Origin of the sequence: Leisingera aquaemixtae, from assembly GCF_001458395.1 — a bacterium.
Taxonomy (GTDB): domain Bacteria; phylum Pseudomonadota; class Alphaproteobacteria; order Rhodobacterales; family Rhodobacteraceae; genus Leisingera; species Leisingera aquaemixtae.
In genome coordinates, this window is sequence record NZ_CYSR01000031.1 from 111,131 (window position 1) to 332,416 (window position 221,286).

Here is a 221,286-nt window from a genome sequence, read left to right on the forward strand (position 1 = left end):
GGATATCGCCGAAACGGAAATGCCGGGCCTGATGGCCCTGCGCGAGGAATACGGCGCAAGCAAACCGCTGAAGGGCGCGCGCATCGTCGGCTCGCTGCACATGACCATTCAGACCGCAGTTCTGATTGAAACGCTGGTGGCGCTGGGCGCAGATGTGCGCTGGGCCTCCTGCAACATCTTCTCGACCCAGGATCACGCCGCCGCGGCAATTGCTGAGGCCGGCATCCCGGTCTTTGCCATCAAGGGCCAGACCCTGGAAGAGCATTGGGATTACCTGGACAAGTCGTTCATGTTCCCTGAAGGTGCCAACCTGATCCTGGACGATGGCGGCGATGCCACCCTCTATGTGCTGCTGGGCGCGCGTGCCGAAGCCGGCGAGGACATCATCCCGGTGCCGCAGTCCGAAGAGGAAGCGGTCATCAAGGCGCAGATCAAGAAGCGCATGGAAGCCTCCCCGGGCTGGTTCACCAAGACCCGCGATGCGATCCTGGGCGTGTCCGAGGAAACCACCACCGGCGTCCACCGCCTGTATGATCTGCAGAAGAACGGCCAGCTGCCGTTCCCGGCGATCAACGTGAACGACTCCGTTACAAAATCGAAGTTCGACAACAAATACGGCTGCAAGGAATCGCTGGTCGACGGCATCCGCCGTGCCACCGACACCATGATGGCCGGCAAGGTTGCCGTGGTCTGCGGCTATGGCGACGTGGGCAAGGGCTCCGCGGCCTCCCTGCGCGGCGCCGGCGCCCGTGTGAAAGTCACCGAAGCCGACCCGATCTGCGCCCTGCAGGCCGCAATGGACGGTTTTGAAGTGGTGCTGCTGGAAGATGTCGTGTCCTCCGCCGATATCTTCATCACCACCACCGGCAACAAGGATGTGATCCGCATCGAGCACATGCGCGAGATGAAGGATATGGCGATTGTCGGCAACATCGGCCACTTCGACAATGAGATCCAGGTGGCCAGCCTGCGCAACCACAAGTGGACCAACATCAAGGAGCAGGTGGATATGATCGAGATGCCCTCGGGCAACCGCATCATTCTGCTGTCCGAAGGCCGCCTGCTGAACCTGGGCAACGCGACCGGCCACCCGTCGTTCGTGATGTCGGCCTCCTTCACCAACCAGGTGCTGGCCCAGATCGAACTGTGGACCCGCGGCGATAACTACGAGAACCAGGTTTATATCCTGCCCAAGCACCTGGACGAGAAAGTCGCCCGCCTGCACCTGGGCCGCATTGGCGTCAAGCTGACCCAGCTTAGCGCCGAACAGGCCGCCTACATCGGCGTCAAGCCGGAAGGCCCGTTCAAGCCGGAGCATTACCGCTACTGAGCATTCAGTTTCCGATGCAATGAAAAGCCCCGCCATTTGGCGGGGCTTTTTCGTTATACCGAGTGGTCCGGTCTGTTTTGGTAACGGCAAAACAGAAGGCGGCAAAAGGTTCCATGCGGGTGGCTGATTGAGGGTATCTTTTTCGTGATGGAACAGCTTGAGGCGGTGCTGCGTTGTCTCAGCATCAACAACTTCAGGCTGAGGAGAATCTGTCATGAAAATCGAAATGAAATCAAACGCCCGTATGCTGGTAACCGCTGCCGCCGCCGCGCTGGTGGCTGGTGCCGGGATTGCAGCTGAAAACGGTTCCTTCGCGACTGCCGAAGCCGAACTCATTCTCGCGTCCAGTGACGACGGCGTTGGCGCATCGGCCGGTGTCGAAACGTCTCCGTCGCGCGGCAACGAAGGCGAGGGCACCGTTCTGGACGAAGCCGGCGCTGCTGACTCCGTTACCGAAACCACTGACAGCGATCCTGCCGGCGCCTCCGCTGGCGTCGACCGCTCCCCCTCGCGCGATGGTACCGAGGGCACTGAGCCGGTTGCGGGCGCGGACATCAGCGAAACCGCAGAATCGACCAATTCCCCCGCGCTTCCCAACACTGAAGGCGCAATGGACATCCGCGCCATGACAGTTGGAGAACTGGTCGGCAAGAACGTGCTGAGCGCCTCTGATGCCGATGTCGGCGAAATCGATTATGTGATCATGCACGACGATAAACTGTCCGGTGTCGTTGGGGTCGGCGGCTTCCTGGGTATGGGCGAACACTCGGTCGCAATCCCCCTGACCGACTTCGAGGTGACCAAGAACGGGCAGCTGCGGCTGACCGCACAGTCCGAAGCAGAGCTGAAGGCGATGCCGGAAATTGACGAAAACGCAATTGAACCGGTGAAAAGCGAGGTCATTCTCGGCGACTATATGTAAATTTCCCGGCGGGGCGTCTCAGCTAGAGACGCCCCATTTCTCAGTTGCAGGCCGGTCTGCAGCACTCAGCGCAGCTTCCCGCCAGTTGCATACTTCCGGTTGAACCTCTGGGCACTCATTCGCGGGTGCTTTTGTTTTAGCTCACATTGTCCGGGTTATTGCTTTGCGGAATCGTACTGCCGGCCGCTATACAGGAGTCACCGGCCAGGACGGCCAGGAACCAGATTTTCATACGCGTGTGGTGGATTGGAGCACGCGGGGTGGAAGGGAAGGTCCTGCTTGTCCGCAGGTCCTTCCCTTTTTGGTTTCAGAACAAGGTCAGAACCAGACCGGCCGCCGCGCAGGCCAGCGTGGCATACCCGCCATCAATCAGCGTCAGCTTCACCGGCCGCATTCCATACATATTGTTCAGGGCAATCCATGGGCTGATGAAAAACAGGCCGATGCCTGCTCCGCCGATCAGACCGGCACCCAGTGTTTCGATGCCGGACAGGCTGAAAACATGCCGCATCATGCCCGCCACAATCAGTTGCAGGACAAAAGCCATGGCAAAGATCATCGGGCTTTGGCCGCCTTTTGGCTTACCGGTCTCGTCGCATTCCACGCCAGAGGCTTCGACCCAGGGCTTGGCCAAAGCGCCGTAGTAAACTGCCCCCAGCACAAAGGCCGCAGCCGCCGCCGCGATCACACTCAGAAATTCCATGATGCTCCCTTCAATGGTTCCCGCCGCTTGAGAGCAGAGTGGCAGATCAGCCGGGATCTGTCTCCCCCAGCGCGCAGACAGCGGCCCACTCCGCCTCGCTCACTGGCTGCACCGACAGGCGGGAGTTTTTGACCAGCACCATCTCTTCCAGCCGCGGGTCAGCTTTGATCTGATCCAGGCTTACCGGCTTGGCAAAGGGGCGCACCGCCTTGATATCGACGCATTCCCAGCGGTCGTCCACGGTGGTGCTGTCCGGGTGCGCCTCTGCGCAGACCTCGACGATGCCGACCACGGATTTCTCTTTTTGCGAGTGATAGAAGAACCCGCGGTCGCCGATGCTCATTTCGCGCATGAAGTTGCGCGCCTGGTAGTTGCGCACGCCGTCCCATTCCTCACCCGCTTCGCCTTTGGAGATCTGGTCGTCCCAGCTCCAGGTGGAGGGTTCGGATTTGAACAGCCAGTAGCGCATCAGCCGATAACTTTCTTCCAGGTGATCAATTCGACAGCTTCAAAGAGGCCGGCCTTGTTGTAAGGGTCATTTGCCGCCCAAGCCTCACCTGCCGCCATGTCTTCAACGTCCAGAATAACCAAGGAGCCGGCCATATTACCATCCTGATCCAGCAGCGGGCCTGCCTGCGCCACTGCGCCAGTGTCATTGATATAGGCCAGATGGGCGTCACGGTTATCCAGCCGGGTCTGCAGATGGCCGGGTTTGTCGCGGGCGATCAATGCAATAAGCATTTTATTCCTCTTTTAACGGTCTTTTAAGTAAAAGAGCCGCCGCCTCGGAAATGGTCAAGCGCTGATCGAGCAAATTGGTTACCGTCTGCGTGATCGGCATCTCCAGCTGCATCTTCCGGGCGTGTTCCGCCACCGCATGCGCAGTTGCGGCGCCTTCGACCGTGATAGAGGAATCAAAGGCCTCGCCGCGCCCGATCGACAGGCCCAGCCGGTAGTTGCGGGACAGGTCTGATGTACAGGTCAGCGTCAGATCGCCAAACCCGGACAGCCCTGCCATCGTTTCGGCCTTGGCGCCGCAGGCCAGTGCCATGCGCTGCATCTCGGCATAACCCCGGGTCATCAGCGCGGCGCGGGCGCTGTCGCCCAGCCCGGCACCAATCACCGCACCGCAGGCAATCGCCATAACATTTTTCAACGCCCCGCCCAGCTCTGCGCCGATGGTATCGGTGGTGCGGTAGAGGCGCAGGTTGGCAGTGGACAGCTGCTGCTGCAGCGCTTTGCCCAGGTCCGCGCCGCCGCAGGCCAGCGTTAGCGCGGTTGGCAGGCCGCGCGCGATATCCGCCGCAAAGCTCGGCCCGGTCAGCAGCGCCGCCGGGGATTCTGGCAGAACTTCCTGAATAACCGAGACCGGACCAAGCCCGGTGTGCAGCTCAATACCCTTGCAGCAGGCGACCAGGGTTTTCCCTGACAGATGCGCCTTGTGCTGTCGCAGGACGCTGCGCAGCTTTTGCATGGGCATCGCCAGCAGAAGAACCTCAGAGCTGCAGGCCTGCGCAATATCAGCAGTGGCGGTGAGGGTTTCCGGCAGGTCAGCACCGGGCAGCCGGACCTCATTCCGGCGGCTGTCCTGCATGGCTTTGGCGTGGTCTGTATCGCGCGCCCACAGCGTCACCGGCCCGTTGCCGGCCAGTGAAATCGCGAGCGCAGTGCCAAAGGCGCCGGACCCCAGAACAGAAACGCTCATGCCTTGGCTCCTTTGCGGCCCGACCCGATCAGCGCCGGGCTGCTCTGGTCCAGCGGCCAGCGGGGGCGGGCGGTCAGGTCCAGACCATCGCGCGCACCGGATTTGAAACGCTCCAGCCCGGCATAGGCGATCATAGCAGCATTGTCGGTGCACAGGCGCAGCGGCGGCGCGGTGAAGGCGGCGCCAGCCTCGTCGCAAACAGTCTCTAACGCGGCGCGAATGGCGGTATTTGCTGCAACACCGCCTGCAACGGCGACGGTCGGCGTCCCGGGCTGTTCTTCCAGATACAGGCGGAGGGCGCGGCGGGTTTTCTCTGCCAGCGTATCCACAACGGCAGCCTGAAATCCGGCACACAGATCGGCCCTGTCCTGGCGGGTCAGACCGCCTTTTTCCGCCACGATCTGATCGCGCATCCGCATCAGGGCGGTTTTCAGACCGGAGAACGACAGGTTGCAATCCGGCCGGTCCAGCAAAGGCCGCGGGAAGCGGAACCGCTTGGGATCACCGGTTTCGGCTTCGGCCTGCACCGACGGCCCGCCTGGCTGCGGCAGGCCCAGCAGGCGGGCGGTCTTGTCAAAGGCCTCGCCGGGGGCGTCGTCGATGGTGCCGCCCAGGCGGGTGAAATCCTCCGGCCCGCGCACCAGCAGGTACTGGCAATGCCCGCCGGAGACCAGCAGCATCAGATAAGGATAGGCAATCCCGTCGGTCAGCCGCGGAGTCAGCGCGTGGCCCGCCAGATGGTTGACCCCAATCAGCGGCAGGCCCGTCGCGGCGGCGATCCCCTTGGCGCACATCACGCCCGACATCACCCCGCCGATCAGCCCCGGGCCGGCGGTTACGGCGACAGCATCAATGTCCTTCAAACTTAATCCGGCCTCCGCCAGTGCATCGCGCACGCAGATGTCCAGCTTCTCGGCATGGGCGCGCGCGGCGATCTCCGGCACCACGCCGCCAAAGGCGCAGTGCAGCTCTGTCTGGCCGAATACGACTGAAGACAGAACCTCGGGCTGCGCGCCCCCGGCCTGCCGCACCACTGCGGCGGCAGTGTCGTCACAGCTGCTTTCCAGCCCCAGAATGGTCAGGGTCTTTGTCATGGTCTTACCGTTGCATCGAATTGCCGCCGGGGCTACCACCTATGAGGCCTGCAAACAATCCCGGGAGCCCCGCGATGGTGCCTTTGCTGATGACACGCCCGCTGGCAGCGGCAGAGCGGTTTGTGGCCGGCCTGCCCGAAGCGGCGCGTGCCGGACTGAAAGTCGTCTATGCGCCGCTGATGGAGATCCAGGCAGCGCAGGCGCCGGTCCGGCTGGAGGGTGTGAAGGGCGTGATCTTCACCTCCGCCAACGGGGTGGAGGCCGCTTCACGTGAAACTGCCGCGCGCTTGCCCGCCTACTGCGTGGGCGAACGCACCGCCCAGGCCGCAGCGGAGTCGGGCTGGACGGCATCCTGCCTGGGCCATTGCGCCGGGGAACTGGTTGCGGCGCTGCTCAGCCGGCGCCCTGAGGCACCGCTGCTGCATCTGCGCGGCGCCCATGCCCGGGGCGGTATCTCTGGGAGGCTCACAGACGGGGGGATCCCCTGCCGCGAGCAAATCCTGTATGATCAGGTGCTTCTGCCGCTGACCAGCGAGGCCAGGGCGTTGCTTGCTGCGCAAACGGATGTAATCGTGCCGCTGTTCTCTCCTAGAACGGCGCATCATTTTGCTGACCTGTGCGGGGAAGCGGCGCATTTGCATCTGATTGCTCTGAGCCCTGCGGTCGCAGAACCGCTGAAAGGCTTGAATTGCAAGACGTTGCGGGTCAGTAAGTCGCCGGATGCTGCGGCTGTGGCAGCTGCTGTCCTTGATGCCGCAGCGCAACTGTCGCAGCTTGAGGGGGAGCGGCGCGCAGAGTAGTGTCCAGCGTGTTCGCAGGAATGAATTTTTAGGAATCGAGGGGGAGGCCGGCGTGGCTGACAAGAAAACTCCGGAAGACGTGACTGAGCCTGGCCCCGGCGAAATCAAGCCGGCCGGCGAAACCACGGAAACGCCCGAACAGGATATGACCGAGGATCAGGCGGAAGGGGCGGTTGACACGCCCGAGGATAAAGTTTCCCCGCTTTCCGAGACCGAGACCGAGACCGAGACCGAGACCGAGACCGAGACCGCATTTGTGTCTCCCTTCGAAAGGGAAACCCCGCAAGAAGACACGCCGGCTGAAACGCCGGAGGCTGCCGCGGCACAAGCGTCGCCGCGCGAAATCGAACGGGTTGTGGAGAAACGCGGCGGCTTCGGCGCAGCCCTTCTGGGCGGCGTGGTGGCTGCGGGTATCGGCTTTGTGGCTGGCCAGAGCGGCTGGCTCGACAGCGTCCTGCCGCCGTCGCTGCAGGGAAACAGTGCGGATCTGGCCGCGTTGCGGGCCAGCCAGTCGGAGATGCAGGCAGCGCTTGCTTCGCTGCAGCAGCAGCTAGAGGGCAGCCGCGCCCCGGACCTTGCACCGCTGTCCGAACGCGCCGACGCCCTGGCCGCAGAGATTGCGGCGCTGAGAGAGGCGCAGACCGCGCAGGCCCCGGATGAGGCGCTGCGCGGGGATCTGGAGGCCTTGGCCGGCCGTGTGTCCGCATTGGAAACCCGGCCGCTGGAAGGCGCAACGCCCGAAGCAGTAGCTGCGTTTGAGGCAGAGCTGGGCAAGCTGCAGGACAGCCTTGCAGCGCAGCGCGCCGAAATTGATCAGAAGCTGGCCGAAGCGGAAGACATGGAAACCGCCAGTGCCGAAGCCGCCCGCATCGCCAGCGCCCAGACCCAGCTGGCGCAGCTGCGGTCTGCCTTGGACAGCGGCAACAGCTATGACTCCAACGTGCAGCAGCTTGAGCTTCTGGGCGTTGAGGTTCCGTCCGCGCTCTCCGGGCCGGCGGAAACCGGCGTCGCCACGCTGACGGCCCTGCGCGACGGCTTTGCTCCGGCCGCCCGCGAGGCGCTGGCAGCTGCCCGGGAAGAAGCAAAAGGCGGCGGCAGCCTGATGGATTATGTGAACCGCCATCTTGGCGCCCGTTCCGTTGCGCCGCGCGACGGCGATGATCCGGATGCCATCCTGTCCCGGGCCGAGGCCGCCGTGGCTGCAGGCCGGATAGAGGAGGCGCTGACCGAAGTGTCGGCGCTGCCGGAAACAGCCCGCGCTGCCCTGTCCGGCTGGGAAGCGGCGGCAAACGCGCGGGTGGCAGCGGTGAACGCTGCTGCTGATCTGGCCCAAAGCCTGCAAGCCAAATAAGGAAGCCGCCATGCTCTGGTCGTTGTTGAAGATCCTCGTATTTGTCGCGATTGTCGCGCTTCTGGCATTTGGCGCGGGCCTTTTGATGGAAACCGCCGGCGGGGTGCAGATCACCGTTGCCGGCACCGAATACACCCTCAGCGCTCTGCAATCGGTCATCGCGCTGGGCGTGCTTGTTGTTGCGCTTTGGCTGTTTCTCAAGCTGCTGTCGCTGCTGGTGGCCACGCTGCGGTTCCTGAACGGGGATGAGACCGCCCTGTCGCGCTATTGGGACAAGGGGCGCGAGCGCAAGGGCTACCGGGCGCTGTCGGAAGGTCTGATGGCGCTGGCTTCCGGTGAGGGGCGGCTGGCCCTGGCCAAGGCGGCGCGGGCGGAGAAATACCTTCAGAACCCTGAGCTGACGGATCTGCTGGTGGCGCAGGCCGCGGAGATGAGCGGCGACACCCACAAGGCGGCGGATGCGTACAAACGCCTGCTGTCGAACCAGCAGACCCGGTTTGTCGGCGTGCGCGGGATCATGAAGCAGAAGCTGTCCCAAGGCGACACCGACACTGCCCGCCAGCTGGCCGAGAAGGCGCTGGCGCTGCGACCCAAGCATGAGGAAGTGCAGGACACTCTCCTGCGTCTCCAGGCGCAGGCCGAGGATTGGGCCGGTGCCCGCAAGACGCTGTCGACCAAGCTCAAGACCGGCACTCTGCCGCGTGATGTCTACAAGCGGCGCGATGCGGTTCTGGCGCTGTCGGCCTCCAAGGGTGTCATTGACGAAAACGCCACGATCGAGCAGCGCGAGCAAGCGATCGAAGCCAACCGGCTGTCGCCCGATCTGGTGCCTGCCGCGGCGATGGCGGCCCGTGCCTATCTCGCCAAGGGTAAGAAGCGCCCGGCGGTGCGGCTGCTGAAAAAGACTTGGCAAAGCCAGCCGCATCCCGACTTGGCCCATGCCTTTGCCGAGGTCGAGCCGGACGAAAGCGCCGCCGAGCGCGTCGCGCGCTTTGACCAGCTGGCCCGGCTCAACCCGCAGGATGATGAAACACGCCTGGTGATGGCGGAGCTGAATATCGTGGCCGAGGACTTCCCCGAGGCCCGCCGCTGGCTGAGCGACCTGACGGAACGCGCACCGGACGCCCGGGCGCTGACGCTGATGGCGGCGATTGAGCGCGGCGAAGGCGCGGATGATAAGGTCGTGCAGGGCTGGCTGGCCAGGGCGCTGACCGCTCCGCGGGGGCCGCAATGGGTTTGCAGCAACTGCAACCACATCCATGCCGAATGGGAGCCGGTTTGCGAGCATTGCACCAGCTTTGATACCCTGTCCTGGAAGCGTCCGGAAACGCCAGAAGTGGCAAGCCACGCAGCGGCCTACATGCTTCCGCTGATCACTGGCGTGCTGGGCAGCAAGCAGGCTGACACGGCGGATGATGCGGAAGAAGCAGACTTCGCGGAACCCGTCCCGGACGCTGATGGGGACGTGGAACCGGAGCAGCAGGACGCGGTAAAAGAACCGAACTGATACTTCAGGAAAGAACTGCGAACGGCGGGGGGGCTTCCCTGCCGTTCTGCCGTTTTCTGGCGCAGGCCATAGAGCGTCGCGCACAGCATTACCGGGCCGGAAAGGCCGCAGTGCCGTTCTGTAGACTGTTTAGATAGTGCAGGGGAATGGTGCCCAGGAGAGGACTCGAACCTCCACGTCCATACGGACACTAGCACCTGAAGCTAGCGCGTCTACCAATTCCGCCACCTGGGCAGGTGTCGTGAAACCGGCGTATAAGCTGGTTCGCAAGGGGCGTCAAATGGAAAACGGCGGGGTGGCCGGTTATCCGCGCGGGGCCTGATTGAAGCCGCCTAGCGCTGCACCGAGAAATTCATTTTCCCGGCTACAAATGTCAGAAACCTGGTCCAGGCCAGCTCTGCTTCGGTACTCCAGTCCGGACCAAGCGTTTCCGACAGGGCGCCGGTGAAACTGGTGATGAAGCCCCTGAAATGCGCATCCCGCACCTCCCGCTTGCGGTGCTTCTCCCCCTGCTGCCTGAGGATCTCATCCAGCCGTGCGGAATCGTCCAGCGCCTCGGCCACATGGGTCAGGATGGCCAGCAGCTTTTCCTCCTGCCGGGTCATGTCGCGGGAAAACAGGGGGCGGACTTCGGGGCAGGCGGCAAAGAACTTGGCGTAAAAGGCGGCGGCGAAAGCGTCAAGATCCATCCGCTCGCTCTCGAAGCTTTTGCGGACCAGGGACTTATCCTGTGCGCTGACCATTGGAACCTACCTCCTCAGCAACCGCCGAAACGCGTGTTTCGGGTACATCAATTTCCCTTAACAGGGCGAGGCTGAAGGCCGGGTTAACCAAACTGGCCAATTTCACGGAAGTTGTTAACGCTGCTTGCGGATTCAGCGCCCATTGTGGCGGCAATCCCAAGTTTTGCGCCTTGTTTGACGCCCGTTGCGGCGCTAAGGCATAAGGGCAGCTAAGTTCAGGAGCCAAAAGATGTCCAAACTGGTCACGATCTATGGCGGATCCGGTTTCGTGGGCCGCTATATTGCGCGGCGCATGGCCAAGGAAGGCTGGCGTGTACGTGTGGCAGTGCGCCGTCCCAATGAAGCCATGCATGTGAAGCCCTACGGTGTTCCGGGCCAGGTGGAGCCGGTGTTCTGCAATGTCCGCGACGACATGTCCGTGGCCGCGGTCATGCGGGGTGCGGATGCAGTGGTGAATTGCGTGGGCGTGCTGAACGAGCTGGGCAAGAACACATTTGGCGCCGTTCATGCCGAAGGCGCGGGCCGCATTGCCCGCATCGCGGCGCAGGAGGGCGTTGCCAGCCTGGTGCAAATCTCGGCAATCGGTGCTGATGCGGACGCGAACAGCGCATATTCCCGCACCAAGGCTGCAGGCGAAGCGGCAGTGCTGGAGCATTTCCCGGGTGCTGTTATCTTGCGTCCTTCGGTGATCTTCGGGGCCGAGGACGAGTTCTTTAACCGCTTTGCCGGCATGACCCGCCTGTCGCCGGTTCTGCCGATTGCCAGCGGGGACACCCGGTTTCAGCCGGTCTACGTCGATGATGTGGCCAAGGCTGCTGTCATGGGGGCCACGGGCGCGTCAGAGGGCGGTATTTATGAGCTGGGCGGCCCCGAGGTGAAAAGCTTCCGCGAGTTGATGGAGCAGATGCTGGCGGTGATCCACCGCCGCCGCCTGATCCTGTCGCTGCCGCGGTTTGCTGCCTGGCTGGTGGCCTTTGGTTTCGACATGCTGCAGGCCGCAAGCTTCCAGCTGATCTCAAACAAGGTGCTGACCCGCGATCAGCTGCGGAGCTTGAAATCGGACAACGTTGTGTCCGAGGGCGCCAAGGGATTCAGCGATCTGGGCATCAGCCCGGTCAGCCTTGAAGCGGTTCTGCCGGACTACCTGTGGAAATTCCGCCCCTCCGGCCAATATGACGAGATGACCAACTCGGCCCGCAACCTGCGCAACGGCGCCTGATCGGCCAATCGCCACAAGAACTTGAAAGCGCGGGGATTTTCCCGCGCTTTTTTGTTTCCGGCTCAGCTGCTGTAGGCGATGGCGAGCAGGATGCTCCCCAGGATCACCCGATAGATGACATAAGGCGTGAAACTGACAGAACGCAGCAGCCGCATCATCAGGCTGAGCGCGGCCAGCGCCGACAGCATGGCAAGGGCTGCTGCAATCGCTGCGTCGCGCATCAGGGCGGTATCGGCCTCCAGCGCCACCTCGGTTCCCAGGAGCACCCCGGAGGCGATGATCGTGGGGATCGACATCAGCATGGCGATGCGGGCGCCGTCTTCGCGGGTATAGCCCAGCTGGCGCGCGCCGGTGATGGTGATGCCGGAGCGCGAGGTGCCGGGGATCAGCGCCAGCATCTGCCATAGCCCCATGATCAGGGCATCACGCAGGCCCCAGTCGCCGGCCTGTTTCACCTCGGCGCCCTTCTGGTCGGCCCAGTACAAGACCAGCCCGAAGCCCAGCATGGTCCAGCCGATCACCGTGATCGACCGCAGCGCATCGCTGAGGCCGGTGAAATGCAGCACCGCACCGAACAGAACCGTCGGGATGGTGGCGATGATCAGCCCCATGGCGAGGCGTGATCCCGGCGTGTCCGTGCGGCCGGTCAGGGCGCGGGGCAAGCCCGCAAGGCCCTCGCGCACGTCGCTCCAGAAATAGATCATCACGGCGGCCAGGGTGCCGATATGAACCGCGACGTCGATCACCTGGCCCTGGTCGTCCAGCCCGGTCAGCCCGGGCAGCAGAATCAGGTGGCCAGAGGAGGAAATGGGCAGGAATTCGGTAATGCCCTGGATCAGTGCAACCAGGATCAATTGGAAAAGCGGCATCCTGAAATCATCCTTTGCTGGCCGCGAATGGGCCGAAATCAGTCGTGACTCTGTATAAATCCCGCCTCCGGATTGGGAAGCGCATATTAAGGTCCGTTGCGGACCTAAAATTTCTGTACATTTCCGTTGAACACGGTATCAGAAGTAAAGCGCTGGCAAAATAGGTCAGCACAGTTGACATAAAGCGTGCCAGTACCTGAAAAGGTGCTTCCGCAGCCAGACAAACGATGGAGTCCAGCCCGTGGCCAAGCAACCGATGCTGAAATTTGTGCAAATCGAACGCGACATGCCTCAAAAGCGTGACGCGAGTGTACGCAAGGAAGACTTCAATGAGATTTACGCGGAGTACGCTGCTGCCAAGGCCGAAGAACAGGCCAGCCGTTGCAGCCAGTGCGGCGTGCCGTATTGCCAAAGCCACTGCCCGCTGCACAACAACATTCCCGACTGGCTGCGCCTGACCGCAACCGGCCGTCTGGAAGAGGCCTATGAGGTCAGCCAGTCCACCAACACCTTCCCGGAGATCTGCGGCCGCATCTGCCCGCAGGACCGCCTGTGCGAAGGCAACTGCGTGATCGAGCAGTCGGGCCACGGCACCGTGACCATCGGCTCGGTCGAGAAATACATCACCGACACCGCCTGGGAAAACGGCTGGGTCAAACCCGCCGCGCCGCTGGCCGAGCGCAGCGAGAGCGTTGGCATCATCGGCGCCGGCCCCGGCGGCCTGGCGGCGGCGGATATGCTGCGCCAGGCTGGTATCCAGGTTACCGTCTATGATCGCTATGACCGGGCCGGCGGGCTGCTGATGTACGGCATCCCCAGCTTCAAGCTGGAAAAGGACGTGGTCGAGCGCCGCAACAAGCTACTGGCCGACGGCGGCGTGACCTTCAAGCTGAACTGCAACGTGGGCGAGGACATCTCGTTTGACGAAATCCGCAGCCAGCATGACGCAGTAATCATTGCCACTGGCGTCTATAAATCGCGCGATCTGGCGATGCCGGGCAGCGGCTCGGAAGGGATCGTCAAGGCGATCGACTTCCTGTGTGCGTCGAACAAGAAAAGCTTTGGCGACGATGTTGAGGAGTTCGACAACGGCAGCCTGAACGCACAAGGCAAAAAGGTTGTCGTGATTGGCGGCGGCGATACCGCGATGGACTGCGTGCGGACCTCGATCCGCCAGGGTGCGACCAGCGTCAAATGTCTCTACCGCCGCGACCGCGCCAATATGCCGGGCTCGCAGCGCGAGACCCAGAACGCCGAGGAGGAAGGCGTGGTCTTTGAATGGCTGTCGGCGCCCAAGGGCTTCACCGATGACGGCGGCAAGGTTGCCGGCGTGATGGTGCAGAAGATGCGCCTGGGTCAGCCGGATGCTTCGGGCCGTCAGGCGCCGGAAGTGATCGAAGGCGCGGACTACGTGGAAGAGGCCGATCTGGTGATCAAGGCTCTGGGCTTTGAGCCGGAAGAGCTGCCTGCCCTGTGGAACCAGCCGGAACTGCCGGTGACCCGCTGGGGCACCATCAAGGCGGCGTTCCAGACCGGCGCCACCGAGTTGGACGGCGTCTATGCGGTGGGTGACATCGTGCGCGGCGCGTCGCTGGTGGTCTGGGCGATCAAGGACGGCCGCGACTGTGCCGAAGCGATCATCGGGAAGTTCAACAGCAAGGCCGCGGTGGCCGCGGAATAACCCGGCACCCACCGTACACCGCCTGTGCACCCCCTGTGCACCGGCGGGCAGCTAAACAGCAGCGCCAAGGTCAGCCTTGCTGACCCAGCCAGCAAAGGACAATGGACATGAGCGAATTGCAGGGACAGTGCATGTGCGGCGCAGTGAGCGTGACCGCAACGCCGGTTCAGGCGTCCGTGACCGCCTGCCATTGCAGCATGTGCCAGCGCTGGGCCAGCGGCCCGTTCCTCAGCTTCCAGGCCGACACCGGCTATGCGGCGCTGGGCCCGGTGCGGACCTATCAGTCCTCGCAGTGGGCGGAGCGCGCGTTTTGCGGCGAGTGCGGATCGGTGCTGTGGTACCGGATGACCGCGCCGGGCAAGATGCACGGTCAGACGCAGATGTCGGCGGGCCTGTTTGAGAACGCGGGCGGCACCGAGCTGAAGCTGGAATTCTTCATTGACGACAAGCCCGCAGGCTATGCCTTTGCCGGCGCCCACCGGCGGATGACCGGCGAGGAATGCCGCGCCATGTTTGCCGAAACCGCTGAAGGAGAGGCCTGAGGCCCGCCCGGCCCCCTGCTGACTGCCATGCCGCTGATGATCCGCAAATCCCTCCGTCAGGCGATGTTCCGCCTGAGATCCCGCCGCCTCCACGCGGATGCGGCGGTGGAGATCCGTGCGCTGGAAGGGCGCGGCGAGGGCGGCATGATCGTGTTCACCAGCTATCACGCCAATGCCGCCAAACGCGGGTTGCTGGAGTTTGCCGCCAGCGCCTCGGACGGCCGTGCGCGGCACTGCATCTTTGTCACCGACCGCCGCCAGGGCTGGTTCCAGGGCGAGGGGGTTGCGGCGGCGATCCTGCGGGTTGTGTCTGGCTATGTCCGGCGCCACGGTCTGCGCCGCCTGATGACGGTTGGGGTGTCGATGGGCGGATACGGGGCGCTGTCTTTTGCCGCGGAGCTGGGCGCAGGCCGCGCCCTGGCGCTGGCGCCGCAATACTGCCCGCGGCCCGCAACCTTTCCTTCGGACCGCCGCTGGATCGAGGCGCGCAGCCGGATCACGGAGTTCAGCCGCCCGGCGCTGGATCAGGCGATGGGCGGCCAGGTGCAGTACACCCTGCTGCATGGCCGCCATAATGCTGAGGACGCGCAGCATTGGCAGGCCTTCCCGCAGGGGCCAGGCATCCATCATTACCTGGCGGACCGCGACAGCCACGATGTTATCGACCCGCTGCGTGACGCGGGCATCCTTTACCCGGTGATCGGCGCCGTCTGGCAGGACGATCAGGACCGGGTGAAGACCCTAATGCAACGGATCCGCGCGGTGCCCCGCGCCTGGGGCGAACGCGCCCTGGATCCGCAGACTCAACCGGCCGCAGCGGCTTGCTGCGCCATCAGTTAATCGGAGAACGTCATGACCAAATTTGATGCCGCGTGGGTCAAGGCCGAGGAAGCCAAGCGCAAGTGGATGGCCGAGAACGGTCTCTATTCCGAGGAAGAAGAACATTCGTCCTGCGGTGTGGGGCTGGTGGTTTCGGTCCACGGCAAGAAAAGCCGCAAGGTGGTTGAGGCCGGCATCAACGCGCTGAAAGCGATCTGGCATCGCGGCGCAGTGGACGCCGACGGAAAGACCGGCGACGGTGCGGGCATCCATGTGCAGATCCCGGTGCCGTTCTTCTATGACCAGATCCGCCGCACCGGCCACGAGCCCCGCCAGAATGAGCTGATGGCGGTCGGCCAGGTGTTCTTGCCGCGCACGGATTTCGGCGCTCAGGAGCGCTGCCGGACCATCGTGGAAACCGAAGTTCTGCGCATGGGCTATTCCATCTATGGCTGGCGCCACGTGCCGGTGGATATCACTTGCCTGGGCGAAAAGGCCAATGCCACCCGTCCGGAGATCGAGCAGATCCTGATCTCCAACGCCAAGGGCGTGGACGAGGAAACCTTTGAGCGCGAGCTTTATGTGATCCGCCGCCGGATCGAGAAGGTGTCCTCGGCGGCCGGCATCTCGGGCCTTTATATCGCGTCGCTGTCCTGCCGCTCGATCATCTACAAGGGCATGATGCTGGCGGAGCAGGTGGCGGTGTTCTATCCGGACCTGATGGACGAGCGGTTCGAGAGCGCCTTCGCGATCTATCACCAGCGCTACTCCACCAACACCTTCCCGCAGTGGTGGCTGGCGCAGCCGTTCCGCATGCTGGCCCATAACGGCGAGATCAACACGCTGAAGGGCAACCTGAACTGGATGAAGAGCCATGAGATCCGCATGGCGTCTTCGACCTTTGGCGACTATGCCGAGGACATCAAGCCGATCGTGCCGGGCGGCGCGTCCGACTCCGCCGCGCTGGACGGCGTGTTCGAGGTTCTGGTGCGCGCGGGCCGATCGGCGCCGATGGCCAAGACCATGCTGGTGCCGGAAAGCTGGTCCAAGCAGGCGGTCGAACTGCCGCAGGCCTGGCGCGACATGTATTCCTACTGCAACTCCGTGATGGAGCCCTGGGACGGCCCCGCGGCGCTGGCGATGACCGACGGCCGCTGGGTCTGCGCGGGCCTGGACCGCAACGGGTTGCGCCCGATGCGCTATGTGGTGACCGGCGACGGTCTGGTGATCGCGGGGTCCGAGGCGGGCATGGTGCCAATCGAAGAGGCCAGTGTGGTTGAAAAGGGCGCGCTGGGCCCGGGCCAGATGCTGGCCGTCGACATGGAAAAGGGCAAGCTGTTCCGCGACACCGAGATCAAGGACAAGCTGTCCCGCGCACTGCCGTTCGGCGACTGGGTCAAGCGGATCAACGATCTGGATACAACCCTGGCCAGCGTCACCGAGCAGCCGCTGTTCAGCGGCGAGGAGCTGCGCCGCCGCCAGGTTGCGGCCGGTTATTCGATCGAGGAGCTGGAGCAGATCCTGGCACCGATGGCCGAGGACGGCAAGGAAACGCTGGCCTCGATGGGCGATGACACGCCCTCTGCCGTGCTGTCCAAGATGTACCGCCCGCTGAGCCACTTCTTCCGCCAGAACTTCAGCCAGGTGACCAACCCGCCGATCGACAGCTTGCGCGAGTACCGGGTGATGTCGCTGAAGACCCGGTTCGGCAACCTGAAGAACGTGCTGGACGAGGACAGCTCCCAGACCGAGATCATCGTGCTGGAAAGCCCCTTTGTCGGCAATGCCCAGTGGGATGAGCTGGTAAAGCAGTTCAACGCGCCGCTGGCCGAGATCGACTGCACCTTTGCCCCCGGCAAGGGCGCGTTGAACGCGGCTCTGGCGCGGATCCGGGCCGAGGCCGAGGAGGCCGTGCGCTCCGGCGCTGGCCATATCGTGCTGACCGACCAGCATTCCGGGCCTGAAAAGGTCGCGATGCCGATGATCCTGGCGACCTCGGCCGTGCATTCGCATCTAACCCGCAAGGGCCTGCGCACCTTCTGCTCGCTGAACGTGCGGTCCGCCGAATGTATCGACCCGCATTATTTCGCGGTGCTGATCGGCTGCGGCGCCACCGTGGTGAACGCCTATCTGGCCGAGGATTCGCTGGCGGACCGCATTGAGCGCGGGCTGCTGGACGGCAGCCTGACCGAAAACGTCGCGCGCTACCGTGAGGCCATCGACCAAGGCCTGTTGAAGATTATGGCGAAGATGGGGATTTCGGTGGTGTCCTCCTACCGCGGCGGCCTGAACTTTGAGGCGGTGGGCCTCAGCCGCGCCATGTGTGCCGAGTACTTCCCGGGCATGACCAGCCGGATTTCCGGCATCGGTGTGACCGGTATCCAGACCAAGGCAGAAGAAATCCACGCCAAGGCCTGGAAGGCTACGGAAGGCATTCTGCCCATCGGCGGTTTTTATAAAGCGCGCAAGTCGGGTGAGACGCACGCCCGGGAAGCGACCTCGATGCATATGATGCAGATGGCCTGCAACCGCGCCTCTTACGAGCTGTGGAAACAGTATTCGGCGAAGATGCAGTCGAACCCGCCGATCCATCTGCGCGACCTGTTGCAGATCAAGCCGCTGGGCAAGCCGGTCCCGCTGGAGGAAGTGGAGAGCATCACCGCGATCCGCAAGCGCTTTGTGACGCCGGGCATGAGCCTGGGCGCGCTGTCGCCCGAGGCGCACAAGACCCTGAACGTCGCGATGAACCGGATCGGCGCCAAGTCCGACTCCGGCGAGGGCGGCGAGGATCCGGCGCACTTCGTGCCTGAGCCGAACGGTGATAACCCGTCTGCGAAGATCAAGCAGGTGGCGTCGGGCCGCTTTGGCGTGACCGCCGAGTATCTGAACCAGTGCGAAGAGCTGGAGATCAAGGTGGCCCAGGGCGCCAAGCCCGGCGAAGGCGGCCAGCTGCCGGGGATGAAGGTCACCGACCTGATTGCCCGCCTGCGCCACTCCACCAAGGGCGTGACCCTGATTTCGCCGCCGCCGCACCATGATATCTACTCGATCGAGGACCTGGCGCAGCTGATCTATGACCTGAAGCAGATCAACCCGCGCTGCAAGGTGACGGTGAAGCTGGTGGCGTCCTCCGGCGTTGGTACCATCGCCGCGGGCGTTGCCAAGGCAAAGGCCGACATCATCCTGATCTCGGGCCACAACGGCGGCACCGGGGCGTCGCCTGCGACTTCGATCAAATATGCGGGCCTGCCGTGGGAGATGGGCCTGACCGAAGCGCATCAGGTGCTGGCGATGAACAACCTGCGCGAGCGGGTGACGCTGCGCACCGACGGCGGTCTGCGCACCGGCCGGGACATCGTGATGGCGGCGATGCTGGGCGCCGAGGAATACGGCATCGGCACCGCGGCGCTGATCGCGATGGGCTGCATCATGGTGCGCCAGTGCCAGTCCAACACCTGCCCGGTCGGCGTCTGCACCCAGGACGAATCCCTGCGCGCCAAGTTCACCGGGAACGCGGATAAGGTGGTGAACTTGATCACCTTCTACGCCCAGGAAGTGCGCGAGATCCTCGCTTCCATCGGCGCCCGCAGCCTGGACGACGTGATCGGCCGGGCCGACCTGCTGGCGCAGGTCTCGCGCGGCTCTGCCCATCTGGACGACCTGGACCTGAACCCGCTGCTGATCACCGTCGATGGCTCCGCCAACATCGTCTACAACCGCGACAAGGGCCGCAACGAAGTGCCGGATACACTGGATGCGGAGATCGTGCGCGACGCCGCCCGCTTCCTGCAGGATGGCGAGAAGATGCAGCTGTCCTATGCGATCCAGAACACCCACCGCTCCGTGGGCACCCGCACCTCCAGCCATATCGTGCGCAACTTCGGCATGCGGAATTCGTTCCAGCCGGACCACCTGACGGTGAAACTGCAGGGTTCTGCCGGTCAGGCGCTGGGCGCCTTTGCGGCGCCGGGGCTGAAGCTGGAAGTGTCGGGCGATGCCAATGACTATGTCGGCAAGGGCCTGTCGGGCGGCACCATCGTGGTGCGCCCGCCGCAGGTAAGCCCGCTGGTGGCCTCGGAAAACACCATCATCGGCAACACCGTGCTGTATGGCGCCACCGATGGCTACCTGTTTGCGGCGGGCCGTGCGGGCGAACGCTTTGCGGTGCGCAATTCCGGCGCCAAGGTGGTGATTGAGGGCTGCGGCTCCAACGGCTGCGAATACATGACCGGCGGCGTTGCGGTGATCCTTGGCACCATCGGCGCCAACTTCGGTGCGGGGATGACCGGCGGCATGGCCTATCTCTATGACCCGGAGGGCAAGGCCGCGACCCTGATGAATAAGGAATCGCTGGTCACCTGTCCGGTCACCGTGGCGCATTGGGAGGCGGAGCTGAAAAGCCTGATCGAACGCCATCAGCAGGAAACCGGCAGCCGCAAGGCCGCGGAGATCCTGCAGCATTGGGACATCGAGAAGGGCAACTTCCTGCAAGTCTGCCCGAAGGAGATGCTCGACAAGCTGGCGCATCCAGTGATGCAGGAGCAGGCTGCCGTTCCCGCGGAGTAAGCCTGGCTAGAGACAAAAACCGAACCCCGCAGGCGCAGGCTTGCGGGGTTTTCTGTGCCTGCGGGCCGCGTCCTGCCGGAAACCACTCTTCTTCTGGCCGGAAATATCCCGGGGTGAATTGAGCCGCAGGCTCAAGAGGGGCAGCGCCCCTCCCCGCGCCCCCGAAAACTCCGGACCGGCAGATTGCGGCAGCAAGGCAACTGACCCTTTGTGAATGCCCCCCAGCCGTCCTATAGAGAGTCATGGCCAAGGCAGTTGCAAAAAAGAAGACAACCAAGAGCAGCAAGAAGACGACGAAGCGGCAGATTCAGCCGTTGCGTGCGTTTCGGCGCTGGATCTTGCGCGCGGTGCTGGCGGTGGCGGCGGTTTTTCTTGTCCTCATCCTGCTGTTTTCAGTGGTGAACCCGCCGGTCACCCATACCATCTGGGCCGAGCAGCGCCGCTTGGGCGAGGTGGACCGGATGTGGGTGCCGCTGGAGGAGATGGCTCCGGTGCTGGCGCGCTCTGTCGTGGCGGCGGAGGATGCGCAGTTCTGCCGCCACTGGGGATTTGACGCCCGCGCCATCCAGGCGGCGATCGAGGCTGGCGGCAGCCGCGGCGGCTCGACCATCTCGCAGCAGGTGGTGAAGAACGTGTTCCTGTGGCAGGGCCGCAGCTGGCCGCGCAAGGTGCTGGAGACGTTGCTGACCCCGGTGGTGGAGATCGTCTGGAGCAAGCGGCGTATTCTGGAAGTTTATCTGAACGTGGCCGAGATGGACGAGGGCGTGTTTGGCGCCGAAGCCGCGGCGCGGAAGTATTTCGGAGTCGGCCCGGACCAGCTGAGCGCGCGGCAGGCAGCGCTGATTGCCGCCGTGCTGCCCAATCCCAAGGAGCGTTCGGCCCGCAAGCCTTCAAACTTTGTGCAGCGCCGGGCGCGGCAGATTCAGGATGGGGCGGCTACCATTCGCGCAGACGGGCGGGCGGATTGTTTCGAGGATTGAATCTTTCTCCCGGCCAAGGCATTGCTGGGTATCCGTAGTAACGTTTCTGGAGATCCCCTGTAGCCATGGCGCGCCTGTACCACGTTCCCCTGTCCCCCTTTTGCCGCAAGGTGCGGCTGTCGCTGGCGGAGAAGAAGATCGAGGTCGAGCTGGTCGAGGAGCGCTATTGGGAGCAGGATCCCGATTTCCTGCGCCGCAACCCGGCGGCCAAGGTGCCTGTGGTCCGGCTGGACGGTCAGATGATGGCCGAAAGCGCGGCGATCTGCGAGTATCTGGAGGACACCAGGCCGGAGCCTGCGCTGATCCCCAAGGATGCCGCGGGCCGGTATGAGGTGCGCCGGCTGGTGAGCTGGTTTGACGACAAGTTCCACCAAGAGGTGACTTCCAAGCTGCTGTATGAGCGGGTGAACAAGAAGATCACCGGCGAGGGCTATCCCGACAGCCGCAACGTGAAGGCGGGGGCCAAGGCGATCAAATACCACCTGGACTACATGGCCTGGCTGCTGGACCACCGGCGCTGGCTGGCGGGCGACATGATGACGCTGGCGGATTTTGCCGCTGCCGCGCATCTGTCGTCCTTGGATTATATCTCGGATGTGGACTGGAACCGGTCGGCGGTGGTCAAGGACTGGTATGCCAAGATCAAGTCGCGGCCCGCGTTCCGGTCGATCCTGGCGGATCAGGTGCCGGGCTTCCGGCCGCCGCCGCATTACACTGACCTGGATTTCTGATACCAACGGGGGCAGGGGCGCTGCCCCCGCGGCCCTGCGGGCCGCTCCCCCGGAGTTTTGGCGAAAGATGAAAGACCGATCCGGCATCAAGGAAAAGCTGGTTGCCCAGGCGCTGGCGGAGGGGTTTGTCTCCTGCCGGGTCTGCCGCCCGTGGGATGTGCCGGAGGTGCCTGGACGGCTGCAGGCCTTTCTGGATGCGGGCTATCACGGGCAGATGGGCTGGATGGCGGAGCGGACCCATTGGCGGGGTGACCCGAGCCTGTTGTGGCCGGAGGCGCGGTCGGTGATCATGCTGGCGGAGAGTTATACGCCCGACGAGGATCCGATGGCGGTGGTCGGGCAGGCGGATCGCGGCGCGGTTTCGGTCTATGCCCGCAACAAAGATTACCACGACCTGGTCAAGAAGCGGCTGAAACGGCTGGCGCGCTGGCTGATTGCGGAAGCCGGGGAGGATTGCGAGGTGAAGGTCTTTGTCGACACCGCACCGGTGCCGGAAAAGGCGCTGGGCCAGGCGGCAGGGCTGGGCTGGCAGGGCAAGCACAGCAATCTGGTAAGCCGGGATTGGGGCAACTGGGCCTTTTTAGGCTCTGTTTTCACCACGCTGGAGCTGCCTGCAGATGCTCCGGAGCGGGACCGCTGCGGGTCGTGCCGGGCCTGTCTGGACAGCTGCCCGACCGATGCTTTTCCAGCACCCTACCAGGTCGATGCGCGGCGCTGCATCTCCTACCTCACCATCGAGCATAAAGGTCCGGTGGCGGAGGAACTGCGGGAGAAGATGGGCAACCGGATCTATGGCTGCGACGACTGTCTGGCGGCTTGCCCTTGGAACAAGTTTGCGGTGGCCGCCAGCGACATGCGCTATGCCGCGCGCGAGGAGCTGAAGGCGCCGAAGCTGGCGGAGCTTGCCGCCTTGGAGGATGCGGCGTTCCGGGAGATGTTCTCCGGCTCGCCCATCAAGCGGATCGGGCGCGATAGGTTTGTGCGCAATGTGCTCTATGCTATCGGCAATTCCGGCCTGCCGGAGCTGCGCGCGGTGGTGCAGGGGCTGGCGGAGGATCCGGATCCGGCGGTGGCGGATGCGGCGCGGTGGGCGGTTCAACGGCTTTCGTGACGCAAACAGGATGGACGGGCCGCAAATAGGCGCTACACCCAGTCCGGCGAACAGAGTTTGAGAGGGCTGGGCATGGCGTTGCTGCTGGGAGTGGACACGGGCGGAACCTATACCGATGCGGTGCTGATCCGCGACGAGAAGGAGGTGATCGCCTCTGCCAAGTCGCTGACCACGCGCCAGGATTTGGCGATTGGCGTCGGCGGCGCGATCCGTGCGGTGCTGGAGCAGTCCGGAGTGCAGCCGCAGGAGGTGTCGCTGGCGGCGCTGTCCACCACGCTGGCCACCAATGCGCTGGTGGAGGGTCAGGGCGGACGGGTGGCGCTGGTCTATGTCGGGTTTGCCGAGGCTGACCTGGACCGGCCCGGGCTGCGGGACGCGTTGAAGGGCGATCCGGCGCTGGTGATCGGCGGCGGCCACACCCACGCGGGCAGTGAGGCGGCGCCCCTGGATGTTGAGGCGTTGGAGATGTTCCTGCGCACCGAGGGCCAGGGGGTGACGGGCTTCGCCGTGGCCGGGGTCTTTGCCACCCGCAATCCGGCGCATGAGATTGAGGCTGCGCGGATCATCCATGAGATGACCAGCGCGCCAGTCACCTGTTCGCACCAGCTGTCGGCCAAGCTGAACGGGCCGAAACGGGCGGTGACGGCGGTGCTGAACGCGCGGCTGATCGGCATGATCGACCGGCTGATCGGGCGGGCGCAGGACACGCTGCGCGATCTGGGCATCGGGGCGCCGATGATGGTGGTGCGCGGCGACGGCGCGCTGATGAGCGGCGAACAGGCGCGGGAGCGGCCGATCGAGACCATCCTGTCCGGGCCGGCGGCCTCGATTGTCGGGGCGCGCTGGATGACCGGGGCGGATCATGCGCTGGTGAGCGACATCGGCGGCACCACAACCGATGTGGCGCTGATCAGGGACGGCAAGCCGGCTATTGATCCGGCAGGAGCGCGGGTGGGTGAGTTCCGCACCATGGTGGAGGCGGTTGCGATGCGCACCACCGGCCTGGGCGGCGACAGCCAGGTGCATCTGAACACCAGCGGGCTGTCAGGCGGGCTGACATTGGGGCCGCGCCGGGTGGTGCCGGTGTCGCTGATTGCGACCGATGCGCCCGATGTCGTGCATGCGGCCCTGGATGAGCAGCTGCGTAATTCCACCGCGGGCGAGTTTGACGGGCGCTTCGTGCGCGCGGTGCCGGGGGTGCCGGTAGCGGGCCTGAGCGAGCGGGAGGCCGGGCTGCTGGCGCGGATCGGTATGCAGGTGCATCCGCTGGGCCAGATCTTGCGCACCCGGATGGAGCATGGCTCACTGGGCCGGCTGGTGGACCGCGGGCTGGTGCAGGTCTCCGGGGTGACGCCCTCGGACGCCAGTCACGTGCTGGACCGGGTGGAGGCCTGGGACAGGGAGGCTGCGGTGAAGGCGCTGACCCTGTTTGCCCGCCGCCGGGTAGGCAGTGGCGACATGGTGGCAAAAAATGCGGAAACGCTGGCGCAGATGATCATCGATCAGTTGACGGAGCAATCTGCTTTGACCTTGTTAGAGTCTGCTTTTGCCGAAGAAGCCGAGAGTTTTGGCCTGCCGGAGAAGGATTTGGCCCGGCATGTGCTGCTGCAAAAGGGCCTCGCCCGGCACCGTGGCCTGCTGGCGCTGGATGCCGCGTTGAATGTGGATGTGGTGGGGCTGGGCGCTTCTGCCCCCAGCTATTATCCGGCGGTGGGGGAGCGGCTGCATTGCAACATGATCCTGCCGCAGCATGCCGGGGTGGCCAATGCCATTGGCGCGGTGGTGGGCCGGGTCACCATGCGGCGCAGCGGCACCGTGACATCGCCCGCGGAGGGCAAGTACCGGGTGCATCTGGAGAGCGGCCCGGTGGATTTCCCGGCCTCAGACGAAGCACTGGCAGCGCTGGAAGCGGCCTTGGCAGAGGAGGCGCGCGGCGCGGCAGAGCAGGCCGGTGCCGAGGATATCCACGTGCATGTGGAGCGGGATATCCGCTTGGCGCAGGTGGAATCGCGGCAAGTGTTCGTCGAAGGCACGCTGACGGTGGAGGCCAGCGGCCGGCCGCGGGTGGCGCACGCCTAGGCGTCTTGAGCCGTGAAGCGGGTTTTCCGAAAACCCGCTGCCTCCGGCGGGGATATTTTGGGCCAGAAGAAGCAGGGGTGCTTGCTGCAGATCTGGCATGTGAAAAGCCCCGCCGGAGTGCGGCGGGGCTGAAAGCGGCCTGTTAGAGCCTATTCCGCAGCAGCGCCGCGTTTGGGCAGCACCCAGTCGGGGCGCGGGAAATGGCAGGTGTAGCCAGTGGGCAGCCGCTGCAGGTAATCCTGATGCTCCGGCTCCGCTTCCCAGAAATCACCTGCGGGTTCGACCTCAGTCACCACTTTGCCGGGCCAGATGCCGGAGGCGTCGACGTCGGCGATGGTGTCCTCGGCGACCGATTTCTGGGTGTCGTCCAGGTAGTAGATCGCGGAGCGGTAGCTCATGCCGATGTCATTGCCCTGGCGGTTCGGGGTGGTCGGGTCGTGGATCTGGAAGAAGAACTCCAGCAGCTCCCGGTAGGAGGTGACGGCGGGGTCGAAGACGATCTCGATCCCTTCGGCATGGGTGCCGTGGTTCCTGTAGGTGGCGTTCGGCACGTCGCCGCCGGTGTAGCCGACGCGGGTGCTGATGACGCCGGGGCGCTTGCGGATCAGTTCCTGCATGCCCCAGAAACAGCCGCCTGCCAGGACGGCGCGTTCGGTGGTGCTCATTTCACGACCTCCACTTGGTTGATGTAGGCGCCATAGCCCTCTGCCTCCATGTCGTCCAGATGGACAAACCGCAGGGAGGCGGAGTTGATGCAGTAGCGCAGGCCGCCGCGGTCCATCGGGCCGTCCGGGAAGACATGGCCCAGGTGGCTGTCGCCATGGGTGGAGCGGACCTCGGTACGGATCATGCCGAGGCTGCGGTCTTCCAGTTCCTGGATGTGGGCGGATTCGATGGGTTTGGTGAAGCTGGGCCAGCCGCAGCCCGATTCATACTTGTCGGAGGAGGCAAACAGCGGTTCGCCGGAGACGATGTCGACGTAGATGCCCGGCTCCTTGTTATGGAGCAGCTTGCCGGTGCCGGGGCGTTCGGTGCCCGCGTTCTGGGTCACGTAGAACTCTTCCTCGGAGAGGGCGGCAATGGCGTCCGGGTTCTTGAAGTATTTGGTCATGGTGTCCTCCCGCCTGTTCGCGTTTGGTGCAGAACATGGGGTCTGGATGCGCAAATGCAAAGCCCTGTTACAGGCGGCTCGCAAAGCCGTGTGCTGCGGAGGCCGGGCCCGGGGACAGATGCTCGGTCAGGCAGCGAAGGCACTGGCGAGGTCTCCGGGCAGGTCGAACTCCCGCAGCACCCGGGCGCGGGCGTCTGCCGACATCTTGCGCGCGGTCTTTTCCACGATGCGCTGCACCTTGTCGGCGGGGTGCTTGGCGGCGAATGGGGCAAAATACCACTTGAGGAAGACAAAGCAGATGATGTCCTCCAGCGCCTGCACCTGGGCGTCGCGCTTGATCCCCTCCTTGCGCAGCATCTTGGCTGCGGCCTCCGTGTCTTCGGCGCCATAGCCTGCGTTCTGCATCAGGGAGGTGACCACATCGGCGTGATGAACAGCCTCGGCCTTGCGCCAGGCGAGGTAGCCGGCCCGGCCTTCGGGGAAGGCCTCGCGGGCCAGCTTCCAGCGTTCCACATGCTGGCCGCGCGCCGCGATCTGCAGCACCTCGGTGGCGTCCGGGAACAGGCGCTGCTGCTCCTGGCTCATCCGCTGGCCGTAAAGCAGCGCGGCGGGCTGGCCGTCTTCCAGGGTGGGGTCCTGGGCGTTGGCGGCGTCGATCGCCTCCAGCACCTGTGTCAGTTGCGCGCTCATGCCGCGTCCTCCGGTTGGGATCTTGAGATCAGATTAAGCGGTAAGCGCGGAGAGGCGCAACGGGCCGCGCCGCGTTGGCGGCGCCGGGCCCAAGGGGCAGGGGCGGGTGTCAGCCCGGCTTTGCTGCGCGGGAGAGCTCCGCCTTGGGCCGGTCCGCCTGCCTGGCGAGCTGGACGGCCAGAATGCCACCGGTGACGATGGCAACGCCCAGTACGTCCAGCGGTCCCAGTTTTTCGCCCAGCAGGACGCTGGCAACGGCAACGCCGAACACCGGATTCAGGAAGTGGAAGGTGGCGGCGCGCACCGCGCCGATGCGGTTCAGCAGCAGCACCCAGATGAAGGTGGCGGTCAGGCCTGGCACAATTGTGGTGTAGGTGAAGGCAGCGGCCAGGCGCCAGGTGGGGGTGACAAAAATCTCCTCTGTCAGCGGCGCGGCCACGAACAGGACGGCCGAGCCGATCAGCATCTGCAGACCGACCACCATCATGAAATTTCCGCCGGAGGTGGCACCGCGCAGGGCGAGGGTTGCGGCGGTCAGTGCCAGCACGCCGATGACGCACAGACCAACACCCAGCAGGTCGACACCGGCGCTGAGCCGCGTGCTCATGATCAGGGCAACACCCAGGATGCCTGCGGCGAGGCCGGCATAACCCAGCGGCCGCAGCCGTTCGCCGAACAGCGCCCAGCCTGCCAGCGCCACCAGAAGCGGCATGGTGGAGGCGATGATGGCGGCCAGAGAGGCCTCGATCCATTGCATGGCGATAAAGTTCAGGCCGAGGTACAGCGCGTTCTGGCAGATGCCGAAGATCACTGTTGCCCGCCACTGGCCCGGCGTCAGCCGCCAGGTCTGCCCCAGGGCACGGGCGATGGCGACGCCGATCAGCCCGGAGATCAGGAACCGCACCGCCAGGGAAAACAATGGCGAGGCGTCCTGGACGATGATCCTGGCCGAGGTGAAGGCGGAGGACCACATCAGGGCAAAGGCCAGCCCCATGGCAATAGCGCGCGCATCCATCGTGAATTCCTTTCTCCCGCGGCGGACCTTCCGGAATATGCGGGCAGAGATCAAGCCGGGCGGGACCGGTGTCAGCTGAGCCGGGCCGCCAGAATCTGCCAGCTGGCGGCGCCGAAGGCAGCGGCAAAGGCGGCCTCAAATGCCCGGCGCAGTCGGACGTAGGCGCGGCTGGCCGCCTGGCTGGAGAACAGCAGCGCGTAGCCGTGGAAGATCAAGTTGCTTTGCACCGCGATGGCGGCCATCACCAGCAGCAGCGCCGATACAGGGGTACCGGGAGGCAGGCCGATGGCGTACAGCGCGCCGAAGAACAGCACCGCCTTGGGGTTGGTCAGATGCAGCGCCAGACCTTTGCCATAGGCGCTCCGCAGGGTTGGCGCGGCGGCGGCGCGCAGCACTGGCGCACCGGGGCGCAGGGCCGACCGGGCGGAGCGGATGGCAAGGTACATCAGGTATCCGGCGCCGGCATAGCGGACCGCCTCGAACATCCAGGCGTTGGCCAGCATCACCGCGCCCAGCCCGAACGCGGCGGAGACCGACCAGATCAGCGAACCGGTGCAGACCCCCGCGGCCAGCGCCAGACCGGGTTTGCGGCCATGCTGCATCGAGGTGCCGGCAATGGTCAGCGTCGCCGGGCCAGGGCTGGCGGCGCCCAGGAAGGCGGCTGCCAGGATCATCACCAGATTGACGTTTTCCATGATGCCCTCCCTTGGCCGCCACCCAAAGGATGCGTTTGCCGGGCGGTTCTGGCAAGCGGCAACGCTGCGGCGGCGGACGAACCGTCGGCCGGCACGGCCCGCCAGGCAAAAGAAAAGGGCCGCCCGCGGGGGCAGCCCTGAAACCGTCCGGATGATGTCCGGGATCAGCCGTTGACGCTGTCTTTCAGCGCTTTGGCGATGGTCATCTTGACCACCTTGTCGGCTTCCTTGGTGAATTTCTCACCAGTTGCCGGGTTGCGCACTTCGCGCTCGGGGCGCTCGCGGCAGTAGATTTTGCCGACGCCCGGCAGAGTCACGGCACCGCCGCCCGACACTTCGCGGGTGATCAGCGAGCAGACCGCTTCCAGCGCAGAACCTGCAGTTTTCTTGTCACTGCCCATTTCCTCGGCCAGTGCGGCAACAAGCTGGGTTTTGGTCATCGGTTTGGACATTCTTCGTCTCCTTAAAGCTGCCCGAACTGTGGGGCCTCATCGCGAGACATTATCGTTATGTTGTATGGTAACACAACTTCTTGTGTGCTCCGTATAAGGGAAAACAGGCATTTTTTGCCGGAAAACAGCGAAAATCAGCCTTAAAGGAAGGCGGTTTCGTCGAACGAACGCAATTTCCGGCTGTGCAGCCGCTCCAAAGGCATGCCGCGTAAACGCTCCATTGCTCTTATGCCGATTTGCAGATGGCGTGCAACCTGGGTCCGGTAAAAGTCCGACGCCATGCCCGGCAGCTTCAGCTCGCCGTGCAGCGGTTTGTCAGAAACGCAGAGCAGCGTGCCGTAGGGCACCCGGAAGCGGTAGCCGTTGGCGGCGATGGTGGCGCTTTCCATGTCCAGCGCGATGGCGCGGGACTGGCTTAGCCGCTGCACCGGGCCGGACTGGTCGCGCAGCTCCCAGTTGCGGTTGTCGATGGTGGCGACGGTGCCGGTGCGCATGATCCGCTTGAGGTCGAAGCCTTCGTATTCGGTGATCTCCGCCACCGCTTCCTCGAGCGCGACCTGGATTTCCGCCAGCGCCGGGATCGGCGTCCAGATCGGCAGGTCGTCGTCCAGTACATGGTCCTCGCGCAGGTAGCCATGCGCCAGCACGAAATCCCCCAGGGCTTGGGTGTTCCTGAGGCCGGCGCAGTGGCCGACCATCAGCCAGGCGTGCGGGCGCAGCACCGCGATATGGTCGGTGGCAGTCTTGGCGTTGGAGGGACCGACGCCGATGTTGACCAGGGTGATGCCGTTCCCGTCGTCCCGCTTGAGGTGGTAGGTGGGCATCTGCGGCAGCTTGGCGATGTCCGGGATCTTTGCCGATGGATCGGTGATCTGGTGATCGCCGGTGCTGACAAAGCTGGTGTAGCCGGAATTGGGGTCCGCCAGCTGGGCGCGGGCATAGGCTTCGAATTCGGCCACGTAGAACTGGTAGTTGGTGAACAGCACGTGGTTCTGGAAATGCTCGGTGCTGGTGGCGGTGTAATGGGTCAGCCGGGCCAGCGAGTAGTCGACGCGCTGGGCGGTGAACAGCGACAGCGGGCCGGTGCCGTTGGCCGGCTGGTGGGTGCCGTTGACGATGTCGTCGTTGGTGGTCGACAGGTCCGGCACATCAAAGACGTCGCGCAGGGTGAAACCGGCGGCGCCGTCCTGGGGCACCGTCAGATCCGGGCGCGAGGCGACCGCAAAATGCACCGGGATCGGGGTGGCCGACACGCCGATGGTCACCGGCTGGCCGTGGTTGCGGATCAGGAGGCCGATCTGCTGGATCAGGTAATTGCGGAACAGGTCCGGCCGCGTCACCGTGGTGGCATAGGTGCCGGGTGCAGAGACATGGCCGAAGCTGAGGCGGCTGTCCACCTGGGCGAAGGTCAGGGTGGAAAAGCGGATCTCAGGATAAAAGGCGCGGATGCGCTGGTTGTCCGGCGCGCCGTCGGCCATCGCCCGGGAGAATTCCTCGCAGATGAAGCCGGTGGCCTGCCGGTACAGCAGCTCCAGCCGGTCCACGGCCTCGGTGGCGTCGTTAAAGCTTTCGTCCGGCGGATGGCCGGGGTGTTTTGTTGTTATCATTGCACAGGCTCGATCACCGGAATTTTCTGGAAAGTGCGGACGTCGACAAGGCCCAGGTCGGAGATCCGGAGTTCCGGGATCACCACCAGCGCCAGCAGCGAATGCTGCATATAGGCGTTGTTCAGGCTGCAGCCGCAGGCCTGCATTGCCTCGACCATTTTCTGCGCCTTGGCGGCGACATCGGTTGCGGGGCTGTCGGACATCAGGCCTGCGATCGGAAGCTCAATCAGAGCAAGCTCCTCACCTTCTTTATAAAGGGTAATGCCGCCGCCCGCTTCGGCAAGCCGGTTGGCCGCCAGCGCCATCTGGGCGCGGTCGGTGCCGACCACGATCATGTGATGGCTGTCATGCGCCACGGTGGAAGCCATCGCCATCTTGCCGCTGTAGCCGAAGCCGGAGACAAAGGCGTTGGTGACGCCGCCGGTGGCGCGGTGGCGCTCGACCAGAGCGATCTGGCAGACTTCATCGGTGCCCTCGACCAACCCGTCCACCACTGGCAGCTCGGCCTGCAGTGCCTTGGTCGGGGCTTGGTTTTCGACCACGCCGATCACATTGGCGGTGACCGAATTGGCGCCCGCAGGCGCGGTGAGTTCGAAGTCCTTTGCGGTCAGCTCATGGCCCAGATGCACAGTGCCGCGGGCGCTGGCGGGCCAGTCGTAATGCGGGCAATCCACCTTGATAGAGCCTGATTCCGCCACGATTTGCCCGCGGGCGATCACCACTTCGATGGGCAGTTCGGTGAGGCTTGAGGTCAGGATCACATCGGCGCGCCGCCCGGGGGTGATGGAGCCGATCTCCCGCTCCAGCCCGAAATGGGTGGCTGTGTTGATGGTGGCCATTTGCAGGGCGACAACCGGGTCGCAGCCGCAGGCTATCGCGTGGCGCACCACCCGGTTCATGTGGCCGTCATTGACCAGCGTGCCCGAATGGCAGTCGTCGGTGCAGAGGATGAAGTTGCGCGGATCGAGGCCCTTCTCGGTGACGGCGGTGATCTGGCTTTCGACGTCGTACCAGGCAGACCCCAGCCGCATCATCGACCGCATCCCCTGGCGCACCCGGGCGATGGCGTCGGCCTCGCAGGTGCCTTCATGGTCATCCGCCGGGCCGCCCGCCACATAGGCCGCAAAATCCGGGCCGAGGTCGGGGGAGGCATAGTGGCCGCCAACCGTCTTGCCCGCGCGCTGAGTGGCGGCGATTTCGGCCAGCATCTTGGGGTCGGCATTGGCGACGCCGGGGAAGTTCATCATCTCGCCCAGACCGATGAGTCCGGGCCAGTTCATCGCCTCTTCCACATCCTCGGCGGAGATTTCGTAACCTGTGGTCTCCAGCCCCGGTGCGGAGGGCGCGCAGCTGGGCATCTGGGTGAAGATGTTGACCGGCTGCATCAGCGCCTCGTCATGCATATAGCGCACGCCGTCCAGACCCAGCACATTGGCAATCTCATGCGGGTCGGTGAACATCGAGGTGGTGCCATGCGGGATCACCGCGCGGGCAAATTCCGCAGGGGTCAGCATGCCGCTTTCAATATGCATGTGGGCATCGCACAGGCCGGGGATCATGTAGCGGCCGTTGGCCTCGATGATCTGCGTCTTTGGCCCGGTGCAATAGGAGGCATCCGGCCCGACATAGGCGATACGGCCCGCCTTGATCGCAATATCATGGTCCGGCAGCTGCTCGCGGGTGTGGACGTTGACCCAGATGCCCTTGCGGATCACTGTGTCGGCCGGCGCGCGGCCTGCGGCGACTTCGATCAATTGCGGGGCGGTGTCGGGCCAGCTTGGGAAAATGTTATCTGACATAATCCAATTGTTCCGATTGCAGGCGGGAAGGCAAGCGGATTGCTTGCATTGCCATCAAAGCTTCATGCGGGCGGTGGAAAGGCACCGAAGACTGACGCATTTGGCATTGCCGCGGCAGAACGATCGCTTGCAGGATGGTACTGCTGTTCTTGGAGAGGGCCTGGCATGGACTACCAAACGGTGGATGGAGACAGCTTCGGACGGTCCCTGCGCGGGATCGGGATCAATCTGCTGGTGCGGGATGTTCCGGCAGAAGTTGCCTTTTTAGAGACTGTTTTGGGCATGAAGGGCCATCAGGTGACGCAGGATTTTGCCATCGTTACCTATGGCGGACAGGTCTTTCAGCTGCACAGAGACGGGACCTATGCGGAAAATCCTCTGCTGGGGCTGCTGCCGGAAAACCCGCCGCGCGGCGCCGGGATCGAGATCCGCCTGTATGATACCGACCCGGATGAGGCCGTGGTTCGGGCGGAGGCAGCGGGGGTCACCATCCTGCAGGCGCCCGCGGACAAGCCGCACGGCCTGCGCGAGGCCTATATCCTTTGTAATAACGGCTATGCCTGGGTGCCGAGCCGGCCCAAGGGGTAAGCGGCGGGAATTCCTCCCCTTTCGCTGCGGCGATGGCCGGTCCATGCTGGCCGGAACCGTTTGGATGCCGCGAGGGACCGCTGATGCACGCCATTGCCGATACAACCGTCCTGGTCGAGGAGGGGGTGCTGACCCCGGATCAGGCCCGCACCATCGAGGCGCGCTCGCGCGAGGTGATGGTGGCGCTGGCGGTGAATGCGATCCTGTGTTTCGGGATCATCGCGGCCACTGCCGGGTTCATCTTCTGGCTGGCGGACCCGCTGGCGGTGGCGGTGACCGGCATCCTGATGCTGGGTGGCGGGCTGGCGGTGCTGGCGCGCGGCGGCGAGATGCTGCGGATGTTCGGCAATTCCGCCACCCTGATCGGCGCGGGGATGCTGATGGGCGGTGCCGGGATCGAGCTGGTGGACAAATACGAGGACATCGCCGGCTGGGTAATGCTGCCCGCCGGCGCGCTGGTGGCGCTGATCTGCACCTGGCGCTGGCGGCACGGGGCCTGGTCCACGGGGTTTGTGCTGGGCGCGATCCTGCTGATGGGGCTGGCCATGCATCTGGCGGCGATCGAGCTGCTGCTGCAGCAATACGGCATCGGCTCGCCGCTGCGGAACCTGGCGCTGCTGTATTATGCGGCGGCGCTGGCCCTGGCAGGCTGGCAGGTGGATGTGCGCTTTGTCACCGCACTGGCGATTGCGCCCTTTGCCCAGATGCTGGAGACCGGCACCGGCTATTTCCATGCGGCCTATGTGTTCTATTCGCCGGAATCGACGCTGACGATCCTGCAGATGGTGCTGATGATCGTGCTCTGTGTCTGGGGCGCGTCCCGGTTGGCTGAGCGCGACGCCCGGCATCTGCGCATCCTGGCGATCCTGGGGTTTGTGGTTGCAAACCTCTGCGCACTGGTCGGTTCGCTGTGGGGGGATGTCGTGGGCGAAACCGTCTGGGGCCCGGGCCGCTTCAGCGATGGCTACGAGGACTGGGACGCCTTTTCTACCGCCCGCGATGCCTTCCGCGACAGCGCGCTGTTCATTTCCGAGAACGTCTATTCGGTGCTGTGGGCGGTGGTGCTGGCGGCGGTTATCTTCTGGGCGGCGCAGCGGCATCAGCGCGGGCTGTTCAACGCGGCGCTGACCTTTGCCGCGATCCATGCCTATACGCAGATCTTCGAATCCTTCGCGGATGAGCCGCTGGCCTATGTGATCGGCGGTCTGGCCGCGATCCCGCTGGCCTGGGGGCTGTGGCGGCTGAATTTGTGGATGGCCGCCAAACAGGGCTAACGGTGGGCGGAATCGCCCACCCTACGTAGGGTGGGCAATTTGCCCACCACCGCGCAAGGTCCGCGGAGTGACACCAAACTCCGCCTTGAACGCCCGCGTGAGGGCGCTCGGGTCGTCATAGCCGCAGCGCAGGGCAATCTCCGATACGCTCAAAACAGTCTCTAACACGAGCTTTCTGGCCTGTATCAACCGCAGCCGACGGTAGACGGCCTGCGGCGTTGCCCCCAGTTCGGCCTTCATCCGGGCCTCCAGATCCTTCTGGCTGCGGCCTGCTTTCCTGGCCACGGCAGCAATCGGCAAGGGCGCTTCCAAGTTAGCCTGCATCACCGCAACCGCGCGGGCCACGGACTTGCCGCGCACCAGGATCGGGTCCTGGGTCTCGGTTGCCTCAGGCGCCATGAATAGCGCGGCCACCTCGAGCCGCAGCGCGGCCCCGTGCTGCTCGCCAATCAGCTCCATCATGGTGTCAAAGGCGGCAAGCGCGCCGGTGCAGGTGATGCGGTTGCCATCCCAAACCTGGCGGGTGCGCTCGGCCTGAACCTCAGGGAAAGCCTCGGTGAAGCGGCCCAGCTCCTCCCAATGGATTGTGGCCCGCCGCCCGTCCAGCAGCCCGGCGCCTGCCAGCAGCCAGGCGCCGGTGTCAAACCCCGCCAGTCGCTTGTAGCGGCGCGCGGCGGACTTAAGCGCCCGGGCGGTGGCCACGGTGGCATGGCGCAGGAAGTCATAAGACGGCATCGCGATCAGCAAATCGCCGCTGCAGTCGCCTAGCTGCCCATGCGCCCGCACCTCCATGCCGGACGAGGACACCGCCGGTGCGCCGCCCAGAGTCAGGAACCGCCAAGCATAGGCCTGCCGCCCGGCAAAGGTGTTGGCCGCCCGCAGCGGCTCCACCGTGTTGGCCAGGCAATGGGCGGAGAAGGCGTCAAACAGCAGCACATCAATTTGCTGCAACGCAGCAGTATCTTTAGTCCAATTCCGCATGATTATTTCTATCTCTGCACGATAGGCGCGCGCAAGCGGCGTACTCTGATCCGCAACAGATTTGCCAAGGAAGAGCACCATGCAGTTCGGGATGACCGAAGAACAATCGATGATCGTCGAAACCACCCGCGCCTTTGTGGAAAAGGAGCTCTATCCGCATGAGGCGGAGATCGAGCGCACTGGCCATTTGGACATGGATGTGATCCGCGATGTGCAGAAGAAGGCGATGGAAGCCGGGCTCTATGCGGCCAACATGCCCGAGGAGGTGGGCGGTGCCGGCCTCGATACCCTGACCTGGCTGATGTACGAAAAGGAACTGGGCCGCGCCAATTACGCGCTGCACTGGACCGGCGTTGCGCGCCCGTCGAATATCCTGCTGGCGGGCACCGGGGAACAGAAGGAGAAATACCTGTTCCCCTGCATGAAGGGAGAGAAATGGGATTGCCTCGCGATGACAGAGCCGGATGCAGGTTCCGACCTGCGCGGCATGAAGGCGACTGCGCGCAAGGATGGCGATGACTGGATCCTGAACGGCACCAAGCATTTCATCAGCCACGCGGACATTGCCGATTTCGCCATCTGCTTCATGGCCACCGGGGTGGAGGACACGCCGCGCGGGCCGAAGAAGAAGATCACCGCCTTCTTCGTCGACAAGGGCACGCCGGGATTTGAGGTGCGCGACGGCTACGGCAACGTCAGCCACCGCGGCTATACAAACTCGGTGCTGGAGTTTGACGATTGCCGCCTGCCGTCCTCTGCCATTCTGGGTGAGGCGGACAAAGGGTTCGAGGTTGCCAACACCTGGCTGGGCGCCACCCGCCTGCAAGTGGCCGCCACCTGCCTGGGTCGCGCGGAACGGGCTCTGCAGCACTCGGTGGAATACGCCGCCGAGCGCAAGCAGTTCGGCCAGCAGATCGGCAAGTTCCAGGGCATTTCCTTCAAGCTGGCCGACATGGCACTGGAGCTGAAGGCGGCGAACCTCTTGACGTGGGAAGCTGGCTGGAAGTTCGATCAGGGCACTGTGACTGAGGCCGACATGTCGATGGCCAAGCTGAAGGCAACCGAGATGCTGGCCTTTGTCGCCGATGAGGCGATCCAGATCCACGGCGGCATGGGCTTGATGGATGAGTTGCCGCTGGAACGCATCTGGCGCGACGCGCGGGTGGAGCGTATCTGGGAAGGCACCAGTGAAATCCAGCGGCACATCATCAGCCGCGAGATGCTGCGCGCCGTCGGAGGCTGATCCATGACCGGGTCCGGGAAACCCCCAGAGAAACCTGCCGTTACCATTACCTACTGCACCGGCTGCAACTGGCTGCTGCGGGCCGGCTGGATGGCGCAGGAGCTGCTGCAGACCTTCCAGGGCACCTTGGGCGGGGTGACACTGGTCCCCGGAGACACGGGCGGAATCTTTGAGATCCATGTTGACAAGGAACTGGTCTGGGACCGCAAGCGGGACGGCGGCTTTCCGGATGCGAAAGAGTTGAAGACCCGCGTGCGCGACCGGATTGACCCGGACCGGGATCTGGGCCATCTCGACCGGCCTGCACCTTGAAACCCGGCAGTTTTTCGCCTTCGGCGAGGATATTTGAAGGCCAGAAGAAGAATGAAACCAGATCCAGCCCCCGGAGGGCAGCGCCGCAACCGGGGGCCTTCTCCTGGCGCGGTCATCGGCGTCCCCGCCTGTACCGCGCAACCAGCGTTGCCGATTCTGGTTAATAAAACCCTGTGCTTCTTCTGGCTGAAAATATCCCCGCCGGAGGCTTCCGAACTCTCAACCAGCGGATCCGTTCCAGAATGACACGCGACCTTTCCCGCCTTTTCCGTCCCAAATCCATAGCTGTGATCGGCGGCGGCGCATGGTGCCGCCTGGTGATTGAGCAGTGCCGGAAGATGGGGTTCGGCGGCGCCATCTGGCCGGTCCATCCCAAGGCCGAAGACGTCGCGGGCCTGCCTGCGTTCAAGGACGCGGACAGCCTGCCGGAGGCGCCGGACGCGGCCTTCATCGGGGTGAACCGCTTTGCCGCAATCGAAGTGGTGCGGGCGCTGTCCGCCCGCGGCGCCGGCGGGGCGGTGTGCTTTGCTTCCGGCTTTCTGGAGGCCGCGGCCGAGGACGCTGAAGGCGCGAACCTGCAGGCGCTGCTTCTGGAAGCGGCGGGGGAGATGCCGTTTCTCGGTCCCAATTGCTATGGCTTCATCAACTATCTGGACGGTGCGTTGTTATGGCCGGACCAGCATGGCGGGCAGCGGGCGGAGAAAGGTGTGGCGCTGGTCACCCAAAGCTCCAACATCGCCATCAACCTTACCATGCAGAAGCGCGGGCTGCCGCTGGCCTATGTGGTCACCGCTGGCAACCAGGCGCAGTCGGGCATTGCCGCCATTGGCGAGGCGCTGCTGGAAGACGACCGCGTCACCGCGCTGGGCCTGCATATCGAGGGCTTTGGCGACCTGCGCGCGTTTGAGGCACTGGCTGCCCGCGCCCGCGAGCTGGGTAAGCCGATTGTCGCACTGAAGGTTGGCAAATCGGCTGAAGCCCAGGCTGCAACGGTGTCCCATACCGCCTCGCTTGCGGGCGGTGACGCGGGGGCCGGGGCTTTGCTCTCGCGCCTCGGCATCCCGCGTCTGGAGAATCTGCCATCTTTCCTGGAGACTTTGAAGCTGCTGCATGTGACGGGGCGGCTGCCGTCGAACCGCATCGCGACAATCAGCTGCTCTGGCGGGGAGGCCAGCCTGGCGGCAGACACCGGCCACACGCGCAACGTCGTGTTTCCGCCGCTGAACGAGCGGCAGAAAACCGACCTGCGCGACGCGCTTGGCCCGATGGTGGCGCTGGCGAACCCGCTCGACTACCACACCTATATCTGGCGCGACAGCGAGGCGATGACCAAAGCGTTTTCTGCGATGATGGATCCGCAGCTGGCGATGACCATGCTGATCGTCGACTTCCCGCGCGAGGACCGCTGCGATGCATCGGACTGGGAGTGCACCATTCAGGCCGCCATCGGTTCGCGCGAGCGGACCGGGGCCAATGTCGGCCTCGTCGCCACTCTGCCGGAACTGCTGCCGGAGGCCGTGGCGGCCCGGCTGATGGAAGCAGGCGTAGTGCCTTTCTGCGGCCTGAGCGAAGCGATTGCCGCCTGTGAGGCCGCCAGCCTGCCGCTGCCGGAAACACCTGTGCCGCTGCTGCTGCCGACGCCGGCTGTAGAGCCGGATCTGGTGCCCGAAGCCGATGCCAAGTGGCAACTGGCAAGCTACGGGTTGCGTGTTCCGCGGTCCAAACGGGCGGCCTCTGCCACCAATGCCCGCGCAGTGGCGGTGGATGTCGGCTTCCCCGTGGTGCTGAAGGGCGAAGGCGTCGCGCACAAGACCGAAGCGGGGGCTGTGGTGCTGAACCTGAACTCCGGCCAGGAAGTGAGCGATGCTGCCTTCAGCATGCCCGCGTCGCGCTTTCTGGTCGAGGAAATGGTCACCGGCGCGGTGGCCGAGCTGCTGATCGGCGTGGTCAAGGACCCGGCGCATGGCTTTGTCATGACGCTGGCGGCGGGCGGCACTTTGACCGAGCTGATGGAGGACAGCGCGTCCTTCCTTCTGCCCGCTTCCGATGCGGACATCGAAGCGGCGCTCCAGTCGCTGCGCATCGCAAAACTGCTGGATGGCTACCGCGGCGCCCCGGCAGCAGACCGCGAGGCAATCCTGCGTGCCGTCCGCGCCGTCGAAGCCTATGTCATGGAAAACGCGCTGGGGCTGGAGGAGATCGAGATCAACCCGCTTTTGTGCACGCCGGCGGATGCGGTGGCTGCAGACGCGCTGATGCGGCGGAAATACTAGGGCTTTGGCCCTAAAACAGAACGGCATGGCCCATGCCGGGAGGAGATGAGAGGAGCGACAGCCCCGTGAAAACCCGCCGTGACGGCGCCATTCTGGAAGTGACCCTGGACCGGCCCAAGGCCAATGCCATTGATCTGGCCACCAGCCGGGTGATGGGCGAGGTGTTCCGCGATTTCCGCGATGATCCGGAACTGCGCGTGGCGATCCTGACCGGCGGCGGCGAAAAGTTCTTTTGCCCGGGCTGGGACCTGAAGGCAGCGGCTGACGGTGATGCGGTGGATGGCGATTACGGCGTCGGCGGTTTTGGCGGGCTGCAGGAGCTGCGCGATATGAACAAGCCGGTGATTGCCGCTGTGAACGGGATCGCCTGCGGCGGCGGGCTGGAGCTGGCGCTGTCGGCCGACATGATCATCGCTGCCGATCACGCCACCTTTGCGCTGCCGGAAATCCGCTCCGGCACCGTTGCGGATGCGGCCAGCGTGAAACTCCCCAAACGCATCCCCTATCACATCGCCATGGAGCTACTGCTGACCGGGCGCTGGTTCGATGCCGAAGAGGCCAACCGCTGGGGCCTGGTGAATGAGATCGTGGCGGCGGATCAGCTGATGGACCGCGCCTGGGAGCTGGCGCGGCTGCTCGCCTCCGGCCCGCCGCTGGTGTATGCGGCGATCAAGGAGATCGTGCGCGATGCCGAGGACAGCAAGTTCCAGGACGCGATGAACCGGATCACCCGGAGGCAGCTGAAAACCGTGGACGTGCTCTATGGCTCCGAGGACAACCTGGAAGGCGCCCGCGCCTTCGCTGAAAAGCGCGATCCGGTCTGGAAGGGGCGCTGACGCGGTACTCCCGCCTGCTGCGGGACATCTGAAGATGCCCCTGCACAGTTGGGCCGGGCGCCGCGCTTCGCGCGGCGCAATCCATTCGCTGAGAAGCTCTTGAGGAGCAGGTCTGCTCCTCAAGCAGCCAGTCCGATTTTGTGATCCGTCAGCACAGCCTCAAGGGCAAGCCGCGCGTGCCGCGCGGAGGCTGCGCCTCCCTTGACCCTGTGCAAACGGCAGGGGCTACCCCTTCTGAAACAAGGTGATAAGCGCGGTGTCGTTCTTGTGCGCGCCGGTGGCGCGCGGGCCGTAGATCTGCACTTCAGGCAGGGTCAGGTTCCTGATCCATTGACCGCTGAGCAGCCGGTCGAAGGCGTCAGCAAATCCCGCCTTTTCGTAGAACTTTGCGTTCACCGACAGCGCAAACCAGGCATCGGCCGCCGCCACCCGCAGCAGGGCGGGCAGCACCTCAGGGCCGAGGTGGCCGTGGGTGAAGGTGCCGGAGGACACCACACCGCGGTAGGAGCCGCGCGGAACCGGGATGCCCTCCATCAGGTCGGCCTCGATCACGTCGCGGTAGGCGTCCTTGCGCAGGGCTTCGGCCAGCATAGCAGCGCTGATGTCAGTGGCGTCGACGGGTTCGACCCCAAGTGCCCGCAGCGCCTGGCCGCAAAGGCCGGTGCCTGCGCCGGCGTCCAGCACCGGGCCCTCGCCGCCGGCGGCGGCAAAGGCCTTGGCAGTTTGTGCGGGCAGCAGGTAATCCTGACCGGCGGCGAAGTCCTGGTCGTATGTGCCGGCCCAGTCCGCATAGAGCCGCCGTGATCCCTCAGGCGTGCTCAGCGTATAGGCATCGGTCAATCCCGGTGCTTGCTTTTTCATCGGGCCATCAAAGTCGCTTGGGAGATTCGAATCAACCCTTGCACCCCGGCCACCGCCAACGCATCTAGGTGCCATGGGAAAAACACTGCTTTGTCTTGGATTTGGCTATACCGCCCGGGCGCTTGCACCGCGCCTGCAGGCGGACGGCTGGAGAGTTATTGGAACCTCGCGGGACACAGTGGAGGCCGATGGCGTGGAGATGATCACCTGGCCCGGGCAAGAGGTGCCGCTGGACGGGGTGACGCATATCCTGAATTCGATCGGGCCGAATGCGGAGGGCGATCCGGTGCTGGCGGCGATCGGCAGCAGGATTGCCGCTGCTCCCGGTCTGGAATGGGTGGGCTACCTGTCCACCACCGCTGTCTACGGCCACCACGACGGCGCCTGGGTGGACGAGGACACGCCCGTTACGCCCTCCAGCCAGCGCGGCGACTGGCGGGCCTTGGCGGAGGCGCAATGGCAGGCCATTCCCGGCCTGCCGCTGCATGTCTTCCGCCTGGCCGGTATCTATGGCCCCGGCCGTGGCCCCTTTGCCAAGCTGATGGCGGGTAAGGCGCGGCGGATCATCAAGCCGGGGCAGGTGTTTTCGCGCATCCATGTGGACGATATCGCCCAGGTGCTCGCGGCCTCCATCGCGCAGCCGCGGCCGGGGGCGATCTACAACGTCTGCGACGATGATCCGGCCCCGCCGCAGGATGTGCTGGGCCATGCCGCGGAACTGCTGGGTTTGCCCATGCCTGCCGAGGTGCCGTTTGACGAAGCGGGCATGACCCCGATGGCGCGCAGCTTCTATGGCGAGAACAAGCGGGTGCGCAACCGGCGCATCAAGGATGAGCTGGGGGTGGACCTGCTGTATCCGACCTACCGCGAGGGGCTGCGGGCGGTGCTGGAGGCCGAGGACATGGATAGCTTTGTGCCGCCGGCGGAACCGCCGGGGGTTTAAGGACAAAGGCCGCCTGCACTTGCAGCCCCCGGTCTAAGCCTGCCTACACTGGCTTCCGCCTAGGGATGAAGCAAGTTAGGCCCGCTTTTCGCCAATCGTTGCCACACCCAGAACCTCCAGCACCTTGGCCTCGATCTGCGGGGCGTTCATCGCGGCAACTTCGTACATGTCCGCCGGGCTGGCCTGGTCGATGAAGGTGTCGGGCAGCACCATCGAGCGGTACTTGAGCCCGCCGTCGAACACGCCTTCCTCTGCCAGCAGCTGCGCGACATGCGAGCCGAAACCGCCGACAGCGCCTTCCTCGATGGTGATCAGCGCCTCGTGGTCCGCGGCCAGCTGCAGGATCAGATCGCGGTCCAGTGGCTTGGCAAAGCGGGCGTCGGCGATGGTGGGCGTGATGCCCTTGGCCGCCAGCGCTTCGGCGGCCTTTTTGACCTCGCCCAGCCGGGTGCCGAAGGACAATAGCGCCACGCGCTTGCCCTGCTGGACCATCCTCCCCTTGCCGATTTCCAGCACTTCCGGGGTTTCGGGCATGTCGACACCTTCGCCCTCGCCGCGCGGGTAGCGGAAGGCGATGGGGCCATCGTCATAGGCTGCGGCGGTGGCGACCATATGGACCAGCTCTGCCTCATCCGCGGCGGCCATCACCACCATGCCGGGCAGGTTCGCCATGAAGGCAATGTCGAAGCTGCCGGCATGGGTGGCGCCATCAGCACCAACGAGCCCTGCCCGGTCGATGGCAAAGCGCACCGGCAGGCGCTGGATCGCCACGTCGTGCACGACCTGATCGTAGCCGCGCTGCAGAAAGGTGGAATACATTGCGCAGAAAGGCTTCATCCCGCCCGCGGCCAGCGCCGCGGCAAAGGTGACGCCGTGCTGTTCTGCGATGCCCACGTCAAAGCAGCGCGAGGGGTAGCGTTCGGCCATCAGGCTGAGGCCGGTGCCATCCGGCATCGCCGCGGTGACGGCACAGATCTTGTCGTCCTTGGCGGCCAGCTTGACCAGCTCATTGCCGAAGACCGAAGTGTAGGAGGGCGCGTTGGAGGGCGCCTTTTTCTGCTCGCCAGTCACCATATCGAACTTGGCGGTTGCGTGGCCCTTGTCGCGGGCGCGCTCAGCAGGTCCGTAGCCCTTGCCCTTCTTGGTGAGCACATGGATCAGGATCGGGCCGGTCGCCCGCGCCTTGACGGTGCGCAGGACCGGCAGCAGCTGGTCCATGTCGTGGCCGTCGATGGGGCCGAGGTATGAGAAGCCGAGCGCTTCGAACATCGTGCCGCCGACCGCCATGCCCTTGAGCATATCCTTGGCGCGTTTGGCGCCTTCGCGGAACGGTTCCGGCAACAGCGAGACCGCGCCTTTGGCAGCCGCCTTCAGTTCCTGGAACGGCTCGCCCGCGTAGAGGCGGGACAGATAGGACGACAGCGCGCCCACCGGCGGGGCAATCGACATCTCGTTGTCGTTGAGGATCACGAACAGCCGCTTGCCCAGATGGCCTGCGTTGTTCATCGCCTCAAACGCCATGCCGGCCGACATCGAGCCATCGCCGATCACTGCGATGGCGTCCCCGTTGCCCTCGGGGATCACACCGCCCAGGTCGCGCGCGACGGCAAAGCCAAGCGCGGCACTGATCGAGGTGGAGCTGTGGGCCGCGCCGAACGGGTCATAGGGCGACTCGGAGCGTTTGGTGAAACCGCTGAGGCCGTCCTTCATTCGCAGGGTGCGGATGCGGTCGCGGCGCCCGGTCAGGATCTTGTGCGGATAGCATTGGTGGGAAACGTCCCAGATCACCTTGTCCCGCGGTGTGTCGAATACCGCGTGCAGCGCGGTGGTCAGCTCAACCACTCCAAGGCCCGCGCCCAGATGGCCGCCGGTGACGGAAACCGCGGAAATGGTTTCCTGCCGCAGCTCGTGCGCGACCTGCACCAGCTGCGCATCCGTCAGCCCCTTCAGATCCGCGGGGCGCGTGATCTGATCCAGAAGCGGGGTCTTGGGCCGGTCGGGCATGGTGTCTCCTTGGGCTGCGCCGGGCGGGGTGCCGGGGCGTGGCGCGCGGGGTTAGCTGTCGCGCGCAATAACGAAACGCGCGGCTTCCTTCAAGGTTTCGGCATCCTCACCATAAAGTGAGAGCGCGGCGCAGGCCTCGTCACACAGGGTCTGCGCGCGGGCTTTCGCCTCTGCCAGCCCCAGGAGCGAGACAAAGGTGGCCTTGCCGGCATCTGCGTCCTTGCGCACGGCTTTGCCCACCTTTGCGGCATCCCCTTCCACATCCAAGATGTCGTCGGCGATTTGGAAGGCAAGTCCCAGGGCGCTTGCGTATTGCCGCAACGGTGCCGGGTCTGCCCCGGCCAGAACTGCGCCGGCGGTGGCGGACCATTCGATCAGGCAGCCGGTCTTGCGGCCCTGCAGCCGGGTGATTTGCTCTAGCGTCAGCGGACCATTTGCGGTTTCGGCCGCAATATCAAGCATCTGGCCCGACACCATACCATCCTTGCCGGACGATTGCGCCAGACCGCGGATCAGGGTCAGCGCATGGGCCCCCACACTGGGATCTGCCAGCAGCTCGAAGGCGAAACTCTGCAGGCTGTCGCCCGCCAGCACCGCCATTGCCTCATCCCATTTCCGGTGCACGGTGGGCTGGCCGCGGCGCAGGTCGTCGTCGTCCATGCAGGGCAGGTCGTCATGCACCAATGAGTAGGCGTGGATGCATTCGATGGCGAGCGCGGCCTCGATGGCGGCCTCCGCCGGAACACCGTGCAAGCGGGCGCTTTCCAGCACGAGGAATCCGCGCAGCATTTTGCCGCCGGTGATGGAGTAGCGCATCGCGGCGTGCAGGTCGTCGCTGCCTGCCAGCCGTGCCTCCATATGCGCGGTGATGCGGGCTTGCGCGTCTTTCAGCGCCTCCGCAAAGGGGCGCGTCCGGGTGTCTGCGGCGGCGCTCATGGCTCAGCCGGCGTCCAGCGGCTGGGTGCCCTTGGGGGTGCCGTTGGCGTCGAGCGTGATTGCAGCGACCTTTTCCTCGGCGCGTTTCAGCTCGTCCTCGCAGCGTTTCTTCAGCGCCGCGCCGCGCTCGTAAAGCGCAATCGACGCATCCAGCGCCACATCGCCGCGCTCCAGCTGGTCCACCACGCCTTCCAGCTCGCGCATCGCCTGTTCAAAGCTCATCTGGTCTACGGGGGTCTCAGTCATGCCGGTGCCTTTATCAGTTCTTCCACATGCGCGCGGGTTGCCGCGGCCAGCGCGTTCAGATCATATCCGCCTTCCAAAGTCGAGACGATACGGCCCTGGCACAGCTCACTGGCAAGCTTACACAGTTCCGCGGTGAGCCAGGCGAAATCCGCGGTGGTCCAGTTGAGGCTGGCAAGGGGATCGTCCTGATGGGCGTCAAAGCCTGCGGAGATGATGATCAGCTCCGGTTTGAAGGCGCGCAGGCGCGGGAAGGCCTGGCCCTCATAGGCTGCCTGCATTTCTGCCCGGCCCGATCCCGGCGCCAGCGGCAGGTTGAGGATCTGGCCATGGGCGCCGTCCTCGTCCGGGCGGCCGGAGCCGGGCCAGAGCGGCATTTGCTGGCTGGTTATCAGAAGCGCGCGCGGCTCATCCCACAGCAGGTCCTGGGTGCCGTTGCCGTGATGGACGTCAAAGTCCACCACGGCTACCCGCTTGAGGCCGTGATGGTCCAGCGCGTGCTTGGCGGCCAGCGCCGCATTGCCGAACAGGCAGAAGCCCATTGCAGTGTCTGTTTCCGCGTGATGCCCCGGCGGGCGCACCGCGGCAAAGGCGTTCTGCACCTCGCCGCCCAGCACCATGCCGACGCCGCGCACCGCCGCCCCCGCCGCGCGGAACGCTGCATCCAGTGATCCCGGGGACAGGAAGGTGTCGCCGTCAAGCTGTGCCCAGCCTTCCGCCGGGGAGGCCCTGCGCAGGTCCGAGAGGTACGGCGCGGGGTGGATGCGGAGAATGTCATCCTCCGCGGCCATCGGGGCTGTCACGCGCCTCAGGTCCAGTGGCTCCAGCGCGTGCAGGATGTGCTCCAGCCTGGCAACCCGTTCGGGATGGCCTTCCGGGGTCACGTGGTTCAGGCAGTCCGCGTGGGTGATCAGAGCGGTTGTCATTCAGCGTTCCTCCTGCGGCCGGGCTTGGCGCGACCCTAGGGGGCGGCGGCCTTTGGCTGCAAGGGGAAACCCGGGGCGCTGCCCCGGACCCCGGGATATTTTGGGCCAGAAGAAGGAACCGGGATTGCGTTAATCCGGTGCCAGCATGTAACCCGCCCCGCGCACCGTCTGCAGATACTGCGGCTGCTTGGGATTCGGCTCGATCTTGCGGCGCAGCCGGGTGATCTGCACGTCCACCGCGCGTTCCTGCGCCTGGCCGCGGTCGCGGCCCAGGTCCTCGACCAGCTTGGTGCGGGAGACCGGCTCGCCGGGCTGGGCCGAGAAGATTTTCATCAGCTGGCTTTCGGTGCCGGTGAGGCGGATCAGCTCATCGCCCTGCCACATCTCGCCGCGCTCGATGTCATAGCGGATGGCGCCGAGGTGCAGCACCTTGGGCGCGGCCTCCTGCGCCACGGTGTCGGGCATCCGCCGCAATATGGCGTTCACCCGCAGCAGAAGCTCCTTCGGTTCAAAGGGTTTCGGCAGATAATCGTCCGCGCCGGCCTCCAGCCCGGCGATCCGGTCTTCGGTCTCGCCCCTGGCGGTCAGCAGCAGGATCGGGGTGGACATGGTTTCGCGCAGGGATTGGGTCAGCGAGATGCCGTCCTCGCCCGGCATCATCACATCCATGATGATCAGGTCGAAATCCAGCCCCGCCAGCACCCGCCGGGCATGGGCCGCATCGCGTGCCGCGGTCACCAAAAAGCCCGAGCGCATCAGGAACTTCTTCAAGAGGCCGCGGATGCGCTCATCATCGTCCACGATCAGCAGATGGGCGTCATGCATGGTCATGCACCCGTTTCGCGCAGCTTGGCATAGGCGCGGCGCATGTCGGCGTCCATCATCGCTTCCAGCACCTTCTTGAAACCCTGCACCGCCTCGGGGCCTGCGTCCTTGTAGGCGGCGCGCATCCGGGCGCGCTGGGCGTCCGACAGGGTGGCCTCCAGCGCGGCGCCCTGATCGGTCAGGTAGAGGTGGCGTTCGCGCTTATCCAGCTCGCCCACCTTGCTTTCGACCAGGCCGTCGCCGATCAGGGTTCGCAGCACCCTGTTCAACGATTGCTTGGTGACGCCCAGAATACTTAGCAGATTGTTCACCGTGGTGCCGGGCGAGCGGTTGATAAAATGGATCGCGCGGTGGTGCGCCCGGCCGTATGACAGTTCCGCAAGGATCCGGTCCGGATCGGCGGTAAAGCCGCGATAGGCAAAGAACATCGCCTCGATCCCCTGGCGCAGCTGCTCATCTGTCAGAAACAGCAGGCTTTCGCCGCTGTAACCCTGCCCTGTCCGGCCTTCAGGCATTCGGTGCCCCCTCGTTTGTCTTGCCGGTCAGTTTATGTCAGTGTTGTTGACATTCCAAGAGCGAAGATGTATCGAATCCCAGCTTTGACGCAATATTGTGTCCGGACCGGTCGCAGTTTGCGCAATTATCGAAAATCACCGCAGAGTTTCAGGAGGGTGCGGCATGGCTGGTTATGACGACCGCGACGGTGTGATCTGGATGGATGGGGAGCTGGTCGACTGGCGGGATGCCAAGGTGCATATCCTGACCCATGCGATGCATTATGCGTCTTCCGTGTTTGAGGGCGAACGCGCCTATAACGGCAAGATCTTCAAGAGCCGGGAGCATTCCGAGCGGCTGGTCGCCTCGGCCAAGGCGCTGGACATGCCGATGCCCTATACCGTCGACCAGATCGAGGCAGCAAAAGAAGAGACGCTGAAGGCCTCCGGTCTGCAGGACGCCTATGTGCGCGCGCTGGTCTGGCGCGGCGCGGGAGAGGATATGGGGGTCGCCTCGGCCCGCAATCCGGTGCGGATGGCCATCGCGGTCTGGGGCTGGGGCGCCTATTACGGCGATGCCAAGATGCAAGGCGCCAAGCTGGACATCGCGGAGTGGAAGCGGCCCAGCCCGGAGACCATCCCGGTGCATGCCAAGGCGGCGGGCCTTTACATGATCTGCACCATCTCCAAGCACAAGGCCGAGGCCAAGGGCTGCTCGGATGCGCTGTTCATGGACTACCGCGGCTATGTGGCGGAGGCGACCGGCGCCAATATCTTCTTCGTGAAGGATGGCGAGGTGCATACCCCGCTGCCGGATTGCTTCCTGAATGGCCTGACCCGCCAGACCGTGATCCAGATGCTCAAGGACAAGGGCATCACCGTGCATGAGCGCCACATCATGCCGGAGGAGATGGAAGGCTTTGAGCAGTGCTGGCTGACGGGCACCGCTGCCGAGGTCACCCCGGTGGGCGAGATCGGCCCCTACAAATTTGAAGTCGGTGCCCTGACCCGCGGGATCGCCGAGGACTACGAAAAACTGGTCCGGGCGTAAGCGCACTGCAGGTCTGATTGAAAACCCCCGCCCGTGTGGCGGGGGTTTTTCTTTGCGGCTGCGGCCGCAGGCTGCATGTCACAGAACATAGCGTCCTTTGCCATTTTCCTGCACATTTTCCGGGACTGTGCCATAAACGGGGCTATTGCAGAAAAGTCATTCCAGGCCGGCTGCAGGCTCGGCCCGATACGAAGGAGCAGGAACGCGATGGACCTGAGCATTGCCTATGTAAGTTATCTTGAGCTGGTCCTGCGGCTGGTTTGCGCCGCTGCTGCCGGGGCGCTTCTGGGGCTGGACCGGGAGCTGCGCCACCGCAAGGTGGGCATGCGGACCTATATGATCGTTTCGCTTGGGGCGGCAGGTTTCACGCTAATCACCATGGAAATGTCGATGGAGGCGCTGGCGCTTGAAATGGGCGCTGATCCGACCCGGATCATGCAGGGGCTTGTCGGGGCGATCGGCTTCCTTGGTGCCGGGGCGATCATCCAGGGGGATGAGCGGGTCGGGGGCATGGCGACCGCAGCCAGCCTGTGGGTGGCCGGAGGTGTCGGCATGGCGTCGGGACTTGGGTATTATGTCCACGCGGTGCTGCTGGCGCTGGGTGCCGCTGGCATCCTCGCGATGAGCCGTCTGATGACCAACCGCGGCAGAAAGGACCGGCCGGACTTTCACGACTGACTGCGCGCAGGAACGGGTTTCCAAGGCAAAGCCGCTCCCCTTGGCCTTGGCAAGGCTGCGTCTGATCGTTCACATTCCCTTGCAGATCGTCCGGGACCATGGACGGCGGATGCCAGACGCCTAACATCAGGGCCATGTTGGACCTGCTCAGCGATATCCTCACCCGGCTGTCCCTCAAGGGGACGCTTTACTTCCGCACCTCCTTCACCCCGCCGTTCGGGATCCAGGTGCCGGAGTACGAAAACGTCGCGCGGTTCCACTTTGTGCAGCGGGGCGAGCTGAACGTGCATGTGCCGGCGAGCGGCGAAACGCTGCGGCTGAAGCAGGGCGATCTGGTGCTGATCCCGCATGGCGCGGCCCATATGCTGCTGTGCAACGAGGTGCAGCCGCCGGAGGCGCTGCCGCTGGAGCAGGTGCTGGAGGATGCAGGCTATGACGGCGGCGGGGTGCTGGTTTACGGCGGCGCGGAGGAGGTGCGCGATACCCAGCTGATCTGCGGCCATTTCTCCTTTGCCGCCATGCCGGGGCGGCGCGGCGCCGGGCATATGCTGATCGACCGGCTGCCGCCCTATATCGTGATAGAAAACTACGGCGAGGCTGCCGGAGCCTGGATCGAGGCGACCTTGCGGATGATCGGCTCCGAGGTGGAGGGCGCCCGAATCGGCGGCGACCTGATTTCGCTGAAGCTGTCCGAGGTGCTGTTTGCCCAGGCCATCCGCGCTTATCTGGAGGTTCAGAGCCCCAGTGGATCGGCGCTGGCGGGGTTTGCCGACCCGCGCATCTCGCGGGCGCTGACAGCGTTCCACAAGGCGCCTGCCAAGGAATGGAGCGTCGAGGGCCTGGCGCGGGAGGCAGGCATGTCCCGCACCGCCTTTGCCCAGGAATTCGCGGCCAAGATGGCGGTGACGCCGATGCAATACCTGACCAACTGGCGGATGCAGATTGCCTGCCAGGGGCTGACAGAGCAGGGGCTGAATGTGGCCGATGCGGCGGAGATTGCCGGCTATGCCTCCGAGGCGGCGTTTTCCCGCGTGTTCCGCAAACAAGTGGGCATGTCACCCGCGGCCTACCGGCAGCAGCATTGCGCGGCCTGAGTGCCAAAGCGCCCGTTGTTTGAACGATCTGCAAGGTTTGCCGGAGGGGCTGAAATTCACCGTCCGGACAGTCTGCGCCACTCTGGGGACAGAGCCGCCAAACGGGCGGCCCGAAGACACCCGGAAAAAGGACCTGACATATGCCCCTCCGTTTCGTGACCCGTACTATTCATGCCTATCTTGATTATCCGGTGGCCGCCGCCCTGATGGGGCTGCCGTTTCTGTTGGGTCTTGGCGAAAGCAACCCGCTGGCGCTGTGGCTGTCGGTGGCAACCGGCATAGCCGCCTTTGTGCTGACGCTGCTGACCGACCATCACCTCGGCCTGATCCGGGTGCTGCCCTACAAGCTGCATCTGGCTGTTGACCTGATTGTCGGCATCACCTTTCTGGCGGCCCCTTTCCTCTTTGGCTTTGCCGGGCTCGACACGGCCTTTTATCTGCTGAACGGGGCTGCGGTGGTTGCGGTGATTTCGCTCAGCGCGCCGGAAGAGGCCGAGGCAGCCTCTGCCTGATCGTTATTGGCGCAAGAGCCAGTCCACCACTGTCTTGGCCCGGCCCTGAGCGCTGGGCCAGAGCACGTAGAACCCCTGATCGCCCAGGCGCGGTGCCTGCCACAGGATCTCCAGCGGCTGGCCGCCCAGGAAAATCCGCGGCACCAATGCGATGCCCTGCCCGTTCACCGCAGCATCCATCGCCAGCGCGGTCTGGTTGAATTGCAGGACCCGGCCCTTTGCGGTGAGCCCCTCCTGCCGCAGCAGATGGTCCCAGTGCCGGTGCCCGTCCTGGATCAGCGTATGCTGGGCGAGATCAGCCAATTCCAGAGCTTCTTCCTGTATTAGAGCCGAATCCGGCCTGGCCACTGCCACCAGATCAACCAGCGACAGGAGGGCGGAGTTCAAACTGCTCTCCTGCGGTTTGCTGCCTTGGCGGATGGCAATGTCGATGCCGTCGCGCTTGAAATTTGTCAGGTTTTCCTCGGCGACCACCCGCAGGTCGATGTCGGGATGCCGCGCCTCAAACTCCGGCAGCCGCGGCACCAGCCATTTGGCGGCAAAGGAGGGCGGCACCGACAGCGTGACCCGCTGCACCGCCGGGGCCAGCTTGTCTGTCGCCTCCCGGATCAGCGCCAGGGCCTGTTGCACCGGCGTGTGGTAGCTGCGCCCGGTGTCGGTCAGGGTCAGCCCGCGGGCATGGCGGTGGAACAGCTTGTGGCCCAGATCCGCCTCCAGCCGCCGCACCTGCTGGGCCACCGCGCCTTGGGTCAGGTGCAGCTCCTCTGCCGCGCGGCCGAAGTTCAGGTGGCGGGCGGCGGCGTCGAACATCCGCAAGGCATTCAGGTTGGGCAGGCGCATCAGGTCTCAGCCAGTAGATTTCCGGCAGTCTGGCGCGATGAGACATGATTGGTCAAGCGGCCGCTGAGCCGCCATTCTGAAGGCCAGCAAAGGAGTATGAACATGACCAAGGTTGCTCTCTTCACCGCCGCAGGCAGCGGCATGGGCGCGGATGCCGCCCGCCACCTCCACGAACAGGGGTATGAGGTTGCGATCCTCTCCTCCTCCGGCAAGGGCGAGGCTCTGGCGCAGGAGTTGGGCGGGGTAGGCCACACCGGCTCCAACCTGGAGCAAAGCGATCTGCAGGCGCTGGTGGACAAGGCGATGGACCGCTGGGGGCGGATTGATGTGCTGGTCAATTCCGCAGGCCACGGGCCCAAGGGCGATATCATGGAAATCAGCGATGACGACTGGCATCTGGGGATGGAATATTACCTGATGAACGTGATCCGCCCTTCACGCCTGGTGGCGCCGATCATGGCGGCGCAGGGCAAGGGGTCGATCATCAATATCTCCACCTTTGCGGTGTTTGAGCCGGATCCGCTGTTCCCGACCTCCGGCGTGTTCCGGGCCGGGCTGGCGAGTTTTACCAAGCTGTTTGCAGATAAGTTTGCAGGCCAGGGCGTGCGGATGAACAACGTGCTGCCGGGCTTTATCGACAGCCTGCCGGAGACTGAGGACCGCAAGGCGCGGATCCCGATGGGACGCTATGGCACCGCGCGCGAAATCTCTGCGCTGATAGCCTATCTGGCCTCGGATGATGCGGCCTATACCACCGGGCAGAACATTCGCGTTGACGGGGGGCTGACCCGTGCAATCTGACGTTCAGTCCCTGCCAAGGCAGGCCACGGTCAACCCGGCGTTTGTTCTGAAATGGGCCGCGTCCATCGTGCAGATCCTTGGGTACTCTGCCACCGCCTGGGGTTTGCACCCTTGGAACATCTATCTGTTCCTGGCGGGCCTCACGGGCTGGTTCCTGGTTGGCGTTTTGTGGAATGACCGCGCGATCATGCTGATCCACGTGGTGGCGCTAGGGGCGATGATTGCAGGCTTTTGGTCAAGTTAGAGCCTGTTATCCGCCCTTGGGGTCGATCAGCGGCTTGGCCTTGCCGCGCCGCAGGCCCAGCCGGTGCTCGCGCCAGATCACCAGCACATTGCCGGCAATGACCAGCGCCGCGCCTGCCAGCATCACCAGCGTCGGCCATTCATCGAACCAGACATAGCCGATGACAATGGCAAAGATCATCGAGGCGTAATCGTAGGGTGCCAGCATCGAGGCCGGCGCAAAGCGGTAGGAGGAGGTGACCAGGATCTGCGCCACCCCGCCGACCAGCCCGGCGCTGACCAGCAGCGCGGCTGTTTGCGCGTCCGGCATCACCCAGCCGAACGGCGCGGTCAGCAGCGCCAGGCCGGAGGCGGTCAGCGAGAAGTAGAAAACGATGGCGGCGGTATGCTCCGACTGCACCATGCGGCGGATGTGGATCTGAACGAATCCGCGCGCCACCGTGGCGCCGACCACCAGCAGGACACCCAGCATGGCGCCATCCTCCAGATTGCCGCCAAGGCGGGGCCAGATCATGATCAGCACACCCAGCAGGCCGATGGCCACAGCGCTGATCCGTACCATCCGGATGGTCTCCCCCAGGAACAGCGCCGCCAGGATCAGGGTGAAGATCGGGGTGGCATAGCCGATGGCGGTGACCTCCGGCAGCGGCAGCAGCGCCAGGCCCATGAAGGTCATCCCCATCGCCGAGGTGCCGACCAGCCCGCGCCACACGTGAAACATCGGTTTCTTCGTGACCAGCCCGTGCCGCAGCTCTCTGCGCGCGGCCAGCCAGATGACGATCACCGGGATGGCAAAGAAGGAGCGGAAGAACACCGCCTCGCCTGCTGGCACGGTCTCAGAGGTGGCTTTGATAATCCCCGACAAGGCGGTGAACAGCGCAATCGCGGTCACCTTCAGCAGGACCGCCAGCACAGGCCGATGCGATGTTAACGATTTCGCCATGGCGCGACCCTGCGCCCAAGCGCCGCAAAGATCAATGGCTTGATTTCGGCAGGTCAAGGCGCGCAAATGGCGCCGCCAGATGAAGGAGCCGCCGATGTATGACGCCAACCACCTGATCCGCCAGCTGCGCGACTCCTCCATGGGGCGCGAGGACGAAGTCTTTGCCCGGCTCCCGGACGGCGGCACGGTCACCTTCGGCGCGCTGTTTGCGGGTGCGGAGCGGATGGCCGCGGCCCTTGCGGCTCAGGGCATGCAGCCCGGGGACCGGGTGGCGGTGCAGGTCCAGAAAACCATTCAGGCGATTGAGCTTTACCTGGGCACTGTCATGGCTGGCGGCATCTTCCTGCCGCTCAACACCGCCTATACCGGGCCGGAGGTGGCTTACTTTGCCGGCGACGCCTCTCCGCGCGTGGTGGTCTGCGACCCGGCCCGGCTGGAGGAAATCAGCGCCATCGCCGGAGGGGCGCAGGTTCTGACGCTGGATGCCGCTGGGCAGGGCAGCTTGCGCGATCTGGCGGAGGCTCAGGACGGGTTTGACCCCGTGTCACGGCAGGCGGACGATCTGGCGGCGATCCTCTACACCTCCGGCACCACCGGCCGCTCCAAGGGCGCGATGCTGAGTCATGATAACCTTGCCTCCAACTCGCTGACCTTGCGCGACTGCTGGCGGTTCACCCAGGACGACGTGCTGATCCACGCGCTGCCGATCTTCCACACCCACGGGCTGTTTGTGGCGACCAATGTGGCGCTGTTTGCGGGCGCCCAGGTGGTATTCCTGCCGGGGTTCGATGCGGATGCGATTCTGGAGGCGATGCCCGCGGCCACGGCGCTGATGGGGGTGCCGACCTTCTATACCCGTCTGCTGGCGGATGCGCGGCTGACGCGGGAGCGGGCGGCGAACATGCGCCTGTTCATCTCCGGCTCTGCGCCGCTGCTGGTCGATACCCACGAGCAATGGCAGGCGCGCACCGGCCACCGCATCCTGGAACGCTACGGGATGACCGAAACCAACATGAGCACGTCGAACCCCTACGAGGGTGAGCGCCGGGCCGGCACCGTCGGCTTTCCTTTGCCGGGTGTCGAAGCGCGGGTGATGCGGGATGGCGCCGAGGTGCCTGCCGGAGAGATCGGCGTTCTGGAAGTGCGCGGGCCGAACGTGTTCCAGGGCTATTGGCAGATGCCGGAGAAAACCGCCGAGGAACTGAAGCCGGACGGCTGGTTCATCACCGGCGACATGGCGAAGATCGACGCCGATGGCTATGTCACCATCGTCGGGCGCGAGAAGGATCTGATCATCACCGGCGGGTTCAACGTCTATCCCAAGGAGGTTGAAAGCCTGATTGATGATTTGCCCGGCGTGCTGGAAAGCGCGGTCATCGGCGTGCCGCACCCCGACTTCGGCGAGGGTGTGGTGGCCGTAGTGGTGCCGGAGGGGGAGGGCACCAGCGCCGAGGCGATCAAGACCGCGCTCTCCGGCCAGCTTGCCAAATTCAAGCAGCCCAAGGAGTTCATTCTGCTGGACGCGTTGCCGCGGAACACCATGGGCAAGGTGCAGAAGAAAGCCCTGCGCGAAGCATACGCAGGGCTGTTTGTCTAATCTCTGCTCCACCCGGCCGAGAGGCCGGGCTGCGCCCGCCCAGGCAGGCACAGCCCTCAGGTCTTAGTGTGTATGAGCCGCCGCGTGCGCCTCTTCCTGGCGCCATTCCCGCACCGCCTGCGCCAGGATCTGGAAGGCGGAGTTCAGGAACAGACCGCCCATGATGCCTGCCACGATCAGGTCAGGCCAGCCTGTCGCGGTGCCCCAGACGCCAAGTGCTGCAATCATCACCGCCACATTGCCAATCGCGTCATTGCGCGAGCACAGCCAGACCGAGCGCACATTGGCGTCCCCGTCCTTGTAACGGGCCAGCAACAGCACCGAGATCAGGTTCGCCGCCAGCGCCATGAAGCCGATCAGCCCCATGATCTGCGCCTGCGGCACGCCAACGTAAAACACCTGATAGACGGTGGAGCCGAACACCCACAGCCCCATCAGCAGAAGGCTGATACCCTTGCCGAGTGCCGCCAGCGCCCGCGTGCGCAAGGTCGCTCCGATCACCGCCAGCGATATGCCATAGGTCAGCGCGTCGCCCAGAAAGTCCAGGGCGTCCGCCTTCAGCGCCTGGCTGCCGGACAGCTGGCCCGCGCCCATTTCCACAGCGAACATGCCGGCATTGATGGCGATCACCACCCACAGCCTGCGTTTGTAGTCGTCTGAGACCCCGTCGAATTTTGCGTCGTGATTGCAGCAGCCTGCCATTGCTCTTGTCCTCATTTCCGATTCGGGATCAATGTAGGGCCTCTAGTCACTAGAGCTTCAAGAGGTTTTGCAAATGTTTTCCATTGGCCAGCTGTCCAAGGCCACCGGCGTGAAGGTGCCCACCATCCGCTATTACGAGGAGATCGGGCTGCTGCCGCCGCCGGGCCGCAATGCCGGCAACCAGCGCCGTTACGGGCAGGACGGCATGGATGCACTGGGCTTCATCAAACATGCGCGCGATCTCGGGTTCCCGCTGGAGGACATCAAGGTGATGATGTCGATTGAGGGACAGCTGGGCGAGGATTGCTCAGAAGTTCACCGCATCGCTGAGGCCCAGCTGAGCGCAGTGCGCGCACGGATTTCCCGGCTGGAGCAGCTGGCAGGAGAGCTGGAGCGCATCACCCATCTGTGCGGCCACGGGCAGGGCGGCGAATGCAAGGTTCTGGCGGCGCTGGGGGATCACGGGCAATGTGAAGGCGAGCATTCCTGAACGGCCAAGGGCGTAGCTTGCCACAGCACGCTTCACCCTTGGAAATAGGACTAAGCCCTTCTTAGGGTCTGATATTCAGCCGATATTGCCCTGGTTTTCACCGATCTGGCCGCGGTGCAGCAGCAGGTGATCCAGGATCACACAGGCCATCATCGCCTCGGCCACCGGCACCGCGCGGATGCCGACGCAGGGGTCGTGGCGGCCCTTGGTGATCACCTCGGTGGCGGAGCCATCCTTTCGGATCGACTTGCGCGGGGTGAGGATGGAGGAGGTCGGCTTCACCGCAAAGCGCACCACAACATCCTGCCCGGTGGAAATCCCGCCCAGGATGCCGCCGGCGTGGTTGGAGGAATACTCCGGACCGTTTTCGCCCATGAAGATCTCATCGGCGTTCTCCGAGCCCTTGAGGCGGGCGGCATTCATGCCTTCGCCGATCTCCACGCCTTTGACCGCGTTGATTGACATCATCGCGGCGGCCAGATCAGTGTCCAGCTTGCCATAAACCGGCGCGCCGATGCCTGCGGGAACGCCGCGGGCGACCACCTCCACCACCGCGCCAACCGAGTCGTGTGCCTTGCGAAGGGCCTGCAGGTAGTCTTCCCACTCCTGCACTGCGCCGGCATCGGGGATCCAGAAATCATTCTGTTCGATCGCATCCCAGTCAAAGCGGCTGCGGTCGATCTCCAAGTCGCCCATTTGGGTCATGTAGCCCTTGATCTCCAGCCCCGGCACCAGCGCCTTGATTGCTTCACGTGCAACACCGCCCGCAGCAACCCGCGCCGCGGTCTCGCGCGCCGAGGAGCGGCCGCCGCCACGGTAGTCGCGGTTGCCGTATTTCTGGAAATAGGTGATGTCGGCATGGCCCGGACGGAAGGTCTGGGAAATCTCGCCGTAGTCCTTGGAGCGCTGATCGGTGTTCTCGATCATCAGCTGTACGGGCGTGCCGGTGGTCATGCCGTCGAACACGCCGGACAGGATCTTCACCGCGTCCGGCTCATTGCGCTGGGTGGTGTTCTTGTTCTGGCCGGGGCGGCGCTTGTCGAGCCACTGCTGCAGCATTTCCGGCTCCAGCGGTACATTCGGCGGGCAGCCGTCGACGGTGGCGCCAAGCGCGGGCCCGTGGCTTTCGCCCCAGGTGGTGACGCGGAAGAGGTGTCCAAAGCTGTTCAACGACATGAGGCGCGGTCTCCTTTGCGGGACGTGCTTAGCGGGCAGGGGCCTGTGTCTCAAGAGGGTTTCTCTGCGGCAAACGGGGCAAGGGGGCGCTGCCCCCGCCGCGTGCGGCGGCTCCCCCGGGATATTTTCTGCCAGAAGAACAGGGGACCGGCGCTGGCAGCGGTCCAGTTTGCCTGAAGCAAAGGTCCTGGCCGGGCTTTGGCTTGTCATTGCTGCGCCCCGGGCCTAAGGTCCGCGCCACCTCGGGGTGCGCTGCGGCGCTGAGATGACACCCGTTGAACCTGAACCGGATCACACCGGCGGAGGGAAGGTACTGGACAGCCTCCACCCTTGCCCAAAGCCGCAAAGGAGGATGGCATGAAACATCTTGCATTTGCAGCGGGACTGCTTGGCGCCTCGGCCGCTTTTGCCGAAACGCCCGAACTCACCGTTTACACCTACGACAGCTTTGTCTCCGACTGGGGTCCCGGCCCGGCGGTGGAAAAGGCATTCGAAGAAGTCTGCGGCTGCGACCTGAAACTGGTTGGTGCTGGCGACGGCGCGGCGCTGCTGGCACGGGTGAAGCTGGAGGGCGAACGCTCCGACGCTGATGTGGTGCTGGGGCTCGACACCAACCTGACCGCGGCGGCCAAGGAAACGGGCCTGTTTGCGGAGCATTCGGTCAGCGCCGATTTCGCGCTGCCGGTCGACTGGAATGATGCGACCTTTGTGCCCTACGACTGGGGCTACTTCGCCTTTGTGCATAATGCCGATGCGGCGGCGCCTGCGGATTTCAAGGCGCTGGCCGCCAGTGACATGAAGATCGTGATCCAGGACCCGCGCTCCTCGACCCCGGGTCTGGGCCTGCTGTTGTGGGTCAAGGCTGCTTATGGCGACGAGGCGCCGGAAATCTGGAAGGGCCTCTCTGACAACGTGGTGACCGTGACCAAGGGCTGGTCCGAGGCCTATGGCATGTTCCTGGAAGGCGAGGCTGACATGGTGCTCTCCTACACCACCTCGCCCGCCTATCACCTGATCGCGGAGGAAGACGGCTCCAAGGCGGCAGCCGCCTTTGACGAGGGCCACTACATGCAGGTGGAAGTTGCCGGCAAACTGGCAAACTCCGACCAGCCGGAGCTGGCCGACCAGTTCCTGGCCTTCATGGTGTCGGATGCCTTCCAGTCGATCATCCCGACCACCAACTGGATGTACCCGGCTGTGACGCCCGAGGGCGGGCTTCCCGAAGGCTTTGAAACCCTGATCGCGCCGGAGAAATCGCTGCTGCTGAGCGAGACGGAAGCCGCAGAGGTGCGCGATGCGGCGCTGGGCGAATGGCTGGACGCGCTCAGCCAGTAAGCGCCCTGCCGGGGATCGGCGCGGCCCTCTTGGTGGCTGCGCTGATTCTGGGAACCCTTGGGGCTGTTGCCCTGAGGGCTGAAGCAGGCACGGGCTTTGGCGCCAGTGACTGGGCCGCGCTGCGGTTCACGCTGACCCAGGCGGGCCTGTCGGCGCTTTTGAGTGTTGGCCTCGCCATCCCCGCCGCCCGCGCACTGGCGCGGCGGCGGTTTACGGGGCGGAGCCTGCTGATTGCGCTGTTGGGCGCGCCCTTCATCCTGCCGGTCATTGTGGCCATCCTTGGCCTGCTGGCGGTGTTTGGCCGCGCGGGCTGGCTGAGCAGCCTGCTGGGGATGTTCGGTTTGGAACCTGTTCAGATTTACGGGCTGCACGGGGTGGTGCTGGCGCATGTCTTCTTCAACCTGCCGCTGGCGACCCGGCTGATCCTGCAGGGCTGGCAGGAGATCCCTGCCGAGCGCTTCCGCCTGGCAGCGCAGCTGGACGCCGGGCCGCTGGCGATGTGGCGGCTCTTGGAAGGCCCGATGCTGCGGCGGGGGGCGCCCGGTGCGCTGGCGGTGGTGTTTGCCATTTGCCTGTCCAGCTTTGCGGTGGCGCTAACCCTGGGTGGAGGCCCAAAGGCAACGACTATCGAGCTCGCCATCTATCAGGCTTTCCGGTTTGATTTCGACCTGGGCCGCGCGGCGCTCTTGTCTGGGTTGCAGCTGCTGCTGACTGGTGCCGCCGCGCTGGTGGCGCTGCGGGTGTCGGCGGGCGAAGGCTTTGGTGCCGGCCTTGACCGTGCGGTGCGGCGCTGGGACGGGCAGAGCGCCTTGGCGCGCAGCTTGGATGGCTTTTGGATTGTCCTGTCCGCCGCGTTCCTGCTGCTGCCGCTGGCGGCTATCGTGCTGGCAGGCCTGCCGGGTATTCTGTCGCTGAAAGCCTCCGTCTGGCAGGCGGCGGGAAACTCCATTCTGGTTGCGGCGCTGAGCACCGTGATCCTGCTGGGGCTGGCCTTGCCGATGGCCGCCGCGGCGGCTGCCGGGCGTGCTGGTCTGACCGAGCTGTCGGGTATTTTGGGCCTCGCGGCCTCGCCGCTGGTGATCGGCACCGGGCTGTTCATCCTGATCTATCCCATCGCGGACCCCTTCGCGCTGGCGCTGCCGGTGACGGCGCTGGTCAATGCGGTGATGGCGCTGCCTTTTGCCATGCGCATTCTGGTCCCTCGGGCGCGGGAGGTGCTGGGGCGGTATGGCCGCCTGTCGCTGTCGCTGGACATGCAGGGCTGGGCCTTTGTGCGCCGGGTCTACCTGCCGCGGATGCGGGCGCAGACCGGGTTTGCCGCGGGATTGGCGGCGGCGCTGTCGATGGGCGACCTAGGTGTGGTGGCGCTGTTTGCCGACCCGGATTTTGCAACGCTGCCGTTGCAGATCTACCGGCTGATGGGGGCCTACCGGATGGAAGCGGCGGCCGGAGCGGCGCTGTTGCTGCTGCTGCTGTCGATGGGGGCATTCTGGATTTTGGACCGCGGGGGGCGCTGGCATGCTGAGGCTTGAGAACTGCCGGATCATGAACGGCGATTATGCGGTGGAAGCGGATCTGGAGATCGCAGCCGGGGCCTGCGTTGCGGTGATCGGGCCGTCGGGTGCCGGCAAATCAACGCTGGTGGAGGCGGTGGCGGGTTTTCTGCCGGTTACCCGCGGGCGTATCTTGTGGAACGGTGCGGACCTGACCAGCCAGCCGCCGGGCAAGCGGCCGGTGGCGATGCTGTTTCAGGACGGCAATCTGTTTCCGCATCTGACCGTGGCGCAAAATGTGGCGCTGGGGCTGCATGCGAACCTGCGGTTGAGCGAGGCGGAGTGGAGCCAAGTCGGGGCGGCGCTGGAGCGGGTCGGCCTGGGTGGCATGGGCACGCGCAAGCCTGCGGCGCTGTCGGGCGGGCAGCAAAGCCGGGTGGCGCTGGCGCGAGTGCTGGTGCAGGGGCGCGATATCCTGCTGCTGGATGAACCCTTTGCCGCACTTGGTCCGGCGCTGAAGGCAGAGATGCTGGATCTGGTCTCGGACCTTGCGCGGGAAAGCGGCGCGACGGTGCTGATGGTCAGCCATGATCCCAATGACGCCCGCCGGATCGCGGATCAGGTGGTGCTGGTGGCGGAGGGCAGGGCGCACCCGCCGCAGGCGACGGCGGAGCTGCTGGACAACCCGCCGCCGGCCTTGCAGGCGTATTTGGGAACGGCCTGACCCCGCTGCCGGCAGCAGCCTGCGACGGGGTGTAAATGAAAAGGGGTTTCGCTGCGAAACATCCTTTATTAATATATGGTTAAATTGAGAATTGTGGAGTGAGGACAGTTGCCCGCCGCCTGCGCGGCGGGCCAGTCAGTTGTGTAAGGCACTGTAAAAAGCAGATTTATGCAGCCAGTGCCGCCTCTCGCGTTCTGGTGATCGTCAGCGCAGCATTGGCAGCCTCGCGCCCCTTCTCCACGAAGTGAGCGCGGTAGATCGCGTTGTGGTGCTCCGTCTCCTGGTAGTGGTGCGGGGTCAGCGAGACCGACAGCACCGGCACCCCGGTGTCCATGCTTGCACGCATCAGCCCGTCCACCACGGCCTGAGCCACAAAATCATGCCGGTAGATGCCGCCATCCACCACGAAGGCGGCACAGGCCACGGAGGCGTATTTTCCGGTCCTGGCCAGCTCCTGCGCCAGCAGGGGCATTTCAAAGGCGCCGGGCACGTCGAACACGTCGACCTGCTCTGCCGGGATCAGCTGCAGGAAGCCCTCCAGCGCCCGGTCGACAATGTCAGCGTGCCATTGCGCCTTGATGAAGGCATAGCGGGTGTGTGTCATGTCGTAATCTCCTTGTAGTTCTGACACGTCACCCAAGGCGATCACGAACAGACGGGCGCACGCCTGGCGCCGCCCTTCTGCACGTTCTCTTCCATCCGGACTGTGACCGTCGGCTCTGGAGTTGCACCAGATCTGCTGACACTTCCAAAACCATGGAAGCCGCTCGCGGGCTTGCGGGACTGGCCGCTTACCGCCGGTGGGGAATTCCGCCCCGCCCTGAGAACGGCGAGACTTTGGCAAGCAGCGGAGATGCCTGCAAGCGGGAATTGCGGAACGGGGTCAGGTCTCGACCAAGTTGTAGTGCTTGATGGTGCGTGACCCGACCAGTTCGGCCTCAGCCGGGTCGATGTGCGGACTGGTGTAATCCTCACCCGCAAAAGCCTTGAGCGAGGCCAGATCCTTCCAGACCATCACAAAGCTGAACTCCCGCGGAGTCTCGGAGCGCGGTGCGCCAGGCAGGACAGAGACGATTCCGTCGGTGCCTTTCATCAGCGGGATCGCGGTTTCATGAAAGAACTTGCTGAACTCGGCTTCCTTGCCGGGCCGGATGACGACCTGGAATATCCGCATGATCATTGGAGGCCTCCTGTCACGTGTTACACTGGACCAGTATAGCACAGTGCGGTGATTGCCCCTTCCCCTCAGGCCCGCTTGCAGTAGGCTGCGGCCAAACAGCGGAGGATATTTCTGATGAAACTCACTTATTCCCAAGCATCCCCTTTTGCCCGCAAGGTTGTGGTGCTGCTGCGTGAAACCGGGCAATTGCAGGATGTCGAAATCCTGGATGTCACAACAACCCCGCTCAGCCCCAGTCCGGATGTGAAGGCCAGCAATCCGCTGGCCAAGATCCCGGCGCTGGAGCGCAATGACGGGCCGGCGCTCTATGACAGCAGGGTGATCTGCGCCTATCTGGATGAGCGCGCCGGCGGCAAGCTGTACAGCCGCGGCTGGGACAGCAAGGTGCTGGAGGCGACCGCCGACGGGATCATGGATGCGGCGGTGCTGATGTCCTACGAGAAACGGCTGCGCCCGGAGGACAAGCAATGGGACGGCTGGCTGGATGCGCAGCGGGACAAGGTGCTGGGCGGCTGCGCGGCACTGAATGCGCGCTGGATGAGCCATCTGCGGGGGCCGCTGGATATCGGTCAGATCGCGGTGGCCTGTGCGCTGGCCTATGTGGACTTCCGCCACCCGGACACAAACTGGCGTCAGGGCAACGAGGCGCTGGCGGAGTGGCTTGAGACATTCGAATCGCGCCCGTCGATGCAAGCGACAAAACCGCCGGCGGCTTGACCCCGGCCTCTTGAAACGGACTGGTGCCGCAACGATATGGGTGCGGCACTGTCACCCAGGCGTGACAGAATTGCCGTCTGCGGCTTTCTGCGCGCCCATGACCGCTGGACGAACGGCTCTCTCCCCGCTAGATACGCGCCAGAGTCACTGCGAGCAATCGCGGTGCATGCGCATGTTTGCCCTAAACGGGCGCTGGAATTGGAGAAAACCTCGTGTCCCACGCAGAAGACCACGAAGGAACCCGGAGAGATTTCCTCTACTACGCCACTGCCGGCGCCGGGGCAGTGACCGCGGGTGCCGCCGTATGGCCCCTGGTCAACCAGATGAACCCCTCCGCCGACGTGAAAGCGCTGTCCTCGATCCTGGTCGATGTCAGCGGCGTGGAAGTTGGCACGCAGATTTCGGTCATGTTCCTGGGCAAGCCGGTGTTCATCCGCCGCCGCACCCAGGAAGAGATCGAGGCGGCCCGCGAAGTGGAGCTGTCCGAGCTGATCGACCCGCGGTCGGAAAACGCCAACAAGCCGGGCACCGACGCGGCTGACGCGAACCGTACCCTGGACGAAACCGGCGAATGGCTGGTGATGATGGGTGTCTGCACCCACCTGGGCTGTGTGCCGCTGGGTGACGGCGCAGGCGAATTCAACGGCTGGTTCTGCCCGTGCCACGGGTCGCACTACGACACCGCAGGCCGTATCCGCAAAGGCCCGGCGCCGGAGAACCTGCACATTCCGCTGGCCGAGTTCACCGACGCCACCACCATCAAGCTGGGATAAGGAAACGCGCTCATGTCCGGTATTCCCCACGACCATTACGAGCCGAAGACAGGCGCAGAGAAGTGGCTGCACAGCCGCCTGCCCATCGTCGGCCTGATCTATGACACCATCATGATCCCCACCCCCAAGAACCTGAACTGGTGGTGGATCTGGGGCATCGTCCTGGCCTTCTGCCTGGCGCTGCAGATCGTCACCGGCATCGTCCTGGTGATGCACTACACCCCGCATGTCGACATGGCCTTTGCATCCGTTGAGCACATCATGCGCAACGTGAACGGCGGCCATATGCTGCGCTACCTTCACATGAACGGCGCCTCGCTGTTCTTTGTTGCCGTCTACATCCACATCTTCCGCGGCCTGTACTATGGCTCCTACAAGGCGCCCCGCGAGATCACCTGGATTGTCGGCATGCTGATCTATCTGATGATGATGGGCACCGCCTTCATGGGTTACGTGCTGCCGTGGGGCCAGATGTCCTTCTGGGGCGCCACCGTGATCACCGGCCTGTTCGGCGCCATCCCCTTCATCGGCGAACCGATCCAGACCTGGCTCTTGGGCGGACCGGCGGTGGACAACGCCACCCTGAACCGCTTCTTCTCGCTGCACTACCTGCTGCCCTTCGTGATCGCAGCGCTGGTGATCGTGCACATCTGGGCCTTCCACACCACCGGCAACAACAACCCGACCGGCGTTGATGTCCGCAAGGGCTCCAAGGAAGAAGCCAAGAAAGACACCCTGCCGTTCTGGCCGTACTTCGTGATCAAGGACTTCCTGGGCCTGGCCGTTGTGCTGGTTGTGTTCTGGGCGATTGTCGGCTTCATGCCGAACTACCTGGGCCACCCGGACAACTACATCGAAGCCAACCCGCTGGTGACGCCCGCGCACATCGTTCCGGAATGGTACTTCCTGCCGTTCTACGCGATCCTGCGTGCCTTCACCTCGGAAGTCTGGGTTGTGCAGTTCGCCTCCTTCATCACCGGCGGCATCGTGGATGCGAAGTTCTTTGGCGTGATCGCCATGTTCGGCGCGATCCTGGCGATGGCCCTGGCGCCCTGGCTGGACACCTCGCGCGTCCGTTCGGGCCGCTACCGTCCGATGTTCAAGTGGTGGTTCGCGCTGCTGGTGATCGACTTCTTCGCCCTGATGTGGCTGGGCGCGATGCCGGCGGAAGAGCCCTATGCATCGTTCTCGCTGATCGCATCGGCCTATTGGTTCGGCTACTTCTTCGTGATCCTGCCGCTGCTGGGCGTGATCGAGAAGCCGCTGCCGCAACCAGCGACCATCGAAGAGGATTTCGAGGCCCACTATGGCAAGAAATCTTCTGCTGAAGCCACTCCTGCCGAGTAAGAAGAAGGAACACCTAGCAATGTTCAAGAAACTGGCAACCGGTGCCGCCTTCGCTCTGGCCCTGATCCCTGCTGCGTCTTTCGCAGCAGGCGGCGGCGAGCAGCACATCACCGACTACGACTTCTCGTTCGAGGGGCCGTTCGGCACCTATGACCGCAACCAGCTGCAGCGCGGCCTGCAGGTCTACACCGAAGTCTGCGCAGCCTGCCACGGTCTGAAGCTGGTGCCGATCCGCACCCTTTCGGACGAAGGCGGCCCGCAGATGCCCGAAGATCAGGTGCGCGCCTACGCAGCTGACAACTTCAGCGTGTACGATCCGGCACTGGACGAAGACCGCCCGGCCAAGCCGGTCGACAACTTCCCGGAAAACAACAACGCTGGCGCCCCCGACCTCAGCATGATGGCCAAGGCGCGTGCGGGCTTCCACGGCCCCTACGGCCTGGGTCTGAACCAGCTGTTCAAAGGCATGGGCGGTGCCGAATACATCGCCTCGCTGCTGGCAGGTTACACCGGTGAGGAAAAGGAAGAGGCTGGCACCATCTTCTATGAGAACACCGCCTTCCCGGGAGGCTGGATCTCGATGGCGCCGCCGCTGTCGGATGAGCAGGTGGAATTTGCCGACGGTCACGCCAATGACGTGGAGGCCATGTCGCAGGACGTCGCGGCCTTCCTGATGTGGACTGCCGAGCCCAAGATGATGGCCCGCAAGCAAGCCGGTTTTGTCGGCGTGCTGTTCCTGACCGTGCTGTCGGTGCTGCTGTACCTGACCAACAAGAAGCTGTGGGCGCCGGTCAAAGGCAAGGACTGAGTCCCGTTCTGCTGACTGTGTGAAGTATCAAACCCCCGCAAGCGCCGCTTGCGGGGGTTTTCCGTTTCCAAGGGGGAAAGCGCCCCGGGGGGACTTCGGGCCAGAAAAAAGCAGCGCGGCTCAGGCCAGCGGGCTGACCGTCAGATGCGGCAGCCCGTTGGAGGTTCTCTGCGGTGAGCGGTCGTCTGCATTGATGACCGCCGACACCCGCTGGCGCCAGGACGAGAAGCTGTCGAACTGAACCACGTCCACCGGCGTGTCGAAGTGCAGTGTGATCCGCCGGTGGCCGCTGCTGCCGCAGGCCGCCAGCCCGTGAACATAGCCGGTGAAGGGCTGGCCGAGATAGCGCCCCTCGACCCGCATCCCCACCCGCAGTTCCGGCGCGTTCGAGGCGCGGGCGCTGAGCGTGTTCCAGTCGCGGAAGCCGTAGTAGTGGGCGATCCGCTCCAGGGCGGTGCTGTGGCTGATGGGCTGGCCCTGGGCCACGGAATGCTTGCGCAACAGCCGTGCTTCGGCCTTGAGCTGCGGCACGGGGGGCAGGGCAGAGTTAGTCTGCATGGATATACCTTTCGCAAAAGGGTGCATATGCCGTTGCAGACAGGGCTCGCGTTGCTGTCCGGGCGTGCACCCAGGCGTCAGGATAAACCTTGTCCGGATTTCACCATGGCCAGAGGCCGCGAGCGGCAGGTATCCGGAACCTGTGATGTGAGATTTAGCGGGAAATGCGGAGGAAGGCAATTCCCCGCAGCCTCAAGCCACCAACTGGTTGCCTGCCACACCGGTAATCTCGGCCGTGACGATCCGGCCTTCTTCCTGCGGCGCGGCAAAAGTCACTTCGGTGAACTGCTCAGTGCGGCCCATATGCGGGTTTTCCATCAGGATGCGGTGGGTCTTGCCGATCTGCGCCGCCAGGTGGCGCTCCACCTGTGCGTCGCCGGCCGCGCGCAGGCGGGCGGCGCGCTCCTTGATCACGTTGCCGTTCACTTGGTTTGGAATCTTCGCCGCCGGGGTGCCTTCACGCTTGGAATAGGGGAAGACGTGCAGCCAAGTCAGGCCGCAGTCGGTGACCAGCTTCAGAGAGTTTTCGAAATGGGCGTCGGATTCGGTCGGGAAGCCCGCGATGATGTCGGCGCCAAAGGTCATCTCCGGGCGCAGGCGGCGGGCTTCCTCGCAAAACGCGATGGCGTCGTCGCGCAGGTGGCGCCGGGCCATGCGTTTCAGGATCAGGTCGTCGCCGTGCTGCAGCGACAGGTGCAGATGCGGCATCAGCCGCGGTTCGGTGGCGATGGCCTGCATCAGGTTCTCGTCCGCCTCGATCGAATCGATGGAGGAGATGCGCAGGCGCGGCAGGTCCGGCACCAGTTTCAGGATCCGCATCACAAGGTCGCCCAGGCGCGGCTGTGCGGGCAGATCGGCGCCCCAGGAGGTGAGGTCCACGCCCGTCAGAACCACCTCGCTGTAGCCCCTGTCCACCAGCCGCTTGATCTGGTCGATCACCACGCCAGCAGGGACCGAGCGGGAGTTGCCGCGGCCGTAGGGGATGATGCAGAAGGTGCAGCGGTGGTCGCAGCCGTTCTGGACCTGCACATAGGCGCGGGAACGGGTGCCGAAACCGTCGATCAGGTGGCCAGCGGTTTCGGTCACCGACATGATGTCGTCGACCTGGACCTTTTCCGTGGTGCCGATGAAATCCGGCCCCTTGGCGATCTGCTGCCAGGTTTCGGCCTGCATCTTTTCGGTGTTGCCGATGACGCGGGTGACCTCTTCCATCGCGGCAAAGGTTTCCGGCTCTGTCTGGGCGGCGCAGCCGGTCACGATGATCGGCGCCTCCGGATTTTCCCGGCGCAAGCGGCGGATCTCCTGGCGCGCCTTGCGCACGGCCTCCGCCGTGACCGCGCAGGTGTTCACCACCACGGCGTTCTCCAGGCCCGCCTGCTGGCTCAGCTCCTTCATCGCCTCGGTCTCATAGGCGTTCAGGCGGCAGCCAAGGGTGGTGAACTTGGGCACGCTCATGCCAGTGACTCCAGGAATTCACGGGTGAAGGTGCCGTCGAACACATGCATGGTCGGGCCGGTCATCCAGACGCCGTCCTCTGCCCAGTCGATCCACAGGTTGCCGCCGTCGAGGTCGATCTGCACCTTGCGGCCCGTCAGCCCGCGGCGGGCGGCCGCAACGGCTGTCGCGCAGGAGGAGGAGCCGGAAGCCAGAGTCACCCCCACACCGCGCTCCCATACCCGCATGCGGACGCGGTCGGGGCCGGTCACCTGGGCAACCTGCACATTGGTGCGCTGAGGGTAGAGCGGGTGGTGCTCATAGCGGGGGCCGAATTCCTCCAAGGGGATAATTTCGGCGTCCTCGACAAAGAAGGTGCAATGGGGGTTGCCCATGCCGGTTGCCGTGGGGCCGCCCTCAATTGGCAATTCCAGCGTGTCAACTTTCTCGGCCAGGGGAATGTCCTGCCAGTCCAGTTGCGGCGCCCCCATGTTGACGGCGGTGAGCCCGTTGCCGGCGTCGCGGGCATAGAGGTCGCCGCGGTCCGTGGTCAGGTGCAGCTCCGGCTTGCTGCTTTCCAGAATCAGATGGCGGGCAATGCAGCGGGTGGCATTGCCGCAGGCGCCGGAGGTGGAACCGTCGGCGTTGTAGAAGGTCAGATGCGCATCGCCCTTGCCGCTTGTAATGACGGTCAGCTGGTCGAACCCGACGCCGAACTGGCGGTGGGCGATTCCCCTGGCCATTGCCGGGGTGATGGCAATGTCCTGCGCGCGCGCGTCGACAACGACAAAGTCGTTGCCCAGCCCGTGCATCTTCATGAAGGGGAGTGCGGTATCTGCGGAGGTGCTCATGGCGGGCATATAGACCCGGCGCAAAGATGAATCCAGCCTTCGGTTAGAAAAGTTGAAAAAAGGGGTTGACCCCCCGCGCTACTCCCCCTAGATACGCCGCCTATCGGGACAGTGAGACACACGCTGCCAAGCAGTTCCGAAGCGAGATAAGTGCTTGAACCATTTGGAAAAAACACTTAGACCGCGACGAAGAAGTGGGCCGTTAGCTCAGTTGGTAGAGCAACTGACTTTTAATCAGTGGGTCGCAGGTTCGAATCCTGCACGGCTCACCACTTCCTCCCAAAACACCGCTGAAAACAAGTAAGATGTTGATCCCCTTCGGGGATTCTCTCGATCGTCCAGGCGAGGGGAATAGCGTGTCGGGGGAGTTGCCAAACCTCTTCTGCCTTTGGGGCAAAATTCCGTGTGCCTGTGTTTAACACTTCCAGTCGCTTGCTGTGCTGGTGAACAGCCCGGCGCAAGGTTCCAAGGCATCTTGCGGAAACGCGGCAAAGGTGCCGCCGGCGAACGCATGGATCAGGAATTTCAAATCTTTAGAAGCAGAAAGCAGGGTTTACAGGTCCATTGTTTGGGGGTCTGACTAGGTGGAAGGCCATACCAAAAGGATTTTCAGATGGGTGAGGTTCTGTTTGCACTGCCGGAGACGCCGGTGATTCCGGTTGCCGGGGAAGCTGCGGGCTATCCTGTAGGGCGGGTGTTTTGTGTCGGACGCAACTATGCGGCCCACGCCGCTGAGATGGGCAATGAAGTGGACCGGGAGGCGCCGTTCTATTTCACCAAGGCGGCCGCCAATGCGGTGTTGTCAGGTGCAGAAGTGCCCTATCCGCCGGGCACCGGGAACTTTCATCATGAGATGGAGTTGGCCGTGGCCATCGGCGCACCGGTGTTCCGGGCCTCTGCCGAGGAAGCACGGCAGGCGATCTTTGGCTACGGCTGTGCGCTGGATATGACCCGGCGGGATCTGCAGATCCGCGAGCGGCAAAAGCAGCGGCCCTGGGATCTGGGCAAGGATCTGGAGAATGGCACGGTCCTGGCGCCGCTGACCCGGGCGGCGGACTGGGGTGGGCCGGAAAAGCAGCGGATCTGGCTGGAGGTGAACGGGGAGATCCGGCAGGACGCCACGCTGGATGAGATGATCTGGTCCGTGGAGGAGATCATCTGCCATCTCTCCGGCTTTTACTACTTGCGGCCTGGAGACCTGATTCTGACCGGTACGCCTGCCGGTGTCGGGCCGGTGCAAAGCGGCGACCGGATACATGGCGGAATTGACGGGCTGGCGCCGGTGGAGCTGTCCTTGACTGCTGCGGAATGACGCAAGGCGGGCGAGCGGATGTTTATTGTTGCTTTGCGCTGGCTTCAATATGTATCAATTTGAATGTGATTGCGGGGGCTTCGTAACATATCGAGCGGAAAATCTGTCTGGGACCAAAGTCAGCAGGCGGATTTCATGAGTAGAAAATGCATAATCTGCTGTTGATGGTTACAAACGCACCTAATAGCAGAGAGGCAGCCGGTTCGTTAAACGAACCTTCGGCGGGGCTCTGACGGCAGAAACGGAAAGATAATCGCTGGATTCCGCAGCAAAGTTGCGAAGGCGGGCATCCGGTAAGGGATGAGGTCAAAGGGAGGACGATATGACCACACGGAGAAAGCTACTGGGCGCCGTTGGCGCGGCAGCTGTCGCGGCATTCTGCGCGGCACCGGCATTTGCGCAGGAGGTGACGCTGAAACTTCACCAGTTCCTGCCGGCGCAGGCAAACGTGCCGAAACTGATCCTGGATGTCTGGGCGGACAACGTCGAGGAATCCTCTGGCGGGCGCATTAAGGTTGATCGCTTTCCGTCGATGCAGCTGGGCGGCAAGCCGCCAGAGCTGATGGACCAGGCCATTGACGGCGTCGCGGATATCGTCTGGACCGTGGTGGGCTATACCCCGGGCCGCTACCCCTCGACCGAGGTGTTCGAGCTTCCGTTCATGATGACCAATGCGCGGGCCGTGTCGCACGCCTATTGGGAAATGTTCGACAAGCACATGAAAGACACCGAGTTCAAGGATGTGAAAATCCTGGGCACCTGGGTGCATGGGCCGGGCATGATTCATACTGCCGATCCGGTGGAAACGCCGGAAGACTTGGAAGGCATGAAGATCCGCGGCGGCGGGCGTTCGGTCAACGCGCTGCTGACCGAGCTGGGCGCGACCCCGGTCGGGATGCCGGTTCCGGCGATTCCGGAAGGACTGTCCAAGGGCGTGATCGACGGCACCACCATTCCGTGGGAAGTCACCGCGGCGCTGAAGGTTCCGGAACTGGTGGAAAACCACACCGAGTTCACTGGCAAAGCGCTTTATACCCTGACCTTCGTTCTGGCGATGAACAAAGAAAAGTATGAGAGCCTGCCGGATGACCTGAAAAAGGCCATCGACGACAACTCCGGCCTGGAATTCTCGGTCTTTGCCGGCGGCACCCAGGCGGATTCCGACGGCCCATCGCGCGAGATGGCGCTGGATCTGGGCAACAACGTCATCACCCTCGACGAAGAGCAAACCGCGGTCTGGCGTGAACGCGCGCAGCCGATCTATGACCAGTGGATCGCTGACATGAAGGAAAAGGGCCTCGATGGCGCTGCCCTGATCGAAGAAGCCAGCGCGCTGATCGAGAAATACACACCGCAGTACCAGTAAGGCGTTTGTATTGATAAAAGTGAAGGGCCGCGCGGCATTGGCACTGCGGCCCTTTGCATACCGGAACAAGGCAACTTAACCATGCACAAGCTCATGATGCGGCTGGCCAAATCAATGGCCTACCTGGGCGGTGCGGTCCTCACTCTTCTGATCATTCTGACATGTGTTTCGATCGCTGGGCGCCTGCTCAACGGTTTCTTCCATGGCGATTTGATGGAGCGGACCGCGCCAGGGTTTTCAAATTGGATGACGGGCTGGGTCGGGCCAGTGAACGGCGACTTTGAGCTGGTCGAGGCCGGGGTGGCCTTTGCCATCTTCGCCTTCCTGCCATTGTGTCAGATCACTGCTGGCCATGCGTCGGTTGATGTGGTGGCCGATTCTTTCCCGCGCGGCGTGAAGCGGTTTCTGCGGATGGTTACCGAGGTGGTCTTTGCCGCGGTGCTGGTTCTGATCGCCTGGCGGCTGGGGGCAGGGCTTGCCGGTAAATACACCAATGGCGAAACCTCCTTCCTGCTCGAATTTCCGGTCTGGTGGGCCTACGCCATCAGCTTGGTGGCGGCCGTCGTGGCAGCCATCGTGGGCATCTACATGGGTGCAATCCGCACCATCGAATTCTTTACCGGCCGGATCCTGATCTGGGACGGCGTGGAGGGTGAACAGTGACGGCTCTTGAAATTGGCATTGCCTCCTTTCCGGTTTTGATGATTTTGATCTTTCTGCGGGTGCCGATCGGGCTCTCGATGTTCCTGGTCGGCCTTGGCGGGCTGATATGGGTGACGGACGGCACGCAAGTTGCGTTCGGGCGGCTGAAAAGCGAAACCTATACGACGTTTTCGTCTTATTCGCTGACCATCGTGCCGATGTTCCTGCTGATGGGGCATTTTGCGACGCTGGGGGGCATGTCCACCGCGCTGTTCAAGGCAGCCGAAGGGTTCCTGGGCCACCGTAAGGGCGGGGTCGCCATGGCGGCCATTGGCGCCTGTGCGGGCTTCGGCGCGATCTGCGGCTCGTCGCTGGCGACCGCAGCCACCATGGGCCGTGTGGCGCTGCCCGAGCTGAAGCAATACGGCTATGCCGGCGGCTTCTCCACCGCCACACTGGCGGCCGGCGGCACGCTGGGCATTCTGATCCCGCCTTCGGTGGTGCTGGTGATCTATGCGATCCTGACCGAGCAGAACATCGCCAAGCTGTTCCTGTCGGCCTTCATCCCGGGCCTGCTGGCGGCACTAGGTTATGTGGTTGCGATTTCCATTTATGTGCGCCTGTTCCCGGAAAGCGCGGGCACCCGCCCGCCGGTTCCGATGCGCGACCGTTTTGCCGCGCTGTTCCATGTCTGGCCGGTGCTGCTGGTGTTCGGCCTGGTGGTCGGCGGTATCTACCTGGGCTGGTTCACCCCGACTGAGGGCGCGGCCGTGGGGGCCTTTGGCACCGGGTTTATCGCTTGGACCAATGGCGGGCTGACCCGCGATACGCTTGCCGACAGCTTCCTGGTGACGGCGCGCTCCACCGCGATGATCTTTTTCATCGTGCTGGGTGCGGGTTTCTACAACGGCTTTCTGGCGCTGACCAAGGTGCCGCAGGAACTGGCGGACCTGGTTGTCAGCCAAGGCCTCAGCCCCTGGATGGTGCTGGCACTGATCCTCGCCTTCTACCTGGTGTTCGGCTGTCTGATGGACTCGCTCTCGATGATCCTGCTGACCATCCCGATCTTCTTCCCGGTGATCTCTGCCTTGGACTTCGGTCTGCTGTCCCTGCCCGCGATGCAGGCGGATGCGGCGATGGAGGTGCTGAAGGCCGGTGTCCCTGAGGGGATGGGGGCAGAGATGCTTGCCTCGATACAGGATGCCATTGCCACTGGGGCTGAACTGACCCGGGAGCAGATGAAGGAACTGGGCATCCGGGTGACCGAAGGCCGTGTGAACCGGATTGAGGCGGAATATGTCGCCATCTGGTTCGGTGTGCTGGTGCTGATCGTGGTGGAGGTTGGCCTGATCACCCCGCCGGTTGGCATGAACCTGTTCATCATCAACGCGATGGACCGCAAGACCAAGATGATCGACACCTATAAGGCGGTCATGTTCTTTGTCGCGTCCGACCTGATCCGGGTGGTCATCCTGGTGGCCTTCCCGATCATCACGCTGCTGCCGCTGATGCTGATGCAGTAAAGCGTTGCCCTCTCCCGCCAAGCGCGGGGGAGGGCCTGCCCCCAGATGGTGCTCAAGACGGAAATATTTTGTGACACCGGCCTGGATTGACCAGACTCACCTTTTGGGGTCCGCTGCTTCTGTCCGGCACCACGCACAGGGGAGACCAGCCATGCCCATCAGCCGCAGCAAATCCGACGCGCCAAGGGTCAAGGCGCTGGCCACCAAGGTTTCAGGCCTGCAAGGGCCCTGTTTAGGCTGCACCAACTGCGTTGGATTGTGCGAGGCGCTGATTGATGTGCTGGTGCTGCCGGATCTGGTCCTGACCCGCACGCGCAGCAGTTCGTGACGCAGCGGTGCCGGCGGCCTTTGCCGTTTACTATCTCAAACCCGCGCCGGTAGGATGCGCCTGCAGAAACGGTCGGGGCGGCATAACATGGCAGGGCAAAACACTTTCGTTCACGAAATCCGCGTCGGCTGGGGCGACTGCGACCCGGCGCGGATTGCCTATACCGGACGGCTGCCTGCCTTTGCGCTGGAAGCGATCGACGCCTGGTGGGAGCATCACCTGGACGGTGACGGCTGGTACCAGATGGAACTGGACCGGGGCACCGGCACGCCGTTTGTGCACATGAGCATCGACTTCCGGTCTCCGGTCACGCCCCGGCACCGGTTGATGTGCGAGGTCTGGCCGGCGGCCTTGGGCAGCAAGTCGGTGACTTTCCGGGTCAATGCGCGGCAGGACGGCGTTCTGTGTTTCGAAGGCAAATTCGTCTGCGTCTTCATCGCGCCCGACACCTTCACGGCCAAACCGGCACCCGACGACTACCGTGCCGTGATCGAGGCGCAGCTGCGGCCGGAATGACGCTGCTCAGCGCAGCCAGCCATCAGCGAAAACCACTCTGCTGACGCCTGCAAACCGCGCCACCCGGTCCAGCTCGGCCTCCAGCCGCCTTGTGCGGGACCGCGTCCATTTCATATCGCTTTCCGGCCAGACAGCGGTCACGCGCAGCAGGTCTGCGTCCCGGTCCGCTTTCATGTCGATGCGGCCCGCAAGGCGGTCGCCCTCCAGAAGAGGGAAGACATAGTAGCCGTATTGCCGTTTGGGCGCGGGGGTGAAAACCTCGATCCGGTAGTGGAAGCCGAACAGCCGCTCGGCCCGTTTGCGGTCGCGCAGTGCGGGGTCGAACGGGCTGAGAACCCGTATCCGGCCAGGTGCCGGCCCCAGTTCCCCGGCTTCGCCAACAGTGCCAGGACGGCTGAACACCTTGCGCAAACTGCCATCGGCCTGCTCGACGCAGATCTCCTCAAGCCCGCCCTGGCGCAACTGCTGCGCACACCAAGCCTTGGCTTCCGCCGGAGAGGCAGTGTCCCAGAAGGCGGCGAGCTCTCCCGATGTGGCAAAGCCCAGGCGGTCCAAAGCGGCAGAGCACAGCCAGTTGACCGTCGCCGCTTCATCGCAGTGGGCAGCGGGACGCAGATGCTCCTCAATCACCCGTTCCGTGAGGTCGTAGCGTTTCTGGAACCCCACACGTCCCACCACCGTCAGCGCGCCGGAGCGCCAGAGGTATTCCAGCGCGGTTTTGGACGGATGCCAGTCCCACCAGCCGCCAGAGCTTTTTTTCTCGCCCTTGCCGAGGTCGGAAGAGCTGACGGGCCCGTGGTCGCGGACGTGGTTCAGGACGGTTTCAAATTGCGCCTCGAAACCGTCGCGCCGCCAGTTGCGCCAGCGTTTGCGCAGCAGCTCGGTGTCGCGCCGGAACCTTAAGTGCCACTGAGGGTAAAACGCCATCGGGATCATCGCGGCGTCATGGGTCCAATGCTCAAACAGCCCGCGGTCCCGTTCATACAGCCGTTTGAGGTTCTGCGCCCGGTAACCCGGCCGGCGGGAATAGAGGATCACGTCATGGGCACGCGCAACCGTGTTGATGCTGTCGAGCTGCACGAACCCCAGCCGCTGGATCAGTTCCAGCAGATCGGGACCTTTTGCCGGGCCTGCGGGCTGCTCCAGCAGCGCGTGGCGGTCCAGAAACAGCCGCCGCGCACTGTGGTTGCCAAGCCGTTGCAGCGCCATCAGCGCCGTTTCAGCGTGTCGCCATAAGAGATCGTGGGGGTCAGCGTGATCTGGGTTTCGATTGCGGCGTCGGGGTCTTCCAGCTGTGCGGCGATGATCTCAGCCGCCTTGCGGCCGATTTCCAAGCGGCAGGCATCCATCGTGGCGAGCTTGCGGGGCAGGCCTTGCAGCAGCTCCACGCCGTTGAAACCGGCGAGGCCGATCTGGCCGGGCACGTCGATGCCCTGATCCAGCAGATACAGCAAGCCTCCTGCCCCGATCATGTCGTTGGAATAATAGAGAAAATCCAGCTCCGGCGAGCGCTCCAGCATGGCCTGGGTCATCTCGCGCCCCTTGGCCAGGGCTGAGCCGCCGGAATAGAACTCGCGGTCTTCGATCTCCACGCCCTCCTTGGCCAGCGCCTCGGTGAAGCCTTCGAAGCGTTTGCGGGCGCGGTGGTCGAGCGGCATCTTGGTGCCCATGAAGCCGATATGGCGGTAGCCTGCCTTCAGGATCGCCTTTGCCATCTCGCGCCCTGCACGGCGGTGAGAGATGCCAACCATCGCATCCACCGGCTTACCGTCGGTATCCATGATCTCCACCACCGGGATACCGGCGCTGCTCAGCATGGCACGGGCGGCTTCGGTATGCTCCAGCCCCGCGATGATCACGCCGGAGGGGCGCCACGAGAGCATCTCGTACAGCACTTTTTCCTCTTTTTCGGGCTGATAGTCGGTGACGCCGACAACCGGCTGCAGGTCGGTGTTCTCCAGCACTTGGTTGATGCCGGTCATCACCTCCGGGAACACCATGTTGGACAGTGACGGGATGATCACCGCCACCAGGTTCACCCGGTTCGAGGCCAGCGCGCCGGCAATCTTGTTGGGCACATAGCCCAGTTCCTTTGCGGCGCTCAGCACCTTAGTGCGCGTCTTCTCCGACACGTCGCCGCGGTTGCGCAGAACCCGGCTTACAGTCATTTCGGAAACACCGGTTGCTTCGGATACATCGCGAAGGGTAAGCGGGCGCTTGCTGTCCGTGGTCACGTTCCTGAGCCTCTTGTTATGTCTGCCTTTGACGTTAGCGCAGACATCACTTGCTGCACAATGGAAACTGCGCGCGGCAAAACGGCTTTGGGCTGTGCCGATCCCATTGTGATCGCAGGATGGATTTGCTATCGCGGAAAGACGCGGCCCCGTGGCTCAACTGGATAGAGCAGCCCCCTCCTAAGGGGCAGGTTGCAGGTTCGAATCCTGCCGGGGTCGCCAAGCTTTTATCTGATATCAATGGAACGAGGTGCGCAATCCTTGGTTGTTTAGCCACGGGATCTGCCCGCGGGTCTTTTCGCAAATCCTGTTACAGCTTCAACCCCGCGTTAGTTCGCGGAGCGGTGGCCGCCGATAATTCCGCAGGCGTTTCCGGGGGTTGGATCCAGCCCCCGAATAGACTCGCGTATCAGGGAAATGTGGATTGCTCGGTTTGGTCCGGAAACCCGTTGGCTGCGCGGGTGGTGCTGGGCAGTTCGCCAAAGCGGGCGCGGTAGAGCTGGGAAAAGCGGCCCAGGTGGGAAAAGCCGCTGTCATAGGCGATGCTGCTGACCGGCGTTCCGGCAGGGCGCGAGAGCAGCAGATAGCGGGCCAGATCCAGCCGCAGATCGCGAAGATATTCCACCGGTGTCAGGCCGAAATGCTGGCGGAACCCGGTCTGCAGGGTGCGGATGCTGCAGCCGGCCTCGGCGGCGATGGCTGAAACGGTCAGCGGCTCTGCCGCATTGGCGTGGATATAGTCTTGCGCGCGGCGGATCTGAAGGCTGCTGCCCAAGGGGGCGCGCGGAGACAGAAGATGGCGGATGTTGCTTTGCTGGTGGGTCAGCAGGCCGAGGATCAGCTGCTCTTCGATCACTTGCTGCTGCAAGGCGCCCCAGTGGCCAAATCCTACTTGCGCATCGGTTGCCCTCACGCAGGCGATGAACTGCCGGGCCCAGTCGTGCAGGGGGCCGGTGCTGATGGGTGCGGCTGTGTCAAAGACCACCGGCTCAGACAGCGGCAGCCCGGAGGCGCGCTCGGCAATACCGTGCAGCGCGTTCCGGTCAATTTGCAGCAGCAGCATCCGGCAGTCCGCCTGCCATGTCATCTGCGTTGCCCGCGTCGGGTTGAGAACGGTGGCTTGGCGGATGTTCGAGCCCACCGCTGCCGCGCCGTTGGCAACCACGGCTGCGCCGCTCAGCGGCATTTGCACGAGATAGAAATCCTGCAGTTCGCCCGGGTCTATTTGCACGGCAGATCCGTAGCACAGGTAATTGAGCGACAGGCTGCGTCCCGGAACATGGTTGTGGCGGGTGCCGAAACCGAGGCTCCTGCCGGCAGGCTGCAGGCGGTGGTCGCAGAATTTCTGGGCGACGAGGCTGCGGGCCTCGTCGATGTCGCGGCTGTGAAACTGCCGCCACGCGCGCAAGGGCTCGCTCTTGTGTTCTGCTTGCTGCCGGGTCATCGGCGCAGCCTAGCACGGTTCCTCAGTCAGGCAATCATGAGGTTTCGCGCTATTTTGCGCATTCTGGATAACCCTTTTCCGGGGCTGCCCCTAGGCTTCCTATACGAGCGATAAGGGAGGAAACTATGGCTCTGGATCAGGGAATCACCAAAGCGACCGGCGGGCTGGAGGGCCTGTCCTGGAATGTCGTTGGGCACACTTATACGCCAAAGCTGCACAGCGAAAACGCGTTTGTCTGGCACGCGGCCATTCCGGACGGCACCTTTGTGCCGCCGCATGTGCACCCCACCCAGGACGAGTGGATCACCATGCTGGAGGGCACGCTGGAGGTGGAATTCGGCGGAGACGTGTACCAGGCCGGCCCGGGCGACACAGTGCGGATGCCGATGGGGGTGGCGCACGGCATCTTCAACCGCTCCGGTGCAGAGGCCACTTGCGTGTTCGGAGTGGCGCCGTCGCGCAAGCTGTTTGACCTGTTCTGCGCATTGGACGGGGTGACAGATCCGGAAGAACTGGTGCGGCTGTCCGCGCTGCATGAGGTGGATTTCCTGCCGCCGCCGTCGGAATAAGGGAGGCGGACATGGTGAAACGCAAGACGGTCGCCGTGATCGGCGGCGGGGTAAGCGGGCTGGCCGCGGCCAAGGCCTTTGCCGAAAAGGGGCATCAGGTTCTGGGCTTTGAGCGCAGCCATGACTTGGGCGGCGTGTGGGAGCTTTCCCGCTCTTATCCGGGGGTGCAGACGCAATCCCCCAAGGAGCTGTACTGCTATACCGACCACCCGATGCCAGAGGAGTATCCGCAATGGCCCAAGGGCCCGCAGGTGCACGCCTATCTGCATTCTTATGCGGATAAGCACGATCTGCACCGCCTGTTCCAGCTGAACACCAACGTGCTGGAGATGGACCGGTGCCCGGACGGGCAGCCGGGCTGGCGGCTGGTGATTGAGGCAGGCGGCGAGACCCGGGTGCAGGACGTGGACTTCGTGGTGGTCTGCACCGGGCAGTTCTCCGAGAAAAACATCCTGACCCACCCCGGGCAGGAGGCCTTCACCGCGCAAGGCGGGGAGGTAATGCACTCCTCGGAGTATCTGGACCCGGAGCACGCGCGCGGCAAGCGGGTTGTGGTGCTGGGCGGGTCCAAATCCGCCACCGATGTCGCGGTCAACGCGGTCCAGAACGGTGCCAAGCAGGTGCATCTGGTTTACCGGCAGAATGTCTGGCGGGTGCCGTATTTTGTCGGCGGCATCAACTTTAAGAAGCTGCTCTACATGCGGGCGCAGGAAGTGCAGTTCAACGGTTGGGGCCGCAGCTGGCTGCACAAGGCCTTCTATGGTCTGGCCAAGCCGCTGATCTGGGCCAATTTCCGCGGTCTTGAGGCGCTGTTGAAGATGCAGCTGGGACTGAAGAAGTGGGACATGGTCCCGGATGTCCCGATCGAGAAAGACGTTTCCTGCTCGGTGCCGATCGTGACACCGGGCCTGTTTGAGGGTTTTAAGGACGGTTCAATTATTCCGCATCGCACCACATTCTCACGGTATGAAGGCGATGAAATCGTGCTGGAAAACGGTGAGAGAATCGGCGCTGACCTGGTGATTTCAGCGGTCGGCTGGAAGCTGGGTATTCCCTATCTGGCGCAGCGGCACCTGGACAAACTGATCGAGGCGGACGGCCAGTACCGGACCTACCGTCTGGCGGTGAACCCGGACCTGCCGGAAATGGGCTTTGTCGGCTTCAACTCCAGCTTCTGCACCATTCTGTCGGCAGAGATGGTGGCAAACTGGCTGGTCCGCTATGCCGATGGCCAGCTGGCGCGTCAGCCTTCGCGGGCGGAGATGGAGAAGAACATCCAGATGATGCTCGACTGGCGCCGCAAGGAGCGTCCGGCGGCGCAAATCTATGGCGGGCTGTGCTCGGCGCCTTTCCACTTCAAGCACTTCGATGAGCTGCTGATGGATATGGGGGCGACGCAATGGAAGCGGCCGAACCCTCTTGTGGAGCAATTCGCGCCGCCGGATGCCAGCGCCTACGGCCGTTTCCTGGCAACGGCACCGCAATATCAGGCGGCCTGAAGCCTGCCCATGCGCCTGCCGGAAACGGCGGGCGCTCATGCTTCAACAGCAAACATTGGGCGCGCTGCTGCATGCAAATTTTCGAGTAAGGGGGAATGGTGCCCAGGAGAGGACTCGAACCTCCACGTCCATACGGACACTAGCACCTGAAGCTAGCGCGTCTACCAATTCCGCCACCTGGGCAGGTGTCGTGAAACCGGCGTATAAGCGGAGTCGCAAGGGGCGTCAAACGGAAAATGTGCCTCTTTGCCGAATTTCGGGAAAATTTACCCGCTGATCGTTTTCTCAAGTGAATCCAGTGCGTTGATCGTGAAGGTTGGCTTGCTGCCGGTTCGGAATTCCGAGTGCCGGTTTGATCCTGCGCAAAGTGGGGGAGTCGTAAAAGGGGCATAGGAAAGTCATGAAACAGATTGACCGCCTCCAAGCCCTAGGGCTGTTCGACAGCCGGGTGCCCCGCTACACCTCCTATCCGACCGCGCCGGTGTTCACAGCAGCCGTTGGTGCTGCGGAGCAGGCCCGCGAACTGCAGGCGCTGGATCCGGATGTGCCGGTGTCCGTTTACCTGCATATCCCGTTTTGCGAACGGCTGTGCTGGTTCTGCGCTTGCCGGACCCAAGGCACCCAGACGCTGAGCCCGGTGGAGAGCTATATCGGCACGCTGGAGCAGGAGCTGCACCTGGTGGCGCCGCTTTTGCCCAAAGGCCTGCGGATGGGGCGGATGCATTGGGGCGGGGGAACTCCGACTATTCTGCCGCCGCACCTGATCCACCGGCTGGCACGGGCGGTGAAGGCGGTGTTCCCGCAGACTGAGGACTGGGAGTTCTCGGTGGAGATCGACCCGACCATGGTGGACCGGGACAAGATCGCGGCGCTGGCAGAGGAAGGCATGAACCGGGCCAGCATCGGTATTCAAGACTTCGATCCTTTGGTGCAGCAGGCGATCGGCCGGGCGCAGCCGTTTGAGGTGACCAAGGCCTGCGTGGAGGATCTGCGCGCGGCGGGGATCAACTCGCTGAATGCAGACCTGGTCTATGGCCTGCCGCATCAGACGCAGGCGCGGATGGCGGACACGGTGGAGAAGGTGCTGAGCCTCAGTCCCGACCGGCTGGCGTTGTTCGGCTACGCGCATGTGCCATGGGTGGCCAAGCGGCAGAAGCTGATCAAGGAAGAGACGCTGCCGGACGATCTGGCCCGCTACCATCTGGCCGGGCTGGCGGCGGAGACATTCGTCGCGGCGGGCTTTGCTGCAATCGGCATCGATCATTTCGCCAAGCCCGGTGACGGGTTGGAGATGGCCGCCCGCACAGGCCACCTGCGCCGGAACTTCCAGGGCTACACCGATGACACCTGCCCGACGCTGATCGGGTTCGGTGCCTCGTCGATCTCCCGCTTTGCTGGCGGCTATATCCAGAACGCGGCGGCCACGCCTGCCTATGTGCAGCGGGTTGAGGCGGGCCAGCTAACCGGCGCGCGCGGCCATATGATGAACCAGGAGGATCTACTGCGGGGCCGCGCCATCGAGATGCTGATGTGCGACTTCAGGCTGGACCGGGAAGAGCTGCGGCAGCGTTTCGGCGATCTGGCGGCAAGCCTGGATGCAGATCTGGCGCAGGTCGCGGCCCGCTTTGGCGATCTGGTGCAGTTGGATGACGGCGCGCTGGAGATTGTGCCCGAGGGCCGTCCGCTGACCCGCATCATCGCCAGCAGCTTTGACGCGCATGTTCCCGAAGGCGTGCGGTACAGCCGGGCGTCCTGATCCCGGAGCGGGGCGCTCCCGCCTGTTCCAGGGCCTCCTGCCGGAGGTCCTTAACAGTTGGGCGTGGCGCTGTGCTGGCGCACAGCGCGGCGGCTTTTAACTCGCATCGGACTTTTTGCGCCGGGTTGACAGAATCGGGGGCGGCTCATCACTTACCCGATTTGCGCTTGAGGCGCAGGCGGCAAACTGGCGGGGCAAGAGCTGTTCAAGGCAGGCGCGTAAAGGCATTCTGAAAGAAGGCGCAGCGCAGCTGCCAGGCCCAAGGCCGCCAAGGGGTTCCGGCGCAGCCGGGGCACCTGCGGGCGCGGGAGGGCTTCGGCTGCGCCGCTGTCAGCCGTCTTTCACCAGCCGGAATCCCAGATAATCCGGCGGCAGCCCGACCGCACAGCCGCCGACGCTGGCGTCGCGGATGAAGTCAATCACAACCGCCCGGTGGCGGCCGCCGGTAATGCGGGCGCTGCAATAAGGATCGCTTAGCTCCAGGCTGCCGTCCTTGCGCACCTCGCCGTTCTGCATGCAGCCGCCGGTCCATTCCCAAATATTGCCGCCTAATCCGGTAAGACCGTTGCTGTTGGCGCCCGGCTCGCTTTTCGGGCCCTGTGCCGGTCCTGGCAGCCCGCGCAGGGTAACGCCACGGGCGTACTGGCGCAGCCAGCGCTGGGCCGGATCGCCGCCGTCGGTTTCGACCGCCTCGTCGCCAAAGATTTCTGCTGCGGCCAGCTGCCACTCGGCTTCGTCCGGCAGCCGCCAGCTGTGGCCGGTTTCCTTGGAATACCATTCGGCATATGCGGCAGCGTCATGCCAGCTGACATGAGTCTGCGGCAGACTGGCCTCTGCCGGGGCGCTGTCTGCTTCCTTACAGGCGCCCGCCGCCACACAGGCTGCGTATTCTGCGCCAGAGACCTGATGCTTCATGATCTCAAAGGCACCCACATGGCGCTGCTGTTCCGGGGGCACCACGCTTTTGCCATTGCGGTGAAAGTTGCCGATGGGGCGGTAGGCAATAGTGTCCGCCTTTATGAAAACGGTCTCTGCCAGCGGTTCCGGATCCGCGGCCTTGGAAAACCAAAGGCCAGGAAGTCCAATGGCCGCGGCAAGCCCGGCGGCAATCAGCTCAGTTTTCATGTCAGCATCCCCTCAAGGCAAAACGGGCGGCCGCGTGATGCAGCCGCCCTTTCCTGTGTCACGCCCGGCAGAAGGTCAGGCGCCGGAGTATTCGGTCGGGGCGACCACCTGTTCCATCAGGTCGTTGTTCCACTCGCCTTCGACCACCACGTGGGCCGTTGCGCCGAGGTTCACCGCCTCGATCAGGTTGTGGTTCACATAGGCGTAGACACCTGGCTGCAGGAACTCATAGAGCGCTGCCCCGGCAGAACCACCGCGAATGAACCATGTTTCCAGATCGCGGTCCGGCACGTTGTTGAACTTGCCGGCTTCCCAGACCAGGTCGCCATGGCCGCCGATAAGGTGCGGGCGGGTGTCGCGGTTGGCCTGGCTGTGCACGAACAGCACTTTTTCGCCCTGTTTCGCCTTCATAGCGTTTTCGCCGGTCAGAGCACCGACCTTGCCGTTGAACACCACATGGCTGGGGATCAGCCCGTTCATGACTTCCAGCGTGTCAGGATAGCTTTCACCGACATCCTCGTAGCGGATGTAGTCGCCGTTTTCGTCCTTCGGAATGTAGAATTCGTTTTCGCCGATGTAGTAGACGCGGTCGTATTTCACCGGATCGCCGTTGTGGTCCGACAGGCCTTCACGCGGCAGAACCATGATGGTGCCGGCCATGCCCGAGGCGACGTGCCAGGGGATCATGGGGCCGCCCGGGGCGCAGTGATAGACGAAGGTGCCCGGGCGTGTCGCCTTGAAGCGCAGAACGGTCTTTTCGCCCGGGTTCACCAGGGTCAGAGCGCCGCCGCCCAAAGCACCGGTTGCAGCGTGGAAGTCGATATTGTGCTGCAGCATGTTTTCTGGCGGGTTGATCAGGGTGAGTTCGACATAGTCGCCCTCATGCACCACCATCATCGGGCCTGGAATAGAACCGTCGAAGGTCATCCCCTGCAAATAGGCGCCCTGGTCGACTTCGATTTCCTTCTCGATGATCTTCATCTCGAATTCGACGATGCGCGGTCCGCCCGGCGCAATCTGCTCGTGTTCATGCACGAAGGGCGGTGCCACCAGCTCGCGCTTGATGCGCTTGAGGCTGGTCAGGTCAACCGGCGCGGCGGCCTCGTGAACAGTGGTGCTGTCAGCCTTGGCGGCTTTGGCCAGTACAGGCAGCGCTGCTGCGCCGGCTGCCCCCATCAGTGCGGCTCTGCGGGTCAGCATGATGATCTCCTTTCAGTGTCCCATGTGCCGTGTTGAGGGGACACTAGCCCCGGGGCCCTGGCAGCTGTTTGTCCCCGATCAACGTTCGATAAGATTATTCGATGTCAAGATAAGAGGTTTTTAAGATGCAGCATTTGCCGCTGGAAAAGCGATGCCTGCTGCACGGTTGAGGGCTAAGCGCATGGGGGTTAACTGCCGGCAAATTTAATTGTTAAGGCCCGTTTAACGCGCCGCCTGCTATGCCGGGGATGGGTGAAAATAGTGGTGGTGGATATGAGCGCACAGAGCAATGTGGCGCCCATTATCATCAAGAGGAAAAAAGTCAGTGGTGGCGATGGTCATCACGGCGGCGCATGGAAGGTGGCTTATGCCGACTTCGTGACCGCGATGATGGCCTTCTTTATGCTGATGTGGCTGCTTAACGCGACGACGGAAAAACAACGCAAAGGTCTGGCGGATTACTTCTCGCCATCAATCCCGTTAAGCCGGGTGTCCGGTGGCGGCAATGGCGCTTTCCAGGGTGACAGTATGTTCACCGAGGATATTCAGCCGCAATCCGGGACCGGGGCCACGGATATCAATCCGATGGATGCCCAGAAGGCGCAGGGCGACACTGGGGTCGAGTCGACCGAAAAGCGCGAGGAAGATGATTCCAAGTTCCGCGCTATCGAGGAACAGTTGTCCGGACGCGGCGGTGAGAGCATGGTATCGGTTGCAATGGCCCGCCATATTGTCACCCGCGTCACCGATGAAGGGCTGATCATAGAGCTGTTCGCGACTGAAGACGTGCCGTTGTTCGAACAAGACCAGGCGGAGCCGAAGCCGTTGTTCCGGGATCTAGTCAGGATGATTGCGCGGGTCTCGGACAGCGTGACCAGCAACGTTGCGATTGGCGGCCATATCCGCTCGCACCCGGTTGTTCTGGCGAAGAATCCGGTGTGGGAGCTCTCCCATGCACGGGCAGACATAACCCGCACGCTGCTCGAATCGGGCGGGCTGGATGCGGGGCGGGTTCACCGGGTCACCGGCCATGCTGACCGGAAGCTGGCGGTCGGGAATCCGATGGCTGCCCGCAACGACCGGATCGAAATCATCTTTTTGCGCGAATAAGCCTCTGTAAACATTGAGGCTGGCGGCTGGCAGATGAGTCATATTTTATCTGTTAGCCGCCCGTTAATCGCTCCTGCGCTAGCTGTTGCATCCAGAATGATTAGATGCAGCAGAAAGGCGTGCTATGACCATTTCTTCGTCGCTGAACGCGGGCGTTTCAGGATTGAGCGCTAACGCCAGCCGGTTGGCTTCCATTTCCGATAACATCGCCAACTCCTCTACCCGCGGCTACAAGCGGGTGCAGACCGATTTCCATTCCATGGTCTTGTCCGGCTCCGGCGGCACTTATTCGGCCGGCGGCGTGCGCACGACCAACGTCCGGCTGATCGACGAGCGCGGCCCGCTGGTTTCGACCAATAACGCCACCGACCTGGCGGTGCGCGGCCGCGGCATGCTGCCCGTTGCCTCGATCACAGAGGTGGAGGCGAGTGGCAGCCCGTCCATGATGCTGACCAGCACCGGATCCTTCCGGACCGATTCCAGCGGGTATCTGACGACCGAGTCCGGTCTGGTCCTGATGGGCTGGCCCGCGCAGGCTGACGGCACGGTTCCGGATGTGGCAAGGGATACCGCCGATGCCCTGGAGCCGATCCGCATCGACCTGAACCGCCTGTCGGCGGAGCCGACAACCGAAATCAGCCTGACGGCGAACCTTCCGGCAGCCGAAACCGATCCCGGTGCCTCGGGCGACCCGGTCGAGCAAGTGGTTCAGTATTTCGACAACATGGGCCGCTCCGAAGAGCTGACTATTACCTATTCGCCAAGTGTTGCCACGCCGCCGGCGACCAGCGGCACTAACGAATGGACGATGCAAATCGTGGACTCTGCAACCGGTGCAACGGTCATCGGCGAGTACACTCTGACATTCGATGACAGCGCGGCGTCTGCAGGCACGCTTCAAAGCGTGGCAACCGTGACTGGTGGTGCCTATGATGCAACCGCCGGTTCGGTGACCATCAACGTTGCGGGCGGGCCTGTCGAGATCAATATCGGTGTGATTGGCGAACAGAACGGGATGAGCCAGCTGGGTGACGAGTTCGTGCCCGGCACGACGGAAAAGGACGGGACGGCAGTCGGTTCCTTCGTTTCGGTCGAGGTCAACGCGTCCGGTGAAGTGATTGCCTCCTATGATTCAGGCGACACCAAGGTCATCTACAAGGTTCCGCTGGTGGATGTCTCCAACATCAACGGCATGCAGGCGCTGGACAGCCAGACTTACAAGCCGACTGACGATTCCGGGGCGTTCTACCTGTGGGATGCCGGTGAGGGGCCGACCGGTGAAATCCTGGGCTACGCGCAGGAGGAATCGGCTGTCGACGTGGCAACCGAATTGACCGACATGATCAAGACCCAGCGGGCCTATTCGTCCAACGCCAAGGTCATCCAGACCGTTGACGAGATGCTGCAGGAAACCACCAACATCAAGCGCTAACGCGCTTGATGCTCCCTGACATTGGCTCCACGAAAGCAGGCTGAACATGTCTATTAATTCCGCCCTTAACAGCGCCATGAGCGGGCTGAGCGCGGCCGGCCGGTCCTCGCAAGTGGTCGCCGAGAACCTGGCCAATGCGCTGACCCCCGGCTACACACGCCGGGTTCAGGATCTGAACAGCCCCGGGGCCGGCGTCCCCGGCGTTCGGATCGGCAATGTCCAGCGTTTGAATGATCCTGTGCTGATTTCCAACCGACGGGTTGCCGAAGCAGAATACGGCGCCGCCAAGGCGGAGGCCGATTTCTTCAGCCGGATGTCCGATCTGGTGGGCACCGTCGATGATGAGATGTCGCTTGCCTCCCAGCTTTCGGATTTCGAATCGTCGCTGATCGAAGCGGTCTCGCGCCCGGATTCTCAGCCCCGGCTGAATGATCTGTCTGTGAAGGCGAATGCCTTGGCAGACTCCATCTCACGCACGGCCGAAGGGTTGCGCGGCTTGCGGGTCAATGCGGACAGCGCGATCGGCAGCCAGGTCGACACCGTGAATCAGGCCCTGAAGGAGATTGAAAAGCTCAACGCCCGGATCATGGTGGTAGAGGCCGGCGGCATGGACGCCGTGTCAATGCAGGATCAGCGCGACCAGCTGATCGACCAGGTGAACGGGATCATTCCGGTTAATGTTGTCCGCCGCGACAACGGCCAGGTCACGCTTTATTCCACCGGCGGGGTGATGCTGCTGGACCACAAGGCGTCTGAGCTGAGCTTTACGCCGTCGCGGGATATCATGCCGCACATGACTCTGGGCAACGGCATGATCTCCGGTCTCCAGGTGAACGGCAGAGCAATCGACACCAGCCCTGACGGCCCGCTGCGCGGCGGCACCCTGACCGCGCAGTTTGAAATCCGTGATGTGACCGCGGTTGAGGCCCAAGAGGATCTGGACGCGATGGCCGCCGATCTTATCGAGCGGTTCCAGGACCCGGCGCTGGATGCCACCATCGGGGCCACGGATGCAGGTATATTCACCGACGGTGGCGCCTTCTACGATCCGTCGAACATCGTTGGACTCTCCAACCGGATCGAGCTGAATGATCTGGTGGCTTTGGATGGCACCGGTGAGACCTGGCGGTTTCGCGATGGCATTCACGCCGCGGCCCCCGGGGATCCAGGCAACTCCAGCCTGCTGCAGGCCTACTCGGACGCTTTGAACACCACCCGCACGGTGTCCTCAGTCGGTCTTGGCACCGCAAACATGTCAGCTGCGACGCTGAGTGCGAACCTGTTGTCCAGGTTTGCCCAGGACAATGAAACCGCTGCGCGCGCTTCGACTTTTGCCGCTACCAGTTTCAATGAGCTGAGCCAGGCGGAACTGGCGCTCGGCGTCGACACCGACGCCGAGCTGCAGAACCTGATGCTGGTTGAGAAATATTACGCCGCCAACGCCCGTGTGCTCAGCGTTGTCGACGAACTTATGGAAACACTTTTGAGGATCTGACCCATGATTTTGAATTCTTATGGCGATATGGCGCAGCACCTCTTTCTCCGCAGCCGCAATACGGAGCTGAAGGAAAACGTCACCACTCTGTCCGAAGAGTTTGCCACTGGAAAGTCGGCGAACCTGAGCGAACGGCTGGGCGGCGATTTCACCTATCTTGCAGATCTGGAGAGCTCGCTGAACCGGATCGGCAGCTATATGGTTGCCAATAGCGAAGTGCGGTTGTTTGCGACCGCCACGCAAGGCAGCCTTGATAAGGTGCACAGCCAGGTGGAGGCGATGCGCAACGACATCCTGAGACTGTCGCCCGCGCTTGACACGGAAAATGCACAGCAATTCGGCAGCCAGGCCAAGCAGAGGCTGTCCAGCGCCATCAATCTGATGAACACGGCTGTCGGGGGGCGGACGATCTTTGCGGGCACTGCAACGGACACCAAACCGCTGAATGACACCAGTACGCTGATGACGGCCATCCTCACGGAAGTCTCGGGGCTGACAACCAGCAATGACATCATTCAGGAAGTTAAGGACTGGTTCGACGATCCGGCCGGATTTGATGCCGTCATGTACCGCGGTTCCACTACTTCGCTGCAGCCGGTTACCGTCGGCGAGGGAGAACAGGTGACCCTGGGGATCCGCGCCGATGATGAAAACCTCAAGCATGCTCTGCAGAGTTATGTGATCACTGCTCTCGCGGATGAGCCCAGCCTCGGCCTGACCGAAGACGTGCAGATCGATCTGGTTATCAAGGCCAGCAGCGAGCTGACTGAAAGTGCGGACAGGCTGATTGATCTGCAGGCTGACGTTGGATTCATCGAGGGCCAGCTCGAGGCGGTCAATACCCGTAACGAGGCGTCGAAAACCAGCCTGAGCATCGTCAAGAACAACCTGGTCTCGGCCGATCCGTATGAAACCTACACCCGGCTTCAGGAGGCGCAGACGCAGCTTGAGGGCCTTTATACAATCACCGCCCGCAGCTCGCAGCTGTCCTTGTTGAAGTATATCTCATGATGGCTTTTCTGCGTCTCTTCCTTGCTTGCCTGTTTCTGCTGCCCGTGGCGGCGCAGGCAAACACTATCCGGCTTAAGGACCTGGTGGAATTCGACGGGGTCCGCGGCAACGACCTGGTCGGCTACGGCCTGGTCGTCGGCTTGGATGGAACCGGTGACGGGTTGCGCAATTCGCCGTTCACCGAAGAAATCATGACCAACATCTTGGAGCGGCTTGGCGTCAACGTGACGGGTGAGCAGTTCCGGCCGAAGAATGTGGCGGCCGTTTTTGTGACCGCCACCTTGCCGCCCTTTGCCCGTGTCGGCAGTACCATCGACGTGACGGTCTCAGCCATTGGCGACTCCAAAAGCCTGCTTGGGGGTACTCTGATCATGACGCCGCTGAACGCCGCCGATGGTCAGATCTATGCTGTCGCCCAAGGGACAATCCTGGCTGGCGGTGCAGTGGCCGAAGGCGAGGCTGCGACAGTGACGCAGGGGGTCCCGACGGCGGGCGTGATTCCGTCGGGTGCCCGTGTTGAGCGGGAGATTGATTTCGACCTGGCCTCGCTCAGCTCCATGCGGCTGGCGCTGCGCGAGCCGGATTTCACCACGGCCGGGCGGATCGAACGGGCGATCAACAACGAATTCGGCCGCAACGTTGCCCTGATGCGGGATTCCGGGACTGTCGAAGTCGATATCGGCCGCACCAACACCCGCTCGACGGCGCATGCGGTGGGCCGGATTGAGAACATTCTGGTTGAGCCGCAGCGCAAAGCCCGGGTGGTTGTCGACCAACGCTCCGGCACCATTGTGATGGGCAGCGACGTGCGGATTTCCCGCGTGGCCGTGGCTCAAGGCAATCTTACGCTCCGCATTGAAGAGACGCCGCTGGTGGTTCAGCCCAACCCCTTTGCGGATGGGGAAACCGTTGTTGTGCCGCGCACGGGCGCTGCGATCGAGGAAGAGGAGGGGATCCAGCTGGCAGAAGTGCCGGAGACAACCTCGCTTTCGGAGGTCGTGTCAGGCTTGAACGCTCTGGGGGTGTCGCCGCGGGATATGATCGACATTCTGAAAAGCCTCAAGGCCGCAGGGGCCTTGCACGCGGAATTCGTCGTCCGCTGACGGGCACCGCAACCCTGACAGAAAACGCCCCGGCTTCACCTGCTGAAGCCGGGGAATTTTTTGTCTGGGGGCAGGCCACCCGTCTGTGGTTCTCCCCGCGCCGCGCTTGCATGCCCGGCCGTGCGCCGGACCCCGCACTCAGAGTGCAGCCGAGCCGGGCAAGCCGCATCAATGGGTCGAAAGGGTAAAGAGCTGTGGTTTGGTCAAACGGGGAGCGTTCTCATTTCCGGCTGCACCAAGGCAAGTGTGCGGCTGGGAGCCAGAACTGGCTCCGTCCCGGGTTTATAATGGGTGCCAGAAATCTCTGAACCCAGCCTGCTCAACGCTGAGATCCATGCACGTCACACCATCTGCTGCGGGTATCAGAATGCTCAAGAAGGGGGCGGGGCAGGAGCGCTCGCACAGAAAAAGCCCGGGCACATCACACGGCCCGGGCTGTTCGTTTTTTCCGGTTTTGAGGATTAGGGATAATAGCTGCGCACGAGCGCCGTGGCGATCAGGCTCCAGCCGTCGGCAACAACAAAGAACGCCAGTTTGAAAGGCAGGGACACAATGGCCGGCGGCACCATCATCATCCCCATCGACATCAGGACCGCTGCCACCACAAGGTCGATCACCAGGAACGGCAGAAAGACCAGAAAGCCGATTTGAAAGGCGCGTGCAATTTCGGACAGCAAGAAGCTCGGGACCAGCGCGGACAGCGGCGCTTGCGGCACCGGGTCCATGCCTTGGGTCTCCGGCCTGAGGTCGGCAATGGCATAAAACGTGTCCGGATCCAGACGGTTGGCCATGAATGCCCGGAACGGTTCCAGACTGCGTGAGATGGCCTCGCCCGGTTCAAGCTGTTCCTCCAGCAGCGGGCTGATACCGCTGCTCCAGGCCTCGGTAAAAACCGGCTCCATCACGAAGTAGGTCAGGAACAGCGCCAGGCTGATCATCAGCATGTTTGGCGGCGCCTGCTGCAGACCGATACCCTGGCGCAGGATCGACAGGACCGTCACCAGAAACGGAAAGCAGGTGATCATGATCAGCAGGCCGGGGGCCAGGCTGAGCACTGTAATCAGCAGAATCAGCTGGATCGAGCGGGCCGAAATCGACTCACCGTCTGCCAGCGAAAGGCTCAGTTCTTGAGCCAGGGCGGTCTGCGGCAAGGCCAGCAAAAAAGCTGAAACCAGGGCCGCCCGCACAAAGGTCTTGTGTGTCATCCCAAACCGCTTTGCAGATCGGCAATTTCCGTCAGGCGCACGGCCAGCTGTCCGGCCTGCTCGCCTTCCAGCTCCTCCAGCTGGCCCCGGGCGACCAGCCGGTCACCGACGTAGAGGTCGACCGGATCTTCAACCCGCTTGTCGAGCGTCAGGATCGCGTTTTCACCCAGGCTGACCAGATCGCGGATCAGCGGCCGGGCCTTGCCCACCGAAACAACCACTTCGACGGGAACCGAAACAAAGGGGTTTTTGGCATCAGCGGCTTTCTTGTTCAGATCGGCGGCGTCATCCATATTGGCTGTCCTCTTTCGCGTGATAGGTGAAGGCTTCGATCGAATCCTGGATCGATTCGAGAAGGGCATCGCAGTTGATTTCGCATTCGGTGCTGCCGACGCTCAGGTAGGCTTGGCCGGAGGACAGCGTGCTGTCTTCCCGCACGGTGACCGGGACAGAAAAGTTCTGCGGCAGCAGGTTGCGCACGGGTGCGCCTTCGCCGGGCGATACCACAATTTGCATCGGCTGATCGGTCTGCCCTTTTGCCATTCCTGCGAGCTGATCGACGATGTGGTGCCCGAAGGAGGCCGCCATCGCATCCGGCAGAATGGCACTGGTCAGCACCTTGAACATCGGATCCAGCGAATCGAGCAGCTGGCTTTGCGCTTCGTGATAGGTGAAGCTCAGGTCCTCCAGCGAGTTGGCCAACTCGGCCGAGATCCGGGTGGTTTCCTGATCCTTGGCCGTTACAGCGTCATCCCAGCCGGCGCTGTAGCCTTTCTCGAAGGAAGCCAGCCGCTGTTCTTCTATGACTTCCTCAGAGACCGCCGGCACCACCGGTTCAGCGGGCGTTTCAAATCCGAAGTCCTCAAGCAAATGCGCAATCGTCATCAAGCTTGCTCCTTATTCTCTTCCAGCCAGCCGCGCAGGATCTGGACAGTTTCCTCCTGCCGTTCGCCGATCATGTTGCGGAGGCGGTCGACGGGATCATCCATGCCGCCGCCCATTGACGGCAGGCCGATTGCGCCCATCATGTCGCCAGTGCCCATCGTCGGCAGGCCGCCCATCGGTTCGAATTGGCCGGTTTCGTTGTTCTCAATCTCACCATCGAGCGCGAGGCCTGCACCCATGTCCGGTGCAGTCATGAAGCCGTCGCCGCCGACACCGGGCAACGCAGGCAGGCCGCCGCCGTCAGGGCCTGGCAGCGCAGCTACCGGCGCGGCCTGATTCGACAGGATCGGGCGGACAACGAAAAGGCCCAGGATCAGGCTGACGAGGGCCAGTGCGCCGATCTGGACCAGAGACATGGCGTCAAAGTAGAGGTTATCGAAGAAAGAGGCGGTCGCGACCGTGCCCTGGGGTTCCACGGCGGGCAGCTCCATAGACTTGAGGGTGATCACGTCGCCACGCTCCGCGTCAAAGCCGACCGCCGCGGAAATCAGTTCCCGCATGGCGGCCAGCTCGTCTTCCGGCCGGGGCTGGAAAACGGTTTCGCCGGCGTCATTGGTGACGGCTGTGCCATTGATCAGCACCGCGACGGTCAGGCGCTTGATGGCGCCGGGACCGCGGAGGATTTCTTTTTCGGTTTCGGAGATTTCATAATTGATCCGCTCGCGGGTAGCGCTGGTGTTGGCCTTGGACCCCTGGCCGGAGGCGGCATCGCCATCGGGAATGTTTGAGGCAACGGTGACTTCGCCCGCCTGGTTGGTGGAAGAATCGGCGCGTTCCTCGACATCTGTGCTGACGGCGACACGGCTTTTGGGATCAACGAGCTTTTCGCGGATAGATTCGGTGTCAGTCACGGTTTCGACACTGACCTCGACCACGGCGTTGCCCTGGCCGACGCGGGCCTCGACAAGGCGCATGACCCGCTCGCGAATCGTCTGCGAACGGTCATCCGTGCCGGCACCGGCTGCAGCAGTGGCATCCGAGGAGCCGATCAAAGCGCCATTGGCGTCGATCACGGCAACGTTTTCCACCGCAAGGCCGGTGACAGCGGAGGACACCAGGAAACGGATAGCGTTGGCCTGCGCAGGTGTGATCGGCGACCCCATCGGCACGACGGAAACCGATGCGGTAGGCTCCACCGTGCGCTGGAAGGGGTTCAATCCGGTGTTGGCGATATGCACCCGGGCCTGGGTCACATGCGGGCTGGCGACAATGGTGCGGGCCAATTCGCCTTCCTTGGCGCGCCAGTAGGCGGCATCGAACATTTGCGAGGTGGTTCCGAAGCCGCTGAGCGAATCGAGCAGTTCATACCCTTTGCCGCCATTGGCCGGCAGGCCTTCGCTGGCCAATGTCATACGAAGTTCGTCACGCTGCGTGGACGGCACGTAGATCGAGCCGCCACGCACTTCAAATTGGGTGCCGCGCTGTTCCAGCGCCCGCACCACATCTCCGGCCGAGCCGCTTTCCAGCCCGGCATAAAGCAGTGTCATTGATGGCTTGCTTGCCACATGGGACATCGCGATCACGCTGAGAATCATAATTACCGTGGCGCCCACGGCAATCAGACGCTTCCGCATGTCCATTTCTGCCCAGACATTCTTGATCTGCTGCACATTAACCTCCGTCGCACCGGCGTTCTGTCCGGCGTGCAACCTTTTTGACGGATCGGCCTTAACATTCGGTTAGTTCCTCGCAGGTTATGAAGAAGCTGCACGACGTTTTAGGGATAGCCATGACAGACGCTGCAGTAGATACAGAAGCAGATGCCCCGGCCAAGAAAAGCAAACTGCCCCTGATCATCGGGGTTGTGCTGGCTCTGGCGGGGGCGGGCGGCGGATTCTTTGCCGTTCAGTCAGGCCTTCTTCCCTTTGGTCAGAAAGCAGCGCCAGAACCGGCGCATGCGGCCGAAGAGGCGCCAGAAGGCGTGGACACTGGTGAGACGGCGGAGGATATCGCCAATCTTGCCTTTATCGAAATGGACCCGATTGTGATTACCCTGCGCAAAGCCAGCGGTATCAAGCATTTGCGGTTCCGCGCGCAACTTGAGGTCGACCTGGCGCACCAGGCCGAGGTCGAGAAAATCCTCCCGCGGGTTGTCGATGTCCTGAACAGCTACCTGAGAGCATTGGAGCTTGAGGATCTGACCGATCCGATGGCTCTGCCGAAACTGAGAGCGCAGATGCTGCGGCGGATCAACATTGCCACCGGCCAGGGCCGGGTGCGTGATCTGCTGATTATGGATTTCGTACTGAACTAGGAGGACAGGATGGACATTATTGCTGATATCCTGCTTGCGGCCGGAGCACTGGGCGCCGGATTCTATTGTCTGGTGCTGTCACGCAGGCTGAAGCGGTTCAATGATCTGGAAAAGGGCGTGGGCGGCGCAGTCGCCGTGCTGTCCTCCCAGGTTGATGACCTGAACAAGTCGCTGAAATCGGCGCAACAGGTGTCTGACGGCTCCAGCAAGGCGCTGCAGCAGCTGACGGGCCGCGCCGAATCGGTGGCCCAGCGGTTGGAGCTGATGATGGCGTCGATGCATGATATTCCCGAGGCCCGGCCTGCGGCTCCGGCAGCGGAACCCGCTGCCGAAGATGAGGAGATGGCAGCCGCTTATGAGGCCGAATCGCAGCCGGCCGAAGAAAGCCAGGAAGAGGCCAAGCCCTCTGGCCTGATGTTCGTCCGCCATAACCGCAGCCAGAACCGGGTGGCGTAATGGCGAAGGCGGCTAAGAAACCCAAAGGTTTGCGGCGGGGCGGCACGCTGATGATGCTGGCGGTCCTGCTGATCGGCTCTGCCGCGGTGCGGCTGGGACTGGAGGCCGGGCCCGCAATTGCCCGCGAAGTGGCCAGTCTGAAGGAGCCGGGCCGGGAAGAGTCTGCGCATAAGGGAGAGACGCGGGGCGAATCGATGCCGTCCTCCGCTGAGCTGCAGACGATGCTGGCGGCCTTTCGGGAGCGGGAACAGGCATTGGCCGCCCGCGAGGCGGAGATTCAGGACCGGATGAAGGCGCTGGAGATTGCCGATCAGGCGATCAACAAGAAGCTGGTGGCACTGGAGCAGGCAGAAGAGAAGCTGCGCGCGACCCTCGCCCTGGCCGATGGGGCGACCGAGGCGGATGTGACCCGGCTGACCTCAGTTTATGAGCAGATGAAGCCCAAGGAGGCCGCAGCCCTGTTCGAGGAAATGGACCCTGCATTTGCAGCAGGCTTCCTCGCCCGGATGCAGCCGGAGGCCGCGGCGGGGATCATGGCGGGCCTGAGCCCGGAAGCCGCCTACACCATCAGCGTGGTCCTGGCCGGACGCAACGGAGCCGTGCCCAGGGAATGACTTGGGTGCGCGGGCTTAGTCATTCCTTAGGACGACTCGCCTAAACTAATAAAAACCAATGGAATTCGGAGTGGACCTATGATCGGGATTGTAGGCATTGTGGTGATCTTTGCCATGGTGTTCGGCGGATACCTTCTGGCCGGCGGCAAGATGGCGATCATTCTGAAGTCGCTGCCGTTTGAGATGATGATGATCGGCGGTGCCGCTGTCGGGGCGTTTCTGATTGCCAACGACATGGGCGGCGTCAAGCACACGCTCAAGGACATCGGCAAGGTATTCAAGGGACCCAAGTGGAAGCCGGACGACTACCGCGATCTGCTTTGTCTGCTGTTCGCGCTGATCCGAATCGCCCGGGCCAATCCGGTTGAGGTGGAACAGCATATCGAAGACCCGGAAAACTCCTCGGTGTTCAATAAATACCCCAAGATCCTGGGCGACAAGGAAGCCGTGAACCTGATCTGCGACACCATGCGGTCGGCGTCGATGAACTATGACGATCCGCATCAGGTTGAAGAGGTGCTGGAAAAGCGGATGGAGGCCAACCTTCACCACGCGCTGCACTCCAGCCATGCGCTGCAGACCATGGCCGATGGCCTGCCTGCCCTTGGGATCGTTGCGGCGGTTCTGGGCGTGATCAAAACCATGGGCTCGATCGACCAGCCGCCCGAGGTGCTGGGGAAACTGATCGGCGGCGCCCTGGTGGGGACATTCCTTGGCGTGTTTCTCTCTTATGGCCTTGTCGCTCCCTTCGCGGGCAAGGTGAAGGCCGTGGTTGAAGAAGACGCGCATTTCTATCAGCTGATCCGCGAAGTGCTGGTGGCCAACCTGCACAACCATGCAGCAGCGATCTGCATTGAGGTCGGCCGCCAGAATACCCCGTCGCATTTCCGTCCCGGCTTCTCGGAGCTGGAAGAAGCCCTCAAATCGGTGAAACAGGACGCAGCATGATCTGGCGAGCATTTGCCACGGCGGCCGTTGTTTTGACGGCTGGCACAGTCCAGGCACAGACAATCGTGACCCGCTCCGGCGAGCATAAAGGGTTCACGCGCCTGGTGATGCGTCTGCCAAACGGCGCGGACTGGTCTCTGACCCAAAGCGGCAATACTGCGACCGTCAACATTGATGCCCCCGAAGCGGTTTTCGATACCTCCCGCGTCTTCAACCTTATTCCCCGCACCCGGTTGCAATCACTGGAACAGAACGGCCCCGGCCAGCCGCTGCGGCTGCAATTGGGCTGCGAGTGCACAGTCACCTCCTATGTCCAGGAGAACGGCTACCTTGTGGTGGATATCCGCGATGGCGGTAAACCCGCACCGCAGCCGCGATACACCACAGCAGGCAGCATCCTTCCGATCACCACGCCGGTTGCGGGCGGCGGCTACCGTTTCAGTTTTTCCCAGTCGGCCGCGGCGGACGCGCGGATGGCGCTGGAACTGGCCGCCACGGTCGCCGGCCAGTCTGAACCGGCACGCACAGTCCGGCCACAAGACAGTGCCGAGGCACCTAGCCCCGAACCAGCACCTGCTGGGCTGGAAGAACAGACACCAACTGATGTCGTATTGCCGCTGGACGGAAGCAGCATACCGGCGGCCGCGGAAGACGTTGCCGCAGCTATGCTGCCGGGGCTGCCGGATACCGGTATGCTGCTCGACTTGGCGGAGACCGAACGCGCTGCGGTGGTCAAGGAATCCGAGCGGCGGTTGCTGCAGCAGATCGGCCGGGCAGCGAACCAGGGGCTGGTGAGCGTTGCGCCGGACGGGCTTCCTGGCGCTGGCACTGCTGCCGGCCTCGATCCTCTGGGCCGTTCGGACAGGCCTTTGAACCCGCTCGACCACATCTCCGTCACTTCGGCAATCGACCGCGAAACTGGCCTGATGGCTGCCCTGACAGAGGGCAGCAACGAGGCAGCGCACTGCATTCCAGACAGGGACGTGGCAATTCACACTTGGGGCAATGAGAGCCCGTTTGCCGATCAGATCGGACCGTTGCGCAGCGCGCTGGTCCAGGAGTTCGACGACGTGAACCCGGCCGGGGTTTTCGCTCTTGCCCGGATCTATCTCTATTTCGGCTTTGGTGCCGAAGCCCGCTCCATGCTGGAAATCCTTCCGGCCGCAGAGCGTGGCAGCCCGGATGCGGCCGTGCTGGAGGCGATGGCCTTGCTGATGGATGGAGTTGATCTTCCGCCTCAAAACCCGTTCTCCGGGCAGCAGGCCTGCGAAAGCAACAGCGCTTTCTGGGGCGCGCTGGCCGACGGTGCGGTCAAGAAAAATTCAAACACCGATGCGATCCAGCAAGCATTTTCCAAGTTGCCGACGCACCTGCGGGTGCATTTGGGGCCGCGGGTCAGCAAAATGTTCGCCGAAGCCGGCGAGCACCATGTCGCTGAAGCAATGCTGAGGGCCGTGGACCGGACCGGGATCGAAGAGGTGCCGGAAATCAACCTGGCCGAGGCGGCGATTGCAGAACTTGAGGGCGACACTGAGAAAGTCGCTGAAGAGCTGACCAGCGAAGTGGCGGAACGCACCGGGAACGCACCAGCCGCGCTGATCGATCTGGTTGCCCTGAGTGTGAAAGAACGCAAAGCGCTGTCGCCGGATGTGCCGGACCTGATTGCCTCCTACGAGCTGGAAAACCGGGACACGGAGCTTGGTGCCGATCTTCGCAAGGCTCATGTTTCGTCGCTTGCGCTGATAGGACAGTTCCACGACGCGTTTCAGGAGCTTAACGAACTGACGGAACGCGATGGACCGGGTGCCCGGGCTGTAGCGCTGGAACCGCTGTTGCTGCTTTTGGCAGAACGCGCGGATGATGTAACCTTCCTGCAGTATGGTCTGGTGTTTGCCGGTCAGGCTACGGCGGCTGAGGCGGCTCCGGTTGCTGTGCCGGTGGCCCGCCGGCTGCTGGACTTGGGCTTCGCGGACTTCGCTCAAGAACTGCTCAACAAGCTGTCCCTGGCGCCGCAGGATGAAACCCGCCGCCTGATGATGGCTGAAGCCGCGCTAGCCCTGGATAAGCCGCACCGGGCGCTGGTGGAGCTGATGGGGCTGGATGGCTCCAAAGCTAACCGCCTGCGCGCCGAAGCTCTGTGGCGCAACGGCGAATACGGCCGCGCCGGGGAATACCTGCTGGCCGAAAATGAGAAAGACGCAGCCGCCCGCGGGTTCTGGCACTCTGAAAACCTGGGGGCGATAGAGGAAATCGAGCCGGAAGAGGGCGCGCAATTCGGGACAGTCGCTTCTGTCACCACCCGAATCGGCGAAACCGTCCAGGATCCGGACAGCCTGCCGCCGCTGGCCTATGCGCGGGCCCTGGTGGAGAGCAGCGAGGGGACGCGGGGCGGCATCGCCGACTTGCTGAACCAGATCGGCAGAGCAGCGGACGCTCCTGAAGAAACCCAGTGATCCAGCTCAAGGCTGACTGCGTTACGGCCGCCCCGTCCGGGGCGGCCTTTGCGTTTGGATGATAACACTTTGTCAACTGGCTGCCGGTAACCTGATGAGCGGGTGAATCCTGATCTGGAACGGGCAGAATGCCGGAAAACGATTTTAAACTTTGCCTGCAAGGGCTGAGTGCGCGCACAGCGCGCATGGCACGCGAGGCTGTGGCCGCCGCCAGTGCCTGTCCTGCACTTTTCTTCAACGCCAAAATGCACCGGATTGCGCCGTCAGCCGCCGCTGCGAAGGCGGCCCGCGCCTCCCGGGCTTCCGGCCGTCCGGCATCCGGACGGCTGCGGGTCGTTCCGCCCTTTCTGCATTGGAAAGCCCTGAGGCAACCGGCCCGGGCTTCTGGCGGGATTACCAACCATTTGAATGCACTCAACAAGTGGGGCCATAATTGTGCCTAAGCTGACCACTGATCAACTTTTCAGCCCGACTGTGCTGCTGGCGCTGGCGCTGATGGCGATTATCGTGATGATGATCCTGCCGATGCCTGCCTGGGTGCTGGACGTCGGTCTGGCGGCCTCTTTTGCGCTTGCCATCCTGATCTTCACGATCACCCTGTTCATCGAAAGACCGCTGGATTTTTCCTCTTTCCCGACGATTCTGCTGGCGTCGCTGATGCTGCGCCTGTCGCTGAACGTCTCCTCCACCAAGCTGATCATTGGCCAAGGCCACTCCGGCACCGATGCGGCCGGAAATGTGATCGAGGGGTTCGCCCAGTTTGTCATGGGGGGCAGCGTGTTCCTCGGCCTGGTTGTCTTTGGGGTTCTTTTGATCGTCAACTTCATGGTGATCACCAAGGGTGCAGCGCGGATGGCCGAAGTGGGCGCCCGCTTTGCCCTGGACGGGATGCCGGGCAAGCAGCTGGCGATCGACGCGGATATGTCCGCGGGCGCCATCGACCACCAGACTGCCAAGGAGCGGCGCGAACGCGACCAGCAGGAAACGACCTTTTTCGGCTCGCTGGACGGTGCATCGAAATTCGTCAAAGGCGACGCCATTGCTGGCTTGATGATCACCCTGCTGAACCTCGTCATGGGGCTTATTATGGGGGTTCTGGTCCACGGTATGCCTGTGGGCAGCGCGTTTGAGACCTACGCCATTCTGACGGTAGGGGACGGCCTCGTCTCGCAGATCCCTTCGGTGATCATTTCCATTGCTGCGGCACTGCTGCTGGCGCGCGGCGGCACCACTGGCGCCACCGATATTGCTCTGTTCGAACAGTTCGGCCGCCACCCGGCAGCTTTGACCACCGTTGCCGTGCTGATGGTTCTGTTCGCGCTGGTGCCGGGCTTGCCGTTTCTCCCCTTCGTGACCGGCGGCGGGGTCTTGGGCTATGCCGCTTTCCGGATGGCCAAGAAAAAGAAGGACGATGCAGAAGCCGAGATCGAGGAAAAGATCGAGGAAGCCTCCGATCCTTCGGCCTCGCGGCCGTTGGGCGACATTCTGGATCTTGATGATCTGCATCTGGAGTTTGCGCCCGACCTGGTCAGCATGGTGCTGGACGAGGGCACTGGCCTGGACGCGCGGATCGCAAATATGCGGTCCCACATCGCCACCACATTCGGCCTGATCCTGCCGGAAATCCGCCTGACCGATCAGCACGATCTGGAGCGCGGCACCTATGTGATCAAGGTGCAGGGCGTCGAACAGGTGCGCGGCACGCTGCATCCCGAAATGGTCCTGGCCCTGATGCCCGACAATCACGATGCGCTGCCCTCAGGCACAGATGTGACGGAGCCGGTCTATGGCGCACCGGCGCGCTGGATTTCTGCCAAGGCGCAGGAACAGGCGGCGCTGGCCGGCGCCACCGTGGTCACACCGCCGGAAATACTGGCAACCCATTTGCTGGAGGTCATCAAGCAGAACTTCAGCCGCTTGCTGACGCTCAAATCCCTGCGCCGCCTGCTGGACGAAATGACGCAGCTGTCCGACGGCTTCCGCGCCGAGGCGAACCGCAAGCTGCTGGATTCGCTGGTGCCGGACAAGGTGCCGATGGACACGCTTCATGCGGTCCTGCGGCTGTTGCTGGAGGAGCGGGTGTCCATCCGGAACATGCCTTTGATTCTGGAATCTATTGCGGAAGCGCGCTTGCACGTCACACAGCCTGAAGTGATTTGCGAGCATGTGCGCCAGCGCCTTGGCTTCCAGCTGGTGGCCGAGATGAAGCGTGAGGACGGGACCATTCCGCTGATCCAGCTGGCGCCGGAATGGGAGGACAAGTTCTCGACCTATCAGGTCGATGCGCAGGGTGCCGGGCTGGATATCGCGCTGCCGCCGGATCTCTTCAACCGCCTTGCGGACGGGCTGAGCGACAAGCTCTCGGCGATCACCGATCAGGGCGTGTTTGCCGCGGTGGTGACCTCGACCCGCCGCCGCCGGTATCTGAGGACAATTTTGAAGTCGCGCGGTATTACCAATCCGGTACTGTCGTTCGAGGAAATCGGCCTGGAAGCACGGCCTGCCCTCGTCGGGATGGTGCAGGCATGAACCTGGACTTTCTGCCTCCGGAACTGGTTCTGATGCTGGGGGCGGGATTCTGGCACGCCGCCATCGTGTTCCTGAGAGTGGCAGCGATGGTGTCTGTTCTGCCCGCAATGGGGGAGCTTTATGTCCCCACGCGGGTCAAGCTGGCAGTCGCCGTGGCCTTTACGTTTGTCGTGGCACCGGCGCTGCCTGCGTTGCCCGAGCCAGACACCGTGTTCGCTTACGCCCGTTTTGCGGTGACTGAGGCCATCATTGGCCTGGCTTTGGGCATCGGCGTCCGGATTTTTGTGCTGGCATTGCAGACGGCGGGCGCGATGGCAGCGCAAGCCACGTCGCTGTCGCAGGTGCTGGGCGGCATCGGCGCAGAGCCGATGCCGGCGCTTGGCGCTGTTTTGATGATCTCCGGCGTGACCCTTGCCACCCTGATGGGGCTGCATGTCCGGGTGGCGGAGCTGCTGATCGGTTCTTACCGGATGTTTCCGGCAGGCCAGTTTCCGGTTGCCGCCGGCCTGACGGAATGGGGCGTATTCCGGGTCTCGCAAAGTTTTTCGCTGGCATTCACCCTGGCGGCGCCCTTTGTGATCACGGCGGTGATCTATAACCTGGCCCTTGGCGTGATCAACCGGGCGATGCCGCAGCTGATGGTGGCCATGGTCGGCGCGCCGGTGATCACCCTCATGGGTTTGTTCATCCTGATGGTCGGCAGCCCGGTGATCCTGGATGTCTGGTCCCGCGCCTTGATGACCTTCTTCGCAAACCCCGGGGGCGGCATCCCATGAGCGGACAGGACGACGACTCAGACAAGTCATTCGAGCCAACGGAGCAGAAACTCCGAAAGGCCCGGGAAAAAGGCGAAGTTGCCAAATCCACTGACCTGTCGGTGGCTGCCGCCTATCTGGGCCTGATCATCGCGTTTTATACCGCAGGCAGCAGCAGCGTTGAGGGGATCGGCACTGCACTGATGGCCTACCTTGACCAGCCAGACCGGCTGGCGCCGCTGTTTTTCGAAGGTCCCGCGGCAGCGCCGGTGGGCGGCTTCATCGGCAGTGCCCTCCGTCCGGTGCTGCCTTGGTTTGTTGTGCCTTTCGCGCTTGTGCTGCTGTCCATTGTCGGCCAGCGGGCGATGGTCTTCGCCCCGAGCAAGCTGGAGCCGAAACTGTCGCGCATTTCGATTGTTTCCAATGCGAAGAACAAGTTCGGCCGCGCCGGCCTGTTCGAGTTCTTGAAAAGCTTCGTGAAACTGACGCTCTACTCGGTGTGCTTGGGCGTTTATCTGTCCCACCGGCTGCCGGAGATGATCGCGTCATCCGGCACCGGCCCGCAATCCGTGGTTCTGATGCTGGCGCAGCTGTCGATGGAGTTCTTGTTCCTCGCTCTCATCATTGCGCTGGCAATCGGGATCGTCGATGCCGCCTTTCAGCATGCCGAGCATATCCGCAAGAACATGATGTCGCGCAAGGAAATCCAGGATGAGATGAAGGATGCCGAAGGCGACCCGCATATGAAGAGCCAGCGGCGCCAGCGCGGCCAGCAGATCGCGATGGGCCAGATGCTGGCCGATGTGCCGAAGGCAGATGTGGTGATCGTAAACCCGACCCACTATGCGGTTGCCCTGCAGTGGAGCCGTGAGCCGGGCGCCGCCCCCGTCTGTGTTGCCAAGGGAGTCGATGAGATTGCCGCGGCGATCCGGCGGGTTGCCAATGAAAACGCGATCCCGATCCACAGCGATCCGCCAACCGCGCGGGCGCTGCACGCGGCGATCGAGATCGGGGATGAAATTCTGGAAGAGCACTACGCGCCGGTGGCAGCGGCAATCCGTTTTGCCGAGGAGATGCGCAAGCGTGCCAAGGGGAAGGTCACATGAAGCAGAAAATGCTGGATCAGATGGCAGCGGTGACCGCTGCGCAATACATGCAGGAACACGCCAGAATTCAGCCCGTTCTGGCCCGGGAAGCGGAGCTGCGCGGCCAGTTGGCCAGACTGAACGAGCAAGTGCAGGCCGCGCGCGCACAGGCCGATGGCGATCATGCAATGAAGGCTTTGGGGGCGGATCTTCTATGGCAGGGCTGGCATTCCCGCACCCGGCGGCAGCTGAACCAGGAGCTGGCCAAGGCCACTGCGCAAAAACTGCGAAGCATGGATCAGCTGCGCAAGGCGTTCGGCCGCAAACATGCGGTTGAAACGATGGCCACAGCTGAACGCAAACGGCACAAGGCCGAGCTGGCCAAGGACCAGATGGCCCGGCTGCTGGAGGGCTGAGGGGAAGAGACCTGTTTTTGTCAAAAAAAGCCGGCCTTTTGAGGCCGGCTTTTTTGCTTGAATTGTAGTGCGGCGGTCAGACGTCTTGCCGGGAAATCTCCATGATCAGCACGTCATACACGCCTTTGCCGATGTGTTTCTGCGCCGCCTCGCGCAGGGCGGTGCGCAGCGGTTCCAGTACATCAGACCGGGTGAACGCACCGCGGAAGCCGCCCATGTTGGCGTGGTCAAAGAGGACTTGCAGGAAGACATCGCGCAGTTTTGGCTCCAAGGTGCGGACTTTTTCGCCAATGCCTTGTTTGGCCTCCAAGCTCAGAGACACCACCACCAGTGAAGTCAGTTGATCACGCTCTACGACAGGAACGACGAACTGATTGTTGATCTTGATGTATTCGCGCTGGTTCTCTTCGCCGTCTTCAGCGATTTCCTCTGCGGCTTCCTCAGCGGGTTTGGCGGCGCTGCCGGGCTCGGCAGCGTGCTCTTCTTCCGGCGCGGGCATCAGCATGATGCCGGCGCCGATGCCGCCTGCGGTTCCGAGGATCAGCAGGATGACTGGAAGGAGTTTTGACAGCATAATAACCCTCAGAACGGCAGGACAGCGTCAAGCAGCTGCTGGCCGTAGCGCGGCTGCTGAACATCGGTGATCTGGCCGCGGCCGCCGTAAGAGACGCGCGCCGAAGCAATCTTGTCATACGTGATTTCATTCTGGCGGCTGATGTCCTGAGGCCGGACATACCCGGTCACCAGCAGTTCGCGCAGTTCGAAGTTCACCCGCAGCTCCTGGGTGCCGCTGATCGCCAGAACGCCGTTGGGCAGCACGTCGACAACGGTGGCTGCGACCCGCAGCTCCAGTTTCTCGCTGCGTTTCACGGAACCCTTGCCGCCGGCGGAACTGGAGCTGCCCAGCTCCACCGCGTCTGCCGAGGTGGCGCCTTCCGGCAGTTTCCGGTCCAGCCGCTGCGGCAAGCCCAGAAGCTGAGGCATGTTCAGGCTTTCGGAGCCCGACCGCGAGCGCTGGGTGTCGTTGGAAATTTCCGCTTCTTCGTCGATCTCGATCACCACCGTCAGAATATCCCCCCGCTTGATCGCGCGGCGGTCGCCGAGCAGCGATTGCTGCGAGCCGCTCCACAGCGAGGATCCGTCAACGGTGCGCCGGTTCTGGGTCTGCGCCGGCAGTCCCTCGTAAAGCATCGCCACATGCTCCGGCGTCTCATTGGCAGGGGTGAAGGAGGGCGGCTTGCCCAGGTGATCCATCCGGCCGCAGGCGCCCAGGAGGGCCAGCCCGAAAAGCAGCGGTTTGGCGGGGGAAAATTTCATAGTCATCAGTTTACCTCGACGGAGCCGTCTTCCTTGATCCGTCCGGTGACGGTCGTGCGGGAAGAGAGATTCATGACCCGGACAGCTTCACCAGCGGCACCGCGGCCCAAGGCACGCCCTTCCGCGGCGATGGACAGCACACCCTGACGGAAGATCAGGGTCACCAGGTCGTTACGTTCAATGATGGCCGGCGGGCCGATATCGCCGGGCCGCAATGGCCGCCCCGCGTAGAGCGAGACACGTGCTTCCATGCCTGTGACGTCTGCCGGGTCCGACAGCGCGCCAAGGATCTCGCCCTTTTTCAGAGCCAGATCTTCGGGGTTCACGATCTCCTTGGCGCGGATCGTGCGCAGCGGGATCAGGTAGTCCGCCCAGGCAGGCGGGGCGCAGAGCGCGGCGGCGGTCAGGCAGGCAAGAGCAAGTTTCATCAGCGCACCTGTGTGGTTGCACCCATCATCTGGTCGACAGCCGAGATGACCTTGGCATTCATTTCGTAACCGCGCTGGGCTTCGATCAGCTCCGTCACCTCGCGCACTGCATCCACCGAGCTGCCCTCCAGGTATCCCTGGCGCAGGGTGCCGAGCCCGTCTTCGCCAGCGGTGGAGACGGTGGCGGGGCCGGAGGCTTCGGTTTCGGTGAACAGGTTGCTGCCGATCGCCTCAAGACCCTTCGGGTTGGTAAAGCCGGCCAGGGTGAACTGCCCCAGCAGCTGGCCTTCGGGAGAGTCTTGGAAATACCCGTAAACTTCGCCCTCGGCGTTGATCGAGATGCTGGTGGCATCGTCCGGGATGGTGACTTCCGGCGACACTGCGAAACCGTCCGAAGTCACGATCAGCCCTTCGGCCGAGCGTTTGAGCGCACCGTCGCGGGTATAGGCAGACTGGCCGGAGGGCAGGGTGACCTCCAGGTAGCCATTGCCGTCAATGGCGATATCCAGATCGTTGTTGGTCTGCTGCAGCGCCCCTTGGGACAAATGCACGGAAACGGCCGCCGGGCGCACACCCAGGCCAACCTGCACACCGGTCGGCAGCACGGTGCCGTCCGAAGCATTCACGGTGCCGGCGCGCGAAATCTGCTGGTAGTGCAAATCTGCAAACTCGGCGCGGCGGGCGTTGTAGGCCGTGGTGTTCATATTGGCGAGGTTGTTGGAGATGGTCTCCACCCGCAACTGCTGGGCGCTCATGCCGGTTGCTGCGATCTTGAGGGCACGCATCTGGATTCTCCTAGGACTTGATCAGGTTTTTGATGGCATTGCGGATGCGCTCGTCTTCCGTCTGCAGAAAGCTCTGGCCCATCTCATAGGCGCGCTGCACTTCGATCATCCGGCTCACTTCGGAAATTGCGTTCACGTTGGAGCCTTCCAGAAAGCCCTGCAGGACCTTCGAGTCGAAGTTCTCCTCGATGTCGCCCTCAACGCGGAACATCACACCGTCCTCACGCACAAGCGTGTGCTTTTCGACCGGTTTGAACAGGCCCAGCTGTCCCAGCAGACGCCCGTTTGCGCTGAGCGAACCGTCCGCACCCACTTCGATCTTGCCGGCGTCCGGCGGCACAAAGACGGGCGCGCGGCCCGCGTCCAGCACCCGGTAGCCATCCATGGTCACCAGATCACCGGCGGCGTTGGGGGAAAAGGCGCCGGAGCGGGTCAGCCGTTCCCCTTGCGGGGTTTCGACCATAAAGAAGCCATCCCCTTCGATGGCAAAATCGAAGGTGCCGCCTGTATTGGTCAGCTGGCCCTGCTCCATCGAGGTGTTGAAGATATTGGCACGCGACATCGACACGGACGGCTGGCCGGGCGAGGATTGCACGAACTCCGAGAAGATCAGCCCTTCCTGGCGGTATCCGGTTGTGGCGGAGTTTGCGATGTTGTTGGCAATGACGCGCATTTCCCGCATCAGGCCTGACTGGCGTGAAATCGTGGCGTAACCTGCGGTTCCCATTACGAGCCTCCGGCAATCATTGGAACAACGTGGCCGTCGAAAAAGGCCACCAAGGTTTGTGTCATGAAGCCCATGGTCATCCAGAACACGACCAGGATCGCTGTCAGCTTGGGCACGAAAGTCAGGGTCATTTCCTGCACCGAGGTCAGGGCCTGAAACAGGCCGATGGTCAGGCCGACCACCAGCGCGACGACCAAGATTGGCGTCGACATGGTGACAGCGGCCCACAGCGCCTGGCGCAGCGTGTCATAGAAGAGGCTTTCGCTCATCATGGCTCAGACCGGCATCCTCAGGATTTCCTGATAGGCCTCGACGACCTTGTTGCGCACAGTGACCGCGGTTTCGACCGCCAGTTCGGTCTGCGCCAGAGCCTGCACCAGCGCATGCGGGTCAGCTTGCGACGTCATCGCCTGCACCGAGACCTGCTCGCTGTTTTGCAGGGTCGCGGTGAAGTCTTCAAAGCTCTGCTTCAGCTGGGCGCCGGCACCGGTGCTTTCGTGATTGGGGTCAGCTTTGGTGGCGGGGCGGGCGGCGGCATAGCCGCTGGCGGCGGAAAGACTGCGAATATCCATTCTGGATCTCCAATAAATTTCAGTTAGCGTCTCAAAAGTTCCATCAGCGAAGCGGACATGGACCTGGTCTGCTCAAACATCTTCAGGTTTGCCTCATAACTGCGCTGGGCTTCGCGGGCGTCGGCGATCTCGATCATCAGATCCACGTTGGAGCCTTCGAAATGCCCGCTTTCGTCAGCCAGCGGATGCGATGGGTCGTAGACTTTGTCCAGCTCGCTGCGGTCCAGGGTAACCCGGCCGGTGCGCACATGCTCCACATCCGTCCGCAGCTCGCGCACCGATTCGAAGGGTACTGCCTTGCGGCGGTATCCCGGCGTGTCGGCGTTGGAAATGTTCTCAGACACATGGCGCAGGCGCGCGGCTTGCGCCTTGAGGCCGCTGGCGGTGACGGAGAGGGCTTTGGAAAATTCACTCATCTCTCATACCTCCTCAGGTTTTGCCCAGGCTGGCGCGCAGGATGTTCATGGAGGATTTGTAGATGGCCATGGCACGCTTGTGCTGGCGTTCTGTATCGACGCCTTTCAGCAGCTCCGCCTCAACGGAAACCGAGTTGCCATTGGGGTCGCTGCCGGTCTCGTCGGACATTACCGCCCAGTCCATCTGACTGCCTGCGGTGCCATTCAAATGGCTGTCGCGGGTGGCGCTCATGCTGCTTTGGCGGGCGCCTGCGGCAAAGACTTCCGTGAAGGGCTTGATATCCTTGGCGTGGTACCCGGGCGTATCGGCGTTGGCGATATTCTGAGCTACCAATGCCTGGCGCTTGCCGGCATGGGTCGCCATGGAATAGGAAATTTTGAATACGTTCAATTCTGTGAACACCAGGGCTTCTCCCTTGATCGATTTCAATCAAGGCTTAACCCCGATTCCTTTAGAAATTGTTTTCAGGACACCAAGGGAGACCGCCGCCATGAAAGCAGAGCTGCAAGCACTGACCCGTCAAATTGCCAGCACGCGCCTGGCATCGCAGATGGGCCGGGTGACTGGGATCGCGGGCGGAGAGATAGAAATCAGCGGCTTGGCATCAGTTGCCCGGATCGGGGACCGGCTGGTGCTGCGCCGCGGTCCCGGCGATGAGCTGCATGGCGAAGTCCTGAAGATTAAAGGGAATAACATCAGTATGTTGCCTGACCGCGCCCCTGATGGTGCCGCGATCGGCGATGCGGTTCTGCTGCATCCTTCGCCGGAGTTCGCGCCCAGCGATCATTGGATCGGCCGGGTGATCGACCCCTTTGGCGAGCCGCTGGACGGCCGCCCGATGCTGCCAGGATCTGCACCACGGGATTTGATGGCGGCCCCGCCCAAGGCCGCCGGGCGGCGCGGCATGGGGGAACGGCTGCCCACCGGGCACGCATTGCTGAATACGATTCTCCCGATTGTGCGCGGCCAGCGCGTGGGCCTTTTTGCGGGCTCCGGGGTGGGGAAGTCCTCACTGCTGGCCAAACTGGCCAAAGCCATGGAAGCGGATGTGGTGGTGATGGCTCTGATCGGCGAACGCGGCCGTGAGGTGAATCACTTTGTCGAACAGGTCCTCGGCCCCGAGGGCATGCGCCGGGCTGTGGTGGTGGCGGCGACGTCCGATCAGTCGGCGCTTGTCAGGCGCCGCTGTGCTTGGGCTGCCATGACCGTGGCGGAGCACTTCCGCGACCAGGGTAAGAACGTGCTGTTCCTGGCCGACTCTGTCACCCGTTTTGCCGAGGCGCACCGTGAAATCTCTGCCGCCTCGGGAGAGGCGCCCGCGTTGCGCGGCTACCCGCCTTCGGTGACGCCGCTGATCACCGGGCTGTGCGAGCGGGCCGGCCCTGGCGGCGAAGGGCAGGGCGACATCACCGCGGTTTTCAGCGTCCTGGTGGCCGGCTCCGATATGGATGAGCCGATTGCCGATATCCTGCGCGGTGTTCTGGACGGGCATATCGTTCTGAGCCGGGAAATTGCCGAACGCGGCAGGTTCCCCGCGGTCGACGTGTCGCGCTCGGTGTCGCGCAGCCTGCCCGCTGCGGCCACGGCGGACGAAAACGCAGCCATCCAGGAAGTGCGCAAGTTTCTGGGCGCCTATGAGCAATCCGAGGTGATGATCCGCGCCGGGCTTTATGCTGAGGGCAATGACGCAGTGCTGGACCAGGCCGTCAAGCTTTGGCCCGAATTGGATGCCTTTTTCGGGCGCGAGGATGCGGAGGGTATCACCAGCAGTTTCAACCGCCTCCTGCTGCTGCTGCGCCGTGCCAAGGCGGGACGCTAAGGGGCGGCTTGCTGTCACTAAAAAGATGAAAGCCGGCGCCCGGCTCAGGCCTGTGGCGCCGCTTTTTGGATAGCAGATTTTGCGGATCGGAATGAGGAGGCGTCCAGCAGCGGAAAGGCTGTGGAGGCTCGGGATTGTTCCGCCTTGAAAACCGGCGGATGAACAACGCATTCACTGAGCCGGTGCCTGCCCTAATGAGGCGTTTCAATAAAGCTGCTGCGGAGCTGCTTGCCTCCAGGCCGTTTCGCCGGGATAAAAATCCAGTCGCCGGGGATCGCTGATGAGGCCCCCGGCGCTTTGGTCGCAGCGCGTGTTGTTCAAAATCGAAACCGGTCTCGCGCTGCAGGACTGCATCCTGTGTGACCGCTGTACCCTGGTTGCCGAACGGGGCTGCAAGGGCAGTCATAGTGGCCGGCTTGAAGGGCCGGAAGGTTATGACGGCCGGACAGCAAACAGACGGTCTTCGCGCGCCAGCAAAGTGCGCAATGCCTTCAGGCAACGGTAGTGGTTGTTGCCGATCAGGGCGTCGGTTGCTTCTGCCAGCGAAGCGCGGCTATCAGGGTCCGTGAACACCTGGCTCAGCTCCTCGATACGGCGCAGCATCGGCAGACGCTCTTCCTCGGGGTCTGCATCGCCGGACAGGATCAGCTGCGCAGCATAACAGACCCGGCGCACCGGTGTATTGGCTTCTTCGGGATGAATGGCATCGCGCAGGCGCAGGATGTTGGCATCCGGGGTTACAATGGACAGGCGGCTGCGGCGGTCGCCGTTTTCAATCACCGCGCCATTCACAAGGACACGCTCCTTGGGGGCAAGTTTCAGGACAAGTCCGCTCATATTCAGGAAGCTCCGCTGCGGAGGCCACGCAGGATGGCCGTATTGATTTCCACCAGGGGCCGGACGTTGGCCTTGCGCTGAAGCACTTTGCTGGTGTGTTGTCGCGTGAATTCCGCCAGTTCGAAGAGATTCTGCTTTAGGTCATCTGGCAGGGGATTGCTCTTCATTGCGAGATCCGCCGTGAAGATCGACCAAAGCTTGCGGTTGTCGTTCAACGCCTGAGCAAGTTCATTGAACCCGTCGCTGCCTTTTTGGGCAGCCGTGATCAGCCGGCGGGTGACGCGGGTAACCACTTCGTATTCAAAGTTCTTTGCTGTCCGGGTCGGGGTCTTTGCCGCCGAATAGGCACTCTTCGCCTTCAGAAGGGCATTCACGTGTTTTCCTAACGTATTATTCTTCAGGTTCTCTGAGAGGGAAGACCGGGGCGCCATCAGCGCCCCGGATCAGGCTGTTAGCGGAACAGCTGCTGCAGGGTCGATGGCGCCTGGTTGGCGATGGTCAGCGACTGCACCGCCAGTTGCTGCTGGGTCTGCAGTGCTTTCAGCCGCGCCGAGGCCTCTTCCATGTTGGTGTCGCTCATGGTGCTGACACCCGACTTCAGCGAGTCGGTCAGTTTGGACACGAACGAGCTCTGGTCGGTCAGGCGGTTGCTGTCCGCACCCAGCTGAGCCGCGCTGTCAATCGCGAAGGTCAGTGCATTTCCGATTTCACTCAGGATAGTGGTGGCATTGGACGAATCCAGGGTGTTTCCCATAACGCCGGAGATGCTTGTGGCCGCGTCAATGTGATTGACCTGAATGATGTCGTTGGCCGGATCCAGCCCGCCGAGAACATTCAGCTCACTCGCGCCGCTAACGTCCAGCAGGTTCGCACCGTTGAAGGACGCGGAGGAGATGATCGAGTCAATCTGCTCCCGCTTCTTGGCCAGGTCGTTTTCGATTTTGTCGTGGTCAACGTTCTCGGAAACGCCGGCTACCACCAGCTCGCGCATTTCCTTCAGGGTTTCGACGATCTGTTCCATACCGGAGGAGGCAACAGCCACAGTGGCCTCGCCGAAGTCCAGTGCATCTCCGACAGCCTGATATGCCTGGATGTCGGACTCCATCGACTTGGAAATGGCCCAGACAGCGGAGTTGTCCTTGGCCATGCCGACCTCTTTGCCGGTCGAGATCTGGTTCTGGGTCTCTTCCAGGTTGTTGTTCACAGTCTTCAGAGTCTGCAGAGCAACCATTGCGCCGTTGTTTGTCAGAATGCTGGTCATAGCTTTTTCCTTTAGCTGCGGGGCGCTTTAGCCCCTTAATTCTGTGCCCCGGCGGGGCGTTGATTGACGTCTTTCTGACTGTGCGTTCCGCCCTCTGGCTTCCGCGCCACCCCTCTTGAGGTGCAAGGCGACTTTGGCCCATTAGTTGCTAAAGGAGTGCTAATGCCGGGATTTGGTTTTTTAGAATTTTCCCAAAATTGCATCAGGCGCGTTTTTCCAGCTTGGCGCCGCTGCGGGTGCCGTAGCGGTTCCGGCGTCCGGCCTGGTCATAAACGTCCAGGCCCTTGCGGATTCGGCGCAGTTCGGCCATGCGCGCCGCGACTGAGCGGATGCCGTCCATGGCGCTGTCCAGCAGCTGCTGATTGCGCGACAATTTGGTCTGAACCTGCGCCAGAGACTCGCGCTCCAGCTCTGATACAGAGTTCAGCTTGCCGATCACCTTCTCTTTTTTCGCAAGAAGCCCTTCCAGCTTGCCAAGGTCTCCCTCCATCAGGGCAGTGCGCTCGCGGTCGAGGATTTGGTCCAGCTCATCAATGAGCTTTTGCGGTTTCAGGTCACTCACCTTCGGTCTCCTTCAATGCGTGATAAAGTGATTCGGCCAGGCCGATGCCGCCGGAGCGGGCAATCTGGTTGGCCTGTTCGCGGATGAGAAAGCTGGAAAACTGGTCCTCGCCTGCGCCGCCGCCGAAACCTTCGCGGGATTCGCCAAGGCCTGCGGACTTCAGCATTTGCGCAAGAAAGGAAGCTTCCAGCTCAATAGCGGCCTCGCGCAGCGGGTCGCTGCCTGCGGGCCGTACTGGACGCACTGCAGATGCAGTCTGCAGCGGGGTGGGCAGTAGATCTGACATGTCCGGTTCTCCGGTTTGACGTCGAATTTCATCGATTTTCTAAAACTGCGCCGGAACCGGTTAAAATTGCCGTAACCGCTTTGGGATAAGTCTGTCCGGGTCGAGATAGAATGTCCGGAACACAATTATGATGATGAATTCGATCCTTGGCTTTGAAGCCGGTTCTGTTGGCAAGATGCCGGCCGCAACCGGGGAGTCATCCAAAAAATCCTCCAGTTCCAATGATTTCGCTGATCTTGTCGCGGCTCAATCCGGGCCCGAAGACGCGGCCGAAGAAGCGGTTGCAGGCAAGAGCGAAGTGGCGGAGGCAGAAGCGGGCACCGAATCGCAAGCCGCCCAGACAGAAGCGGCCGAAACCGGAATTGACGAGCCTGAAGCCAGAGTGGCCGAGGCGTCGGGCGAAGTGTCTGAGCTTGAAGCTGGACTGCCCGAGGCCGAGACGAATGAAGGTCTGGCTGGCACCAGTACAGATCAAGACTCTGAAGAAGCCGCAGTGGCCGAAGCGCAGGCGCGACCGGACTCCGATCCTAAAGCTGCCGGTGAGAAAGTGCCTCATGGCTCTTCCAGCGTTGCAGAAGGCGCGGATCAACTGGCCAAGAGCGAACGTGTGTCCGGCGTCGAGAGGCCTTCGCGTGAGAATATCGTTACGGGGCAGCCTGTCCCGCCTTCTGCTGACGGCACGCAGCAGGCAGACGGTGCGGCGGTCGGGCAAAACCCGGCGGCCGCAGGCGGCGGCCAGACTGAAACATCTGAAGAAATCGCTCGAATTCAGGCTCCCGGGCAAACCCAGGCGGAGGCTGTCTCCGGCCGAAACACAGCGGAGCGAGGCGAAAAAAACGCAGATTTGAAGGTGCCGCAAGGAACCGAAGGTTCAGGCACCACCCGCGTGCCTGAGGAGGCTTCGGTTAAGGCGGCCTTAGTTGCCAATGCACAACCGCCGACCGGGCAACAGCAATCCGGCACCGCCCCTGGTCAGGTAAACAAAGGCGTTGCAGCCGCTGGTCAGGCGCCCGCCGTTCCATACTCCGCAATGGCGATACCCGGTTCTCAATCCTTGCAGCCAGACGGCCAGCAGGCTGCCATCCGGCCTGACGGAGCGGCTCAACTGAACATGCCAGCCGCGCAAGGCATAGTGCAGGCGCTGACAGCGGGCCAGACCGCGCCAAAGGGGCCAGGACAGAGGGCCGAGTCAGCAGTAGCGGCACTTACCGGCGATGTCCCGGCGGACGCTGACGCTGGCGAGACTGGCAGGGCGTTTTTCAGCGATCTCAAGAGCGGAGAGTTCCGTGCACCCGCGGCAGCGCCGGCGCCGAACCCGCAGCGGCCTGCTGTTTCGGTGCTTCAGCCGCCGATTGCCGGCGGGCTTGGCGCGGGTTCGGCGGGTGCTGAACTGCTGTCCGGGTCCGAAGATTCTCTGCAGGGCGCATTTGGCCTGTCCGGCGAGGTGCCGGGACTGACGCAGCTGCTGGCGGAGGCCTCCTTCGGCACAGGCACGGTGCACCGGCCGGAGACGCCGCGCATGATAGCGGCGCAGCTAGCCGAGGCTTTTGCGGCCAAGGGTGAGCAGAAAGTTGAAGTTTCGCTGAACCCGCAGGAGCTGGGCCACGTGAAAATGCGTGTGGTCGCCAGTGAAACGGGCATTACCATGATTATCCAAACAGAGCGGCCGGAAACCGCTGATCTGATGCGCCGCCATATCCACGAACTGGCCGAGGAATTCCGCCGCATGGGGTATGAGGACATCTCCTTCGAATTCAGCGGCGGCCAGACCGGCGGCCAGTCCGCAGATGATGCGGGCGGCGGCGGGGCATCTTCCGGCGGCACAGGGCCGCGCGGCGCTGATGCGGCGGATGGCACTGAACAAGTAATTCAAAACCTACGGCTGGGTGAAACCGGCGTGGACATGAGGGTCTGATCACATGACAACAGCAGTCACCTCCGCGGGCAGCCCCGCGGCACAAACACCCCAGCAGCCGGCGGCCACCCAGAAGACCTCCGGGCTGACGTCCGACTTCGAAACCTTCGTGAAAATGCTGACCGCGCAGGCGACGAACCAGGACCCGCTGGAACCGCTTGATTCGACCGAATACGCGGCTCAGCTGGCGCAATTTTCGATGGTGGAGCAGCAGACCAAGAGCAACACCTTGCTGGAAGGCCTGCAATCCCAGCTGGGTCTGGCCAACATGGCGGCGCTGTCCGGCTGGGTCGGGATGGAGGCGCGGGGCGTGGCTCCGGGCTATTTCGACGGCAGCAGCGAGATCACCATTGCGCCTAACCCGGCAGCGGCTGCGGATTCGGTCACATTGGTCGTACAGGACACCAAGGGGTCCGAAGTGCAGCGAGTCACCCTGCCGGTCTCAGCCGAGCCTTACCAGTGGACCGGCCTGGATGAAGACGGAAATCCGCTGGAGGCAGGGGAGTATAAGTTTGTCATCGAAAGCAGAAAAGGCGACGAACTTTTGCTGCAGGAATACGCCGAGATCTATTTCAAGGTGAACGAAACCCGGATGCAGGGCGGCGATGTGGGCCTAATCACCGAAGGCGGGTCTGTGGTCCTGGCCTCTTCGGTGAGCGCGCTTCGCGATCCGCAAAGCTGACCCGGCGGTATCCGCTGGGCGAAAAACTGTCTAAGAACGGGGCGGCATAACACCGGAGACCGCCCTGCAACCGCTGCCTGACAAATTCGAAGCCCGTTTCTTTGCGCACCTTTCTGCAACGGGCCTGCATGTTCCGGCCCCCCGCCGTCTGGCGGGGGGGCGTTCGAACCATGTCTGGCGGGCAGGCGGGCTGGTGATTAAGCTGTACGCGGCAGATGGCGGCAATCCCTTGTTCGCCAATGATCCGGCACGGGAAGCCGCAGTGCTGACGGCGCTGTCCGGCACTGGGATGGTGCCGCCGCTGGTGCAGACCGGTGTTTTCGAAGGCCGCAGGTGGCTGGGGTATGCGCATGTGAACGGCAGCCCCTGGCGGCAGGACACTGGCCATGTTGCGCAACTCCTGGGGCGGCTGCACGACCTTGCTCCGCCGCCAGGATTGCCGGAAGGCGCGAACGGCAGCGCCGCGCTGGAGGGACAGACCTTTGATATTCTGAAATACTGCCAAGGCCGGGACTCGCTGGCGGCTATGCGGCCGCTGGGGCAGGTTCCGCCGCTGCCGCTGCCGGTTCTGATCCACGGCGACCCGGTGCCCGGCAATCTGCTGGCGCATGACGGCACGCTGACCCTGATCGACTGGCAATGCCCGCAGATCGGAGATCCGGCGGAGGATCTGGCCCTGTTCCTGTCGCCCGCCATGCAGCTGATGTACCGGGGGGCACCTCTGTCGAAGGCGGAGGAGGACAGTTTCCTTGCCGCCTATCCCGACCCGCGGATTGCCGGCCGGGTGCTGGCGCTCAAGCCCTGGTTTCACTGGCGTATGGCGGCCTATTGCCTGTGGCGGGCGGAGCGCGGCAGTGCCAGGGACCGGCAGGCGTTTGAGTTGGAGCGCGCGGCGCTTCAGTCCATCAGGCCTAGCAGCGCATAGGCGGGCGGCATCAGGATCCGGCGGGCGCGGCCAAAGGGGAAGCGCGGCATGTTTTGCATCACGGGAGAGTAGGGCAAATCAGGCGTCCGGTCCTGGACAAGATCGCTCAGCAGCCGCCCGGCATAGCTGCCCATGGCGACGCCGTTACCGTGATAGCAGAGACCGGCATAGATGCCCGGCATCTCTGGAACCGCGCCCACGAAGGGAACCAGGTTTCGGGACAAGCAGACCATGCCGGACCAGCAATGGGTGGTTTCCACAGTATGCCACGCCGGGAACATCGCCTCGAAATCCTGCCGCAGCTTGTGCCGGATTGCGGTCTCAGCCCGCGGCGAGGCCAGCAGCCCGCCGCGCATTCCGAACAAAAAGCGTTTGTCCGGCATCAGCCGGAAGTAATGCAGCAGGTTGCGGGTGTCATAGGCCATCTGGTGCGAAACCCAGCCCTGCGCCTGCAGCTCGGCCTTCGTCAGCGGACGGGTCACCATGACGGTGGATTGAGCAGGCATGTAGCGTCCGGCCAGCCAGCCCGGCAGATCCTCGGAGGAATAGCCATTGGTGGCGATGATGACCTTGGCGGCTCGCAAAACACCCTGTTTAGTCTCTAATCTGTATCCGCCGCGGTCCTGCCGCACCGACCGGGCAGCGCTGTGCTGGTACAGGCTAGCCCCGGCATTCTGTGCGGCGCCAGCCAGGCCGAACAGGTATTTGCGCGGGTTCAGGGCAAAGCCAACCGGCGTAGTCAGCGCCGCATGGAAGGAGCCGTTCAGACCGTTCTGCGCCAGCTGACTGCGGGTTAAAAAATCAGGTTCTCCTCCTGCGGCGCGCATGGCTTCGGCTTGCGCGCGCAGGCGGCGCGCGGCCTTTTCGCTATGCGCCAGCTGGGTTTCCCCGTCCGAGTGCGTGTCCGCGTCGATACCATGGGTCTGCAGCAGATCCCGCACCAGATGCACGGCGGCTTTTTCGCCGGCGCCGTAAGTTCCGGCGGCGGCCTGCCCGAACATACGGCGCATAGCCGGGCCAGAGAGTTTCGACCCGCCAAGGCAGCAGAACCCGCCGTTGCGGCCAGAGGCGCCCCAGCCCGGGGTTTCGGCCTCCAGCACCGCAACGGACACCCCGCTTTCGGCCAGATGCAACGCGGCTGACACACCGGTAAAGCCGCCGCCGATGATCGCCACTTCGGCGGATGCTTCACCCTGCAGCACCGGCCAGTCCGGCGCCGCGATGGTCTCGTCCCACCAGCAGTTGCTGCGCGGGCCGGGACCATAGGCGTAGTCGGAAAAGATCCGGCGCATCAGGCGCGCACCGCAGCCTGTTCCTCCCGTTTCTGGCGGGCCACCTGGTGTTTGGTCACCAGCGAGGCGGTGATGACGCCCACGGTGACGATGCTGATCATGATGGTCGACAGCGCGTTGATCTCGGGGCTGACGCCCAGGCGCACGGCGGAGAAGATCTTGATCGGCAGGGTGGTGGCCGAGGGACCGGAGGTGAACGAGGCGATCACCAGATCATCCAGCGACAGGGTGAAGGCCAAAAGCCACCCCGAAATCACCGCAGGCGCAATGATCGGCAGGGTCACCAGGCGGAAGGCCTCCGCCGGGGAGCAGCCCAGATCCAGCGCCGCTTCCTCCAGCGAGCGGTCGAAGCTCACCAGGCGGGAGGACACCACCACCGAGACATAGCACATGGAAAACGTGGTGTGCGCCAGCACGATGGTTAAAACCCCGCGATCCAGGCCGATGCCGATGAACAGCAGCAGCAGCGACAGGCCGGTAATAACCTCAGGCATCACCAGCGGCGCATAGATCATGCCTGAAAACAGCGTCCGCCCCATGAACCGCCCGCCGCGCACCAGAACATAGGCCGCGATCGTGCCCAGCACGGTGGCCATGGTGGAGGAGAACACGGCAACTTTAAGCGTCACCCAAGCGGCGTTCAGGAAGGCATCGTTCTGCAGCAGCTCCCCGTACCATTTGGTTGAGAAACCTGCCCAAACAGTAACCAGTTTGCTTTCGTTGAAGCTGAAGATCACCAGGATCACCATCGGGATATACAGGAAGGCAAATCCGAGGGTCAACGATACGGCGTTAAACCAGGTCATACGGTTCATTGCTCGGCCTCCTGCTGTTTCTGCTGGTTGCGCTGGAACAGCACGATCGGGATGATGAGCAGCAGCAGCAAAACCACCGCCACGGCGGATGCCACCGGCCAGTCGCGGTTGGAGAAGAACTCCTCCCACAGCACCTTGCCGATCATCAGCGTGTCGGAACCGCCCAGCAGCGACGGGATCACGAATTCACCCAGGACAGGGATGAAAACCAGGAAACTGCCGGCAATGATGCCGTTTTTCGACAGCGGGATGGTCACCAGCCAAAACGCGGTCAGGCGCGAGCAGCCCAGGTCCTCTGCCGCTTCGATCAGCGAGCCGTCCAGCCGCTCCAGCGCTGAATAGACCGGCAGGATCATGAACGGCAGGTAGGTATAGATGATGCCGATATAGACCGCGGAATTGGTGTTGAGGATGGTCAGCGGTTCCGAAATCACCCCCAGCCACATCAGGAACTGGTTCAGGAAACCTTCGTTCGACAGGATCCCCATCCACGCATAAACGCGGATCAGGAAGGAGGTCCAGAACGGCAGGATCACCAGCATCATCAGCGTCGGCCGCCATTCCTCTGGCGCCCGCGCCATGCCATAGGCAATCGGGTAGCCTGCCAGAAGAGTCAGAAACGTGGAGACGGCCGCGATCTGCAAGGAGCTGAGATAAGCCTTCCAGTAAAGATCATCCTCGGTCAGCCAGATGAAGTTTTCAAAATCCAGCTCCGCCAGAAAGGCTGAGATACCCTCAGCCCAGTCGAATTGCGGAACGTACGGCGGGATTGAGACCGCGTAATCCGACAGCGAGATTTTCAGGACGATGGCAAAGGGCACCAGGAACAGCGCCAGAAGCCAGGCATATGGGATGGCGATCAGGACAAAGCGGCGCATCATTCTGCCAGCAGAACGCCTGCCGTGGCTGTCCAGGACAGCCAGACAGAGTCTTCCCAGGTGAAATCGCGGCGGGCGATGCGGCGGGTGTTTGCAGATTGCGCCTTGATCACCGCACCGGTCGGCAGCTCAACGTGATAGGTGGAGATGTTGCCGAGATAGGCGATGTCGAGAATGCGGCCCTGCACGGCGTTGTCCGCCGCCGCCGGTTTTTCGGCACTGATGGAGACCTTTTCCGGGCGGATCGCCAGATGGGCTTTCTGACCGTCAGAGAATTCGTTGCCCGACTGCACGTTCAGCGGCGGCTGGCCTTCGCGCCAGGACATTGCATAACTGCCGCCGCCATTGGGTCTGACGGTGCCTTCGATCAGGTTCACATCGCCAATGAAATCAGCGACATAGACTGAGTTCGGCGTTTCATAGATCCGGTCCGGTGTTGCCACCTGAACGATCTTTCCGTGATCCATCACCGCGACGCGGGAGGCGACCGTCATCGCTTCTTCCTGATCGTGGGTCACGATCACGAAGGTGGTTCCGGTCTTCTCCTGGATATCCATCAGCTCGAACTGGGTATCCTGGCGCAGCTTCTTGTCGAGCGCGCCCAGCGGTTCGTCCAGCAGCAGCAGCTTCGGCGCCTTCGCCAGCGACCGCGCCAGCGCCACCCGCTGCCGCTGGCCGCCGGAGATCTGATGCGGCTTGCGGCGGGCGAACTTCTCCAGCCGGGTCAGCCGCAGCATCTCTTCGACCCGGTCGTTGATGTCATGCTTGGGCATGCCCTCGCGCTTGAGCCCGAAGGCGATATTCTCCCAGATCGACAGATGCGGGAACAGTGCGTAGGACTGGAACATCATGTTCACGGCGCGCTTGTTGGGCGGCACCGGGGCAATGTCTTGCCCAGCCAGGAAAATCTTGCCCTCAGTCGGGGTTTCGAACCCGGCGAGCATCCGCATCAGCGTGGTCTTGCCGCAGCCCGAGGGCCCCAGCAGCGCGTAGAATTCCCGCTCGTAGATGTCGATGGTCAGATTGTCGATGGCAGTGAATTCACCAAAGCGCTTGGTGACGTTCTGGAAGTGGATCAAGGGCTTAGCCTCAGGATCGTTCCAAGGTTCGAATACGGAAGCAGTCAAGCCGGGCCTCTTCTGCGAAGTGTCGCGCGGATGTATTGGTTGGCCGCGCGAGGCACTGCCAGGCGCGTGAGGGGGTGCGGGGCGGTGTATGCGCCCCGCGGGTCATGTGCGGCTGATCAGGTGCCGGATTTGATCTTGGTCCACATGCGGGTGGCCTTGCGCTGTACTTTCGGCGGGTAGCCTTCCTTGATGTACAGGTTCTTGACGGTATCTTCGTTGGGATAGATCGCGGGATCGCCGATCACATCCTCTTCCAGGAGTTCCTGGGACGCCTTGTTGCCATTGGCGTAATAGACGTAGTTGGACGCCGTCGCCATATTCTCTGCGTCCATGATGAAGTTCAGGAACTTGTGGGCACCATCGGGGTTCGGGGCATCGACCGGGATCGCCATCTGGTCGAACCACATCAGCGCGCCTTCCTTGGGCGCGTTGAACGCGATCTCGACGCCGTTATCCGCTTCGTCCGCGCGGTCGCGTGCCTGCAGGATGTCGCCGGACCAGCCGAAGGCCACGCAGATATCGCCATTGGCCAGGGCGTTAATGTATTCGGAGCTGTGGAACTTGGTGACATAGGGGCGCACGGCCATCAGAACCGGTTCGGCCTTCTCCACAACATCGGCATCCATGCTGTTGGGGTCTTCGCCGATATACTTCAGGGCCGCCGGAATCATCTCGTCCGGCGCATCCAGGAAATGCACGCCGCAGCTGGCCAGCTTTTCCATGTATTCCGGGTTGAACACCAGCTCCAGCGAGTCGACCGGTGCGTCCTCTCCCAGCACTTCCTTGACCTTGGCGGTATTCACGCCGATGCCGGTGGTGCCCCACATGTAGTTGATCGAAAACTCGTTGCCGGGATCATAGCGCGAAGTGCGCTCCTCGATCGCGTCCCACATGTTTTCCTTGTTCGGCAGCTTGGACATGTCCAGCTTCTGGAAGGCGCCGGCCTGAATCTGGCGCGCCAGGAAGGACCCGGTCGGCACCACCACGTCATAGCCAGAGCCGCCCGCCAGCATTTTGGTCTCAAGTACCTCGTTGCTGTCGAAGACGTCATAGATCAGTTCGATGCCGGTTTCGGCTTCGAACTTTTCCAGCAGGCTTTCATCAATGTAGTCGGACCAATTGTAGACGCGAACCTCTTCCGCCGCGGCCGCAGCAGCCGTGCCGAGGGCAACGACGGCGGTCATGGTCATCGTTTTCAGTGTCATGAATTTCTCCCTGTGCGTGCCGGTTTCGGAGTCCGGCTGTAAATAGATTTGATCAAGTTTTGCCGCGTTGGGCAATACTCTTTATGTTTTCACTTGCCTCGGGATGGTGCAAGCTGCCCAAAATTCAGGAGGGAAACCACCGGTGACAGAGACGACTTCACCAGCCGTTGCGGCACAGGACAGCCCAGCAAAACTGCCCGCGCATGAGATCGTTTATCAAAAGCTCAGGGCGCAGATTCTGTTCGGCGAGCTGGTGCCCGGGCAGGCGGTGACCATCCAGGGCCTGGTGGAGACGCTGGAGGCCGGCATGACACCGGTCCGCGAGGCGATCCGGCGGCTGATCTCGGACGGGGCGCTGATGTTCCAGGGCAACCGCCGCGTGTCGGTTCCCCTGCTTGGACCGGATGATCTTGAGGAGCTTATTTTTGCCAGAAAAACAATTGAGTGCGAGCTAGCGCGCCGGGCGACCCCGCATATCGGCGCAGCGGTTATCGAGGAGCTGGCGGCCATCGACAATGCCTTGGACAAAGCCATCGCCACTGGTGATGTGGCGGGATACCTGGTTCAGAATTACAGCTTCCACACGGCGCTCTATTCGCATGCGAATGCCCCCATCCTCAGTGATATTGCAGACCGCTTATGGCTGCGGTTCGGCCCCTCTTTGCGGGTGGTCAGCGGGCGGCTCGGCACCCAGAGCTTTCCGGACCGGCACAAGGACATTCTTGACGCACTGCGGCGTAAGGACCCGGAGATGGCCGCGCTGGCCATGGAGAGGGACGTCTGCCAGGGCATGGATCAGGTTGTTCAGGGGCTGCAGGGCGCGAACTGATTCGATTGACACCCGAGAATTTGATCATATTCTGGGGCCAATCAGTTTTTCTCAGGAGCGAGTCCCATGACCGTGATCACCAACCACATGCCGACTTCCGAGTTGCAGGCGCTGGACGCGGCCCATCACATGCACCCGTTCACCGCCAACGGCGAGCTGTCGCAGAAGGGCGCGCGCATCATCACCCGGGCTGACGGCGTGCATCTGACCGACAGCGAGGGCCACCAGATCCTTGATGCGATGGCAGGCCTGTGGTGCGTCAACATCGGCTATGGCCGTGAGGAGCTGGCGGAGGTCGCGGCCCGCCAGATGCGCGAGCTGCCCTATTACAACACCTTCTTCCAGACCACCCACGTGCCTGCCATCGCGCTGGCTGCCAAAATCGCTGAACTGGCGCCGGGTGATTTGAACAATGTATTCTTTGCCGGCTCAGGCTCTGAGGCGAACGACACCAACATCCGCATGGTGCGTCATTACTGGGCGCTGAAGGGCAAACCGTCGAAGTCCGTGATCATCAGCCGCAAGAACGCCTATCACGGTTCCTCCGTCGGCAGCGGCTCCTTGGGCGGCATGAGCGGTATGCACGCGCAGGGCGGGATGCCGATCCCGGATATTCACCACATCAACCAGCCCAACTGGTGGGCCGAGGGCGGTGACATGCCGCCGGAGGAATTCGGCCTGCAGCGCGCCCGCGAGCTGGAAGAGGCGATTCTGGAGCTGGGCGAAGACCGCGTCGCCGCCTTTATCGCCGAGCCGGTGCAGGGTGCCGGCGGTGTCATCGTGCCGCCGGACAGCTACTGGCCGGAAATCCAGCGCATCTGCGACAAATACGAAATCCTGCTGATCGCGGATGAGGTGATCTGCGGCTTCGGGCGCACCGGCAACTGGTTCGGCAGCCAGACCCTGAACATCCGCCCCGACATCATGACCGTCGCTAAGGGGCTCAGCTCCGGCTATGCGCCGATCGGCGGCTCGATCGTCAGCGATGAGGTTGCCTCCGTGATCGCGAGCGACGAGTTCAATCACGGCTACACCTACTCCGGTCATCCTGTTGCCGCGGCCGTGGCGCTGGAAAACCTGCGCATCCTGGAGGAGGAAAACATCCTCGGCCATGTGCGCGACGTGGCGGCGCCGTATCTGAAGCGGAAATGGGAGGCGCTGACCGATCACCCGCTGGTTGGCGAGGCCAAGATCGCCGGCATGATGGGCTCCATCGCTCTGACCCCCGACAAGGAGGCCCGCGCCGCCTTTGCCTCTGAGGCTGGCACCGTCGGCTACATCTGCCGCGAGCGCTGCTTTGCCAACAACCTGGTGATGCGCCATGTCGGCGACCGGATGATCATCTCACCGCCGCTGGTGATCACCCCGGAGCAGATCGATGTGCTGATCGAGCGCGCCACCAAATCGCTGGATGAATGTTATGCCGAGCTGAAGGCGCAGGACCTGATGCACAGCGCCTGATTCTCCTCTCCGGCGCCGCAGCCGCGCCGGTCCAGCTCGCGACTCATTGCGGCCCGGCAGCCTGTCTGCCGGGCCTTTTCTTCGGTGACGGGGCTGAAAGCGTCGTTTTCGGGCCGGTGAATTCCATTGGGCGGCGCAAAATGTCCGGGGTGCGTCGCAAAATGTCCGGTTGATCCTTGCGCAACGGGACTAGGCTTCCGTAAGGGTATTCTTTTTCCTGGGGCAGGAGGCCGAAGTATGAATTTCGTACTCCAGCGATTGAAAGAATATTTTTTTCATACCTAGCGCTTGGTAGCTTTGGTGTGATTAACTTCGAACAAGCGCAGAGAAAATCTGCCGGATGACAAAACTACGGGGAGCCTGCTTTGGCTGATGCGTCAAACGTTGATGCGTTCGTTGAATTCGAACGTGTCCAAAAGAGCTACGATGGCGAAAATCTCGTTGTCAAAGATCTCAACCTCACCATGCCCAAGGGCGAATTTCTGACAATGCTTGGCCCGTCCGGGTCCGGGAAAACCACTTGCCTGATGATGCTGGCAGGGTTTGAGACCGCGACGCATGGCGACATCCGCCTGGACGGGACCTCGATCAACAACATCCCGCCGCACAAGCGCGGCATCGGCATGGTGTTCCAGAACTACGCCCTGTTTCCGCATATGACGATTGCGGAAAACCTCTCCTTCCCGCTCGAAGTCCGCAACATGGGCAAGTCCGAGCGCGAAGAAAAAGTGAAGCGGGCGCTGGACATGGTGGAAATGGGGGCCTTTGGCGGCCGCCGCCCGGCCCAGCTGTCCGGCGGCCAGCAGCAGCGGATCGCGCTGGCGCGGGCGCTGGTGTTCGAACCGGAACTGGTGCTGATGGATGAGCCGCTGGGCGCGCTCGACAAGCAGCTGCGCGAGAAGATGCAGTTCGAGATCACCCATCTGGCGCACCGCCTCGGCATCACCGTGGTCTATGTGACCCACGACCAGACCGAAGCGCTGACCATGTCGGACCGCGTTGCGGTGTTTGACGACGGCCGCATCCAGCAGATCGCGCCGCCGGACCAGCTGTATGAAAGCCCGGAAAACAGCTTCGTGGCTCAGTTCATCGGCGAAAACAACACGCTGGAAGGCACCGTCAAGGAAATCAAGAACGGGATTGCACTGGTTCAGCTGGACGATGGCGAGCTGATCGACTGCAAGCCGGTCAACGTGTCCCAGCCGGGCGAGCGCACCCGCGTCTCGATCCGTCCGGAACGGGTGGAATACAACAAGGACCGCCTGCAGGCAGGCGTCCACACGCTAAAGGCGGAAGTGCTGGAGTTCATTTACATGGGCGACATCTTCCGCACCCGTCTGCGGGTGGCCGGCAATGATGAATTTATCATCAAGACCCGGAATGCCCCGGACCAAGTCCGGCTGCAGCCCGGTCAGCAGATCGAAATCGGCTGGCTGCCGGAAGACTGCCGCGCGCTGGACGCCTGATCCGCGCGCGCTGAACCCCCGGCAGAAGAACGACCGGGGGCTTCACATTTGTGAAATTCAACAAGGAGAGACTCTCTATGAAACTCAGCAAAATGTCCGCACTGGCGGTGACTACCGCCCTTTGCGCCCCTTCGGCCTTTGCCGAGGAAATGGCCAATGAGCTGACTCTGGTATCCTGGGGCGGTGCCTATCAGGCCAGCCAGCACAAAGCCTATGTCGAGCCCTATCTGGCGCAGAACCCCGACGTGAAAATCATCTGGGACGAAAGCTCGGCCGAAGCCGTGGCAAAAATCCGCGCCATGAACGAAGCCGGCAACGTGACCTGGGACCTGGTGGATGCCGTGGCCTCTGACTCCATGCGCCTGTGCGACGAAGGCCTGGCGGAAGAAATCGACCATGACGAAGTTCTGGCTGCTGCACCCGACGGCACCCCGGCGTCCGAAGATTTCGGCGACCTGATCGTCAGCGACTGCTTCGTGCCGCAGATCGTCTATTCGACCACATTCGGCTACCGCACCGACCTGATCGACCAGCCGGATTCAGTCTGCGCGATCTTCGACACCGAAAAGTATCCGGGCAAGCGCTCGCTGCAGAAGCGTCCGATCGACAACATGGAATGGGCGCTGTACTGCGACGGCGTCGCCAAGGACGAGATCTACGACGTGCTGGGCACCGACGAAGGTGTTGACCAGGCGCTGGCCAAGCTCGACACCATCAAGGACCAGGTGGTCTGGTGGACCGCGGGCGCCGAAACCCCGCAGCTGCTGGCCGATGGCGAAGTGGTGATGGGCTCGACCTTCAACGGCCGCCTGTTCTCGGCAATCGCCGAGCAGAACCAGCCGATCGGCATGCTTTGGGACATGCAGTCCTTTGACCTTGATGGCTGGGTGATCCCGGCAGGCCTGCCTGCAGACCGCAAGGCACGTGTGATGGACTTCCTGAAGTTCGCCACCGACACCCAGCGTCTGGCTGACCAGGCTGCTTACATCTCGTACGGCCCGGCCCGTGCCTCCTCGGCACCGCTGGTCGGCAAGCATGCCGAACTGGGCATCGAGATGGCGCCGCATATGCCGACCGATCCGGCAAACGCGGGCAACGTCCACACCTATGACTACGAATGGTGGGCCGACAACCGCGATGATCTGGACGCCAAGTTCCAGGCATGGCTGGCCAAGTAATCTGACCTCCTGATGAGAGGCCCGGCGGGGGCCGCCATGCGCAGGCCCCCGCCCCACAAAATAAAAGACCCGACGGGGAACCCCATGAGTGACATCACCCAATCCGGTCCGGTGCTGGCCGCCGACGGCAGGCCGCTGAAGCGCAGCCTCGCCCGGGCCCTCCGGATGCAGAAGATCCGCGCGCTGATGCTGATTGCGCCGCTTCTGCTCTTTGTCCTGCTGACCTTCATTCTCCCGATTGCGGACATGCTGTTCCGCTCGGTTGAGAACCGCATTGTGCAGGACACCCTTCCGCAGACCGTGGTGGCGGTGCAGGACTGGGACGCCGACAGCGGCGAAGCACCCCCCGACGCGGTTTATGAGGCACTGGCCTACGACCTCGTCGTGGCCGCCGAGCGCAAACAGCACACCCGCGTCGGCACCCGGCTGAACTATGAAACGCCGGGCATTTCCTCACTGTTCCGCAAGGCGGGCCGCCGCGTCGATGAAGTGGGCGAGGGTTATTTGAAACAATTCGCGGCGCTTGATCCCGCGTGGGGAGAGCCGCAGACCTTCATGTCGGTCTTTGCCGACCCGGAGTGGCTGGCCAGCCGTGCGGGCGCCGGGGATGAACCGCCCTTCCAATTGTCTGAGACGGCCCACGACGCGCTGCCGAAGGCCAGCGGCGCCTACATGAATTTTGCGCGCACCATCCAGGAAGAGGATAACGACAGCCCGGCCGAGGAAGAGCCCTGGGCACCGGTCTATATGGCACTCCATTCCGACCTGGCGGCCAACCCGCAGGCGGCGCAGGCCTTCAGCGGCGACGCGCAGCGCCTGCTGCAGGAAGCCGCGGCACTGATCGAATCCGGCCAGATGGAAACTGAATCCGCCCGTGACGCCTTTGTCAAAATGGATAAGGACTGGGCCGATCCGGAGGTCTGGCGCACGCTCAAGACCTATGCCGGCAAATACACCAACGGCTACTTCCTGAACGCCGCCGACCTGCAGAAAAGCCCGGACGGGCCGGAGCTGCGGCCCGAGGACGAGCGTATCTACGGCACCCTGTTCCTGCGAACGCTGATCATGTCGCTGGCGATCACCTGCAGCTGCATCGTGCTGGGCTACCCGGTCGCCTGGATCCTCGCGAACCTGCCGTCGCGCACCGCAAATATGCTGATGATCCTGGTGCTGCTGCCGTTCTGGACCTCGCTTCTGGTGCGGACCTCGGCGTGGAAAGTGATGCTGCAGCAGCAGGGTGTGATCAACGACACGCTGGTCTGGCTGGGCCTGGTCAGCGACAGCGACCGGCTGGTGATGATCAACAACCAGTTCGGCACCATCGTGGCGATGACCCACATCCTGCTGCCGTTCATGATCCTGCCGATGTATTCGGTGATGCAGACCATCAACCCCACTTACCTGCGGGCGGCAAAATCGCTGGGCGCAACCAACTGGACGGCCTTCTGGCGGGTCTATTTCCCGCAGTCGGTGCCGGGTATCGGCGCGGGGTCGATCCTCGTCTTCATCCTGGCCATCGGCTACTACATCACACCGGAACTGGTCGGCGGCACCAAGGGCGTCTTCATCTCCAACCGGATCGCCTTCCACATCTCGCAGTCGCTGAACTGGGGTCTTGCGGCCGCGCTTGGCACCATCCTTCTGGTGATCGTCCTGGCGCTCTATTGGGCCTATGACAAGATCGTCGGCATCGACAACGTGAAACTGGGATAACCGAAATGGCTTTGACACCTGTTGAAAACCAAACCCCCGGCTTCACGGCAGCCACTGCCGCCGCCGCGGGGGCGTTCTTCGGCCTCTTCGTCGGCACCGCCCAGGGCTCCGGCCTGCTGGGGGTGCTGATCGGCGCGGCGCTGCTGGGCGTGATCGGCTTCGTCTTTGCCGGGCTGACGGACAAGGAAACCCCGCTGCGCTGGCTGCTGGTTGCGGTCTTCGCGGCGGCGGGCTTCGTGCTTGGCGGTCTCGTCGCCGCGGTGATCGGGGCACTGTTCGGCTGGTTTACCGGCTGGTTCGTGTTCTGGATCGCAACCTCACGCTACCGCGCCCATCTGGCGCCGTATCTCACCCCGGGGCAGGTACTGTGGCACTATACCTTCCGGGTGATCTGCGGGGTGATCTTCGTCTTCCTGATCACACCGATCCTGGTGGTGATGCCGCTCAGCTTCAACGCCCAGGATTTCTTCACCTTCACCCCGGAAATGCTGCGTTTCGATCCTGAGGGCTATTCGCTCAAGCACTACCGCGATTTCTTCACCAACGACGACTGGCAGCAGGCGCTGTGGAACTCGGTGAAGATCGCACCGATGGCGACGCTGCTGTCGGTGGGCTTCGGAACCCTTGCGGCCATCGGCCTCAGCCAGCCGCACGTGCCGTTCCGCCGTGCGATCATGGCGATCCTGATTTCGCCGATGATCGTGCCGCTGATCATCTCGGCCGCGGGCATGTATTTCTTCTACAGCCGGATCGGCCTGCAAGGCACTTATTTCGGCGTGGTGCTGGCCCATGCGGCGCTGGGCATCCCCTTCGTGATCATCACCGTCACCGCGACATTGGTGGGCTTCGACCGCTCGCTGACCCGCGCGGCAGCCAACATGGGCGCAGGGCCCGTCACCACCTTCTTCCGGGTGCAGATGCCGCTGATCCTGCCGGGTGTAATCTCCGGCGGCCTGTTTGCCTTCATCACCTCCTTCGACGAGGTGGTGGTGGTGTTGTTTGTGGGCTCCGCCGGCCAGAAGACGCTGCCGTGGCAAATGTTCATCGGCCTGCGCGAGCAGATCTCGCCCACCATTCTTGCGGTGGCGACGATCCTGGTGGTGATTTCCATCGCGCTCCTGACCACAGTCGAGATGCTGCGCCGCCGCTCCGAACGCCTGCGCGGCATGTCGCCCAGCTGATCGCCAAGCAGAGACGCCAATCCTTAAAAGGCCCCGCTAGGCGGGGCCTTTCCCATGTTCATCTGGCTGAAAATATCCCGGGGGTGAATTGGCCGTCAGGCCAAGAGGGGGCTGGCCCCCTCCGCGCGCCTCTTACCGCAGCCGCTGCAACAGCCGTGGCGAAGCATACCCGTCGGCTGTCAATCCATTGGCCACCTGATAGGCCCGCACCGCGCCGATCGTCTTCGGCCCGATCCGGCCATCGACCCCCTCGGTATCGAACCCGGCTGAGCTCAGCCGCTGTTGCAGTTCCTCCCGCTCCGCCCGGGTCAGCGCCCGGTCGCTTCGCGGCCAGCTGCTCTGGATCGGCGTGCCGCCCTTGATCCGGTCGGCCAGATGCCCGACCCCGATCACATAGGCGTCCGCGGTGTTGTAGCGCTCCAGCACGGAAAAGTTCTGGAAGATCATGAAGGCTGCCCCCGCACTGCCCGCCGGCAGCAGGATCGAGGCCTTCCCGTGATCCGTGACCGCGCGCCCGTCCAGCCCCTTGATGCCTAAGGCCGCCCATTCCGATGGCAGCTTTTCGATGTCCCGGTCGGCCAAGGTGTAGTCAAACCCCTTGGGCAGCGCCACTTCCACCCCCCAGGGCTGCCCTTTCACCCAGCCGAACTGTTTGAGGTAGGCCGCGGTGGATGCCAGCGCATCCGCCGGGTTGTCCGACCAGATGTCGCGCTTGCCGTCGCCGGTGAAGTCCACCGCGTAATCCAGATAAGACGTCGGGATGAACTGTGTGTGCCCCATGGCACCAGCCCAGCTGCCGGTCATCTTGCGGGCGGCAACATCGCCTGCCTGCAGGATCTTCAGCGCCGCCACCAGCTGGCCTTCAAAAAACGCACCGCGCCGCCCGTCAAAGGCCAGGGTCGCCAGCGAGCGGATCACATCCATTTTACCGCGGAAGGTGCCATAGCTGCTCTCCAGCCCCCAGACCGCCACCACGATTTCCTTCTCGACGCCATACTTGGCCTCGATCTGATCCAGCCGCGCCTGGTTCTCCCGCACCGCCGCCTTGCCGTTTTTCACCCGCAGCTCCGAGGCGGCGCTGTCCAGGTATTCCCAGATCGTCTTGGTGAATTCCGACTGATTCCGGTCGCGCCGGATCACTTCCGGATCATAGCTGACACCGGCAAAGGCGCTGTCCAAAACCGGCGCGCTGATGCCTTGGGCCAGGGCGCGGTCGCGAAACCCCTGGATCCAGCCTTGGAAATTCAGCTCTGCCGCCGCTGGCTGAGGTTCGGCCTGTTTCAAGACCGCAGGCCGCGCCGCGGGCCGCAAATCCGTGGCGGCGGACGCAAGCTGATAGTTGTCATACTGTTGTTCCTGGCTGGCCGCCTCCGGCCGCTGGGCGGGCCTCAGGGAATCGTCCGGTGCGGCCTGTGCCGCCATGGCCCCGCCTGCCACCAGGGACGCCGCAACCCATCTGCGCATGATGCACCTCTTTATACACTGCTCCCCGCCAGTTTAACGGCGGCGGAGCCTGGGTAAAGAGGTCAGTCCTTGCATGTGCGGGCGGCCGCCTGCCGCTCCTCGCGCATTTGCTCCAACGCGTCGCGCAGCATCGGCACCCGGTGCGGGCGGAAGCTCTGGTCCGTCACTTCCAGCCCCCGCATCCGGTCGAGCCGGAACACCCGCACCGCGTCGCGCAGGCCGCACCAGGCAATCAGCACTGTGGAGCGGTCAAAGTAGACAACGCTCAGGGGTTTCACCTGCCGCTCTGTCACCGCGCCATGGCCGTCGGTATAGCCAAACCGCACCTCCACCTCGTCCCAGGCCGCCTGCCGCAGGTCCTGCGCCGGAATCGCGGGCGGCACCGGGCGGTCGAACCGGTAGGGCGCCAGCACCGCATGGCGCAGCCGGTGCGCCTGCCGCGGCGGCAGCCGCGCCTGCAGCTTGCGCAAGGCTTCCGAGGCGGCGGTGGCCAGTTCCGGATCGCCGATCAGCTCCACCTCGCGCAGGCCCAGCACCAGCGCCTCCAGCTCGGTGTCGCGAAAGCCCATCGGCGGCAGCGCATTGTCCTCGATCAGGGTAAAGCCGTAGCCTGCCTCGCCGTCGATCACCGCCCCCATCTCGCGCAGCGTGGCAATGTCGCGGTGGATGCTGCGGGCCGATACGCCCAGGTCGCGGCCCAGCTCCGCCGCGGTATGCGGGCCGGGCCCCAGGCGCAGGGCTTGCATCAGCTGAAAGAGACGGTGCGTGCGGGACATAGTCTGTTCTCTCTACGCCTCATGACAGTTTTTGTCACCATGCGGATCTAATCTGCCCCCAGCCCGAAACGACAGGAACCCCTCATGCTGACCCTACTGACCTATCCCCGCAACGGCGCCGTCTTCAGCCTCAGCCCGTTTTGCGTCAAAGCGGCTCTGTTGCTGGCCTTTTCCGGCCAAAGCTGGACACGCAAGGACCTGAACAACCCCAGCGGGATGCCGCACCGCAAGCTGCCGGTGCTGCGCACCCCCGGCGGACTGGTGCCGGACAGCAGCGCCATCCGCGCCTGGCTGGAGCAGCAGGGCACCGACTTTGACGCCGCCCTCGGCGCACGAGATCGGGCGCAGGGGCAGATGCTGATCCGGATGGCAGAAGATACGCTCTACTTCCACGTGGTGCGCGACCGCTGGGACAACGACGCGGTCTGGCCCGTGATCCGCGACAAGTACTTTCAGGAAATCCCGGCGCTGATCCGCCGGCCCGTCACCGGTGCCATCCGCCGCTCCGTTCACAAGGGGCTGACGTTTCAAGGCACTGCAAGGTTCAGCGAGGATGAGCGGAACCAGCGCGCGAACCAGGATCTGACCGCCATCGCAGCCCTGTTGAAAGGCCAGGACTTCCTGTTCGGCTCACAGATATCCAGCGCCGATTTCAGCGTCGCCTCCATGCTGCAGGCAATGGGGACGACCCCGGTCCGGACAGCCCTGGTGGCCCGCATTCTCGACGATGCGGTGCTCAAGCCTTATGTTAACCGGGTATTTGAGACGGTCCCGCTGCCATGATCCCGCCTTTTGCCAGCCCCGATATTGAAGCTGCATTCGATGTGCCCGACGTGCAGGCCCGCGCAGGCCTACTGGCGCTGCGGCGGCTGATCTTTGACACCGCCGCTCAAACGCCGGAGGCCGGACGGATCGAGGAGGCCCTGCGCTGGGGCCAGCCGTCCTACCTCACGCCCGAGAGCAAGACTGGTTCCACTATCCGGCTGGGCATACCCAAAGGCGCGCGCTTTGCCCTGTTTGTGCATTGCCAAAGCCGGCTGATCCCGGAATTCGCCGCGGCCTTCCCTGCCTGGGACCGGTTCGAGGGCACCCGCGCGGTTCTGTTCAACAACCCGCGGGAGGTAGAGCCGGTCCGTCACGGCTGGCTGATCAAGCGGGCGCTGACCTACCGTATCCGGCCGCCGCTGGAGATCCCGGCCTGACAAAACTGCGCACTGTCCCCTCGGGGACAGCCGCTCATTTCGGCCGCTTGCGTTCCACCTTGCGTTTCACCTTGGCAGCCTTGTGCTTGGACTTTGCCGCCTTGCGCTTGACGGTCCGGCCTGCCGGGCTGCGGTGGCCGCGCTGGCCGCCCCCGGCTGGCATCGGCGCATTCTCCAGCGCCAGCAGCTCCAGCTCCAGCCCGCCGGTCACCGGCGCCGCCTGGGTCAGCCGCACCGTGACCCGCTGGCCGATGGCCAGGGTCAAACCGGTGTCAGACCCGGTCAGCGTGCCGGCCTGCGGGTCGAAATGAAAGAACTCCCGTCCGATCGAGCGCACCGGTACCAGCCCGTCGGCGCCGGTCTCGTCCAGCTTCACAAAGGCGCCAAAGCGGGCGATGCCGCTGATCCGGCCCTCAAATTCATTGCCGACCCGCTCGCTGAGGTAGGAGGCCAGATACCGGTCGGTGGTGTCGCGCTCCGCAATCATCGACCGCCGCTCGGTATCGGAGATATGGTTGGCGGTTTCTTCCAGCCGCTCGATCTCTTCGGCGCTCAGCCCGTCATTGCCCCAGCCATGCGCCGAGATCAGCGAGCGGTGCACGATCAGGTCCGCGTAGCGGCGGATCGGCGAGGTGAAATGCGCGTAGTTGCGCAGCGCCAGGCCGAAGTGGCCGAAATTCTCCGGATTGTAATAGGCCTGCTGCATGGAGCGCAGGGTGGAGATGTTGATCAACTCCGCATCATCCGTGCCCGCCGCGTGATTGAGCAGCGCATTGAGATGCCGGGTCTGCAGCACTTGCCCCTTGGCCAGGTTGAGGCCGGCCGCGCGCGCGGTTTCGCGCAGCGCCTCCAGCTTCTCCGGCGCCGGTTCCTCATGCACGCGGAACAGCAGCGGCGAGCGTTTTTGGATCAGCGTTTCGGCCGCGGAGACATTGGCGAGGATCATGAACTCCTCGATCAGCTTGTGCGCGTCCAGCCGGTCGCGGAAGGCGACCGAGGTCACATGGCCGTCGTCATCCAGCACGATCTTGCGCTCGGGCAGATCCAGATCCAGCGGTTCGCGTGCGGCTCTTGCCTTTGTTAGAGCCTTATAAGCAGCAAACAGCGGCTTGATCACATCCTCCAGCAGCGGCGCGGTCTTGTCGTTCGGGCTGCCGTCTTGCGCGTCCTGCACCTCGGCGTAGTTCAGCGAGGCCACGGAACGCATCAGCCCGCGCACGAACTTGTGCCCGATCTTGTGGCCCTCGGCATCGACCTGCATCCGCACCGCGATACAGGCGCGCGGCACGCCTTCGTGCAGGCTGCACAGATCGCCCGACAGCCGGTCCGGCAGCATCGGCACCACCCGGTCGGGGAAATAGCTGGAGTTGCCGCGCTTGCGCGCCTCGCGGTCCAGCGCCGAGCCCGGGCGCACGTAGGCCGCCACATCGGCAATCGCCACCCAGATCACATGGCCGCCAGGGTTCTTGGGATCGTCATCAGCATGGGCAAAGCAGGCGTCGTCATGGTCGCGCGCATCGGCGGGGTCGATGGTGACCAGCGGCAGATCGCGCAGGTCCTCGCGCCCTTTCAGGCCCATTGGTTTGGCCGCATCGGCTTCGGCCACCACCTTGTCGGGGAAGCGGTCGGGAATGCCGTGCTGGTGAATGGCGATCAGGGACACCGCCTTGGGCGCCGCAGGGTCGCCCAGCCGTTCCACGATGCGCGCCCGCGGCAGGCCCAAGCGGCCCTTGGGGCCGACCTGTTCGGCCTCGACCAGTTCCCCGTCCCGGGCGCCCTTCGCAGCATCCGGCGCCACGGTCCATTCCGTCGAAGCTGCTTTGTCGATCGGCACGATGCGCCCGCCCTCGGACCCTGCGCGGAAGATGCCCAGCACCCGTTTCGCGCTGGTGCCGATCCGGCGGATCAGCCGCGCCTCATAGTTGTGGTCCTGATCGGGCACTGCTTGCAGCTTGGCCAGGATCTTGTCGCCTTCGCCCAGAGCCGGGTCCGAGGCTTTGGGCAGGATCAGGATGATCGGCTCCACGCCCTCGCCGTGCCATTCCAGCGGGCGGCCATAGAGGTCGCCATCCTCGTTCGGCGCCTTCACCTGCAGCACCGTCACCGGCGGCAGCTGGTCCGGGTCGCGGTAGGTTTTCTTGCGCTTTTGCAAGTGGCCCTCGGCCTCCAGCTCCTTGAGGATGCGCTTGAGGTCGATGCGGTCGGCGCCCTTGATGCCAAAGGCCTTGGCAATGTCGCGTTTGGAGGTATGGGTCGGGTTGGCGGAGATCCAGTCGAGGATTTCGGCCTTGGAGGGAATACGGCTCATGTTTCCCGCGTAGCACGGCGGCGGTGCGGCGTCATGGAGAAAAGCGCGCAGTCAGCATCGCGGCAGGTCAGCCGCAGTGTCGACGTCTTGCAGGGTATCGGTCAGCGCAATGCGCCAGCCGGGCAGGGTCCGCAGGGTATCGGCCAGCGCATGTTCCGTGGACCAGCGGACATTGCCGAACAGGCCATGGGGCAGGCGGGAGGGATGTTTGGCGCCCACCAGCCAGTAACCGCCATCATCCGCGGGGCCAAAGACCGCGTCATGATCGCCAAGCGCAGCGAAGGCGCGGGCAATATGGGCTCGGGTGATGCCGGGGATATCGGCACCGATCAGGCAGACGGGACCGCCTCTTTTGCCGGAACTGCGCCCGACCCGCGCGGGGAGGGCGTAAAGCGCCCGCCCCTTGGGGGGGCGGGACGGGCGCTGCCCGGCCAATTGGCCGGGCATGGTCAGCATCCGCTTCATCCGCTGCCCAAGATCGCCGCTGCCTTGCGGCAAGCGCGGCATGTCAGCGGGCCAGACCCGCGAGTTCACCGCCCGGTCCGGGGCCACCGCCAGCACGATCTGCCAGCGCGGGTCCCGCAGACGCCGGATCAGCCGGTCGGATTGGTGCCGGAACCACCAGGTGGCCGGGATCACGCCGATATCCCGGCCCAAGCGGGTCTTCACCCGCCCCGGACGCGGCTCCTTGACCATGATGATCAGGGTGCGGTTCACGTGAAGTCACACCTTGGTAAAATAGTCCTGCAGAATGCGGGTGTAGATAGCCTTCAGCTGATGAACCTGCGCGACCTCGACCCGCTCATCCACCTGGTGCATCGTCTTGCCCACCAGGCCGAACTCCACCACCGGGCAATGGTCCTTTACAAACCGCGCGTCCGAGGTGCCGCCGGTGGTCGACAGCTCCGGCTTGCGGCCGGTCTCCGCCTCAACGGCTTCGGCGACCAGATCCGACAGCGGCCCCGGCGGCGTGATAAAGCTCTCGCCGGAGATTTTCACCTGCACAGCGATCTCCAGCCCGAACTCCGCCGCCACCTTGTCCGCCTCATCCTGCAGCCATTCCGTCAGGCTGGCGCCGGTGTGGGCGTCGTTGAAGCGGATATTCACGGTGGCACGGCTCTGCGCCGGGATCACGTTGGTGGCGGTGTTGCCGGTGTCGATGGTGACAACCGCCAGGGTGGACGCGTCGAAATGTTCGGTGCCCTGGTCCAGCTCATGGCTCGCCAGGCGGTCCATCAGCCGCGCCATTGCGTTCAGCGGGTTGTTGGCGCGGTGGGGATAGGCGGAATGGCCCTGCACGCCGGTCACCGTGAACCAGGCCGTAAGCGATCCGCGGCGGCCGATCTTGATCATCTCGCCCATCTCGTCGGGGCAGGTGGGTTCGCCCACCAGGCAGACCGACATCTTCTCGCCCTCGCGGTCCATATAATCCAGCAGCGCGGTGGTGCCGTCCTCCGCATCGCCTTCCTCGTCGCCGGTGATGGTCAGGATGATGGCGCCGTCCGGCGGTGTCTCCTTGACGAAATCCACGGCGGCGGCGGCAAAGGCGGCAACGCCCGATTTCATGTCGGTGGCACCGCGCCCGTACATGAAGCCGTCTTTCTCTTCCGCGCCAAAGGGCGGCATGGTCCATGCGGCCTCATCCCCCAAGGGGACCACATCGGTATGGCCGTTGAAGCCGAAGGTTTTGGCGTGCCCCTTGGCGCCCCAGCGGGCAAACAGGTTGGAAACTTCGCCGCGGTCGGTGCGTGTGCAGTCAAAGCCTGCCGCGCTCAGCAGCTTTTCCAGAAGCACCAGCGCGCCGCCTTCTTCCGGCGTGACCGAAGGGCAGCGGATCAGATCGGCGGTCAGACGGGCGGGGTCGGTTTGCGGCATGGAAAGGCTCCTGATGTTCCGTTGGCCACAGGCCTAGCGCGGATCGGCACACGGCGCAATTCACGCCAGTGCAAGCGGAGCAGAAGCCGCAGCCGTGCTGGGGGATCATCCAGGCACGTGCCCGGCTGAGCCCAACAGAAACAGGAAGCGCGGCTGTCTGTCTGCGCCTGTGCCACAGGCGTTTACCCGTTCGCGCCAAGGCGCTTGCGTGAAAAAGGCGAACCGCCTAAGGACTTTGAAACCGTTCCAGAGGCCCATCCGAGCGTTCCAGTGCTGTACCTCCGCCTGATCACCGCCACCTGTTTCCTGTTGTGGGGGCAACTGCTGTCTGCGCAGGTGCTGACGGTCAACACCGTCACCCGGCCGCCATTCTCGATGCTGGACGACGGGGCGGACACCGGGTTTTCGCTGGAACTCCTCAATCTTTTGGCAGAACGGCTGAACTGGGAGTACCGCATCAACCGCACGGACAGTTTTGCGGACATGCTGGGCGGTGTCAGCAGCGGCGAGGCGGATCTGGCCGCCGCCAACATCTCGATCACCGCCCGGCGCGAGGTGCTGATGGACTTCAGCCAGCCGATCTTCGAAAGCGGCCTGCAGATCATGGTGCAGGCCGATGACGTCCGCCAGCCGTCGCTGCTGCGGGCGCTGCTGTCGTGGGACCTGGCTGCGGCCATCGGCGTCGCCTTTCTGCTGCTGTTCGGCGGCGGCATGGTGATGTGGGCCTTTGAGCGCCGCGCCCAGCCTTATTTCGACCGGCCCTTGCAAGAGGCCTGGTTCCCCTCCTTCTGGTGGGCGTTGAACCTGGTGGTGAACGGCGGGTTTGAGGAACGTGTGCCGCGCACGCCCGTGGGCCGCGTATTCGGCGTGGTCTTGGTGGTGTCTTCTCTGTTCATCGTCTCGGTCTTCGTCGCCAAGATCACCGCGGTGATGACGGTGGAGGCGATCAGCGGCTCGGTGAACTCGGTGAACGATCTTTATGGCAAGTCGGTGGGTACGATCGAAGGCTCCACCGCAGCCGGGTTCCTGAACCGGCGCGAAATCGATTATTCCGCTTATGCCGGGCTGGAGGATATGCTGGCAGGGTTCGAGCGCGGCGAGGTGACGGCGGTGGTCTTTGACGCGCCGGTGCTGAATTACTACGTGCAGCAAGGCGGCCACCGTTTTGGCTACACCGTTGGCCAGCCCTTCCTGCGGGAAAACTACGGGCTGGTGTTCCCGGCCGGCTCCCCGCTGGTGGAGGAGGTCAACCAGGCGCTGCTGGCGATGCAGGAGGACGGCAGCTATGACGCCCTCTACCGCAAATGGTTCGGCAGCCAGAACTGAGGCCGGGGCCTTAGTGGAACACCGGCTCCTCGCCGTCGAAGAACGGGGTCATCTGCGCAACGATCACCGCGTTTTCCTCCAGCGCCCGCTGCATCAGGCCGCGTTCCTCTTCGCCGATCTCATGGCCTTCGGCTTCGCGCTCTTCCAGCGTGCCGTAGCCGGTCACATCCAGCGGCGCGGTATCGGCCTGCTTGAGGATCGCCACGGTCTCGCGCACCGCCTCGGCTTCGTCCACGCCGGAGGCATAGATCATCAGCGCGGCACCGGTGGCGCCGTCGGGCAGGCCGTCCCCGTCCTTGCGGCCGATCTGGACAAGCAGGGTATAGACTTGCTGGCGGGAGGGTTTCTTCTTTTCCATGCCGCCGCCATAGCGCCGGGGCAGGGGGATGGTCAATCAAATAGCGCGGACGGCGCGGGCTGGACCGGCAGGAAACCGATGGCTTGCGGCGGGCCACGGTTCCGCACTATGCCAGAACTGATTTAAGCGGCGAAAGGACAGCCCGATGCGCATTTCCGCTCTCACCGCTCAGGCAGTGCCGTGGAAAAACGGCGGCGGCGTGACGCGCGAGCTAGCTGTGCATGAACAGGACGGCCATATGGTCTGGCGGGTGAGCCTGGCGGACATCACCCGAAACGGCCCGTTTTCCGCCTTTCCCGGCCTCGCCCGTATCCATTGCGTGACCGAAGGGGCGGGCCACAGCCTGTCAAACCGACACACACGGCTGGAGGCGCGGCCGCTGCAGCCTTTGTGCTTCGATGGCGGCGCGGATTTGGCCTGCAGCCTGCGCGACGGGCCGTGCAAGGCGTTCAACGTTATCTATGACCCGGAACAGGTGAGGGCAGAGGCAAGAATACTGGCAGACGGCCCGGTTCCGGATGCTGACGTCCGCCAAGTGCTGTTCGTCGTTTGCGGCAGCCTGCAGATGGCAGGTACAGACCGTCTTGGGCCCGGAGAGGGGATAGTGACGCAGAGCGCCGCCGGCGTGGTCGTCACCGGCGGCGGCACTGTGATCCAAGTGCGGATTTTGCCTGTTTAGAGACAGTTCAAAAGCTCTTTGACCGCTGTCTTGTAGCCTGCGACCACGCTGTCCCGGGCGATGTGGCGGCCCTGCTGCACCACATGGCGGCCGGCGCTCCAGACATCGGTTACAGTGTTATCGCCTGCGGCAAAGCAGAGGCCGTCCAGCAGCTGCTCCGGCTTCAGCGCGCAGAGCGCGGGCGCGCTGCTGTCAATCGCCACCAGATCCGCCAGCGCGCCTTGCTCGATCCGTCCGGCATCGCGGCCCAGGGCCTGCGCGCCGCCTTTGGCTGCGCCCAGATACAGGGTTTCGCCGACCGAGCCCTCGCCCGGCACCAGCACGTTGCGCGCCAGATCGCGCAGGCGCTGGGAATACTCCAGCGTCCGCAATTCTTCCGGCAGCGAAATCCGCACGTTCGAATCTGATCCGACCCCGAAGGTGCCGTCCTGCGCCAGGTATTCCACCCCGTTGAAGGGGCCATCGCCCAGGTTGGCCTCGGTGATCGGGCACAGGCCTGCAACGGCGCCGGAGCGGGCCATGCCGATGGTTTCGGCACTTGTCATGTGGGTCGCGTGGATCAGGCACCATTTGCCGTCCACCGGCGCGTTCGCCAGCAGCCATTCAACCGGCCGCGCGCCCAGCCAATCGCTGATATCCGCCACTTCCTTGGGCTGTTCGGCGATGTGGATGTGCACCGGAAGCCTGTCCTGGATCCGCAGCACCTCCGCCAGATCCTCGGGGCAGGTGGCCCGCAGCGAGTGCGGCGCGATGCCGACGCTGGCATCTTCCGGCAGGTCACGTGCGGCCAGTCCGCGGGCGCGGGTGACAAGCTTGGAGAACGCCGTAACCGAGTTTCCAAACCGCTTCTGGCCCCCGTTCAGAGCCTGTTTTCCAGCGCCGCCGTAGGTGTAGAGCACCGGCAGGTGGGTGAGGCCGATGCCGGTCTGGCTGGCGGCGGCAAATACCCGCTCGCTGAGCTCGGTCAGTGACTCAAAAGGCGCGCCGCCGGGCTGGTGGTGAACGTAGTGGAACTCCCCGACGGAGGCATAGCCGGCCTCCAGCATCTCCAAAAAGACCAGCGCGGCGATGGCCTCGTACTGCTCTGGTGTGATGCGGTCCATGAACCGGTACATCAGCTCGCGCCAGGTCCAGAAGCTGTCCTTGCCCGCCGCGCGGTACTCGGTCATGCCCGCCATGGCCCGCTGAAAGCTGTGCGAATGCAGATTGCCCAGCGACGGCAGCAGCACGTCCGCCCGTGTATCGCCGGGCTGCGGTCCGGCGCCAGTTTCCAGGGAAGAAATCCAGCCCTTATCAACCGTCAGCCGGAGGTTCTCTGCCCATCCCTGAGGCAGGCGGGCGCGCTGGGCAAATATGGTCTGCATCTAACCCTCTTATGTGTAGATGTAATACTATTAGCGGCAGGCTTATTGCGCGGCAAGGGTTTTACACAGGAGGGGCGCTGCCCCTCGGCCTGGCGGCCTCACCCCGGGATATTTCCGGGCCAGATGAATAGAGGATCCAGTCTTCATCTGGCTCAAAATATCCTGGGGTTTGGGGCGAAGCCCCAACCGCCGGAGGCAAAGAAAAACGCGCCCGGCAAGGGGCGCGTTCCTGTCGTTCAGAATTGCAGCGCGGATCAGTCGCGCAGCAGCTCGTTGATGCCGGTCTTGGAGCGGGTCTTCTCATCAACGCGCTTCACGATCACCGCGCAGTAGAGGCTGATGTTGTTCTTCGACGGCATCGAACCGGCCACCACAACCGAGTAGGGCGGCACTTCGCCATACATCACTTCGCCGGTCTCGCGATCAACGATCTTGGTGGATTTGCCGATGAAGACGCCCATGCCCAGTACCGAACCTTCACGCACGATACAGCCTTCGACCACTTCCGAACGGGCACCGATAAAGCAATTGTCTTCGATGATAGTGGGGCCGGCCTGCATCGGCTCCAGCACGCCGCCGATGCCGACGCCGCCCGACAGGTGGACGTTCTTGCCGATCTGCGCGCAGGAGCCGACGGTGGCCCAGGTATCGACCATGGTGCCCTCATCGACATAGGCGCCGAGGTTCACGAAGGAGGGCATCAGCACCGCGCCGGGGGCAATATAGGCGGATTTCCGGACCACGCAGTTCGGCACCGCGCGGAAGCCTGCGGTTTTCCAGTCTGCCTCGCCCCAGCCGGCAAACTTGCTGTCGACCTTGTCCCACCAGCCGCCGGCCTGCGGGCCGCCTTCGTGGATTTCCATGTCCTTGATGCGGAAGCCCAGCAGCACCGCCTTCTTGGCCCACTGGTTCACATGCCAGTCGCCGTTCTCCAGCTTTTGAGCCACCCGCAGCTTGCCTGAATCAAGCGCGTTCAGGGTGTCTTCGATGGCGTCACGCTGTTCGCCGGTTGTGGCGGGGGTGATGGTGTCGCGCGCCTCCCAGGCGGCTTCGATCGCTGCTTCCAGCTGGGCGTTGGACATGGGGGTTCCTCCGGCATCGGTTTGAGTCGCAGCTTCATAGCGGCTATCGCGGTGCAGGTCATGCCCGGATTGCGTCCAAATTGCCGCCTCGGACGGCGTTTTGCGGGGTTCCGGCGGCTTAGCGCACCCGGCGCAGGTGGCGGCGCAGGATTTCGCAGGCGGCAGCAGGGTCGCGGCGGGTCATTGCGCTGACAATGGCGGCGTGGTCGGCGTCCACCCGGCGGGTCCACTGGTGCTGCCAGTTGGCAAACAGGTGCCGGGCGGCGGCGATGTGCAGATCGTCGATCGAGGCCAGCAGCCGCGGCATCGCGCAGGGCGCCAGAATCACCCGGTGGAACGCGCGGTTGAGGCGTTCCCAGCTGGCCATGTCCTCTGCCGCGTCGCAGGCCAGCCGGGCGGCCTCGGCCGCTTCGGTATCCTCCGGCGTCAGGCGGGCGAAGGCATGGGTGAGGGCCAGCACCTCCAGCGCGACCCGCATTTCGATCACCTCGCGGATCTCGGAGGGGTCCAGCGCGCTGACCCTGGTGCCGCGGCGGGGTTCGGATTGTGCCAGCCCATGCGCCTCCAGCCGCAACAGCGCCTCGCGCACCGGCACGTGGCTGGCCTCGAACTCGCGGGCGATATGGTCCTGGCGCAGCTTCTCCCCGGCAGGCAGGCTGCCGGTGATGATGCGCTCGCTCAACGCCTGGTAGATGGTATCGGCAATGGTTGCGGACATGTACTGGCGATAGCCGGGCGGCTGGCTGCCCGCAAGGGTTATCCCAGCGGGTCCGGAGCGATGTTGCCGCCGCAGATCAGAACCGCGACGCGTTCTCCGCGGGCAGGACGGTAGGCACCGCACATCAGCGCCGCCAGCGCCGTCGCGCCGGCGGGCTCAACCAAGATCCGCCGCTCGCGCCAGAGCGCAGCCTGGGCTTTGGTGATGGCGCTGTCCGGCACAGTCAGAGAGTCGATGCCCTGCGCCGCGGCCAGCTCAAAACAGATGCTGCCGATGCGCTTGGCGCCCAACGCGTTGGTCGCAACGCCGGAGACGTCAACATCGACAGGCTGTCTTGCCGCCAGCGCCGCGTTCAGCGCACAGGAGGTTTCCGGCTCCACCGCGACAATCTTCCTGGCGCCTTGGAACCAGGCCATCGCGCCGCCGATCAGCCCGCCGCCGCCCACGGCGATCAGCAGGGTATCGGCTGCCAGCCCCTGGGCCTGCCATTCGGCAAAGCAGGTGCCCTGGCCCGCGACAGTGGCAGGCGCGTCATAGGCGTGAACCTGCATGGCGCCGGTTTCCTGCTCATAGGCCTGCGCCTGTTCCAGCGCGTTGGCATAGGCGCCGGGCACCACCTGAAGATCGGCGCCGGTGCGCTCGATCAGGGAAATCTTGGCGGGCCCCGCCATCTCCGGCACATAAATCCGCGCTTTGTGGCCCAGCTGGTGCGCGGCATAGGCCGCGGCGGCACCGTGATTGCCGCCCGAGGCGGCGACCAGCCCTGCTGCCGGCACCTCTTGGCTCAGCAGTGTGTTGAAGGCGCCGCGGGCCTTGAAGCTGCCGGTATGCTGCATGTGCTCCAGCTTCAGCTCCACCGGATACGGCAGCCCGAAGCCCTGCGTCTGCATCACCGGGGTGCGCTGCACATGGGGGCGGATGCGCTCTGCCGCTGCGGTGATTTCTCTTTGCCAGTCCATGCGCTGCCCTCCTGTCTGCTGCGCCGGAACCTTAGCCGCGCCGGGTCCGGACGCAAGCGGAACGGCGCGTTCTGATGCATTCTTGATTGGCGCTAACGGCCGAGGGCGGTTACAAAGGAGGTCCTGTTATTTTTTGCCTGGATTGCCCATGACCGAAGACCGCCACAGCCGTTTCAGCGATGCCCATACCGACCGGAACCGGGCAGAGCATGTGCCTGCCACGCCGCAGACACGGTCGCCTGCCTACCGTCTGGCTTTCGCCGATCAGGAATTCATGTACCGGGAGGAGCTGCGCCCGGTGCGGTTGCAGCTGGAGCTTCTGAAACCGGAGCTGATGCTGAACGAGCGCGGCATCGAAAGCACCATCGTGATGTTCGGCGGTGCCCGCATTCCGGATCCGGAGCACAAGGATAAGGCGCGCACGCAGACGCTGGCCGATCTGTCGCATTTCTATGACGAGGCGCGTGAGTTCGCCCGGCTTATGACGGCAAAATCAAAGGAGAGCGGCGGACGCCAGAATGTCGTGGTGACCGGCGGCGGCCCCGGTGTGATGGAAGCGGGCAACCGCGGCGCAGCGGATGCGGGCGGCCATTCCATCGGCCTGTCGATCGTGCTGCCGCATGAGCAGGCGCCGAATGGCTATGTGACGCCGGACCTCAGCTTCAATTTCCACTATTTTGCGATCCGTAAAATGCACTTCCTGATGCGGGCGCGGGCAATCAGCGTGTTCCCGGGCGGCTTTGGCACCTTGGATGAGCTGTTCGAGAGCCTGACCCTTATCCAAACCGGTCGGATGGAGCGCGTGCCGTTCCTGCTGTTCGGCAAGGACTTCTGGGACAAGATCATCAATTGGGATGCGCTGGCCGATGCAGGCACCATTTCGGAACAGGACCTGGACCTGTTCCGCGTGGTCGACACCGCGCAGGAAGCGGTGCGGATCATCGACAACTGGGAACCGGCGCCGCCGCGCGAAACCCTTCCGGGGCGCGAGCGCTAAGCGCCAGGGCGGGCTTTAGCTGCTGCCGGGCTCAGGCCAGTTCCGGCGGCAGCGTGCCGATTTCGTCGCCCGTGGTCAGCCGGGTAAGGACCGGGGTGCCTGCCACGGTCTTCACCCCATAGCCATAGCCGCGCAGGCGGAATTTCCATTCCCGCGGGCTGAGCGCCTTCTGCCGCTCGCTGCGGATCAGTTCCAGTACGCTGGGGTCAACGGGCTGGGCCTGTTTGTCTGACGGTTGCATAAGCCGATTACCTTTCAAAACATTTGTCCATGCATTGGAAACTGTTCCCGGCAGATGGCGGAATTTGTGCCGGTCTGGGGTGAAAATGGGGCGGCGGATGACTGGTACTTTCCTGCAACACACCACCCGCCGCAGAGTCAGTCAGGCGTGCGGCTGGTTCGGTCCCGCAAGCCCGGGCTTAAGCAAGATGGATTATTTTCGCTGATTTCCATCCGTGTTCATGCAAACTGAGACAACGACCGCGGAAGTGAGCGGGTTTCGCCCGGAAGCGGGCCAAACTTGGCCACATTTACAAACAAAAACTTACCGGCGGTTGAGCAGTGGAGAAGCTTGATGTCCGAAGTCACAGACTACACAGCGCTATTGGCATATATGTCCAGCGACAGTTTCCGGTGGAACAGCCTGTCTGATTTGGGAACCAGAACGGTGGTGACCTACAGTTTCACCAGCGCCAGCGAACTGGACCCCGTCAGCAGCGATCCTTACGGGGCCTACCGCTATTGGGCCTTCGACAGCCAGCAGCGGGAGTACTTCCGCAGGGCCCTGGACGAGTTCGAGGAAGCTTCGGGTGTGATCTTTGTCGAAACCGGCGGCCCGGCGATGATCAATGTTTTTGGCTATGATGGCGGTTCGGCGGCCGGATGGGCGGATTACCCCTGGGCCAGCAGCTATTCGACCAACGAGGGCCGCCTGGCGATTGAGGGCGGCAACATAATGCCCGGGTCCTTCGGCTATGAGACGGTTCTGCATGAGATCGGCCATGCGCTGGGCCTGAAACACCCGCATGACGGGGACACCACCTTGGCTGATCACCTGGATACCCAGGCAAACACCGTGATGACCTATACCTATGCCGGTTACAACGTGACTGAGCTGGGAACCTTCGACGTGCAGGCCCTGCAGCACATCTACGGCAGCAGCGCGGATACCGCAGGGTGGAGCGTGCGGGTCAAATCCAGCGGCATGGTGGTGATCGACACCAGCGCCGAAGCTGAAACGGTTCTGGCAGTCGGCCAGGAGAGCAAAGTTTTCGGACGCGGTGGCAGCGACACACTGATCGGCCGTGAGGCCGCCGACAGGCTGATAGGCGGCGGCGGTCAGGATACCCTCATCGGGGGCTACGGCGAAGACCGGCTGGTCGGCGGCAAAGGCGCGGACGTCCTTATCGGCGGCCTGGACGATGACGAGTATTCCGGCAGCACAAATGAGGCGGACAAGCTGGTCGGCGGCGGCGGCTGGGATACCCTCTCCGGCGGAGCCGGCGATGACACGCTGGTCGGCGGCAACGGCCGGGACCGCCTGATCGGCGGCGACGGATCGGACCAGCTGACCGGCGGCCGGCACGCGGACACCTTTGTGTTTGTCTCGGCTGATTACTACGAACAGGAAGTGATAACGGATTTCGGGCGCGGCGGCGACAAGATCGAGTTCTCAGGCACCTCGGTGGATGACTTCAGCGACCTGTTGATCAGCCAAAGCGGCGGCAGCACGTTCGTCAGCTACTACGGACAATACGAGATTGAGCTTGCCGGCTTCAACGGCACACTCACTCAGGACGACTTTCTCTTTACTTAAGGCAGCCGGGGACCCTGCCGCACAGGGGCCGAAGCCGGGATCACTTCATCCCGGCTTCGGCCTCGATCTGTTTGCGGCTCTTGCGGGCGCGTTCGGTCGCAGACTTCAGCTGGCCGCAGGCCGCCATGATGTCATCGCCGCGGGTCTTGCGGATCGGTGAGGCATAACCGGCCTGATAGATGATGTTGGCAAACGCCCGAATCCGGTTGTTGGAGGACCGCTTGTACGGGCTGCCGGGCCATTCGTTGAACGGGATCAGGTTGATCTTGGCCGGAATATTGTAACGCTTGATGTGATCGATCAGTCGGTGCGCGTCCTCGTCGGTGTCGTTCACGCCGTCCAGCATCACGTATTCAAAGGTGATCCGCTCTGAATTCGACGCCTTGGGGTAATCCGCCAGCGCCTGCAGCAGCTCGTCGATGTTCCAGCGCTTGTTGATCGGCACCAGCACGTCGCGGGTCTCGTTGGTGGTGGCGTGGAAGGAAATCGCCAGCAGGCAGCCGATTTCCTGCGCGGTGCGGGCAATCTCCGGCACCACGCCGGATGTCGACAGCGTGATTCGGCGGCGGCTGAGGGAGATGCCTTCCGGGTCCATCGCGATCTTCATCGCATCGCGGACGTTGTCGAAGTTGTAAAGCGGCTCGCCCATGCCCATCAGCACGATGTTGGAGAGCAGCCGGGTCTCCTCCTTCGGTGCGCCCGGCACCGGCCATTCCTCCAGATCGTCGCGCGCCATCATCACCTGGCCGACAATCTCTGCAGGGGTCAGGTTGCGCACCAGCTTCTGGGTGCCGGTGTGGCAGAACGAGCAGGTCAGGGTGCAGCCCACTTGCGAGGAAATGCACAGGGTGCCGCGGTCGTCCTCGGGGATATAGACCACCTCGACCTCATGGCCGCCTGCAATCCGCACCAGGTACTTGCGGGTGCCGTCTGTCGACACCTGCTTGCTCACCACTTCGGGAACGCGGATTTCAAACGTCTCCGCAAGCTGCGCGCGGTAGGCTTTGGCCAGGTTGGTCATCTCGGCAAAGTCGCGCTTGCCCCACTGGTAGATCCACTGCCAGATCTGGCCAACCCGCATTTTCGCCTGTTTCTCAGGCGTGCCGTGCTCAATCAGCACCTCGCGCATCCGGTCGCGGGTCAATCCGACAAGATTGATCTTGCCGCCTTCGGGATCCTTGCGGGGCAGGGTCAATACGTCTTGGGTGATCGGCGCGCTGGCGGTCATGGCTTTCGGACTCGATGCTGATGGGCGGATGCGGCTCTATATAGGATTTCGAACGGAGATCAAAAGGAATCCTGCCAAATTGCTTGCATAGCGGTTACCCGGCATACAGCATCAGCTCATCAATCCGGGCACGGCCCAGCTGTGTCCAGCAGGAACGGATCGCAATGCCCGTCCCCGAGCCGCCGCCGTATGTCGCCCCCACAAAGGCGCAATGCTCGGCCCGGTAGGCTTCCCACGCCTTCTGCCCGCCCTCAAGCGCGGGGACTGCGGCGCTCCGGCCGGTAACGTCGTCCAGTTCTTCTGCCGCATCCAGAGCAAAGCTCAATGCCTTAGCGAGTGCGGCTTCCACACGCTCCTCGTCCTTGGCAACGCATTCGCCAATATCCACCTGGGAGCCGGCATCGCCGCATTCCAGCGCGGGATCGGCGAAAACGGGTTGTGTCAGCATGATCAGAACACCAATGACGCTACGCAGCATGGCAAGCACCTCCTGCCGCATGGTACGCGGCCCGCGGCCTTCAAACAAGAAAACCCCGGCGCGGGCCGGGGTTTACTGAAAATCCTTCCGTTCAGCGCTTACTTGCTGCAGCGCTTCTCGGCATCTTCCACCGCGGCGGTAAAGCCGAGCAGCGAGAAAGTGTCCTGGGTCTGGGTGCCGCGGGCGGACCGCGCTGTCAGCACCGCATCGGAGCCGCGCTTCATCGCGGTGATGATCTTGGCGTCATCCGCAGGGGTGGCCGGCCAGGCCCATTCGCCCTCGGTGAACAGTTCGAACTCGGAGTCGCCGATCGCCATATTGACGGTGGAGCCCGGCGCAAACGGATAGCCGCCGGTAAAGCTCACCTCGCCCTTGGGGGTGGCGTCCTCGCGGTAGGTGACAAACAGCTGGATCTCGCTGCGGCGCACCGCCACCACGCGGCCGTCGCGGGTGTTCACGGTTTCCTTCGGAGCCGACACGCCCCAGCATTCATTCGGGTCGTTGCCCTCAAAGACGCTCCAATCGACCTTGGCCGCAACCCGGTTGTTCGACGTTTCCTGCGCAGATGCGGTGGTTGCCAATGCTGCCAGACACAGGCCCGCAGCCACGCGGGCGAGTTTCAATGCCATTTGTCCCGACTCCAAGACTGTTCTCTTACCTCAAAAACCAAGCAAAGGGCCCGCAGCGTTTCGTCCGCTGTCTGGTCCCGATCCCCTCGCTTGCGCTACACAACCACACTAACGTAACAAGCACCACGGGCGAAAGTGCGTTTTGGCAGGATTTCGCCAACAAAACATAAGGGGAGAGTTCATGCCGAAACCTGTGCCCATGGCCGAAGTCTGGCGCGGCCCGCTGCTGGAAAGCCTGCACCTGGGCCATGCCGTCATTTGCGATGCGTCCGGGCAGGTGGTGCGCAGCTGGGGCGACCCCGACGCGGTGATCTATCCGCGCAGCTCCGCCAAGATGATCCAGGCGCTGCCGCTGATCACCTCCGGCGCCGCCGCGCGCTATGGCCTCACGTCCGAGCAGCTGGCACTGGCCTGCGCCTCGCACAACGGCGCGCACATCCACACGGACCGGGTCAATGCCTGGCTCGGCCAACTGGGGCTGAAGGACGAAGATTTCCGCTGCGGCCCGCAGTTGCCGGATGACATCCCGGCCCGCAATGAGCTGATCAAGACTGACAGCAGCCCCTGCCAGGTGCACAACAACTGCTCCGGCAAGCACGCAGGCTTCCTGACCTTGACCCAATACCTGGGCGCGGGCGCGGAATACATTGAGGTGGACCACCCGGTGCAGCAGGCCTGCCTGGCCGCGTTTGAGGAAACCACCGGCCAGGACAGCCCTGGCTACGGCATTGACGGCTGCTCGGCGCCGAACTTCGCTACCACCGTCACCGGGCTGGCGCGCTCGATGGCCTGGTTTGCCAGTGCGGCTGACCGCTCCGACCGCGCCTCGGAGGCGGCGCAGCAGCTGGTCGCCGCAATGACCGCGCATCCCGAGCTGGTGGCCGGCGAAACCCGCTGCTGCACCAACCTGATGCGGGCGATGGGCGGCAAGGTGGCGATCAAGACCGGTGCCGAGGCGGTGTTCATCGCCATCCTGCCGGAACAGAAGCTGGGTGTTGCGCTGAAGATCGCCGACGGCACCACCCGGGCCAGCGAATGCGCGATTGCGGCGCTGCTGGTCAGCCTCGGCGTGCTGGACGCAGATCACCCGGAGACCCGCAAGTACATGAACAAGACGCTCTACAGCCGCCGCGGGCTGGAATGCGGCGCAATCCGCCCCGCAGCGGAGCTGCTGTTCTAAGAAAGCAGCGGCGACGCTGTTCTGAAATCAAATGCCCCGGCCGTGAACCGGGGCATTTTCTTACATCTCCATCTCGATGATTTCGGCGACTTCGACCGAGCCGCTGCCGTCCGCCACCATCGGGCAGCCCTTGGCCATCTCGCAGGCCGCTTCCTGGTCGGCCGCCTGCACAACCGAATAACCCGAGACCGGATTGGCGCCGCCATTGTCCGCCACGCCGCCGCCGCTGACGGTCTTGGACATTCCCACCGGCGCGCCCGGCACCTTCAGTGCGTCCCCCATCGAGCCCATCCAGCTCTTCCAGGCTTCCATCACCTTGGCGCCTTCCTCCTCGCTCTCCGGGGTCTTGCCGCCGTGGTAGACAAAAATGAACTCTGGCATCGGTCTTCTCCCTTGGTTGCGTGAATTGTGCGTCAGGCGTCTGCGGTGAGCTGAGCCTCCAGCTTGCGCAGGGTCGAGGTCCAGCCCTCGTCATGGCGCGCGGCAATCCCGTCATCGCCCAGATCGCGGTGATCAATCAGCAGCATGGCGCCGTCTCCGGCGGCGGCTATGGTAAAGGTCACATGGCTCTCGGCGCCGCGGCTGCCGTCCTCATCGTGCCAGGCCCAGGTAAAGCCGACGGATTTCGGCACATCCACATGGGTTACCTGGCCGGAAACATGGAACTGCTGCCCGTCGCTGTTCTGCATGATGGAATGCCACGGCCCGGTGCGGCTGAGGTCCAGATCGTGCTCCGGAATGGTGACGCCTTCCGGTCCCCACCATCGCAGCAGCTTGTCCGGCGTGGTCACCCAATCGAACAGTGTCTCCGGGCTGACCGGGAAGATCCGTTGCAACTGCAGGTCGCTCATGCGCCGTCCTCCCTCAGGGCCGCCTCCAGCCGGTCCAGGCTGCCGTCCCAGAACCCTTTGCGGGATTGGGTCCATTCGGCAATCATCCTGAGGCCCTCGGGCCGGGCGGAATAGAGCCGCCTCGCGCCATCGGCGCGCTGGGTCACCAGCCCGGCCTCGCGCAGCACCTTCAGATGGCGCGAGATGGCCGGCCCCGAAATGGCCGCCCCCGGTGCCAGATCGCCCGCCGGCAGTTCGCCTTGAGTGATCAGCTGGTCGACAATCGACATGCGGGTCTCGTCCGACAGGGCCGCAAAAGATCTCAGAAGCGGGGTCATGAGTTCATTATTAACATATTTGTTAAATAATGGAAGTGTGAAATCCACGCCGTTGCAGGCCGCAAGGTCCGCGGCCCTTGCGGCCCCGCCGAAGAGGGGGGCTCCCGCCCGTCGTCAGCCTGTTCTGCGAACAGGCCTCCTCCCGTTGGGCCCGGCGCTGCGCAAATGCGCAGCGCCGGGCCCAAGGCCGCCAAGGTGCGGCTGCGCCAGCAGCCGCACCTGCGGGCGCGGGAGTTCCCCGGGCTGCGGCCCCGGGAGCGGGCTCAGCTTTTGAAATCGGCCTCAGAGTAGCCCTGGATATAGAGCAGCGCCGTCAGGTCGCCGTGGTTGATGCGGATATCGCATTCCGCCGCCACCGATGGCTTGGCGTGCAGCGCGACGCCTGCGCCTGCGCGTTTCAGCATGCCCAGGTCGTTGGCGCCGTCGCCCACCGCGATCACATCCGCCTCGCCGATTCCCAGCCGGGCAGTGATCTGCTCCAGCGCCTCCACCTTGGCCTCGCGGCCCAGAATCGGCCGCGCCGCTTCGCCGGTCAGCCTGCCGCCTTCCGCCAGCAGCGTGTTGGCCCGGTTCTCGTCAAAGCCCAGCTCCGACGCCACCCTGGAGGTGAAAGCCGTGAACCCGCCCGACACCAGCGCCGCATAGGCGCCATTTGCCTTCATCACCGAAAGCAGCTGCCTGCCGCCCGGCATCAGGGTGATGCGCTCGTCCAGAACCTTGCCGATCACCGTCTCCGGCAGCCCCTGCAGCAGCCCGACCCGCTCGATCAGCGCGCCCTCGAAATCCAGCTCGCCGTTCATTGCCCGCGCGGTGATGTCCTTGACCCGCGCGCCAACACCCGCTTCCTCGGCCAGCTCGTCGATGCACTCCTGCTGGATCATGGTCGAGTCCATGTCGGCCAGCAGCATCTTCTTCTTCCGCCCGTCGGCGGGTTGGATCACCAGATCCACCCCCATCTGCTGCAAATCCTCCCAGACCTGCCAGCGGTTGCCCGGCATCTGCTCCAGCACAAACTCGGCCGCGACGCCCGGCGCCAGCCAGATGGCCTCGCCGCCGCCCCAGGCATTGCGCAGTGATTCGGGCAGGGCGGGCTCCAGCACCGGGCTGGCGGGATTGCAGATCAGGCTGGCAACAAACATCGGCAGGCTCCGTTTCCTCAGGATTCTCCTTGTCATAGCGGGCCGCCGGGGCCTCGGCCAGACGGCAAAAAGCCGTTCATGACCGGCGGCATCATAAGGAGCGGTCCTGTTCGCCATTTCAGGGCGGCTGTTTCCGATGGTGGAAAATCATGTCGCAAAAAACATTCCAACAGCCGCATTCTTCTGATTTTTCTGTTGCATGCCGCGCTGCAGCAGCCTAGCTCTGTACCCGGGACACCCCTCCCCAACGAGGGGCGCTTATCTGGAAGGGTAGCATTTATGGCTATTGCACAACCGGCATCGCGGCCGGCCAATCCGCGTTTTTCTTCGGGCCCCTGCGCCAAACCTCCCGTCTTTGACCTGTCGAAACTTGCCGGCGCGCCGCTGGGCCGCTCGCACCGCGCTGCGGTCGGCAAGGAGAAGCTGAAGGCGGCGATCGAAGGCACCCGCGAGATCCTGAACATCCCCGCAGACTACAAGATCGGCATCGTGCCCGCCTCCGACACCGGCGCGGTTGAAATGGCGATGTGGAACCTGCTTGGTGCCCGCGGCGCCGAGATGCTGGCCTGGGAAAGCTTCGGCTCCGGCTGGGTCACCGACGTTGTGAAACAGCTCAAGCTGGACGCCACCGTCAAGACCGCCGATTACGGCCAGATCGTGGACCTGGGCACCGTCGATTTCACCAATGACGTTGTTTTCACCTGGAACGGCACCACCTCCGGCGTGCGCGTCCCCAACGGCGACTGGATTCCGGCGGACCGCGAAGGGCTGACGATCTGCGACGCGACCTCCGCGGCCTTTGCGCAGCATCTGCCCTGGGACAAGCTGGATGTGACCACTTTCTCCTGGCAGAAGGTGCTGGGCGGCGAAGCGGCGCACGGCATGATCATCCTCAGCCCCCGCGCGGTCGAACGGCTGGAAAGCTACACCCCCGCCTGGCCGCTGCCCAAGATCTTCCGCCTGACCAAGGGCGGCAAACTGATCGACGGCATCTTCCAGGGCGCGACCATCAACACCCCCTCGATGCTGGCGGTGGAGGACTACCTGCTGGCGCTCGACTGGGCCCGCTCGGTGGGCGGCATGGAAGGCCTGCGCGAACGCGCCTATGCCAACCTGGCCGCGGTGCAAAGCTTTGTGCAGGACAACCCCTGGATCGCCTTCCTGGCGGAACAGCCGGAATACCGCTCCAACACGTCGGTCTGCCTCAAGTTCACCGACGAACGCATCCAGGACGGCGCCGCCTTTGCCAAGGCCGTGGCCAAGCGGCTGGAGGGTGAAGGCGTGGCCTATGACATCGGCGCCTACCGCGACGCGCCTCCGGGCCTGCGCATCTGGTGCGGCGGCACGGTGGAAGCCACCGACGTGGCCGCGCTGATGCCCTGGATCAAATGGGCCTTCGAGGCCGAGATCGCGGCCCAGACCGAGGCCGCCTGAGCAACACCTGTGCCCGGCGGCACCGCCGGGCAGCGCCCGACCCTCCCGTTTTGCCGAAGGCGAACCTTCGGTTTGGCTGGAGGGCGCTTCACGCCCACCCAGGGCAGGGCGCAGCCCTCGCACAAAACTTCGCACAATCGGCCGCAACGGCCCCCGCAACAAGGACCGCAATCATGGCTCCCAAAGTTCTCATCTCCGACAAGCTGTCTGAGGCCGCCGTCCAGATCTTCCGCGACCGCGGCATCGACGTCGACTTCCTGCCCGACGTGGGCAAGGACAAGGAAAAACTGGCGGAAATCATCGGCCAGTATGACGGCCTCGCCATCCGCTCCGCCACCAAGGTGACGGAAAAGATCCTGGAGAACGCCGATAACCTCAAGGTGATCGGCCGCGCCGGCATCGGCACCGACAACATCGACAAGGAAGCCGCCTCCAAGCGCGGCGTCATTGTGATGAACACGCCCTTCGGCAACATGATCACCACCGCCGAACATGCCATCGCCATGATGTTCGCAGTCGCCCGCCAGCTGCCCGAGGCCTCTGCCTCCACCCATGCCGGCAAGTGGGAAAAATCCAAGTTCATGGGCGTGGAGCTGACCGCCAAGACCCTGGGCGTGATCGGCGCCGGCAACATCGGCGGCATCGTCTGCGACCGCGCCCGCGGCCTCAAGATGAAAGTGGTCGCCTATGATCCCTATCTGAGCCAGGAGAAGGCCGACAAGATGGGTGTCGAAAAGGTGGAGCTGGACGAGCTGCTGGCGCGCGCCGACTTCATCACCCTGCATGTGCCGCTGACCGACCAGACCCGCAACATCCTGTCCAAGGAAAACCTGGAGAAGACCAAGAAGGGCGTGCGTATCATCAACTGCGCCCGCGGCGGCCTGGTGGATGAGGCCGCGCTGGCGGAGCTGCTGACCTCCGGCCATGTGGCAGGCGCTGCCTTCGACGTGTTCTCTGAGGAGCCGGCCAAGGAAAACGCCCTGTTTGGCCTGCCCAACGTGGTCTGCACCCCGCACCTGGGCGCCGCCACCACCGAAGCGCAGGAAAACGTCGCCTTGCAAGTGGCAGAGCAGATGTCCAACTACCTGCTGACCGGTGCGGTTGAAAACGCGCTCAACATGCCGTCGGTGACGGCTGAGGAAGCCAAGGTCATGGGCCCCTGGATCAAGCTTGCCGACCACCTCGGCAGCTTCGTCGGCCAGATGACCGATGAGCCGATCAAGGCGATCAACATCCTCTATGATGGCGCGGCGGCCGGCATGAACCTGGACGCGCTGAACTGCGCGGTGATCGCCGGCATCATGAAGCGTTCCAACCCCGAGGTGAACCTGGTCTCCGCCCCGGTGGTCGCCAAGGAGCGCGGCATCCAGATCTCCACCACCAACCAGGACAAATCCGGCGCCTTCGATGGCTATATCAAGGTGACTGCCGTCACCTCCAAGCGCGAGCGCTCGGTGGCGGGCACCGTGTTCTCCGACGGCAAGCCGCGGTTCATCCAGATCAAGGGCATCAACATCGAGGCGGATGTGGGCGCGCATATGCTTTACACCACCAACGAGGACGTGCCGGGCATCATCGGCACCCTGGGCCACACCCTGGGCGACAACGGCGTCAACATCGCCAACTTCACCCTGGGCCGCTCCGAGGCCGGCGGCGAGGCCATCGCGCTGCTTTACGTGGATGAGCCCGTCCCGGCTGAGATCCGCGCCAAGCTTGCGGAAACCGGCCTGTTCAACCAGATCAAGCCGCTGGAGTTCGACGTCGTTTAAACGGACCTGCGCAAGACTGCCAAAGCCCCCGCCACCGCCGCGGGGGCTTTTTCAATGCCCCTTCTGGCGCGCAAACACCGCCTTTTCCGGCCGGTGCCGCAGCACAACTGCGGCAAAGATCAGCATCGACAGCAGCGCCGCCACTGACCCCGCCTGCGCCAGCCCCTCGCCGCGCTCCTGGATAGCCAGCGGAATGCCCGGCACCAGCAGCGCCAGCGCCAGCAGCGCCGCGCCCAGATGCAGACGCGGCAGCACGCCCCCGGCGGCGGCCGGCAGCAGGTGGTAATAAAACGCATAGATCGAACAGCTGACCCAGCCCAGCAGGTTCAGATGCCCATGGGCCGGCGACAGCAGATGGTCCTGGCTCGCCGACATCTGTATGCCCCAGACCATGCCGCCAAGCGCCGACACAACCGCGGCCAGCATAAACCACCGCGCAATTCCCTCCATCTCCAACCCTCCCTGTTCAGATTGATGGCAAGCCGCCGTTGCTAGTAACGTGGCGCGCTCTGTCCGGATTGCCAGCCGCGCTCCCGCATTCCCGGGGTTGAGCCGGCCGGCGCAATGCGCCATCACTCCGGCAGATCCGCACAAAGGAGCCGCCATGACCGCCCCCCTCTACGCCATAGGAGACATCCACGGCCAACTGGAGATGCTCGACCAGGCGCTGGCCCTGATCGAGGCCGACGGCGGCGAGGGCGCCCGCATCATCTTCCTCGGCGATTACACTGACCGCGGCCCGGACAGCTGCGGTGTGCTTGAACGGCTCGCCGGGGGGCAGGCCGAGGGGCGCAACTGGATTTGTCTCAAGGGCAACCACGACCGGATGTTCTCGATGTTTCTGGAGGAGTACCCGCGCAACGACGCCCGCCTGCTGGTCGGCTATCACTGGCTGCATGAGCGGATCGGCGGGCTTGAGACCCTGCAGTCCTACGGGGTGGAGGTGGAAGACGGCGACCGCATCTACCAGACCCATGCCCGCGCCCGCGCCGCGGTGCCGCAGGCGCATCTGGATTTCCTGGCCGGCCTCAAACCCTGCCACCAGGAGGGTGAATTGCTCTTTGCCCATGCGGGCATCCGCCCCGGCCTGCCGCTGGCGCAGCAAAGCGAGGACGATCTGATCTGGATCCGCCAAGAGTTCCTCAACGACGAACGCGCCCACCCCTGGCTGGTGGTGCACGGCCACACCCCGGGCAGGCGGGCGGAGCACCGGGGGAACCGGGTGAACCTCGACAGCGGCGCCGGCTACAGCCGCCCGCTCAGCGCCGCGGTGTTCGAAGGCCGCGACTGCTGGCTGCTGACGGAAGCGGGCAGAGTGCCGTTGAAACCCTGATCCGCTTTCATCTTCCCAGAAGTACTCTGGGAGTGAGCGCCGCAAGGCGCGAGGGGGCAAAGCCCCCTCAGCCCGTTATCATGTCCAGTCCAGCACCACCTTGCCGCTGGAGCCGGATTTCATCGCCGCAAAGCCTTCGGCGAAATCATCCACCCCGAACCGGTGGGTGATCACCCGGCTTACATCCAGCCCGTTCTGCAGCATGGCAATCATCTTGTACCAGGTCTCGAACATCTCGCGCCCGTAGACCCCTTTGAGGGTGATCGCCTTAAACACGATCCGCGACCAGTCGACCGGCGACTTGCCCGGCGGAATGCCCAGGAGCGCAATCTTGCCGCCCATCACCAGCGCCTCCACCATCTGATCCAGTGCGGCCTGCGAACCGGACATCTCCAGCCCGACGTCAAACCCCTGCTTCATGCCCAACTCCCGGATCACGTCCTGCAGCTCTTCTTTAGACACATCCACCGTGCGCACCGCCGGCACCACATGCGCAGCCAGCTTCAAACGGTCCGGGTTGATGTCGGTAATCACCACATGCCGCGCCCCGGCGTGTTTCGCCACTGCCGCTGCCATGATGCCAATGGGGCCTGCTCCGGTGATCAGGACATCCTCACCCAAAAGATCAAAGCTCAACGCCGTGTGCACCGCATTGCCCAGGGGGTCCAGGATCGCGCCGATCTCGTCCGGAATGTCATCCGGCAGCGGCACCACGTTAAAGGCCGGCAGCTTCAGGTACTCGGCGAATGCCCCCTGCTCATTCACCCCGATGCCGCGGGTGCCGGGGTCCAGGTGAAACTTGCCGGCGCGGCTCTGGCGCGAGTCCGTCTTGATCAGATGCCCCTCGCCGGAGCAGCGCTGCCCCACCGCCAGATCGGTGACATTGCGGCCGATCTCGACGATCTCGCCCGCGAACTCATGGCCGGTGATCATCGGCACCGGCACGGTGTGCGCGGCCCAGTCGTCCCAGTTCCAGATGTGGATGTCGGTGCCGCAGATGCCGGTCTTCTTCACCTTGATCAGCACCTCGTCCGGGCCAATCTCCGGCACCGGCGCCTGTACCATCCACAGGCCTTCCTCCGGGCGGCTCTTTTCCAGCGCCTTCATCGTGTTCGGACGGCTCATGACACAATCCCCAGTTCCTTGCCCACCTTGCCGAACGCCGCCAGCGCCCGGTCCAGTTCCTCCCGCGTCAGCGCCGCGTTCATCTGGGTGCGGATACGGGCCTGCCCGCGCGGCACCACCGGGAAGAAGAAGCCGGAGACATAGACGCCTTCGTCAAACAGCCTTGCCGCCATATCCTGCGCCAGATGCGCCTCGCCCAGCATCACCGGGATAATCGGATGCTCACCCGGCAGCAGGTCAAAGCCCAGTTTTTCCAGCCCCGCGCGCCAGTATTTCGCGTTCTCGAACAGCCGCGCCCGCAGGTCGTCCCCTTCTTCCACCAGCTGGATCGCCTCCAGCCCGGCAGCAACAATCGATGGCGGCAGCGAATTGGAGAACAGATAGGGCCGCGCCCGCTGCCGCAGCAGGTCGATCACTGGCTGCGGCCCGGCGATATAACCGCCGATGGCCCCCCCAAGTGCTTTGCCCAAGGTTCCCGTCAGGATGTCCGCGTCCACTCCGAAATGCTCCGGCGTGCCGGCGCCGGTCTTGCCCATGAAGCCGGTGGCGTGGCAGTCGTCCACCATCACGATGGCATCGTATTTGTCCGCCAGCGCCCGGATCTCCGGCAGCTTGGCCAGATAGCCGTCCATCGAGAACACGCCGTCGGTGGCAATCATGATATGCCGCGCGCCGTCCTCGCGGGCCTGCTTCAGCCAGGCCTCCAGGTCGTTCATATCGCTGTTCAGGTAACGGTAGCGCTTGGCCTTGCACAGCCGGATGCCGTCGATGATCGACGCATGGTTCAGCGAGTCCGAGATGATCGCATCCTCCGGCCCCAACAATGGCTCGAACAGTCCGCCATTGGCGTCGAAACAGGCTGCAAACAGGATCGCGTCATCCTTGCCCAGGAACTTCGCCAGCCGCTGCTCCAGCTCCCGGTGGATATCCTGGGTGCCGCAGATGAACCGGACAGAGGCCATGCCGAAGCCTTTCGGCTCCATCGCGTCCTTGGCGGCTTTGATCAGGGCGGGGTGGTCGGCCAAGCCCAGATAGTTGTTGGCGCACAGGTTGATCACCTGACGCCCGCCAACCGTGATCTCGCCCCCCTGCGGGGAGGTGATCATTCGCTCGCGCTTGTACAGCCCCTCGGCCTCGATCTGGGCCAGCGTGTCGGAGATGTCGGTCAGAAAAGCAGTGGACATGCGCAAACTCCCTTGGTGTCTCGAGTCGCACGTCTAGCATAGCGGATGCGTTTCCGGAATACAGGATTTCAGGATCGCGGAAAAAAATCCGTGAAACTGGACACGGCCGGTGAAATTCCGCCAAACCGGACTATCTGCCCCCGAATTAGGGAGGATTGCAGACATGGCACGGGTGACAGGAATTGGCGGTGTATTCATCAAGGCGCGCGGCGACGCCAAGGCGCTGGCGGCGTGGTACAGCGAGCACCTGGGGCTGGAGCTGACGGAGTTCGGCGGCGCCATCCTCAACTGGCAGGACGACACGGCAGAGGACGGCGGCCTCACCGTCTGGGGCACCGCCGATCCGGACGGGACCTGGTTCGCGCCCAGCACCGCCACCTTCATGATCAACTACCGGGTCGACGACATGGACGGCATGATCGAACAGCTGACCAAGGCAGGCATCCCCATCCAACAAGGCCCGGACTCCCATGAAAACGGCCGCTTTGCTTGGATCCTGGACCCCGAGGGCAACAAGGTGGAGCTGTGGGAGCCCAAGCTCTGGGACGAGAAGAACAAGGGCTGACAGGCCAAAAGAAAACCGGGCCAAAAGAAAACGCGGCCCCCTTTCAGGGACCGCGCTTCCGATCTGCAATACTGCGTGGCTTATGCCAGCTGCAGGTTCACCGCCGACTCGCGGCCGTCACGGCCTGCTTCGATGTCGAAGGTGACTTTCTGGTTGTCCGCCAGGCCGGTCAGGCCGGAACGCTCAACAGCGGAAATGTGCACGAACACATCTTTGCTGCCGCCGTCGGGTGCGATGAAGCCGAAGCCTTTGGTGGTGTTGAACCATTTTACGGTGCCAGTGGCCATATCCGTAGTCTCCTGATGATTGCTGCCCGCGGAAGTGCGGCAGCCTGGCGTAGTCGGTCTGGATCGAGAGACTGAAAACGCCGCAGAGCGGGAGACAGTGGATCGACAAGAATAACGTAAGCGGACCACATATGGGCCGTTGTCCCGAGTCGTTCAAGGGCTTTGTTCGCATAAAATCCGATAAGGGGCTTTCCTGCCGATGCAGGCTGTCAAACCGCTTCCACGTTTTCCCGCAACGACTCTCGCAGGTTTCGCCTGAACGCACTCACCAGCGTCAGGCATTCTTTACAATCAGAAACACCCGCGCGGGCCCCTCGGGAGCGGTGATGGAATGCGCGACATCAGCGGCATAGCGGGCAGTATCGCCGGCCCGCAGCTGGTCCTTGGCATTACCGGAACTCACCGCGATCTCCCCCTCCAGCACCGTCAGCTGCTCCACCGCGCCGCGGGTGTGCGGCTGGCTGACCAGCGCGCCGCCCTGGTCGAACCGGATGTCATAAACCTCATGCCCGCCGGCCTCTTCCGGCGGCGACAGGATGCGGATGCGGCAGCCCTGGCCCATGTTCTCGATCTTGGGCACGTCGGCGGCGCGCAGCACTTCGATCCGGTCCTGCATATCGGCCGCTTCCAGCAGCCCGGCAAAGTCCACCTGCAGTGCGCGGGTCAGGTTCCACAGCGTCGCAATGGTGGGGGAGCTTTCGCCGCGCTCGATCTGGCTCACCATCGAGCGGCTGACGCCGGAGAGATTCGCCACTGCCTCGAGGCTCAGGCCTTGGGCGCGGCGGGCCTCCTTCAGGCGGGCGGGCAGCAGGGTCAGGATATCGTCTGTGTTTTCCGTCATGACGGATTCTCTGCGCCGAAGCGGCTGATTCGTCAAATGTTCCCGCAGACGGCGATGCCGCGCTGCGGCGGTGCACAGGTGGTGTACAGCCGGTGCACGGGGGGTGACAGCCAGGCGACGCCGCGTTTTGATGACGGCACGTATCAGCAGACAGATCAATGCTGCGGGTGCATGATGGGGGAAATCTGACGAGGAGAGAGACTATGAATGACATCGTGATCCTGGATGGCGCCCGCACCGCCATCGGCACTTTTGGCGGCGCGCTGGCGGGCACTGCGCCGATCGACCTGGCCACCACGGTCTCCAAGGCCGCGCTGGAACGCTCCGGCGTCGAAGGCGGCCAGATCGGCCATGTGGTGTTTGGCCATATCATCAACACAGAGCCGCGCGACATGTACCTGAGCCGGGTTGCCGCAATGCAGGCCGGAGTGCCGGATGCGGTTCCGGCGATGAACGTCAACCGCCTTTGCGGCTCCGGCGTGCAAGCAATTATCTCTGCTTATCAATCGCTTGCCATGGGCGACGCCGAGTTCGCGCTGGCCGGCGGCGCCGAAAACATGTCGCGCAGCCCCTACATCATCCAGCAAAGCCGCTGGGGCGCGAAGATGGGCGACGTGAAGTCGCTCGACATGATGCTGGGCGCGCTGAACTGTCCCTTCGGCACCGGCCATATGGGGGTGACGGCAGAGAATGTGGCGGATGAGCATGAAATCACCCGCGAACAGATGGATGAGTTCGCACTTACCAGCCAGACCCGCACGGCGGCAGCGATCGAGGCCGGGCACTTCAAGTCGCAGATCACCCCCGTGGAGGTGAAGGTGAAACGCGACCTGGTGCCGTTCGAGGTGGACGAACACCCCAAGGCCACCACGCCGGAAGCGCTGGCCGGGCTGAGGGCGGTGTTCCAGAAGGACGGCCGCGTAACCGCGGGAAATGCCAGCGGAATCAACGACGGTGCGGCGGCCATGGTGCTGGCCACGGCTGCGGCGGCAGAGAAGGCGGGGCTGAAGCCCAAGGCGCGGATTCTGGGGTACGCCCATGCCGGCGTGCGCCCCGAGGTGATGGGGATCGGTCCGGTGCCCGCGGTACGCAACCTATTGGAAAAAACCGGCCTGTCGGCTGGCGACTTCGACGTGATCGAGTCCAACGAAGCCTTTGCCGCGCAGGCGCTGGCAGTGAACAAAGAACTGGGGCTGGACCCGGCCAAGGTGAACCCCAACGGCGGCGCCATTGCACTGGGGCATCCGGTGGGGGCCACAGGTGCCATTATCACCCTGAAAACGCTTTATGAACTGGAGCGGACCGGCGGTTCCAAGGGGCTGATCACGATGTGCATCGGCGGTGGTCAAGGTATCGCGCTGGCGATCGAGCGGCTTTGACGGCACGCGCGGCAAGGGGCGGTTTCAAAGCTGCGCCTTGCCGGGCTGTACGGCTTTTACGAAGAAATTATGTGATTGAGATATACAGGTAATGCAATTTTAAGTAGAAACAAGTATCCCTTATGAACGCATGACGGTTCACGGTGGTTTCGAGACTACGCTTCGCGATTTACCTGTCAGGGGCAAAAGAACAGCCGTGAATGCGCTAAGATCGCGTGATCCCGGCACCAGCCACGCCGGTACAGGGTATCTAAGTGACAGCCAAAGTTTTGCTTCTGGAGGATGACGCCGGCGTCCGCTTCACCTTCAACATGGCGCTGCAGGAAGCGGGATATGATGTTACCGCCGTCACCAGCTGCAGCGACGCCATCTCTGCGTTGACCGAATTGCCCCTGGACGTGCTGGTGCTGGACCTGAAGATCGGGGAGGAGATGTCGCTGCCGGTGGCAGATTATGCCGCCCTGCTGCGCCCGGATATTCCAGTGGTCTGCATCACCGGCAGCCGCCTGTTTTCGGGCGGCGAATTGTTCAACCTCAGCCGCAATATCCGCTGGGTGCTGCGAAAACCGGTCAATCTGTCCGATCTCCTCAGCATGGTCGACCATGTGACCGGGCGGGTTCCCGCCATGGCGGCAAGCTGACAAGGGCGGCGAGGCGGGTCTTTGGGGGCCCTTCCGGATGGTCCGGTCTGCTTGGTCTGGCGGTCGCGCTGCCGGCCTTAGCCGCAGGAAATCTTGAAAATTGCACCCTTGCCGGGTTCGGCATCGGCAGTGAGCTTCCACGAGTGGCGGCGGCAAATTTCGGCGCAAGTCGACAGCCCGATGCCGCTGCCTTCGATTTCGCGGTGCGCCCGGTGGAATGGCTGGAGAATCCGGTGCTTCTCCCGCGGATCAAACCCCATGCCGTTGTCGGCAACAGACAGCACCCATTGCTCCCGTCCGGTGCCTTCCATGCTGATGGTGATTTCCAGCGGGCGGGCCGGATCCCGGTACTTGATCGCGTTGGACAGGAAGTTGGTCAGCACCAGATGCAGCAAGGTCGGGTCCGCCTGCAGCGTGATGCCCGTGCCGTAGACGCGGGTCTTGGCGCCGCACTCCTGCAGCGCCTGGTGCAGGCTATCGCAGGCTTCTGAAACCGCATCTGCCATGACAACTTCCTGAAAGCTGGTGCCGGAGGCGGTTGATACCGAATGCTCCAGAAGCTCCGTCGTCAGCTGGTCCATCTGCCGCGCGGCCCGGGCCATGTGCTGCAGGAATTCCCTGGCGGTCTGCGGCAGCGCGGCGCTGTAATGCTCGGAGAAGAATTGCAGGGATCCGGTCATGGTGTTGATCGGCGTGCGCAGATCATGCGCGGCGGCATGGGCAAAGGCCTCCATCGACAGAAGGGTTTCCTGCAGCTTTGCGTTGGCATCCTTGGCGGTGGACAATTCACCGCGCAGCTTGCCGCGCATCTCGTTCATCTGCCGCAGCCTGTCCGCCGTCAGCCGCAGCTGGTCCTGGGTCAGCAGCATCAGCCGTTCGCCCTTGGTGGCCGACCGCAGCAGCGAGATCCGGAATTCAGTGTCCGGCAGCGGTGCGGTCAGATTGCCCGCGGCCATCGGAAAGGACACGGAGCCGGCAGCGGCGCCCTTGCGCAGGCTGGAGATCACATCGTCCCGGTCGCACAGCGTCAATTTGCTGAAGCATGTGCCTGTCAAGTCGCCGCTCCCAGACTGGGAAAAGGGACAGAAACTGCGCTCTGCCCGCCGGTTGCAGACAAGGATGCGGCCATCCCAATCCAGAATGAACGACCCGTAGGGGAACGCAAGAAAGGCCTTACCGAGCACATCAGCGTTCACGTCCGCATCCTCAGGCAGCATGGGCGGCACCTCTGCAGCAGTTGCGCGTGCCGCCTGCGAGACAGCTGGCGGTAGGATGGCAAACGACACCCCCCCGGGCAGCAAAACCCGGTTGCGTGCAGTGTGGCCGGAATGCCGGATGGTCTGAGATCTGTCGGTCCTCCATGGCTGCTGACAGCGTGCGTCTAAGCGTCCGGTGCCTGTTCGGAACCAGTGGCTGTCAGCTGCAAACCGCCGTACACTTGGGAGATCCCGCCATCCTTTTCCCGTTTGGCTTGGGCAAACAGAAGCGCGCGCAGATAGGTCCCGTCCAAAGCACGCAGCCGCAACGAGTGATGTAAAGGCCGGCCCTCGGCCTGCACATCCCGCAATCCGTCTCTGGCAGCGGCCCGGTCGTCCGGGTGGATCTGCTCCAGCAAAAGCTCCGCCGAAGGCCGGGTTGTTTCCGGATCATAGCCGAGCAGGTAGAACATTGCCGGGTTCCAGGAAGGCACGTTGTTCACAGCGTCAACGGAAAATACGCCGATGGAAAGGCGGTCTTGTATCGCGGCACCGCAGTCAATCAGCAATTCCCGGTCGTCCACTTCGTCCTTGTCCCAGCAAACGCCGATAAATTGGGCGATTTCGCCATGAGAATCCTGAAACACGGTCATGCTGCCCTTCAGCCAGCTGGCATCGCCCGAGTCGTTAAAGAACCGCGCTTCGAATTCGAAGGAGCCGCCGTCCTTCTGCAGCTTGGCGAGCGAGGACCTTAGGAGCGGCTGGTCTTCGGGGTGCGCGCGGGCAAGGATATCTTCGAAAGACCGGGCGCTGGAGCTATGCCCGACTCCGAAAATCTCCCTGGCCTCCGGCGACAGATAAGTCTCTCCGGAATCCAGATTATGGGTCCAAAAGCCCACCCTGGCGACTTTGCTGACCAGCCGGAGAACGTTGTAGAAGGGTTCGATGTCAAAGCGGGTGACGGTGATCGAAATACCGATCTGCTTGTGATGCACGTCCAGCACCGGTGACATAACCAGCGTGTAGTAGCGGCCGCCCGACAGCACCGGTATGCGCCGGGTCTGCTGCAGCCGCAGAACCGCATTGGCGATCGGTGCCAGAGCCGGGAACCCGCGCGGCAGGTTGCATTGGCTGAGGTGCAAGCCGGTGGGCGGCAGCTCACTGATTCCCAGCAAGTCCTGGGCCATGCGCGAGGCGCGGCGGATGATCAGCGCCTGGTCTGCCAGCGCCACCGCATAGGGAGAGGAGTCCAGCATGGCCTCTAGCTCCGAGGACAGCGCCTGGCGCTCTGCCGAGGTGATCTGCAGCTCCTCGTTGACGGTCAGCAATTCCTCGTTTGTGGACTGCAGCTCCTCGTTGGAGGTTTCCAGCTCCTCATTGGTGGCCTGGAATTCCTCATTGGTGGACTGCAGTTCTTCATTTGCGGATTGCAGTTCTTCGTTGGCGGTCTGCAGTTCCTCGATGGTCTGCTGCAGCGCCTCCTGGGTCGAGCGGATTTCCATCTCCATCCGCTGAACGTATTCGCGCTGGTCGCGGTCGGAAATTTCTTCGAAGCTGTATTCCTTCTGCTCGTCGAATTTGGTGTTGATCGCCAGCAGGCAATGCACCTCGCCGCCGTTACGGCTGTGGAACGGAAAGGCCTGCAGCTGGGCGCGGTTGCCGGTGGGCAGGGAGACGTTGTGCCAGCGGCCGTCGCGGCGTTGCTCGTTGCGGAGCGCGACAGCGATCAGGCTGGAGGCCTCAGTGCGCAGCGGTTCGATCAGCATCTTGACGTTCAGCGAAGTCGACATGCCCGCGCGGATTTCGCTGTAGACGCTGATGTCGCCCAGCACTTCAATAATATCGCCGTTGCGGGTGCAGATAATGCCGTTGGGGGCAACGGCACGGGCCAGTGACAGGTCTGCCTGCGCAGCCTGTTCAGCTGCCGCCCTTTCGGCAGATTTGCGTAGGTTGAGGGACCGCAGATAGCCATTGCCCTGCGTCCTGGAGGAGACGGACAATTCCCCGGAAATCCCGCGCCGCTTGCCGAAGATTTTGTCGGATCCCTGGCGGGCCTCGAAGTAGATACCCATTTCGCCGACGGTCTCCGAAGTGCCGAGAAACAGCAGGCCGCCCGTCGCCATGGAATAGTGCAGCCTGGTCAGGACCCGCTCCTGCAAGGCAAGGTTGAAGTATATCAGCACGTTGCGGATCGTGACGAGGTTGACGTTGATAAAGGGCGGGTCCTGAAAAACATTGTGCCGAGAAAACAGCGTGACATTGCGCAATTCCTGACGGACCGTGATGTCGCTTTCGCCGACCACGAAATAGTCTGACAGGTAATTGAGCGGAATGTCCTGCGCCGCGGAAACCGGGTAGATCCCTTTTCGCGCGACCTCGATGGCGTTCTGGTCAATGTCGGTGGCAAAGATCTGCACGTTGCTTTTTGTCAGGGCGTGAATGCCGCCAAGGATCTCTGCGATCAGAATCGCAATGGAATAAGCCTCTTCGCCGGTGGCGCAGCCGACCACCCAAACCCGGACCGGCCCGGGTCCGCGCTCTGCCAGCTGCCTTTCCAGCTGCTCGTGAAGCTTGCGGAATTGTTCCGGGTCGCGGAAGAAGCGGGTGACGGAAATAAGCAGGTCGCGGTGAAGCGCGTCCACTTCGTCAACGCTGGACCGGCAGTAGTCGACGTATTTCTCGTAGTCGTCGATTCCCAATGCCGACATCCGCCGGGCAATGCGGCGGTTCAGGGTGTTTTCCTTGTAGTTGGCAAAATCGACCTGTGTACGGGCCAGCAGGATGCCAAACAGCTCGGTCAGCTTGCTGGGTTCACCCGCGACCGGGCGCAGCAGTTCCAGGTCGCGCGGCTTGGCCAGGATTTTCTCGAAGTGCTCGCCAATTTGTTCCGGTGTCAGCGTCAGGTCGATGCAGCCGGTTTCAATCGCTGAGGTTGGCATGCCGTCATATTTCGCCGTGCCGGGATCCTGCGCAAGGGTAATGCCGCCGGCTTCGCGGATCGCCTGCACGCCGTAGCTGCCATCGCTGCCGGTTCCCGACAGCACGATGCCGATGCAGTTTTCGCCGCATTCTTCGGCGAGGCTTTTGAACAGCCGGTCGGCCGACGGCTTCGGCGTTGCCGGGTGGCCCGCGGGGGTGCGCAATCGCAATTGACCGCCTTCGAACACCACATCGGTGTCGGGCGGTGTGACATAGATCGTGCCGGCCTCGGGTTCGGTGACACGGCCCAGTTCCACAACCGGCAGCGAGGTTTCCTGCGCGATTAGCGAGGCCAGCACGCTTTTATGGGTCGGCGACATGTGCTGGGCGATCACATAGATCGCATTGGTGGAGCGGGGAAGGTTTCGCACTAGGAGGGAAACCGCTTCCAGACCTCCGGCAGAAGCCGCGATGCCTGCAACCCGAAAACCCTGGCTGCGGGCCTTCGCACTCGCGTCGGCCTTTTCGGGCTGAGATTCTGATTTTCCGGCACTGATATCCTGGTTGAGGTCTTCCATCCGTAAATGTGTCTCCGAACGTCTTTTAGCTATTTTCTGTCCCGCTCGGCACCGCGCGGGGAATTTGAGCGGGTTAGGCTGCCCTTCGGAATTTATTAATAAAATTAGATGCCTGTCCGTTACGTGCCGGATTGAAGGCATACCGTTTCAACGTTGGCTCTATGACAATCGTGCTGCCATGGAAGCCCCTGCCAGGCCCGAGCACAGTGAGCGGCATTTTACAGAACGGGTTATGCGCGCATGCGGTGATACCGGTGACTTGGCGCCTGCCTCCGGCGGGGATAACATCGGGATCAAACCCCCGAAGATGTTCCCGCAACATGCAAGGCATGAATTTATCATCTTTGAAATGCAGGGCTTCCCGCGGATGCCTCATGACCCGGTTCCGTTGTTGGTGCGGGTGAAACCAGAAACTGGCGTTTGGCCGCAAGAATCTCCTTCAGGAACGATCTGATCCAGACTTCCCCCGGCAATACCGCGATTTCGGAAGAAGCGGCCAGTCCTACCCTGCGGCCATCATGCTGCTGGTTTGGGCTGTAGTCAACACTCTGGAAATGAAGGTAAATCAACCTGTGATGGAAAGCGCTTTTCCGCTGCATTCAGGCTGCGCTGCATGCGAAAAACCGCACATGGGAGCGGGTCGGGCCGAGCGGCCCGCCCGTTGTATCCCGGCAGAATCAGCCGCCCGGGGGAGACGGGGCTGCCCCCGTGGGCCTGCGGCCTATTACCCCCCCAGGATATTCCCGAACAGAAAGAAGCGCACTGCCGCTGCCGGTTGCGGATCTCAGATCAGCAGGGCGACGGCCGCAAAGAAGGCAGCCCCGCCGGCAGCGCCCAGGGCGGCTGGGGCAAGCCAGTTGCCGGTGCTGCGGTTCTGGGCACCGTTCTGCGCCGCCTGGGCAATCAGCGCCTGCTCCACCAGCGCAGGCAGGCGCGGGCCGAAGCGGGCCATCACCTTTGCGGTCTCCAGCAGGTCGGAGGCGACGGCGCGCGGGCCGATGGATTTCTTGATGTAGTCCTCGACCACCGGCCGGGCCGCTTCCCAGATGTTGATATGCGGGTCCAGCGAGCGGGCAACGCCCTCGACCACCACCATAGTGCGCTGCAAGAGGATCAGCTCTGTGCGGGTTTCCATGCCGAAGCGTTCAGTGACTTCGAACAGGTAGTTCAGCAGGCGGCCCATCGAAATCTGCGAGGCGTCCATGCCGAAAATCGGCTCGCCCACCGCACGCAAGGCACGGGCGAATTCATCCACGTCCCGGTTGGCGGGCACATAACCTGCCTCGAAATGCACCTCGGCCACGCGCTTGTAGTCGCGTTTGATGAAGCCGTAGAGGATTTCCGCATAAACCCGGCGGGTGTATTCGTCGATATGGCCCATGATGCCGAAGTCATAGGCGATTATATCACCGTTGGCGGCGACCTTGAGATTGCCTTGATGCATGTCGGCATGGAAATAGCCGTCCCGCAGCGCGTGGCGCAGGAACAGCGACAGTACCCGGTTGGCCAGCAGCCTGCGGTCGTGGCCTGCCGCGTCCAGCGCGTCATTATCGCCCAGCGGGATGCCGTCGGCCCAGCCCATGGTCATCACCCGGCGGGCGGAATAGGCCCAGCGGATCTCCGGCAGCTGAAAGCCCTCGTCCTTGGCGGTGTTGGCGGCAAATTCCGAGGCTGCGGCGCTCTCCAGCCGCAGGTCCAGTTCACCCTGCACAACGCCGTCGAAATGTTCAATCACGTCCATCGGTTTCAGGCGGCGGGCGCTGGGGGCAAACAGGTCCACGATGCGGGCCGCGAAGTAGAAGGCGTCCACGTCGCGATTGAAGGCGCGCTCGATCCCGGGGCGCAGTACCTTGACGGCGACATCCTCGCCGGTTTCGGCCAGCGTCGCCCGGTGCACCTGCGCGATGGAGGCGGCGGCGACCGGATCACTGAAATCGGAGAAGATCTCCGAGGCCGGTCGGCCCAGTTCCTTTTCCACCTCGGCCAGTGCCTGGGCGCGCGAGAACGGCGGCAGCTTGTCCTGCAGCACGCGCAGCTGGTTGGCCAGATCCTTGCCCACCACGTCGGGGCGGGTCGAAAGCACCTGTCCGAACTTGATGTATGCAGGCCCCAGCGCGTTCAGCGCCCGGGTTTCCGGCGGCATCGCAGGATCGCCTTTATAGCCCAGCCACTTGAACGGCCAGCCTAGGGTGCGTGCCAGGATGCGCAGGGGTTTGGGCGCTTCAAACGCCTCTAGCACCGAATGCATGGCGCCGGTGCGTTCGAAAGTGGCGCCTGTCCGGATCAGGCGCAGGATATTATGAGGGCCGCGCATGAGTCAGATCTTCCAGCCGGAATGCAGGCAGGCGATGCCCATCGACAGGTTGCGGTATTTCGCGTTCTCAAAGCCCGCCTGTTTCACCATGCCGAGGAAGGTCTCCTGATCCGGGAAGTTGCGGATCGACTCCACCAGATACTGGTAGCTGTCGTAATCGCCCGCAATCATCTGCCCCATCCGCGGGATCACGTTGAAGGAGTAGAGATCATAAAGCTTTTGCAGCCCGTCGTTCGGCAGCTGCGAAAACTCCAGCACCATCAGCCGCCCGCCGGGGCGCAGCACCCGGTAGGCCTCGTTCAGCGCCTCCTGCGGCCGGGTCACGTTCCGGATACCGAAGGAGATGGTATAGACGTCAAAGGTGTTGTCCTTGAACGGCAACTTCATCGCATCGCCTGTGACCCAGTCGAGGCTGCCGACCATCTGCGCGGCCTCAGCGCGCTTGCGGCCCTCCTCCAGCATCGGGCGGGTGAGGTCCAGCACGGTGGAATGGCCGTGGCCCGCGCGTTTCAGGAAGCGGAACGAAATGTCGCCGGTGCCGCCGGCGACATCCAAGAGCCGCTGGCCCGGGCGCGGCGCCAGCCAGTCCATCATCGCGTCCTTCCAGACCCGGTGGATACCCACGCTCATCACATCATTCATGATGTCGTATTTCGAGGCGACCGAGTTGAAGACCCCCTGCACACGGCCGGCCTTTTCCTCCTCGCGGACGGTTTCGAACCCGAAATGGGTGGTGTTGTCGCTGGTGTTGCTCATGCCACTTGCCGTTTGCTGAGTTTGGCCCTTGTTATAAGGCGCTGTGGGGCAGGCACAATGCGGCCCGTTGGTTCAGGAGGGGTGTAATGCCAGAATTGCCCGAGGTCGAGACAGTGAAACGCGGTTTGGCGCCTGCGATGGAGGGCGCGGTCATTGTGAAGGCTTCCGTGAACCGCCCGGATCTGCGCTGGCCGTTTCCGCCAGCGATGGCACAGCGGCTTACGGGCGCGCGGGTCAATGCCCTTAGGCGGCGGTCGAAATACATTCTGGCAGATCTGGATACGGACGAAACTCTGCTGATCCACCTGGGCATGTCGGGGCGGATGACGGTCTCCGGGGATCCGCTGGGGCGGTTCGTGCATGAGCATCCGCAGGCAGAGAAACATGACCATGTGGTGCTGGACATGGACAATGGCGCCCGTATCACCTTCAACGATCCGCGCCGGTTCGGAGCGATGGATCTGCTGGATACGGCGGCTGCGGATTCTCACAAGCTGCTGTCGGTGCTGGGGCCGGAACCCTTGGGCAATGACTTCCACGAGGATCACCTGATTGCCGCTTTCAAAAGGCGTAACACGCCGGTGAAATCGGCATTACTGGATCAGGGAATCATCGCGGGCCTTGGTAACATCTATGTCTGCGAAGCGCTCTTCCGTGCGGGAATTTCGCCACGCCGCAAGGCCGGGCAGATTGCCGCGCATCGGGTGGCGGCGCTGGTGCCGATCATCCGGCAAGTGCTGCAGGACGCCATTAGAGCAGGTGGTTCTTCGCTCAAGGATTTTCGGCAAGCCTCTGGCGAGCTTGGATATTTTCAGCACAGTTTTGATGCCTACGGGCGCGAGGGCGAACCCTGCCGGCGGGAAGGTTGCGCAGGATCAATTGCCAGAATCACCCAATCGGGACGCTCCACCTTCTACTGTGTAAAGTGCCAAAGATAGCTTGATCAGATGGACCCTTTTGGTAAGGACTCGGATCTGAACGGAACAACCGAAAGAGAAATCATGGCCTACGAGACGATCAACGTCGATGTGCAGGACCACGTTTGCCTCATTAAACTGAACCGCCCGGAGGCGATGAACGCGCTCAACAGGGAGCTCATTGGCGAGCTTTGCGATGCTCTGGAAGAGGCTGATGCCAGCGACAAGGTGCGCTGCATCGTGCTGACCGGCTCGGAAAAGGCCTTTGCCGCCGGTGCCGACATCAAGGAGATGTCGGAGATGAGCTTTACCGAGGTGTTTTCCACCAACCTGTTTGCCGATGCCAACGACCGCATTTCGGCCATCCGCAAGCCGATTATCGCGGCGGTGGCGGGGTATGCGCTGGGCGGCGGTTGCGAGCTGGCGATGCTGTGCGATTTCATCATCGCCGCGGAAACCGCCAAATTCGGCCAGCCGGAGATCAACCTGGGTGTTGTGGCAGGCATCGGCGGCACCCAGCGCCTGACCCGGTTCGTAGGCAAGTCCAAGTCGATGGACATGAACCTGACCGGCCGCTTCATGAACGCCGAGGAAGCGGAACGCGCGGGCCTGGTGTCGCGCGTGGTGCCGGCCAAGAAGCTGATCGAGGAAGCGACTGCCGCGGCGCAGAAGATCGCGGAGAAATCTCTGCTGACCGCGATGGCCGTCAAGGAAGCGGTGAACCGCTCTTACGAGCTGCCGCTGAGCGAAGGCCTGTTGTTCGAGCGCCGGGTGTTCCACTCGATGTTCGCGACAGAAGACCAGAAGGAAGGCATGGCGGCCTTCCTGGAAAAGCGCGAAGCGCAGTTCCGCGACAAGTAAGCGCCGGAAAACCCCTAAGAGCGGCGGGCTGGATGGCCCGCCGTTTTGCCTTCCGGTCCGGTGCCCTTGCAATTCTGCACAGAGTTGGATAAACGCCGCCCTCATACATGCGCGTGCAGCCCGCTCAGGCTAGAATCACACCGGTGGTCCGACCCGGGTTTGGCTGGCATTGCGTCCGATAGAAACAGAACCCGAAGATAAGGTCAGACATCATGGCAAATTCGCCCCAGGCCAAGAAGCGCGCACGTCAGAACGAGAAGCGCTTTGCCGTCAACAAAGCCCGTCGTTCGCGCATCCGTACCTTCCTGCGTAAAGTTGAAGAAGCCATTGCTTCCGGCGACAAAGAATCTGCAACCGCCGCTCTGCGCGCAGCTCAGCCCGAACTGATGCGCGGCGTCACCAAAGGTGTGTACCACAAAAACACCGTTTCCCGGAAAATCTCGCGCCTGTCCGCACGCGTGAAGGCACTGGGCTGAGATTCGCTCTGCTGAGCAGGCTCACGAGCTGTTGAAAAGTTGTCAGGGCGCTGCAAATTGCAGCGCCTTGTTTTTTGGGCAAAGCCTTGGCTGATTGCCGCGGATGCGGGAGATTCTTTGCGGCCAAAGGCAGAGTCAACATCATAGTTTCGTTGCTGCTGACCCCCTCAAATTGCTACCACTGTGTCAGCGATTCACTCGCTGGGGGGACAGGCTGCTTGCGGCAATCTTGACGGGCATCAAGGTTGCCAGGTTGCCCGGAACAGACGGCACGCACGTGCCTGAGTCTGTCCGGGAGCTACTGCTGTATCGTTAAGGTCAGCAGCCTTGTCTCAATTGTGTGCGATACTGTTCGTGACGGCAGATAGCCCGCTTTATGCGGCGGGGTTTGCTGTTGCCAGACGAACGTTCAGCCTTCGGGCGATGCGGCCAGCAATGGTCCGCACACGGAAACCCTGTGCGTGAACGCCCCCCGGGTGGTTGGGGGTACGATGGATTTGGCCCGGCCAAGGGGCCGCTGCTTTTTGGGGACGCGTGAGGCGCAGCATGACAGAAGAAAAATGGGGACAGCTCAGGAACCGGCTGTTGAAGACGGTTGGCCAGAACAACTTCACCACTTGGATCGAACCTCTGGAATTCGATACCGTCGACGGTGGGGTAGCCGTCTTCAAAGTGCCGACGAATTTCATGGGAAATTACGTCAGCCAGAACTTTGCAGATCTTATCCTGCATGAGCTGACCATGTCCGGCGAGCCGGTGCAGCGGCTGGCGTTCCGGGTTGCGGCAAACAGCCCGGCGCGACCGGCGGAACCGGCCGTTGCAGCGGGGTCTTTTGGCGGCGCGCAGGATGATCTGGCGGTCATGACCGCACCGGCGGCGGCGGCAGGAAGGGACACGCTGGAGGCGCTGCAGGCCGCGCCGCTGGATCCGCGGTTCACCTTCGACAGCTTTGTGGTCGGCAAGCCGAACGAACTGGCCCATGCCGCTGCGCGCCGCGTCGGCGAGGGCGGCCCGGTCACCTTCAACCCGCTGGTTCTGTATGGCGGCGTGGGTCTGGGCAAAACCCACCTGATGCACGCCATCGCCTGGGAACTGAAAGAAAAGAACCCGCATCTGAACGTGCTGTATCTGTCCGCGGAACAGTTCATGTACCGTTTCGTGCAGGCCCTGCGCGAACGCAAAATGATGGACTTCAAGCACCTGTTCCGTTCGGTCGACGTGCTGATGGTGGATGACGTTCAGTTCATCGCCGGCAAGGACTCCACTCAGGAGGAGTTCTTCCACACCTTCAACGCGCTGGTGGACCAGAACAAGCAGATCATCATCTCCGCCGACCGCGCCCCTGGGGAGATCAAGGATCTGGAAGACCGGGTGAAATCCCGTCTGCAGTGCGGCCTGGTGGTGGACCTGCATCCGACCGACTACGAACTGCGTCTTGGCATCCTGCAGACCAAGGTGCAGCAGCAGCGCGAGACCTATCCGGACCTGCGCATCGCCGATGGTGTGCTGGAGTTCCTCGCACACCGGATTTCGACCAACGTGCGCGTGCTCGAAGGCGCCCTGACACGGCTGTTTGCCTTTGCGTCCCTGGTGGGCCGTGAGATCGACATGGATCTGACCCAAGACTGCCTGGCAGACGTGCTGCGCGCGTCCGAGCGCAAGATCACCGTCGAGGAGATCCAGCGCAAGGTCTCCGAGTATTACAACATCCGGATGTCTGACATCATCGGGCCCAAGCGCCTGCGCTCTTACGCGCGGCCGCGGCAGGTGGCGATGTATCTCTGCAAGCAGCTGACCAGCCGCTCTCTGCCCGAGATCGGCCGCCGCTTTGGCGGGCGCGACCACACCACCGTGATGCACGGCGTGAAGCGCATTGAGGAGCTGAAGCTGACCGACGGCCAGATCGCCGAAGACGTGGAGATGCTGCGCCGGTCGCTGGAAGCCTGACGCGCACCCGCACCCCAAATGATTGACTTGCGGCTCCGGTTTCCGGAGCCGCTTTTTCTTGCGCGGCAGGGGCGCAGCCCATAACGCGGCTGAATACCCGGTATCACGGAAAACAAAGTTTCCTCCGGCTGAAAATCAGCGATAAGTGCGCCCTGAACAGGAGCGCCGCATGACAACTCAATCCACCGAGACCCTGGATACGCCCCGCGGGCTGGCCTTTGCCGTCACCGCCTATCTGCTGTGGGGGTTCCTGCCGCTTTACATGAAGGCGCTGTCCCATATTCCCGCGGCAGAGGTTGTCGCGCACCGGGTCATCTGGTCGGTGCCGGTGGCGGGCGCGCTGCTGATCGTCCTGCGCCGCACCAAGGACCTGCAGGCCGCACTCAAGAATCCCCGGATGCTGGGCATGGCCTGCATCACCGCAGCGCTGATTTCGTTGAACTGGGGGATTTATGTCTGGTCGATTGCGGCCGGCCGGGCACTGGATGCCGCGCTTGGCTATTACATAAACCCGCTGTTCAGCATTGCGCTTGGCGCCATCCTGCTGCGCGAGCCGCTCGGCAAGGCGCAGATGGCGGCTGTTGCGCTCGCTGCCGCGGCGGTGGTGGTGCTGACACTGGAAGCGGGCCGGGTGCCTTGGGTAGCGGTCGGCCTGACGCTGACTTGGGGCTTTTACGCGTTCTTCAAGAAGTCGCTGCCGATCGGACCCAACCAGGGGTTCCTGCTGGAGGTGCTGATTCTGCTGGCGCCTGCCCTGGGCTATTTCGCCTATCTGACCGCCTCCGGCAGCAGCAGCTTTGGCGGCTCGCTCAGCGATACTTCGCTGCTGCTTGGCTGCGGTGTGGTCACGGCGGTGCCGCTGATCGTCTACGCAAACGGTGCCAAGCTGGTGCGGCTGTCGACGATGGGTATCCTGCAGTATATCGCACCGACGATGATCATGCTGGCCGCGGTGCTGCTGTTCGGCGAGGAATTCGGCCAAGCCCGGATGATCGCCTTCCCGATGATCTGGGCGGCGCTGGTGATTTACACTGTGCCGATGGTGCGGCAGATGCGCAAACGCGCTGGCTGAGCGGGCGGCTACTCGCTCGGTCCGGCGTCCTCGACCACGGCGGCAACCGGCCCCATCATAAAGCCCGCGTCGCTTCGGCCCAGCTGCGGTGCGTGCAAGCGAGAGATGTTGCCGTCGAAGTAGAGCGCATTCGGCAGCTTCAGATAATCGCGGAACAGGCTGCCGAACTGATGGAAGGTCACCGCATTGCGCGAGATTGCAAAAACCGCGCGCGTTCCGTCCGCTGAGGTGCCCACCCCGTTGCGGATGTAATAGCTGTCCGAATCGGGCAGGAAGCGCGGGTGCAGGTCGCCATCGATCACCAGCATTGGTCCGGACTGGGTGGCATAGGTGCAGCCGGGGGCGGCTTTCTCGAACGCAAGGGTTTCAAACACATCCGCCCGGCTGCCCCGGATGCACAGCACGCCATTCGGCAGCAGGCCGAAGTTGCCGGGACCGGCGTTGGTCACCAGCCGCATCTCTTCGCCGTTCTCATCGACGTACAGCCCGACGGGTGAGCGGTCTGTGTGATACATGCCGGCATTGGTCGCAAAGGCCAACGTCTTGCCGTCCTTTGCCAGCGCTTCCTCCAGGGTGGAGAAATGCCCGTAGACCTGGCCCTCGCCATCCTTCAGGAACAGCCTCAGCTGTTCCTGCGCGGCGTCAACTTCGCAGATCGAGTACCGGTTGCCCTCATAGGCCACATCGCTGCAGTCAACCGCACCAGCCGCCGGGGCGGTCCAGAGCGCGGCCAGCAGCAAGGCAGCCCTGCGGATCACTCTTCCACGTCGCGGCGCACCGCGTCCTGGCTCAGCATCCGGCGGGTATCATCCATCTGGTCGAAGGTTTCATCCAGACGGAAGCGCAGATCGGGTGTGAATTTCAGCCCCAGCTTCTTGCCGACCATGCGGCGCAGCTCGCTCTTGTTGCGGGCCAGAAGCTTCAGCACATCCTCCTGCCCCTTGCCGCCCAGGGGCAGCACAAAGGCGGTGGCGATTTTCAAATCGGGGGAGGTGCGCACCTCGCCCACGGTGATCGACATGCGGTTCAGGTCCGGGTCATGCACGTCGCCGCGCGCCAGCACCTCAGACAGGGTGCGGCGGATCAGTTCGCCGACGCGAAGCTGGCGCTGGGACGGGCCGGGGCCATCGTGGAATTTGTTCTTTGCCATGATTCCGATCTATGCCGGATTGCGGGCTTTGCCAAGCGCTGCCCGGCACTGTAGGACAAATCCGGCATGAACAAGGGAATTGGCCAATGACTCACAAACCTGGGATCGTGATTACCGGCGCATCTGGCCGCATGGGGCAGATGCTGATCAGGACCGTGCTGGAGAGCGATAAGGCCACGCTTGTTGCAGCCGTTGAACGCGAAGGCCACGCCTGGGTCGGCCGCGACGTGGGCGAAATGATGGGCGGCGCGCCAGCCGGTGTTACGGTGACTGCAGACGCGCTGGAGGCGTTTTCCAAGGCGCAGGCGGTGATCGACTTCACCGCGCCGGAGGCGACGCTGGCCTTTTCCAAGCTGGCGGCGCAGGCCCGCGCGGTGCATGTGATCGGCACCACCGGGATGACGGATGAGCAGATTGCCCAGCTGGAACCGGCGTCGCGCCACGCGGTGATCATCCGCGCGGGCAACATGAGCCTGGGGGTGAACCTGCTGGTGCAGCTGACCAAAAAAGTTGCCGCCGCGCTGGACGAGGATTTCGACATTGAGGTGATCGAGGCGCATCACCACCACAAGGTGGATGCGCCCTCCGGCACCGCGCTGATGCTGGGGGAAGCTGCCGCTGAGGGCCGCGGCGTCAAGCTGGCGGATGTGCGTGATTCCGGCCGCGATGGTATCACCGGCGCCCGCAAGCGCGGCGACATCGGTTTCACCGCCATCCGCGGCGGCGACATCGTGGGCGAGCATGACGTGCTGTTTGCAGCGGCGGGCGAGCGGATCGTGCTGCGCCATCTGGCGACCGACCGCGCGATCTTTGCCCGCGGCGCGCTGAAGGCTGCGCTGTGGGGCCAGGACAAGGGGCCGGGGCAGTACGATATGGTGGATGTGCTGGGACTATGAAGTCTGACAGGCGGCCCTGACGGGCCGCCGCCTCCCCTCCCGGTGGCAGAGCTGCCTGGCGGGCAGCGGGGTATGAGTATTTGAAGAAAGATGAAAGAACGGCAATTCATTTCATCTTTCCGGAAATGCTCCGGGGGTGCGGGGGCTGGCCCCCGCGGCGCACCTTAAAAGTCGATGGCAATGCCCTTTTTCTCCCAATCGCCATAGCGCGCCGGGTCGGGGCCGTCGCGGCCGCCCAGCTCCTTGGGGCGCGGCTCCTGCGCTTCAGCAGCCTTGCGGCGTTCCTCTGCCTCGGCCAGGGCGCGCACGGCAGCAGGCGGCAGGTCTTTTTTCTCGGGTGCGGTCTCTTCGCTCATCGCGGGTTCCTTTATGCTGCGCCCATGATATACGCCCCTGTCCCGCGCGGACAAGCCGTGCCCCAAGGAGTTGCCAGATGTCCGATGCCAATCATGCCCGCCGCACTGCGGTCTACCTGCTGGATCAGGTGCTGGGAGAGGGGCGGCTCCTTGCGGAGTGCTATGCTGCCGGGGCGCTGGAGAAGCTGGCGCCTGAAGACCGCGCGCGGGCGCAGCGGCTGGCCGTCGAAACCCTGCGCAGCCTGGAGCGTGCCGACCGGATCCTGAAAAAGCATCTGAAGAAGACACCGCCGCTGATGGTCATGAACGTGCTGCGGCTGGGCACGGTAGAGCTGTGCTCGGGCGGGGCTGCGCATGGGGTGGTCAATGCGATGGTGGCGATTGTCTCCAAACACCGCCACCACGGGCAGTTGAAGGGGCTGGTCAACGCGGTGCTGCGCAAGGTGGCGGAGGAGGGGCCGGCGGAATGGGCCAAACTGCGTATTCCGCGCCTGCCGAACTGGCTGCGCAAACCGCTGGTCCAGGCCTGGGGCGCCGAGGCGGTTCTGGGCATGGAGGCCGCGCATTATGCCGGCGCGCCGCTGGATATCACCGGCAAGCCGGGCGTGGACTTGCAGGCGCTCGGCGGGGTGCCGCTGCCCACCGGTTCGCTGCGGATCTCCGGCGCGGGGCAGGTGTCGGCGCTGCCGGGCTACCAGGCTGGCGACTGGTGGGTGCAGGATGCCGCTGCCGCGCTGCCCGCGCTCATCCTGAATGCGCAGCCGGGGGAGCAGGCCCTGGATCTGTGTGCGGCGCCTGGCGGCAAGACCATGCAGATGGCCGCTGCCGGGGCCAGCGTGACGGCAGTGGATGTCTCGGAGAGCCGCGTGGCGCGGTTGAGGGAGAACCTGGAGCGCACCGGGCTGGAGGCCGGCTTGGTCGTCGGCGACGCGCTGGAGCAGACCGGCCAGTATGACGCGGTTTTGCTGGACGCACCCTGTTCCGCCACCGGCACCATCCGGCGCCACCCTGATTTGCCGCAGGCCAAGGACGGCAGCGAGTTCGGCGCGCTGATCGAGCTGCAGGCGCAGATGCTGGCGCACGCCTGGACCTTGGTAAAACCAGGCGGGCGGCTGATGTACTGCACCTGCTCCTTGCTGCCGGACGAGGGCGAATGCCAGGTCGAGGAAGCGCTGGACATGTTCCCGGACATGGCGGCAGACCGCGATGCGCTGAAAGTGCCCGGCGTGGAGGCAGACTGGATCACCGAAGAGGGCGGCCTGCGCCTGCGCCCGGATTACTGGCCAGAGCGCGGCGGCATGGACGGCTTCTATATGGCGCTCTTGCGCAAAACCGCGTGACCGTGGGGCGTGCCGGGCATTCGCCGGTGACTTGAGCTGCACCCCGCGCTATGCTCCCGCCAAAACGCCCTGGCAAACCCGGCGTGAGGCAAAAAGAGCATGTCCACTTACGACAGAATGGCAGGCCGCGGCACCCGGCTGCTGAACCGGTATTACGCCTGGCGGGCCCGCAGCCAGCCTGCCGCGACCGGCTTTGTCTCGCAGCCTGAACCGCGCACCATCGGCAGTTTCGCCCGCGGGCGGCAGCTGGTGGCAGGCAATCTTCTGTTTGCCGGCTATCTGGTCGAATCGCCTGATACCGGCCTGTGGGAGGTTGCTGCGCCGGACGCTGCATTTGACGCGGAGCGGCACGGGTTTGCCTGGCTCGACGATCTGGCTGCAGTTGGTGATTTCAAGGCGCGTTCCAAGGCGCAGAAATGGGTCTGGGGCTGGATCGCGCAGCACGGGCGCGGCGGCGGCCTGGCCTGGCTGCCGGATCTGACCGGGCGGCGGGTGATCCGTTGGATCAACCACGCGCTGTTCCTGCTGAGTGGCAAGGACAGGGACCAAACCGAGGCGTTCTATGGCTCCTTGGCGCGGCAGACCTGGTATCTTGCGCATCGCTGGCAAGGCGCAGCGCCGGGCCTGCCGCGGTTCGAGGCCCTGTGCGGCCTGATCTATGCGGGCCTTGCCTTGCAGGGACGCGAGGAGCTGGCAGACCCGGCTGTCAGGGCGCTGGCGGCTGAATGTGAGACTCAAATCGACGGGCAGGGCGGATTGCCGACCCGCAATCCGGAAGAGCTTCTGGAGGTGTTTACCCTTCTGACTTGGGCCGCCGCGGCCCTGCATGAGGCCGGCCGCATGGTGCCGCATGCCCATGTCGCCGCCATCGAACGGATCGCTCCCACCCTGCGCACGCTGCGTCATAGTGACGGCGGGCTGGCGCGGTTTCACGGCGGCGGCCGCGGGCTGGAGGGGCGGCTGGATCACGCGCTGGCGGCCAGCCACGTGGCGGAACGCCACTCCGACGGCCTGGCGATGGGCTTTGCCCGGTTGTCGGCGCGGCGCACTTCGGTGATCGTGGATGCCTCTGCCCCGCCCAAGGGCAAGGCATCCTATAACGGTCACGCATCGACCCTGGCGTTCGAGCTGACCTCGGGGCGGCGGCCGCTGATCGTGAATTGCGGCTCTGGTGAAACCTTTGGCGTTGAGTGGCGCCGGGCCGGGCGGGCCACGCCCTCGCATACGACACTTTGCATTGAGGGCCATTCCAGTGCCCGGCTGGCGCCGCCGCACAAGACCACGGGCCATGAGGAACTGATCGAAGCGCCTGACGACGTACCGCTGGAGTTGAGCGATTTGGCGGAAGGACTGCGGTTTCAGGGCGGGCACAACGGCTATGCGGCGCATTTCGGCCTGACCCATGCCCGCACGCTGGAATTGTCCTTTGACGGGCGCAGCCTCAGCGGCGAGGACATGCTGGTGGCCTTGGACGATTCCGCCAAGCGCCAGTTCGCCAAGGTGCGGGATGCCAGTCCGGATGGCGCCATCGGCTTTGATATCCGCCTGCACCTGCACCCGGAGGTCGACGCAGCCCTTGACTTGGGCGGCACGGCAGTATCCATGGCGCTCAAGAGCGGGGAAATCTGGGTGTTCCGTCATGACGGAAGCTGCCAGTTGCGGCTGGAACCAAGCGTTTTCCTGGAAAAGACCCGCTTGAAGCCGCGTGCGGCAAAGCAGATCGTTTTATCCGGGCGGGCGATGGGATATGCCACCCGCATCCGGTGGACGCTCAGCAAGGCGCAGGAGACTGCCGTTGCCGTGCGAGACCTGAACCGGGACGAGCCCGAGACGTTTGACTGAGCCTTTGAAAAGGACCTGCCCTGCCATGACCGACCTTCACCCCGTACGCCGTGCGCTGCTTTCCGTATCCGACAAGACCGGCCTGATCGAGCTGGGCAGGGCGCTGGATGCGCGCGGTGTCGAACTGCTGTCCACCGGCGGCTCCGCCAAGGCGCTGCGCGACGCGGGGCTGACTGTGAAAGACGTCTCCGAAGTGACCGGGTTTCCGGAAATGATGGACGGCCGCGTGAAGACCCTGCACCCGATGGTGCATGGCGGCCTGCTGGCCCTTCGGGACAATGACACCCACGTCGCCGCAATGCAGGAACATGGCATCGGCGCCATCGACCTTCTGGTTGTGAACCTTTACCCGTTCGAGGCGGCGCTGGCACGTGGCGCAGGTTACGATGAGATGATCGAAAACATCGACATCGGCGGCCCGGCGATGATCCGTGCAGCCTCCAAAAACCACTTGTTCGTCAACGTGGTGACCGATGTCCAGGATTATGAGGCGCTCTTGGCGGAGCTCGACAACAACGGCGGCCAGACGTCCTATGCCTTCCGTCAGCGGCTGGCCCAGACCGCCTATGCCCGCACTGCGGCGTATGATGCGGCTGTGTCGAACTGGATGGCATCCGCGCTGGAGGAAAAGACCCCGCGCCGCCGCGCCTTTGCCGGTGAGCTGAAGCAAACCCTGCGCTATGGCGAGAACAGCCACCAGGAGGCGGCTTTTTACACCGATGGCACGAACCGTCCGGGCGTTGCCACAGCGGTTCAGCTGCAGGGCAAGGAACTGAGCTACAACAACATCAACGACACCGATGCGGCGTATGAACTGGTGGCGGAATTCGATCCGGCTGAAGGCCCGGCCGTCGCCATCATCAAACACGCCAACCCCTGCGGCGTCGCCAAGGGCGCCACTTTGTCCGAGGCCTATCAGAAGGCATTTGACTGCGACCGCACCTCGGCGTTTGGCGGCATCGTGGCGCTGAACCAGCCGCTGGACGCGGAGACCGCCGCCAAGATCACCGAGATCTTCACCGAGGTGGTGATCGCGCCGGGGGCGTCTGACGAAGCCAAGGAAATCTTTGCCGCCAAGAAGAACCTGCGCCTGCTGCTGACCGAGGGCCTGCCGGATCCGCGCAAACCCATCGTGGCCTACAAGCAAGTGGCCGGCGGTATGCTGGTGCAGGACAAGGACGTCGGCTATGTCGGCATGGAGGACCTGAAAGTGGTGACCGAGAAGGCGCCCTCTGATGCGCAGATGCAGGACCTGCTGTTTGCCTGGAAAGTTGCCAAGCACGTCAAATCCAACGCCATCGTCTACGTGAAGGACAACGCAACCGTCGGTGTGGGCGCGGGCCAGATGAGCCGCCTGGACAGCGCCAATGTGGCGGCTTCCAAGGCAGGCCGCATGGCCGCTGAACTGGGCCTGGAGGAAAGCCTGGCCAGGGGCTGTGCCGTGGCTTCGGATGCGTTTTTCCCCTTCCCGGACGGCCTGCTGGAAGCGGCAGCCGCGGGCGGTGCCTGCGTGATCCAGCCGGGCGGCTCGATGCGCGATGACGAGGTGATCAAGGCAGCCGACGAGAAAGGCCTCGCCATGGTCTTTACCGGCATGCGCCACTTCCGCCACTAAACCGGGCAGTTAAGACATGGCAGCACGTTGGATGATCTGGGGCGCGGCCCTTTCGTTCCTGGCGGATCAAGCCAGCAAATACCTGGTGATTCACTGGATGGGGCTGGACCAGCGCCACCGGATCGACGTGCTGCCGCCATTCCTCAACTTCCGCTACGGCGAGAACACCGGTATCAATTTCGGCCTGTTCGGCGGCGGGGATGAGGCCGCGCGCTGGATTCTGATCGCCCTGTCGGCGGTGATCTGCGTGGTTCTTGCGGTGTGGGTCTGCCGCGGTCAGGACAAGTCCCGGGGCATGCAGCTGTCGGCCGGGCTGGTGATCGGCGGCGCGCTGGGAAATGTCGCCGACCGGCTGCTTTACGGCTATGTGCTGGATTTTCTGAACACGTCCTGCTGCGGCATCCAGAATCCTTTTGTGTTCAATGTCGCCGATATCTTTATCTTCGCGGGTGCTGCGGGGCTGATTTTCTTTGACGGGCGCCGCAAAAAGCCTGCGTAGACCTTGGCAGGCAAATACGTTAAAAGCGCCAGGAAACAGGCAGGAGTTTGGGGCAATGAAGATCCCGTTCGCAGTGATCATTCTGGCTGGCGCGCTGGCAGTGTCCGGCTGCGCGCAGAAGGGGCTGCGCGTCCTTCAGAAACCGGGCACCGGCCCGGATGAGTTTCTGATCCTGCCCACCAAGCCGCTGAGCGCGCCGGAAAGCTACAGCAGCTTGCCTGCGCCGACCCCCGGGGGCAGCAATCTGACGGATGTCAATCCGCAGGCCGAAGCGGTGGCTGCCCTGGGCGGCAAGCCTGGCGCTCTCGTTCCGGTCAGCGGGGTGCCGTCCGGAGACGCGGCGCTGGTCACGGCTTCCAGCCGCTATGGTGTGCAAGCCGGAGTGCGCGAGACCCTGGCGCAGGAAGACGCGAAGTTCCGTCACCGCAACCGCCATCTTGGCCGGATCAAGATCGTGCCGGTGGACCGCTATGAGCAGCTGTACCGCAAGCAAAGCATCGACCCGTTTGCCGTCAGCGACCAGTTCCGCAGGGCAGGGGCCGCGACGCCGTCTTCGCCGCCCGAAGACGGGTCCTGAGCGCTCACTTTTCTGCCAGCCGGTCTTGCAAGACGCCAGCAGCCGCGTAGGTTGACAGCAGCCTTACTGCTGGCAATGGGCCGCGAATTGTGGCTGCAATGAACAAAAGAGCAGTAACCGCATCCCGCCGGGCAATGGCAGGAGTGCAGAAAATTGGAGGATGCCAGATGATCCAAAGGGTCACATTGGCCGCCGCGGCGCTGAGTGCTGCCTTGTCCGGCCCCCTGCAGGCCGAAGACGAGGCGGTGACCGCGTTCACCCTGGAAAATGGCATGGACGTTGTCGTAATCGAGGACCACCGGGCGCCGGTGGTGCAGCAAATGGTCTGGTACCGGGCCGGCTCCGCGGATGAGCCGCCGGGTCAATCGGGTGTCGCCCATTTCTTGGAGCATCTGCTGTTCAAGGGCACAGACAAGCTGGCGCCGGGCGAATTGTCCGCCACGGTGCGGGCAAATGGCGGCCAGGACAACGCTTTCACCAGCTATGATTACACTGCCTATTTCCAGCGTGTCGCCGCCGACCGGCTGGAGCTGATGATGCAGATGGAAAGCGACCGCATGACGAACCTCCGCCTCAGCGAGGAGGATATCGTCACCGAGCGCGAGGTCATTCTGGAAGAGCGCAACCAGCGCACAGACAATGATCCGGTGGCGCTGTTCCGCGAGCAGCTGCAAGCGGTGCAGTACCTCAATCACCGTTACGGACAGCCGGTGATCGGCTGGCGGCACGAGATGGAAAGCCTGGATATGGAGGACGCGCTGTCCTTCTATCAAACCTATTACGCGCCCAACAATGCCATCCTGGTTGTCTCCGGCGATGTGCAGCCTGATGCGGTGAAAGCGCTTGCCGAACAGTATTACGGCGTGATTCCGGCCAACCCGGATCTGCCGGAGCGCTTCCGCAGCCAGGAGCCGCCGCAAACAGCGGCCCGCCGCCTGACATTCAAGGACCCGCGCGTGGCGCAGCCCTATGTGCAGCGGTCCTACCTGGCACCGGAGCGCGACAGCGGCGCCCAGCAGAAAGCCGCAGCGCTGTATCTGCTGGCGGAACTCCTGGGCGGCGGCAACACTTCCTACCTGGCCAATGCGCTGCAGTTCGACCAGCAGGTCGCCGTCTACACCGGCGCCTTCTACTCCGGCAGCACATTGGATGACACATCCTTTACCTTCTTGGTTGTCCCGGCCGAGGGGGTCAGCATGCAGGACGCCGAGACCGCGCTGGATGCCACCATCGCCCGCTTTCTGGACGAGGGGGTGGATGAAGCCCAGCTGGAGCGGATCAAGCTGCAGCTGCGTGCGGCAGAGATCTATGACCGCGACAATGTGAACGGTATTGCCAACCGCTATGGCCAGGCGCTGAGCATCGGGCTGACGGTGCAGGACGTGCAGGACTGGCCGAAGATCCTGCAATCGGTCACCGCGGATGAGATCATCGCCGCCGCCAAGGAAGTTTTGCGCCCGGAAACATCTGTCACCGGCTGGATGACGCGCGACCAGGAGGTAACCCAATGACTCCGCTGAAATATATCGCTGCGGCACTGGTAGCCTGTTTCCTGGCCGTGCCCGCTTGGGCGGGCATCAAGATCGAGGAAGTCACCTCCCCCGGCGGGATCAAGGCCTGGCTGGTGGAAGACCACAGCATTCCCTTCTCGGCTCTTGAGCTGCGTTTTCGCGGCGGCACCTCACTGGATGCGCCGGGCAAGCGCGGCGCAGTCTACCTGATGACCGGGCTGCTGGAGGAAGGCTCCGGCGATCTGCGCGCCCAGGAATACGCCCGCGCGGTGGAGTCGCTGGCGGCGGAGTTCTCCTATGATGCGGACAAGGATTCGGTGTCCATCTCCGCCCGCTTCCTGACCGAAAACCGGGACGAGGCGATGGCGCTGCTGCGCCAGACCCTGTTTGAGCCGCGATTTGATCAGGACGCGCTGGACCGTGTGCGGGCACAGGTGCTGGCAGGCTTGCGCTCTGATGCCAAGAACCCCAACAAAATCGCTGGCGAGATGTTCTCCAAGCTGGCTTTTGGCGATCACCCCTATGGCAGCGACGGCAAGGGCACGCTGGAGACCGTTGCCGCGCTCAGCCGCCAGGACATCTTCGACGCTTACGAGGCGGTGTTTGCCCGCGACAGGCTCTATGTCAGCGCCGTTGGTGACATCACTGCCGGGGAGCTGGGCACGCTGCTGGATGATTTGCTGGGTGCGCTGCCTCCGGAGGGCGCGCCGATCCCAGGTCCGGCGGAGGTCACGATCGAGGGCGGTGTCACCGTGGTGGATTTCGACACCCCGCAGTCGGTCGCACTGTTCGGTCAGAAGGGGATCAAGCGTGAAGACCCGGATTTCTTCACGGCCTATGTGATGAACCAGATTCTGGGCGGCGGATCTTTCGAGACCCGCCTGATGACAGAGGTGCGGGAAAAGCGCGGGCTGACCTATGGGGTCTATTCCTACCTGGTTCCTCGGGATCTGGCAGCGGTCTACATGGGATCGGTTGCCTCCGCCAATGGCAAGATGGCCGAGGCGGTCGAGGTGATCCGGAACGAATGGCGCCGCATGGCCGAAAACGGCGTGACGGAGAAAGAACTCAAGGACGCCCAGACCTATCTGACGGGCGCTTACCCGCTGCGTTTTGACGGCAACGGCCGTATTGCCTCGATTCTGGCGGGCATGCAGATGGACCATCTGCCGATCAGCTATGTGGAGACCCGCAACGACCGGATCAACGCAGTCAGCCTGGAGGACGTGAACCGCTTTGCAGCGGAGTTCCTGGAGCCCGAGGGGCTGCAGTTCGTCATCGCTGGCCGCCCGGAAGGCCTGGAAACAACGAACTGATTTCCTGCCGGGCGGGGTGCGGCCCCGCCCGTTTGCAGTGCGAGGCCGCGGCCGCATGGCCGCAAGGCGTGCCGCCGCCCATTGCGGCGGGGTCCACTGCTTTCCCTTTCAATTTCCCACAAACTCATGTATGGGCGGGCCTATCTGAGACGATGTGCCCAGGCCCCGGCACGCGAAAGAAAGATAAGTGGGGCCGGCGGCAATGGGGCCGCCACGCAAACGGGAGACCCGGAGGGCCGGGAGTGCTCCCTTTTAGGATACGCTAGATGTTTAACGTTACGAAGAAATCGATGCAGTGGGGCGAGGAAACGCTCACACTGGAAACCGGCAAGGTTGCCCGCCAGGCTGATGGCTCCGTGATTGCCACCCTGGGCGAAACCTCGGTCATGGCCAACGTGACCTTTGCCCGTCAGCAGAAGCCCGGCCAGGACTTCTTCCCGCTGACCGTGCACTACCAGGAAAAATACTACGCTGCGGGCAAAGTGCCCGGCGGCTTCTTCAAGCGCGAAGCGCGCCCGACCGAAAAAGAAACCCTGACCGCGCGTCTGATCGACCGTCCGATCCGCCCGCTGTTCGTCCCCGGCTTCAAGAACGAAGTGCTGGTGATGTGCACCGTGCTGAGCCACGACCTGGTCAATGACCCGGACATCGTCGCAATGATCGCGGCCTCCGCTGCGCTGACCATCTCCGGCGCGCCGTTCATGGGCCCGATCGCCGGCGCCCGCGTCGGCTTCGTTGATGGCGAATACGTGCTGAACCCGACCGTCGACGACATGCAGGACCTGCGCCTCAACCCCGAGCAGCGCCTGGACCTGGTTGTGGCCGGCACTAAGAACGCTGTGATGATGGTGGAATCGGAAGCTTATGAGCTGACCGAAGCCGAGATGCTGGGCGCGGTGAACTTCGCGCATGAGCAGATCCAGCCGGTGATCGACCTGATCATCTCGCTGGCCGAAGAGACCGCGAAAGAGCCCTTTGACTTCCAGGCGCCGGACTACTCCGAGCTGTACGAAGCTGTTAAGGCCGCCGGCGAAGAGCAGATGCGCGCCGCATTCGCGATCACCGACAAGCAGGAGCGCACCGCCGCTGTTGCCGCTGCCCGCGAGACCATCAAGGCAGCGCTGACTGAAGACCAGTTGGAAGACGCCAACCTTGGCTCTGCCATGAAGAAGCTGGAAGCCGGCATCCTGCGCGGCGACGTGGTCAAGGGCGGCAAGCGGATCGACGGCCGTGACACCACCACCGTGCGCCAGATCGTTGCTGAAACCGGCCTGCTGCCGCGCACCCATGGCTCCGCCCTGTTCACCCGCGGCGAGACCCAGGGCCTGGTCGTGACCACGCTGGGCACCGGCGACGATGAGCAGTTCATCGACGCGCTGCACGGCAACTTCAAATCCAACTTCCTGCTGCACTACAACTTCCCGCCGTACTCGGTTGGCGAAGTGGGCCGTGTCGGCTCCCCGGGCCGCCGCGAAATCGGCCACGGCAAGCTGGCCTGGCGCGCGCTGCAGGCGGTTCTGCCGGCGCCGACCGACTTCCCCTACACCATTCGCGTGGTGTCGGAGATCACCGAATCCAACGGCTCCTCTTCGATGGCTTCCGTCTGCGGCGGCTCGCTGTCGATGATGGACGCGGGCGTGCCGCTGAAGGCACCGGTTGCCGGTGTGGCGATGGGCCTGATCCTGGAAGACGACGGCTCCTACGCGGTGCTGACAGACATCCTGGGCGACGAGGATCACCTCGGCGACATGGACTTCAAGGTGGCGGGTACCGAAAACGGCATCACCTCGCTGCAGATGGACATCAAGGTTGCCGGCATCACCCCGGAAATCATGGAGAAAGCCCTGGCCCAGGCCAAGGATGGCCGTCTGCACATCCTGAACGAGATGGGCAAGGCGCTGTCCGAGACCAACGAGTTCTCGGTCCACGCCCCGCGCATTGAGACCATGCAGATCCCGACCGACAAGATCCGCGAAGTGATCGGTTCCGGCGGCAAGGTGATCCGCGAGATCGTCGAAGTGTCCGGCGCAAAGGTCGACATCAACGACGACGGCGTGATCAAGATCGCCAGCCCGAACGGCGACGCCATCCAGAAGGCCTATGACATGATCTATTCGATCGTGGCAGAGCCGGAAGAAGGCCAGGTGTATACCGGCAAGGTCGTGAAGATCGTGGACTTCGGCGCGTTCGTGAACTTCTTCGGCAAGCGCGACGGTCTGGTGCATGTCTCCCAGATCGAAAACCGCCGCCTGAACCATCCTTCGGACGTTCTGAAGGAAGGCCAGGAAGTGAAGGTCAAGCTGCTGGGCTTTGACGACCGCGGCAAGGTTCGCCTGTCGATGAAAGTTGTCGACCAGGAAACCGGCGAAGAAATCAAGAAAGAGGAAGCTGCTGAAGGCTAAGGCCTGAAAGAGCTTCCGGACGGGTCCCGGCTGCAAGGCCGGAACCCGTTTCCTCTGTCCGCTGCCGCTGCTCCCTCCGGGCAGGTGCCCGGACCCGGCGCACAAGGCACTGCGCTTTCCGGTTCTTACGCTGCTCCGCTTGCGCTGAAGCCACACAGGAGCGATGGCCGGTCTATTCAAAACTCAGCTGGAGATCCCATGCGTCCGCTCTTTTACGATTTGACCGAGCTGCTGTATCTGTCTCACGGGTTTAAAACGTACTACGGTATCGCCAAGGTCGTCGCAGAGGGCGCCAAGGAGGCCTTCCGGGCTGATAACGGCACCCGGTTTGTTGCGTATTCTCAAGGGCATGACGCGTTTTTTGAGGTTTTCCCGAAATATGACGATACCGCTGAGGGCGGGATCGACCTGAATGTGCCGAATTCCGGCAAGCCATACTTCATGCGCCGGATTCACAACCGCAAGAAAAAGAAGGCTCTGCACTACATTGCCCCCTTCGTGTTCGGTGTTGTCGACTTGATAGAGCGCTCCCGCTGGGCGCTGAGCGGCGCTGACAATCCGATTGTGTCCCTGGATGGCGGGGCCTGGGTCAGCTGCGGGCGGCCCAAGCTGATCATTCACCCGATCAAGCATCTGCAAAAGCTGGACGTGGAAATCCACGTGCTGATTCACGATATGATCCCGCTGCATGACTTCAAACGCGGTGGTGCGCCGGACTTTTCCAGCTCTTTCCTAGGCGACAACCAGTGGCTGCTGGAAAACGCGGACCATGTCATCGGTAATTCGCAATTCACTATCGACGATGCCAAGGACTTTGCCAGCCAGGGCATTCTTCCGGAGCTTAAGCGCACCTCAGTTGCGCCGCTGGTGCATGAACTGCGCGCCGGGGATGAAGAGCAGTCGGTGGAACTCCCCGAACGCCCCTATTTCCTGATGGTCGGCACGATGCTGGGCCGCAAGAACCTGGATGTGGTTCTGAATGCGATGAACCTGATCGCCAAGCGGGGCGAGACGCCGCCGCTGCTTGTGCTGGCCGGCAAACGGCGCCACCGCACGATGGACTACCTCGACAAGGAGGAAATGGCGCTGGTCAAACCGCATGTCCTGCAGCTCGACACGCCGAATCAAAGCGATCTGGTACGGCTGTACGAAGCCTCGCAGGGGGTGATCCTGCCGTCCCGCATCGAAGGCTGGGGGCTTCCTGCCGGCGAAGCGCTGTGGGCCGGTGTTCCGGCAGTTTGCGCGGACATTCCGGTGATGCACGAGGTTTGCGGCGATCTGGGCCTGTATTTCGGTGCGGATGATCCGGGAACCCTTGCGGGCCATATGCAGCGTCTGACGCAGGATCCGGCATTTGCTGCAGAGTGGCGGGCGAAGATCGCGGCGAACCGCGACCGGCTGCGCACCTGGCGGGACTTCGGCCAGGACCTGCTGGCCAATGTCGCCGCCAATTCCGAGCCCGCCCGCCCTCAGTCGGTTTCGTTGCGGGCGTAAACATCCTCATACCGGACGATGTCATCTTCGCCGAGGTAGGATCCGGTCTGGACCTCGATCAGCACCATGTCCAGCTTGCCGGGGTTCTCCATCCGGTGAACGGCCCCTAGCGGGATGTAGACAGACTGGTTTTCGGCGACCAGCTTCTGGGTGCCGTCTACGGTCACGCGTGCGGTGCCCTGCACCACTATCCAATGCTCCGACCGGTGAAAATGGCTCTGCAGCGACAGCGCGGCGCCCGGTTTCACAACAATCCGTTTGACCTGGAACCGGCGTCCTGTCGCCAGGCTGTCGAAATAGCCCCACGGGCGGTGATCGCGCGGGAACTGCACTGCCTGCGGCGCCTGCTGAGATTTCAGCAGCTCAACGGCTTTCTTCACGTCCTGGGTGCGTGACTTGTCAGCAACAAGCACAGCATCAGGCATGGCAATGGCCACAATCCCGTCCAGCCCCAAGCCAACAATCTGCTGGCCCTCGGATTCGGACCGCAGCAGCACATCCTTGCAGTCAATCGCCGCAGCGTTGCCATTTGTGGCGACACCGTGCGAATCCGGGTTGCTCTCTGCCCAGACTGCGTTCCAATCTCCAAGGTCAGACCATTTGCCCTCGAAAGGCACCGAGCAGATATTCTTGGCCTTCTCCATGATCGCATAGTCGATCGAGATGTCCTCTGCCGCAGACCAGGAGGCCGGGTCCAGGCGCAGAAAGCCCAGATCCGCCTTGGCGTTTTCGACGGACTTGCGGACCGGATCGACCAATTGTGCAGCGTGCTGTTCAAAGGCGGTAATGACCGCACGGGCGGTGAACAGGAAGATGCCTGCATTCCAAAGGTAGTTGCCGGCGGCCAGCATCTTTGCCGCAGAGGCGGCGTCAGGCTTTTCGACAAACCGGCTCAGCGGTGCCGGCTTTCCAGGCTCGGCTTCCCCGTCCAACTGGAGATAGCCATAGCCGGTTTCCGGGTGCGTCGGAACGATACCGAAGGTCACGAGATCGCCTGCCAGTGCCCGCTCTGTTCCCGCCTGAATTGCGGCGCGGAAGGCGTCCGCATCGGGGATCACATGGTCCGAAGGGGCCACGATCAGCAGTGCATCGGGATCCTCGGCAAAAGCGTGCAAGGCGGCGGCCAGAACCGCAGGCGCGGTATTGCGCCGGTCCGGTTCGATCAGAATGGCGCCCGGGTCGATGCCTGCCCCCAGCAACTGTTCGGTCACGATGAAGCGGAAATCCGAGTTGGTCACCACGATGGGTGGCGCGAACCCTTCGCCTGATAACCGCCCGACGCTCTCCTGGAATAGGGTCTTGCCGCCCTTCAGGGACGTGAACTGCTTGGGATAAGATTCCCGCGACAACGGCCATAGCCGTGTTCCCGAGCCGCCGCACATCAGGACTGGAGTGATCTGCATTCGGACCTCCTTTAGTTTGCATGCGCTATAGGCGAATGCACTTCAGAAGACAAACGGTCAGCCCGGCCCGGCGGGCAGGGAACGGCACAGCCGGATGCAATGCCGCTCCTGCTGATTTTATTCCGGCGCTTTGGTCTTGCGCAGGTAGGGGAAGATGGTTTCGTACTCACCGAATTTTGCGGTTGCTTCCTCGTCCGAGACGCTCGGCGGGATGATCACATCCTCGCCCGGCACCCAGTTGGCCGGCGTGGCGACGCCTTTTCCGGACATCTGCAGGCCATCCAGGGCGCGCAGGATTTCTGCAAAATTGCGGCCAACGGTCATCGGGTAGGTCATCGACAGCTTCAGCTGCTTGTCCGGGCCGATAATGAACACGGAGCGCACGGTAGCACTGTCCGCCGGGGTGCGGCCGTCGGGCAGATAAGCTTCGGCGGGCAGCATGTCGAACGCCTTGGACACCGCCAGACCGTCATCGGCGATAATCGGGAACCCGGGATTGGCTTTGCCGTATTCCTCGATGTCTTTCTTCCACTTGCGGTGATCCTCGGCGCTGTCGACGGAAACGCCGATCACCTTGGTGTTCCGCTTGGCCCATTCGTCATTCAGCTGCGCGACAGCGGAAAACTCCGTTGTGCAGACCGGGGTGAAGTCCTTGGGGTGGGAAAACAGGATCGCCCAGCTGTCGCCGATCCAGTCATGGAAGTTGATCGTGCCCTGGTCGGTTTCAGCGGTAAAATCCGGGACCACGTCGTTAATGCGCAAACCCATTGCATTGTCCTCCTTGTCAGGGTGTCGTGTCTGATTGTTGCGTCCGGCTGCGGCCGGGCAGCCCGAGTCGCCTCAGGTGCAACCTGCGGGCTCTGCCGCTACGTTACAGTTCCTGGCGCGGGATGCCACAGGAATTCTCCAACAGCCTTATCCGGCAAAGACTTGCGGGCACCGCGTCAGAGGCGTTGACAGCGCCACCCAAAATTTGATCAAATTACGCAGCCAAAGCCCCTTGCCCCCCTGCTGGCCGAGTGACACAGTGGCCGCCAAACCGGCCAGACGGTTGGGAGAAAACGTCTGAATTGGGAGATCCCGCATGATCGAGAAACGCGACTTTTACATCAATGGCCAGTGGGTATCTCCCGCTGAGCCGAATGACTTCGAGGTGATCAACCCCTCGACGGAGGAACCCTGCGCAGTGATTTCGCTGGGCTCCGAGGCTGACACCAACGCTGCGGTTGCGGCGGCCAAGGCGGCCTTCCCGGGCTGGATGGCCACCCCGGTGGAACAGCGCATTGCGCTCGTGGAAAAGCTGATCGAAATCTATGAAGCCCGGGCTGAAGATCTGGCTCAGGCCATGTCGATGGAAATGGGCGCGCCGCTTGACTTGTCGCGCACGTCGCAAGTCGGTGCCGGCAGCTGGCACCTGCGCAACTTCATCGCCGCGGCCAAAGAGTTCAAGTTCGACGCGCCGCTGAACGAGAACAGCCCGAACGACCGTATCATCCATGAGCCGGTTGGCGTGTGCGCGCTGATCACACCTTGGAACTGGCCGATGAACCAGGTCACGCTCAAGGTGGGTGCGGCGGCAATCGCTGGCTGCACGATGGTCCTGAAGCCCTCCGAGCAAAGCCCGCTGAACGCGATGGTTTTTGCCGAGATGATGGATGAGGCCGGCTTCCCCGCAGGTGTTTTCAACCTGGTGAACGGCGATGGGACCGGTGTTGGCGCGCAGCTGACCGGGCACCCGGATGTGGACATGGTGTCCTTCACCGGCTCTACCCGTGCAGGCATCGCGATTTCGCAGAATGCGGCTCAGACATTGAAGAAAGTGCATCTGGAGCTGGGCGGCAAAGGCGCCAACGTGATCTTTGAAGACGCCGACGAAAAGGCAGTGAAGCGCGGCGTGCTGCATATGATGCAGAACACCGGCCAAAGCTGCAACGCGCCCAGCCGGATGCTGGTGCAGAACAGCATCTATGACCGCGTGGTGTCCGAGGCTGCAGAAGTGGCTGCCAAGGTCGAAGTCGGTCCTGCCGATCGGGAAGGCCGCCACATCGGCCCGGTGGTGAATGAGCTGCAGTGGAACAAGATCCAGGATCTGATCCAGAAAGGCATCGACGAAGGCGCCCGGCTGGTCGCAGGCGGCACCGGGCGTCCGGACGGGCTCAACAAGGGCTATTATGTCAAGCCGACGGTCTTTGCCGATGTGAACAACCAGATGACCATCGCGCGCGAAGAGATCTTCGGGCCGGTTCTGTCGATCATTCCCTTTGAGACTGAAGACGAGGCGATCGAGATTGCCAACGACACGCCTTATGGCTTGACCAACTATGTGCAGACGCAGGACGGCGCCCGCGCCAACCGCATGGCCCGCGCCCTGCGCTCCGGCATGGTGGAGATGAACGGCAAGTCGCGCTCGGCAGGTTCGCCCTTTGGCGGTATGAAACAGTCTGGCAAGGGCCGCGAAGGCGGCAAGTGGGGGATTGAGGACTTCCTGGAGGTCAAAGCTGTCGGAGGCTGGGCTGCTGAGTAAGCCTGCCGGATGAGAACGTATGGAGAGCCGCCCTTATGGGCGGCTTTCTTTTTTGCGCCCCAGGGTGCCGGGGGTGGCCCGTGCTGCGCACGGGCGGGCAGGCACAAGCTGCTAGGCTCCTCAGAAATAGGCTCTGATCAGGCAGATCGCGGCGATTCCTGCGGCCATCGTCAGCGGCAGGCTGCGGGTAAGCAGTGCCGCCGTCAGTGCGGCTGCCCCGGCCGCCCACTCCTGCGGCCCGCCTTGCATCAGCAGATAGGTGACCAAGGATAGTATCAGGCAGCCCGGCAACGCCTGCAGACCGCGCGCCCAGGGCCCGTGGTCCGGAAGCCGCCTTCCCAGCAAGCAGCCGGACAGCCGCACGGCAAAAGTGGCGGCAGCCAGGCCAAGGATCAGGGTCCAGGTCTCAGTCATTGCCCATCACTCCGGCTATCGCCGCACCGCCGAGGCCGCCCAGGATGAGGGTCCAGGTCGGATCCAGAGGGGTGAACCGGCCTGCCAGCAGTACGATCAAAATGGATCCGGCCCAGGGCAGAAGCATTGCGCTGCCGCTCCACAAAGACCGCAGGATCGCGATGAAGGCGGCGGTGAAGGCAAAGTCCATACCAAGCGATTTGGGCTCCGGTACCACCGCGGCAAAGGTCGCCCCTGCCACCGTCGACAGCACCCAGACGGCCACCAGCCCCAGGCCGCCGCCCACCAGGTACCAGTATCCGGCGCAGCCGCCGCGGGCGCGCATCGCGTGCATCAGCGCCCAGTTTTCATCCGTTGCCAGATGCACGCCAAGCAGCACCTGCCACCAAGGGCGCCCGGCGAACTCATCCCGCAGCGATGCCGTGATCAGCAGCAGCCGAAGGTTCAGCGCCAGCCCGGCCAGCAGCGCGGCCCCTGCGCCTGCGCCAGCCACCAGCCGCTCCACCGCGATAATTTGCGAAGATCCGGCGAACACGATGGTGCCCATGACCCCGGTCTGAAGCCCGCTCATCCGCGCCTGCGCGGCCAGCAGGCCAAATGCCAGCCCGTAGACGCCAACACCAACCGCCAGGGGCAGAATGTCTCGCAATCCCGCCGCCAGACGGCTGCGGACCGTGCTGCTTTGGGGAAGGTCTTGCAGGGTCATCAGTCGGTTCCTGTAGAAGCAGCGCAGTCATTGATCTATAACGAACGTATGTCTTTTATAATGAACGCCGTACGCGTTCGTCAAGCCGAACAAAAGGTCGAAATACTGAACATGTCAGCGCCCCATCAGATGATCGCCGCGGCCATCCAGCGCGAGCGAAGCCGAGCAGGCAAATCGCTGTCGGCGCTTGCCGCGCAAGCGGGAATCGCAAAATCGACCCTGTCGCAGCTTGAGGCAGGCAATGGAAACCCCAGCGTAGAGACGCTTTGGGCGCTGGCAGCGGCGCTGGATATCCCGCTGAGCCAGCTGTTTGAGACCGAGGCGCCCGCCACCACCTTGATCCGGGCGGGGCAGGGGGAGCCCCTGGAATCGGAGCAGTCGGATTTCACCGCGGTGCTGTTGTCACGCTGTCCGCCGAATGTGCGCCGGGATATTTACCGGGTGGTGATGCAGCCGGGAGAAGTCCGCTGCGCCCAGCCGCATCCGCGCGGCACGGTGGAGCATATGCTGGTTTGCTTCGGGCAGATGCGGGCGGGACCGGACGGGCAGGAAGAGGTTCTGCAGCCCGGCGACTATTACACCTATCCCGGCGACCGACCCCACAGGTATGAGGCGCTGCAGGCGGATACGCTTTTTCTGATGGTGATGGAGGCTCCGTGAGCTGCGGCGGGGTCAGAAGTCCGGTTTTACCCTGAACTTCAGCGATTCGCCGCTGTCGGGATGTTTGATCCGCAGCTCCTCGGAGTGCAGCATCAGCCGCGGGTGGTCCAGAGCCGTACCGCTGGCATAAAGCGGGTCGCCCAGTATCGGGTGGCCCAGCGACAGCATATGCACGCGCAGCTGGTGCGAGCGTCCGGTCTTAGGCGTCAGCCGCACCCGGGTGGCGCCGTCTTCGTATTTCATCACCCGCCAGTCGGTGACGGCGGGCTTGCCGGTCTCATGACAGACCATTTGTTTGGGCCGGTTCGGCCAGTCGACGATCAGCGGCAGGTCCACGGTGCCGCTGCGCGGCTCCAGCTGTCCTTCAACCCGTGCCGCATAAGCCTTTCTCGCGGTGCGCTTTTCGAACTGCATCGACAAGTGCCGCTGCGCGTGGGGGGTGAGGCCGAAAACCATCACGCCGGAGGTGTCGCGGTCCAGGCGGTGCACCAGCAGCGCCTCGGGAAACACCGCCTGAACGCGGGCGATCAGGCAGTCGGCCAGATGCTCGCCGCGGCCCGGCACCGACAAAAGGCCCGCAGGCTTGTTCACCGCCAAGAGCTGGGCGTCGTGGTGCAGGATGTCCAGCGGGTCCTGCGGCGGGGTGTATTCGCTTGAAACGGCCATGGCGCTTGCCTAGCGCCACCGGCGCGCGGGAGCAAGCACGGCCGGCACCCGCGCCCGTGAGGCTTTCCCTTGTGCCCCGCCATTTGCTAAATTGACACTGTCCCGGCGATCCGGTAACCGGCGCGCCTCACTGATAGACGGGGACGATGCATGGCACGCAAACGCAAAGGGCGCGATATTTCCGGCTGGCTGGTGGTGGATAAGCCTGCGGGGCTGACCTCGACCGCGGTTGTGAACAAGGTGCGCTGGGCGCTGGATGCCAAGAAGGCCGGCCATGCGGGCACCCTGGACCCCGAAGCAACCGGTGTTCTGGCCGTGGCGCTGGGCGAGGCGACCAAGACCGTCCCCTATATCACCGACGCGCTGAAGGCCTATACCTTCACGGTGCGACTGGGTCAGGCGACCAACACCGATGACGCCGAGGGCGAAGTGATCGCGCAAAGCGATGTCCGCCCCACCGACGAGCAGATCAAGGAGGCGCTGCTGCCGTTCCTGGGCGAGATCATGCAGGTGCCGCCCAAGTTCTCCGCCGTGAAAATCGACGGCCAGCGCGCCTATAAGCTCGCCCGCGATGGCGAAGATGTGCAAATCGAGGCCCGGCCGCTGTGGGTGGAAGAACTGATCATGCTGGACCGCCCCGACGCGGACCACGTGGTGCTGGAAATGACCTGTGGCAAGGGCGGCTATGTGCGCTCGATCGCCCGCGACTTGGGGGCGGCTCTGGGCTGTTATGGCCACGTCAAGGAACTGCGTCGGATTTGGTCCGGCCCATTTGATGCCGAGGACGGCATCTCGCTGGAGCGGATCGACGAACTGGCGAAATCGCCGGAACTCGACCAGTACCTGCGGCCCCTGGAGGAAGGCCTGGCCGATCTGCCGGAGCTGAAATGCACCCCGCAGGGAGCCGTGCGGCTGCGCAATGGCAACCCGGGCATGGTTATGGCCGCGGATGTGGAGTACGGCGACGAAGCCTGGGCCTCGCTGGACGGCAAGGCGGTGGCCGTGGGTATCTATAAATCGGGTGAGCTGCACCCCAGCCGGGTGTTTGTGGAGCCGGAGTGATCCGGGTTAGCCATAACTGGGGCCGTGCGGAAAACTGTCCTCGAAAGAAATCCCTCCACTGCTTAGGTCGCTGGAGAAACTGGCGCAGTTCCAGGTGGGTCGTGGCCGTGAAATAGAAGCTGGTCCGGTAATTGATCCGGGGGACCGCTTTGCCGCATCATGTTCGCCTTCCGGTCCGGGTGCCACTTTCAATACGGCCCAATGGCGCCAGTGGAGCCACCGAACCCGAAGAAAAGTTCGGTGTCACTTGGTATGGGGTTGCTCCCAACCATCTGTGGACCCGCAATGGCGTTATCCCCTGAAAGCTGCGCCGGACCTGCTTGGATCACAAACTGCGTCCGGATATTAAGGCCCGCATGATCACCCGCAGACACACCAAGGGCGATGCCCTCTCGACTGCCGTCTACTCGGACTGCGAAACCTACCGCTACAGCCTGACACGGGTTTGGGATCCCGCACGGCGGCGTGTGATGTTCGTGATGCTGAACCCCTCGACCGCAACCGAGGTGCAGAACGATCCCACCATCGAGCGCTGCGAGCGGCGTGCCCGCGCGCTGGGGTTCGGCGGTTTCAGAGCCACCAATATATTTGCCTGCCGGGTAACCGACCCGCGTGAGATGCGGCGGCTGGAGGCTCCGGAAGGCCCAGACAATATGGCAGCAATTCTGGAAGGGATGGACTGGGCCGATACGGTGGTCTGCGCTTGGGGCACCCACGGTGCGCATCGCGGACAGGGCGCGCGGGTCGCTGCGGTGCTGAGGTCAAGCGGCAAACAGTTGTATCACTTGGGGCTCAGCAAGGCAGGCCACCCCAAGCATCCGCTTTACATTGCCTACAGCCAGCAGCCGCAGCTGTGGCAGCCGGACTAAGATAACTTCAGCCTCTGTTAACCTGTGTTCTCGTTTTGTTTTGAACGCTTGTCTGCAATGTGGGATTGTGTTGACTGGTATCTGTTTGTCCAGGGGTTGATCGGACAATGTTGTGGTTGGCAAGTGTGCTGGGACTTGTAGCGGTTGGTAGTGCGGTCTTTGCAGAAACCGGGGCGGACGAAGATGACTCCGAAGCGCGGCGCGAGCCGGAGCTGGAGGGAGACGGTCTCGACGGCGGCTTTGTCGAGCCGGGCGGCGGATCCGTCACCGATACGGAAAACGGTGATATTCTGTCGGGCAGCGAGGCGGCGGACAGCTTGTCCGGCGGTGCCGGGGATGACCAGATCGGCGGATACGGCGGCGGCGATTGGATTGACGGCGGCACCGGCAGTGACTCTCTTTACGGCCAAAATGGTGACGACAGCCTGTTTGGCGGAGACGGCCAGGACTTGCTGCATGGCGAGGACGGTGCCGACTGGCTGGAGGGCGGCGCCGGCGGTGACAGTCTTTACGGGCATTTCGGAAACGACAGCCTGCTGGGGGGCAGCGGGGCGGATCTCCTGCACGGCGGCCAGGGCCAGGATTGGATGGAAGGCGGTGCGGGCGAGGATACGCTGCACGGCAACGACGGCAATGACAGCCTGACCGGCGGCGCCGGGGATGACGCGCTGTTCGGCGGTTACGGCAATGATGTGGTGTCCGGTGCAGGGGACGGAACAGAACAGGATTTCGTAAACGGCGGAGACGGGGATGACACGCTGATTGCCGGTGCGGGCGATGTGCTGACCGGCGGCGCTGGTGCGGATCAGTTCATGGCTGGCAGCTGGACCGGCAGCACGGGGGCAGTTCAGCTGATGGACTACGACGCGGACGAGGATCAGCTGGTGGTCGTCTGGGAATTCGAAGACGGGGAGGAGCCCACGCTGGAGGTGCGGCAGAACCCGGATGATGCGGCGGAGCAGCTGATCCTGGTGAATGGCCAGACTGCCTTGCGGGTTTCCGGGGCCGAGGGGCTCACCGCCGGGGATTTGGTTCTGATCGACCCGGAATCGGCGGCGGGTACCGGGCTGCTGCCGCAATAGCCTTGGCATACGGCGCCCGCCAGTTAGCCTTTGCCTTTACAGCGGAAACATCATATATGCGCGCATCTGCCGTGATTCCGCGGCAGGTTTCTCCATGGGCCTGTGCTGGACGACATCCCGGCCTGAGCCATCCACTTTAACCTATGAAGGAGACCCCGATGTCGATCACTGCGGAAGAAAAAGCGCGCCTGATGAAAGAATTCGCAACCAAGGACGGCGACACCGGCTCGCCGGAAGTCCAGGTTGCAATCCTGACCTCGCGCATCAACACCCTGACTGAGCACTTCAAAACCCACAAGAAGGACAACCACGGCCGCCGTGGTCTCCTGAAGATGGTTGCTCAGCGCCGCAAGCTGCTGGACTACACCAAAGGCAAGGATGAGGCCCGTTACCAGGACCTGATCAAGCGCCTGGGCATCCGCCGCTAATCCGCGCTTATCCGGATTTTTTGACGCCCGTTCCGAAAGGAGCGGGCGTTTTCCGTTGCACCGGCATCCTTCGGCAACGGGCGGCTCCCGCGCCCGCAGGCTCTCCGGCTGCGCCTGTCAGCCTTTGAGCTTGGGCATAGCCCGTGCTGCGCACGGTCGGTTGCCGCTTGAAGACGGTCGAGCCTTCGAAGGGCGGCGGCGGATCCGAAAGAGAAACGCCGCCCCAAATGGAGCGGCGTTTGGTCCGTTTCAGGGGCCGGCCGGTTTTACTCGCCGTAGGGCACCCAGATGTTCTTGACCTCCGTGGCCTCTTGCAGGAAGCGCTTGGTCTGGTCCTGCATCCAGTCAGTCGCAGTTCCGTTGTTGACCCAGGTGCGCTTCAGATTGCCCGCGGATGCCGCTTCGATTGCCGCCGACAGATCGGAGGAGGAGAAGCTCCAGACTGCATCCACATTCAAATGCGAGGACAGCGCCTTTGCCAGCTCTGCATGGCTGCCGGTCAGAATGTTGACCACGCCCGCAGGCACATCCGACGTGTCCAGAACCTGGTAGAAGTCGGTCGCGGCCAGCGGAAAGGCTTCGGAGGCTGCCAGCACCACCCGGTTGCCCATGGCAATGGCGGGCGCCATGGCAGAGACAAGGCCGAGAAGCGGTGCTTCATCGGCACAAAGGGCACCGATCACGCCAACCGGTTCCTTCATCGCCAGTGCGACGCCGCGGATCGGGACGCCATGCACTTGGCCGTCATACTTGTCGGCCCAGGCCGCAGCGGTGAACAGGCGCTGGATCGCGGCTTCGACCTCCTCCGTACCGGATTTCTTGCCGGTCATCGCGTCGATGCGGGCCGCAAATTCCGCGGCGCGGGCCGACAGGTTTTCACCGATGTAATAGAGGATCTGCGCGCGCAGATGCCCGGTGGTCTTGGACCAGCTTTGGGCACCTGCAGCGGCCTCTACTGCGTTACGCACATCCTTGCGGTTGGCAAGGCCCGCGTGGCCCAGCAGCGCGCCTGACTTGCCGTAAACGGCTTGGCTGTAGCCGCCGTCCGGGCGGGCCTGCTTGCCGCCAATATAGAGCTTTGCGGTCCGGTCCAGCGGATCCGCCGGGGCGCCGTTGCCCTCAAATGGCTCCACCTTGGCCAGCGGTTTGGCCTTGGCCTTCGGGCGGGTGTAGGCCGCCAGGCCTTCCCAGCCGCCCTCGCGCCCGAAACCGCTTTCGCGCACGCCGCCAAAGCCTGCGGCAGCGTCGAACATATTGGTGCCGTTGACCCAGACCACACCGGCGGCCAGTTTCGGCGCCATGTCGAGCGCCAGGTTCACATTCTCGGTCCAGACGGTTGCCGCGAGGCCGTAGCGGGTGTTGTTGGCCAGCTCCACCGCCTCCGCAGGGGTGCGGAAGGTGCAGGAGACCAGGACCGGGCCAAAGATCTCCTCTTGCATCAGAGGATCGGCTGGCGACAGGCCCTCAATCAGCGTCGGCGGGTAGAAGCAGCCGCCTTCGGGCATCTCCACCTGCGCCTGGTGCATGGTACCGGCAGTGTTGGCGGCGACCATGCTGCTGATGGTGTCGAGCTGCACCGGGTCCACAACCGCGCCGACGTCGACGCATTTGTCGAGCGGGCTGCCGACGCGCAGCCCGTCCATGCGGGCCTTGAGTTTGCTGTAGAAGCTTTCTGCGATGCCTTCCTGCACCAAAAGGCGCGAACCGGCGCAGCAGACCTGGCCCTGGTTGAACCAGATCGCATCGACCAGCCCTTCGATGGCGGAATCGAGATCGGCGTCGTCAAAAACGATGTAGGGGGACTTGCCGCCCAATTCCAGCGTCAGCGCCTTGCCGCTGCCTGCGGTGGCTTCGCGGATCTTGCGGCCAACCGATGTGGAGCCGGTGAAGGCGATCTTATCCACGTCCGCCGCGGTGATCATCTCCCCCACGGCACCATCGCCGGTGACGATATTGACAACGCCCTTGGGCAAACCCGCCTGGCGGCAGATATCGGCAAACAGCAGCGCGGTCAGCGAGGTGTATTCCGCCGGTTTCAGCACCACCGTGTTGCCCATCGCAATGGCTGGGGCGATCTTCCAGGCCAGCATCAGCAGCGGGAAATTCCAGGGAATGATCTGCCCGCAGACGCCCAGGGCCTCGGCACCCGGCAGTTCGCTTTCCATCAGCTGGGCCATGCCGGCATGATAGTAGAAGTGGCGCTGAGCCAGGGGAATGTCGATGTCGCGGCTCTCGCGGATCGGTTTGCCGTTGTCCAGTGTCTCCAGCACGGCAAACAGGCGGGAATGCTTTTGCAGCAGCCGCGCGATGGCATAGAGGTACTTGGCCCGGCCCGCGCCGCCAAGCGCTTCCCATTTGCCCCGCGCCTTGCGGGCGGCCTCAACCGCGGCGTCCACGTCGGCCTGGGTGGCCTGGGTCAAGCTGGCCAATACTTCCCCGGTGGCCGGGTTCCTGCTGTCAAAGCCTTCACCGGCGGCGGTGTACTCACCGTTGATGAAATGGCCAAAGCGGCTGCCCTGATCAACCAGCCAGGCCAGCGCCTCCGCGGCGCTTTCGGGGGCGGGGCCATATTCCATGCTGTCGAAGATCTCTTTAATGGTCATGATACTGATCCTTTTCGCGGAACCGGTTTCCGGCCCGGAAACCGGCCCGGAATTCGTGCCGAATTCCGGCGCCCTCACCCCATGGAGTGGCGGTAGCCGGCGGAGTATGCCCCGGTGACATGATGCTCCAGCTGGCGCTCGATATCGCCCAAGAGCGACGAGGCGCCGAAGCGGAACAGGTCGGGCTGCAGCCAGCGGTGGCCAAGCTCGTCTTTCATCAGCGCCAGGTACACCAGCGCGTCCTTGGCCTTTGAGATGCCGCCGGCAGGCTTGTAGCCGACGCGGTAGCCGGTGCGGTCGTAATAGTCGCGGATCGCGCGGATCATCACCAGGCTGACGGGCAGGGTGGCGTTGACGCTTTCCTTGCCGGTGGACGTCTTGATGAAATCGGCGCCCGCCATCATGCACACCAGCGAGGCCCGGGCCACATTGCGCAGGGAGCCGAGTTCTCCGGTGGCCAGGATCGCCTTTACATGCGCCTCGCCGCAGGCCAGGCGGAAGGCTTTCATTTCGTCATAAAGCGCCTGCCAGTTGCCGGTCAGCACTTGGCGGCGGGAGATCACGATGTCGATCTCCTCGGCACCGGCGCTGACGCTTTCGCCGATCTCGGCCAGCCGCAGGTGGAACGGCGAGAGGCCTGCCGGAAAACCGGTGGAAACTGCGGCCACCGGGATGCCGGTGCCCTCCAGCGCCTTGACGGCGGTGGGGACCATGTCGTGGTACACGCAGACCGCCCCGGTGGTGAGCCCCTCCATTCCCAGGCTGCGCAGAATGCCGGCATTCACCGGCTGGCGCGCCTTGGCGCACAGGCGGCGGACACGGCCTTCGGTGTCGTCGCCGGACAGAGTGGTGAGGTCGATGAGGCTGATGGCTTTCAGCAGCCAGGCCGCCTGATGGTCTTTCTTGACACTGCGGCGGCCCGGCAGGGTGGCGCAGCGGCGTTCGATGGCCGAGGTGTTGGCCTGCACGGCAGCGACCCAGTCCAGGTCCAGCTCCATGCCGGGATTGCGCGGCTCAGCCAGCTGCGGCAGCTGCGCGCTTCTTTCAGCGATATGGCTTTCCATTGGGGATCCTCAGAAGAGTTCCGTGCGAAAATCGCACGGGTGCGGCATATTGGCAAGCGAGCGCCCGGGGGCTGCCGTCAGGTTTTTTGACTAAATGGACAAATTTCCGGCCCGGACGGCTGCCGCCGGCGAGTTCATGCCATTGGGGGCAGGCCGCGGGGCGCAGAAATCGTGTTTTGCGATTCTGCGGCTGCCGCCGCGCGCATTCCGGTGGCAGAATCGGCCCCGCATGCTAAATTTAGCGGTATGAGCAGTGCAGAACCCTATATCAGCGAAAATCCGCGCCCGGAAACCCGACCTGTGATCCGCCAGCTGGATGACAGCGCCATCAACCGGATTGCCGCCGGCGAGGTGGTGGAACGGCCCGCATCCGCCGTCAAGGAACTGGTGGAAAACGCCATCGATGCTGGCGCCACGCGGATCACCGTGGAGATTGCCGATGGCGGCAAGACGCTGATCCGGGTGACGGATGACGGCTGCGGCATGACGCCGGAGGATCTGCCGCTGGCGCTCAGCCGCCATGCAACTTCCAAGATCGACGGCTCTGACCTTTTGAATATCCACACCTTCGGCTTCCGCGGCGAGGCGCTGCCCTCGCTTGGCGCGGTGGGGCGGCTGACCATCACCAGCCGCGCGGCCGGGCATGAGGCGGCGCAGATCCGGGTGTCGGGCGGCAAGCTGGAGCCGGTGAAGCCGGCAGCGCTGCGGGCAGGCAGCGTTGTCGAACTGCGCGACCTGTTCTTTGCCACGCCGGCACGGCTCAAATTCATGCGCACCGACCGGGCGGAAGCGCAGGCGATCTCCGACACGGTGAAACGGCTGGCGATGGCGGAGCCCTCGGTCGGCTTTACCCTGCGCGATGTCTCGGGCGGCGGCGACGGGCGGGTCACCTTCCGTGCCGATCCGCTGTCGGGAGATCTGTTTGACGCGCTGCACGGGCGGCTGGCCTCGGTGCTGGGGCGGGAGTTTGCGGAGAACGCGCTGAAGATCGACGCCAGCCGCGAAGGCATCCGGCTTTATGGCTATGCGGCGCTGCCGACATACTCGCGCGGCGCAGCGGTGGCGCAGTTTCTGTTCGTGAACACGCGGCCGGTAAAGGACAAGATGCTGACCGGTGCTTTGCGGGCGGCCTATTTCGATTTCCTGAGCCGCGACCGGCATCCGGCGGCGGCGCTTTTCATTGACTGCGACCCGCAGCTGGTGGACGTAAACGTGCATCCCGCCAAATCCGAGGTGCGCTTCCGCGATCCCGGCTTGGCCCGCGGGCTGATCGTCTCTTCCCTGCGCCATGCGCTGGCGGAGGCCGGGCACCGCGCCTCGACCACTGTGGCAGGCGCCACGCTGGGGGCGATGAGGGCGGAGCAGCCCACGGCAACCGGTGCGCCGCGGGTCTATCAGATGGACCGGCCTTCCTATGGCGCGCGCAGCCAGTCCTATGCGGCGCAATCCCCTGGCCAGCCGCACCCGGCGTCCTTTAATGCGCCGCCATCGCCGGGGTTTGCCGAACTGGCAGGCGCCTACAGCGGCCGGGTGACGGAAGCCGCAGAACCTCCAGCAGCCCCGGGGCAGCCGTCGGATACGCCCGAGCGTGCCGCGCCCGGGGCCGAAGCCCTGCCGCTGGGTGCGGCCCGCGGCCAGGTGCATGAGAACTACATCATCGCCCAGACCGCCGACGGCATGGTGATTGTCGACCAGCACGCCGCGCATGAGCGGCTGGTGTACGAGAAGCTGAAACGCCAGATGGCCGATAACGGCGTCGCTGCCCAGGCTTTGCTGATCCCGGAGATTGTCGAGCTGAGCGACAACGATTGCGCCGGCCTTCTTGGGTTGGCAGACGAACTGGCCAAGTTCGGCCTGGGCATCGAGGCGTTCGGCGGCAATGCCATCGCGGTGCGTGAAACCCCGGCGATCCTTGGCGAAGTTAACGCAGAGGCGATGATCAAGGACATCCTGGATGAGCTGTCGGACCAAGGCGAAAGCCAGCTGGTGCAGGCCAAGATCGAAGCAATCCTGAGCCGGGTCGCCTGCCACGGCTCGATCCGCTCCGGCCGCCGGATGCGGGGCGAGGAGATGGATGCGCTGCTCAGGGAGATGGAGGCGACGCCCCATTCCGGCCAGTGCAACCATGGCCGCCCCACCTATGTGGAACTGAAACTGGCGGATATCGAGCGCCTGTTCGGGCGCAGCTGAACAATAAACCTCGGTCAAGAGGAGAAGAGCAGTGACACTGGAAGAGGCCCAATGGGCCATCTACGCGCTGGCCGGACTGGCGGTGCTTTTGGCATTGTCCGGGCTGCGGCTGCGCGGCCACGCAAGGCGCATGGAGCAGCTCAACGCCGATTTGCGCACCCACAACGCGGGCTTGCAGGCGGAAGCGGCGCGGCTGCCGGACCTGGCGGATGAACTGGCCACCCTGCGCCGCACAAGTGAGAACGAGCGCGCCGCCCGCTACCAGGCCGAGGCCCAGGTGCAGGCGCTGAAGGCAGAGCACAAGGCGCGGCTGGAAGAGCTGCATCAGATGAACCAGCAGATGGAGCACAAGTTTGCCTCGCTGGCCAACGGCGTTTTGAAACAGAACTCCGAGAGTTTCCTGAGCCTGGTCAGCGAACGCTTTCAGGCGCACAGCAAGACAGCGGATGCGGATCTGGCCAAGCGCCATGCTGCGATTGAAAGCCTGGTAAAGCCGCTGGACCACAAGCTGGGTCAGTTCGGCGAGCGCATCAAGGAGATCGAGCAGGCCCGCAACGAGGCTTACGGCGCGATCCAGGTGCAGGTGAAACATCTGGCCGAAGGCCAGGCCATGCTGGGCGGCGAGACCCGCAAACTGGTGCAGGCCTTGCGCGCGCCCAAGACCCGCGGCCGCTGGGGCGAGATGCAACTTCGGCAGGTGTTCGAAATGGCTGGCATGGCCGAACATGTCGACTACGAGCTGGAGAAAAGCGTGGGCACCGATGACGGCCTGCGCAGGCCCGACGCCGTGGTCCGTATTCCGGGTGGCAAGAGCATCGTGGTGGATGCCAAGACCCCGCTGGAGGCCTACTTGGATGCGCTGGAGGCAGAAACGCCCGAGCAGCAGCAGGCGGCGCTGGTCCGTCACGCAAACCATGTGAAGACACACGTCCGGCAGCTTGCCTCGAAATCCTATCAAAGCGCCCTGGCGGAAACGCCGGACTTTGTGGTGATGTTCATTCCCGGCGAAACCTTTGTGTCAGCCGCGGCCGAAGCGGATCCGGGGTTGATAGAATTTGCTTTTGAAAACAAAGTTTTGATTGCCACGCCAACCACTCTTATGGCTCTGGTCAAATCCATTGCCTATGGCTGGCAGCAGGAGAAGATGGCAGAGAACGCGGTTGAGGTGCAGAAGACCGCCAAGGAGCTTTATGACCGGCTGGCAACCTTCTCGAAAAACCTGGCCTCGGTCGGGCGGTCGCTGTCTTCCTCTGTGAACAACTACAACAAGGCGGTGGGCTCGCTCGAAGCCCGGGTGCTGCCCTCAGCCCGCCGGTTTGAGGCGATGGGCGTTGTGGCAAACGGGGCAGAGCTGGAAGATCCGGGCCAAGTGGAAGTCGAGCCGCGGCAGGTGGCGCTTTTGACGGAGGAGTAGATGCGGCTGCTGCAGGCGCATGCAACGGCAAGACCACAGGAGCCGGCGCTGCTGACTGCAGCTGAGGTGGAAGCCGAACGCATTGTTGCGCTTTTGCGCATTGCCGTGGCGCTGGGCCTGATGCTGGCAATGATGCTGGCCATAGATTCTGTGCGGGCAATTGAGGAGCCGCATCTGCGCCGCCAGATCGGGCTGGCGGCGGCCACGCTGCTCTCCTACCTGACGGTTGGGGGGCTGATCTATTGGGCGATCGGAAAAGGGCTGTTCAAGCCTTGGATGATCTGGCTGGCGGTCCTGGCGGACTGCGCCTTTCTGCTACTCAACACCTTCCTGTCGCTGGTAAATACCGGGGTGCCCGGCGGTGCGCTTTTTGTGATGCCCGCCGTGTGGATGGCGCCGGTTGTGCTGGCCTTTGGCGTGCTGCGGCTCAACCCCCTGCGGCTTGCCGTGATGCTGGTGCTGATTGCTGCTGGGCTTGGCTGGATGATCCTGTGGCAGCCGCCGCAAACAACGCCGGATCTCGCCGGACGGATCGCCCTGTCCCTGGCGTCGCCGCCAAACGTCATGCGGCTGGTGATGCTGTGTCTGGCAGGTGCCGTTCTCGTGGTGGCTGCGGTGCGCACGCGGAAGCTGCTGCACCGCTCGATTGACGAAGCGCGGCAGAAGGCCAATCTGACCCGCTACCTGCCGGCCCAGCTGGCGGGCCGCCTGGCGGGCGGCGGGCTGGAAGCGCTGCAGGAGGGCCGCCAGCAGCCGATGGCGATCCTTTTCATCGACATCCGCGGCTTTACGAGCTGGTGCGAGGGCCGTGAGCCGCACGAGGTCAGCACTTTGATCACGGAATTCCGCGCCCGGGTGGAAGATGTCGCGGGCCGCACCAGCGGGCTGATCGATAAATACATAGGTGACGCGGCGATGATCCTGTTTGAGGGGGAGCATGCGGCGGCGCGGGCGCTGGACTGTGCCGAAGGCCTGCTGGCGGACGTTGCGGAATGGTGCCGGATGCGGGAACAAGCGGGCGACACCGGGCTGGCCGCAGGGATCGGGGTGCATTGGGGAGAGGTTTTCTCAGGCGTCACGGGTACTCCCGAGCGGCTGGAGTACTCCGTCTTTGGCGACACGGTGAACACGGCGGCGCGGCTTGAGCAGCTGACAAAGGTGCATGGTATGGCGCTGATCGCCTCTGAGGCGCTATTGCAGCAGGCCGGGGCGGAGCCCGCGCGCAACGGCTGGACGGCGCTGCCGGCGGAGGTCTTGCGCGGGCGCAGCCAGCGGCTCGCACTCTTCGGCAAGGCGCAGGGCTGACCGCCGCCCCCATTTGCCCCAGATCAAAGACTTAGGCGTTTGGCCCGCGGTTTGATATGCTGAAGCAGCGAACAGAAGGAGTGGAGCAATGCTGGAAATCTCAGTCCGCAAGGTGGCGCAGGTGGCGATGATGGCCCGGGAACTGGGCCGCGCGGAGGGTGAGCTGCGCGCCTTCATTGACCGGATGAGCGAGGACCAGCAGGCGGAGCTGGTCGCAATTATGTGGGTCGGGCGCGGCAGCTTCGAGCCGGAAGAGCTTGGCGATGCGATCTATACTGCCCGGCAGGAAGCGACCACTCCAACCGCGGATTACCTGCTCGGCACCCCGCATCTGGCCGACAATCTGGAGGCCGGGCTGGAGGCGCTGGGCATCGACGTGAATGAAGTCGAGGAAGACGTGATCGGCCGCTGAGGCCAAGCCGCCGCGCATACTGCGGACGCTAAGGCCCTCGGCAGGCAAGGCGGCGCAGTCATCGCGCCATTTGTCTTTGCCGCAGCAGCCGGGGCGCTGCCCCGGACCCCGGGATATTTGAGGCCAGAAGAACAGAGGATCTTGGCGCGTGCCCGCTGGTTTCCGCCAGCGGGCACGCTGGGCTGTCAGCTCTTGCTGTCAACAACCTCAAGGTGCTGCGCCAGCTTGCCGATTTCCTCCATCCATTTCGCCACCAGGACCGGATCGCTGGGCGCGGCGTGGACACCGGCGGCGATCTTGCCGTTCATGGCGGCTTCGATGGCGAAGGACACCGGGTAGGACACCAGGCGCGCCATCGCAGTGCCGCGCGCATCGCCCCAGGCATCCATCACATAGGTTTTGTGCCAGACCTCGGTGCCGTCTTTTTCGGCCTTCAGGCCCACGCAGAGGACAACCCGGTCCGGCTCGCCTTCGTCGTAGGCGTTTTCGGCCCAGAACTGGTCCGACATTTCCTTGAGGCGGGCATCGCCCTCGGGACCCGAAAGCGTCTCGACCTCCTTGAACACACCCGCCCAGGCGTCTGCCCAGCCGTTGAGGCGCAGGGTGCCGCGGACGAACTCTTTCACTTTCCAGTCTTTGCCGAACTCATACTGTGCGATGAAGGGGATCGAGTCGCGGTTGGGGTAAACCTCGAAGCTTTCGGGCGCGGGCAGCGGCGCCTCGTAGGAGGAGATCGCGTCCCAGGGGCGGGCAACGTCCAGCTCCTTGAAATCGCGGATCGACTTGGAGGGGGAGCGCAGCGCCTTCAGCACGCCCAGGGGAGACCAGCTGAATTTATAGCGGAACGGGTTCGGCGTCTTGGGGATGCCGCCGCAATAGGAGATGAAGCTGATCTCGTTATCGGCATCATAGGCATCAGAGGCCTTATAGTCCGCGACCAGCGCGTGGGCCATCAGGTGGTCGATGCCAGGATCCAGGCCGACCTCATTGATCAGGCAGACGCCGGCATCCTTGGCCTTCTGGTCCAGGGCGCGCATTTCCGGCGCGATATAGGAGGAGGAGACGAAGTGCGCGCCGTGCTCAATCGCCAGTTCGGCCAGCGGCACGTGCCAGTCGCCCGGCAGCATCGATACAATCACGTCCTTGGGGCTGAGTATCTGGCCCAGGTTGGCGATGCTGAAGGCGTGGATGTTAGTGGTCAGGTCGCCAACGGCTTCGCGCGCCTTGTCCGTGGTCCGGTTCCAGACCGCCACGTCGTGGCCCGCTTCCAGCAGGCGGCGCAGGCCGGGGATTGCCGACAGGCCGGTGCCGCACCAGTGAATAGTCATCAGAGTTCTCCCTTATCCGAATTTCAGTTTGGCCGCGACGATCACCAGCACGGCAGTCACGGCGCAGATATTTGCCAGGATCAATGGCCAGTCGCCGACCAGCAACCCATAGGCCAGCCATAAGGACACGGTGGCCAGGAACATCAGGTTCGATGGCAGCGACAAGCCGGAGGTGTCTCGGGACGCCCAGGCCTTCCAAGCCTGGGGGATCCAGCAGACGGTTCCAAGAAATGCCGCCAGATAACCGACGTAAGGCGCGATCATTCGGGCAGGTGCTCCAGGAAGGTCGCCTTGGCCCGGCCCCAGACTCCGCTCTCCAGATCGGTCAGAGCCTGCAGCGAGGGCAGCAGCTGGGCGGCATAATCCTCAGAGCTCTCCACCGGCAGCATCGACGGCAGGTTGTCGATGGCCATGACGTCAAGCACCGGAGTTTCGGCAACGCGCAGCACGGGGGCATTCCAGGTGGTGGCGCGGTCATAGACCGGCACCGGGTTGTAATCGCTGTCCGGATCGCAGGCGACATCGCCGATGGCGGTCAGCTTGCGCTCTGCGGCCAGTGCTTCACGGGAAACAAAGACCGGGGTGCCGGGACGGGCAAAGATACAGTTCAGGAACAGATCATGATCCAGAATCTGCGGGAAGGGGCCGCCGTCGGCCGTTTCTGCCATGTCCCACTTGGTGACCTGCACGCCCATCGCCTCGCAAAGGTCAGCCGCGCCGGTGCCGACACGGCCGAGCGCGCCGATCACGATGGCGGTGGGGCGGCCCTTGTTCAAGGCATCAAGCTCGCCGCCAAGTTCGGCCAGCAGCGCATCCTTTCCGCCATAGACGCCAACTGGCCCGCAGATCTCGCCGCGCTGCTGGGCGGCCCAGGCCTTGAGCGTCACGGCAGCGCCAGCATACCCAGCCCAATAGCCAAAGGCGGCGACCCGGCGGCCGGTCTCATCGACCAGGTATTCAAGATCATAGAGCGTGCCGCCGCCAGCCTTGAACCGCTCCAGCAGCGCCTTGCCGGAGTGCTGGCCCTTGAAGGCATGGCCGAACATGATGTGGCGGTGCGGCAGCGGGGTGCCGTCCTCCGGCAGCTCCTTTAGGCCGAAGATGATTGCGTCCGCAGGCGCCTGGGGCCAGGAGTTTTCCGGCGCAATATCGCAGCCCGCATCAATGTAGCCCTGCAACGGGATCGCCCGCACCGAGCTTTCCTCCACCGTGACCTTGATGCCCGCGGCCAGCAGCGCCTTGGCGCCTTCGGGGGTCAGGCCGACCCGCTCTTCGTTGGGGCGCTGTTCGGCCCGTACCCACAGATGCGTCATTGTCATGTCCTTCAAAGCATTCCCTTGGCATAAACCGCGCGGACGGACCCGCGCTGTTCCATTGCCGTCATGAAGTTCTGGATTTTCGGGAAGTCCGCGGCATTCACCCCGTCGCCTTCCAGCCAGGTGCAGACCACATAGAGGTAGCAGTCGGCGAGGCTGATTTCGTCACCCAGCACAAACGGGCCGCGCAGCCCGAACTGGCTGATGTACTCGCAGGAGGCCGCCATGGTCTGGGGCACCATCTTTTGCATGTCCTTCCAGCTGGCGCGCTCCTTGGCCCAGCGGGTGCCGCGCAGCTTGTGGGCGTGGTTCACATGCATGGTGGAGGCGAGGTAGAACATCACCTCGCGCATCCGGGCCAGCCGCACCGGGTCCTGCGGGCGCAAACCAGCCTCGGGCGCCACGTCGGCGATGTATTCCAGCAGCGCGCCGGTCTCGGTCAGGATGCCGCCCTCCACCGCCAATGCAGGCACCCGGCCCTTGGGGTTGATCTGGCCATAGGCCGCGCCGGTCTGCTCCTTGGCGGCAAAGTCGATCTCTACTGTCTCGTACTCGATCCCGGCTTCCTCCAGCGCGATGGCCACGGCCACCGAAATGGTGTTGGGGGCGTAATACAGCTGCATGGTCTTCCTCCCGTTCGGACGTCACAGATGTGTCTGGGCAAAATGCCGGTCCGGCGCTTCCAGATGCGGCACTGCGTTGAACAAAACCGGGCTCCAGTGGCCGCCGATGGGAAACAGCCGGTGCATCGAGGTGTTCATGACTGCCAGTGCAATCCGCGCCATGCCGGCAGTGTCCAGCCCCATCGCCTGCCGCAGCGCCATCGAGATCAGGCCGCCCGACGTCACCACCAGGGCGGGGCCGTCGCCTGCGGCGATCTCCTCCAGCGCCAGACGGGTACGGGCCTCGAAGTCTTCCCAGCTTTCATAGGGCCGGGAGATTTGCCCGTCCGCCCAGGCGGCAAAGACCTTTGGCAGGTGCTCGACAAAGCCCTCGCGTTCTTCCGGGATCGGCAGCCCGTGCTGATCGCGCATCGCCTCGGCAAGGGTGAAATACTGCATCTCGTTCAGCCGCGGATCCTGAATCGCGCCGGCATAGCCCATTGAGGCCGCAGTCTCGATATGCCGGGTCAGCGTGCCGCAATAGACGCGCGGATGATGATTGCCGCTGCTGCGCAGATGCTCGCCCAGCCAGGCCGCCTGCTGGTGGCCCAGATCGCTCAGCCGGTCATAGCTCGCCTCATCCCGGGCGCTGGTGTTGGCCTGGCCGTGGCGGATCAGGGTGATGTGGGACATGCAGGGCAGCTCCGTTGTTACCGGTGGAAGTCTTAGGGAAGGTTCCGGGCAGAGGGAAGAGAGGGTTTGGGCACTGGTCCTATCAATTCCATTGAGGGCGGCAAACTCTTGGAGCACCGTGGGCCGGTCAGTACGGAGCCCCATCATGACCCTCGACACTCAGCGATTTCTCGATGATCTGCATGTCTTGCGCAGCTTCGGCGCGTCTGGTGTGGGGAAGGGGGTGGTACGCCAGGCATATTCAGACGCCGACATTGCAGCGCGCAGATGGCTGGCCGGGCGGATCGAAGAGGCTGGATTGGAGCCGCATTTTGACCCCCTGGGCAACTTGTTCGGGCTGGCCGGAGAGAACAGCCTGCTGGTGGGCTCGCACAGTGACAGCCAGCCCGAGGGCGGCTGGCTGGACGGGGCGCTGGGTGTGGTGGCCGGGCTGGAGATTGCCCGCGCGGCCAAAGAAGCCGGAGGGCCGCCTGTCTCCTGCGTCAGCTTTCAGGATGAGGAGGGGCGGTTCGGGGTGCTGACCGGCTCGGATGTCTGGACCGGCAAGCTGGCGCTGGAGGATGCGGACGGCCTCACCGACACCGCCGGCAGCACGCTTGCGGACATGCGGGCGCGGATGGCGGATCTGGCCGGGGATTTCCTGCCGCACGGCCGGTTCACCGGGTTTCTGGAGATGCATATCGAACAGGGGCCCTATCTGGAGGAGACCGGACTTGGGCTTGGCGTCGTGACGGATATCGTCGGTATCCGCGACATGCGGATCACGTTCGAAGGGCGGCAGAACCATGCGGGCACCACGCCGATGCACCTGCGCCGGGATGCGTTCCAGGCGCTATCGGCCTTTAATACAGAGCTGAACAGCCGGTTTGCCGGTGTGGTAACGGCTGCCACGGTCTGGACCATCGGCCATGTGGCGCTGCATCCCAATGCGTCCTCAGTTGTGCCCGGGCGTGTGGAGTTTTCGATGCAGTGGCGCGATGCGGATGCCGGCCGGCTGGCACGGATGGAAACGCTCATCAAGGAGACGGCGCAGGACGTTTCTGCGGATCACGGCGTCACGGCCCTGCTTGGTCCGGTGATGGGGATCGAACCGGCGGCGATGGACGCGCGGTTTCAGGCCGGGCTGGCTGCCGCAGCGGAGGCACTTGCGCCCGGCAGGTGGCAGAAGATGCCCTCCGGCGCCCTGCATGATGCGGCCAACCTGGCCACGGTGATGCCCGCGGGGATGTTGTTTGTGCCTTCGATCGGCGGCATCAGCCATGCTTTTGACGAGGACACGGACGAGGCGGATCTGGTGCTGGGTTTGCAGGTGCTGGACCGTGCCGCCCGGTCGCTGGCGGTCTTAACCTGAGGGCGTGCAACAGGAGCAGGGCGCTCCCGCCTGTTCCCGGTCATCCTGCCGGATGATCCTCACAGTTGGGCCGGGCGCCGCGGGCGCGGCGCGGGTCAGGTCCGGCCGTAGCCGCGCTTCAGCATCCGCTTGCGGTGCTTGTCGGCGGCCAGAGACGCCTCGCGCAGGTTGCCGTAGATGTTGATAACGCTTCGCCCGTTGCCGCCGGCCACGCCCCATTCGCGCAGCACGGAAACCTCGGAAAACAAGTTCATCGCCAGCTCGATGCGGTAGAACCGCGACGGGCGCGAGGGGGCTTGGCGGTAGAGCAGACAGGTGGCCATGAAACGATTCTACGCGCAGCGATTCGCCCGGGCAAGAGGCCAGTGGCCGCGTTATTCCGCGGCCCTCCATCTGACTGGAGTAAGCGCAGGGTTTTCAGGCAGCTATTTTGCTTTAGCTTGGGTTAGGCCCAGTCCACATCGCCCAGAAAAATGTAACCCGCGCCATAAATCGTCTTGATCAGCCGCGGGTTCTTGGGATCCTCGCGCAGCTTGGTGCGCAGGCGCGAAATCCGAACATCCATCGCCCGGTCGAAACTTTCGCCGGCAGCACCGCCAAGCGCCTCCTGCATCTGGGCGCGGGAGATCAGCCGCTTTGGGCTATCCAAAAACAGCCGCAAGACCTCGCCTTCCGCGTGGGAGAAGGGGGTCTCGGCGCCGGTGTCATCTTCCAGCATGTAGCGGTCAAAATGGGCGGTCCAGCCGGAAAACCGGGCGGTTTCGCTGGCGGGCGCCGCTGTGCGGGGGCCGCTGCGCAGGCGGGCGCGGACCCGGGCCACGACCTCGGCCGGATCGAACGGTTTGGTGATATAGTCATCCGCCCCAAGCTCCAGCCCTGTTACCCGGTCCTGCACCTGGGCGCGGCCGGAGATGATGATGACCGCCGCCCCTTGTTCCAGCGCCAGCCTGTGCACCAGCGCCAGCCCGTCCGTGTCGGGCAGCGACAGATCCACCAGGCAGACGTCCGGTGTCACCCTGTTCAGCGCCGCCTCGAACTCGCGCGCGCGGGCGAAGCTTTGGGTCCGGAATCCCGCATCCTCCAGCGTTTCGGTCAGGATCCGGCGGATTTCCGGCTCGTCATCCAGGATAGTGACCAGGGGGGATGTCATGCGGCGGGCTCCGGTGCGATCAATTCGGACAACTGGTGGGTGGTGAAAGGTTTGCGCAAAACCGGCCCGCATTTCAATGCCTTGCGGAACAATGGGTCGCTGACCGGCAATGAAGTCATCAGAATGCAGGGCAGGCCGGAGCCGTCGAGCCTGGAGGCCAGGTCGATGCCGGTCGCGGAGCCTTCCAGCTTGATGTCAGACAGCACCAGCGCGATGTCCGGCAGGTCGGCGGTCAGTGCGCTGGCCTCATCAACGCTGGCGGCTTCTATCACCGAATAGCCAAGGTCGATCAGCATGTCGCGGAAGGCGGTGCGCAGTTCCTCGCTGTCCTCAACCAAGAGCGCCATGCCGCCTTTGGCGTCGGGGGCCTGGCGGTAGGGCAGCCGCAGGGTGACTGAAGCGCCGGTCAGAGTGTTGCCCAGCCGCATGTCGCCGCCCGCAAGCTTGGCCATGTCGTAAACCATCGGCAGGCCCAGGCCGGAGCCTTCGCTGCCCTTGGTGGTGAAGAACGGGTTCAGGGCCTTCTCCAGCGCCTCAGAAGAGAAACCTGGGCCGGTATCGGTGACGGTGATCTCCACCCAAGTGTGCCCGACCGCGTGGGCGCTGACGGTGATCTGGCCGGATGTGCCGCAGGCATCGCGGGCATTCAGGATCAGATTGAGCAGCGCATCCTGCAGTTTGCCGCTGTCCAGCAGCAGCACCTGATCCGGCATATTGTCGAGAATGCTGAGCCCCACGCCTTGCGGCAGCGACGGGGAGGCGAGGATTTTCAGCTCCCCCAACAGCTCATGCATATTGGTGGCCTGAGGCCGCAGGGCGCGCTGGCCGGTCATCTCGGCAATACGGTTCAGCAGCCGTCCGCCGCGCCGCGCAGCAGACAGCGTGCCTTGGACCATTTCCGCGGCTTCGCCGTCCAGGCCGATTTTTTCCAGCTTGCCCTGCATGCCCAGAATGATGGTCAGGAGGTTGGAGAAATCATGCGCCAGGCCGCTGGTCATCTGCGCCGCCATCTCGCGGCGGCGGGCCTGCTGCAGGGCAACACGGGCCTGGGTTTCCTCGGTCACGTCCATCGACAGGATGTAGACGCCGCCCTGCTGATCCGGTGTGAAGGCTACCCGAATGCGGCGGCTGCTGTGGCTTTCGGTGAATTCGAACACTGGGCTGCCGCCTTTGTAGGCGGCCAGCAGATGCGGCTCAATCCGTTCAAAGGCGTCAGGCCCAAGCGCGTCCGAGATGTGCATGCCCAGAATATCCGAGGGGCGGCTGGGAAAGACTGAACTGAGGCGGCGGTTGGTGTAAGTGTAATAGCCGTCCGCATCCACATGGGCGATATGGGCGGGCATCATCTCGGTGGTCAGCCGGGTGCGGCCCTCGATCTCGGTCAGCTGCCGCTTGGCCTCTTCCAGCGCGGTGTTGGCAGCCTCCAGCTGGCGGTTGGCCGCAGACAGCTCCTCGGTATAGGCGATCAGCTTTTCGGACAGCTCCTCCGACCGGGCACGCAGCAGCTGCTCTGCCCGTTTGGTGCGGGTGATGTCAGTATAGACGGTGACCCATCCGCCTTGCGGCAGCGGCGAGCCTTCGATTGAAATCATTTGCCCGTTGGGGCGCTCACGCTCCAAGTAGTGAGCCACGAAGTTCAGCGCCTGCTCGACCCGGGTCCGCACGATCTCTTCGATATCTGTTTCCGGGGCATACTCGCCGTTTTCCGCCAGAAAGCGGATGGTGTCGGCAAAGGACGCCCCGGGCTGCGTCAGGTGGTCCGGCAGATTGAACATTTCCTGAAAGCGGCGGTTGCACACGGCCAGCCGCAAATCATTGTCATAAATCGACAGCGCCTGGGCGATCAGGTTCAGCCCGGCGGTGGTCATGGCGGCGTGCTGCTTATTTGTACGGTTCATGGCTCTCCCCGGCCCATGGCTAACACCGCTGTCGAACAGGGGCAAATTGCCATTCAGCCGCGGCGGATAAACTGTGCCGCCCCGGCAGGCCAGAACCGCCTTCTGATTGCCGGATGCCAGCTACGGCTGCCGTCCCCGCAGAGCCGCATTTCAGAAAGAATCTCCGGGAAATCGATTCGGCCTGTGCCCGGACCGTGCGCATTCCGCGCAGTTTCCGCCGCGGCAGCCGCGTGGCGGGAAGGATTCCCCGCGATAGGCGCCGGGATGCCTTGCGTAACAAGCTGTAAAACAAGAGGAAGACGCCTGTTACAATTCGTAAGATTTAGGAAAACTTCAGGAAAAAGTTGACGGGCTAACCTGCGGCTGTCCCTAATCGGGGCCAGAACCGCGGACGGCGGTCAGTCCGGCAGCAACGCCGGAAAGGGAGGAAAAAAAGTTGGCTCAGATGCAGATGGGCGCCGAGGGGAAGCAATCCCTGCCGGCGCTGCTTCAACGCAATGCGGCGCAATTCGCAAACGCGCCGGCCTACCGGGAAAAGGAATTCGGCATTTGGCAATGCTGGACCTGGGCCGAGACGGCAAAGGAAATTGAGGCGCTGGCGCTGGGGTTGATCAACCTTGGCGTTAACGAGGGTGATTTTGTCGCCATTATCGGCCGCAACCGCCCCTATCTCTACTGGTCGATGGTCGCCGCGCAGGCGGTGGGCGCTGTGCCGGTGCCGCTCTATCAGGATGCGGTGGCCGAGGAGATGGCCTATGTGCTGGGCCATTGCGGCGCACGTTTCGTGATCGTGGGCGATCAGGAACAGGCCGACAAGGTGATCGAGATCCAGGATCAGCTGCATCAGTTCGAGCACATGATTTACCTCGATCCGCGCGGGATGCGGAAATACGACCACACCCAGTTGCACCAGTTCAGCCATATTCAGGATCAGGGCCGGGCGGCCCGCGACGAACTGACCGGCGAACTGGCCGCGCGCCAAAACAAGCTGAACTACGACAGCACCTGCGTGATGCTTTACACCTCAGGCACCACCGGCAAGCCCAAGGGCGTGGTGCTGTCGAACCGCAATGTGATCGAAAGCGCCAAGAACTCCGCCGAGTTCGACAAGCTGACCCAGAACGAGAACATTCTCTCTTACCTGCCGATGGCCTGGGTGGGCGATTTCATTTTCTCGGTCGGGCAGGCCTACTGGTGCGGTTTCTGCGTGAATTGCCCGGAAAGCGCCGACACCATGATGACCGACCTGCGCGAGATCGGCCCGACGTATTTCTTTGCGCCGCCGCGGGTCTTTGAGGGCCAGCTGACCAACGTCATGATCCGGATGGAGGACGCAAGCACCCTGAAGCGCAAGATGTTCCACCATTTCCTGGCCCACGCGAAGGAAGTCGGCGGCAAGATTCTGGACGGCAAGCCCGTCGGCATGATGGACCGCCTGAAGTACGCGCTGGGCAATGCCCTGGTCTATGGACCGCTCAAGGACACGCTGGGTTATGGCCGCATTCGCGTAGGCTACACCGCGGGGGAGGCGATCGGGCCGGAGATTTTCGATTTCTACCGCTCTCTGGGCATCAACCTGAAGCAGCTGTACGGCCAGACTGAAGCCACCGTTTTCATCACCGTGCAGCCGGATGGCGAAGTGCGTGCTGACACCGTCGGCGTTCCGGCGCCGGAGGTGGAGATCAAGATCGGCGACAACGGGGAGATCTATTACCGTTCGCCGGGCACCTTCGTGGAGTATTTCAACAATCCGGAATCCACGGCCTCAACCAAGGATGCCGAAGGCTGGGTGGCCACCGGTGATGCCGGCTTCTTCGAGGAAGGCTCTGGCCACCTGCGGATCATCGACCGCGCCAAAGATGTGGGCAAGATGGCCGACGGCAGCATGTTTGCGCCCAAGTATGTGGAAAACAAGCTGAAGTTCTACCCGGACATCCTGGAAGCGGTGCTGTTCGGCAATGGCCGCGACCGGTGTGTCGCCTTTATCAACATCGACCTGACGGCCGTGGGCAACTGGGCCGAGCGCAACAATATCGCCTACGCCTCCTACCAGGAGCTGGCGGGCCATCCGAAGGTTCTGGAAACCATCCGTTCGCATGTGACGCAGGTGAACAAATCGGTTGCGGAAGACCCGATGCTGTCGGGCTGCCAGATCCACCGCTTTGTGGTGCTGCACAAGGAACTGGATGCCGATGACGGCGAGATGACCCGCACCCGCAAGGTGCGCCGCCGCATCGTGGAAGAGAAATTCGATGATATCATCACCGCGCTTTACGACGGTTCGGAAAAGGTCTCGACCGTCACGGAAGTGACCTATGAGGATGGCCGCAAGGGATCCATCAAGGCGACGCTGACCATCGTCGATGCCGAAGTGAAACCGGCAGCGGTTCACAAGGTGGCCGCGGAATGACGCACGTATCTCCGGAAATGAAACCGCCCCGTGCCGGGCAGGCCGGAACGGTCTCAGATCAGGTCGGGGTTAAGCTCAGGGTGGAAGGCCGTGTTGACCACCTGCTGAATCTTGAAGGGGGAACTGAACCCGTGTGTCTGCTCAATGATGGAGGCCAGGCTTTCGGATTGGCTGAGGCCCATCTGCTTGCATTCAAGTGCCATCTTCAGAAGGCAGGAATGCTCAAGTTCGCCGAACATAACTTCGATCTCCTTGCTGCTCGTTTCCCACAAGTATCGCATGGAAATCTTAAAATTTCTATGTGGCAAAAAAATGGAGGCCGTTGTTATGCTTGATAATTCCGAGAGCTACGTCACGGAAGACGGCCGCACCATCGGCGGCGTCGTGATGGAGATGAAAAACATCACCCTGCGGTTCGGCGGCGTGGTGGCGATCAAGGACATTTCCTTTGACATCCGCGAGGGCGAAATTCGCGCGATCATCGGCCCGAACGGCGCCGGCAAGTCCTCGATGCTGAACGTGATCTCCGGTTTCTATGTGCCGCAGGAAGGCGAAGTCTGGTTCCGCGGCTCCAGGCGGCCGCAGATGAGACCTTACGAGGTGGCCCGCCAGGGCATCGCCCGGACCTTCCAGAACATCGCGCTGTTTGATGGCATGAGCGTTCTGGACAACGTCATGACCGGGCGGCTCAACTACATGAAAACAGGCCTTTTTTCGCAGGCATTGTGGAAGGGTAAGGCGGAGAAGGAAGAGACCGAGAACCGCGAGATCGTGGAGCGGGTCATCGACTTTCTGGAGATCCAGCACATCCGCAAGACACCGGTGGCGCGGCTGCCCTACGGCCTGAAAAAGCGGGTTGAGCTGGCGCGCGCGCTGGCAGCGGAGCCGAAGCTGTTGCTGCTGGACGAGCCGATGGCCGGCATGAACGTCGAGGAGAAGGAGGACATGTCCCGCTTCATCCTGGATGTGAACGATGAATTCGGCACCACCATTGCCCTGATCGAGCACGACATGGGCGTGGTGATGGACCTCAGCGACCGGGTCGTGGTGATGGATTACGGCAAAAAGATCGGTGACGGCACGCCGGATGAGGTGCGCAATAACCAGGATGTGATCGACGCCTATCTGGGGGTCAGCCATGACTGAGCCGCAGCGCAGCAAGACCCGGCCCTGGCAGGGTGACATCCG

General features: G+C 63.5%; 217 protein-coding genes, 4 tRNA genes and 2 riboswitches (1 of these 223 running past the window's edge). Of the genes, 113 read left to right on the forward strand and 108 right to left on the reverse strand.

Translation table 11 applies throughout. From position 1 onward, the window contains the following. Both ahcY and PHA8399_RS17460 read left to right on the forward strand, forming a co-directional pair. On the forward strand, nt 1-1,330 hold the 3' portion of the coding sequence (gene ahcY, locus PHA8399_RS17455) for an adenosylhomocysteinase (RefSeq protein ID WP_058287396.1). 59 nt of this gene lie to the left of the window's left edge; only the last 1,330 of its 1,389 coding nucleotides appear in the window; its start codon lies beyond the left edge, outside the window; its stop codon occupies nt 1,328-1,330. A gap of 214 nt (nt 1,331-1,544) precedes the next feature. Further along, nucleotides 1,545-2,252, forward strand: a complete 708-nt coding sequence (locus PHA8399_RS17460; RefSeq protein ID WP_058287397.1) for a PRC-barrel domain-containing protein — start codon at nt 1,545-1,547, stop codon at nt 2,250-2,252. Nucleotides 2,253-2,559: 307 nt separating this feature from the next. Here PHA8399_RS17460 and PHA8399_RS17465 read toward each other — a convergent pair whose 3' ends face one another. From PHA8399_RS17465 to tsaD, 5 genes are read right to left on the reverse strand one after another with little or no spacing between them, the layout of a single operon-like run. Beyond that, nucleotides 2,560-2,955 (reverse strand): DUF1761 domain-containing protein, encoded by a 396-nt coding sequence (locus PHA8399_RS17465; protein ID WP_058287398.1) that lies wholly within the window; start codon nt 2,953-2,955, stop codon nt 2,560-2,562. Nucleotides 2,956-3,001: 46 nt separating this feature from the next. Continuing rightward, on the reverse strand, nt 3,002-3,424 hold the full coding sequence (locus tag PHA8399_RS17470) for an EVE domain-containing protein (protein ID WP_058287399.1): 423 nt from the start codon (nt 3,422-3,424) through the stop codon (nt 3,002-3,004). After that, the gene (locus PHA8399_RS17475; RefSeq protein ID WP_019295350.1) at nt 3,424-3,696 is read right to left on the reverse strand and encodes a YciI family protein; all 273 of its coding nucleotides are present in this window, start codon (nt 3,694-3,696) and stop codon (nt 3,424-3,426) included. Before PHA8399_RS17475 ends, PHA8399_RS17470 begins: the two co-directional genes overlap by 1 nt. Nucleotide 3,697: 1 nt before the next feature. Then, nucleotides 3,698-4,660 (reverse strand): NAD(P)H-dependent glycerol-3-phosphate dehydrogenase, encoded by a 963-nt coding sequence (locus PHA8399_RS17480; RefSeq protein WP_058287400.1) that lies wholly within the window; start codon nt 4,658-4,660, stop codon nt 3,698-3,700. Beyond that, on the reverse strand, nt 4,657-5,754 hold the full coding sequence (tsaD, locus tag PHA8399_RS17485) for a tRNA (adenosine(37)-N6)-threonylcarbamoyltransferase complex transferase subunit TsaD (protein ID WP_058287401.1): 1,098 nt from the start codon (nt 5,752-5,754) through the stop codon (nt 4,657-4,659). The genes PHA8399_RS17480 and tsaD overlap by 4 nt, the downstream gene beginning before the upstream one ends. Nucleotides 5,755-5,843: 89 nt before the next feature. Here tsaD and PHA8399_RS17490 point away from each other — a divergent pair, with 89 nt between their 5' ends. Genes PHA8399_RS17490 through PHA8399_RS17500 form a run of 3 tightly spaced genes read left to right on the forward strand, consistent with a single transcriptional unit; the run spans nt 5,844 to nt 9,412 of the window. Next, nucleotides 5,844-6,554 carry a uroporphyrinogen-III synthase gene (locus tag PHA8399_RS17490; protein WP_342027523.1) on the forward strand — a complete coding sequence of 237 codons (711 nt, stop codon included), beginning with the start codon at nt 5,844-5,846 and terminating at the stop codon, nt 6,552-6,554. A 52-nt stretch (nt 6,555-6,606) separates the two neighbouring features. Further along, nucleotides 6,607-7,905 (forward strand): COG4223 family protein, encoded by a 1,299-nt coding sequence (locus PHA8399_RS17495; RefSeq protein ID WP_058287403.1) that lies wholly within the window; start codon nt 6,607-6,609, stop codon nt 7,903-7,905. Nucleotides 7,906-7,915: 10 nt separating this feature from the next. Continuing rightward, nucleotides 7,916-9,412, forward strand: coding sequence for a heme biosynthesis protein HemY (locus PHA8399_RS17500; RefSeq protein ID WP_058287404.1), 1,497 nt, complete (start codon nt 7,916-7,918; stop codon nt 9,410-9,412). A 147-nt stretch (nt 9,413-9,559) separates the two neighbouring features. Here the strand turns inward: PHA8399_RS17500 and PHA8399_RS17505 are convergent. Then, a tRNA-Leu gene (locus PHA8399_RS17505) sits at nt 9,560-9,646 on the reverse strand. A 98-nt stretch (nt 9,647-9,744) separates the two neighbouring features. Next, a complete protein-coding gene (locus PHA8399_RS17510) occupies nt 9,745-10,155 on the reverse strand; it encodes a globin domain-containing protein (RefSeq protein WP_058287405.1) in 411 nt (136 codons plus the stop codon). A 229-nt stretch (nt 10,156-10,384) separates the two neighbouring features. Here PHA8399_RS17510 and PHA8399_RS17515 point away from each other — a divergent pair, with 229 nt between their 5' ends. Beyond that, nucleotides 10,385-11,374 carry a complex I NDUFA9 subunit family protein gene (locus tag PHA8399_RS17515; protein WP_058287406.1) on the forward strand — a complete coding sequence of 330 codons (990 nt, stop codon included), beginning with the start codon at nt 10,385-10,387 and terminating at the stop codon, nt 11,372-11,374. Between the two features lie 62 nt (nt 11,375-11,436). Here PHA8399_RS17515 and PHA8399_RS17520 read toward each other — a convergent pair whose 3' ends face one another. Then, a complete protein-coding gene (locus tag PHA8399_RS17520; protein WP_058287407.1) occupies nt 11,437-12,243 on the reverse strand; it encodes an undecaprenyl-diphosphate phosphatase in 807 nt (268 codons plus the stop codon). A gap of 241 nt (nt 12,244-12,484) precedes the next feature. Between PHA8399_RS17520 and PHA8399_RS17525 the strand changes: the two genes are divergently transcribed. The 8 genes from PHA8399_RS17525 (at nt 12,485) to PHA8399_RS17560 (ending at nt 24,752) form a co-directional block, all read left to right on the forward strand. After that, nucleotides 12,485-13,924, forward strand: a complete 1,440-nt coding sequence (locus PHA8399_RS17525) for an NAD(P)-dependent oxidoreductase (protein WP_058287408.1) — start codon at nt 12,485-12,487, stop codon at nt 13,922-13,924. A gap of 107 nt (nt 13,925-14,031) precedes the next feature. Continuing rightward, the gene (locus PHA8399_RS17530; protein WP_058287600.1) at nt 14,032-14,466 is read left to right on the forward strand and encodes a GFA family protein; all 435 of its coding nucleotides are present in this window, start codon (nt 14,032-14,034) and stop codon (nt 14,464-14,466) included. Between the two features lie 27 nt (nt 14,467-14,493). Further along, nucleotides 14,494-15,306 (forward strand): hypothetical protein, encoded by an 813-nt coding sequence (locus PHA8399_RS17535; RefSeq protein ID WP_058287409.1) that lies wholly within the window; start codon nt 14,494-14,496, stop codon nt 15,304-15,306. Nucleotides 15,307-15,318: 12 nt separating this feature from the next. Continuing rightward, nucleotides 15,319-19,851 (forward strand): glutamate synthase large subunit, encoded by a 4,533-nt coding sequence (gltB, locus tag PHA8399_RS17540; RefSeq protein ID WP_058287410.1) that lies wholly within the window; start codon nt 15,319-15,321, stop codon nt 19,849-19,851. Between the two features lie 242 nt (nt 19,852-20,093). Continuing rightward, on the forward strand, nt 20,094-20,831 hold the full coding sequence (gene mtgA, locus PHA8399_RS17545) for a monofunctional biosynthetic peptidoglycan transglycosylase (protein WP_058287411.1): 738 nt from the start codon (nt 20,094-20,096) through the stop codon (nt 20,829-20,831). Between the two features lie 65 nt (nt 20,832-20,896). Continuing rightward, nucleotides 20,897-21,562, forward strand: coding sequence for an FtsZ-binding protein FzlA (gene fzlA / locus PHA8399_RS17550; protein ID WP_058287412.1), 666 nt, complete (start codon nt 20,897-20,899; stop codon nt 21,560-21,562). 67 nt (nt 21,563-21,629) lie between these two features. Beyond that, nucleotides 21,630-22,673: a tRNA epoxyqueuosine(34) reductase QueG gene (gene queG / locus PHA8399_RS17555; protein WP_058287413.1), complete on the forward strand. Its 1,044-nt coding sequence runs from the start codon at nt 21,630-21,632 to the stop codon at nt 22,671-22,673. Nucleotides 22,674-22,745: 72 nt separating this feature from the next. Next, entirely contained in the window at nt 22,746-24,752 is a 2,007-nt protein-coding gene (locus PHA8399_RS17560) for a hydantoinase/oxoprolinase N-terminal domain-containing protein (RefSeq protein WP_058287414.1), read from the forward strand. A gap of 149 nt (nt 24,753-24,901) precedes the next feature. On the opposite strand, the gene msrA is transcribed toward PHA8399_RS17560, so the two are convergent. From msrA to ade, 8 genes are all read right to left on the reverse strand, one after another. After that, the gene (msrA, locus tag PHA8399_RS17565; RefSeq protein ID WP_058287415.1) at nt 24,902-25,417 is read right to left on the reverse strand and encodes a peptide-methionine (S)-S-oxide reductase MsrA; all 516 of its coding nucleotides are present in this window, start codon (nt 25,415-25,417) and stop codon (nt 24,902-24,904) included. Next, nucleotides 25,414-25,863 (reverse strand): peptide-methionine (R)-S-oxide reductase MsrB, encoded by a 450-nt coding sequence (gene msrB, locus PHA8399_RS17570; protein WP_058287416.1) that lies wholly within the window; start codon nt 25,861-25,863, stop codon nt 25,414-25,416. The genes msrA and msrB overlap by 4 nt, the downstream gene beginning before the upstream one ends. A gap of 126 nt (nt 25,864-25,989) precedes the next feature. Beyond that, a complete protein-coding gene (locus PHA8399_RS17575) occupies nt 25,990-26,553 on the reverse strand; it encodes a DUF4202 domain-containing protein (protein ID WP_058287417.1) in 564 nt (187 codons plus the stop codon). A gap of 109 nt (nt 26,554-26,662) precedes the next feature. Further along, a complete protein-coding gene (locus PHA8399_RS17580) occupies nt 26,663-27,568 on the reverse strand; it encodes a DMT family transporter (RefSeq protein ID WP_058287418.1) in 906 nt (301 codons plus the stop codon). 71 nt (nt 27,569-27,639) lie between these two features. Continuing rightward, entirely contained in the window at nt 27,640-28,263 is a 624-nt protein-coding gene (locus PHA8399_RS17585; RefSeq protein WP_058287419.1) for a LysE family translocator, read from the reverse strand. Nucleotides 28,264-28,427: 164 nt separating this feature from the next. Beyond that, entirely contained in the window at nt 28,428-28,715 is a 288-nt protein-coding gene (locus PHA8399_RS17590) for an HU family DNA-binding protein (protein ID WP_008553440.1), read from the reverse strand. A gap of 140 nt (nt 28,716-28,855) precedes the next feature. Continuing rightward, complete coding sequence (locus PHA8399_RS17595; protein ID WP_058287420.1) at nt 28,856-30,322, reverse strand: AMP nucleosidase; 1,467 nt, start codon at nt 30,320-30,322, stop codon at nt 28,856-28,858. After that, complete coding sequence (gene ade / locus PHA8399_RS17600; RefSeq protein ID WP_058287421.1) at nt 30,319-32,121, reverse strand: adenine deaminase; 1,803 nt, start codon at nt 32,119-32,121, stop codon at nt 30,319-30,321. The genes PHA8399_RS17595 and ade overlap by 4 nt, the downstream gene beginning before the upstream one ends. A gap of 165 nt (nt 32,122-32,286) precedes the next feature. Between ade and PHA8399_RS17605 the strand changes: the two genes are divergently transcribed. Both PHA8399_RS17605 and PHA8399_RS17610 read left to right on the forward strand, forming a co-directional pair. Next, nucleotides 32,287-32,709: a VOC family protein gene (locus PHA8399_RS17605; protein WP_058287422.1), complete on the forward strand. Its 423-nt coding sequence runs from the start codon at nt 32,287-32,289 to the stop codon at nt 32,707-32,709. Between the two features lie 83 nt (nt 32,710-32,792). Continuing rightward, nucleotides 32,793-33,983 carry a hypothetical protein gene (locus tag PHA8399_RS17610; protein ID WP_208856337.1) on the forward strand — a complete coding sequence of 397 codons (1,191 nt, stop codon included), beginning with the start codon at nt 32,793-32,795 and terminating at the stop codon, nt 33,981-33,983. A gap of 21 nt (nt 33,984-34,004) precedes the next feature. Here the strand turns inward: PHA8399_RS17610 and PHA8399_RS17615 are convergent, their stop codons facing one another. Further along, nucleotides 34,005-34,964 carry a GlxA family transcriptional regulator gene (locus tag PHA8399_RS17615; RefSeq protein WP_058287423.1) on the reverse strand — a complete coding sequence of 320 codons (960 nt, stop codon included), beginning with the start codon at nt 34,962-34,964 and terminating at the stop codon, nt 34,005-34,007. Nucleotides 34,965-35,043: 79 nt separating this feature from the next. Between PHA8399_RS17615 and PHA8399_RS17620 the strand changes: the two genes are divergently transcribed. The 4 genes from PHA8399_RS17620 to PHA8399_RS17635 all read left to right on the forward strand — a co-directional run bounded on the left by PHA8399_RS17620 (nt 35,044) and on the right by PHA8399_RS17635 (nt 39,628). After that, a complete protein-coding gene (locus PHA8399_RS17620) occupies nt 35,044-36,207 on the forward strand; it encodes an acyl-CoA dehydrogenase family protein (RefSeq protein ID WP_058287424.1) in 1,164 nt (387 codons plus the stop codon). Between the two features lie 3 nt (nt 36,208-36,210). Further along, nucleotides 36,211-36,519 carry an Rdx family protein gene (locus PHA8399_RS17625; RefSeq protein WP_058287425.1) on the forward strand — a complete coding sequence of 103 codons (309 nt, stop codon included), beginning with the start codon at nt 36,211-36,213 and terminating at the stop codon, nt 36,517-36,519. A gap of 242 nt (nt 36,520-36,761) precedes the next feature. Then, nucleotides 36,762-38,792, forward strand: coding sequence for an acetate--CoA ligase family protein (locus tag PHA8399_RS17630; protein WP_058287426.1), 2,031 nt, complete (start codon nt 36,762-36,764; stop codon nt 38,790-38,792). Nucleotides 38,793-38,824: 32 nt separating this feature from the next. Beyond that, on the forward strand, nt 38,825-39,628 hold the full coding sequence (locus tag PHA8399_RS17635) for a carnitinyl-CoA dehydratase (RefSeq protein WP_058287427.1): 804 nt from the start codon (nt 38,825-38,827) through the stop codon (nt 39,626-39,628). Between the two features lie 225 nt (nt 39,629-39,853). On the opposite strand, the gene PHA8399_RS17640 is transcribed toward PHA8399_RS17635, so the two are convergent. Further along, nucleotides 39,854-40,489 carry a class I SAM-dependent DNA methyltransferase gene (locus tag PHA8399_RS17640; protein WP_058287428.1) on the reverse strand — a complete coding sequence of 212 codons (636 nt, stop codon included), beginning with the start codon at nt 40,487-40,489 and terminating at the stop codon, nt 39,854-39,856. Nucleotides 40,490-40,562: 73 nt separating this feature from the next. Between PHA8399_RS17640 and PHA8399_RS17645 the strand changes: the two genes are divergently transcribed. Next, on the forward strand, nt 40,563-41,432 hold the full coding sequence (locus PHA8399_RS17645) for an SDR family oxidoreductase (protein WP_058287429.1): 870 nt from the start codon (nt 40,563-40,565) through the stop codon (nt 41,430-41,432). Between the two features lie 75 nt (nt 41,433-41,507). On the opposite strand, the gene dxs is transcribed toward PHA8399_RS17645, so the two are convergent. From dxs to PHA8399_RS17675, 6 genes are all read right to left on the reverse strand, one after another. Further along, nucleotides 41,508-43,436, reverse strand: coding sequence for a 1-deoxy-D-xylulose-5-phosphate synthase (gene dxs, locus PHA8399_RS17650; RefSeq protein ID WP_058287430.1), 1,929 nt, complete (start codon nt 43,434-43,436; stop codon nt 41,508-41,510). 51 nt (nt 43,437-43,487) lie between these two features. Beyond that, nucleotides 43,488-44,372, reverse strand: a complete 885-nt coding sequence (locus PHA8399_RS17655; protein WP_058287431.1) for a polyprenyl synthetase family protein — start codon at nt 44,370-44,372, stop codon at nt 43,488-43,490. Between the two features lie 3 nt (nt 44,373-44,375). Beyond that, the gene (locus PHA8399_RS17660; RefSeq protein WP_019297546.1) at nt 44,376-44,618 is read right to left on the reverse strand and encodes an exodeoxyribonuclease VII small subunit; all 243 of its coding nucleotides are present in this window, start codon (nt 44,616-44,618) and stop codon (nt 44,376-44,378) included. Continuing rightward, nucleotides 44,615-45,541, reverse strand: a complete 927-nt coding sequence (locus tag PHA8399_RS17665; RefSeq protein WP_058287432.1) for a histone deacetylase family protein — start codon at nt 45,539-45,541, stop codon at nt 44,615-44,617. The genes PHA8399_RS17660 and PHA8399_RS17665 overlap by 4 nt, the downstream gene beginning before the upstream one ends. A 129-nt stretch (nt 45,542-45,670) precedes the next feature. Further along, a complete protein-coding gene (locus PHA8399_RS17670; RefSeq protein WP_058287433.1) occupies nt 45,671-46,372 on the reverse strand; it encodes a response regulator in 702 nt (233 codons plus the stop codon). Beyond that, nucleotides 46,369-46,881 carry a MarR family winged helix-turn-helix transcriptional regulator gene (locus tag PHA8399_RS17675; RefSeq protein WP_058287434.1) on the reverse strand — a complete coding sequence of 171 codons (513 nt, stop codon included), beginning with the start codon at nt 46,879-46,881 and terminating at the stop codon, nt 46,369-46,371. Before PHA8399_RS17675 ends, PHA8399_RS17670 begins: the two co-directional genes overlap by 4 nt. 163 nt (nt 46,882-47,044) lie before the next feature. Between PHA8399_RS17675 and PHA8399_RS17680 the strand changes: the two genes are divergently transcribed. The 4 genes from PHA8399_RS17680 to PHA8399_RS17695 all read left to right on the forward strand — a co-directional run bounded on the left by PHA8399_RS17680 (nt 47,045) and on the right by PHA8399_RS17695 (nt 50,195). Beyond that, a complete protein-coding gene (locus PHA8399_RS17680) occupies nt 47,045-47,911 on the forward strand; it encodes a branched-chain amino acid aminotransferase (protein ID WP_058287435.1) in 867 nt (288 codons plus the stop codon). A gap of 207 nt (nt 47,912-48,118) precedes the next feature. Continuing rightward, nucleotides 48,119-48,589: an MgtC/SapB family protein gene (locus tag PHA8399_RS17685; protein WP_008557545.1), complete on the forward strand. Its 471-nt coding sequence runs from the start codon at nt 48,119-48,121 to the stop codon at nt 48,587-48,589. Between the two features lie 134 nt (nt 48,590-48,723). After that, nucleotides 48,724-49,683 carry an AraC family transcriptional regulator gene (locus PHA8399_RS17690; RefSeq protein ID WP_058287436.1) on the forward strand — a complete coding sequence of 320 codons (960 nt, stop codon included), beginning with the start codon at nt 48,724-48,726 and terminating at the stop codon, nt 49,681-49,683. Between the two features lie 140 nt (nt 49,684-49,823). Next, nucleotides 49,824-50,195: an SPW repeat domain-containing protein gene (locus PHA8399_RS17695; protein WP_058287437.1), complete on the forward strand. Its 372-nt coding sequence runs from the start codon at nt 49,824-49,826 to the stop codon at nt 50,193-50,195. Between the two features lie 3 nt (nt 50,196-50,198). Here the strand turns inward: PHA8399_RS17695 and PHA8399_RS17700 are convergent, their stop codons facing one another. Continuing rightward, a complete protein-coding gene (locus PHA8399_RS17700) occupies nt 50,199-51,035 on the reverse strand; it encodes a LysR substrate-binding domain-containing protein (RefSeq protein WP_058287438.1) in 837 nt (278 codons plus the stop codon). A 96-nt stretch (nt 51,036-51,131) separates the two neighbouring features. Between PHA8399_RS17700 and PHA8399_RS17705 the strand changes: the two genes are divergently transcribed. Together PHA8399_RS17705 and PHA8399_RS17710 are read left to right on the forward strand one after the other, a co-directional pair. Then, nucleotides 51,132-51,836 carry an SDR family oxidoreductase gene (locus PHA8399_RS17705; protein ID WP_058287439.1) on the forward strand — a complete coding sequence of 235 codons (705 nt, stop codon included), beginning with the start codon at nt 51,132-51,134 and terminating at the stop codon, nt 51,834-51,836. Then, nucleotides 51,826-52,080, forward strand: coding sequence for a DUF6552 family protein (locus PHA8399_RS17710; protein ID WP_058287440.1), 255 nt, complete (start codon nt 51,826-51,828; stop codon nt 52,078-52,080). Before PHA8399_RS17705 ends, PHA8399_RS17710 begins: the two co-directional genes overlap by 11 nt. Nucleotides 52,081-52,086: 6 nt before the next feature. On the opposite strand, the gene PHA8399_RS17715 is transcribed toward PHA8399_RS17710, so the two are convergent. Continuing rightward, nucleotides 52,087-53,022, reverse strand: a complete 936-nt coding sequence (locus PHA8399_RS17715) for a DMT family transporter (RefSeq protein ID WP_058287441.1) — start codon at nt 53,020-53,022, stop codon at nt 52,087-52,089. Between the two features lie 94 nt (nt 53,023-53,116). On the opposite strand from PHA8399_RS17715, the gene PHA8399_RS17720 reads away from it, so the two are divergent. Then, complete coding sequence (locus PHA8399_RS17720) at nt 53,117-54,619, forward strand: malonate--CoA ligase (RefSeq protein WP_082649572.1); 1,503 nt, start codon at nt 53,117-53,119, stop codon at nt 54,617-54,619. 63 nt (nt 54,620-54,682) lie between these two features. Here the strand turns inward: PHA8399_RS17720 and PHA8399_RS17725 are convergent, their stop codons facing one another. Next, the gene (locus PHA8399_RS17725; RefSeq protein WP_058287443.1) at nt 54,683-55,321 is read right to left on the reverse strand and encodes a cation efflux transmembrane domain-containing protein; all 639 of its coding nucleotides are present in this window, start codon (nt 55,319-55,321) and stop codon (nt 54,683-54,685) included. A gap of 73 nt (nt 55,322-55,394) precedes the next feature. On the opposite strand from PHA8399_RS17725, the gene PHA8399_RS17730 reads away from it, so the two are divergent. Beyond that, entirely contained in the window at nt 55,395-55,811 is a 417-nt protein-coding gene (locus tag PHA8399_RS17730) for a MerR family transcriptional regulator (protein WP_058287444.1), read from the forward strand. 75 nt (nt 55,812-55,886) lie between these two features. Here the strand turns inward: PHA8399_RS17730 and aroC are convergent, their stop codons facing one another. Beyond that, the gene (gene aroC, locus PHA8399_RS17735) at nt 55,887-56,987 is read right to left on the reverse strand and encodes a chorismate synthase (RefSeq protein WP_058287445.1); all 1,101 of its coding nucleotides are present in this window, start codon (nt 56,985-56,987) and stop codon (nt 55,887-55,889) included. Between the two features lie 233 nt (nt 56,988-57,220). Beyond that, a riboswitch (TPP riboswitch) is annotated at nt 57,221-57,312 on the forward strand. Nucleotides 57,313-57,344: 32 nt separating this feature from the next. Between aroC and thiB the strand changes: the two genes are divergently transcribed. The 3 genes from thiB to PHA8399_RS17750 are packed head-to-tail and all read left to right on the forward strand — an operon-like array spanning nt 57,345 to nt 60,539. Beyond that, complete coding sequence (thiB, locus tag PHA8399_RS17740) at nt 57,345-58,322, forward strand: thiamine ABC transporter substrate binding subunit (RefSeq protein ID WP_058287446.1); 978 nt, start codon at nt 57,345-57,347, stop codon at nt 58,320-58,322. Further along, a complete protein-coding gene (locus tag PHA8399_RS17745) occupies nt 58,298-59,854 on the forward strand; it encodes a thiamine/thiamine pyrophosphate ABC transporter permease ThiP (protein ID WP_058287447.1) in 1,557 nt (518 codons plus the stop codon). The genes thiB and PHA8399_RS17745 overlap by 25 nt, the downstream gene beginning before the upstream one ends. Continuing rightward, complete coding sequence (locus tag PHA8399_RS17750) at nt 59,841-60,539, forward strand: thiamine ABC transporter ATP-binding protein (protein ID WP_058287602.1); 699 nt, start codon at nt 59,841-59,843, stop codon at nt 60,537-60,539. The genes PHA8399_RS17745 and PHA8399_RS17750 overlap by 14 nt, the downstream gene beginning before the upstream one ends. 166 nt (nt 60,540-60,705) lie before the next feature. Here PHA8399_RS17750 and PHA8399_RS17755 read toward each other — a convergent pair whose 3' ends face one another. Further along, nucleotides 60,706-61,143: a 6,7-dimethyl-8-ribityllumazine synthase gene (locus PHA8399_RS17755; protein ID WP_058287448.1), complete on the reverse strand. Its 438-nt coding sequence runs from the start codon at nt 61,141-61,143 to the stop codon at nt 60,706-60,708. Nucleotides 61,144-61,222: 79 nt separating this feature from the next. Then, nucleotides 61,223-61,371, reverse strand: a riboswitch (FMN riboswitch). Nucleotides 61,372-61,422: 51 nt separating this feature from the next. Then, the gene (locus PHA8399_RS17760; RefSeq protein ID WP_058287449.1) at nt 61,423-61,719 is read right to left on the reverse strand and encodes an antibiotic biosynthesis monooxygenase family protein; all 297 of its coding nucleotides are present in this window, start codon (nt 61,717-61,719) and stop codon (nt 61,423-61,425) included. A 114-nt stretch (nt 61,720-61,833) separates the two neighbouring features. Between PHA8399_RS17760 and PHA8399_RS17765 the strand changes: the two genes are divergently transcribed. The 4 genes from PHA8399_RS17765 (at nt 61,834) to PHA8399_RS17780 (ending at nt 65,364) form a co-directional block, all read left to right on the forward strand. Continuing rightward, nucleotides 61,834-62,436: a glutathione S-transferase gene (locus PHA8399_RS17765; protein WP_058287450.1), complete on the forward strand. Its 603-nt coding sequence runs from the start codon at nt 61,834-61,836 to the stop codon at nt 62,434-62,436. Nucleotides 62,437-62,648: 212 nt separating this feature from the next. Continuing rightward, nucleotides 62,649-63,209 carry a ubiquinol-cytochrome c reductase iron-sulfur subunit gene (gene petA, locus PHA8399_RS17770; RefSeq protein ID WP_058287451.1) on the forward strand — a complete coding sequence of 187 codons (561 nt, stop codon included), beginning with the start codon at nt 62,649-62,651 and terminating at the stop codon, nt 63,207-63,209. 12 nt (nt 63,210-63,221) lie between these two features. Further along, nucleotides 63,222-64,556: a cytochrome b gene (petB, locus tag PHA8399_RS17775; protein ID WP_008556428.1), complete on the forward strand. Its 1,335-nt coding sequence runs from the start codon at nt 63,222-63,224 to the stop codon at nt 64,554-64,556. A gap of 19 nt (nt 64,557-64,575) precedes the next feature. Further along, on the forward strand, nt 64,576-65,364 hold the full coding sequence (locus tag PHA8399_RS17780; RefSeq protein WP_058287452.1) for a cytochrome c1: 789 nt from the start codon (nt 64,576-64,578) through the stop codon (nt 65,362-65,364). Nucleotides 65,365-65,484: 120 nt separating this feature from the next. Here PHA8399_RS17780 and PHA8399_RS17785 read toward each other — a convergent pair whose 3' ends face one another. The 3 genes from PHA8399_RS17785 to dapF form a co-directional block, all read right to left on the reverse strand. Beyond that, nucleotides 65,485-65,922, reverse strand: a complete 438-nt coding sequence (locus tag PHA8399_RS17785) for a glyoxalase superfamily protein (RefSeq protein ID WP_058287453.1) — start codon at nt 65,920-65,922, stop codon at nt 65,485-65,487. Between the two features lie 192 nt (nt 65,923-66,114). Next, nucleotides 66,115-67,377, reverse strand: coding sequence for a tRNA (N(6)-L-threonylcarbamoyladenosine(37)-C(2))-methylthiotransferase MtaB (gene mtaB / locus PHA8399_RS17790; RefSeq protein ID WP_058287454.1), 1,263 nt, complete (start codon nt 67,375-67,377; stop codon nt 66,115-66,117). Next, complete coding sequence (gene dapF, locus PHA8399_RS17795; protein WP_058287455.1) at nt 67,374-68,216, reverse strand: diaminopimelate epimerase; 843 nt, start codon at nt 68,214-68,216, stop codon at nt 67,374-67,376. The genes mtaB and dapF overlap by 4 nt, the downstream gene beginning before the upstream one ends. Nucleotides 68,217-68,403: 187 nt before the next feature. Here dapF and PHA8399_RS17800 point away from each other — a divergent pair. The 7 genes from PHA8399_RS17800 to PHA8399_RS17825 all read left to right on the forward strand — a co-directional run bounded on the left by PHA8399_RS17800 (nt 68,404) and on the right by PHA8399_RS17825 (nt 73,894). Then, a tRNA-Lys gene (locus PHA8399_RS17800) sits at nt 68,404-68,479 on the forward strand. Nucleotides 68,480-68,820: 341 nt separating this feature from the next. Beyond that, nucleotides 68,821-69,519, forward strand: a complete 699-nt coding sequence (locus tag PHA8399_RS17805; RefSeq protein ID WP_058287456.1) for a fumarylacetoacetate hydrolase family protein — start codon at nt 68,821-68,823, stop codon at nt 69,517-69,519. A 322-nt stretch (nt 69,520-69,841) separates the two neighbouring features. Beyond that, complete coding sequence (locus tag PHA8399_RS17810; RefSeq protein WP_058287457.1) at nt 69,842-70,885, forward strand: TRAP transporter substrate-binding protein; 1,044 nt, start codon at nt 69,842-69,844, stop codon at nt 70,883-70,885. An 81-nt stretch (nt 70,886-70,966) separates the two neighbouring features. Continuing rightward, entirely contained in the window at nt 70,967-71,548 is a 582-nt protein-coding gene (locus PHA8399_RS17815) for a TRAP transporter small permease (RefSeq protein ID WP_058287458.1), read from the forward strand. Beyond that, nucleotides 71,545-73,050, forward strand: a complete 1,506-nt coding sequence (locus PHA8399_RS17820; RefSeq protein ID WP_058287459.1) for a TRAP transporter large permease — start codon at nt 71,545-71,547, stop codon at nt 73,048-73,050. Before PHA8399_RS17815 ends, PHA8399_RS17820 begins: the two co-directional genes overlap by 4 nt. A gap of 151 nt (nt 73,051-73,201) precedes the next feature. Continuing rightward, on the forward strand, nt 73,202-73,378 hold the full coding sequence (locus PHA8399_RS22680; protein WP_167592839.1) for a hypothetical protein: 177 nt from the start codon (nt 73,202-73,204) through the stop codon (nt 73,376-73,378). An 87-nt stretch (nt 73,379-73,465) separates the two neighbouring features. Next, nucleotides 73,466-73,894 carry an acyl-CoA thioesterase gene (locus PHA8399_RS17825; RefSeq protein ID WP_058287460.1) on the forward strand — a complete coding sequence of 143 codons (429 nt, stop codon included), beginning with the start codon at nt 73,466-73,468 and terminating at the stop codon, nt 73,892-73,894. 6 nt (nt 73,895-73,900) lie between these two features. Here the strand turns inward: PHA8399_RS17825 and PHA8399_RS17830 are convergent, their stop codons facing one another. Both PHA8399_RS17830 and PHA8399_RS17835 read right to left on the reverse strand, forming a co-directional pair. Further along, entirely contained in the window at nt 73,901-75,103 is a 1,203-nt protein-coding gene (locus PHA8399_RS17830) for a winged helix-turn-helix domain-containing protein (protein WP_058287461.1), read from the reverse strand. Then, on the reverse strand, nt 75,103-76,128 hold the full coding sequence (locus PHA8399_RS17835; RefSeq protein ID WP_058287462.1) for a LacI family DNA-binding transcriptional regulator: 1,026 nt from the start codon (nt 76,126-76,128) through the stop codon (nt 75,103-75,105). The genes PHA8399_RS17830 and PHA8399_RS17835 overlap by 1 nt, the downstream gene beginning before the upstream one ends. A 145-nt stretch (nt 76,129-76,273) precedes the next feature. On the opposite strand from PHA8399_RS17835, the gene PHA8399_RS17840 reads away from it, so the two are divergent. Next, nucleotides 76,274-76,350: transfer RNA gene (locus PHA8399_RS17840), tRNA-Arg, on the forward strand. Between the two features lie 187 nt (nt 76,351-76,537). On the opposite strand, the gene PHA8399_RS17845 is transcribed toward PHA8399_RS17840, so the two are convergent. Beyond that, nucleotides 76,538-77,572: an AraC-like ligand-binding domain-containing protein gene (locus PHA8399_RS17845; RefSeq protein ID WP_058287463.1), complete on the reverse strand. Its 1,035-nt coding sequence runs from the start codon at nt 77,570-77,572 to the stop codon at nt 76,538-76,540. 125 nt (nt 77,573-77,697) lie between these two features. Here PHA8399_RS17845 and PHA8399_RS17850 point away from each other — a divergent pair, with 125 nt between their 5' ends. After that, nucleotides 77,698-78,141 carry a cupin domain-containing protein gene (locus tag PHA8399_RS17850; protein ID WP_058287464.1) on the forward strand — a complete coding sequence of 148 codons (444 nt, stop codon included), beginning with the start codon at nt 77,698-77,700 and terminating at the stop codon, nt 78,139-78,141. Nucleotides 78,142-78,152: 11 nt separating this feature from the next. Continuing rightward, nucleotides 78,153-79,640, forward strand: coding sequence for a flavin-containing monooxygenase (locus PHA8399_RS17855; RefSeq protein WP_058287465.1), 1,488 nt, complete (start codon nt 78,153-78,155; stop codon nt 79,638-79,640). Nucleotides 79,641-79,736: 96 nt separating this feature from the next. Here the strand turns inward: PHA8399_RS17855 and PHA8399_RS17860 are convergent. Continuing rightward, nucleotides 79,737-79,823, reverse strand: a tRNA-Leu gene (locus tag PHA8399_RS17860). Nucleotides 79,824-80,040: 217 nt separating this feature from the next. On the opposite strand from PHA8399_RS17860, the gene hemN reads away from it, so the two are divergent. Next, nucleotides 80,041-81,396 (forward strand): oxygen-independent coproporphyrinogen III oxidase, encoded by a 1,356-nt coding sequence (gene hemN / locus PHA8399_RS17865; protein WP_058287466.1) that lies wholly within the window; start codon nt 80,041-80,043, stop codon nt 81,394-81,396. Between the two features lie 330 nt (nt 81,397-81,726). Here the strand turns inward: hemN and PHA8399_RS17870 are convergent, their stop codons facing one another. Both PHA8399_RS17870 and nirK read right to left on the reverse strand, forming a co-directional pair. Then, the gene (locus PHA8399_RS17870) at nt 81,727-82,521 is read right to left on the reverse strand and encodes an SUMF1/EgtB/PvdO family nonheme iron enzyme (RefSeq protein ID WP_058287467.1); all 795 of its coding nucleotides are present in this window, start codon (nt 82,519-82,521) and stop codon (nt 81,727-81,729) included. Nucleotides 82,522-82,596: 75 nt separating this feature from the next. Beyond that, a complete protein-coding gene (gene nirK, locus PHA8399_RS17875) occupies nt 82,597-83,721 on the reverse strand; it encodes a copper-containing nitrite reductase (protein WP_058287468.1) in 1,125 nt (374 codons plus the stop codon). 273 nt (nt 83,722-83,994) lie between these two features. Here nirK and PHA8399_RS17880 point away from each other — a divergent pair, with 273 nt between their 5' ends. The 5 genes from PHA8399_RS17880 to PHA8399_RS17900 all read left to right on the forward strand — a co-directional run bounded on the left by PHA8399_RS17880 (nt 83,995) and on the right by PHA8399_RS17900 (nt 89,872). Beyond that, nucleotides 83,995-84,831 (forward strand): flagellar motor protein MotB, encoded by an 837-nt coding sequence (locus PHA8399_RS17880; RefSeq protein ID WP_058287469.1) that lies wholly within the window; start codon nt 83,995-83,997, stop codon nt 84,829-84,831. Nucleotides 84,832-84,955: 124 nt separating this feature from the next. After that, nucleotides 84,956-86,263 (forward strand): flagellar hook protein FlgE, encoded by a 1,308-nt coding sequence (locus tag PHA8399_RS17885; protein ID WP_058287470.1) that lies wholly within the window; start codon nt 84,956-84,958, stop codon nt 86,261-86,263. A 46-nt stretch (nt 86,264-86,309) separates the two neighbouring features. Further along, nucleotides 86,310-87,758, forward strand: coding sequence for a flagellar hook-associated protein FlgK (gene flgK / locus PHA8399_RS17890; protein WP_058287471.1), 1,449 nt, complete (start codon nt 86,310-86,312; stop codon nt 87,756-87,758). A gap of 3 nt (nt 87,759-87,761) precedes the next feature. Next, nucleotides 87,762-88,769, forward strand: coding sequence for a flagellin (locus PHA8399_RS17895; protein ID WP_058287472.1), 1,008 nt, complete (start codon nt 87,762-87,764; stop codon nt 88,767-88,769). Further along, complete coding sequence (locus tag PHA8399_RS17900) at nt 88,766-89,872, forward strand: flagellar basal body P-ring protein FlgI (protein ID WP_058287473.1); 1,107 nt, start codon at nt 88,766-88,768, stop codon at nt 89,870-89,872. The genes PHA8399_RS17895 and PHA8399_RS17900 overlap by 4 nt, the downstream gene beginning before the upstream one ends. A gap of 461 nt (nt 89,873-90,333) precedes the next feature. On the opposite strand, the gene fliP is transcribed toward PHA8399_RS17900, so the two are convergent. From fliP to fliF, 4 genes are read right to left on the reverse strand one after another with little or no spacing between them, the layout of a single operon-like run. Further along, nucleotides 90,334-91,077, reverse strand: a complete 744-nt coding sequence (gene fliP, locus PHA8399_RS17905) for a flagellar type III secretion system pore protein FliP (RefSeq protein WP_058287474.1) — start codon at nt 91,075-91,077, stop codon at nt 90,334-90,336. Then, entirely contained in the window at nt 91,074-91,370 is a 297-nt protein-coding gene (locus tag PHA8399_RS17910; RefSeq protein WP_058287475.1) for a FliM/FliN family flagellar motor switch protein, read from the reverse strand. Before PHA8399_RS17910 ends, fliP begins: the two co-directional genes overlap by 4 nt. Continuing rightward, nucleotides 91,363-91,962 carry a FliH/SctL family protein gene (locus PHA8399_RS17915; RefSeq protein ID WP_058287476.1) on the reverse strand — a complete coding sequence of 200 codons (600 nt, stop codon included), beginning with the start codon at nt 91,960-91,962 and terminating at the stop codon, nt 91,363-91,365. The genes PHA8399_RS17910 and PHA8399_RS17915 overlap by 8 nt, the downstream gene beginning before the upstream one ends. Further along, nucleotides 91,962-93,632 carry a flagellar basal-body MS-ring/collar protein FliF gene (gene fliF / locus PHA8399_RS17920; protein WP_058287603.1) on the reverse strand — a complete coding sequence of 557 codons (1,671 nt, stop codon included), beginning with the start codon at nt 93,630-93,632 and terminating at the stop codon, nt 91,962-91,964. Before fliF ends, PHA8399_RS17915 begins: the two co-directional genes overlap by 1 nt. Nucleotides 93,633-93,751: 119 nt before the next feature. On the opposite strand from fliF, the gene PHA8399_RS17925 reads away from it, so the two are divergent. From PHA8399_RS17925 to PHA8399_RS17965, 9 genes are all read left to right on the forward strand, one after another. Next, the gene (locus tag PHA8399_RS17925; RefSeq protein ID WP_058287477.1) at nt 93,752-94,276 is read left to right on the forward strand and encodes a flagellar basal body-associated FliL family protein; all 525 of its coding nucleotides are present in this window, start codon (nt 93,752-93,754) and stop codon (nt 94,274-94,276) included. Nucleotides 94,277-94,285: 9 nt separating this feature from the next. Next, complete coding sequence (locus PHA8399_RS17930) at nt 94,286-94,732, forward strand: hypothetical protein (RefSeq protein ID WP_058287478.1); 447 nt, start codon at nt 94,286-94,288, stop codon at nt 94,730-94,732. After that, entirely contained in the window at nt 94,732-95,346 is a 615-nt protein-coding gene (locus PHA8399_RS17935; protein WP_058287479.1) for a MotE family protein, read from the forward strand. Before PHA8399_RS17930 ends, PHA8399_RS17935 begins: the two co-directional genes overlap by 1 nt. A 78-nt stretch (nt 95,347-95,424) precedes the next feature. Then, on the forward strand, nt 95,425-96,294 hold the full coding sequence (gene motA / locus PHA8399_RS17940) for a flagellar motor stator protein MotA (RefSeq protein ID WP_008553318.1): 870 nt from the start codon (nt 95,425-95,427) through the stop codon (nt 96,292-96,294). Further along, nucleotides 96,291-98,747, forward strand: a complete 2,457-nt coding sequence (locus PHA8399_RS17945; protein ID WP_208856338.1) for a hypothetical protein — start codon at nt 96,291-96,293, stop codon at nt 98,745-98,747. The genes motA and PHA8399_RS17945 overlap by 4 nt, the downstream gene beginning before the upstream one ends. Before the next feature lie 408 nt (nt 98,748-99,155). Beyond that, nucleotides 99,156-101,276, forward strand: coding sequence for a flagellar biosynthesis protein FlhA (gene flhA / locus PHA8399_RS17950; protein WP_145977063.1), 2,121 nt, complete (start codon nt 99,156-99,158; stop codon nt 101,274-101,276). Beyond that, nucleotides 101,273-102,052, forward strand: a complete 780-nt coding sequence (locus PHA8399_RS17955; RefSeq protein WP_058287481.1) for a flagellar biosynthetic protein FliR — start codon at nt 101,273-101,275, stop codon at nt 102,050-102,052. Before flhA ends, PHA8399_RS17955 begins: the two co-directional genes overlap by 4 nt. Beyond that, complete coding sequence (gene flhB / locus PHA8399_RS17960; protein ID WP_058287482.1) at nt 102,049-103,137, forward strand: flagellar type III secretion system protein FlhB; 1,089 nt, start codon at nt 102,049-102,051, stop codon at nt 103,135-103,137. The genes PHA8399_RS17955 and flhB overlap by 4 nt, the downstream gene beginning before the upstream one ends. Further along, a complete protein-coding gene (locus tag PHA8399_RS17965) occupies nt 103,134-103,532 on the forward strand; it encodes a hypothetical protein (RefSeq protein WP_058287483.1) in 399 nt (132 codons plus the stop codon). Before flhB ends, PHA8399_RS17965 begins: the two co-directional genes overlap by 4 nt. Before the next feature lie 76 nt (nt 103,533-103,608). On the opposite strand, the gene PHA8399_RS17970 is transcribed toward PHA8399_RS17965, so the two are convergent. The 9 genes from PHA8399_RS17970 to PHA8399_RS18010 are packed head-to-tail and all read right to left on the reverse strand — an operon-like array spanning nt 103,609 to nt 108,180. Continuing rightward, the gene (locus PHA8399_RS17970) at nt 103,609-104,106 is read right to left on the reverse strand and encodes a flagellar basal body-associated FliL family protein (RefSeq protein ID WP_058287484.1); all 498 of its coding nucleotides are present in this window, start codon (nt 104,104-104,106) and stop codon (nt 103,609-103,611) included. Between the two features lie 8 nt (nt 104,107-104,114). Beyond that, nucleotides 104,115-104,855 (reverse strand): flagellar basal body L-ring protein FlgH, encoded by a 741-nt coding sequence (gene flgH / locus PHA8399_RS17975; RefSeq protein ID WP_058287485.1) that lies wholly within the window; start codon nt 104,853-104,855, stop codon nt 104,115-104,117. After that, complete coding sequence (flgA, locus tag PHA8399_RS17980) at nt 104,855-105,277, reverse strand: flagellar basal body P-ring formation chaperone FlgA (RefSeq protein ID WP_058287486.1); 423 nt, start codon at nt 105,275-105,277, stop codon at nt 104,855-104,857. Before flgA ends, flgH begins: the two co-directional genes overlap by 1 nt. Next, nucleotides 105,277-106,062 carry a flagellar basal-body rod protein FlgG gene (gene flgG / locus PHA8399_RS17985; RefSeq protein WP_058287487.1) on the reverse strand — a complete coding sequence of 262 codons (786 nt, stop codon included), beginning with the start codon at nt 106,060-106,062 and terminating at the stop codon, nt 105,277-105,279. The genes flgA and flgG overlap by 1 nt, the downstream gene beginning before the upstream one ends. Before the next feature lie 10 nt (nt 106,063-106,072). Next, nucleotides 106,073-106,789: a flagellar hook-basal body complex protein gene (locus tag PHA8399_RS17990; RefSeq protein ID WP_058287488.1), complete on the reverse strand. Its 717-nt coding sequence runs from the start codon at nt 106,787-106,789 to the stop codon at nt 106,073-106,075. Next, on the reverse strand, nt 106,789-107,061 hold the full coding sequence (locus PHA8399_RS17995) for a flagellar biosynthetic protein FliQ (RefSeq protein ID WP_008557586.1): 273 nt from the start codon (nt 107,059-107,061) through the stop codon (nt 106,789-106,791). Before PHA8399_RS17995 ends, PHA8399_RS17990 begins: the two co-directional genes overlap by 1 nt. A 3-nt stretch (nt 107,062-107,064) precedes the next feature. Further along, nucleotides 107,065-107,361 (reverse strand): flagellar hook-basal body complex protein FliE, encoded by a 297-nt coding sequence (gene fliE / locus PHA8399_RS18000; RefSeq protein ID WP_008557465.1) that lies wholly within the window; start codon nt 107,359-107,361, stop codon nt 107,065-107,067. A 23-nt stretch (nt 107,362-107,384) separates the two neighbouring features. Then, complete coding sequence (flgC, locus tag PHA8399_RS18005) at nt 107,385-107,777, reverse strand: flagellar basal body rod protein FlgC (RefSeq protein ID WP_058287489.1); 393 nt, start codon at nt 107,775-107,777, stop codon at nt 107,385-107,387. 13 nt (nt 107,778-107,790) lie between these two features. Beyond that, nucleotides 107,791-108,180, reverse strand: a complete 390-nt coding sequence (locus tag PHA8399_RS18010; protein WP_058287605.1) for a FlgB family protein — start codon at nt 108,178-108,180, stop codon at nt 107,791-107,793. Between the two features lie 88 nt (nt 108,181-108,268). Here PHA8399_RS18010 and PHA8399_RS18015 point away from each other — a divergent pair, with 88 nt between their 5' ends. Further along, nucleotides 108,269-109,597: a FliI/YscN family ATPase gene (locus PHA8399_RS18015; RefSeq protein ID WP_058287490.1), complete on the forward strand. Its 1,329-nt coding sequence runs from the start codon at nt 108,269-108,271 to the stop codon at nt 109,595-109,597. A gap of 432 nt (nt 109,598-110,029) precedes the next feature. Here the strand turns inward: PHA8399_RS18015 and flbT are convergent, their stop codons facing one another. The 5 genes from flbT to PHA8399_RS18040 form a co-directional block, all read right to left on the reverse strand. Then, nucleotides 110,030-110,434: a flagellar biosynthesis repressor FlbT gene (flbT, locus tag PHA8399_RS18020; RefSeq protein WP_027235787.1), complete on the reverse strand. Its 405-nt coding sequence runs from the start codon at nt 110,432-110,434 to the stop codon at nt 110,030-110,032. 2 nt (nt 110,435-110,436) lie between these two features. Further along, nucleotides 110,437-110,808 carry a flagellar biosynthesis regulator FlaF gene (flaF, locus tag PHA8399_RS18025; protein WP_027245122.1) on the reverse strand — a complete coding sequence of 124 codons (372 nt, stop codon included), beginning with the start codon at nt 110,806-110,808 and terminating at the stop codon, nt 110,437-110,439. A 77-nt stretch (nt 110,809-110,885) separates the two neighbouring features. Beyond that, nucleotides 110,886-111,695: a flagellin N-terminal helical domain-containing protein gene (locus PHA8399_RS18030; protein WP_058287491.1), complete on the reverse strand. Its 810-nt coding sequence runs from the start codon at nt 111,693-111,695 to the stop codon at nt 110,886-110,888. Nucleotides 111,696-111,897: 202 nt separating this feature from the next. Further along, nucleotides 111,898-112,257, reverse strand: coding sequence for a flagellar export chaperone FlgN (locus PHA8399_RS18035; RefSeq protein ID WP_027245120.1), 360 nt, complete (start codon nt 112,255-112,257; stop codon nt 111,898-111,900). Beyond that, nucleotides 112,250-112,543 (reverse strand): rod-binding protein, encoded by a 294-nt coding sequence (locus PHA8399_RS18040; protein ID WP_244270249.1) that lies wholly within the window; start codon nt 112,541-112,543, stop codon nt 112,250-112,252. Before PHA8399_RS18040 ends, PHA8399_RS18035 begins: the two co-directional genes overlap by 8 nt. A gap of 127 nt (nt 112,544-112,670) precedes the next feature. Here PHA8399_RS18040 and fliK point away from each other — a divergent pair, with 127 nt between their 5' ends. The 3 genes from fliK (at nt 112,671) to PHA8399_RS18060 (ending at nt 116,065) form a co-directional block, all read left to right on the forward strand. Beyond that, nucleotides 112,671-114,458 carry a flagellar hook-length control protein FliK gene (gene fliK, locus PHA8399_RS22035; RefSeq protein ID WP_082649568.1) on the forward strand — a complete coding sequence of 596 codons (1,788 nt, stop codon included), beginning with the start codon at nt 112,671-112,673 and terminating at the stop codon, nt 114,456-114,458. Between the two features lie 4 nt (nt 114,459-114,462). Then, entirely contained in the window at nt 114,463-115,140 is a 678-nt protein-coding gene (locus tag PHA8399_RS18055; protein ID WP_058287494.1) for a flagellar hook capping FlgD N-terminal domain-containing protein, read from the forward strand. 148 nt (nt 115,141-115,288) lie between these two features. Continuing rightward, nucleotides 115,289-116,065, forward strand: coding sequence for a phosphotransferase (locus PHA8399_RS18060; protein WP_145977064.1), 777 nt, complete (start codon nt 115,289-115,291; stop codon nt 116,063-116,065). Here the strand turns inward: PHA8399_RS18060 and PHA8399_RS18065 are convergent. The 5 genes from PHA8399_RS18065 to PHA8399_RS18085 all read right to left on the reverse strand — a co-directional run bounded on the left by PHA8399_RS18065 (nt 116,038) and on the right by PHA8399_RS18085 (nt 121,382). Beyond that, nucleotides 116,038-117,357, reverse strand: coding sequence for an NAD(P)/FAD-dependent oxidoreductase (locus tag PHA8399_RS18065; RefSeq protein WP_208856339.1), 1,320 nt, complete (start codon nt 117,355-117,357; stop codon nt 116,038-116,040). The two genes, PHA8399_RS18060 and PHA8399_RS18065, sit on opposite strands and share 28 nt — an antisense overlap. Beyond that, nucleotides 117,357-118,172 (reverse strand): ABC transporter permease, encoded by an 816-nt coding sequence (locus tag PHA8399_RS18070; protein WP_058287497.1) that lies wholly within the window; start codon nt 118,170-118,172, stop codon nt 117,357-117,359. Before PHA8399_RS18070 ends, PHA8399_RS18065 begins: the two co-directional genes overlap by 1 nt. Beyond that, entirely contained in the window at nt 118,169-119,050 is an 882-nt protein-coding gene (locus tag PHA8399_RS18075; protein ID WP_058287498.1) for an ABC transporter permease subunit, read from the reverse strand. Before PHA8399_RS18075 ends, PHA8399_RS18070 begins: the two co-directional genes overlap by 4 nt. Continuing rightward, nucleotides 119,050-120,177 (reverse strand): ABC transporter ATP-binding protein, encoded by a 1,128-nt coding sequence (locus tag PHA8399_RS18080; RefSeq protein ID WP_058287499.1) that lies wholly within the window; start codon nt 120,175-120,177, stop codon nt 119,050-119,052. Before PHA8399_RS18080 ends, PHA8399_RS18075 begins: the two co-directional genes overlap by 1 nt. A gap of 116 nt (nt 120,178-120,293) precedes the next feature. Continuing rightward, on the reverse strand, nt 120,294-121,382 hold the full coding sequence (locus PHA8399_RS18085; protein ID WP_058287607.1) for a polyamine ABC transporter substrate-binding protein: 1,089 nt from the start codon (nt 121,380-121,382) through the stop codon (nt 120,294-120,296). 142 nt (nt 121,383-121,524) lie between these two features. Here PHA8399_RS18085 and PHA8399_RS18090 point away from each other — a divergent pair, with 142 nt between their 5' ends. From PHA8399_RS18090 to PHA8399_RS18115, 6 genes are all read left to right on the forward strand, one after another. Continuing rightward, complete coding sequence (locus PHA8399_RS18090) at nt 121,525-122,211, forward strand: GntR family transcriptional regulator (protein ID WP_141891593.1); 687 nt, start codon at nt 121,525-121,527, stop codon at nt 122,209-122,211. Between the two features lie 66 nt (nt 122,212-122,277). Further along, nucleotides 122,278-123,672, forward strand: a complete 1,395-nt coding sequence (locus PHA8399_RS18095; RefSeq protein ID WP_058287500.1) for an aspartate aminotransferase family protein — start codon at nt 122,278-122,280, stop codon at nt 123,670-123,672. A 365-nt stretch (nt 123,673-124,037) separates the two neighbouring features. Then, nucleotides 124,038-125,138, forward strand: coding sequence for an ABC transporter ATP-binding protein (locus PHA8399_RS18100; protein WP_058287501.1), 1,101 nt, complete (start codon nt 124,038-124,040; stop codon nt 125,136-125,138). Between the two features lie 77 nt (nt 125,139-125,215). Then, nucleotides 125,216-126,316 (forward strand): extracellular solute-binding protein, encoded by a 1,101-nt coding sequence (locus PHA8399_RS18105; protein ID WP_058287502.1) that lies wholly within the window; start codon nt 125,216-125,218, stop codon nt 126,314-126,316. Between the two features lie 84 nt (nt 126,317-126,400). Then, nucleotides 126,401-128,029: an ABC transporter permease gene (locus PHA8399_RS18110; RefSeq protein ID WP_058287503.1), complete on the forward strand. Its 1,629-nt coding sequence runs from the start codon at nt 126,401-126,403 to the stop codon at nt 128,027-128,029. 5 nt (nt 128,030-128,034) lie between these two features. Continuing rightward, nucleotides 128,035-129,210 (forward strand): ABC transporter permease, encoded by a 1,176-nt coding sequence (locus PHA8399_RS18115; protein WP_058287504.1) that lies wholly within the window; start codon nt 128,035-128,037, stop codon nt 129,208-129,210. 132 nt (nt 129,211-129,342) lie between these two features. On the opposite strand, the gene PHA8399_RS18120 is transcribed toward PHA8399_RS18115, so the two are convergent. Together PHA8399_RS18120 and PHA8399_RS18125 are read right to left on the reverse strand one after the other, a co-directional pair. Beyond that, the gene (locus tag PHA8399_RS18120) at nt 129,343-130,674 is read right to left on the reverse strand and encodes a lytic murein transglycosylase (RefSeq protein ID WP_058287505.1); all 1,332 of its coding nucleotides are present in this window, start codon (nt 130,672-130,674) and stop codon (nt 129,343-129,345) included. A 62-nt stretch (nt 130,675-130,736) separates the two neighbouring features. Further along, nucleotides 130,737-131,450 (reverse strand): helix-turn-helix transcriptional regulator, encoded by a 714-nt coding sequence (locus PHA8399_RS18125; RefSeq protein ID WP_058287506.1) that lies wholly within the window; start codon nt 131,448-131,450, stop codon nt 130,737-130,739. A gap of 84 nt (nt 131,451-131,534) precedes the next feature. Between PHA8399_RS18125 and PHA8399_RS18130 the strand changes: the two genes are divergently transcribed. Both PHA8399_RS18130 and PHA8399_RS18135 read left to right on the forward strand, forming a co-directional pair. Further along, on the forward strand, nt 131,535-132,233 hold the full coding sequence (locus PHA8399_RS18130; protein WP_058287507.1) for a glutathione S-transferase family protein: 699 nt from the start codon (nt 131,535-131,537) through the stop codon (nt 132,231-132,233). Then, the gene (locus tag PHA8399_RS18135) at nt 132,230-132,652 is read left to right on the forward strand and encodes a DUF1801 domain-containing protein (protein ID WP_058287508.1); all 423 of its coding nucleotides are present in this window, start codon (nt 132,230-132,232) and stop codon (nt 132,650-132,652) included. Before PHA8399_RS18130 ends, PHA8399_RS18135 begins: the two co-directional genes overlap by 4 nt. Nucleotides 132,653-132,686: 34 nt before the next feature. Here PHA8399_RS18135 and rnr read toward each other — a convergent pair whose 3' ends face one another. From rnr to dapE, 3 genes are read right to left on the reverse strand one after another with little or no spacing between them, the layout of a single operon-like run. Next, the gene (gene rnr, locus PHA8399_RS18140; protein WP_058287509.1) at nt 132,687-134,960 is read right to left on the reverse strand and encodes a ribonuclease R; all 2,274 of its coding nucleotides are present in this window, start codon (nt 134,958-134,960) and stop codon (nt 132,687-132,689) included. Between the two features lie 51 nt (nt 134,961-135,011). After that, the gene (locus tag PHA8399_RS18145; protein ID WP_058287510.1) at nt 135,012-135,677 is read right to left on the reverse strand and encodes a TIGR04282 family arsenosugar biosynthesis glycosyltransferase; all 666 of its coding nucleotides are present in this window, start codon (nt 135,675-135,677) and stop codon (nt 135,012-135,014) included. A 6-nt stretch (nt 135,678-135,683) separates the two neighbouring features. Continuing rightward, complete coding sequence (dapE, locus tag PHA8399_RS18150; protein WP_058287511.1) at nt 135,684-136,835, reverse strand: succinyl-diaminopimelate desuccinylase; 1,152 nt, start codon at nt 136,833-136,835, stop codon at nt 135,684-135,686. 270 nt (nt 136,836-137,105) lie between these two features. On the opposite strand from dapE, the gene PHA8399_RS18155 reads away from it, so the two are divergent. After that, complete coding sequence (locus tag PHA8399_RS18155; protein WP_058287512.1) at nt 137,106-138,161, forward strand: transporter substrate-binding domain-containing protein; 1,056 nt, start codon at nt 137,106-137,108, stop codon at nt 138,159-138,161. 10 nt (nt 138,162-138,171) lie between these two features. Here PHA8399_RS18155 and PHA8399_RS18160 read toward each other — a convergent pair whose 3' ends face one another. Next, entirely contained in the window at nt 138,172-138,519 is a 348-nt protein-coding gene (locus PHA8399_RS18160; RefSeq protein ID WP_027245100.1) for a DUF8846 family protein, read from the reverse strand. A gap of 145 nt (nt 138,520-138,664) precedes the next feature. Here PHA8399_RS18160 and PHA8399_RS18165 point away from each other — a divergent pair, with 145 nt between their 5' ends. Then, the gene (locus PHA8399_RS18165; RefSeq protein ID WP_058287513.1) at nt 138,665-139,198 is read left to right on the forward strand and encodes a HutD/Ves family protein; all 534 of its coding nucleotides are present in this window, start codon (nt 138,665-138,667) and stop codon (nt 139,196-139,198) included. Here PHA8399_RS18165 and PHA8399_RS18170 read toward each other — a convergent pair. The 4 genes from PHA8399_RS18170 to PHA8399_RS18185 all read right to left on the reverse strand — a co-directional run bounded on the left by PHA8399_RS18170 (nt 139,195) and on the right by PHA8399_RS18185 (nt 143,321). Then, entirely contained in the window at nt 139,195-140,562 is a 1,368-nt protein-coding gene (locus PHA8399_RS18170; RefSeq protein WP_058287514.1) for a formimidoylglutamate deiminase, read from the reverse strand. The genes PHA8399_RS18165 and PHA8399_RS18170 overlap by 4 nt on opposite strands. Before the next feature lie 254 nt (nt 140,563-140,816). Then, nucleotides 140,817-141,644 (reverse strand): 2,3,4,5-tetrahydropyridine-2,6-dicarboxylate N-succinyltransferase, encoded by an 828-nt coding sequence (gene dapD, locus PHA8399_RS18175; protein ID WP_058287515.1) that lies wholly within the window; start codon nt 141,642-141,644, stop codon nt 140,817-140,819. Between the two features lie 118 nt (nt 141,645-141,762). Beyond that, nucleotides 141,763-142,362, reverse strand: coding sequence for a GntR family transcriptional regulator (locus PHA8399_RS18180; RefSeq protein ID WP_058287516.1), 600 nt, complete (start codon nt 142,360-142,362; stop codon nt 141,763-141,765). A gap of 38 nt (nt 142,363-142,400) precedes the next feature. Next, nucleotides 142,401-143,321, reverse strand: coding sequence for a threonine/serine dehydratase (locus PHA8399_RS18185; protein WP_058287517.1), 921 nt, complete (start codon nt 143,319-143,321; stop codon nt 142,401-142,403). A 148-nt stretch (nt 143,322-143,469) separates the two neighbouring features. Here PHA8399_RS18185 and PHA8399_RS18190 point away from each other — a divergent pair, with 148 nt between their 5' ends. Next, nucleotides 143,470-144,318, forward strand: coding sequence for an LOG family protein (locus tag PHA8399_RS18190; protein WP_058287518.1), 849 nt, complete (start codon nt 143,470-143,472; stop codon nt 144,316-144,318). 31 nt (nt 144,319-144,349) lie between these two features. Here the strand turns inward: PHA8399_RS18190 and PHA8399_RS18195 are convergent, their stop codons facing one another. After that, nucleotides 144,350-144,559, reverse strand: coding sequence for a hypothetical protein (locus tag PHA8399_RS18195; protein ID WP_058287519.1), 210 nt, complete (start codon nt 144,557-144,559; stop codon nt 144,350-144,352). Between the two features lie 54 nt (nt 144,560-144,613). Here PHA8399_RS18195 and PHA8399_RS22585 point away from each other — a divergent pair, with 54 nt between their 5' ends. Together PHA8399_RS22585 and PHA8399_RS18200 are read left to right on the forward strand one after the other, a co-directional pair. Further along, entirely contained in the window at nt 144,614-144,790 is a 177-nt protein-coding gene (locus PHA8399_RS22585; RefSeq protein ID WP_158509274.1) for a hypothetical protein, read from the forward strand. A 102-nt stretch (nt 144,791-144,892) separates the two neighbouring features. Then, complete coding sequence (locus tag PHA8399_RS18200; RefSeq protein ID WP_058287520.1) at nt 144,893-146,134, forward strand: type I secretion protein; 1,242 nt, start codon at nt 144,893-144,895, stop codon at nt 146,132-146,134. Between the two features lie 40 nt (nt 146,135-146,174). Here PHA8399_RS18200 and rlmN read toward each other — a convergent pair whose 3' ends face one another. The 3 genes from rlmN to PHA8399_RS18215 all read right to left on the reverse strand — a co-directional run bounded on the left by rlmN (nt 146,175) and on the right by PHA8399_RS18215 (nt 148,469). Next, nucleotides 146,175-147,362 (reverse strand): dual-specificity RNA methyltransferase RlmN, encoded by a 1,188-nt coding sequence (gene rlmN / locus PHA8399_RS18205; protein ID WP_058287521.1) that lies wholly within the window; start codon nt 147,360-147,362, stop codon nt 146,175-146,177. 94 nt (nt 147,363-147,456) lie between these two features. Next, nucleotides 147,457-147,840, reverse strand: coding sequence for a lysozyme inhibitor LprI family protein (locus tag PHA8399_RS18210; protein WP_244270251.1), 384 nt, complete (start codon nt 147,838-147,840; stop codon nt 147,457-147,459). Nucleotides 147,841-147,938: 98 nt separating this feature from the next. Continuing rightward, entirely contained in the window at nt 147,939-148,469 is a 531-nt protein-coding gene (locus tag PHA8399_RS18215; protein ID WP_058287522.1) for an invasion associated locus B family protein, read from the reverse strand. A 181-nt stretch (nt 148,470-148,650) separates the two neighbouring features. On the opposite strand from PHA8399_RS18215, the gene PHA8399_RS18220 reads away from it, so the two are divergent. Continuing rightward, complete coding sequence (locus PHA8399_RS18220; RefSeq protein ID WP_058287523.1) at nt 148,651-149,649, forward strand: asparaginase; 999 nt, start codon at nt 148,651-148,653, stop codon at nt 149,647-149,649. 60 nt (nt 149,650-149,709) lie between these two features. Here the strand turns inward: PHA8399_RS18220 and PHA8399_RS18225 are convergent, their stop codons facing one another. From PHA8399_RS18225 to serB, 4 genes are all read right to left on the reverse strand, one after another. Beyond that, nucleotides 149,710-150,030 (reverse strand): YciI family protein, encoded by a 321-nt coding sequence (locus PHA8399_RS18225; RefSeq protein ID WP_058287524.1) that lies wholly within the window; start codon nt 150,028-150,030, stop codon nt 149,710-149,712. A gap of 32 nt (nt 150,031-150,062) precedes the next feature. Further along, on the reverse strand, nt 150,063-150,500 hold the full coding sequence (locus tag PHA8399_RS18230) for an SRPBCC family protein (RefSeq protein WP_058287525.1): 438 nt from the start codon (nt 150,498-150,500) through the stop codon (nt 150,063-150,065). After that, entirely contained in the window at nt 150,497-150,817 is a 321-nt protein-coding gene (locus PHA8399_RS18235) for an ArsR/SmtB family transcription factor (RefSeq protein WP_058287526.1), read from the reverse strand. The genes PHA8399_RS18230 and PHA8399_RS18235 overlap by 4 nt, the downstream gene beginning before the upstream one ends. Before the next feature lie 263 nt (nt 150,818-151,080). Next, on the reverse strand, nt 151,081-151,956 hold the full coding sequence (serB, locus tag PHA8399_RS18240) for a phosphoserine phosphatase SerB (RefSeq protein ID WP_058287527.1): 876 nt from the start codon (nt 151,954-151,956) through the stop codon (nt 151,081-151,083). Nucleotides 151,957-152,235: 279 nt separating this feature from the next. On the opposite strand from serB, the gene PHA8399_RS18245 reads away from it, so the two are divergent. Both PHA8399_RS18245 and serA read left to right on the forward strand, forming a co-directional pair. After that, nucleotides 152,236-153,390, forward strand: a complete 1,155-nt coding sequence (locus PHA8399_RS18245) for a phosphoserine transaminase (RefSeq protein WP_058287528.1) — start codon at nt 152,236-152,238, stop codon at nt 153,388-153,390. Between the two features lie 173 nt (nt 153,391-153,563). Continuing rightward, on the forward strand, nt 153,564-155,159 hold the full coding sequence (gene serA, locus PHA8399_RS18250; RefSeq protein ID WP_058287529.1) for a phosphoglycerate dehydrogenase: 1,596 nt from the start codon (nt 153,564-153,566) through the stop codon (nt 155,157-155,159). 51 nt (nt 155,160-155,210) lie between these two features. Here serA and PHA8399_RS18255 read toward each other — a convergent pair whose 3' ends face one another. Continuing rightward, complete coding sequence (locus tag PHA8399_RS18255) at nt 155,211-155,609, reverse strand: hypothetical protein (protein ID WP_058287530.1); 399 nt, start codon at nt 155,607-155,609, stop codon at nt 155,211-155,213. A gap of 154 nt (nt 155,610-155,763) precedes the next feature. On the opposite strand from PHA8399_RS18255, the gene PHA8399_RS18260 reads away from it, so the two are divergent. Continuing rightward, nucleotides 155,764-156,492 carry a metallophosphoesterase family protein gene (locus PHA8399_RS18260; protein ID WP_058287531.1) on the forward strand — a complete coding sequence of 243 codons (729 nt, stop codon included), beginning with the start codon at nt 155,764-155,766 and terminating at the stop codon, nt 156,490-156,492. A gap of 78 nt (nt 156,493-156,570) precedes the next feature. On the opposite strand, the gene tdh is transcribed toward PHA8399_RS18260, so the two are convergent. Continuing rightward, on the reverse strand, nt 156,571-157,599 hold the full coding sequence (gene tdh / locus PHA8399_RS18265; protein ID WP_058287532.1) for an L-threonine 3-dehydrogenase: 1,029 nt from the start codon (nt 157,597-157,599) through the stop codon (nt 156,571-156,573). A 14-nt stretch (nt 157,600-157,613) separates the two neighbouring features. Continuing rightward, nucleotides 157,614-158,801, reverse strand: coding sequence for a glycine C-acetyltransferase (locus PHA8399_RS18270; protein WP_058287533.1), 1,188 nt, complete (start codon nt 158,799-158,801; stop codon nt 157,614-157,616). 163 nt (nt 158,802-158,964) lie between these two features. Here PHA8399_RS18270 and PHA8399_RS18275 point away from each other — a divergent pair, with 163 nt between their 5' ends. Then, nucleotides 158,965-159,366: a VOC family protein gene (locus PHA8399_RS18275; protein ID WP_058287534.1), complete on the forward strand. Its 402-nt coding sequence runs from the start codon at nt 158,965-158,967 to the stop codon at nt 159,364-159,366. An 80-nt stretch (nt 159,367-159,446) separates the two neighbouring features. On the opposite strand, the gene PHA8399_RS18280 is transcribed toward PHA8399_RS18275, so the two are convergent. Further along, nucleotides 159,447-159,653: a cold-shock protein gene (locus PHA8399_RS18280; protein ID WP_008554505.1), complete on the reverse strand. Its 207-nt coding sequence runs from the start codon at nt 159,651-159,653 to the stop codon at nt 159,447-159,449. A 274-nt stretch (nt 159,654-159,927) separates the two neighbouring features. Then, the gene (locus PHA8399_RS18285) at nt 159,928-160,494 is read right to left on the reverse strand and encodes a helix-turn-helix domain-containing protein (RefSeq protein ID WP_058287535.1); all 567 of its coding nucleotides are present in this window, start codon (nt 160,492-160,494) and stop codon (nt 159,928-159,930) included. 203 nt (nt 160,495-160,697) lie between these two features. Here PHA8399_RS18285 and PHA8399_RS18290 point away from each other — a divergent pair, with 203 nt between their 5' ends. Together PHA8399_RS18290 and PHA8399_RS18295 are read left to right on the forward strand one after the other, a co-directional pair. Next, nucleotides 160,698-161,873, forward strand: coding sequence for an acetyl-CoA C-acyltransferase family protein (locus PHA8399_RS18290; protein ID WP_058287536.1), 1,176 nt, complete (start codon nt 160,698-160,700; stop codon nt 161,871-161,873). Between the two features lie 254 nt (nt 161,874-162,127). Then, nucleotides 162,128-162,514: a response regulator gene (locus tag PHA8399_RS18295; protein ID WP_058287537.1), complete on the forward strand. Its 387-nt coding sequence runs from the start codon at nt 162,128-162,130 to the stop codon at nt 162,512-162,514. A gap of 77 nt (nt 162,515-162,591) precedes the next feature. On the opposite strand, the gene PHA8399_RS18300 is transcribed toward PHA8399_RS18295, so the two are convergent. The 4 genes from PHA8399_RS18300 to ubiE form a co-directional block, all read right to left on the reverse strand. After that, nucleotides 162,592-163,569: a sensor histidine kinase gene (locus PHA8399_RS18300; RefSeq protein ID WP_244270252.1), complete on the reverse strand. Its 978-nt coding sequence runs from the start codon at nt 163,567-163,569 to the stop codon at nt 162,592-162,594. 326 nt (nt 163,570-163,895) lie between these two features. Continuing rightward, nucleotides 163,896-167,207 carry a chemotaxis protein CheB gene (locus tag PHA8399_RS18305; protein WP_058287539.1) on the reverse strand — a complete coding sequence of 1,104 codons (3,312 nt, stop codon included), beginning with the start codon at nt 167,205-167,207 and terminating at the stop codon, nt 163,896-163,898. Between the two features lie 784 nt (nt 167,208-167,991). Continuing rightward, nucleotides 167,992-169,521, reverse strand: a complete 1,530-nt coding sequence (ubiB, locus tag PHA8399_RS18310; protein WP_058287540.1) for a 2-polyprenylphenol 6-hydroxylase — start codon at nt 169,519-169,521, stop codon at nt 167,992-167,994. A gap of 3 nt (nt 169,522-169,524) precedes the next feature. Next, a complete protein-coding gene (ubiE, locus tag PHA8399_RS18315) occupies nt 169,525-170,277 on the reverse strand; it encodes a bifunctional demethylmenaquinone methyltransferase/2-methoxy-6-polyprenyl-1,4-benzoquinol methylase UbiE (RefSeq protein WP_058287541.1) in 753 nt (250 codons plus the stop codon). Nucleotides 170,278-170,363: 86 nt separating this feature from the next. On the opposite strand from ubiE, the gene mutM reads away from it, so the two are divergent. The 5 genes from mutM (at nt 170,364) to rarD (ending at nt 175,550) form a co-directional block, all read left to right on the forward strand. Continuing rightward, a complete protein-coding gene (gene mutM / locus PHA8399_RS18320) occupies nt 170,364-171,215 on the forward strand; it encodes a bifunctional DNA-formamidopyrimidine glycosylase/DNA-(apurinic or apyrimidinic site) lyase (RefSeq protein ID WP_058287542.1) in 852 nt (283 codons plus the stop codon). A 63-nt stretch (nt 171,216-171,278) separates the two neighbouring features. Then, nucleotides 171,279-172,055 (forward strand): acryloyl-CoA hydratase, encoded by a 777-nt coding sequence (acuK, locus tag PHA8399_RS18325; RefSeq protein ID WP_027245077.1) that lies wholly within the window; start codon nt 171,279-171,281, stop codon nt 172,053-172,055. 212 nt (nt 172,056-172,267) lie between these two features. Then, nucleotides 172,268-172,531, forward strand: coding sequence for a 30S ribosomal protein S20 (gene rpsT / locus PHA8399_RS18330; protein WP_058287543.1), 264 nt, complete (start codon nt 172,268-172,270; stop codon nt 172,529-172,531). A gap of 546 nt (nt 172,532-173,077) precedes the next feature. Then, nucleotides 173,078-174,478 (forward strand): chromosomal replication initiator protein DnaA, encoded by a 1,401-nt coding sequence (gene dnaA / locus PHA8399_RS18335; protein ID WP_058287544.1) that lies wholly within the window; start codon nt 173,078-173,080, stop codon nt 174,476-174,478. 169 nt (nt 174,479-174,647) lie between these two features. Beyond that, nucleotides 174,648-175,550 carry an EamA family transporter RarD gene (gene rarD / locus PHA8399_RS18340; protein ID WP_058287545.1) on the forward strand — a complete coding sequence of 301 codons (903 nt, stop codon included), beginning with the start codon at nt 174,648-174,650 and terminating at the stop codon, nt 175,548-175,550. Between the two features lie 8 nt (nt 175,551-175,558). Here rarD and PHA8399_RS18345 read toward each other — a convergent pair whose 3' ends face one another. Next, nucleotides 175,559-176,308 (reverse strand): phosphodiester glycosidase family protein, encoded by a 750-nt coding sequence (locus tag PHA8399_RS18345; protein WP_058287546.1) that lies wholly within the window; start codon nt 176,306-176,308, stop codon nt 175,559-175,561. Continuing rightward, nucleotides 176,305-176,700 carry a 30S ribosome-binding factor RbfA gene (rbfA, locus tag PHA8399_RS18350; RefSeq protein WP_027245073.1) on the reverse strand — a complete coding sequence of 132 codons (396 nt, stop codon included), beginning with the start codon at nt 176,698-176,700 and terminating at the stop codon, nt 176,305-176,307. The genes PHA8399_RS18345 and rbfA overlap by 4 nt, the downstream gene beginning before the upstream one ends. Nucleotides 176,701-176,786: 86 nt before the next feature. Between rbfA and dapB the strand changes: the two genes are divergently transcribed. Next, on the forward strand, nt 176,787-177,596 hold the full coding sequence (gene dapB, locus PHA8399_RS18355) for a 4-hydroxy-tetrahydrodipicolinate reductase (protein ID WP_058287547.1): 810 nt from the start codon (nt 176,787-176,789) through the stop codon (nt 177,594-177,596). 164 nt (nt 177,597-177,760) lie between these two features. Here dapB and PHA8399_RS18360 read toward each other — a convergent pair whose 3' ends face one another. After that, entirely contained in the window at nt 177,761-177,952 is a 192-nt protein-coding gene (locus tag PHA8399_RS18360) for a DUF1674 domain-containing protein (RefSeq protein ID WP_008554612.1), read from the reverse strand. Between the two features lie 77 nt (nt 177,953-178,029). Here PHA8399_RS18360 and PHA8399_RS18365 point away from each other — a divergent pair, with 77 nt between their 5' ends. The 9 genes from PHA8399_RS18365 (at nt 178,030) to PHA8399_RS18405 (ending at nt 190,548) form a co-directional block, all read left to right on the forward strand. Beyond that, nucleotides 178,030-179,292, forward strand: coding sequence for an RsmB/NOP family class I SAM-dependent RNA methyltransferase (locus PHA8399_RS18365; RefSeq protein ID WP_058287548.1), 1,263 nt, complete (start codon nt 178,030-178,032; stop codon nt 179,290-179,292). A 99-nt stretch (nt 179,293-179,391) separates the two neighbouring features. Further along, nucleotides 179,392-181,134, forward strand: coding sequence for a heparinase II/III family protein (locus PHA8399_RS18370; protein ID WP_058287549.1), 1,743 nt, complete (start codon nt 179,392-179,394; stop codon nt 181,132-181,134). A gap of 25 nt (nt 181,135-181,159) precedes the next feature. After that, nucleotides 181,160-182,749 (forward strand): bifunctional phosphoribosylaminoimidazolecarboxamide formyltransferase/IMP cyclohydrolase, encoded by a 1,590-nt coding sequence (gene purH, locus PHA8399_RS18375; protein ID WP_058287550.1) that lies wholly within the window; start codon nt 181,160-181,162, stop codon nt 182,747-182,749. Nucleotides 182,750-182,765: 16 nt separating this feature from the next. Then, entirely contained in the window at nt 182,766-183,248 is a 483-nt protein-coding gene (gene lspA, locus PHA8399_RS18380) for a signal peptidase II (protein ID WP_008556301.1), read from the forward strand. A gap of 55 nt (nt 183,249-183,303) precedes the next feature. After that, nucleotides 183,304-183,825 (forward strand): DUF3035 domain-containing protein, encoded by a 522-nt coding sequence (locus tag PHA8399_RS18385; protein ID WP_058287551.1) that lies wholly within the window; start codon nt 183,304-183,306, stop codon nt 183,823-183,825. 167 nt (nt 183,826-183,992) lie between these two features. Beyond that, nucleotides 183,993-185,336, forward strand: a complete 1,344-nt coding sequence (locus PHA8399_RS18390; RefSeq protein ID WP_058287552.1) for a M16 family metallopeptidase — start codon at nt 183,993-183,995, stop codon at nt 185,334-185,336. Beyond that, complete coding sequence (locus PHA8399_RS18395; RefSeq protein WP_058287553.1) at nt 185,333-186,652, forward strand: M16 family metallopeptidase; 1,320 nt, start codon at nt 185,333-185,335, stop codon at nt 186,650-186,652. Before PHA8399_RS18390 ends, PHA8399_RS18395 begins: the two co-directional genes overlap by 4 nt. Before the next feature lie 266 nt (nt 186,653-186,918). Beyond that, on the forward strand, nt 186,919-189,054 hold the full coding sequence (pnp, locus tag PHA8399_RS18400) for a polyribonucleotide nucleotidyltransferase (RefSeq protein WP_058287554.1): 2,136 nt from the start codon (nt 186,919-186,921) through the stop codon (nt 189,052-189,054). A 198-nt stretch (nt 189,055-189,252) separates the two neighbouring features. Then, the gene (locus tag PHA8399_RS18405) at nt 189,253-190,548 is read left to right on the forward strand and encodes a glycosyltransferase family 4 protein (protein ID WP_058287555.1); all 1,296 of its coding nucleotides are present in this window, start codon (nt 189,253-189,255) and stop codon (nt 190,546-190,548) included. Here PHA8399_RS18405 and PHA8399_RS18410 read toward each other — a convergent pair. Both PHA8399_RS18410 and PHA8399_RS18415 read right to left on the reverse strand, forming a co-directional pair. Beyond that, a complete protein-coding gene (locus PHA8399_RS18410) occupies nt 190,524-191,951 on the reverse strand; it encodes a mannose-1-phosphate guanylyltransferase/mannose-6-phosphate isomerase (protein ID WP_058287556.1) in 1,428 nt (475 codons plus the stop codon). The two genes, PHA8399_RS18405 and PHA8399_RS18410, sit on opposite strands and share 25 nt — an antisense overlap. 117 nt (nt 191,952-192,068) lie before the next feature. After that, nucleotides 192,069-192,719 carry a peroxiredoxin gene (locus PHA8399_RS18415; protein ID WP_008556383.1) on the reverse strand — a complete coding sequence of 217 codons (651 nt, stop codon included), beginning with the start codon at nt 192,717-192,719 and terminating at the stop codon, nt 192,069-192,071. A 316-nt stretch (nt 192,720-193,035) separates the two neighbouring features. Here PHA8399_RS18415 and PHA8399_RS18420 point away from each other — a divergent pair, with 316 nt between their 5' ends. Then, nucleotides 193,036-194,475, forward strand: coding sequence for an aldehyde dehydrogenase family protein (locus PHA8399_RS18420; protein WP_058287557.1), 1,440 nt, complete (start codon nt 193,036-193,038; stop codon nt 194,473-194,475). A 120-nt stretch (nt 194,476-194,595) separates the two neighbouring features. On the opposite strand, the gene PHA8399_RS18425 is transcribed toward PHA8399_RS18420, so the two are convergent. Both PHA8399_RS18425 and PHA8399_RS18430 read right to left on the reverse strand, forming a co-directional pair. After that, nucleotides 194,596-194,889: an AzlD family protein gene (locus PHA8399_RS18425; protein ID WP_058287558.1), complete on the reverse strand. Its 294-nt coding sequence runs from the start codon at nt 194,887-194,889 to the stop codon at nt 194,596-194,598. Further along, a complete protein-coding gene (locus PHA8399_RS18430) occupies nt 194,882-195,595 on the reverse strand; it encodes an AzlC family ABC transporter permease (protein ID WP_058287559.1) in 714 nt (237 codons plus the stop codon). Before PHA8399_RS18430 ends, PHA8399_RS18425 begins: the two co-directional genes overlap by 8 nt. Before the next feature lie 111 nt (nt 195,596-195,706). On the opposite strand from PHA8399_RS18430, the gene PHA8399_RS18435 reads away from it, so the two are divergent. Then, nucleotides 195,707-196,255 (forward strand): helix-turn-helix domain-containing protein, encoded by a 549-nt coding sequence (locus tag PHA8399_RS18435; RefSeq protein WP_058287560.1) that lies wholly within the window; start codon nt 195,707-195,709, stop codon nt 196,253-196,255. 12 nt (nt 196,256-196,267) lie between these two features. On the opposite strand, the gene PHA8399_RS18440 is transcribed toward PHA8399_RS18435, so the two are convergent. Continuing rightward, nucleotides 196,268-196,921 (reverse strand): RluA family pseudouridine synthase, encoded by a 654-nt coding sequence (locus PHA8399_RS18440; protein ID WP_058287561.1) that lies wholly within the window; start codon nt 196,919-196,921, stop codon nt 196,268-196,270. Between the two features lie 150 nt (nt 196,922-197,071). Between PHA8399_RS18440 and truB the strand changes: the two genes are divergently transcribed. The 4 genes from truB to rpsO all read left to right on the forward strand — a co-directional run bounded on the left by truB (nt 197,072) and on the right by rpsO (nt 200,362). Continuing rightward, a complete protein-coding gene (truB, locus tag PHA8399_RS18445; RefSeq protein WP_058287562.1) occupies nt 197,072-197,983 on the forward strand; it encodes a tRNA pseudouridine(55) synthase TruB in 912 nt (303 codons plus the stop codon). Between the two features lie 356 nt (nt 197,984-198,339). Then, entirely contained in the window at nt 198,340-198,852 is a 513-nt protein-coding gene (locus PHA8399_RS18450) for a DUF1643 domain-containing protein (RefSeq protein ID WP_058287610.1), read from the forward strand. Nucleotides 198,853-198,977: 125 nt separating this feature from the next. Next, nucleotides 198,978-199,934, forward strand: coding sequence for a calcium-binding protein (locus PHA8399_RS18455; protein ID WP_244270254.1), 957 nt, complete (start codon nt 198,978-198,980; stop codon nt 199,932-199,934). Nucleotides 199,935-200,092: 158 nt separating this feature from the next. Beyond that, a complete protein-coding gene (gene rpsO / locus PHA8399_RS18460) occupies nt 200,093-200,362 on the forward strand; it encodes a 30S ribosomal protein S15 (RefSeq protein WP_008555454.1) in 270 nt (89 codons plus the stop codon). A gap of 266 nt (nt 200,363-200,628) precedes the next feature. Here rpsO and PHA8399_RS18465 read toward each other — a convergent pair whose 3' ends face one another. Together PHA8399_RS18465 and deoC are read right to left on the reverse strand one after the other, a co-directional pair. Next, a complete protein-coding gene (locus PHA8399_RS18465) occupies nt 200,629-202,965 on the reverse strand; it encodes an aldehyde dehydrogenase family protein (protein WP_058287564.1) in 2,337 nt (778 codons plus the stop codon). Between the two features lie 74 nt (nt 202,966-203,039). Beyond that, nucleotides 203,040-204,029 carry a deoxyribose-phosphate aldolase gene (gene deoC / locus PHA8399_RS18470; protein ID WP_058287565.1) on the reverse strand — a complete coding sequence of 330 codons (990 nt, stop codon included), beginning with the start codon at nt 204,027-204,029 and terminating at the stop codon, nt 203,040-203,042. Between the two features lie 246 nt (nt 204,030-204,275). Between deoC and mutL the strand changes: the two genes are divergently transcribed. From mutL to PHA8399_RS18490, 4 genes are all read left to right on the forward strand, one after another. Beyond that, nucleotides 204,276-206,219, forward strand: a complete 1,944-nt coding sequence (mutL, locus tag PHA8399_RS18475; RefSeq protein ID WP_058287566.1) for a DNA mismatch repair endonuclease MutL — start codon at nt 204,276-204,278, stop codon at nt 206,217-206,219. Between the two features lie 31 nt (nt 206,220-206,250). Further along, complete coding sequence (locus tag PHA8399_RS18480) at nt 206,251-207,633, forward strand: DNA recombination protein RmuC (protein ID WP_058287567.1); 1,383 nt, start codon at nt 206,251-206,253, stop codon at nt 207,631-207,633. Further along, nucleotides 207,634-208,938 carry an adenylate/guanylate cyclase domain-containing protein gene (locus tag PHA8399_RS18485; protein ID WP_058287568.1) on the forward strand — a complete coding sequence of 435 codons (1,305 nt, stop codon included), beginning with the start codon at nt 207,634-207,636 and terminating at the stop codon, nt 208,936-208,938. Between the two features lie 88 nt (nt 208,939-209,026). After that, entirely contained in the window at nt 209,027-209,350 is a 324-nt protein-coding gene (locus tag PHA8399_RS18490) for a DUF3775 domain-containing protein (protein ID WP_058287569.1), read from the forward strand. A gap of 185 nt (nt 209,351-209,535) precedes the next feature. Here PHA8399_RS18490 and PHA8399_RS18495 read toward each other — a convergent pair whose 3' ends face one another. Genes PHA8399_RS18495 through PHA8399_RS18515 form a run of 5 tightly spaced genes read right to left on the reverse strand, consistent with a single transcriptional unit; the run spans nt 209,536 to nt 213,289 of the window. After that, the gene (locus PHA8399_RS18495; RefSeq protein WP_058287570.1) at nt 209,536-210,678 is read right to left on the reverse strand and encodes a saccharopine dehydrogenase family protein; all 1,143 of its coding nucleotides are present in this window, start codon (nt 210,676-210,678) and stop codon (nt 209,536-209,538) included. A gap of 12 nt (nt 210,679-210,690) precedes the next feature. Then, nucleotides 210,691-210,942 carry a SemiSWEET family sugar transporter gene (locus PHA8399_RS18500; protein WP_008554719.1) on the reverse strand — a complete coding sequence of 84 codons (252 nt, stop codon included), beginning with the start codon at nt 210,940-210,942 and terminating at the stop codon, nt 210,691-210,693. Then, the gene (locus tag PHA8399_RS18505; protein WP_058287571.1) at nt 210,939-211,991 is read right to left on the reverse strand and encodes a saccharopine dehydrogenase; all 1,053 of its coding nucleotides are present in this window, start codon (nt 211,989-211,991) and stop codon (nt 210,939-210,941) included. The genes PHA8399_RS18500 and PHA8399_RS18505 overlap by 4 nt, the downstream gene beginning before the upstream one ends. Before the next feature lie 11 nt (nt 211,992-212,002). Then, nucleotides 212,003-212,617: a glutathione S-transferase family protein gene (locus PHA8399_RS18510; protein ID WP_058287572.1), complete on the reverse strand. Its 615-nt coding sequence runs from the start codon at nt 212,615-212,617 to the stop codon at nt 212,003-212,005. Nucleotides 212,618-212,638: 21 nt separating this feature from the next. After that, entirely contained in the window at nt 212,639-213,289 is a 651-nt protein-coding gene (locus tag PHA8399_RS18515; RefSeq protein ID WP_058287573.1) for a histidine phosphatase family protein, read from the reverse strand. Nucleotides 213,290-213,434: 145 nt separating this feature from the next. On the opposite strand from PHA8399_RS18515, the gene PHA8399_RS18520 reads away from it, so the two are divergent. Further along, nucleotides 213,435-214,640: a hydantoinase/carbamoylase family amidase gene (locus PHA8399_RS18520; protein WP_208856340.1), complete on the forward strand. Its 1,206-nt coding sequence runs from the start codon at nt 213,435-213,437 to the stop codon at nt 214,638-214,640. A 95-nt stretch (nt 214,641-214,735) separates the two neighbouring features. Here the strand turns inward: PHA8399_RS18520 and PHA8399_RS18525 are convergent, their stop codons facing one another. From PHA8399_RS18525 to PHA8399_RS18535, 3 genes are all read right to left on the reverse strand, one after another. Continuing rightward, entirely contained in the window at nt 214,736-214,963 is a 228-nt protein-coding gene (locus PHA8399_RS18525; RefSeq protein ID WP_058287574.1) for a WGR domain-containing protein, read from the reverse strand. Nucleotides 214,964-215,085: 122 nt separating this feature from the next. Next, a complete protein-coding gene (locus tag PHA8399_RS18530; protein ID WP_058287575.1) occupies nt 215,086-215,790 on the reverse strand; it encodes a response regulator transcription factor in 705 nt (234 codons plus the stop codon). Continuing rightward, complete coding sequence (locus tag PHA8399_RS18535) at nt 215,787-217,688, reverse strand: hybrid sensor histidine kinase/response regulator (RefSeq protein ID WP_058287576.1); 1,902 nt, start codon at nt 217,686-217,688, stop codon at nt 215,787-215,789. The genes PHA8399_RS18530 and PHA8399_RS18535 overlap by 4 nt, the downstream gene beginning before the upstream one ends. Nucleotides 217,689-218,133: 445 nt before the next feature. Between PHA8399_RS18535 and PHA8399_RS18540 the strand changes: the two genes are divergently transcribed. Continuing rightward, a complete protein-coding gene (locus PHA8399_RS18540; protein ID WP_058287577.1) occupies nt 218,134-220,098 on the forward strand; it encodes an AMP-binding protein in 1,965 nt (654 codons plus the stop codon). A gap of 53 nt (nt 220,099-220,151) precedes the next feature. On the opposite strand, the gene PHA8399_RS18545 is transcribed toward PHA8399_RS18540, so the two are convergent. Beyond that, nucleotides 220,152-220,337, reverse strand: coding sequence for a hypothetical protein (locus PHA8399_RS18545; protein ID WP_008554555.1), 186 nt, complete (start codon nt 220,335-220,337; stop codon nt 220,152-220,154). Nucleotides 220,338-220,425: 88 nt separating this feature from the next. Between PHA8399_RS18545 and PHA8399_RS18550 the strand changes: the two genes are divergently transcribed. Next, nucleotides 220,426-221,244: an ABC transporter ATP-binding protein gene (locus PHA8399_RS18550; RefSeq protein WP_058287612.1), complete on the forward strand. Its 819-nt coding sequence runs from the start codon at nt 220,426-220,428 to the stop codon at nt 221,242-221,244. Nucleotides 221,245-221,286: the final 42 nt, after the last annotated feature.

Excerpts from the sequence above, each read along its gene's own strand:
- PHA8399_RS17460 (WP_058287397.1), top strand. The coding sequence starts at position 1,545 with ATGAAAATCGAAATGAAATCAAACGCCCGTATGCTGGTAACCGCTGCC.
- PHA8399_RS17465 (WP_058287398.1), bottom strand. The coding sequence starts at position 2,955 with ATGGAATTTCTGAGTGTGATCGCGGCGGCGGCTGCGGCCTTTGTGCTG.
- PHA8399_RS17470 (WP_058287399.1), bottom strand. The coding sequence starts at position 3,424 with ATGCGCTACTGGCTGTTCAAATCCGAACCCTCCACCTGGAGCTGGGAC.
- PHA8399_RS17475 (WP_019295350.1), bottom strand. The coding sequence starts at position 3,696 with ATGCTTATTGCATTGATCGCCCGCGACAAACCCGGCCATCTGCAGACC.
- PHA8399_RS17480 (WP_058287400.1), bottom strand. The coding sequence starts at position 4,660 with ATGAGCGTTTCTGTTCTGGGGTCCGGCGCCTTTGGCACTGCGCTCGCG.
- tsaD (WP_058287401.1), bottom strand. The coding sequence starts at position 5,754 with ATGACAAAGACCCTGACCATTCTGGGGCTGGAAAGCAGCTGTGACGAC.
- PHA8399_RS17490 (WP_342027523.1), top strand. The coding sequence starts at position 5,844 with ATGACACGCCCGCTGGCAGCGGCAGAGCGGTTTGTGGCCGGCCTGCCC.
- PHA8399_RS17500 (WP_058287404.1), top strand. The coding sequence starts at position 7,916 with ATGCTCTGGTCGTTGTTGAAGATCCTCGTATTTGTCGCGATTGTCGCG.
- PHA8399_RS17510 (WP_058287405.1), bottom strand. The coding sequence starts at position 10,155 with ATGGTCAGCGCACAGGATAAGTCCCTGGTCCGCAAAAGCTTCGAGAGC.
- PHA8399_RS17515 (WP_058287406.1), top strand. The coding sequence starts at position 10,385 with ATGTCCAAACTGGTCACGATCTATGGCGGATCCGGTTTCGTGGGCCGC.
- PHA8399_RS17520 (WP_058287407.1), bottom strand. The coding sequence starts at position 12,243 with ATGCCGCTTTTCCAATTGATCCTGGTTGCACTGATCCAGGGCATTACC.
- PHA8399_RS17530 (WP_058287600.1), top strand. The coding sequence starts at position 14,032 with ATGAGCGAATTGCAGGGACAGTGCATGTGCGGCGCAGTGAGCGTGACC.
- PHA8399_RS17535 (WP_058287409.1), top strand. The coding sequence starts at position 14,494 with ATGCCGCTGATGATCCGCAAATCCCTCCGTCAGGCGATGTTCCGCCTG.
- gltB (WP_058287410.1), top strand. The coding sequence starts at position 15,319 with ATGACCAAATTTGATGCCGCGTGGGTCAAGGCCGAGGAAGCCAAGCGC.
- mtgA (WP_058287411.1), top strand. The coding sequence starts at position 20,094 with ATGGCCAAGGCAGTTGCAAAAAAGAAGACAACCAAGAGCAGCAAGAAG.
- fzlA (WP_058287412.1), top strand. The coding sequence starts at position 20,897 with ATGGCGCGCCTGTACCACGTTCCCCTGTCCCCCTTTTGCCGCAAGGTG.
- queG (WP_058287413.1), top strand. The coding sequence starts at position 21,630 with ATGAAAGACCGATCCGGCATCAAGGAAAAGCTGGTTGCCCAGGCGCTG.
- PHA8399_RS17560 (WP_058287414.1), top strand. The coding sequence starts at position 22,746 with ATGGCGTTGCTGCTGGGAGTGGACACGGGCGGAACCTATACCGATGCG.
- msrA (WP_058287415.1), bottom strand. The coding sequence starts at position 25,417 with ATGAGCACCACCGAACGCGCCGTCCTGGCAGGCGGCTGTTTCTGGGGC.
- msrB (WP_058287416.1), bottom strand. The coding sequence starts at position 25,863 with ATGACCAAATACTTCAAGAACCCGGACGCCATTGCCGCCCTCTCCGAG.
- PHA8399_RS17575 (WP_058287417.1), bottom strand. The coding sequence starts at position 26,553 with ATGAGCGCGCAACTGACACAGGTGCTGGAGGCGATCGACGCCGCCAAC.
- PHA8399_RS17580 (WP_058287418.1), bottom strand. The coding sequence starts at position 27,568 with ATGGATGCGCGCGCTATTGCCATGGGGCTGGCCTTTGCCCTGATGTGG.
- PHA8399_RS17585 (WP_058287419.1), bottom strand. The coding sequence starts at position 28,263 with ATGGAAAACGTCAATCTGGTGATGATCCTGGCAGCCGCCTTCCTGGGC.
- PHA8399_RS17590 (WP_008553440.1), bottom strand. The coding sequence starts at position 28,715 with ATGTCCAAACCGATGACCAAAACCCAGCTTGTTGCCGCACTGGCCGAG.
- PHA8399_RS17595 (WP_058287420.1), bottom strand. The coding sequence starts at position 30,322 with ATGATAACAACAAAACACCCCGGCCATCCGCCGGACGAAAGCTTTAAC.
- ade (WP_058287421.1), bottom strand. The coding sequence starts at position 32,121 with ATGTCAGATAACATTTTCCCAAGCTGGCCCGACACCGCCCCGCAATTG.
- PHA8399_RS17605 (WP_058287422.1), top strand. The coding sequence starts at position 32,287 with ATGGACTACCAAACGGTGGATGGAGACAGCTTCGGACGGTCCCTGCGC.
- PHA8399_RS17610 (WP_208856337.1), top strand. The coding sequence starts at position 32,793 with ATGCACGCCATTGCCGATACAACCGTCCTGGTCGAGGAGGGGGTGCTG.
- PHA8399_RS17615 (WP_058287423.1), bottom strand. The coding sequence starts at position 34,964 with ATGCGGAATTGGACTAAAGATACTGCTGCGTTGCAGCAAATTGATGTG.
- PHA8399_RS17620 (WP_058287424.1), top strand. The coding sequence starts at position 35,044 with ATGCAGTTCGGGATGACCGAAGAACAATCGATGATCGTCGAAACCACC.
- PHA8399_RS17625 (WP_058287425.1), top strand. The coding sequence starts at position 36,211 with ATGACCGGGTCCGGGAAACCCCCAGAGAAACCTGCCGTTACCATTACC.
- PHA8399_RS17630 (WP_058287426.1), top strand. The coding sequence starts at position 36,762 with ATGACACGCGACCTTTCCCGCCTTTTCCGTCCCAAATCCATAGCTGTG.
- PHA8399_RS17635 (WP_058287427.1), top strand. The coding sequence starts at position 38,825 with ATGCCGGGAGGAGATGAGAGGAGCGACAGCCCCGTGAAAACCCGCCGT.
- PHA8399_RS17640 (WP_058287428.1), bottom strand. The coding sequence starts at position 40,489 with ATGAAAAAGCAAGCACCGGGATTGACCGATGCCTATACGCTGAGCACG.
- PHA8399_RS17645 (WP_058287429.1), top strand. The coding sequence starts at position 40,563 with ATGGGAAAAACACTGCTTTGTCTTGGATTTGGCTATACCGCCCGGGCG.
- dxs (WP_058287430.1), bottom strand. The coding sequence starts at position 43,436 with ATGCCCGACCGGCCCAAGACCCCGCTTCTGGATCAGATCACGCGCCCC.
- PHA8399_RS17655 (WP_058287431.1), bottom strand. The coding sequence starts at position 44,372 with ATGAGCGCCGCCGCAGACACCCGGACGCGCCCCTTTGCGGAGGCGCTG.
- PHA8399_RS17660 (WP_019297546.1), bottom strand. The coding sequence starts at position 44,618 with ATGACTGAGACCCCCGTAGACCAGATGAGCTTTGAACAGGCGATGCGC.
- PHA8399_RS17665 (WP_058287432.1), bottom strand. The coding sequence starts at position 45,541 with ATGACAACCGCTCTGATCACCCACGCGGACTGCCTGAACCACGTGACC.
- PHA8399_RS17670 (WP_058287433.1), bottom strand. The coding sequence starts at position 46,372 with ATGACCATGCATGACGCCCATCTGCTGATCGTGGACGATGATGAGCGC.
- PHA8399_RS17675 (WP_058287434.1), bottom strand. The coding sequence starts at position 46,881 with ATGCCTGAAGGCCGGACAGGGCAGGGTTACAGCGGCGAAAGCCTGCTG.
- PHA8399_RS17680 (WP_058287435.1), top strand. The coding sequence starts at position 47,045 with ATGGCTGGTTATGACGACCGCGACGGTGTGATCTGGATGGATGGGGAG.
- PHA8399_RS17685 (WP_008557545.1), top strand. The coding sequence starts at position 48,119 with ATGGACCTGAGCATTGCCTATGTAAGTTATCTTGAGCTGGTCCTGCGG.
- PHA8399_RS17690 (WP_058287436.1), top strand. The coding sequence starts at position 48,724 with ATGTTGGACCTGCTCAGCGATATCCTCACCCGGCTGTCCCTCAAGGGG.
- PHA8399_RS17695 (WP_058287437.1), top strand. The coding sequence starts at position 49,824 with ATGCCCCTCCGTTTCGTGACCCGTACTATTCATGCCTATCTTGATTAT.
- PHA8399_RS17700 (WP_058287438.1), bottom strand. The coding sequence starts at position 51,035 with ATGCGCCTGCCCAACCTGAATGCCTTGCGGATGTTCGACGCCGCCGCC.
- PHA8399_RS17705 (WP_058287439.1), top strand. The coding sequence starts at position 51,132 with ATGAACATGACCAAGGTTGCTCTCTTCACCGCCGCAGGCAGCGGCATG.
- PHA8399_RS17715 (WP_058287441.1), bottom strand. The coding sequence starts at position 53,022 with ATGGCGAAATCGTTAACATCGCATCGGCCTGTGCTGGCGGTCCTGCTG.
- PHA8399_RS17720 (WP_082649572.1), top strand. The coding sequence starts at position 53,117 with ATGTATGACGCCAACCACCTGATCCGCCAGCTGCGCGACTCCTCCATG.
- PHA8399_RS17725 (WP_058287443.1), bottom strand. The coding sequence starts at position 55,321 with ATGGCAGGCTGCTGCAATCACGACGCAAAATTCGACGGGGTCTCAGAC.
- PHA8399_RS17730 (WP_058287444.1), top strand. The coding sequence starts at position 55,395 with ATGTTTTCCATTGGCCAGCTGTCCAAGGCCACCGGCGTGAAGGTGCCC.
- aroC (WP_058287445.1), bottom strand. The coding sequence starts at position 56,987 with ATGTCGTTGAACAGCTTTGGACACCTCTTCCGCGTCACCACCTGGGGC.
- thiB (WP_058287446.1), top strand. The coding sequence starts at position 57,345 with ATGAAACATCTTGCATTTGCAGCGGGACTGCTTGGCGCCTCGGCCGCT.
- PHA8399_RS17745 (WP_058287447.1), top strand. The coding sequence starts at position 58,298 with ATGGCTGGACGCGCTCAGCCAGTAAGCGCCCTGCCGGGGATCGGCGCG.
- PHA8399_RS17750 (WP_058287602.1), top strand. The coding sequence starts at position 59,841 with ATGCTGAGGCTTGAGAACTGCCGGATCATGAACGGCGATTATGCGGTG.
- PHA8399_RS17755 (WP_058287448.1), bottom strand. The coding sequence starts at position 61,143 with ATGACACACACCCGCTATGCCTTCATCAAGGCGCAATGGCACGCTGAC.
- PHA8399_RS17760 (WP_058287449.1), bottom strand. The coding sequence starts at position 61,719 with ATGATCATGCGGATATTCCAGGTCGTCATCCGGCCCGGCAAGGAAGCC.
- PHA8399_RS17765 (WP_058287450.1), top strand. The coding sequence starts at position 61,834 with ATGAAACTCACTTATTCCCAAGCATCCCCTTTTGCCCGCAAGGTTGTG.
- petB (WP_008556428.1), top strand. The coding sequence starts at position 63,222 with ATGTCCGGTATTCCCCACGACCATTACGAGCCGAAGACAGGCGCAGAG.
- PHA8399_RS17780 (WP_058287452.1), top strand. The coding sequence starts at position 64,576 with ATGTTCAAGAAACTGGCAACCGGTGCCGCCTTCGCTCTGGCCCTGATC.
- PHA8399_RS17785 (WP_058287453.1), bottom strand. The coding sequence starts at position 65,922 with ATGCAGACTAACTCTGCCCTGCCCCCCGTGCCGCAGCTCAAGGCCGAA.
- mtaB (WP_058287454.1), bottom strand. The coding sequence starts at position 67,377 with ATGAGCGTGCCCAAGTTCACCACCCTTGGCTGCCGCCTGAACGCCTAT.
- dapF (WP_058287455.1), bottom strand. The coding sequence starts at position 68,216 with ATGCCCGCCATGAGCACCTCCGCAGATACCGCACTCCCCTTCATGAAG.
- PHA8399_RS17805 (WP_058287456.1), top strand. The coding sequence starts at position 68,821 with ATGGGTGAGGTTCTGTTTGCACTGCCGGAGACGCCGGTGATTCCGGTT.
- PHA8399_RS17810 (WP_058287457.1), top strand. The coding sequence starts at position 69,842 with ATGACCACACGGAGAAAGCTACTGGGCGCCGTTGGCGCGGCAGCTGTC.
- PHA8399_RS17815 (WP_058287458.1), top strand. The coding sequence starts at position 70,967 with ATGCACAAGCTCATGATGCGGCTGGCCAAATCAATGGCCTACCTGGGC.
- PHA8399_RS22680 (WP_167592839.1), top strand. The coding sequence starts at position 73,202 with ATGCCCATCAGCCGCAGCAAATCCGACGCGCCAAGGGTCAAGGCGCTG.
- PHA8399_RS17825 (WP_058287460.1), top strand. The coding sequence starts at position 73,466 with ATGGCAGGGCAAAACACTTTCGTTCACGAAATCCGCGTCGGCTGGGGC.
- PHA8399_RS17830 (WP_058287461.1), bottom strand. The coding sequence starts at position 75,103 with ATGGCGCTGCAACGGCTTGGCAACCACAGTGCGCGGCGGCTGTTTCTG.
- PHA8399_RS17845 (WP_058287463.1), bottom strand. The coding sequence starts at position 77,572 with ATGACCCGGCAGCAAGCAGAACACAAGAGCGAGCCCTTGCGCGCGTGG.
- PHA8399_RS17850 (WP_058287464.1), top strand. The coding sequence starts at position 77,698 with ATGGCTCTGGATCAGGGAATCACCAAAGCGACCGGCGGGCTGGAGGGC.
- PHA8399_RS17855 (WP_058287465.1), top strand. The coding sequence starts at position 78,153 with ATGGTGAAACGCAAGACGGTCGCCGTGATCGGCGGCGGGGTAAGCGGG.
- hemN (WP_058287466.1), top strand. The coding sequence starts at position 80,041 with ATGAAACAGATTGACCGCCTCCAAGCCCTAGGGCTGTTCGACAGCCGG.
- PHA8399_RS17870 (WP_058287467.1), bottom strand. The coding sequence starts at position 82,521 with ATGAAAACTGAGCTGATTGCCGCCGGGCTTGCCGCGGCCATTGGACTT.
- nirK (WP_058287468.1), bottom strand. The coding sequence starts at position 83,721 with ATGCTGACCCGCAGAGCCGCACTGATGGGGGCAGCCGGCGCAGCAGCG.
- PHA8399_RS17880 (WP_058287469.1), top strand. The coding sequence starts at position 83,995 with ATGAGCGCACAGAGCAATGTGGCGCCCATTATCATCAAGAGGAAAAAA.
- PHA8399_RS17885 (WP_058287470.1), top strand. The coding sequence starts at position 84,956 with ATGACCATTTCTTCGTCGCTGAACGCGGGCGTTTCAGGATTGAGCGCT.
- flgK (WP_058287471.1), top strand. The coding sequence starts at position 86,310 with ATGTCTATTAATTCCGCCCTTAACAGCGCCATGAGCGGGCTGAGCGCG.
- PHA8399_RS17895 (WP_058287472.1), top strand. The coding sequence starts at position 87,762 with ATGATTTTGAATTCTTATGGCGATATGGCGCAGCACCTCTTTCTCCGC.
- PHA8399_RS17900 (WP_058287473.1), top strand. The coding sequence starts at position 88,766 with ATGATGGCTTTTCTGCGTCTCTTCCTTGCTTGCCTGTTTCTGCTGCCC.
- fliP (WP_058287474.1), bottom strand. The coding sequence starts at position 91,077 with ATGACACACAAGACCTTTGTGCGGGCGGCCCTGGTTTCAGCTTTTTTG.
- PHA8399_RS17910 (WP_058287475.1), bottom strand. The coding sequence starts at position 91,370 with ATGGATGACGCCGCCGATCTGAACAAGAAAGCCGCTGATGCCAAAAAC.
- PHA8399_RS17915 (WP_058287476.1), bottom strand. The coding sequence starts at position 91,962 with ATGACGATTGCGCATTTGCTTGAGGACTTCGGATTTGAAACGCCCGCT.
- PHA8399_RS17925 (WP_058287477.1), top strand. The coding sequence starts at position 93,752 with ATGACAGACGCTGCAGTAGATACAGAAGCAGATGCCCCGGCCAAGAAA.
- PHA8399_RS17930 (WP_058287478.1), top strand. The coding sequence starts at position 94,286 with ATGGACATTATTGCTGATATCCTGCTTGCGGCCGGAGCACTGGGCGCC.
- PHA8399_RS17935 (WP_058287479.1), top strand. The coding sequence starts at position 94,732 with ATGGCGAAGGCGGCTAAGAAACCCAAAGGTTTGCGGCGGGGCGGCACG.
- motA (WP_008553318.1), top strand. The coding sequence starts at position 95,425 with ATGATCGGGATTGTAGGCATTGTGGTGATCTTTGCCATGGTGTTCGGC.
- PHA8399_RS17945 (WP_208856338.1), top strand. The coding sequence starts at position 96,291 with ATGATCTGGCGAGCATTTGCCACGGCGGCCGTTGTTTTGACGGCTGGC.
- flhA (WP_145977063.1), top strand. The coding sequence starts at position 99,156 with ATGCACTCAACAAGTGGGGCCATAATTGTGCCTAAGCTGACCACTGAT.
- PHA8399_RS17955 (WP_058287481.1), top strand. The coding sequence starts at position 101,273 with ATGAACCTGGACTTTCTGCCTCCGGAACTGGTTCTGATGCTGGGGGCG.
- flhB (WP_058287482.1), top strand. The coding sequence starts at position 102,049 with ATGAGCGGACAGGACGACGACTCAGACAAGTCATTCGAGCCAACGGAG.
- PHA8399_RS17965 (WP_058287483.1), top strand. The coding sequence starts at position 103,134 with ATGAAGCAGAAAATGCTGGATCAGATGGCAGCGGTGACCGCTGCGCAA.
- PHA8399_RS17970 (WP_058287484.1), bottom strand. The coding sequence starts at position 104,106 with ATGCTGTCAAAACTCCTTCCAGTCATCCTGCTGATCCTCGGAACCGCA.
- flgH (WP_058287485.1), bottom strand. The coding sequence starts at position 104,855 with ATGACTATGAAATTTTCCCCCGCCAAACCGCTGCTTTTCGGGCTGGCC.
- flgA (WP_058287486.1), bottom strand. The coding sequence starts at position 105,277 with ATGAAACTTGCTCTTGCCTGCCTGACCGCCGCCGCGCTCTGCGCCCCG.
- flgG (WP_058287487.1), bottom strand. The coding sequence starts at position 106,062 with ATGCGTGCCCTCAAGATCGCAGCAACCGGCATGAGCGCCCAGCAGTTG.
- PHA8399_RS17990 (WP_058287488.1), bottom strand. The coding sequence starts at position 106,789 with ATGGGAACCGCAGGTTACGCCACGATTTCACGCCAGTCAGGCCTGATG.
- PHA8399_RS17995 (WP_008557586.1), bottom strand. The coding sequence starts at position 107,061 with ATGATGAGCGAAAGCCTCTTCTATGACACGCTGCGCCAGGCGCTGTGG.
- fliE (WP_008557465.1), bottom strand. The coding sequence starts at position 107,361 with ATGGATATTCGCAGTCTTTCCGCCGCCAGCGGCTATGCCGCCGCCCGC.
- flgC (WP_058287489.1), bottom strand. The coding sequence starts at position 107,777 with ATGAGTGAATTTTCCAAAGCCCTCTCCGTCACCGCCAGCGGCCTCAAG.
- PHA8399_RS18015 (WP_058287490.1), top strand. The coding sequence starts at position 108,269 with ATGAAAGCAGAGCTGCAAGCACTGACCCGTCAAATTGCCAGCACGCGC.
- flbT (WP_027235787.1), bottom strand. The coding sequence starts at position 110,434 with ATGAGCGGACTTGTCCTGAAACTTGCCCCCAAGGAGCGTGTCCTTGTG.
- PHA8399_RS18030 (WP_058287491.1), bottom strand. The coding sequence starts at position 111,695 with ATGACCAGCATTCTGACAAACAACGGCGCAATGGTTGCTCTGCAGACT.
- PHA8399_RS18040 (WP_244270249.1), bottom strand. The coding sequence starts at position 112,543 with ATGTCAGATCTACTGCCCACCCCGCTGCAGACTGCATCTGCAGTGCGT.
- fliK (WP_082649568.1), top strand. The coding sequence starts at position 112,671 with ATGATGATGAATTCGATCCTTGGCTTTGAAGCCGGTTCTGTTGGCAAG.
- PHA8399_RS18055 (WP_058287494.1), top strand. The coding sequence starts at position 114,463 with ATGACAACAGCAGTCACCTCCGCGGGCAGCCCCGCGGCACAAACACCC.
- PHA8399_RS18065 (WP_208856339.1), bottom strand. The coding sequence starts at position 117,357 with ATGCGCCGGATCTTTTCCGACTACGCCTATGGTCCCGGCCCGCGCAGC.
- PHA8399_RS18070 (WP_058287497.1), bottom strand. The coding sequence starts at position 118,172 with ATGAACCGTATGACCTGGTTTAACGCCGTATCGTTGACCCTCGGATTT.
- PHA8399_RS18075 (WP_058287498.1), bottom strand. The coding sequence starts at position 119,050 with ATGCGCCGCTTTGTCCTGATCGCCATCCCATATGCCTGGCTTCTGGCG.
- PHA8399_RS18085 (WP_058287607.1), bottom strand. The coding sequence starts at position 121,382 with ATGACACTGAAAACGATGACCATGACCGCCGTCGTTGCCCTCGGCACG.
- PHA8399_RS18095 (WP_058287500.1), top strand. The coding sequence starts at position 122,278 with ATGACCGTGATCACCAACCACATGCCGACTTCCGAGTTGCAGGCGCTG.
- PHA8399_RS18105 (WP_058287502.1), top strand. The coding sequence starts at position 125,216 with ATGAAACTCAGCAAAATGTCCGCACTGGCGGTGACTACCGCCCTTTGC.
- PHA8399_RS18110 (WP_058287503.1), top strand. The coding sequence starts at position 126,401 with ATGAGTGACATCACCCAATCCGGTCCGGTGCTGGCCGCCGACGGCAGG.
- PHA8399_RS18115 (WP_058287504.1), top strand. The coding sequence starts at position 128,035 with ATGGCTTTGACACCTGTTGAAAACCAAACCCCCGGCTTCACGGCAGCC.
- PHA8399_RS18120 (WP_058287505.1), bottom strand. The coding sequence starts at position 130,674 with ATGCGCAGATGGGTTGCGGCGTCCCTGGTGGCAGGCGGGGCCATGGCG.
- PHA8399_RS18125 (WP_058287506.1), bottom strand. The coding sequence starts at position 131,450 with ATGTCCCGCACGCACCGTCTCTTTCAGCTGATGCAAGCCCTGCGCCTG.
- PHA8399_RS18130 (WP_058287507.1), top strand. The coding sequence starts at position 131,535 with ATGCTGACCCTACTGACCTATCCCCGCAACGGCGCCGTCTTCAGCCTC.
- PHA8399_RS18135 (WP_058287508.1), top strand. The coding sequence starts at position 132,230 with ATGATCCCGCCTTTTGCCAGCCCCGATATTGAAGCTGCATTCGATGTG.
- rnr (WP_058287509.1), bottom strand. The coding sequence starts at position 134,960 with ATGAGCCGTATTCCCTCCAAGGCCGAAATCCTCGACTGGATCTCCGCC.
- dapE (WP_058287511.1), bottom strand. The coding sequence starts at position 136,835 with ATGCCGCAAACCGACCCCGCCCGTCTGACCGCCGATCTGATCCGCTGC.
- PHA8399_RS18160 (WP_027245100.1), bottom strand. The coding sequence starts at position 138,519 with ATGGAAAAGAAGAAACCCTCCCGCCAGCAAGTCTATACCCTGCTTGTC.
- PHA8399_RS18165 (WP_058287513.1), top strand. The coding sequence starts at position 138,665 with ATGCGCATTTCCGCTCTCACCGCTCAGGCAGTGCCGTGGAAAAACGGC.
- PHA8399_RS18170 (WP_058287514.1), bottom strand. The coding sequence starts at position 140,562 with ATGCAGACCATATTTGCCCAGCGCGCCCGCCTGCCTCAGGGATGGGCA.
- dapD (WP_058287515.1), bottom strand. The coding sequence starts at position 141,644 with ATGTCCAACGCCCAGCTGGAAGCAGCGATCGAAGCCGCCTGGGAGGCG.
- PHA8399_RS18180 (WP_058287516.1), bottom strand. The coding sequence starts at position 142,362 with ATGTCCGCAACCATTGCCGATACCATCTACCAGGCGTTGAGCGAGCGC.
- PHA8399_RS18185 (WP_058287517.1), bottom strand. The coding sequence starts at position 143,321 with ATGGACTGGCAAAGAGAAATCACCGCAGCGGCAGAGCGCATCCGCCCC.
- PHA8399_RS18190 (WP_058287518.1), top strand. The coding sequence starts at position 143,470 with ATGACCGAAGACCGCCACAGCCGTTTCAGCGATGCCCATACCGACCGG.
- PHA8399_RS18195 (WP_058287519.1), bottom strand. The coding sequence starts at position 144,559 with ATGCAACCGTCAGACAAACAGGCCCAGCCCGTTGACCCCAGCGTACTG.
- PHA8399_RS22585 (WP_158509274.1), top strand. The coding sequence starts at position 144,614 with ATGGCGGAATTTGTGCCGGTCTGGGGTGAAAATGGGGCGGCGGATGAC.
- PHA8399_RS18200 (WP_058287520.1), top strand. The coding sequence starts at position 144,893 with ATGTCCGAAGTCACAGACTACACAGCGCTATTGGCATATATGTCCAGC.
- rlmN (WP_058287521.1), bottom strand. The coding sequence starts at position 147,362 with ATGACCGCCAGCGCGCCGATCACCCAAGACGTATTGACCCTGCCCCGC.
- PHA8399_RS18210 (WP_244270251.1), bottom strand. The coding sequence starts at position 147,840 with ATGCTGCGTAGCGTCATTGGTGTTCTGATCATGCTGACACAACCCGTT.
- PHA8399_RS18215 (WP_058287522.1), bottom strand. The coding sequence starts at position 148,469 with ATGGCATTGAAACTCGCCCGCGTGGCTGCGGGCCTGTGTCTGGCAGCA.
- PHA8399_RS18220 (WP_058287523.1), top strand. The coding sequence starts at position 148,651 with ATGCCGAAACCTGTGCCCATGGCCGAAGTCTGGCGCGGCCCGCTGCTG.
- PHA8399_RS18225 (WP_058287524.1), bottom strand. The coding sequence starts at position 150,030 with ATGCCAGAGTTCATTTTTGTCTACCACGGCGGCAAGACCCCGGAGAGC.
- PHA8399_RS18230 (WP_058287525.1), bottom strand. The coding sequence starts at position 150,500 with ATGAGCGACCTGCAGTTGCAACGGATCTTCCCGGTCAGCCCGGAGACA.
- PHA8399_RS18235 (WP_058287526.1), bottom strand. The coding sequence starts at position 150,817 with ATGACCCCGCTTCTGAGATCTTTTGCGGCCCTGTCGGACGAGACCCGC.
- serB (WP_058287527.1), bottom strand. The coding sequence starts at position 151,956 with ATGTTTGTTGCCAGCCTGATCTGCAATCCCGCCAGCCCGGTGCTGGAG.
- PHA8399_RS18245 (WP_058287528.1), top strand. The coding sequence starts at position 152,236 with ATGGCTATTGCACAACCGGCATCGCGGCCGGCCAATCCGCGTTTTTCT.
- serA (WP_058287529.1), top strand. The coding sequence starts at position 153,564 with ATGGCTCCCAAAGTTCTCATCTCCGACAAGCTGTCTGAGGCCGCCGTC.
- PHA8399_RS18255 (WP_058287530.1), bottom strand. The coding sequence starts at position 155,609 with ATGGAGGGAATTGCGCGGTGGTTTATGCTGGCCGCGGTTGTGTCGGCG.
- PHA8399_RS18260 (WP_058287531.1), top strand. The coding sequence starts at position 155,764 with ATGACCGCCCCCCTCTACGCCATAGGAGACATCCACGGCCAACTGGAG.
- tdh (WP_058287532.1), bottom strand. The coding sequence starts at position 157,599 with ATGAAGGCGCTGGAAAAGAGCCGCCCGGAGGAAGGCCTGTGGATGGTA.
- PHA8399_RS18270 (WP_058287533.1), bottom strand. The coding sequence starts at position 158,801 with ATGTCCACTGCTTTTCTGACCGACATCTCCGACACGCTGGCCCAGATC.
- PHA8399_RS18275 (WP_058287534.1), top strand. The coding sequence starts at position 158,965 with ATGGCACGGGTGACAGGAATTGGCGGTGTATTCATCAAGGCGCGCGGC.
- PHA8399_RS18280 (WP_008554505.1), bottom strand. The coding sequence starts at position 159,653 with ATGGCCACTGGCACCGTAAAATGGTTCAACACCACCAAAGGCTTCGGC.
- PHA8399_RS18285 (WP_058287535.1), bottom strand. The coding sequence starts at position 160,494 with ATGACGGAAAACACAGACGATATCCTGACCCTGCTGCCCGCCCGCCTG.
- PHA8399_RS18290 (WP_058287536.1), top strand. The coding sequence starts at position 160,698 with ATGAATGACATCGTGATCCTGGATGGCGCCCGCACCGCCATCGGCACT.
- PHA8399_RS18305 (WP_058287539.1), bottom strand. The coding sequence starts at position 167,207 with ATGGAAGACCTCAACCAGGATATCAGTGCCGGAAAATCAGAATCTCAG.
- ubiB (WP_058287540.1), bottom strand. The coding sequence starts at position 169,521 with ATGCGCGGCCCTCATAATATCCTGCGCCTGATCCGGACAGGCGCCACT.
- ubiE (WP_058287541.1), bottom strand. The coding sequence starts at position 170,277 with ATGAGCAACACCAGCGACAACACCACCCATTTCGGGTTCGAAACCGTC.
- mutM (WP_058287542.1), top strand. The coding sequence starts at position 170,364 with ATGCCAGAATTGCCCGAGGTCGAGACAGTGAAACGCGGTTTGGCGCCT.
- acuK (WP_027245077.1), top strand. The coding sequence starts at position 171,279 with ATGGCCTACGAGACGATCAACGTCGATGTGCAGGACCACGTTTGCCTC.
- rpsT (WP_058287543.1), top strand. The coding sequence starts at position 172,268 with ATGGCAAATTCGCCCCAGGCCAAGAAGCGCGCACGTCAGAACGAGAAG.
- dnaA (WP_058287544.1), top strand. The coding sequence starts at position 173,078 with ATGACAGAAGAAAAATGGGGACAGCTCAGGAACCGGCTGTTGAAGACG.
- rarD (WP_058287545.1), top strand. The coding sequence starts at position 174,648 with ATGACAACTCAATCCACCGAGACCCTGGATACGCCCCGCGGGCTGGCC.
- rbfA (WP_027245073.1), bottom strand. The coding sequence starts at position 176,700 with ATGGCAAAGAACAAATTCCACGATGGCCCCGGCCCGTCCCAGCGCCAG.
- dapB (WP_058287547.1), top strand. The coding sequence starts at position 176,787 with ATGACTCACAAACCTGGGATCGTGATTACCGGCGCATCTGGCCGCATG.
- PHA8399_RS18360 (WP_008554612.1), bottom strand. The coding sequence starts at position 177,952 with ATGAGCGAAGAGACCGCACCCGAGAAAAAAGACCTGCCGCCTGCTGCC.
- PHA8399_RS18365 (WP_058287548.1), top strand. The coding sequence starts at position 178,030 with ATGTCCGATGCCAATCATGCCCGCCGCACTGCGGTCTACCTGCTGGAT.
- PHA8399_RS18370 (WP_058287549.1), top strand. The coding sequence starts at position 179,392 with ATGTCCACTTACGACAGAATGGCAGGCCGCGGCACCCGGCTGCTGAAC.
- purH (WP_058287550.1), top strand. The coding sequence starts at position 181,160 with ATGACCGACCTTCACCCCGTACGCCGTGCGCTGCTTTCCGTATCCGAC.
- lspA (WP_008556301.1), top strand. The coding sequence starts at position 182,766 with ATGGCAGCACGTTGGATGATCTGGGGCGCGGCCCTTTCGTTCCTGGCG.
- PHA8399_RS18385 (WP_058287551.1), top strand. The coding sequence starts at position 183,304 with ATGAAGATCCCGTTCGCAGTGATCATTCTGGCTGGCGCGCTGGCAGTG.
- PHA8399_RS18390 (WP_058287552.1), top strand. The coding sequence starts at position 183,993 with ATGATCCAAAGGGTCACATTGGCCGCCGCGGCGCTGAGTGCTGCCTTG.
- PHA8399_RS18395 (WP_058287553.1), top strand. The coding sequence starts at position 185,333 with ATGACTCCGCTGAAATATATCGCTGCGGCACTGGTAGCCTGTTTCCTG.
- pnp (WP_058287554.1), top strand. The coding sequence starts at position 186,919 with ATGTTTAACGTTACGAAGAAATCGATGCAGTGGGGCGAGGAAACGCTC.
- PHA8399_RS18405 (WP_058287555.1), top strand. The coding sequence starts at position 189,253 with ATGCGTCCGCTCTTTTACGATTTGACCGAGCTGCTGTATCTGTCTCAC.
- PHA8399_RS18410 (WP_058287556.1), bottom strand. The coding sequence starts at position 191,951 with ATGCAGATCACTCCAGTCCTGATGTGCGGCGGCTCGGGAACACGGCTA.
- PHA8399_RS18415 (WP_008556383.1), bottom strand. The coding sequence starts at position 192,719 with ATGGGTTTGCGCATTAACGACGTGGTCCCGGATTTTACCGCTGAAACC.
- PHA8399_RS18420 (WP_058287557.1), top strand. The coding sequence starts at position 193,036 with ATGATCGAGAAACGCGACTTTTACATCAATGGCCAGTGGGTATCTCCC.
- PHA8399_RS18425 (WP_058287558.1), bottom strand. The coding sequence starts at position 194,889 with ATGACTGAGACCTGGACCCTGATCCTTGGCCTGGCTGCCGCCACTTTT.
- PHA8399_RS18430 (WP_058287559.1), bottom strand. The coding sequence starts at position 195,595 with ATGACCCTGCAAGACCTTCCCCAAAGCAGCACGGTCCGCAGCCGTCTG.
- PHA8399_RS18435 (WP_058287560.1), top strand. The coding sequence starts at position 195,707 with ATGTCAGCGCCCCATCAGATGATCGCCGCGGCCATCCAGCGCGAGCGA.
- PHA8399_RS18440 (WP_058287561.1), bottom strand. The coding sequence starts at position 196,921 with ATGGCCGTTTCAAGCGAATACACCCCGCCGCAGGACCCGCTGGACATC.
- truB (WP_058287562.1), top strand. The coding sequence starts at position 197,072 with ATGGCACGCAAACGCAAAGGGCGCGATATTTCCGGCTGGCTGGTGGTG.
- PHA8399_RS18450 (WP_058287610.1), top strand. The coding sequence starts at position 198,340 with ATGATCACCCGCAGACACACCAAGGGCGATGCCCTCTCGACTGCCGTC.
- rpsO (WP_008555454.1), top strand. The coding sequence starts at position 200,093 with ATGTCGATCACTGCGGAAGAAAAAGCGCGCCTGATGAAAGAATTCGCA.
- PHA8399_RS18465 (WP_058287564.1), bottom strand. The coding sequence starts at position 202,965 with ATGACCATTAAAGAGATCTTCGACAGCATGGAATATGGCCCCGCCCCC.
- deoC (WP_058287565.1), bottom strand. The coding sequence starts at position 204,029 with ATGGAAAGCCATATCGCTGAAAGAAGCGCGCAGCTGCCGCAGCTGGCT.
- mutL (WP_058287566.1), top strand. The coding sequence starts at position 204,276 with ATGAGCAGTGCAGAACCCTATATCAGCGAAAATCCGCGCCCGGAAACC.
- PHA8399_RS18485 (WP_058287568.1), top strand. The coding sequence starts at position 207,634 with ATGCGGCTGCTGCAGGCGCATGCAACGGCAAGACCACAGGAGCCGGCG.
- PHA8399_RS18490 (WP_058287569.1), top strand. The coding sequence starts at position 209,027 with ATGCTGGAAATCTCAGTCCGCAAGGTGGCGCAGGTGGCGATGATGGCC.
- PHA8399_RS18495 (WP_058287570.1), bottom strand. The coding sequence starts at position 210,678 with ATGACTATTCACTGGTGCGGCACCGGCCTGTCGGCAATCCCCGGCCTG.
- PHA8399_RS18500 (WP_008554719.1), bottom strand. The coding sequence starts at position 210,942 with ATGATCGCGCCTTACGTCGGTTATCTGGCGGCATTTCTTGGAACCGTC.
- PHA8399_RS18505 (WP_058287571.1), bottom strand. The coding sequence starts at position 211,991 with ATGACGCATCTGTGGGTACGGGCCGAACAGCGCCCCAACGAAGAGCGG.
- PHA8399_RS18510 (WP_058287572.1), bottom strand. The coding sequence starts at position 212,617 with ATGCAGCTGTATTACGCCCCCAACACCATTTCGGTGGCCGTGGCCATC.
- PHA8399_RS18515 (WP_058287573.1), bottom strand. The coding sequence starts at position 213,289 with ATGTCCCACATCACCCTGATCCGCCACGGCCAGGCCAACACCAGCGCC.
- PHA8399_RS18520 (WP_208856340.1), top strand. The coding sequence starts at position 213,435 with ATGACCCTCGACACTCAGCGATTTCTCGATGATCTGCATGTCTTGCGC.
- PHA8399_RS18525 (WP_058287574.1), bottom strand. The coding sequence starts at position 214,963 with ATGGCCACCTGTCTGCTCTACCGCCAAGCCCCCTCGCGCCCGTCGCGG.
- PHA8399_RS18530 (WP_058287575.1), bottom strand. The coding sequence starts at position 215,790 with ATGACATCCCCCCTGGTCACTATCCTGGATGACGAGCCGGAAATCCGC.
- PHA8399_RS18535 (WP_058287576.1), bottom strand. The coding sequence starts at position 217,688 with ATGAACCGTACAAATAAGCAGCACGCCGCCATGACCACCGCCGGGCTG.
- PHA8399_RS18540 (WP_058287577.1), top strand. The coding sequence starts at position 218,134 with ATGCAGATGGGCGCCGAGGGGAAGCAATCCCTGCCGGCGCTGCTTCAA.
- PHA8399_RS18545 (WP_008554555.1), bottom strand. The coding sequence starts at position 220,337 with ATGTTCGGCGAACTTGAGCATTCCTGCCTTCTGAAGATGGCACTTGAA.
- PHA8399_RS18550 (WP_058287612.1), top strand. The coding sequence starts at position 220,426 with ATGCTTGATAATTCCGAGAGCTACGTCACGGAAGACGGCCGCACCATC.